The organism is Pseudomonas sp. LB3P93 (assembly GCF_054898025.1).
The window spans coordinates 2,866,378-3,093,362 of the sequence record NZ_CM142713.1; the positions used below are offsets into that span (position 1 = coordinate 2,866,378).

203 protein-coding genes, 3 tRNA genes, 6 pseudogenes and 2 riboswitches (2 of these 214 only partly in view) are annotated in these 226,985 nt (G+C 59.6%); of the genes and pseudogenes, 97 read left to right on the forward strand and 115 right to left on the reverse strand.

All coding sequences use genetic code 11. The annotated features are described in order from the left end of the window. On the reverse strand, positions 1-237 hold the start of the coding sequence (locus ACYZT8_RS13025) for an NADP-dependent glyceraldehyde-3-phosphate dehydrogenase (protein WP_461981684.1). Its footprint begins 1,389 nt before the window's first position; 237 of the gene's 1,626 nt are visible here — the first part of the coding sequence; the start codon lies at positions 235-237; its stop codon lies off the left edge, out of view. A 264-nt stretch (positions 238-501) separates the two neighbouring features. Here ACYZT8_RS13025 and ACYZT8_RS13030 point away from each other — a divergent pair, with 264 nt between their 5' ends. The 3 genes from ACYZT8_RS13030 (at position 502) to ACYZT8_RS13040 (ending at position 3,588) form a co-directional block, all read left to right on the forward strand. Further along, on the forward strand, positions 502-891 hold the full coding sequence (locus ACYZT8_RS13030; protein ID WP_461981686.1) for a c-type cytochrome: 390 nt from the start codon (positions 502-504) through the stop codon (positions 889-891). An 85-nt stretch (positions 892-976) separates the two neighbouring features. Next, on the forward strand, positions 977-2,305 hold the full coding sequence (locus ACYZT8_RS13035; protein WP_461982446.1) for a D-arabinono-1,4-lactone oxidase: 1,329 nt from the start codon (positions 977-979) through the stop codon (positions 2,303-2,305). 74 nt (positions 2,306-2,379) lie between these two features. After that, positions 2,380-3,588, forward strand: a complete 1,209-nt coding sequence (locus ACYZT8_RS13040) for a DSD1 family PLP-dependent enzyme (protein WP_461982448.1) — start codon at positions 2,380-2,382, stop codon at positions 3,586-3,588. 133 nt (positions 3,589-3,721) lie between these two features. On the opposite strand, the gene ACYZT8_RS13045 is transcribed toward ACYZT8_RS13040, so the two are convergent. Beyond that, entirely contained in the window at positions 3,722-4,666 is a 945-nt protein-coding gene (locus ACYZT8_RS13045; protein WP_461981688.1) for a SphA family protein, read from the reverse strand. A 207-nt stretch (positions 4,667-4,873) separates the two neighbouring features. On the opposite strand from ACYZT8_RS13045, the gene ACYZT8_RS13050 reads away from it, so the two are divergent. From ACYZT8_RS13050 to ACYZT8_RS13100, 11 genes are all read left to right on the forward strand, one after another. Continuing rightward, positions 4,874-5,929, forward strand: a complete 1,056-nt coding sequence (locus ACYZT8_RS13050) for an AraC family transcriptional regulator (RefSeq protein ID WP_461981691.1) — start codon at positions 4,874-4,876, stop codon at positions 5,927-5,929. Between the two features lie 205 nt (positions 5,930-6,134). Further along, complete coding sequence (locus ACYZT8_RS13055; protein WP_461981693.1) at positions 6,135-7,022, forward strand: Dyp-type peroxidase; 888 nt, start codon at positions 6,135-6,137, stop codon at positions 7,020-7,022. 16 nt (positions 7,023-7,038) lie between these two features. Beyond that, positions 7,039-8,007: a Gfo/Idh/MocA family protein gene (locus tag ACYZT8_RS13060; RefSeq protein ID WP_461981695.1), complete on the forward strand. Its 969-nt coding sequence runs from the start codon at positions 7,039-7,041 to the stop codon at positions 8,005-8,007. Between the two features lie 277 nt (positions 8,008-8,284). Beyond that, positions 8,285-9,037: a GntR family transcriptional regulator gene (locus tag ACYZT8_RS13065; RefSeq protein WP_438659065.1), complete on the forward strand. Its 753-nt coding sequence runs from the start codon at positions 8,285-8,287 to the stop codon at positions 9,035-9,037. Then, a complete protein-coding gene (locus ACYZT8_RS13070) occupies positions 9,034-10,764 on the forward strand; it encodes a fumarate reductase/succinate dehydrogenase flavoprotein subunit (protein WP_461981698.1) in 1,731 nt (576 codons plus the stop codon). The genes ACYZT8_RS13065 and ACYZT8_RS13070 overlap by 4 nt, the downstream gene beginning before the upstream one ends. 25 nt (positions 10,765-10,789) lie before the next feature. Beyond that, positions 10,790-11,035 carry a 4Fe-4S dicluster domain-containing protein gene (locus tag ACYZT8_RS13075; protein ID WP_007946457.1) on the forward strand — a complete coding sequence of 82 codons (246 nt, stop codon included), beginning with the start codon at positions 10,790-10,792 and terminating at the stop codon, positions 11,033-11,035. 238 nt (positions 11,036-11,273) lie between these two features. Next, positions 11,274-12,692 carry an ABC transporter substrate-binding protein gene (locus ACYZT8_RS13080; protein ID WP_461981700.1) on the forward strand — a complete coding sequence of 473 codons (1,419 nt, stop codon included), beginning with the start codon at positions 11,274-11,276 and terminating at the stop codon, positions 12,690-12,692. A gap of 270 nt (positions 12,693-12,962) precedes the next feature. Further along, entirely contained in the window at positions 12,963-13,745 is a 783-nt protein-coding gene (locus ACYZT8_RS13085) for an ABC transporter permease (RefSeq protein WP_461981702.1), read from the forward strand. Beyond that, on the forward strand, positions 13,745-14,593 hold the full coding sequence (locus ACYZT8_RS13090) for an ABC transporter ATP-binding protein (RefSeq protein WP_461981704.1): 849 nt from the start codon (positions 13,745-13,747) through the stop codon (positions 14,591-14,593). The genes ACYZT8_RS13085 and ACYZT8_RS13090 overlap by 1 nt, the downstream gene beginning before the upstream one ends. Continuing rightward, positions 14,590-15,552 carry a HEAT repeat domain-containing protein gene (locus tag ACYZT8_RS13095; RefSeq protein WP_461981706.1) on the forward strand — a complete coding sequence of 321 codons (963 nt, stop codon included), beginning with the start codon at positions 14,590-14,592 and terminating at the stop codon, positions 15,550-15,552. The genes ACYZT8_RS13090 and ACYZT8_RS13095 overlap by 4 nt, the downstream gene beginning before the upstream one ends. Beyond that, on the forward strand, positions 15,549-15,836 hold the full coding sequence (locus ACYZT8_RS13100) for a DUF971 domain-containing protein (protein WP_461981708.1): 288 nt from the start codon (positions 15,549-15,551) through the stop codon (positions 15,834-15,836). The genes ACYZT8_RS13095 and ACYZT8_RS13100 overlap by 4 nt, the downstream gene beginning before the upstream one ends. A 27-nt stretch (positions 15,837-15,863) precedes the next feature. Here the strand turns inward: ACYZT8_RS13100 and ACYZT8_RS13105 are convergent, their stop codons facing one another. Both ACYZT8_RS13105 and ACYZT8_RS13110 read right to left on the reverse strand, forming a co-directional pair. Continuing rightward, entirely contained in the window at positions 15,864-16,601 is a 738-nt protein-coding gene (locus tag ACYZT8_RS13105; protein WP_461981710.1) for a TorF family putative porin, read from the reverse strand. Between the two features lie 108 nt (positions 16,602-16,709). Beyond that, positions 16,710-18,452 carry an amidohydrolase gene (locus tag ACYZT8_RS13110; protein WP_461981712.1) on the reverse strand — a complete coding sequence of 581 codons (1,743 nt, stop codon included), beginning with the start codon at positions 18,450-18,452 and terminating at the stop codon, positions 16,710-16,712. A gap of 103 nt (positions 18,453-18,555) precedes the next feature. On the opposite strand from ACYZT8_RS13110, the gene ACYZT8_RS13115 reads away from it, so the two are divergent. The 8 genes from ACYZT8_RS13115 (at position 18,556) to ACYZT8_RS13150 (ending at position 27,292) form a co-directional block, all read left to right on the forward strand. Further along, positions 18,556-19,473: a LysR family transcriptional regulator gene (locus ACYZT8_RS13115; protein WP_461981714.1), complete on the forward strand. Its 918-nt coding sequence runs from the start codon at positions 18,556-18,558 to the stop codon at positions 19,471-19,473. Between the two features lie 38 nt (positions 19,474-19,511). Next, positions 19,512-20,129, forward strand: coding sequence for a transcriptional repressor LexA (gene lexA / locus ACYZT8_RS13120; protein WP_461981716.1), 618 nt, complete (start codon positions 19,512-19,514; stop codon positions 20,127-20,129). Beyond that, on the forward strand, positions 20,129-20,746 hold the full coding sequence (gene imuA, locus ACYZT8_RS13125) for a translesion DNA synthesis-associated protein ImuA (RefSeq protein WP_033061610.1): 618 nt from the start codon (positions 20,129-20,131) through the stop codon (positions 20,744-20,746). Before lexA ends, imuA begins: the two co-directional genes overlap by 1 nt. 7 nt (positions 20,747-20,753) lie before the next feature. Further along, positions 20,754-22,169 carry a Y-family DNA polymerase gene (locus ACYZT8_RS13130; RefSeq protein ID WP_461981719.1) on the forward strand — a complete coding sequence of 472 codons (1,416 nt, stop codon included), beginning with the start codon at positions 20,754-20,756 and terminating at the stop codon, positions 22,167-22,169. Continuing rightward, positions 22,145-25,243 (forward strand): error-prone DNA polymerase, encoded by a 3,099-nt coding sequence (locus tag ACYZT8_RS13135; protein ID WP_461981721.1) that lies wholly within the window; start codon positions 22,145-22,147, stop codon positions 25,241-25,243. Before ACYZT8_RS13130 ends, ACYZT8_RS13135 begins: the two co-directional genes overlap by 25 nt. Before the next feature lie 316 nt (positions 25,244-25,559). Beyond that, positions 25,560-26,234 (forward strand): CsgG/HfaB family protein, encoded by a 675-nt coding sequence (locus ACYZT8_RS13140; protein ID WP_461982450.1) that lies wholly within the window; start codon positions 25,560-25,562, stop codon positions 26,232-26,234. A gap of 60 nt (positions 26,235-26,294) precedes the next feature. Continuing rightward, complete coding sequence (locus tag ACYZT8_RS13145; protein ID WP_461982452.1) at positions 26,295-26,636, forward strand: DUF4810 domain-containing protein; 342 nt, start codon at positions 26,295-26,297, stop codon at positions 26,634-26,636. Then, positions 26,633-27,292 (forward strand): DUF799 domain-containing protein, encoded by a 660-nt coding sequence (locus ACYZT8_RS13150; RefSeq protein ID WP_461958572.1) that lies wholly within the window; start codon positions 26,633-26,635, stop codon positions 27,290-27,292. Before ACYZT8_RS13145 ends, ACYZT8_RS13150 begins: the two co-directional genes overlap by 4 nt. Positions 27,293-27,406: 114 nt before the next feature. On the opposite strand, the gene ACYZT8_RS13155 is transcribed toward ACYZT8_RS13150, so the two are convergent. From ACYZT8_RS13155 to ACYZT8_RS13185, 7 genes are all read right to left on the reverse strand, one after another. Next, positions 27,407-28,069, reverse strand: a complete 663-nt coding sequence (locus ACYZT8_RS13155) for a flavin reductase family protein (RefSeq protein ID WP_461981723.1) — start codon at positions 28,067-28,069, stop codon at positions 27,407-27,409. Between the two features lie 12 nt (positions 28,070-28,081). After that, positions 28,082-29,569, reverse strand: coding sequence for an amidohydrolase family protein (locus ACYZT8_RS13160; RefSeq protein WP_461981725.1), 1,488 nt, complete (start codon positions 29,567-29,569; stop codon positions 28,082-28,084). After that, positions 29,566-30,768 carry an amidohydrolase family protein gene (locus ACYZT8_RS13165; RefSeq protein WP_461981727.1) on the reverse strand — a complete coding sequence of 401 codons (1,203 nt, stop codon included), beginning with the start codon at positions 30,766-30,768 and terminating at the stop codon, positions 29,566-29,568. The genes ACYZT8_RS13160 and ACYZT8_RS13165 overlap by 4 nt, the downstream gene beginning before the upstream one ends. A gap of 148 nt (positions 30,769-30,916) precedes the next feature. Continuing rightward, the gene (locus ACYZT8_RS13170; RefSeq protein ID WP_461981729.1) at positions 30,917-31,969 is read right to left on the reverse strand and encodes an extracellular solute-binding protein; all 1,053 of its coding nucleotides are present in this window, start codon (positions 31,967-31,969) and stop codon (positions 30,917-30,919) included. A gap of 19 nt (positions 31,970-31,988) precedes the next feature. Beyond that, positions 31,989-32,777, reverse strand: a complete 789-nt coding sequence (locus tag ACYZT8_RS13175) for an ABC transporter permease (protein ID WP_461958577.1) — start codon at positions 32,775-32,777, stop codon at positions 31,989-31,991. After that, entirely contained in the window at positions 32,774-33,691 is a 918-nt protein-coding gene (locus tag ACYZT8_RS13180; RefSeq protein ID WP_461981731.1) for an ABC transporter permease, read from the reverse strand. Before ACYZT8_RS13180 ends, ACYZT8_RS13175 begins: the two co-directional genes overlap by 4 nt. A 1-nt stretch (position 33,692) precedes the next feature. Then, positions 33,693-34,778, reverse strand: a complete 1,086-nt coding sequence (locus ACYZT8_RS13185; RefSeq protein ID WP_461981733.1) for an ABC transporter ATP-binding protein — start codon at positions 34,776-34,778, stop codon at positions 33,693-33,695. Between the two features lie 141 nt (positions 34,779-34,919). Between ACYZT8_RS13185 and ACYZT8_RS13190 the strand changes: the two genes are divergently transcribed. The 3 genes from ACYZT8_RS13190 to uvrA all read left to right on the forward strand — a co-directional run bounded on the left by ACYZT8_RS13190 (position 34,920) and on the right by uvrA (position 40,882). Further along, positions 34,920-35,609, forward strand: a complete 690-nt coding sequence (locus ACYZT8_RS13190; protein WP_222586402.1) for a GntR family transcriptional regulator — start codon at positions 34,920-34,922, stop codon at positions 35,607-35,609. Between the two features lie 327 nt (positions 35,610-35,936). Then, entirely contained in the window at positions 35,937-38,048 is a 2,112-nt protein-coding gene (locus tag ACYZT8_RS13195; RefSeq protein WP_461981735.1) for a hybrid sensor histidine kinase/response regulator, read from the forward strand. A gap of 206 nt (positions 38,049-38,254) precedes the next feature. Then, on the forward strand, positions 38,255-40,882 hold the full coding sequence (uvrA, locus tag ACYZT8_RS13200) for an excinuclease ABC subunit UvrA (protein WP_461981737.1): 2,628 nt from the start codon (positions 38,255-38,257) through the stop codon (positions 40,880-40,882). A gap of 118 nt (positions 40,883-41,000) precedes the next feature. On the opposite strand, the gene ACYZT8_RS13205 is transcribed toward uvrA, so the two are convergent. Genes ACYZT8_RS13205 through ACYZT8_RS13230 form a run of 6 tightly spaced genes read right to left on the reverse strand, consistent with a single transcriptional unit; the run spans position 41,001 to position 46,428 of the window. Further along, complete coding sequence (locus ACYZT8_RS13205) at positions 41,001-42,944, reverse strand: response regulator (RefSeq protein ID WP_461981739.1); 1,944 nt, start codon at positions 42,942-42,944, stop codon at positions 41,001-41,003. After that, complete coding sequence (locus ACYZT8_RS13210; protein ID WP_461981741.1) at positions 42,934-43,809, reverse strand: sensor histidine kinase; 876 nt, start codon at positions 43,807-43,809, stop codon at positions 42,934-42,936. The genes ACYZT8_RS13205 and ACYZT8_RS13210 overlap by 11 nt, the downstream gene beginning before the upstream one ends. Further along, a complete protein-coding gene (locus ACYZT8_RS13215; RefSeq protein WP_461982454.1) occupies positions 43,802-44,812 on the reverse strand; it encodes an ATP-binding protein in 1,011 nt (336 codons plus the stop codon). The genes ACYZT8_RS13210 and ACYZT8_RS13215 overlap by 8 nt, the downstream gene beginning before the upstream one ends. After that, complete coding sequence (locus ACYZT8_RS13220) at positions 44,809-45,213, reverse strand: anti-sigma regulatory factor (RefSeq protein ID WP_461981743.1); 405 nt, start codon at positions 45,211-45,213, stop codon at positions 44,809-44,811. The genes ACYZT8_RS13215 and ACYZT8_RS13220 overlap by 4 nt, the downstream gene beginning before the upstream one ends. Next, positions 45,210-45,572: an STAS domain-containing protein gene (locus tag ACYZT8_RS13225; protein WP_461981745.1), complete on the reverse strand. Its 363-nt coding sequence runs from the start codon at positions 45,570-45,572 to the stop codon at positions 45,210-45,212. Before ACYZT8_RS13225 ends, ACYZT8_RS13220 begins: the two co-directional genes overlap by 4 nt. Before the next feature lie 4 nt (positions 45,573-45,576). After that, a complete protein-coding gene (locus tag ACYZT8_RS13230) occupies positions 45,577-46,428 on the reverse strand; it encodes an STAS domain-containing protein (RefSeq protein ID WP_461981747.1) in 852 nt (283 codons plus the stop codon). A 283-nt stretch (positions 46,429-46,711) separates the two neighbouring features. On the opposite strand from ACYZT8_RS13230, the gene ACYZT8_RS13235 reads away from it, so the two are divergent. Beyond that, positions 46,712-46,984: a hypothetical protein gene (locus tag ACYZT8_RS13235; protein ID WP_461981749.1), complete on the forward strand. Its 273-nt coding sequence runs from the start codon at positions 46,712-46,714 to the stop codon at positions 46,982-46,984. A gap of 55 nt (positions 46,985-47,039) precedes the next feature. Here the strand turns inward: ACYZT8_RS13235 and ACYZT8_RS13240 are convergent, their stop codons facing one another. Beyond that, complete coding sequence (locus ACYZT8_RS13240; protein ID WP_461981751.1) at positions 47,040-47,561, reverse strand: DUF4142 domain-containing protein; 522 nt, start codon at positions 47,559-47,561, stop codon at positions 47,040-47,042. A 219-nt stretch (positions 47,562-47,780) separates the two neighbouring features. Here ACYZT8_RS13240 and ACYZT8_RS13245 point away from each other — a divergent pair, with 219 nt between their 5' ends. Next, on the forward strand, positions 47,781-48,023 hold the full coding sequence (locus tag ACYZT8_RS13245) for a hypothetical protein (protein WP_461958588.1): 243 nt from the start codon (positions 47,781-47,783) through the stop codon (positions 48,021-48,023). Positions 48,024-48,134: 111 nt separating this feature from the next. After that, positions 48,135-48,377: a hypothetical protein gene (locus tag ACYZT8_RS13250; RefSeq protein ID WP_461981753.1), complete on the forward strand. Its 243-nt coding sequence runs from the start codon at positions 48,135-48,137 to the stop codon at positions 48,375-48,377. 75 nt (positions 48,378-48,452) lie between these two features. Here ACYZT8_RS13250 and ACYZT8_RS13255 read toward each other — a convergent pair whose 3' ends face one another. The 5 genes from ACYZT8_RS13255 to ACYZT8_RS13275 all read right to left on the reverse strand — a co-directional run bounded on the left by ACYZT8_RS13255 (position 48,453) and on the right by ACYZT8_RS13275 (position 52,945). Continuing rightward, positions 48,453-49,289 carry an IS3 family transposase gene (locus ACYZT8_RS13255; RefSeq protein ID WP_461973779.1) on the reverse strand — a complete coding sequence of 279 codons (837 nt, stop codon included), beginning with the start codon at positions 49,287-49,289 and terminating at the stop codon, positions 48,453-48,455. Continuing rightward, entirely contained in the window at positions 49,286-49,591 is a 306-nt protein-coding gene (locus ACYZT8_RS13260; protein ID WP_461973777.1) for a transposase, read from the reverse strand. Before ACYZT8_RS13260 ends, ACYZT8_RS13255 begins: the two co-directional genes overlap by 4 nt. Before the next feature lie 156 nt (positions 49,592-49,747). Continuing rightward, complete coding sequence (locus ACYZT8_RS13265; protein WP_461981755.1) at positions 49,748-50,839, reverse strand: SMP-30/gluconolactonase/LRE family protein; 1,092 nt, start codon at positions 50,837-50,839, stop codon at positions 49,748-49,750. Continuing rightward, the gene (locus tag ACYZT8_RS13270; RefSeq protein ID WP_461981757.1) at positions 50,836-51,981 is read right to left on the reverse strand and encodes an SRPBCC family protein; all 1,146 of its coding nucleotides are present in this window, start codon (positions 51,979-51,981) and stop codon (positions 50,836-50,838) included. The genes ACYZT8_RS13265 and ACYZT8_RS13270 overlap by 4 nt, the downstream gene beginning before the upstream one ends. Before the next feature lie 100 nt (positions 51,982-52,081). After that, the gene (locus ACYZT8_RS13275; protein ID WP_461958592.1) at positions 52,082-52,945 is read right to left on the reverse strand and encodes a LysR family transcriptional regulator; all 864 of its coding nucleotides are present in this window, start codon (positions 52,943-52,945) and stop codon (positions 52,082-52,084) included. 260 nt (positions 52,946-53,205) lie between these two features. On the opposite strand from ACYZT8_RS13275, the gene ACYZT8_RS13280 reads away from it, so the two are divergent. Both ACYZT8_RS13280 and ACYZT8_RS13285 read left to right on the forward strand, forming a co-directional pair. Beyond that, positions 53,206-55,836 (forward strand): MGH1-like glycoside hydrolase domain-containing protein, encoded by a 2,631-nt coding sequence (locus ACYZT8_RS13280; protein ID WP_461981759.1) that lies wholly within the window; start codon positions 53,206-53,208, stop codon positions 55,834-55,836. Between the two features lie 319 nt (positions 55,837-56,155). After that, positions 56,156-57,424 (forward strand): IS110 family RNA-guided transposase, encoded by a 1,269-nt coding sequence (locus ACYZT8_RS13285; protein WP_461973989.1) that lies wholly within the window; start codon positions 56,156-56,158, stop codon positions 57,422-57,424. A gap of 107 nt (positions 57,425-57,531) precedes the next feature. Here ACYZT8_RS13285 and ACYZT8_RS13290 read toward each other — a convergent pair whose 3' ends face one another. The 4 genes from ACYZT8_RS13290 to ACYZT8_RS13305 all read right to left on the reverse strand — a co-directional run bounded on the left by ACYZT8_RS13290 (position 57,532) and on the right by ACYZT8_RS13305 (position 62,886). Then, positions 57,532-59,259 (reverse strand): hydrogenase maturation protein, encoded by a 1,728-nt coding sequence (locus ACYZT8_RS13290; RefSeq protein ID WP_461981761.1) that lies wholly within the window; start codon positions 59,257-59,259, stop codon positions 57,532-57,534. A 395-nt stretch (positions 59,260-59,654) separates the two neighbouring features. Then, positions 59,655-61,502: an amidohydrolase gene (locus ACYZT8_RS13295; protein WP_461982456.1), complete on the reverse strand. Its 1,848-nt coding sequence runs from the start codon at positions 61,500-61,502 to the stop codon at positions 59,655-59,657. Positions 61,503-61,796: 294 nt separating this feature from the next. After that, a complete protein-coding gene (locus ACYZT8_RS13300; protein WP_007946492.1) occupies positions 61,797-62,111 on the reverse strand; it encodes an SCP2 sterol-binding domain-containing protein in 315 nt (104 codons plus the stop codon). 64 nt (positions 62,112-62,175) lie between these two features. Beyond that, a complete protein-coding gene (locus tag ACYZT8_RS13305; protein ID WP_461981763.1) occupies positions 62,176-62,886 on the reverse strand; it encodes a histidine phosphatase family protein in 711 nt (236 codons plus the stop codon). Positions 62,887-63,090: 204 nt separating this feature from the next. Between ACYZT8_RS13305 and sohB the strand changes: the two genes are divergently transcribed. Together sohB and ACYZT8_RS13315 are read left to right on the forward strand one after the other, a co-directional pair. Then, positions 63,091-64,113 (forward strand): protease SohB, encoded by a 1,023-nt coding sequence (gene sohB, locus ACYZT8_RS13310; protein ID WP_461981765.1) that lies wholly within the window; start codon positions 63,091-63,093, stop codon positions 64,111-64,113. 175 nt (positions 64,114-64,288) lie between these two features. Further along, complete coding sequence (locus tag ACYZT8_RS13315; protein ID WP_461981767.1) at positions 64,289-68,095, forward strand: dermonecrotic toxin domain-containing protein; 3,807 nt, start codon at positions 64,289-64,291, stop codon at positions 68,093-68,095. A 47-nt stretch (positions 68,096-68,142) separates the two neighbouring features. Here ACYZT8_RS13315 and ACYZT8_RS13320 read toward each other — a convergent pair whose 3' ends face one another. Both ACYZT8_RS13320 and ACYZT8_RS13325 read right to left on the reverse strand, forming a co-directional pair. Continuing rightward, on the reverse strand, positions 68,143-68,637 hold the full coding sequence (locus tag ACYZT8_RS13320) for a DUF934 domain-containing protein (RefSeq protein WP_461981769.1): 495 nt from the start codon (positions 68,635-68,637) through the stop codon (positions 68,143-68,145). Further along, the gene (locus ACYZT8_RS13325) at positions 68,621-70,279 is read right to left on the reverse strand and encodes a nitrite/sulfite reductase (protein WP_461981771.1); all 1,659 of its coding nucleotides are present in this window, start codon (positions 70,277-70,279) and stop codon (positions 68,621-68,623) included. The genes ACYZT8_RS13320 and ACYZT8_RS13325 overlap by 17 nt, the downstream gene beginning before the upstream one ends. Positions 70,280-70,802: 523 nt before the next feature. Here ACYZT8_RS13325 and ACYZT8_RS13330 point away from each other — a divergent pair. After that, positions 70,803-71,876 (forward strand): ABC transporter substrate-binding protein, encoded by a 1,074-nt coding sequence (locus ACYZT8_RS13330; protein ID WP_461981773.1) that lies wholly within the window; start codon positions 70,803-70,805, stop codon positions 71,874-71,876. Here ACYZT8_RS13330 and ACYZT8_RS13335 read toward each other — a convergent pair. After that, positions 71,873-72,091 carry a DUF2970 domain-containing protein gene (locus ACYZT8_RS13335; RefSeq protein ID WP_438659021.1) on the reverse strand — a complete coding sequence of 73 codons (219 nt, stop codon included), beginning with the start codon at positions 72,089-72,091 and terminating at the stop codon, positions 71,873-71,875. The genes ACYZT8_RS13330 and ACYZT8_RS13335 overlap by 4 nt on opposite strands. 195 nt (positions 72,092-72,286) lie before the next feature. Beyond that, the gene (gene metH, locus ACYZT8_RS13340; RefSeq protein ID WP_461981775.1) at positions 72,287-75,997 is read right to left on the reverse strand and encodes a methionine synthase; all 3,711 of its coding nucleotides are present in this window, start codon (positions 75,995-75,997) and stop codon (positions 72,287-72,289) included. Positions 75,998-76,152: 155 nt separating this feature from the next. Between metH and ACYZT8_RS13345 the strand changes: the two genes are divergently transcribed. The 3 genes and pseudogenes from ACYZT8_RS13345 to nfuA all read left to right on the forward strand — a co-directional run bounded on the left by ACYZT8_RS13345 (position 76,153) and on the right by nfuA (position 79,535). Then, positions 76,153-78,450, forward strand: coding sequence for a fatty acid cis/trans isomerase (locus ACYZT8_RS13345; RefSeq protein WP_461981777.1), 2,298 nt, complete (start codon positions 76,153-76,155; stop codon positions 78,448-78,450). A gap of 242 nt (positions 78,451-78,692) precedes the next feature. Further along, positions 78,693-78,893 (forward strand): annotated as a pseudogene (locus tag ACYZT8_RS13350) (acyltransferase family protein); the annotation flags it as partial. Between the two features lie 57 nt (positions 78,894-78,950). Then, entirely contained in the window at positions 78,951-79,535 is a 585-nt protein-coding gene (nfuA, locus tag ACYZT8_RS13355; RefSeq protein ID WP_007898222.1) for a Fe-S biogenesis protein NfuA, read from the forward strand. A gap of 171 nt (positions 79,536-79,706) precedes the next feature. Here the strand turns inward: nfuA and cobM are convergent, their stop codons facing one another. From cobM to ACYZT8_RS13375, 4 genes are all read right to left on the reverse strand, one after another. Then, positions 79,707-80,453, reverse strand: coding sequence for a precorrin-4 C(11)-methyltransferase (gene cobM, locus ACYZT8_RS13360; protein WP_461981779.1), 747 nt, complete (start codon positions 80,451-80,453; stop codon positions 79,707-79,709). A 98-nt stretch (positions 80,454-80,551) separates the two neighbouring features. Beyond that, positions 80,552-80,965, reverse strand: coding sequence for a cobalamin biosynthesis protein (locus ACYZT8_RS13365; protein WP_461981781.1), 414 nt, complete (start codon positions 80,963-80,965; stop codon positions 80,552-80,554). Then, positions 80,962-81,666: a CbtA family protein gene (locus tag ACYZT8_RS13370; RefSeq protein WP_461981783.1), complete on the reverse strand. Its 705-nt coding sequence runs from the start codon at positions 81,664-81,666 to the stop codon at positions 80,962-80,964. The genes ACYZT8_RS13365 and ACYZT8_RS13370 overlap by 4 nt, the downstream gene beginning before the upstream one ends. Positions 81,667-81,677: 11 nt before the next feature. Beyond that, positions 81,678-81,869 carry a CbtB domain-containing protein gene (locus ACYZT8_RS13375; protein ID WP_438658072.1) on the reverse strand — a complete coding sequence of 64 codons (192 nt, stop codon included), beginning with the start codon at positions 81,867-81,869 and terminating at the stop codon, positions 81,678-81,680. 119 nt (positions 81,870-81,988) lie between these two features. Further along, a riboswitch (cobalamin riboswitch) is annotated at positions 81,989-82,216 on the reverse strand. A 228-nt stretch (positions 82,217-82,444) separates the two neighbouring features. Further along, positions 82,445-82,656, forward strand: a riboswitch (cobalamin riboswitch). A 98-nt stretch (positions 82,657-82,754) separates the two neighbouring features. On the opposite strand from ACYZT8_RS13375, the gene cobW reads away from it, so the two are divergent. The 5 genes from cobW (at position 82,755) to ACYZT8_RS13400 (ending at position 91,364) form a co-directional block, all read left to right on the forward strand. Then, the gene (cobW, locus tag ACYZT8_RS13380; protein ID WP_461981785.1) at positions 82,755-83,816 is read left to right on the forward strand and encodes a cobalamin biosynthesis protein CobW; all 1,062 of its coding nucleotides are present in this window, start codon (positions 82,755-82,757) and stop codon (positions 83,814-83,816) included. Positions 83,817-83,819: 3 nt separating this feature from the next. Continuing rightward, complete coding sequence (gene cobN, locus ACYZT8_RS13385; protein WP_461981787.1) at positions 83,820-87,713, forward strand: cobaltochelatase subunit CobN; 3,894 nt, start codon at positions 83,820-83,822, stop codon at positions 87,711-87,713. Between the two features lie 156 nt (positions 87,714-87,869). Then, positions 87,870-88,868: an ATP-binding protein gene (locus ACYZT8_RS13390; protein WP_461981789.1), complete on the forward strand. Its 999-nt coding sequence runs from the start codon at positions 87,870-87,872 to the stop codon at positions 88,866-88,868. A gap of 53 nt (positions 88,869-88,921) precedes the next feature. Next, positions 88,922-89,533 carry a vWA domain-containing protein gene (locus ACYZT8_RS13395; protein ID WP_461982458.1) on the forward strand — a complete coding sequence of 204 codons (612 nt, stop codon included), beginning with the start codon at positions 88,922-88,924 and terminating at the stop codon, positions 89,531-89,533. A gap of 184 nt (positions 89,534-89,717) precedes the next feature. Further along, complete coding sequence (locus ACYZT8_RS13400) at positions 89,718-91,364, forward strand: phospholipase D-like domain-containing protein (RefSeq protein ID WP_461981791.1); 1,647 nt, start codon at positions 89,718-89,720, stop codon at positions 91,362-91,364. A 129-nt stretch (positions 91,365-91,493) separates the two neighbouring features. Here ACYZT8_RS13400 and ACYZT8_RS13405 read toward each other — a convergent pair whose 3' ends face one another. Then, positions 91,494-92,723 carry an NADH:flavin oxidoreductase/NADH oxidase family protein gene (locus tag ACYZT8_RS13405; RefSeq protein WP_461981793.1) on the reverse strand — a complete coding sequence of 410 codons (1,230 nt, stop codon included), beginning with the start codon at positions 92,721-92,723 and terminating at the stop codon, positions 91,494-91,496. A 77-nt stretch (positions 92,724-92,800) separates the two neighbouring features. Here ACYZT8_RS13405 and ACYZT8_RS13410 point away from each other — a divergent pair, with 77 nt between their 5' ends. Further along, a complete protein-coding gene (locus ACYZT8_RS13410; RefSeq protein ID WP_461981795.1) occupies positions 92,801-93,205 on the forward strand; it encodes a MerR family transcriptional regulator in 405 nt (134 codons plus the stop codon). On the opposite strand, the gene ACYZT8_RS13415 is transcribed toward ACYZT8_RS13410, so the two are convergent. Both ACYZT8_RS13415 and ACYZT8_RS13420 read right to left on the reverse strand, forming a co-directional pair. Continuing rightward, positions 93,202-93,459, reverse strand: a complete 258-nt coding sequence (locus tag ACYZT8_RS13415) for a DUF2790 domain-containing protein (RefSeq protein WP_461981797.1) — start codon at positions 93,457-93,459, stop codon at positions 93,202-93,204. The two genes, ACYZT8_RS13410 and ACYZT8_RS13415, sit on opposite strands and share 4 nt — an antisense overlap. A 63-nt stretch (positions 93,460-93,522) precedes the next feature. Next, positions 93,523-95,061: an MFS transporter gene (locus ACYZT8_RS13420; protein WP_461981799.1), complete on the reverse strand. Its 1,539-nt coding sequence runs from the start codon at positions 95,059-95,061 to the stop codon at positions 93,523-93,525. 164 nt (positions 95,062-95,225) lie between these two features. Between ACYZT8_RS13420 and ACYZT8_RS13425 the strand changes: the two genes are divergently transcribed. Both ACYZT8_RS13425 and ACYZT8_RS13430 read left to right on the forward strand, forming a co-directional pair. Next, positions 95,226-96,092, forward strand: a complete 867-nt coding sequence (locus ACYZT8_RS13425; RefSeq protein ID WP_461981801.1) for a LysR family transcriptional regulator — start codon at positions 95,226-95,228, stop codon at positions 96,090-96,092. 267 nt (positions 96,093-96,359) lie between these two features. Beyond that, on the forward strand, positions 96,360-97,916 hold the full coding sequence (locus ACYZT8_RS13430; protein WP_461981803.1) for a TerC family protein: 1,557 nt from the start codon (positions 96,360-96,362) through the stop codon (positions 97,914-97,916). A 30-nt stretch (positions 97,917-97,946) separates the two neighbouring features. Here the strand turns inward: ACYZT8_RS13430 and ACYZT8_RS13435 are convergent, their stop codons facing one another. Next, positions 97,947-98,378, reverse strand: a complete 432-nt coding sequence (locus ACYZT8_RS13435) for a thioredoxin family protein (protein WP_461981805.1) — start codon at positions 98,376-98,378, stop codon at positions 97,947-97,949. A 385-nt stretch (positions 98,379-98,763) separates the two neighbouring features. On the opposite strand from ACYZT8_RS13435, the gene ACYZT8_RS13440 reads away from it, so the two are divergent. The 10 genes from ACYZT8_RS13440 (at position 98,764) to ACYZT8_RS13485 (ending at position 106,301) form a co-directional block, all read left to right on the forward strand. Beyond that, entirely contained in the window at positions 98,764-99,012 is a 249-nt protein-coding gene (locus tag ACYZT8_RS13440; protein WP_461982460.1) for a type II toxin-antitoxin system Phd/YefM family antitoxin, read from the forward strand. Next, entirely contained in the window at positions 99,002-99,283 is a 282-nt protein-coding gene (locus ACYZT8_RS13445) for a type II toxin-antitoxin system RelE family toxin (RefSeq protein ID WP_461981807.1), read from the forward strand. The genes ACYZT8_RS13440 and ACYZT8_RS13445 overlap by 11 nt, the downstream gene beginning before the upstream one ends. Before the next feature lie 299 nt (positions 99,284-99,582). Beyond that, a complete protein-coding gene (locus ACYZT8_RS13450; RefSeq protein ID WP_461981809.1) occupies positions 99,583-100,431 on the forward strand; it encodes a transporter substrate-binding domain-containing protein in 849 nt (282 codons plus the stop codon). Between the two features lie 52 nt (positions 100,432-100,483). After that, complete coding sequence (locus ACYZT8_RS13455; protein WP_150716893.1) at positions 100,484-101,146, forward strand: amino acid ABC transporter permease; 663 nt, start codon at positions 100,484-100,486, stop codon at positions 101,144-101,146. 9 nt (positions 101,147-101,155) lie between these two features. Continuing rightward, entirely contained in the window at positions 101,156-101,818 is a 663-nt protein-coding gene (locus ACYZT8_RS13460; RefSeq protein WP_461981812.1) for an amino acid ABC transporter permease, read from the forward strand. Next, complete coding sequence (locus tag ACYZT8_RS13465) at positions 101,815-102,606, forward strand: amino acid ABC transporter ATP-binding protein (protein WP_461958619.1); 792 nt, start codon at positions 101,815-101,817, stop codon at positions 102,604-102,606. Before ACYZT8_RS13460 ends, ACYZT8_RS13465 begins: the two co-directional genes overlap by 4 nt. Before the next feature lie 30 nt (positions 102,607-102,636). Further along, positions 102,637-103,026 (forward strand): RidA family protein, encoded by a 390-nt coding sequence (locus ACYZT8_RS13470; protein WP_461981814.1) that lies wholly within the window; start codon positions 102,637-102,639, stop codon positions 103,024-103,026. 165 nt (positions 103,027-103,191) lie between these two features. Beyond that, entirely contained in the window at positions 103,192-103,956 is a 765-nt protein-coding gene (locus ACYZT8_RS13475) for an IclR family transcriptional regulator (RefSeq protein WP_461981816.1), read from the forward strand. 39 nt (positions 103,957-103,995) lie between these two features. Beyond that, positions 103,996-105,213, forward strand: a complete 1,218-nt coding sequence (locus tag ACYZT8_RS13480) for an amino acid deaminase (RefSeq protein ID WP_461981818.1) — start codon at positions 103,996-103,998, stop codon at positions 105,211-105,213. Between the two features lie 155 nt (positions 105,214-105,368). Continuing rightward, complete coding sequence (locus tag ACYZT8_RS13485; RefSeq protein WP_461981820.1) at positions 105,369-106,301, forward strand: sugar kinase; 933 nt, start codon at positions 105,369-105,371, stop codon at positions 106,299-106,301. 141 nt (positions 106,302-106,442) lie between these two features. On the opposite strand, the gene ACYZT8_RS13490 is transcribed toward ACYZT8_RS13485, so the two are convergent. Further along, positions 106,443-106,718 carry a peptidylprolyl isomerase gene (locus ACYZT8_RS13490; RefSeq protein ID WP_007898282.1) on the reverse strand — a complete coding sequence of 92 codons (276 nt, stop codon included), beginning with the start codon at positions 106,716-106,718 and terminating at the stop codon, positions 106,443-106,445. 53 nt (positions 106,719-106,771) lie between these two features. Then, a complete protein-coding gene (locus ACYZT8_RS13495; RefSeq protein ID WP_461981822.1) occupies positions 106,772-109,309 on the reverse strand; it encodes a PAS domain-containing hybrid sensor histidine kinase/response regulator in 2,538 nt (845 codons plus the stop codon). A 119-nt stretch (positions 109,310-109,428) separates the two neighbouring features. Between ACYZT8_RS13495 and ACYZT8_RS13500 the strand changes: the two genes are divergently transcribed. Continuing rightward, entirely contained in the window at positions 109,429-110,538 is a 1,110-nt protein-coding gene (locus ACYZT8_RS13500) for a PilT/PilU family type 4a pilus ATPase (RefSeq protein WP_461981824.1), read from the forward strand. A gap of 112 nt (positions 110,539-110,650) precedes the next feature. Here the strand turns inward: ACYZT8_RS13500 and ACYZT8_RS13505 are convergent, their stop codons facing one another. The 11 genes from ACYZT8_RS13505 to ACYZT8_RS13555 form a co-directional block, all read right to left on the reverse strand. Next, positions 110,651-112,606 (reverse strand): acetoacetate--CoA ligase, encoded by a 1,956-nt coding sequence (locus tag ACYZT8_RS13505; protein ID WP_461981826.1) that lies wholly within the window; start codon positions 112,604-112,606, stop codon positions 110,651-110,653. Positions 112,607-112,772: 166 nt separating this feature from the next. After that, complete coding sequence (gene hbdH, locus ACYZT8_RS13510; RefSeq protein ID WP_461981828.1) at positions 112,773-113,546, reverse strand: 3-hydroxybutyrate dehydrogenase; 774 nt, start codon at positions 113,544-113,546, stop codon at positions 112,773-112,775. Positions 113,547-113,553: 7 nt separating this feature from the next. Continuing rightward, a complete protein-coding gene (locus ACYZT8_RS13515) occupies positions 113,554-114,945 on the reverse strand; it encodes a GntP family permease (RefSeq protein ID WP_461981830.1) in 1,392 nt (463 codons plus the stop codon). Positions 114,946-115,241: 296 nt separating this feature from the next. Then, a complete protein-coding gene (locus ACYZT8_RS13520; RefSeq protein ID WP_461981832.1) occupies positions 115,242-116,657 on the reverse strand; it encodes a sigma-54 interaction domain-containing protein in 1,416 nt (471 codons plus the stop codon). A gap of 125 nt (positions 116,658-116,782) precedes the next feature. Continuing rightward, positions 116,783-118,357, reverse strand: a complete 1,575-nt coding sequence (locus ACYZT8_RS13525; protein ID WP_461981834.1) for an ABC transporter ATP-binding protein — start codon at positions 118,355-118,357, stop codon at positions 116,783-116,785. Positions 118,358-118,384: 27 nt separating this feature from the next. Then, entirely contained in the window at positions 118,385-119,407 is a 1,023-nt protein-coding gene (locus ACYZT8_RS13530; protein WP_461981836.1) for an ABC transporter permease, read from the reverse strand. Then, positions 119,407-120,468 carry a microcin C ABC transporter permease YejB gene (locus tag ACYZT8_RS13535; RefSeq protein WP_461958632.1) on the reverse strand — a complete coding sequence of 354 codons (1,062 nt, stop codon included), beginning with the start codon at positions 120,466-120,468 and terminating at the stop codon, positions 119,407-119,409. Before ACYZT8_RS13535 ends, ACYZT8_RS13530 begins: the two co-directional genes overlap by 1 nt. Beyond that, entirely contained in the window at positions 120,468-122,336 is a 1,869-nt protein-coding gene (locus ACYZT8_RS13540) for an extracellular solute-binding protein (protein ID WP_461981838.1), read from the reverse strand. The genes ACYZT8_RS13535 and ACYZT8_RS13540 overlap by 1 nt, the downstream gene beginning before the upstream one ends. A gap of 135 nt (positions 122,337-122,471) precedes the next feature. Further along, positions 122,472-122,753: a peptidylprolyl isomerase gene (locus tag ACYZT8_RS13545; RefSeq protein WP_461981840.1), complete on the reverse strand. Its 282-nt coding sequence runs from the start codon at positions 122,751-122,753 to the stop codon at positions 122,472-122,474. Positions 122,754-122,836: 83 nt separating this feature from the next. Beyond that, positions 122,837-123,715: a lipase family alpha/beta hydrolase gene (locus ACYZT8_RS13550; RefSeq protein WP_461981843.1), complete on the reverse strand. Its 879-nt coding sequence runs from the start codon at positions 123,713-123,715 to the stop codon at positions 122,837-122,839. A gap of 288 nt (positions 123,716-124,003) precedes the next feature. Continuing rightward, complete coding sequence (locus ACYZT8_RS13555) at positions 124,004-125,101, reverse strand: 3-deoxy-7-phosphoheptulonate synthase (protein ID WP_461981845.1); 1,098 nt, start codon at positions 125,099-125,101, stop codon at positions 124,004-124,006. Positions 125,102-125,726: 625 nt separating this feature from the next. Between ACYZT8_RS13555 and ACYZT8_RS13560 the strand changes: the two genes are divergently transcribed. The 8 genes from ACYZT8_RS13560 to ACYZT8_RS13595 all read left to right on the forward strand — a co-directional run bounded on the left by ACYZT8_RS13560 (position 125,727) and on the right by ACYZT8_RS13595 (position 130,627). Further along, on the forward strand, positions 125,727-126,488 hold the full coding sequence (locus ACYZT8_RS13560) for a carbon-nitrogen hydrolase family protein (protein WP_461981847.1): 762 nt from the start codon (positions 125,727-125,729) through the stop codon (positions 126,486-126,488). After that, the gene (locus tag ACYZT8_RS13565) at positions 126,488-126,931 is read left to right on the forward strand and encodes a GNAT family N-acetyltransferase (protein WP_461981849.1); all 444 of its coding nucleotides are present in this window, start codon (positions 126,488-126,490) and stop codon (positions 126,929-126,931) included. The genes ACYZT8_RS13560 and ACYZT8_RS13565 overlap by 1 nt, the downstream gene beginning before the upstream one ends. A gap of 127 nt (positions 126,932-127,058) precedes the next feature. Beyond that, complete coding sequence (gene gacA, locus ACYZT8_RS13570) at positions 127,059-127,700, forward strand: response regulator transcription factor GacA (RefSeq protein WP_008015884.1); 642 nt, start codon at positions 127,059-127,061, stop codon at positions 127,698-127,700. Between the two features lie 2 nt (positions 127,701-127,702). Continuing rightward, positions 127,703-129,526, forward strand: a complete 1,824-nt coding sequence (gene uvrC / locus ACYZT8_RS13575; protein ID WP_461981851.1) for an excinuclease ABC subunit UvrC — start codon at positions 127,703-127,705, stop codon at positions 129,524-129,526. Positions 129,527-129,558: 32 nt separating this feature from the next. Further along, complete coding sequence (gene pgsA, locus ACYZT8_RS13580; protein WP_109632018.1) at positions 129,559-130,119, forward strand: CDP-diacylglycerol--glycerol-3-phosphate 3-phosphatidyltransferase; 561 nt, start codon at positions 129,559-129,561, stop codon at positions 130,117-130,119. Between the two features lie 63 nt (positions 130,120-130,182). Continuing rightward, a tRNA-Gly gene (locus ACYZT8_RS13585) sits at positions 130,183-130,258 on the forward strand. 46 nt (positions 130,259-130,304) lie between these two features. Continuing rightward, positions 130,305-130,378 (forward strand) — tRNA-Cys (locus ACYZT8_RS13590). 162 nt (positions 130,379-130,540) lie between these two features. Continuing rightward, positions 130,541-130,627 (forward strand) — tRNA-Leu (locus ACYZT8_RS13595). An 86-nt stretch (positions 130,628-130,713) separates the two neighbouring features. On the opposite strand, the gene ACYZT8_RS13600 is transcribed toward ACYZT8_RS13595, so the two are convergent. Next, positions 130,714-131,550, reverse strand: a complete 837-nt coding sequence (locus ACYZT8_RS13600; protein ID WP_461981853.1) for an NmrA family NAD(P)-binding protein — start codon at positions 131,548-131,550, stop codon at positions 130,714-130,716. A 178-nt stretch (positions 131,551-131,728) separates the two neighbouring features. Here ACYZT8_RS13600 and ACYZT8_RS13605 point away from each other — a divergent pair, with 178 nt between their 5' ends. Beyond that, complete coding sequence (locus ACYZT8_RS13605; protein ID WP_461981855.1) at positions 131,729-132,394, forward strand: TetR/AcrR family transcriptional regulator; 666 nt, start codon at positions 131,729-131,731, stop codon at positions 132,392-132,394. Between the two features lie 83 nt (positions 132,395-132,477). Here ACYZT8_RS13605 and ACYZT8_RS13610 read toward each other — a convergent pair whose 3' ends face one another. The 8 genes from ACYZT8_RS13610 to ACYZT8_RS13645 form a co-directional block, all read right to left on the reverse strand. After that, a complete protein-coding gene (locus ACYZT8_RS13610) occupies positions 132,478-132,762 on the reverse strand; it encodes a hypothetical protein (RefSeq protein WP_461981857.1) in 285 nt (94 codons plus the stop codon). 306 nt (positions 132,763-133,068) lie between these two features. Further along, entirely contained in the window at positions 133,069-133,299 is a 231-nt protein-coding gene (locus ACYZT8_RS13615; RefSeq protein WP_010460746.1) for a hypothetical protein, read from the reverse strand. 115 nt (positions 133,300-133,414) lie between these two features. Beyond that, a complete protein-coding gene (locus ACYZT8_RS13620) occupies positions 133,415-133,636 on the reverse strand; it encodes a hypothetical protein (RefSeq protein WP_461981859.1) in 222 nt (73 codons plus the stop codon). A gap of 72 nt (positions 133,637-133,708) precedes the next feature. Then, positions 133,709-134,749: a DNA topoisomerase IB gene (locus tag ACYZT8_RS13625; RefSeq protein ID WP_461981861.1), complete on the reverse strand. Its 1,041-nt coding sequence runs from the start codon at positions 134,747-134,749 to the stop codon at positions 133,709-133,711. Between the two features lie 77 nt (positions 134,750-134,826). Beyond that, positions 134,827-135,906: a molybdenum ABC transporter ATP-binding protein gene (modC, locus tag ACYZT8_RS13630; protein ID WP_461981863.1), complete on the reverse strand. Its 1,080-nt coding sequence runs from the start codon at positions 135,904-135,906 to the stop codon at positions 134,827-134,829. Between the two features lie 3 nt (positions 135,907-135,909). Then, the gene (gene modB / locus ACYZT8_RS13635) at positions 135,910-136,590 is read right to left on the reverse strand and encodes a molybdate ABC transporter permease subunit (protein WP_461981865.1); all 681 of its coding nucleotides are present in this window, start codon (positions 136,588-136,590) and stop codon (positions 135,910-135,912) included. Next, positions 136,591-137,358 (reverse strand): molybdate ABC transporter substrate-binding protein, encoded by a 768-nt coding sequence (modA, locus tag ACYZT8_RS13640; protein ID WP_461981867.1) that lies wholly within the window; start codon positions 137,356-137,358, stop codon positions 136,591-136,593. A 269-nt stretch (positions 137,359-137,627) separates the two neighbouring features. Then, positions 137,628-138,692: an NAD(P)H-dependent flavin oxidoreductase gene (locus ACYZT8_RS13645; protein ID WP_461981869.1), complete on the reverse strand. Its 1,065-nt coding sequence runs from the start codon at positions 138,690-138,692 to the stop codon at positions 137,628-137,630. Between the two features lie 239 nt (positions 138,693-138,931). On the opposite strand from ACYZT8_RS13645, the gene acuI reads away from it, so the two are divergent. After that, positions 138,932-139,915: an acrylyl-CoA reductase (NADPH) gene (acuI, locus tag ACYZT8_RS13650; protein WP_461981871.1), complete on the forward strand. Its 984-nt coding sequence runs from the start codon at positions 138,932-138,934 to the stop codon at positions 139,913-139,915. On the opposite strand, the gene ada is transcribed toward acuI, so the two are convergent. From ada to ACYZT8_RS13680, 6 genes are all read right to left on the reverse strand, one after another. Further along, positions 139,916-140,980: a bifunctional DNA-binding transcriptional regulator/O6-methylguanine-DNA methyltransferase Ada gene (ada, locus tag ACYZT8_RS13655; RefSeq protein WP_461981873.1), complete on the reverse strand. Its 1,065-nt coding sequence runs from the start codon at positions 140,978-140,980 to the stop codon at positions 139,916-139,918. Positions 140,981-141,067: 87 nt separating this feature from the next. Beyond that, on the reverse strand, positions 141,068-141,748 hold the full coding sequence (gene alkB / locus ACYZT8_RS13660) for a DNA oxidative demethylase AlkB (RefSeq protein ID WP_461982462.1): 681 nt from the start codon (positions 141,746-141,748) through the stop codon (positions 141,068-141,070). After that, entirely contained in the window at positions 141,738-142,442 is a 705-nt protein-coding gene (locus ACYZT8_RS13665) for a 2OG-Fe(II) oxygenase (protein WP_461981875.1), read from the reverse strand. The genes alkB and ACYZT8_RS13665 overlap by 11 nt, the downstream gene beginning before the upstream one ends. Next, on the reverse strand, positions 142,439-142,945 hold the full coding sequence (locus ACYZT8_RS13670; protein WP_461981877.1) for a methylated-DNA--[protein]-cysteine S-methyltransferase: 507 nt from the start codon (positions 142,943-142,945) through the stop codon (positions 142,439-142,441). The genes ACYZT8_RS13665 and ACYZT8_RS13670 overlap by 4 nt, the downstream gene beginning before the upstream one ends. Positions 142,946-143,076: 131 nt before the next feature. After that, positions 143,077-143,253, reverse strand: a complete 177-nt coding sequence (locus tag ACYZT8_RS13675; RefSeq protein ID WP_156363902.1) for a hypothetical protein — start codon at positions 143,251-143,253, stop codon at positions 143,077-143,079. A gap of 29 nt (positions 143,254-143,282) precedes the next feature. Continuing rightward, complete coding sequence (locus ACYZT8_RS13680) at positions 143,283-143,585, reverse strand: DUF1883 domain-containing protein (RefSeq protein WP_007946189.1); 303 nt, start codon at positions 143,583-143,585, stop codon at positions 143,283-143,285. Positions 143,586-143,797: 212 nt separating this feature from the next. Between ACYZT8_RS13680 and ACYZT8_RS13685 the strand changes: the two genes are divergently transcribed. Then, positions 143,798-144,154, forward strand: a complete 357-nt coding sequence (locus ACYZT8_RS13685) for a hypothetical protein (RefSeq protein WP_461981879.1) — start codon at positions 143,798-143,800, stop codon at positions 144,152-144,154. 72 nt (positions 144,155-144,226) lie between these two features. Next, on the forward strand, positions 144,227-144,457 hold the full coding sequence (locus ACYZT8_RS13690) for a hypothetical protein (RefSeq protein WP_108591780.1): 231 nt from the start codon (positions 144,227-144,229) through the stop codon (positions 144,455-144,457). An 11-nt stretch (positions 144,458-144,468) separates the two neighbouring features. On the opposite strand, the gene ACYZT8_RS13695 is transcribed toward ACYZT8_RS13690, so the two are convergent. Beyond that, positions 144,469-144,750, reverse strand: coding sequence for a hypothetical protein (locus ACYZT8_RS13695; RefSeq protein WP_461981881.1), 282 nt, complete (start codon positions 144,748-144,750; stop codon positions 144,469-144,471). A 139-nt stretch (positions 144,751-144,889) separates the two neighbouring features. After that, the gene (locus ACYZT8_RS13700; protein ID WP_461981883.1) at positions 144,890-145,078 is read right to left on the reverse strand and encodes a hypothetical protein; all 189 of its coding nucleotides are present in this window, start codon (positions 145,076-145,078) and stop codon (positions 144,890-144,892) included. 258 nt (positions 145,079-145,336) lie between these two features. Here ACYZT8_RS13700 and galU point away from each other — a divergent pair, with 258 nt between their 5' ends. The 4 genes from galU (at position 145,337) to gorA (ending at position 149,404) form a co-directional block, all read left to right on the forward strand. Then, positions 145,337-146,176 (forward strand): UTP--glucose-1-phosphate uridylyltransferase GalU, encoded by an 840-nt coding sequence (gene galU / locus ACYZT8_RS13705; RefSeq protein WP_010460715.1) that lies wholly within the window; start codon positions 145,337-145,339, stop codon positions 146,174-146,176. Positions 146,177-146,409: 233 nt separating this feature from the next. Further along, the gene (locus ACYZT8_RS13710) at positions 146,410-146,778 is read left to right on the forward strand and encodes an MFS transporter (protein WP_461981885.1); all 369 of its coding nucleotides are present in this window, start codon (positions 146,410-146,412) and stop codon (positions 146,776-146,778) included. Then, positions 146,772-147,938 carry an MFS transporter gene (locus ACYZT8_RS13715; protein ID WP_461981887.1) on the forward strand — a complete coding sequence of 389 codons (1,167 nt, stop codon included), beginning with the start codon at positions 146,772-146,774 and terminating at the stop codon, positions 147,936-147,938. The genes ACYZT8_RS13710 and ACYZT8_RS13715 overlap by 7 nt, the downstream gene beginning before the upstream one ends. 107 nt (positions 147,939-148,045) lie before the next feature. Then, positions 148,046-149,404 carry a glutathione-disulfide reductase gene (gene gorA, locus ACYZT8_RS13720; protein ID WP_461981889.1) on the forward strand — a complete coding sequence of 453 codons (1,359 nt, stop codon included), beginning with the start codon at positions 148,046-148,048 and terminating at the stop codon, positions 149,402-149,404. On the opposite strand, the gene ACYZT8_RS13725 is transcribed toward gorA, so the two are convergent. After that, positions 149,401-150,429 (reverse strand): DNA-binding protein, encoded by a 1,029-nt coding sequence (locus tag ACYZT8_RS13725; protein WP_461981891.1) that lies wholly within the window; start codon positions 150,427-150,429, stop codon positions 149,401-149,403. The two genes, gorA and ACYZT8_RS13725, sit on opposite strands and share 4 nt — an antisense overlap. 177 nt (positions 150,430-150,606) lie before the next feature. On the opposite strand from ACYZT8_RS13725, the gene ACYZT8_RS13730 reads away from it, so the two are divergent. The 3 genes from ACYZT8_RS13730 to ahpF all read left to right on the forward strand — a co-directional run bounded on the left by ACYZT8_RS13730 (position 150,607) and on the right by ahpF (position 153,948). Continuing rightward, positions 150,607-151,545 carry a site-specific integrase gene (locus ACYZT8_RS13730; RefSeq protein WP_461981893.1) on the forward strand — a complete coding sequence of 313 codons (939 nt, stop codon included), beginning with the start codon at positions 150,607-150,609 and terminating at the stop codon, positions 151,543-151,545. Positions 151,546-151,695: 150 nt separating this feature from the next. Next, a complete protein-coding gene (ahpC, locus tag ACYZT8_RS13735; protein WP_010460707.1) occupies positions 151,696-152,259 on the forward strand; it encodes an alkyl hydroperoxide reductase subunit C in 564 nt (187 codons plus the stop codon). Between the two features lie 126 nt (positions 152,260-152,385). Continuing rightward, positions 152,386-153,948, forward strand: coding sequence for an alkyl hydroperoxide reductase subunit F (gene ahpF / locus ACYZT8_RS13740; RefSeq protein ID WP_461981895.1), 1,563 nt, complete (start codon positions 152,386-152,388; stop codon positions 153,946-153,948). A 109-nt stretch (positions 153,949-154,057) separates the two neighbouring features. Here ahpF and gloA read toward each other — a convergent pair whose 3' ends face one another. Continuing rightward, positions 154,058-154,579, reverse strand: coding sequence for a lactoylglutathione lyase (gene gloA, locus ACYZT8_RS13745; protein WP_461981897.1), 522 nt, complete (start codon positions 154,577-154,579; stop codon positions 154,058-154,060). A gap of 145 nt (positions 154,580-154,724) precedes the next feature. On the opposite strand from gloA, the gene ACYZT8_RS13750 reads away from it, so the two are divergent. Further along, positions 154,725-155,249: a DUF4946 domain-containing protein gene (locus ACYZT8_RS13750; RefSeq protein WP_461982464.1), complete on the forward strand. Its 525-nt coding sequence runs from the start codon at positions 154,725-154,727 to the stop codon at positions 155,247-155,249. Between the two features lie 177 nt (positions 155,250-155,426). On the opposite strand, the gene ACYZT8_RS13755 is transcribed toward ACYZT8_RS13750, so the two are convergent. The 3 genes from ACYZT8_RS13755 to ACYZT8_RS13765 all read right to left on the reverse strand — a co-directional run bounded on the left by ACYZT8_RS13755 (position 155,427) and on the right by ACYZT8_RS13765 (position 158,545). Then, positions 155,427-155,789 (reverse strand): histone-like nucleoid-structuring protein, MvaT/MvaU family, encoded by a 363-nt coding sequence (locus ACYZT8_RS13755; RefSeq protein WP_461981899.1) that lies wholly within the window; start codon positions 155,787-155,789, stop codon positions 155,427-155,429. A 232-nt stretch (positions 155,790-156,021) separates the two neighbouring features. Then, positions 156,022-157,557, reverse strand: a complete 1,536-nt coding sequence (locus ACYZT8_RS13760; protein WP_461981902.1) for an EAL domain-containing protein — start codon at positions 157,555-157,557, stop codon at positions 156,022-156,024. Positions 157,558-157,672: 115 nt separating this feature from the next. Continuing rightward, complete coding sequence (locus ACYZT8_RS13765) at positions 157,673-158,545, reverse strand: LysR family transcriptional regulator (RefSeq protein WP_461981904.1); 873 nt, start codon at positions 158,543-158,545, stop codon at positions 157,673-157,675. 78 nt (positions 158,546-158,623) lie between these two features. Here ACYZT8_RS13765 and ACYZT8_RS13770 point away from each other — a divergent pair, with 78 nt between their 5' ends. Together ACYZT8_RS13770 and hppD are read left to right on the forward strand one after the other, a co-directional pair. Continuing rightward, positions 158,624-159,562, forward strand: coding sequence for a DMT family transporter (locus ACYZT8_RS13770; protein ID WP_461981906.1), 939 nt, complete (start codon positions 158,624-158,626; stop codon positions 159,560-159,562). A gap of 249 nt (positions 159,563-159,811) precedes the next feature. Beyond that, a complete protein-coding gene (gene hppD, locus ACYZT8_RS13775; RefSeq protein ID WP_461981908.1) occupies positions 159,812-160,888 on the forward strand; it encodes a 4-hydroxyphenylpyruvate dioxygenase in 1,077 nt (358 codons plus the stop codon). 127 nt (positions 160,889-161,015) lie between these two features. Here the strand turns inward: hppD and rarD are convergent, their stop codons facing one another. The 7 genes and pseudogenes from rarD to ACYZT8_RS13810 form a co-directional block, all read right to left on the reverse strand. Further along, positions 161,016-161,897, reverse strand: coding sequence for an EamA family transporter RarD (gene rarD, locus ACYZT8_RS13780; RefSeq protein WP_461981910.1), 882 nt, complete (start codon positions 161,895-161,897; stop codon positions 161,016-161,018). 110 nt (positions 161,898-162,007) lie between these two features. After that, positions 162,008-162,961 carry a D-2-hydroxyacid dehydrogenase family protein gene (locus tag ACYZT8_RS13785; protein WP_461981912.1) on the reverse strand — a complete coding sequence of 318 codons (954 nt, stop codon included), beginning with the start codon at positions 162,959-162,961 and terminating at the stop codon, positions 162,008-162,010. A 13-nt stretch (positions 162,962-162,974) separates the two neighbouring features. Continuing rightward, on the reverse strand, positions 162,975-164,000 hold the full coding sequence (locus ACYZT8_RS13790) for an alpha/beta fold hydrolase (RefSeq protein ID WP_461981914.1): 1,026 nt from the start codon (positions 163,998-164,000) through the stop codon (positions 162,975-162,977). 85 nt (positions 164,001-164,085) lie between these two features. Further along, a complete protein-coding gene (locus ACYZT8_RS13795) occupies positions 164,086-164,520 on the reverse strand; it encodes a YqaA family protein (protein WP_461981916.1) in 435 nt (144 codons plus the stop codon). Next, positions 164,520-164,966 (reverse strand): DUF411 domain-containing protein, encoded by a 447-nt coding sequence (locus ACYZT8_RS13800; protein WP_461981918.1) that lies wholly within the window; start codon positions 164,964-164,966, stop codon positions 164,520-164,522. Before ACYZT8_RS13800 ends, ACYZT8_RS13795 begins: the two co-directional genes overlap by 1 nt. 212 nt (positions 164,967-165,178) lie before the next feature. Then, positions 165,179-165,703 (reverse strand): annotated as a pseudogene (locus ACYZT8_RS13805) (methyl-accepting chemotaxis protein); the annotation flags it as partial. A gap of 384 nt (positions 165,704-166,087) precedes the next feature. Continuing rightward, positions 166,088-167,170, reverse strand: a pseudogene (locus ACYZT8_RS13810) (cache domain-containing protein); the annotation flags it as partial. A gap of 381 nt (positions 167,171-167,551) precedes the next feature. Between ACYZT8_RS13810 and ACYZT8_RS13815 the strand changes: the two are divergent. Then, the gene (locus ACYZT8_RS13815) at positions 167,552-168,085 is read left to right on the forward strand and encodes a hypothetical protein (protein WP_461981920.1); all 534 of its coding nucleotides are present in this window, start codon (positions 167,552-167,554) and stop codon (positions 168,083-168,085) included. 46 nt (positions 168,086-168,131) lie between these two features. Here ACYZT8_RS13815 and ACYZT8_RS13820 read toward each other — a convergent pair. After that, positions 168,132-168,416: pseudogene (locus ACYZT8_RS13820) on the reverse strand (aldo/keto reductase); the annotation flags it as partial. Here ACYZT8_RS13820 and ACYZT8_RS13825 point away from each other — a divergent pair. Next, positions 168,411-168,914, forward strand: a pseudogene (locus tag ACYZT8_RS13825) (LysR substrate-binding domain-containing protein); the annotation flags it as partial. The pseudogenes ACYZT8_RS13820 and ACYZT8_RS13825 overlap by 6 nt on opposite strands. Here the strand turns inward: ACYZT8_RS13825 and ACYZT8_RS13830 are convergent. The 6 genes from ACYZT8_RS13830 to ACYZT8_RS13855 form a co-directional block, all read right to left on the reverse strand. After that, positions 168,903-169,838, reverse strand: a complete 936-nt coding sequence (locus ACYZT8_RS13830) for a GNAT family N-acetyltransferase (RefSeq protein ID WP_461981922.1) — start codon at positions 169,836-169,838, stop codon at positions 168,903-168,905. The pseudogene ACYZT8_RS13825 and the gene ACYZT8_RS13830 overlap by 12 nt on opposite strands. Beyond that, positions 169,838-171,127 (reverse strand): phenylacetate--CoA ligase family protein, encoded by a 1,290-nt coding sequence (locus ACYZT8_RS13835; protein ID WP_461981924.1) that lies wholly within the window; start codon positions 171,125-171,127, stop codon positions 169,838-169,840. The genes ACYZT8_RS13830 and ACYZT8_RS13835 overlap by 1 nt, the downstream gene beginning before the upstream one ends. Before the next feature lie 52 nt (positions 171,128-171,179). Then, positions 171,180-173,582 (reverse strand): aldehyde dehydrogenase family protein, encoded by a 2,403-nt coding sequence (locus tag ACYZT8_RS13840; protein ID WP_461981926.1) that lies wholly within the window; start codon positions 173,580-173,582, stop codon positions 171,180-171,182. 1 nt (position 173,583) lies between these two features. Further along, positions 173,584-174,714 (reverse strand): LuxE/PaaK family acyltransferase, encoded by a 1,131-nt coding sequence (locus tag ACYZT8_RS13845; protein ID WP_461981928.1) that lies wholly within the window; start codon positions 174,712-174,714, stop codon positions 173,584-173,586. A gap of 20 nt (positions 174,715-174,734) precedes the next feature. Continuing rightward, positions 174,735-175,976, reverse strand: coding sequence for an MFS transporter (locus ACYZT8_RS13850; RefSeq protein ID WP_461981930.1), 1,242 nt, complete (start codon positions 175,974-175,976; stop codon positions 174,735-174,737). Positions 175,977-176,252: 276 nt separating this feature from the next. Next, positions 176,253-176,390: a hypothetical protein gene (locus tag ACYZT8_RS13855; RefSeq protein WP_165557409.1), complete on the reverse strand. Its 138-nt coding sequence runs from the start codon at positions 176,388-176,390 to the stop codon at positions 176,253-176,255. A 157-nt stretch (positions 176,391-176,547) separates the two neighbouring features. Here ACYZT8_RS13855 and ACYZT8_RS13860 point away from each other — a divergent pair, with 157 nt between their 5' ends. After that, the gene (locus tag ACYZT8_RS13860; RefSeq protein WP_028620074.1) at positions 176,548-176,736 is read left to right on the forward strand and encodes a hypothetical protein; all 189 of its coding nucleotides are present in this window, start codon (positions 176,548-176,550) and stop codon (positions 176,734-176,736) included. A 20-nt stretch (positions 176,737-176,756) separates the two neighbouring features. On the opposite strand, the gene ACYZT8_RS13865 is transcribed toward ACYZT8_RS13860, so the two are convergent. Then, entirely contained in the window at positions 176,757-177,128 is a 372-nt protein-coding gene (locus tag ACYZT8_RS13865; protein WP_461981932.1) for a fe2+ zn2+ uptake regulation protein, read from the reverse strand. A 244-nt stretch (positions 177,129-177,372) separates the two neighbouring features. On the opposite strand from ACYZT8_RS13865, the gene pvdQ reads away from it, so the two are divergent. Continuing rightward, positions 177,373-179,718: a bifunctional acylase PvdQ gene (gene pvdQ, locus ACYZT8_RS13870; protein ID WP_461981935.1), complete on the forward strand. Its 2,346-nt coding sequence runs from the start codon at positions 177,373-177,375 to the stop codon at positions 179,716-179,718. Positions 179,719-179,775: 57 nt separating this feature from the next. Here the strand turns inward: pvdQ and ACYZT8_RS13875 are convergent, their stop codons facing one another. Together ACYZT8_RS13875 and ACYZT8_RS13880 are read right to left on the reverse strand one after the other, a co-directional pair. Continuing rightward, the gene (locus ACYZT8_RS13875) at positions 179,776-180,777 is read right to left on the reverse strand and encodes a FecR family protein (RefSeq protein ID WP_461981937.1); all 1,002 of its coding nucleotides are present in this window, start codon (positions 180,775-180,777) and stop codon (positions 179,776-179,778) included. A 96-nt stretch (positions 180,778-180,873) separates the two neighbouring features. Beyond that, positions 180,874-185,748, reverse strand: a complete 4,875-nt coding sequence (locus ACYZT8_RS13880) for a dermonecrotic toxin domain-containing protein (RefSeq protein ID WP_461981939.1) — start codon at positions 185,746-185,748, stop codon at positions 180,874-180,876. 214 nt (positions 185,749-185,962) lie between these two features. Between ACYZT8_RS13880 and ACYZT8_RS13885 the strand changes: the two genes are divergently transcribed. Continuing rightward, entirely contained in the window at positions 185,963-187,003 is a 1,041-nt protein-coding gene (locus ACYZT8_RS13885; RefSeq protein ID WP_461981941.1) for an Ldh family oxidoreductase, read from the forward strand. Between the two features lie 79 nt (positions 187,004-187,082). On the opposite strand, the gene ACYZT8_RS13890 is transcribed toward ACYZT8_RS13885, so the two are convergent. Beyond that, the gene (locus tag ACYZT8_RS13890) at positions 187,083-187,400 is read right to left on the reverse strand and encodes an ElaB/YgaM/YqjD family protein (protein ID WP_461981943.1); all 318 of its coding nucleotides are present in this window, start codon (positions 187,398-187,400) and stop codon (positions 187,083-187,085) included. A gap of 164 nt (positions 187,401-187,564) precedes the next feature. Between ACYZT8_RS13890 and ACYZT8_RS13895 the strand changes: the two genes are divergently transcribed. Next, positions 187,565-187,816: a hypothetical protein gene (locus ACYZT8_RS13895; protein ID WP_131058660.1), complete on the forward strand. Its 252-nt coding sequence runs from the start codon at positions 187,565-187,567 to the stop codon at positions 187,814-187,816. Between the two features lie 8 nt (positions 187,817-187,824). Here ACYZT8_RS13895 and ACYZT8_RS13900 read toward each other — a convergent pair whose 3' ends face one another. Further along, the gene (locus ACYZT8_RS13900) at positions 187,825-188,733 is read right to left on the reverse strand and encodes a LysR substrate-binding domain-containing protein (RefSeq protein ID WP_461981945.1); all 909 of its coding nucleotides are present in this window, start codon (positions 188,731-188,733) and stop codon (positions 187,825-187,827) included. 85 nt (positions 188,734-188,818) lie between these two features. On the opposite strand from ACYZT8_RS13900, the gene ACYZT8_RS13905 reads away from it, so the two are divergent. Continuing rightward, complete coding sequence (locus ACYZT8_RS13905; RefSeq protein ID WP_461981948.1) at positions 188,819-189,742, forward strand: carbon-nitrogen hydrolase family protein; 924 nt, start codon at positions 188,819-188,821, stop codon at positions 189,740-189,742. A 128-nt stretch (positions 189,743-189,870) separates the two neighbouring features. Here the strand turns inward: ACYZT8_RS13905 and ACYZT8_RS13910 are convergent. From ACYZT8_RS13910 to ACYZT8_RS13920, 3 genes and pseudogenes are all read right to left on the reverse strand, one after another. Beyond that, positions 189,871-190,200, reverse strand: a pseudogene (locus ACYZT8_RS13910) (LEA/WHy family protein); the annotation flags it as partial. Positions 190,201-190,260: 60 nt separating this feature from the next. Beyond that, the gene (locus tag ACYZT8_RS13915; protein ID WP_461981950.1) at positions 190,261-191,733 is read right to left on the reverse strand and encodes a nucleobase:cation symporter-2 family protein; all 1,473 of its coding nucleotides are present in this window, start codon (positions 191,731-191,733) and stop codon (positions 190,261-190,263) included. Positions 191,734-191,948: 215 nt separating this feature from the next. Then, positions 191,949-192,842, reverse strand: a complete 894-nt coding sequence (locus ACYZT8_RS13920; RefSeq protein WP_461981952.1) for a LysR family transcriptional regulator — start codon at positions 192,840-192,842, stop codon at positions 191,949-191,951. Between the two features lie 101 nt (positions 192,843-192,943). On the opposite strand from ACYZT8_RS13920, the gene ACYZT8_RS13925 reads away from it, so the two are divergent. Together ACYZT8_RS13925 and speB are read left to right on the forward strand one after the other, a co-directional pair. Then, complete coding sequence (locus ACYZT8_RS13925) at positions 192,944-194,035, forward strand: polyamine ABC transporter substrate-binding protein (protein WP_461981954.1); 1,092 nt, start codon at positions 192,944-192,946, stop codon at positions 194,033-194,035. 17 nt (positions 194,036-194,052) lie between these two features. After that, complete coding sequence (gene speB, locus ACYZT8_RS13930) at positions 194,053-195,012, forward strand: agmatinase (RefSeq protein ID WP_461981956.1); 960 nt, start codon at positions 194,053-194,055, stop codon at positions 195,010-195,012. A 99-nt stretch (positions 195,013-195,111) separates the two neighbouring features. On the opposite strand, the gene ACYZT8_RS13935 is transcribed toward speB, so the two are convergent. Further along, positions 195,112-196,164: an aldo/keto reductase gene (locus ACYZT8_RS13935; protein ID WP_461981958.1), complete on the reverse strand. Its 1,053-nt coding sequence runs from the start codon at positions 196,162-196,164 to the stop codon at positions 195,112-195,114. 137 nt (positions 196,165-196,301) lie between these two features. Next, positions 196,302-197,633, reverse strand: coding sequence for an IS4 family transposase (locus ACYZT8_RS13940; RefSeq protein WP_461974571.1), 1,332 nt, complete (start codon positions 197,631-197,633; stop codon positions 196,302-196,304). A gap of 167 nt (positions 197,634-197,800) precedes the next feature. On the opposite strand from ACYZT8_RS13940, the gene ACYZT8_RS13945 reads away from it, so the two are divergent. The 6 genes from ACYZT8_RS13945 (at position 197,801) to chrA (ending at position 202,616) form a co-directional block, all read left to right on the forward strand. Further along, entirely contained in the window at positions 197,801-198,517 is a 717-nt protein-coding gene (locus tag ACYZT8_RS13945; protein ID WP_461981960.1) for a helix-turn-helix transcriptional regulator, read from the forward strand. Between the two features lie 51 nt (positions 198,518-198,568). Continuing rightward, positions 198,569-198,910, forward strand: coding sequence for a nuclear transport factor 2 family protein (locus tag ACYZT8_RS13950; RefSeq protein ID WP_131058650.1), 342 nt, complete (start codon positions 198,569-198,571; stop codon positions 198,908-198,910). Between the two features lie 181 nt (positions 198,911-199,091). Continuing rightward, complete coding sequence (gene zapE, locus ACYZT8_RS13955) at positions 199,092-200,210, forward strand: cell division protein ZapE (RefSeq protein ID WP_461981964.1); 1,119 nt, start codon at positions 199,092-199,094, stop codon at positions 200,208-200,210. An 18-nt stretch (positions 200,211-200,228) separates the two neighbouring features. Next, the gene (locus ACYZT8_RS13960) at positions 200,229-200,810 is read left to right on the forward strand and encodes a DinB family protein (RefSeq protein WP_461981966.1); all 582 of its coding nucleotides are present in this window, start codon (positions 200,229-200,231) and stop codon (positions 200,808-200,810) included. 102 nt (positions 200,811-200,912) lie between these two features. After that, complete coding sequence (locus ACYZT8_RS13965) at positions 200,913-201,404, forward strand: GNAT family N-acetyltransferase (RefSeq protein ID WP_461982466.1); 492 nt, start codon at positions 200,913-200,915, stop codon at positions 201,402-201,404. 6 nt (positions 201,405-201,410) lie between these two features. Further along, positions 201,411-202,616, forward strand: coding sequence for a chromate efflux transporter (gene chrA, locus ACYZT8_RS13970; RefSeq protein WP_461981968.1), 1,206 nt, complete (start codon positions 201,411-201,413; stop codon positions 202,614-202,616). A gap of 56 nt (positions 202,617-202,672) precedes the next feature. Here the strand turns inward: chrA and ACYZT8_RS13975 are convergent, their stop codons facing one another. The 4 genes from ACYZT8_RS13975 to ACYZT8_RS13990 all read right to left on the reverse strand — a co-directional run bounded on the left by ACYZT8_RS13975 (position 202,673) and on the right by ACYZT8_RS13990 (position 207,621). Then, positions 202,673-202,882: a hypothetical protein gene (locus tag ACYZT8_RS13975; RefSeq protein WP_461981970.1), complete on the reverse strand. Its 210-nt coding sequence runs from the start codon at positions 202,880-202,882 to the stop codon at positions 202,673-202,675. 97 nt (positions 202,883-202,979) lie between these two features. Continuing rightward, the gene (locus tag ACYZT8_RS13980; RefSeq protein WP_461981972.1) at positions 202,980-205,217 is read right to left on the reverse strand and encodes a TonB-dependent siderophore receptor; all 2,238 of its coding nucleotides are present in this window, start codon (positions 205,215-205,217) and stop codon (positions 202,980-202,982) included. 271 nt (positions 205,218-205,488) lie between these two features. Next, positions 205,489-207,234, reverse strand: a complete 1,746-nt coding sequence (locus ACYZT8_RS13985; protein WP_461981975.1) for a phosphoethanolamine transferase CptA — start codon at positions 207,232-207,234, stop codon at positions 205,489-205,491. A gap of 204 nt (positions 207,235-207,438) precedes the next feature. Next, the gene (locus ACYZT8_RS13990) at positions 207,439-207,621 is read right to left on the reverse strand and encodes a DUF6026 family protein (protein WP_109630878.1); all 183 of its coding nucleotides are present in this window, start codon (positions 207,619-207,621) and stop codon (positions 207,439-207,441) included. A 270-nt stretch (positions 207,622-207,891) separates the two neighbouring features. Between ACYZT8_RS13990 and gnd the strand changes: the two genes are divergently transcribed. Genes gnd through ACYZT8_RS14005 form a run of 3 tightly spaced genes read left to right on the forward strand, consistent with a single transcriptional unit; the run spans position 207,892 to position 211,219 of the window. Beyond that, complete coding sequence (gnd, locus tag ACYZT8_RS13995; RefSeq protein ID WP_461981977.1) at positions 207,892-208,872, forward strand: phosphogluconate dehydrogenase (NAD(+)-dependent, decarboxylating); 981 nt, start codon at positions 207,892-207,894, stop codon at positions 208,870-208,872. Then, positions 208,869-210,392, forward strand: a complete 1,524-nt coding sequence (zwf, locus tag ACYZT8_RS14000) for a glucose-6-phosphate dehydrogenase (RefSeq protein ID WP_461981979.1) — start codon at positions 208,869-208,871, stop codon at positions 210,390-210,392. The genes gnd and zwf overlap by 4 nt, the downstream gene beginning before the upstream one ends. After that, a complete protein-coding gene (locus ACYZT8_RS14005; protein ID WP_461981981.1) occupies positions 210,389-211,219 on the forward strand; it encodes an HAD family hydrolase in 831 nt (276 codons plus the stop codon). The genes zwf and ACYZT8_RS14005 overlap by 4 nt, the downstream gene beginning before the upstream one ends. Before the next feature lie 103 nt (positions 211,220-211,322). Here ACYZT8_RS14005 and nhaB read toward each other — a convergent pair whose 3' ends face one another. From nhaB to ACYZT8_RS14020, 3 genes are all read right to left on the reverse strand, one after another. Further along, positions 211,323-212,825 (reverse strand): sodium/proton antiporter NhaB, encoded by a 1,503-nt coding sequence (nhaB, locus tag ACYZT8_RS14010; protein WP_461981983.1) that lies wholly within the window; start codon positions 212,823-212,825, stop codon positions 211,323-211,325. Positions 212,826-212,878: 53 nt separating this feature from the next. Beyond that, entirely contained in the window at positions 212,879-214,192 is a 1,314-nt protein-coding gene (locus ACYZT8_RS14015; RefSeq protein WP_461981985.1) for an NHL repeat-containing protein, read from the reverse strand. 276 nt (positions 214,193-214,468) lie between these two features. Further along, the gene (locus ACYZT8_RS14020) at positions 214,469-214,735 is read right to left on the reverse strand and encodes a hypothetical protein (RefSeq protein ID WP_461981987.1); all 267 of its coding nucleotides are present in this window, start codon (positions 214,733-214,735) and stop codon (positions 214,469-214,471) included. A gap of 343 nt (positions 214,736-215,078) precedes the next feature. Here ACYZT8_RS14020 and ACYZT8_RS14025 point away from each other — a divergent pair, with 343 nt between their 5' ends. Continuing rightward, complete coding sequence (locus ACYZT8_RS14025; protein WP_461981989.1) at positions 215,079-216,404, forward strand: sigma-54 dependent transcriptional regulator; 1,326 nt, start codon at positions 215,079-215,081, stop codon at positions 216,402-216,404. A 166-nt stretch (positions 216,405-216,570) separates the two neighbouring features. Here the strand turns inward: ACYZT8_RS14025 and ACYZT8_RS14030 are convergent, their stop codons facing one another. The 10 genes from ACYZT8_RS14030 to ACYZT8_RS14075 all read right to left on the reverse strand — a co-directional run bounded on the left by ACYZT8_RS14030 (position 216,571) and on the right by ACYZT8_RS14075 (position 226,679). Next, positions 216,571-217,851, reverse strand: coding sequence for a coiled-coil domain-containing protein (locus ACYZT8_RS14030; protein WP_461981991.1), 1,281 nt, complete (start codon positions 217,849-217,851; stop codon positions 216,571-216,573). A 46-nt stretch (positions 217,852-217,897) separates the two neighbouring features. Continuing rightward, a complete protein-coding gene (locus ACYZT8_RS14035) occupies positions 217,898-218,683 on the reverse strand; it encodes a hypothetical protein (RefSeq protein ID WP_461981993.1) in 786 nt (261 codons plus the stop codon). A 32-nt stretch (positions 218,684-218,715) separates the two neighbouring features. Next, entirely contained in the window at positions 218,716-219,396 is a 681-nt protein-coding gene (locus ACYZT8_RS14040; protein WP_461981995.1) for a C39 family peptidase, read from the reverse strand. A 61-nt stretch (positions 219,397-219,457) separates the two neighbouring features. Further along, on the reverse strand, positions 219,458-220,888 hold the full coding sequence (locus ACYZT8_RS14045) for a heme utilization protein (RefSeq protein ID WP_461981997.1): 1,431 nt from the start codon (positions 220,886-220,888) through the stop codon (positions 219,458-219,460). 53 nt (positions 220,889-220,941) lie between these two features. Continuing rightward, positions 220,942-221,514 (reverse strand): adhesin, encoded by a 573-nt coding sequence (locus tag ACYZT8_RS14050; RefSeq protein WP_461981999.1) that lies wholly within the window; start codon positions 221,512-221,514, stop codon positions 220,942-220,944. A 1-nt stretch (position 221,515) separates the two neighbouring features. Then, entirely contained in the window at positions 221,516-221,953 is a 438-nt protein-coding gene (locus tag ACYZT8_RS14055; protein WP_461982001.1) for a hypothetical protein, read from the reverse strand. A 331-nt stretch (positions 221,954-222,284) separates the two neighbouring features. Beyond that, a complete protein-coding gene (locus ACYZT8_RS14060) occupies positions 222,285-222,809 on the reverse strand; it encodes an AAA family ATPase (RefSeq protein ID WP_461982003.1) in 525 nt (174 codons plus the stop codon). Then, entirely contained in the window at positions 222,806-223,369 is a 564-nt protein-coding gene (pnuC, locus tag ACYZT8_RS14065; protein WP_461982004.1) for a nicotinamide riboside transporter PnuC, read from the reverse strand. The genes ACYZT8_RS14060 and pnuC overlap by 4 nt, the downstream gene beginning before the upstream one ends. A 476-nt stretch (positions 223,370-223,845) precedes the next feature. Next, positions 223,846-224,904 carry an IS110 family RNA-guided transposase gene (locus ACYZT8_RS14070; protein ID WP_461982331.1) on the reverse strand — a complete coding sequence of 353 codons (1,059 nt, stop codon included), beginning with the start codon at positions 224,902-224,904 and terminating at the stop codon, positions 223,846-223,848. A 140-nt stretch (positions 224,905-225,044) separates the two neighbouring features. Beyond that, positions 225,045-226,679, reverse strand: coding sequence for a methyl-accepting chemotaxis protein (locus ACYZT8_RS14075; protein ID WP_461982005.1), 1,635 nt, complete (start codon positions 226,677-226,679; stop codon positions 225,045-225,047). Positions 226,680-226,968: 289 nt separating this feature from the next. On the opposite strand from ACYZT8_RS14075, the gene ACYZT8_RS14080 reads away from it, so the two are divergent. Then, positions 226,969-226,985 carry the 5' portion of an undecaprenyl-diphosphate phosphatase gene (locus tag ACYZT8_RS14080; protein WP_461958783.1) on the forward strand. It continues 814 nt past the right edge of the window, so 17 of the gene's 831 nt are visible here — the first part of the coding sequence; its start codon is at positions 226,969-226,971; the stop codon falls past the right edge of the window.

Consider the following 226,985-nt stretch of genomic DNA (forward strand, 5'->3'; position numbering starts at 1 on the left):
CGCGGTCAATGCGGTTTCTGCGTCGAGCAGCGGCGTGCTGCCGAGGATGACTTGTTCGTCGCCATTTTCGCCGGTCAGGTACACCGGGCTGCGGACCTGGGCGAGGGGGCCGGACCAGGTTTTCAGTTCGCCATCGACCAGGTATTCACGCTGCTCGGTCTGGCCGTCGAGGCGGTATTTTTCCGGGATGTCGCTGGAGTCGGGAAACAGATTGCCAAGGATATGTGCTGTGGTCATGTCGCTACCCCGTCTGGAATGGGTGATGAACTGATGAATCGTTTTAGCAGACCTTGGCCTCGCTTGTCATGACTCATCTCATCGTTTGGCGGGTCAGGGTTTTTGATCGTGGACCCGCCGGCGCCTTCGGTCATGGCCTCAGATGCCCCCCTTGTTGGCCCCCAATGCCCTCAACCTGCCCGCGTCAGTGCCTTAGTGTTGACCTGTGCTTGATCACAATAAAAAAGGTGTCTCCGCTGAGGGGCGCCATACGAGAGGACAACCATGCGGGCCATTCGACTCTCTGAAAAGCCTAGCCTTTGTTTGGCGTTGGTGGGCGGCGTCTTCGCGGCGCTGCTCAACGGTTGTGGCGATGAGCCGAAAAGCCTGGCGACCTATAACGAAGCGGCCACCGCCACGCCCGCCGACGCCGCGCTGGCACAGGTCTACGACAACAGCTGCAAGCTCTGCCACGCCAACCCGGCGGCCGGCGCACCGTTGACTGGCGACCAAAAAGCCTGGGAGCCGCGCGTGCAGCAGGGCGCCGATACGCTGCTCGACCACGCGATCAACGGCTACAACGGCATGCCGCCGATGGGGATGTGCATGCAGTGTTCGCAGGAAGAGTTCCTGGCGCTGATTGCCTTTATGTCCGGCCAGCGAATCCAACAATAAGAACGGCAGGGTATGATTCATGACGATGGACTTAACACGGCGTCAGTTGCTGCAACGGGCGAGTGTCATTGGCGCTTTCACCGCGCTGGGCTCAACCCCCGCGTTGGCCGAATTCCTGCGCCCACCACGGCTGATTCCCTGGCGCAACTGGTCCGGCGGTCAGAGTTGCCTGCCGGCGGCGCGGCTGGCGCCGAAGACCCTGGACGAACTGACCCAGGTTATCCGTCAGGCTCCGGGCAAGGTTCGTCCGGTGGGTTCGGCGCATTCCTTCAGCGCGCTGGTGCCCACTGACGGCACGTTGCTGTCGCTGAGCTACTTCACCGGGCTGCTCGATCACGACGCTCAAACGCTGCAGGCCGAGTTCGCCGCCGGCACGCCGATGTCACGCATGGGCACGCCGCTCAAGGACATCGGCCAGGCCCTGCAGAACATGGCCGACATCGATTACCAGACCCTGGCCGGTGCGATCGCCACCTCGACTCACGGCACCGGGAAAAACTTTCAGTCCTACTCGGCCCACGTCTGCGGCCTGCAACTGGTGAACGCCAATGGCGAAGTAATGGACTGCGACAGCACACGTCACCCTGAAGTGTTCAGTGCGGCGCGGGTGTCACTCGGCGCACTCGGCGTGGTCACCAAAGTGCGGCTGCAAAACCGTCCGGCTTATCGCTTGCGAGAGCGCCAGTGGATCGCCAGGACCGAAGAGCTGCTGGAAGACCTCGACAAGAACACTCGGGAAAACCAGCACTGGGAAATGCTCGTGGTGACCCATTCCGACTACGCCTTGTCGATCGCCCTGAACGAAACCACCGACCCGGCCACACCGCCGATCCCGCCGGATGAGGAGGGCGGTAATGAGTTCGTGACGTTGATCGAGAAGATCGACAAATACGCCAGCGACTTCCCGGACCTGCGCCGCACCATGCTCAACAATCTGCGCCACCTCGCCAGTTTCGATGACCGGGTGGGGGACTCGTTCGACATCTACGCCAATGTGCGCACGGTGCGCTTCAACGAAATGGAATACTCAGTGCCGGCGGAACACGGCCCGGCTTGCTTGCGGGAGATTCTGAAGCTGATTCAGGACAAGGACCTGCGCACCTGGTTTCCCATCGAGTACCGCTACGTCAAAGCCGATGACATTGCGTTGAGCATGTTCGAAGGCCGTGACAGTTGCTCGATCTCGGTCCATCAGCATTACCAGATGGATCACCACAATTTTTTCGCTGCCATCGAGCCGATTTTCTGGAAGTACAACGGCCGACCCCATTGGGGCAAGTTGCACACGCTCAATGCGAAGAACCTGCAACCGTTGTACCCGCGTTGGCAGGAATTCCTTCAGGTTCGACAGGCACTCGACCCCAGCGGCAAATTTCTCAACGCGCATTTGTCGTCGATTCTGGGGGTGAGCTGATGGCGGTCAATCGTCGTAACTTTCTCATCGGGACTGTCGGTGTCAGCGCCTTGCTCGCGGGCGTAGGCGCGTGGCTGCGACCGGGTGATCGGGGCGGTCCGTACAGCGACTATTTCCGGGCGTTGAACGATGAGCTCAAAGCCTTCGGCCCGATGCGCCCGGTGATGCTGATCGATCTGGACCGGCTCGACCACAACATCGATGTCGTCACGCTGTCGGTGAAGCGCGGCGGCAAGCATCTGCGTCTGGTGGAGAAATCACTGCCGTCACCGGGGCTGCTCAGCTACATCGCCAAACGTGCCGGCACCCAGCGCTTGATGTCGTTTCATCAGCCGTTTCTCAACCATGACGCGGTGCAGTTTCCCGAAGCCGACATTTTGTTGGGCAAGCCGCTGCCGGTGCGTTCGGCCGAGTTGTTTTACGCGTCGCATAAAGGTCCGTTCGACCCGTCGAAGCAGTTGCAATGGCTGCTCGATACGCCGGAACGCTTGCAGCAATACCTGGCGTTGGCCAAGGGTTTGGGCACGCGATTGCGGGTGAACATTGAGCTGGACGTGGGTTTGCATCGCGGCGGTGTCGGTGATCTGGCGGTGCTCGGGCAGATGCTGACGCTGATCAGCGCGAACCCGCAGCACCTAGAGTTTGCCGGGTTCATGGGCTACGACCCGTTTGTGGGCATGGGCGTGCCGGGGATTCTTGGGTCGCCCGAGGAACTGTTCGCCAAGGTCATGGTGATTTACAACCGCTGCGTCGACTTCACTCGTCAGCAATACCCGGGGTTATGGCGCGAAGGGCTGACGCTCAATACCGCCGGCAGCCCGAGTTATCGCATGCACGAGCAGGAAAGCCTGAGCAGTGAGGTGTCGGTGGGTACGGCGATGCTCAAGCCGACGCACTACGATTTGCCGTCGCTGGTGGAGCATGTGCCGGCGGCGTTTATCGCGACGCCGGTGTTGAAAAGCACGGGTGCGGTGAACATTCCGGCGCTGGACGGCAAGTCGAGGTTGTTTTCGTGGTGGGACACCAATCAGCGCGAGACGTTCTTTATCTACGGCGGTAACTGGATGGCGGAGTTTGAATCGCCGCAGGGGTTGCAGAGTAACGGGGTGTATGGCCGCAGCTCGAACCAGGAGATGGTCAATGGCTCGGCGGCGGTAGGGCTCAGGGTTGAGGATCAGGTGTTTTTGCGGCCGGCCCAGACTGAATCGGTGTTGTTGCAGTTTGGGGATTTGTTGGCGGTTCGAGGGGGGCGGATCGTCGACACCTGGCCCGTATACTCCTGAAAAACCCCAATCACCCTGACCGATCGTTCCCACGCTCTGCGTGGGAATGCCTCAATGGACGCTCCGCGTCCGCTTTGGGACGCAGAGCGTCCCGGGCTGCATTCCCACGCAGAGCGAGGGAACGATCTAATCGCTAGAACGCAAACGGAATACTGACCTTCGCCCACAGCATCTCGCCCTCAGGCCGGTTCTCCACATCGAACTCCTTGGCCCAGCGAATCTCTGCACTGGCGTATTTCAAGAAGGTCAGGTGCAACGCCGGCCCGATTGCAAACACTTGCCCGCGCACGCCGTCATTCACGTCCTCGCCATTGAACTGCACGGTCCTGCCGAACTGCTTGTCATCGGTGGTCTGCTTCAAGTAATAGCCGTTCAGCCCCAGCATCAGGTTGTCGGTGATCTTGTAACTGGCTGAATAATCGAAGTGGAAGATCTGCCCCGACTTGTAATCGGTGTCCTTGTTTTTTTCGTTGAAGCTGTACGTCGTCTTCATCGACACCTCGGTCCTTTCCGTCGGCAACCAGGTGAAGGAAAACAGCGGTTTGTAGGTGTAGAAATTGTTGCTGGTATTGGCCAGGCGATCGACGCTGTATTCGCCGGTGGGTACGGTGATTTCCACGGCGGCGCCGAGGGTCAGGTTCTTGCCCATGTCCCAGAGAATGATCGGCGCGAAGGTGGTGTCGCCCATGCCTTCGCGGGTGTCCTGCAAGCCGAACACCGAGACTTCCTGTTTCAGCCACGGTTGGCCGATGTAGCCCGCCAGCCGCCCGCCAAAAATGCGCACCGGGCTGAGGTAATCCAGGCGCGGGATAACCGCCGTGGATTCGATCTCGACATTCGGCACCTTGCCGCCCAGCGAACTGATGTTCAGCTTCCTGGACTTGTAGTGGTTGTAGTAGAGGTTGAACACAACCATGTTGTCCGGAAGGCTGTCGACCTCCAGCGGCAACATGAAAAAACCGTCGGTGCCGGTGCCGATGTTGTCCACGCCGGCCTCGGTGGCCAGTGCCGGTTGCAGGGCGCAGACGCCGGCCAGGCTGATGATCAACAGGGGAAGTGTCGTGCGGGTCGGGTTCATGTGTGTACTCATTATTATTGTTAGCGGGAGCACCGGCGGCCACACGAAGGCCGCCCCATAGAAATAAGCTGTCTGCGCCATGCGGGGCAGGGTATTGGCGGCCATTAGGGGGACTTCTGCGGACAGCGTTTAAACCCTGTGCTAACTTCCTTCGACATAACCGGTAACAAAAATAAGAATGCAGCCTGATCCGGAATGTCTAGCCCCATGCAGATGAAAGTTATCGATCCCACCTTTGAATTGGCGCTGGTGTCGCCTTTTCTGTTGCAAACCCTGGCCGAAGTCGCCGAGCAAAAAGGCGTCAACCCCGACAGTCTGTGCCGAGGCCTGGGTTTTACCCTTGACGATCTCCAGGACCCGGCGCAGCGCATTTCCTATCGGCAAGCCGTGGCCATGATTCAGCGCGCACTCAAGGTCTTGCCCAATCAGGGGCTGGGTTTGTGGGTGGGTGCACAGAATGTGCTGGGCACGCTCGGGCTGCTCGGGCATGTGTTGTCGTTGTGCAAGACCCTGCGCGATGCCTTTGCACTGGGCATTCGGCATCAGCACACCTCGGGCGGGATCGTGGTGTCGAGCGTGGAGGAGGCGGGCGACCGGGTGTTTGTCGACGCCGAATGTCGCTTGCCGTTTGCCAACGTGCAGTTGTTTGCGGTCGAGGAGTTTTTCGCCAGCCTGCTGGTGTACGGCCGGGCGCTGGTCGGCGCCGATTTCAAGCCGATGGCGGTGGAATTCATGCACGCGGCGCCAGACTATCTCAGCGAGTACCAGCGGTTGCTGGGGCCGGACGTGCGTTTCGGTTGCCGGCAAAACCGCATGGTGATCGCCGCCCATTGGCTTGACGTGCATTTGCCCAATCACCATTCCCTGGCGCTGCGTCAGGCGGTCAAATTGCTTGAACTGGAAGCCGCGCAGGTTCATCAGAAAATGGACTTGATCCAGGCTGTGGAACGGGCGATTTCCCGGGACCTGACCGAGGGCAGTCACATCGAGAAGATCGCCGGCGACCTGAACATGAGCAGCCGCACCTTGCGCCGCCGCCTGACCGAACATGCGCTGACATTCGAGACCCTGCTGGAGCAAGTGCGCCAGGCCCGCACCATGAGCCTGCTGGCCAACCCGGACCTGTCCATCGAGCGCATCACCGAAGAAGTCGGTTACAGCGACGTGCGCAGCTTTCGCCGGGCCTTCAAGCGCTGGACCGGCATGAGCCCGAGTGCCTTCCGTAACGAAGCCCCACACTCACTAACGACAAATCCGTCGTAGCAGCTGCCGAGCAGCGCGAGGCTGCGTTCGGCTGCGCAGCAGTCGTGAAATCAATCACTGCGGTGTGTCAGGGATATTTTGCACATAGGATTTACGACTGCTGCGCAGCCGAACGCAGCCTCGCGCTGCTCGACAGCTGCTACAGGTCGGTGCACACAAACCCTCGTGCTCCGGTTAAACTCCGCGCTCTTTTTAAGGAGTTCATATGAGTTACTACCAGCCGGGCATTCTCGCCACCCCCGTTCCGCCTCAAGCCCGTCATATGTTCTTCGCCCTCGAATCTGCCGAAGCATTGCCGGCTGCGCTCGATAACTTGATGCAACGGGTGGACGGGAAATCGGCGGTGGTCGGCTTTGGTGAATCCCTGGTCAAGGCACTGCACGTTGAGATCGATGGCCTGCGGCCCTTCCCGGCGCTGACCGGTGTCGGTGTCGATAACCCGTCGACCCAACACGCGCTCTGGTGCTGGTTGCACGGCGTTGACCGGGGTGAACTGCTCAATCGCAGCAACGCCATCGAAGCCGCGCTGGCCCCGGCTCTGCGCTTGGTGCAGATGAACGAAACCTTCCGCCACATGACCGGCCATGACCTGACCGGTTACGAAGACGGCACCGAAAACCCGCACGACGAAGCCGCCGTGGCCGCCGCGCTGTTGGGTGAAGGCGCTGAAGGCCTGGTCGGTGGCAGTTTTGCCGCGATCCAGCAGTGGCAGCATGATCTGAAGGGCTTCCACGCGATGCCGTCCGATGAAAAGGACAACATCATGGGCCGTCGCTTGAGCGATAACGAAGAACTGGATGACGCGCCGATTTCCGCTCACGTCAAACGCACCGCCCAGGAAAGCTTCGCCCCCGAAGCGTTCGTGGTCCGTCGCTCGATGCCGTGGATCGAAGGCGATCGCGCGGGCCTGATGTTCCTGGCGTTCGGTTTTTCCCTCGACGCCTTCGAAGCCCAACTGCGGCGCATGAGCGGGCTGGAAGACGGTATCACCGACGGTTTGTACCGCATCAGCCGCCCGATCACCGGCGGCTACTACTGGTGCCCGCCGCTCAAGGACGGTCATCTGGACCTGCGCGCCTTGCGCATCGGCTAAGGATCAAGGAGAGAACATGGACGTAGTGCGCTGGGGCATGATTGGTTGTGGCAGCGTCGCTGAGCGCAAGAGCGGGCCGGCCTTTTACAAGGCGCCGGGCTCGGCGCTGGTGGCGGTGATGGGGCGGCGACTGGAGGCGGTCACCGACTACGCCGCACGCCACGGCATCGCTCGGGTTTACACCGATGCGCAAGCTCTGATCAATGATCCCGAGGTGGACGCGGTGTACATCGCCACGCCACCTGACAGTCACTACGCTTATAGCGTGCTGGTCGCCGCCGCCGGCAAACATTGCTGCGTCGAAAAACCGATGTCGCTGAATGTCGGGCAAAGCCGTGACATGCAAAAGGTCTTTGCCGACGCCGGATTGAACCTGTTCGTTTCCTATTACCGACGCTCGCTGCCGCGTTTCCAGCAAGTACGGCAGTGGCTGGAGGAGGGGCGGATCGGCGAGGTGCGGCATCTGTCCTGGACCCTGACCAAAGCGCCTTCGCCGAACGATCTGGGTGGCGCCGACAATTGGCGCACTGACCCGGCGATTGCCGGTGGCGGTTACTTCGCCGACCTGGCCAGTCATGGTTTCGATCTGTTCCAGTATTTGCTCGGCGATATTGTCGAAGTCGCCGGTTTCACCGCGCGGCAGGCGGGTTTGTATGCCGCCGAAGACGCGGTCAGCGCCAGTTGGCGGTTCGCTTCGGGGGCGCTGGGCATGGGCTGCTGGAATTTCGTCGCCGACCGCCGCGAAGATCGGGTCGAGTTGATCGGCAGCCAGGGCCGGATCAGTTTTTCAGTGTTCGATGAACACCCGGTGCAGCTTGAAGCCGATGAACACCTCAGCCTGCACATCGACCATCACGAGCACATTCAGTGGCATCACGTGCTGGGCATGAACGCTCACATCCGTGGCGAGGCGCAGCATCCAGCGGTGGCCGAACACGCGCTGAAAACCGACTGGGTGATGGACCAGATCCTCAAGCGCACCTGAACCTTCTGCTCAGCAAGCCTGCTTTTGTGGCGAGGGAGCTTGCTCCCGCTCGGCTGCGTAGCAGTCGTAAAATCGGCGCATGCGGTGTGTCAGGTGAATTATTAGGGCCGCTTCGCGCCCCAGCGGGAGCAAGCTCCCTCGCCACAAGGGTCATCCATGGCCATCGCACAGAGCCCCATCCGCAGTCAGCTCTAACCTTATGCTTAATCAGTATTTCTCAATCCCCACACCCGCTCTCTAAGATCACGTCATAACTCGTTATAACAAGTGATCTGCCATGACCGATAACGTTCTATCCCTCAGTAGCGTGCCGCTGCACACCCAGCTTCGCGATGTGCTGCGCGCCCGCATCCTCGACGGCGAATACCCGCAAGACAGCCAGATGCCGTCCGAAAGCGAACTCGGCGCGCTGTTCAAAGTCAGCCGCATCACCGTGCGCCAAGCCTTGGGCGATCTGCAGAAGGAAGGGCTGATCTTCAAGATTCACGGCAAGGGCACGTTCGTCGCCAAGCCGAAAACCTTTCAGAACGTCAGCACCCTGCAAGGCCTGGCCGAGTCCATGACCGGTCGCGGCTACGAGGTGATCAACCGCCTGCGCAGCTTCAAATTCATCCCCGCCGACAAGCTCGTCGCCGAGCGTTTGCAGGTGGCCGAAGGCGAGACCGTGGCGCAGATCAAACGCGTTCGGCTGATCAACCGCGAGCCGATCTCGCTGGAAATCACCTACCTGCCCAAAGCCATCGGCGAACGGCTGGAGAAGGCCGATCTGGTTACCCGCGACATCTTTCTGATCCTCGAAAACGACTGCGGCCTGGCCCTCGGTCATGCCGATCTGGCCATCGACGCGGTGCTGGCCGACAGCGACCTGACCCAGGCGCTGAACGTCGAACCGGGCTCGCCGATCATGCGCATCGAGCGCCTGACCCACGACGCCAGCGGCCAGCCCGTGGACTTCGAACACCTTTACTACCGCGGCGATGCCTTCCAGTACCGCTTGCGGATCGACCGGCAAAAAGGGGATCAGGCATGACCCGAAACACTTTGGAGCAGGAATACGACATCGTCGTGATCGGCGGCGGCACGGCCGGGCCAATGGCGGCGATCAAGGCCAAGGAGCGTAACCGTGATCTGCGCGTGTTGCTGATCGACAAGGCCAACGTCAAGCGCAGCGGCGCGATCAGCATGGGCATGGACGGCCTGAACAACGCGATCATTCCCGGTCACTCGACACCGGAGCAGTACACCAAGGAAATCACCATCGCCAACGACGGCATCGTCAACCAGACCGCTGTGTACGCCTATGCGACCCACAGCTTCGAGACTATCGAGCAACTGGACCGTTGGGGCGTGAAGTTCGAGAAGGACGAGACCGGCGACTACGCGGTGAAAAAGGTCCACCACATGGGCGCCTATGTGCTGCCGATGCCGGAAGGGCACGACATCAAAAAGGTCCTGTACCGCCAGTTGAAGCGGGCGCGAGTCAGCATCACCAATCGCGTGGTTTGCACACGGTTGCTGACGGACGAAGAGGGCGCAGTCAACGGCCTGATGGGCTTCGACTGCCGCACCGCCGACTTCCATGTGATCAAGGCCAAGGCTGTAATCCTTGCCTGCGGTGCGGCCGGGCGCCTCGGTTTACCGTCCTCGGGTTACCTGATGGGCACCTATGAAAACCCGACCAACGCCGGCGACGGCTACGCGATGGCCTATCACGCCGGCGCCGAGCTGGCGAACCTCGAATGCTTCCAGATCAACCCGTTGATCAAGGATTACAACGGCCCGGCCTGCGCCTACGTCACCGGTCCCCTGGGCGGCTACACCGCCAACAATAAGGGCGAGCGCTTCATTGAGTGCGACTACTGGAGCGGGCAGATGATGTGGGAGTTCCACCAGGAGCTCGAAAGCGGCAACGGCCCGGTGTTCCTCAAACTCGATCACCTGGCCGAGGAAACCATCCAGAACATCGAAGAGATTCTGCACAGCAACGAACGCCCGAGCCGCGGGCAGTTTCACGCCAATCGCGGCACTGACTACCGCACGCAGATGGTCGAGATGCACATCTCGGAAATCGGCTTTTGCAGCGGTCACTCGGCGTCGGGCGTGTGGGTCAACGAGAAGGCCGAAACCTCGGTCAAGGGCTTGTACTCAGCGGGAGACATGGCGGCGGTACCGCACAACTACATGCTCGGCGCGTTCACTTATGGCTGGTTTGCCGGCACCAACGCGGCGGATTTTGTCGCCGGTCGCGAATTTTCAACCGTCGATGCCAAACAGATCGAAACCGAAAAAGCACGAGTCTACGCGCCACTGGATCGCGAACACGGTTTGCCGCCCGCCCAGGTCGAGTACAAGCTGCGACGTTTTGTGAACGACTACCTGCAACCGCCGAAAGTGACCAAGAAGATGCAAATCGGCCTGCAACGCTTCAGCGATATCCAGCGTGACCTCGATCAGATCAAGGCCCACAACGCCCACGAACTGATGCGTGCCATGGAAGTCAGCATGATCCGCGACTGCGCCGAAATGGCCGCCCGCGCGTCCTTGTTTCGCGCTGAAAGCCGTTGGGGGCTTTACCACTATCGGGTCGATCACCCGCAACGCAACGACAGCGACTGGTTCTGCCACTGCCACCTGAAGAAGGGCGACGACGGCCAGATGACCAGTTTCAAGAAAGCCGTCGAGCCTTACATCATCCCGCTCGACGCCGAAGAAATGCAGGCCTACGACCGGCTGCGGGTCGGCGCCTTTGCTGCCTGAGCATCACAAAAAGAGAGACCGCCAAATGGCCTATCAACCCCAGGAAATTTTCTTCCGCTCCAACGCGCCGGTCACGGTCGACGAGGATCTTTGCATCGCCCACAAAGGCTGCACCGTGTGCGTCGACGTCTGCCCGATGGACTTGCTGGCGATCAACCCGGCCACGCAAAAGGCCTACATGGCCTTCGACGAATGCTGGTACTGCATGCCGTGCGAAAAGGACTGCCCGACCGGTGCCGTGAAAGTCGAAATCCCCTATTTATTGCGCTGACTGAAAGGACGCCATCGCTGGCAGGCCAGCTCCCACAGGGATTCGCAGTGGGACACAGATTTTCGCTGGCAATAGAGAACCTTGTGGGAGCTGGCCTGCCAGCGATGAGGCCCACCCAGACAACCCAAAGCCATCCGGAAACACCGGACGCTGGATTCACCCAACACCCCTCGTTTCCCACCACGCCCTGATCGTGGCGGAGACGAACATCCTATAAATGATTCGAGGGGATTCACCTATGTCTTTGCCAACATTGCTGCGTGCAGCATTCGCCGGTCTGGTACTGGTCTCGTTCACCCTGTCGGCCTCGGCCGAAACCATCCGCATTGCCATCGGCACCCAGGACACCACGATCAACTGCGCCGCCGGCGGTCTGTTGATTCGCGAACTCGGCCTGCTGGACAAATACCTGCCCCATGACGGCCAGTACAAAGACGCCAAATACGAAGTCGAGTGGAAGAACTTCACCAGCGGCGCACCCCTGACCAACGAGATGGTCGCCGGCAAACTCGACTTCGGCGCCATGGCCGATTTCCCCGGTTCGTTCAACGGTGTGGCGTTCGAAACCGCGGGCAAACACAGTCTGTTTATCAGCGTGCTCTCGGGCAGTATCAAGGGCAGCGGCAATGGCATCGTGGTGCCAAGCGCCTCGGGCGTGCAGTCGTTGGCAGAGCTGAAAGGCAAGACCATTTCCGTGCCGTTCGCGTCCACCGCTCATGGCATGTTGCTGCGCGCGGTCGCGGCGCAAGGCTGGGATCCGCTGAAAGACGTGAACATCATCGCCCAGCCACCGGAAGTCGCGGGCTCGGCATTGCAGGCCGGGAAAATCGACGCCCACGCCGACTTTGTGCCGTTTGCCGAACTGTTCCCAAGCCGTGGTTTTGCTCGCAAAATCTATGACGGTTCGCAAGCCAATGCACCGACCTTCCATGGTGCGTTGGTGGATCAGGCCTATGCGAAAAAGTACCCGGAAATTGTCGTCGCTTACCTGCGCGCAAGCATTGAAGCCAATCAACTGCTGACGGCCGAACCCGAGAAATACAGTGAGCTGATTGCCAAGGTCACGGGCGTCGATGCCGAGGTCAATTACTTGTTCTACGGCCCGCTCGGCGTTCAAACCCGCGACCTGAGCTGGAAGCCGGAATACCGTCAGGCCGTGGGCACGGCGATCGACACCCTCAAGCTGCTGAAAAAGGCTGATCGGGGGCTCGATCTCAATACCTTTATCGATGATCAGTACATCCGCGCCGCGTTCAAGGCGTCGAACCTGGACTACACCGCCCAACTGGCCAACTACGGGCAGACGCCACTTAAAGCGACGGATGCATTGAGCGGCAAAGCCATCACCGACTTCAGTCATGTGGCCGAGATCTGGGTGCGTGGCGAGCCGAAAGTGCGTCAGTACGCCTCGGCGGAATCGGCATTCACCGCATTGGCCAGTTTGAAGTCCGAAGGCAAAAACATCCGCGCCGTGTACGCCCAGGCGAGTGACAGCGGGATCAAATTGCTCGCGGATCAGGCGTGGTTTGCCAGCGATGCCAAGGGTCGCCTCAGTGCATTCCTGCTCAAAGGCCAGGCCCAACAATTCGCCACGGCCCAAGGCGGCAAAGTCCTCGACTTCACCGACGCCACCACTCAAGCCGTCGCCGTTCGCTAACCCCAAAACACCACAATTCCCCTGTAGGAGCGAGCCTGCTCGCGATTGCGGACTGACATTCAACACCAATGTCGACTGACCCACCGCAATCGCGAGCAAGCTCACTCCTACAAGGGATCGAAGTCGAATGCAAATACCAGTTTCACCGCAAATCCCTGTGGGAGCGGGCTTGCCCGCGATGGGGTCAGACCAGCCGATATCAATGTCGACTGACACACCGCAATCGCGGGCAAGCCCGCTCCCACAGGGTTTCGGTTGAGAGGAAGATTTATGTCCCGATCCATAACACGCTGGATTCCAAGAGCCGCCTCGCTGCTGCTCTGCCTTCTATTCTGGCAACTCGCCGCTAGCCACCACTGGAACCTCGGCCTGGTGACCTTCGCCAACGTCCCGACGCCGGTGGCCGTCATTGAAGCCGCCCTCGGCCTCGGCGATTCCGGCAAGCTCGCCCAGCACCTCGGCAGCAGCCTGAGCCGGGTCTTCGCCGGTTACCTCGCGGCGCTGGTCATCGGCATCGCTTTGGGCCTGGCCATCGGTCGCTCGAAATGGGCCGAAGATTTACTGCTGCCACCCCTGGAAGTCCTGCGCCCGATCCCCGCCGTCGCCTGGATTCCCCTGGCCATCCTGATGTTCCCGTCCTCGGAACTGTCGATGGTCTTCATCACCTTCACCGGCGCGCTGTTCCCGATCCTGCTCAACACCGTGCACGGCGTCGAAGGCGTCGACCCACGCCTGATCGCCTCAGCCAAAAGCCTCGGGGCAGGGCGTCGGGCGATTCTGCTGGAGGTGATCCTGCCGGGCGCCGCGCCGAGCATCATCACCGGCCTCGCCATCGGCATGGGCACCTCGTGGTTCTGCCTGGTGACTGCGGAAATGATCTCCGGCCAATACGGCATCGGCTATTACACCTGGGAGTCCTACACCATCCAGAACTACGCCGACATCGTCGTCGGCATGTTGCTGATCGGCGTACTCGGCATGGGCAGCAGCCTGCTGATCAAACGTCTCGGCGGGCTGTTCACGCCGTGGCACCGACCACGAGGAAAAGCCTGATGAGCGTGATGCAAACCCCTGAAGGGCGGATCGACATCCGCCAGCTGTCCATCGTCCTCGGCGAAGACCAGCAAGCCTTCGAAGCCGTGCAAGGCCTCGATTGCCAGATCGAACCGGGGCAATTCGTGTGCATTCTCGGGCCGTCCGGGTGCGGTAAATCGACCTTGCTCGGCGCACTGGCCGGGCACCTGCAACCGAGCTTCGGCACCCTGAAAGTCGACGGGACGCAGGTTTCGGGTCCATCACCGCAGCGCGGCATGGTCTTCCAGCACCACACACTATTCCCTTGGCGCACCGTGCGCGACAACGTCGCCTTCGGCCTGAAAATGCGCGGCATCGGCAAAACCGAGCGCCACAAAGCCGCCGATGAAATCCTTGCACTGGTAGGGCTGGAAGGCTTCGCCGATCGCTGGCCCGACCAGCTCTCTGGCGGCATGCAGCAACGGGTGGAGATTGCCCGGGTGCTGATCAACCGCCCGCGCCTGTTGCTGATGGACGAACCCTTCGGTGCCCTCGATGCGCTGACCCGGCTGAACATGCAGGAACTGCTGCTGGACATCTGGACGCGGATTCGCACCACCGTGGTGTTCGTCACCCACGACATCGACGAAGCGCTGTTCCTCGCCGATCGCCTGTTGGTCATGAGCTCGCGTCCCGGTCGAATCATCGAAGACCTGCGCCTCGACTTCCCCCGGCCGCGCACCACCGAACTGGTCACCAGTCACGAGTTCTCCCGCTTGAAGCGTCATTGCCTCGAATTACTGCGTCACGAAGACGGTCGGCAGTTACCGCGCCTGAACCCTCTCGGACTTCCCCCTGAAAACAAACTGCCGCGATTTGCCCTATGACCTCTCTATTCGATGTAACCGACAACGACGACATTCTTGCCCTGCAACCGCGCCTGACCGACGACGATCCTGGCGTGCGCCGGATCGCGCTGATTGAACTGGCCGACCTCGAAGAACCGGATGGCCTGCTGTGGCTGGTCAATCGCCTGGCTGAAGACCCGACCGAAGAAGTCCGCGCCGAAGCCGCACGCTTGCTCGAAGCCTGGGAAGACGAACCTGTGGTCGAAGCGCTGTGCCAGGCCCTGACCGATCCATCATCGGCGGTGCAGGCTGCCGCCGCGCAAAGCCTCAGCCTGCTCAAGAGTGAGGCGGCGGGCCGAGTGATTCTGCCGTGGACCGGGCATGCCGACATCAGCGTGCGTATCGCCGCGTTCAGGGCCTTGCGCGAATTGCGCTTTCCCGATGCCGCCGCGGCTGCTACAGGCGCCTTGAACGATGAAGACGCCGGTGTTCGTCGCGAAGCCGTCGGCGTCCTTGGCTGGCTCAAACAGCTCGATGCATTGCCGGCGTTGGCGAAGCTGGCGAGTCACGACCCGGACACCGAAGTCCGCCGCGCCGCCACCGGTGCCCTCGGTCTGGCCTCCGATGCGCAAGTGCTGCCCGCGCTACGTCAGGCCTTGCAGGACCACGCCTGGCAAGTGCGCGAAGAAGCCGCCACCACCTTGGGCAAGGTCGGTCACGTTGATGCCGGTTCCGCTCTGGTCGACGCCTTGAGCGACGATTACTGGCAAGTCCGCCTGCGCGCCACCCGCAGCCTCGGCCGCTTGCGTTTCGCCCCGGCTCTCGACGCGCTGATCGAAACCCTCGGCCACCGCATCAGCAACCTGCGCAAGGAAGCCGCATTGGCCCTCGGCGAACTGAACGATAAAGGCGCCATCGCACCCTTGCAGGCCGCCCAAGACGACGGCGACCCGGAAGTGCGCAAAGCCGTGCGCATTGCCCTGAGTCAGCTGCAATGAACCCGGTGGCGATTGGCAATTCCCAGAATAAACAGCAGTTGCGATTGAACTGGCCGGACGGGCGCGAGCAACTGCTGGATCATGTTGAGTTGCGCCGCCAGTGTCCGTGTTCGCAGTGCCGGGCGTTTCGGTTGCAGGGGCTGACGGTGAAAGTCGACGAGCGCATCCGCGTGATTGAACTCAACCAACAGGGCTACGGCCTGCAACTGATCTTCAGCGACGGTCATGAACGCGGTATCTACCCGTGGCCCTACCTGGCACAACTCACCCTTGAGAACGACTGAATACCCTGTGGGAGCGGGCAGTGGGGGTCAGAAGGATTTGCTGATGCTCGCCACTACCGTGGCGCTGCACACATCGTCGAAGCCCCAGTTGCTGGCGCACTGGCTTTTCGACAGGTCAGTGTCGATGTAACTCAAGCCCAGCATCACACCGGCCAGTTCATGGGTCAGTTTCACCTCCCATTCGCGGTACGAGTCTTCGGCATGGCCCGACATCGCGTACAGGTGCGGGTCCTTGAAATCCATGTTGCCGTAGCGCAGCTTCAGGCCTGTGCCGTAAGGCAACTCGGTTTCATAGCCAACGTAGCTGTACAGCGAGCTCTGCTTGCTGTCGATGCCCGGCGCATCGGCGGAGTAATAGGCCGCGAGTTTCACGCCGTAAGCGCTGAGGATTGCGTAGGTCTCGCCCTGGTTGAACTGACTTTCCTTGGGGTAAGCGTATTTGAGATAGCCGAGGTCCAGGCTGACCGCATCGGTCGCTTGCCAGAGCCAGCCGGCGTAGTAGTCGATCTCTTGCCGGGTTTTCAAACCACCGCCGAAATCGACGTTTGAACTCCATGCCCCGAGGTACAGGCCGCTGCTGTGCGCCAGGGTCAAACCGGCCTGCACGGCAGGGTCGTTCTGGGTTTGGGAAATGCCGCGAGTGCGGTAGTCGCTGGCCAGGGTCAGATCGACCAGCAGGGCGAAGTCGTCATTCAAGGGCAGGGCCTGGCTGCTCAAGGGCAGCAGACTCAAGGAACCGAGGGCGAACAGGGTGAAAGCTTTCATGGGTAGCGTCCCGATATTGTGATTGTTATGGGCAGTTTTTTACGGCAAGGCTGCGCCGAACCCCGGCGTAAAACGCGAGGGACGGGCAGGGGTTAAAGCTGATTTTTCTTAGAGAGTCGGTGCGTAGACTTCGCGGCCGGCGAACCAGGTTTGCAGCACCTGGGTGTCGTGCAGGGCTTTGTTATCGACGGTGAACACGTCACGGTCCAGCACGATGAAGTCAGCCTGCTTGCCGGGGCTCAGTGAGCCGATCTGCTTCTCCAGACCGATGGTGCGCGCAGCGTTCAAGGTGTAGGCGTAAAACATCGTTTCGCGGTCGATGCGTTCATCGGCATTGAGCACGCCCAGCGGGCCGTTCCGAGTGATCGCCTGGGCCATCGCGTTCCACGGATTGGGCGAGGACACCGGCCAGTCACTCGCACCGGCGAGGGCCGCGCCCTGTTTGAGCAACGAATGCGCGGGGTACTGATAGCGGAAGGCGAGCGCGCTGACATACGGCTTGATCATGTCCAGGGTGTACTCGTCGGCGCTGGCCCACAGCAATTGCATCGAGGCGATGACGTTGAGCGGTTTGAACCGCGCAAACTCTTTCGGGTTGACCATTTGCAGGTGGGTGATCGAGTGGGTCACGCCGCTCTGGCGATCCTTGCGCGCCTGGGCGATGCCGTTCAACGATTCACGCACCGCGCGGTCGCCGATGGCATGGATATGCACCAGCCAGCCACGCTGATCGATGGCGCTGACCAATTCACCGAAATGCTTCGGATCGATCAGCAACTCACCCTGTTTGTGCGAGTTGCTGTACGGATCGATCATCGCTGCGCTCTGCGCCGGGTATTCGATCACGCCGTCGGCGAAGATCTTGATACCGGGCAAGGTCAGGTTGGGGATGCCCTGGAATTGCTGGCGGACCTTGTCCAGGGTGTCGAGATCGGCCGGCACGCTTTTCGGGTTGGCCACCAACAATGCGGCGACGTGGGCGCTCATGCCGCCGGTTTCGGACAGCGCTTTGTACACCGGCAATACGCCGACGGTTTTTTCCGTGGGTTTGAGCGCGAACACCGGCTCGCCGGGCGCGGCGTTGGCGGCGGGGTCCATCCACGCGGTGATGCCCAGGCTGTTGTTGTAACGCACGGCAGACTGCGCGGCTTTCAACATGGCGGCGGGGCTCGGCACCGGCATTTTCGAGGCGACGCGATCCCAACCGGCGTCCACCAGGAAACCGTTGGGGCGGCCATCGGCGAGTTTGCCGATGGTGTCTTTTTCCGCGTCCGGCAGATTTTTCAGCAGCGCTGCATCAATGCCCGCGCGCTCCAGCATCACGTTGTTGGCCCACGCGGTGTGGTGATCGCTGCCGGTGAACACCACGGGCACATTGGCCCATTCGCCGCTGTTGAATTGCTTGCCAAAGGCTTCGGCCTGGGCCCAGTAAGTCGAACTCATGCCGGCCACGCTCAACACATCGCCATGCTTGGCCTTGCCGTCATCGCGCCAGGCTTTGAGGCGTTTTTCCAGTTCGTCGAGGTCGACCACCTCGTCTTCCATATTGGCCGAGACCATTTCCAGGCCGCCGAAAACCGCGTGGGAATGGCTGTCGATCAGGCCGGGCATCAGGGCTTTTCCGCCGAGGTCGACGACTTGGGTGCCCGAGTCGATCAGGGCCTTGATCTGCGCATCGCTGCCGACTTGCAGCACTTTGCCGTCCTGTACCGCCAACGCCTGCACCTTCGGTTGGGCGCGGTCGGCGGTGAAAATCTTGCCATTGATCAGCACCAGATCGGCGGCGGCCATGGCTTCCATCGAGGCAAAACTGACTGCGGCCATCAATAGATTCGGGATGAATCTTTTCATTGAATGTTTCCTTGTTATTGCGTCTGATGGCCAGATTAGTGGCTTGTCACGGCAAGCAGAACGCCTTGCTCACGAAAAACGTTTTTGCCTGAATGGAAAAAGAATGGACAAGTTGGGTGCGTTGAAAATGTTCGTGGTCACGGCGCAACTGGGCAGTTTCAGTCGCGCCGCCGAGCAATTGGGCAAGACCCCGTCGGCCCTGACCAAAGCGGTCAATCACCTCGAAGCGGAGCTCGGCGCCCGGTTGTTCGAGCGCAGCACCCGGCGGATTTTGCTGACCGAATCGGGGCGTCTTTATCTGGAAACCGCGCGCCAGGTCTTGCAGCGGCTGGAGGAGGCAGGTGAGGAGATCGAGCAGTTGCAGCATGGCCTGCGCGGCAACCTGAAAATCACCGCGCCGCTGGCGTACGGGCAGGCTTTTCTCGATCAGGTGTGCGGCGGTTTTCTGGAGCAATACCCGCAGATCAACCTGCAAGTGGACCTGTGCGATGAGTTCGTCAATCTGCTGGAAAGCGGCTACGACCTGGCGTTGCGCGAGGGGCATGACGACTTGCCAGGGTTGATTGCCCGCGTCGTCGGCAGCAATCGTCTGGCCTTGTGCGCCAGCCCGGCGTATCTGGCGCGCAAGGCGGTGGCGGTGACGCCGCACACCCTCGATGACCACGAATGGTTGCTCTATCGGCATCCGTTGCTCAGCCGCGAATTCTGGTGGGCCGAGCGCGACGGCCAGCGTCTGAGCCTGCCGCAACCGCAGTCGCCACGGTTGCGCAGCGACAATTACGACCTGCTGCTGGCCAACGCGCTGGCCGGCCGCGGCTTGCTGCACACGCCGTTGTGGAGTGCCGCGCTGTATCTGGCGGATGGCCGGTTGGTGCGGGTGATGGCCGATTACGACATCGATCCGGACAGCTTCGGCTCGTACATCCTGGCGGTGTACCCCAGTCATCGACGGGCCACCGCCAAAGTGCTGGCTTTCATCGATTACATCGCAGGGTTTCTGGCGTCTCGTGGCTTGAACTGACTGGTGGTCCTTGCCAGGAAAATGCCGAAAGAGTACAAATGTACTCCATGACGACTTTAACCCCCCGCCGTACTGCCATCCTGACCTTTATCCGCGATCGAATCGCGGAGCACGGTCAGTCCCCGAGCCTCGCTGAAATCAGCGAGGCGTTTGGTTTCGCCTCCCGCAGCGTGGCGCGCAAGCATGTGCTGGCGCTGACCGAGGCCGGTTTTATCGAGGTCAATGCGCATCAGGCCCGGGGCATTCGTTTGCTCGGGCAACCGGCGCGACCTGAGTTGCTGGACATCCCGGTACTCGGTCGGGTCGCGGCGGGTGCGCCGATCGGTGCCGATGCCGAGGTGCACAGCCGTTTGCTGCTCGATCCGTCGATCTTCTCGCGGGCGCCGGACTACATGCTGCGAGTCCAGGGGGATTCGATGATCGAGGACGGCATTCTCGACGGCGATCTGGTGGGAGTGCACCGCAATCCCGAGGCTTTCAACGGCCAGATCGTGGTGGCGCGGCTCGACGGCGAAGTCACCATCAAGCGTTTCGAGCGGGTCGGCGACCTTGTCCGGTTGCTGCCACGCAACCCGGCCTATAAGCCGATCATCGTCGAGGCCAGTCAGGACCTGGCCATCGAAGGGGTGTTCTGCGGTCTGGTGAGGCAAGGGTGATGGGCGCCGTCGTTGCGCTGGACACACTGTTCAATGGCGGCCAGGTCTGGAAGGGCCGGCCTGCGCCACCGGCTGTCAGCCCGCAACCCACCGGGCATGCTGCGCTGGATGCGGCGTTGCCCACCGGCGGTTGGCCGGAAGCGGCACTGACTGAAATCCTCCTGGCCGGGCAGGGCGTTGGCGAATTGCAACTGGTGTGGCCGGCGCTGGCGCGGCTGTCGGCGGCGGGCGAACGCATTGTGCTGGTGGCGCCGCCTTACGTGCCGTATCCCCAGGCGTGGCAGAACGCCGGGGTCGATCTGCGCCAGTTGTCGATCATCCAGGCCAGCGAGCGCGATGCACTGTGGGCAGCGGAACAATGCCTGCGTTCGGGCAGTTGCGGTGCAGTGCTGTGCTGGCCGCACAAGGCCGATGACCGGGCGCTGCGGCGCTTGCAGGTGGCGGCCGAAACCGGCTCGACCCTGGCGTTCGCCTATCGCTCGATCAACGAAGCCATCAACCCTTCGCCCGCGGCTCTGCGCATCGCCATCGATGCCAGGCCTGCACAGTTGCGCGTGCTCAAGTGTCGGGGCGGGTTGGCGCGTTCGGCGCCGATTGCCTTTCCCGTGGGGCATTGAGGTTGCCATGCGCTGGGTGTGCATTCTCTTCCCGCAATTGGCGCTGGACGCGGTACTGCGTCAGCGCCCCGATCCCGATGAACCGTTGGCGCTGCTGACCGGCCCGGCGCAACGTCGGGTGTTGCAAGCGGTCAACGCTCCGGCGCGGGCGCTGGGCTTGCGTCCGGGCCAGTCGATGACCGCTGCGCAAGCCTTGAGCAAAGGCTTTGTCACGGCCGAATACGACGTCGCCGAGATCGAACACTGGCAGCAGTTCCTGGCGGCATGGGCCTATCGCTTCAGCTCTCAGGTCAGCGTGCATTACCCGCGTGCCGTGGTGTTTGAAATCGAATCGAGCCTGGGGTTGTTCGGGCCCTGGCCGCAGTTTGAGGCGCGGTTGCGTGCCGAGCTCGGCGAACTGGGCTTTCGTCATCGGATCGTTGCCGCGCCCAACCCGGTGGCCGCGCGGGTGTTGGCCAACGTGTATGACGGTCTGGTGGTGCCGGACGATCAAGCCTTGCGCTATCACCTGGGGCAGTTGCCCGTCGACCGGGTTGCCCTGGAGCCGGCGGTGGCCACGGCGTTGTCGCGCATGGGGTTGCGCACCTTGAGTCAGGTGCAGGCGTTGCCGCGCAATAGCCTGGCGCGACGATTCGAGGCGCAGGTGCTCAAGCATCTGGATGCGCTGTTCGGTGAGCGGCGACTGGCGCTGGCGTTCTACCTGCCGCCGGACCGGTTTGATGTGCGCATCGAACTCAATTTCGATGTGCAGTCCCATCAGGCGCTGCTGTTTCCATTACGGCGCTTGACCGGCGATCTGTCGGCCTTCCTCTGCGGTCGCGACAGTGGCGTGCAGCGTTTCGACCTGCACCTGGAACACGCTGGTTTGCCGGACACGGTGATCAAGGTCGGCCTGCTCAGCGCCGAGCGCGATCCGGCGATGCTCTTCGAACTGGCCCGGGGGCGGCTGGAACAGGTCCAGGTCGAGGCCCCGGTGCGCGGTTTTCGGCTGCGCGCCGAAGACCTGCCGAGCTTCGTCCCGCAGCGTCAGGAACTGTTCGACGACCGTCCGCAGCAGTCCTTGCCCTGGGAGCAACTGCGCGAACGCCTGCGCGCGCGGCTTGGGGATGAGGCGGTGCATGGCTTGGGCTTTCAGGCCGATCACCGGCCAGAGTGCACGTGGCAGGCACGGGCCGACAGCCAACTCTGCGCAGGGTTGGCAGGCGTGCAGCGTCCGGGATGGTTGCTGACGGAGCCGCAGGCCGTACACGAAGGCTCGACGCGGATCCTCATGGGGCCGGAGCGCATTGAGTCCGGCTGGTGGGATGGCGACGACGTGCGCCGCGATTACTACCTGATCGAAACCCGTTCTGGCCAGCAGGGCTGGGCCTACCGTGCGGTGGGTGAGGGCGGCCCGCTGTGGCTGCAAGGCTGGTTCGCATGAGCGTCGAGTATGCGGAGCTGCACTGCCTGTCGAACTTCAGTTTCCAGCGCGGTGCGTCCAGTGCCCTCGAGTTGTTTCAGCGGGCGAAAAAGCACGGCTATCACGCGCTGGCGATCACCGATGAATGCACATTGGCCGGCATCGTCCGCGCCTGGCAAGCGGCCAAGTCGGTGGAGCTGCCGCTGATCATCGGCAGCGAAATACGCATCGAGGACGGTCCGAAACTGGTGCTGCTGGTGGAAAACCTTGAGGGTTACCAGACCCTGTGCCGGCTGATTACCCGAGCGCGGCGCCGTACGCAGAAAGGCCAGTACCAGGTGCTGCGTGAGGACTTCAGCGAACCGATGCCGGGGCTGTTGGCGTTGTGGGTGCCGGATGCGGTCGATGATTTTGCCAACGGCCACTGGCTGAAACAGACGTTCAACGATTGCCTGTGGCTGGCGGTGCAGTTGCATCGCAGTCAGGACGACACCCGGCGACTGGACGCATTGCTGACCCTGGCGCGGGAACTGCGGATCCCCGCGGTGGCCAGTGGCGATGTGCACATGCACAGCCGTGGGCGGCGCGCCTTGCAGGACACCATGACCGCGATCCGCCATCACCTGCCGGTGGCCGAGGCCGGGTTACGGCTGCACCCGAACGGCGAGCGGCATGTGCGCAGCCTCGATGCCCTGCAATCGATCTACCCGCAAGCACTGCTCGATGAAACGCTGACCATTGCCCGGCGCTGTACTTTCGACCTCGGCCAGTTGCGTTATCAGTATCCCCGCGAATTGGTGCCGGAAGGCCAGACGGCCACCTCCTGGCTGCGCCATCTGACCGACGAGGGGATCGCGTGGCGCTGGCCAAAAGGTCCGCAAGCCAAGGTGCTGGTGCAGATCGACAAGGAGCTGGAGCTGATCGCCGAGCTGGGCTATGAAAGCTACTTCCTTACGGTTCACGACATTGTGCGGTTCGCCCGTGCGCAACAAATCCTCTGTCAGGGCCGTGGTTCTGCCGCGAACTCGGCGGTGTGTTTTGCCTTGGGCATCACGGAAATCGACCCGGATCGCACCACGCTGTTGTTCGAACGTTTTCTCTCCAAAGAGCGCAATGAACCGCCGGATATCGATGTCGATTTCGAACACGAACGTCGCGAAGAAGTCTTGCAGTACGTGTTCCAGCGCTATGGCCGGACCCGCGCCGCGCTCACGGCGGTGGTCAGCACCTATCACGCGGCCGGCGCGGTGCGTGATGTGGCCAAGGCCTTGGGGTTGCCGCCGGATCAGATCAACGCCCTGGCCGATTGCTGTGGCCACTGGAGCGATGCAACGCCCCCCGTGGAACGCCTGCTTGAAGGCGGGTTCGACCCCGAGAGCCCGGTGCTGCGCCGGGTGCTGAGTTTGACCGGGCAACTGATCGGTTTCCCTCGTCACCTGTCCCAGCACCCTGGCGGTTTCGTGATTTCCGAGCAGCCGCTGGACAGTCTGGTGCCGGTGGAAAACGCCGCCATGGCCGAGCGCACCATCATTCAGTGGGACAAGGACGATCTCGATGCGGTGGGTCTGCTCAAGGTGGATATTCTGGCGTTGGGCATGCTCAGCGCGATCCGCCGTTGTTTTGATCTGCTGCGCCGTCATCGCAATCAGGACTTGAGCCTGGCGACGATCCCGTCCGAAGACTCGCTGACCTATGACATGATCGGCCGTGCCGACACCATCGGCGTGTTCCAGATCGAATCCCGGGCGCAGATGTCGATGCTGCCGAGGCTCAAGCCCCGCAAGTTTTACGACCTGGTGATTGAGGTGGCCATCGTCCGTCCGGGGCCGATTCAGGGCGGGATGGTGCACCCGTATCTGCGCCGCCGGAACAAGGAAGAGCCCGAAACCTATCCCTCACCGGAACTGGAAGTCGTACTCAAACGCACCCTCGGTGTGCCGCTGTTCCAGGAACAGGTGATGCAGATTGCGATTGTCGCTGCCGACTACAGCCCCGGCGAGGCCGACCAGTTGCGTCGCTCCATGGCCGCCTGGAAACGCCACGGCGGACTGGAACCGCACAAGGATCGGTTGGCCGCAGGAATGAAAAAAAACGGCTACACCGCCGAGTTCGCCGCGCAGATCTTCGAACAGATCAAGGGCTTTGGCAGCTACGGTTTTCCCGAGTCCCACGCCGCCAGTTTCGCCTTGCTGACCTACGCCAGTTGCTGGTTGAAATGCCATGAGCCGGCGGCCTTCGCCTGTGCGCTGATCAATAGCTGGCCCATGGGTTTCTACAGCCCGGACCAGATTCTGCAGGACGCACGCCGGCATCATTTGCAGATTCGCCCGGTGGACGTACGCGCCAGTGACTGGGATTGCAGCCTGGAGCCGATTACCGGCGCGCAACCGGCGATTCGCATGGGATTGCGGATGATCAAGGGCTTTCGCGAGGACGATGCCCGGAGTATCGAAGCGGCGAGGGCGAAGGGGATATTTGTCGACATCGCCGACCTGGGCGAGCGCGCGCGACTCGACGCCCGTGCCCAGGAGCAACTGGCCGATGCCGGTGCGCTGCGTGGCCTGGCCGGTGACCGTCATCGGGCACGCTGGGAAGTGGCAGGGGTGCACAAGCAGCTCGGTTTGTTTGCCGGCCTGCCGAGTCAGGAAGAACCGGCGATCTATCTGCCCAAACCCACCGTGGGCGAGGACTTGCTGGCGGACTACAACAGTGTCGGCACCACCCTCGGTCCGCATCCGCTGGCGTTGCTGCGCGGTGAGTTGAAAGCCCGACGTTGCCGCAGCTCGAAAGAACTGATGGAGGTCGAACACGGGCGACCGGTCAGCGTCGCCGGGCTGGTCACCGGTCGGCAACGCCCGGGCACTGCCAGCGGCGTGACCTTCGTCACCCTCGAAGATGAGTTTGGCAACATCAACGTCATCGTCTGGCGCGACCTCGCCGACCGACAACGCCAGGTATTGGTCGGCTCGCAATTGCTCAAAGTCGATGGCCGCTGGGAAAAGGAAGGCGAGGTGCGGCACCTGATTGCCGGACGCTTGAGCGACCTGAGCCCCTTGCTGGATGGTATCAGCGTACGCAGCCGGGATTTCCGCTGATCTCAACTACTGATCGTTCCCACGCTCCGCGTGGGAATGCCTCCCGTGACGCTCTGCGTCACAGCGGGGACGCGGAGCGTCCGTGGCTGCATTCCCACGCGGAGCGTAGGAACGATCGCGTCAGCCAATGCATTGACGCCAAAATAAATTAAATACTGTCTTCGGTGATGGCACTTTGGCATAATGCCGGCCGCCGACGTCCCGCACGTCGATTGTCGATTTGATTCCCCCTCGCTTTTTCGCCGCTGCAACCCGCAGCGGTTGGCTATGGCCGTGCCGGGATAAACCGTTTTTTCAGAAGGAATGCACAGTGAGAATGATCTCTCGGATGTTGGTATCGGCGGCAGCGATTGCCCTCTTGGGCGCGATGACCGGGTGTGCGACCGAAAGCTCGCGCGCCTTGCCGATCGTAAAAGTCGAAAGCGCCAGCGTGGTTTATAACGGTGTTCGCGTGCCAATGGCCGTCGGCAAGTTCGACAACCGTTCGAGCTACATGCGCGGGATCTTCTCCGACGGTGTGGATCGCCTCGGCGGTCAGGCCAAGACCATCCTGATCACTCACTTGCAGCAAACCAACCGCTTCAGCGTGCTGGACCGCGACAACATGGGCGAGATCCAGCAGGAGGCCGCGATCAAGGGCCAGTCCCAGCGCCTCAAGGGTGCTGACTTCGTGGTAACCGGTGACGTCACCGAGTTCGGCCGCAAAGAGACCGGCGATCACCAGCTGTTCGGCATTCTCGGTCGCGGCAAGACCCAGGTGGCCTACGCCAAGGTCAACCTGAACATCGTCAACATCAGCACGTCCGAAGTGGTTTATTCGACTCAGGGCGCGGGCGAGTACGCCTTGTCCAACCGTGAAGTCATCGGCTTCGGCGGCACCGCTGCCTACGATTCGACCCTCAACGGCAAAGTGCTCGACCTGGCCATGCGCGAGGCGATCAATCGTCTGGTGGACGGGATGAATGCCGGGGCATGGAAACCGGGTAACTGATCAAGGTTGATGACAAGGAGCGGTAAAAGCATGTTCAAGACGTATGTGTCGTGGGCGCTGATGGCGTGGACATTGCTGGTCAGTGGCCTGTTGGCCGGTTGCGCCGGCCCGAAAACCCTTTACCAGTGGGAAAGCTACCAGCCTGAGGTCTACGAGTACTTCAAGGGTGAAGAACCCAAGGAAGCTCAGGCCGAAGCGCTGGAACGCGACCTGCAGAAGATCAAGTCCACCGGCAAGACGCCGCCGCCTGGCTACCACGCTCACCTGGGTCTGTTGTACCTGAGCATGGGCAAGGATGATCAGATGGTGCAGCAGTTCAGGACCGAGAAAACCCTGTTTCCCGAGTCGACGCCGTACATGGATTTTCTGCTTAAAAACGCCAAGACCGGAGACACCCAATGATCGCGCGTTCATTGAAACTGCTGGCCGGGCTGCTGGCGCTGGCCGTGCTCGGTGGCTGCGTCAGCCCCAAGACCGTGGACTATTCGGCGTACAAGCAGGCCCGTCCGAAAACCATTCTGGTGCTGCCGCCGCTGAACAACTCGCCGGACGTCAAGGCGTCCTACAGCATGTTGTCGCAGGTTACGTACCCGTTGGCGGAAGCCGGTTACTACGTGCTGCCGATCACCCTGGTCGATGAGACATTCCGCCAGAACGGCCTGACCACGCCGGCGGATATTCACCAGGCACCGGCCAACAAGCTGCAGGAAATCTTCGGTGCCGATGCGGCGTTGTACATCACCGTGACGGACTACGGCACTCGCTACATGATCATCAGCAGCGAAACCGTGGTGACCGCCACCGCGAAACTGGTGGACCTCAAGAGCGGCACCACCCTGTGGACCGGCTCGGCTAGGGCTTCGAGCGAAGAGGGCGGCAACAACGGAGGCGGTGGTTTGGTGGGCATGCTGATTACTGCGGCGGTCAAGCAAGTGATCAACAGCTCCACCGACGCCGGTCACCCGATTGCCGGTGTGGCCAGTGCGCGACTGCTGTCGGCCGGGCAACCGGCGGGCTTGCTGTACGGGCCGCGTTCGCCGAAATACGGTACTGACTGATCCCCGTGCGATCGTCCCCACGCTCTGCGTGGGAATGCATCCCCGGACGCTCTGCGTCCGCTGTTGGGACGCAGAGCGTCCCTTGCTGCATTCCCACGCAGAGCGTGGGAACGATCATTTGGTAACAGGCCAAAACCGCTCCCCACCCCCAGGCGCATCCGTCCACGCCTGCAATGACCGCGTCGGCAAATCAAAATAATCCCGGGTTCGCGCATAGCCATGCCCACCCATGCGCCCGATCGCATCCAGCCCCAGCTGATCGATGTACAAGGTTTTCGGGTCGATCAATTCGTCCCGCACGTGCGCCATCAACACTTCGCCAAAGATAATCTCCCGCGACTGCCCGATGGACAGCGCCATCATCCGCCGACACTCCAACGCCACCGGCGCCTCGCCGATACGCGGGCATTTGACCGTGGTGCCGGGAATCGCAGTCAGCCCCGCAGCCGTCAGCTCATCGAAGCCAGGCGCGAAGGGCACCGCGCACACATTCATCGCTTCCACCAACGCATCGCTGACGATGTTGACGGTGAATTCCTGATTGAGCTGGATGTTGCGGGTGGTGTCCTTGGGGCTTTGATCGCCGTAGTTCTCCACGCCCAGCGCGAGGATCGGCGGGTCGGCGGACAGCGCATTGAAGAAGCTGAACGGCGCGGCATTGATTCGGCCTTCGCCATCGATGGTGGTGACCAGTGCAATCGGCCGCGGCACGACGCTGCCGATCAGAATCTTGTATTTGTCCCGCGCACTCATTTTGCTGAAGTCAAAGCTTTGCATAGGCAGACATCTCTAAAGAAGGGGATCGATTGCGCTCAGCGGCGTGTGTGCGCTGTAGTCGTCGGCGAACGGAATGGCCGGTTTGAACAGGGTTTTCCAGTCCGGTCGGCCAAAGGCCCGGTCGCTGTGGCTGCGCATCAGTTTTTCGAATTGTTGTTGAGCCTGGCGTTGCAGGGCGGGGTAATCGATGCCCTGAACCTGACCGTCCTGCATGACGCAGCGGCCGTCGATGTAACTGGCGATGCAATCGTCACCGCGACCGGCCAGCACCAGGTTTTTCAGCGGGTCGAACAGCGGCCCCAGGTGCAAGCCGCGCAGGCTGAACACCGTGATGTCGGCCTTGGCCCCGGTTGCCAGACGGCCAAGATCGTCGCGACCCAAGGCTTTGGCGCCGCCGAGCGTGGCGGCGTTGTACATGTCCAGCGTGCTGGTCAGAGCGCTGCCGCCCTCCATCAAACGGGCGATGTGCAAGCCCTGGCGCATGTTCTCCAGCAAATCCGCCGGCCAGGTGTCGGTGCCCAGGGCGAAGTTGATGCCCTTGGCCCGATAACGACCAAACGAGTTCAGCGCCTCGCCGTCGCGGGCAAACACCACCGGGCAATGCACCAGACTGGCGCCGCCATCCACCACACGTTGCAGGTCGTCATCACCGTTGGTGTAGATGCCATGAGGCAGCAGGCTGCGCGGGGTCAGCAGGTCCAACTGCTGCAACCAGCGCAGCGGCGACACACCGCGCAGTTGCTCGACCATCGCCACTTCACCCAGCCCTTGGCAGCAATGCAGACGCATCGGCGCGTTCAGTTCGCGACTCAGCGCGGCGGTGCGTTGCAGCAGCGCCGGGGTGCAGGTCTGGATGCGATCCGGCAACAACGCGCCACGAATCAAACCCTCGTGCGCACCCTCGAAATCATGGAAAAACCGCACAGCCGCGTCCAGCCCGGCCATTCCCCGCGCTTCATCCCAGTGATGCCCGAGGGTGCCGTCGGCCCGCCAGTAACTCATGCCGCTCATGTAGCAGGGGCCGAGGTAAGTCCGCAGCCCCAACTCGGCAGCGACGCCCGCCACGGCAGCAAATTCGTCGTAGGTTTCGGCCCACTCGCGGTAATACATTGAGGTGATCGGCATCGCGGTGGTGATGCCGTTGCGGATCAATTGAGTGAAGGCATAACGGTATTTGAAGACTTCTTCGTCGGGGTTGAAACTTTCGCGCGGACCGGCCGCCAGAGAGTCCTCGGTCCACATCCGGCCCATGTCGCGTTCATCGCCGTTGTCCAGCGTCAGTACTGTGGAATCCAGATCCCCCAGCGCATCCAGATCGATGAAGCCCGGGCCGATCAGCGCGTTGCCGTAGTCGATCCACTGATCCACCGGCCCCGCATAATCACGCCCGACAAACACAATGCGCGAGCCTTCGAACACCACTTCGCCGTCGCGCCACAGCACATGCTGCGTGCCGTCGAAACCGACCACGCAACTGGCCTTCAGACCGATGCGTTTCACAAGCGACTGTCCAGCAAACGGCCGCCCGTAGCGATTAGCTCACCGGCGCGATAGACCTGGCGCACGGGGCGTGAAACCACGGCTTCGCCCAACGTCTGCACCGGCATCAGCAGGAAGTCCGCCGGCCGGCCAATCTCCACGCCATACCCTTCAAGGCCCAGCGCCCGAGCACCATTCACCGTGGCCGCTTCGAACGCTGCCGCGAGCTCATCGTCCTTGTTCAAATCAAAACGGAACGCCAACAGCATTGCCCGTTCCAGCATGTCGCCGTTGCCCATCGGTGACCAGGCATCGCGAATGCCGTCCGAGCCCAGGCAGACATTCACGCCTGTTTCACGCAACGCGAGGAACGGCGGCACTGCGCAATCGGCTGGTGCTGAACTCATCAGCGAAATCTTCAAGGCTGCCAAGCGTTCGGCCACCGGTTTGACCTGACTCCACGGCAACATCCCCAGGCAGTAGGCGTGACTGATCATCACTCGACCTTGCCGTCCGAAGCGCTCGGTGTAGTCGGCGATCAACGCGATTTGCCACAGGCCCAACTCACCTTTGTCGTGCAGGTGAATGTCGACGCCACGGTCGAATTCGCTGGCCAGCTTGAACACGAAGTCGAGTTGCGCGACCGGGTCGTTGTCGATGCCGCACGGGTCGAGTCCACCGACGTTTTCCACGCCCAGCGCCATCGCTTCGCGCATCAGTTCGGCGGTACCAGGACGGCTGATCAGACCGGTTTGAGGGAACACCACCAGTTGCAGGTCGATCAGGTCGCGGTAGGTGTCGCGCAGTTGTTGCATGGCCTCGACATGACACAGGCCGAATTCCGGGTCGATGTCGATGTCGACGTGGCAGCGCATGGTCAGCGAGCCACGGGCGATGCAGTTTTCCAGCAGCGCACCGGCGCGTTGGGCAATGGGCGCCTCGACTTCACGCAGGACGCGGCGCTCGTTGGCGATGTAGTCCTTGAGCGTCGGGCCGGCGCTGTTCGGGCGCCAGGGTTGGCCCCAGAGGGTTTTGTCGAGGTGGACGTGGCTTTCGACCAGAGCCGGGGTGAGGAGCTGGTGTTGGCCGTCGATGTCGGTGGCGGTAAGTGCCGCGTCGGAGGCGGGACGGCGCTGTTTGAACAGGCCGTCCTCAATCAACAGGTCTTCGGCGGTTGAACCGTAGGGCCGCACGTTGCGTAGCCAGCGGGGTTGAGTCATTGCATACCTCTGATTCGGTGGTGTTTTGGCGGGCCTCATCGCGAGCAAGCTCGCTCCCACAGGGGGCGCAGGTGTTCACAAATAGTGTGATCAACACAAATCACTGTGGGAGCGAGCTTGCTCGCGATGGCCGCGACTCGGTCTAACGTCAGCCCTTAAGCTTCGACCAAACCCGATCCTGCAGCTCCCGCGCCTTGTTGCTGCACTCTTTCTCCGGCCGCAAACGCGAGGCGAATTCGTCGGGCATGTTGATGGCGTCCATGACTTTCCACTTGGCGTCGAGCAACTTGTCGCTCTGGATGCCATTCGCGTAGGCAATCGAGTTGGACACAGCGGCGGCGTTTTCCGGTTTCATCATCCAGTCGATGAAGATCTTCGCGTTGCCGGGGTGCGGCGCGCTTTTCGGCACGGCGAAGTTGTCCTGGAACATCGCCAGGCCTTCGCGCGGATAGACGTATTTGATGGTGCTCTTCTGCAACGTGGCGCGTGCGGTCGAGCCGTTCCAGTTCTGCATCATGATCACTTCACCGGAGGCCATGCGGTCGACGGTGTTGTCCGAGCTGTACATCTTCAGGAACGGTTTCTGTTTTTGCAGCAGCTCGAGGATGCGCTTGGCGTCCTGCGGGTTTTCGCTGCATTCGTCGACATTCAAATAATGGCTGGCGGCGTTGATCACGCTGCTGGAAGTGTCGAGGGCAGCGAGTTGTCCTTGCAGCTCCTTGCGCGGTTCGAAGAACTCTTTCCACGAGTCATCGAGTTTGCCGCCGGGCACCCGTGCGCTGTCATAGGAGAACCCGGTGGTGCCCCACAAATACGGCGCGGAGAATTTGCGGCCCGGGTCGAAGCTCGGGTCGCGGAACGCCGGTTTGACGTACTGGAAGTTGGGCAGGGCGGCGGCGTCGATTTGCAGCAGCAAGTTCTGGTTGATCAAGGTGCGCATGATCGACTGCGACGGCACGATCACGTCATACGCCGCGCCGCCGGCCTGCAACTTGGCCAGCAGGGTTTCGTTGCTGTCGTAGCCGTCCATGGTGACCTTGATTCCGGTCTCCTTTTCGAACTTGGCCAGCAGGTCGACCGGGTAGTAGTCGGTCCAGTTGTAGAAGAACAATTCCTTCGGTTCGGCAGCCTGGACGCTGAGGGCGGTGAAGCAGCTCAGGGCCAGACCGGTGACGGCGAAACACATGTTTTTCATTTTCATGTTTTTGTGCGCTCCAGGATTATTGGTTTTTGCCGCGCTGTCCCAGCCAGAAGGCCAGCACCACCAGCACGATGGAAATCAGCAGCATCAGGGTCGAGATCGCATTGATCTCCGGCGTCACGCCGGCCTTGATCGCCGAGAAGATGTACACCGGCAAGGTGGTCGAACCCGGGCCGGCGACAAAGAAGGTCATGATGAAATCGTCGAGACTGACCACGAACGCCAGCACCGAACCGGACAGCACCGCCGGCCACAACAGCGGCAACGTCACCCGGCGAAACACCTGCCACGGGTTGGCATACAGATCGTTCGCCGCCTCCAGCAGACTCTTGTCCAGATCGTTCAATCGAGCGCGGATCGGCAGGTAGGCGAAGGGAATGCAAAAGCCGATGTGCGCGACGATCACCGTCAGCAATCCGAGCTTGATCCCCAGCGCCATGAACAGCAGCAGGGTGGCCACGGCGGTGACGATCTCCGGTAGGATCAGCGGCAGGTTGATCCCGCCCTCGACCATTTTCTGTCCATAGAACGGCCGGTACGTCGCCAGCGCCGCGAGCAGCGCAATCGCCGTGGCGCAGACCGTGGCGATGCTGGCGACGATGATCGAATTCAACGCCGCGGTCTGGATAGACGGGTTGGCCAGAATCCGTCCGTACCAGGCGAAGGAGAACTCGGTCCACACCGTCGCCGAGCGGTTGGCGTTGAAGCTGTAAGCGATCAGGACAAAGATCGGCACGTACAGATAGGCCAGGATCAGCAGGCTGACTTCGCGGGTCAGCGGCAGTTTTTTCAGGTGCAGGGCAATCATGCGGTGGCTCCCCGACGTAATGTTTTGGCGGCGCTGCGGCTGTAAAGGGCGTAACCCACCAGCGACAGCAGCAGAATCCCCAGCAACAGGAACGACAGCGAACTGCCCAGCGGCCAGTTGCGCGCGGTACCGAACTGCTGCTGGATCAGGTTGCCGATCATCAGCGTCTTGCCGCCGCCGAGAATCGCCGGGGTAATGAAGGCACCGAGGCTCGGCACAAACACCAGCAGCGCACCGGCAATCACCCCTGGCATCGACAGCGGCAGAATGATCCGCTTCAGCGCGTGCCAGCGATTGGCGCCGAGGTCGTAGGCGGCTTCCACCAGGCGCCAGTCGAGCTTTTCCAGGGTCGAATAGATCGGCAAAATCATGAACGGCAGGAAGCTGTAGACCAGGCCGACGCTGACCGCGAAGTCGTTGTAGAGCAGGGTGATGCCGCCGGCCTGGGGGAACAGCGCGTTGAGGCTCTGGGCGACCCAGCCGTGCTCGCGCAGGATGATCAGCCACGCGTAGTTGCGAATCAGCAGGTTGGTCCAGAACGGAATGGTGATCAGCAAGACCATGAGGTTGCGTCGACGCGGGGTCAGGCTCGACATCCACAACGCCACCGGAAAACCGAACAGGAAACACAACACGGTGGTGCCACCGGCCTGGAACACCGAGCGCAACAACGCTTGGGCGTAGACCCAGTTCAGCTCCAGTTCACCGTCGAAACCTTCCTGGAAAAACAGCTGCACGTAGCTTTGCAATTGCCAGTCGGCTTGCCAGTCGACGCCGCCATACACGTTGCGCGGCAGCAGGCTGATGTAGCCCATGATGCCCAGCGGAATGGCGATCAGCGCCAGCAAAGTCAGAACCACCGGGCTGAGCAACAGTGCGCGGTTGAGGGCGGGAGAAGTAATGCTGACGCTCATCTCAGGCCTCCATCAACAGACAGGCGTGAGGCGGCAGATTGACCGCCACACGATCACCGACCACCCGGCCGCGGTTCAGGCCTTCGTTGTTCTCGCGCAGCATGACCTTGATGTCGTTGTTCAAGCGGCATTGGTAAAGGGTCGCGGTGCCGACGTACAACACCGCTTCGATCACGCCGCGCAGGTGATGCGGTTGCGCGGGGTCCACCAGTTGCGAACGCTCCGGGCGGAAGGCCAGTTGTACTTTGGCACCGTCGAAGCCCTGGGCCGGGCAAGGGATTTCCACCGGCATGCCGCTCGGCACGAAAAGCTTTTCGTTCTGCTGGCCGCGCTTGAGGTGGCCGGGAAGGAAGTTGATATCGCCGATGAATTGGGCGACGAACTGATGCTGCGGGCGTTCGTAAATGTCGTTGGGCGTGCCGATTTGCAGGATCTCGCCGGCGGACATCACGGCAATGCGGTCGGACAGCGTCAGCGCCTCTTCCTGATCGTGGGTCACGAAAATGAAGGTGATCCCGGCTTCCTTCTGCACGCGCTTGAGTTCGACCTGCATTTCCTTGCGCAACTTGAGGTCCAGCGCCGACAGCGGTTCATCCAGCAACAGCACTTTGGGTTTCGGCGCCAAGGCCCGGGCCAGGGCTACGCGTTGCTGCTGACCGCCGGACAATTCGGCTGGTTTGCGCCTGGCCAGGTGTTGCATTTGCACCAGCGCCAGCATCTCATCGACACGCTGGGCAATTTGCTTGGCATCAAGACCCTGCATCTCGAGACCGAAGGCGATATTCTGCGCGACACTCATGTGCGGAAACAGCGCGTAGCTCTGGAAGACGGTGTTGACCCGGCGCTTGAACGGCGGCAGATCATTGACTGGTTCGCCGGCGAGACGGATCTCGCCTTCGCTGACATGCTCGAAGCCGGCGATGGTCCGCAGGAGGGTGGTTTTGCCGCAGCCGGAAGGGCCGAGCAGGGTGAAGAATTCGTTGTCGGCAATGTCGACTGAAACGTTGTCGAGGGCTGGAGCCAGCCCCGGATCGTCGGAATACCGCTTTGATACGTTACGCACTTCGATAGCTATTGGTTGACCCATAATGGTGCAATCCTCTAATTATTGTATGCAATATCTGGATGCAATCTACAAATAACCGGATTAATCTGCTCGTGCAACCCCCTTTTTCCAATGGCTGCTCACCGCCAGGGGCCGGTTGTTTAGCGCTAAAGGAGTGTTGAGATGACCGAGAAGAAACTCGAAACCACGGTCGACCGCGTCTACCAAGGGGTTTACGAGGCGATCAGCAAACGTTCTTTGCGTCCCGGCATGAAGCTCGGCGAGGCATCGCTGGCCGAACTTTTTAATGTCAGCCGCACGTCGGTTCGTGCCGCGCTCAAGCAATTGGAAGCGGATGGGCTGGTCACTACTGAGCCCAATAAAGGGGCATCGGTGTCGTTGCCCAGCGACGAAGAAATCCGCTCGCTGTTCGAAACCCGGCGCTTGATCGAGATTGGCATCGTCAGCGAGCTCTGCCGTCGACGCGACACCGCGGTGACCCAGGACTTGCGCGATCACTTGTTACTGGAAGATGAAGCGCATCGCAGTGGCGACCATGAACGACTGATTCATTTGCTCGGCGAGTTCCACATAAAACTCGCACGCAGCCTGAATAACCCGGTGCTGCTGGACTGGTTCCAGAAGCTGATTTCCCGCGCTTCGCTGTACGCTGCCGCGCTGGATGACGACAGCCACGAGGCGTGTCGCGACGACGAACACCTGCGGCTGATTGAGTACATCGAGGCCGGTAATCAAAGCGCGGCCATCGAACTGACCTGCATGCATTTGAATGGCATCGAGAAGGCCATCCTCGACGTCGCCGCCACACTGAAAACCGGCTATCACCCGCTCAAGCACCTGATCGAGGTTTGATGGTCCCCCGCGATATCTGTAGCAGCTGCCGAGCCTGCGAGGCTGCGTTCGGCGGCGAAGCCGTCGTGAATTCAGGCCACGCGGTGCATCAGATAGACCGTGCGTTCTGGTTTTACGACGGCTCCGCCGCCGAACGCAGCCTCGCGCAGCTCGGCAGCTGCTACAGGGCCGTTCGTCAAACAAGACCATAAGAATCCGCAGATAAAGAATCGGCTAACCTCTATGAAACCATTGACGTCGATGTTGCTCGAAACAAACGGGTCCGCGCCGTCCTCGCGAAGTTGCGATCCCGCACGTCAGCCACTCACAGGGACACAGAGTCAGTCGATGCAGTTTCTATCTGATAGCCACGGGTGTGCCGGCTGGGACGGTGAAATGGCCGGGCGCATCCGCGCGTTCGACTGGAGCCAGACCGAACTTGGAAATATCGACGCCTGGCCCGCCAGTCTGTGCAGCGCGGTGCAGTTGATGCTCGCATCCCCGTTGCCGATGGTGATGCTCTGGGGTCGGGCGGGCTACATGATCTATAACGATGCTTACTCGAAATTTGCCGGTGGCCGTCATCCGTATCTGCTGGGTGCTCCGGTGGAGCTGGGCTGGCCGGAAGTGGCCGAGTTCAACCGCCATGTCGTCGACACTTGCCTGGCGGGCGGCACCTTGTCTTATCGCAATAAAGAGCTGGTATTGCTGAGGGACGGGATTCCCGAAGACGTCTGGCTGGACCTCTATTACAGCCCTGTCGCCAATGATGAAGGTCGCCCGGCCGGGGTCATGGCGATGGTCGTTGAAACCACTGAACATGTGATTTCCGAACGCCGGCGCCAGGAAGCCGAAGACGCTTATCGAGCCGACAACGAACGGGTGCGCCTGGCGCTCAATGCCGGGGCTTTGCTCGGTTCGTTCGTCTGGGACATCAAGGGCAATGTGCTGTCGGGCGACGAGCGCTTTGCCCGCACATTCTCCTATCCTGCCGAGCAGAACCTCGCCGACTTGTCGACCGACATCGCTGAAGCAAAGATTCATCCCGACGACCGCAATTGGGTCCAGGAACAGGTCAGTCAATCAGTGGCAACCGGCGAGCCCTTTAATGCCGAGTACCGGGTCATGCGCCCCGATGGCAGCTATCTGTGGGTGCAGGCCAGTGGGTGTTGCGAGTTCAACGAGCAGGGCGAGCCGTTCCGCTTTCCCGGGGTGTTGATCGACATTCACGAGCGCAAGATTGCCGAAGAATCCTTGCTCAAATTCACCCGCAACCTTGAGCAGCGTGTGGCCGACGAAGTCGACGCGCGGCTGGCCGCTGAAGAACAACTGCGCCAGTCGCAGAAGCTCGAAGCCATCGGCGGCCTCACTGGCGGCGTGGCCCACGACTTCAATAACCTGTTGCAGGTGATCGCCGGCAACCTGCACTTGCTGGCACGGCATGAGCCAGACAACGCCAACGTGCAGCGCCGGGTCAGTGCGTCGATTGCGGCCGTCGAGCGTGGCGCCAAACTGTCTTCGCAATTGCTCGCGTTTGCTCGCCGCCAACCGCTATCGCCAGCGGTGTGCGATCCACAACAGATCTTCGAAGGCCTAGGCGAACTGTTGCAGCGGGCGCTGGGGGAAACCATCCAGATCGATGTGCAGGTACCGCAAGCACCCTGGCACATCAACGTCGACCGCAACCAACTGGAAAATGCGATTCTCAACCTGGCGATCAATGCCCGTGACGCCATGCAGGGCGAAGGGACGATCGAACTGAGCGCCGAGAATGTGACACTCGACCGTAGGTTCTGTGCCGGCAAGGGCATCGTGGCCGGCGACTATGTGCGTGTCGCGGTCGCTGATACGGGCGCCGGTATGTCACCCGAAGTGCTCGGGCAGGCATTCGAGCCGTTTTTCACCACCAAGGCCGACGGTCAGGGCACGGGGTTGGGGCTGAGCATGGTGTTCGGCTTCGTCAAACAGAGCGGCGGGCACATCGAAATCTCCAGCGTCGTCGGGCAGGGCACTCGGGTGCAGCTTTACTTCCCACGCAGCTTGCGTGCGTTGCCCAGTGAAACAACGCTACGGGATTCACCTCGCCGGGGCGGGCACGAAACCATTCTGGTGGTCGAGGACAACGAAGCGGTGCGCAGCTCGGCGGTGGAGTTGCTGCGCGAAGAGGGCTACCAGGTCCTGACCGCGGCCAACGGCGACCAGGCGATGCAGATGTTGCTGGAGGGCGTGGCGGTGAACCTGATTTTCACCGACGTGGTCATGCCCGGTCTGATCAAAAGCTCGGACCTGGCGGCCTGGGCCAAGGTGCAAAATCCCCCGGTGGCGGTGCTGTTTACCTCCGGTCATACCCGGGACATCATTTCGCGCAATCACCAGCTCAGCCCCGATACCCATCTGCTGAGCAAACCGTATAGCCCCGAGGCACTGACACAGATGATCCACACCGTCCTCAGCGGCTAGTACAGATCCCATGTGGGAATATCCCCTGTTGATGATCGTTCCCACGCTCTGCGTGGGAATGCCTCATGTGACGCTCTGCGTCACGCTTATGGGACGCGGAGCGTCCCGGGCTGCATGCCCACGCGGAGCGTGGGAACGATCAGATGGGAGCAAGCTCGCTCCTACAGGGTTTTGTGTTTTTTTCTGCAATCTAATTAGGGCTCCCGATGACTTCAACGCGCACCTCCAATCCTCCTTCCGGCATGGTCAGGGTCCGCGGTGCCCGGGAACACAACCTCAAGAACATTGACGTCGACATTCCCCGGGACGCATTGGTGGTGTTCACCGGCGTCTCGGGTTCGGGCAAGTCGTCGCTGGCGTTCTCCACTTTGTATGCCGAAGCGCAGCGACGCTATTTCGAATCCGTAGCGCCGTATGCGCGGCGTCTGATTGATCAGGTCGGTGTGCCGGACGTGGATTCCATCGAAGGCCTGCCACCGGCCGTTGCTCTGCAACAGCAGCGCGGCACACCGAGTACGCGGTCTTCGGTGGGCAGCGTGACGACGCTGTCGAGCCTGATCCGCATGCTGTACTCCCGGGCCGGCAGCTATCCGCCGGGGCAGCCGATGTTGTACGCCGAGGACTTCTCGCCCAACACCCCTCAAGGCGCCTGTCCCGAATGTCATGGTTTGGGCCGGGTCTATGAAGTCACCGAAGCCTTGATGGTCCCGGACCCGAGCCTGACCATCCGCCAGCGCGCGGTGGCTTCCTGGCCCACAGCATGGCAAGGACAGAACCTGCGCGACATCCTGGTGACGATGGGCTACGACGTCGACAAACCCTGGCGCGAGCTGCCGAAAAAGCAGCGTGAGTGGATCCTCTTCACCGAGGAAACACCGACCGTCCCGGTGTATGCCGGGCTCACCCCTGAAGAAACCAGAGTCGCGCTCAAACGCAAAATGGAGCCGAGCTATCAGGGCACATTCAGCGGCGCCCGGCGCTACATCCTCCACACGTTCAGCCATTCGCAAAGTGCGCTGATGAAGAAGCGTGTTTCGCAATTCATGCTCGGCAGCCCGTGCCCGTTGTGCGACGGCAAACGGCTCAAGCGCGAGGCGTTGTCGGTGACCTTTGCCGGCTACGACATCGGCGAGCTGTCGCAGATGCCGTTGCTGCAAGTGGCCGAGGTGCTGAAGCCGGTGGCGGCCCACACTTACCTGGAACAGGCCGAGGAGGCGGGCGAAGTGTTGACTCACAGCCAGACGCGCGAGGCCCGTGAACAGCGCGTGGCCCACGGCGCCAGCGCTCATGCCAACGCGCCGGACGTGCGGCATACGCCTAACCTGTCGGTGGAGAAACGTCTGGCCGCGCAGCGAATCGCTCAGGACTTGCTGGAGCGGGTCAGCACCCTGACTGATTTGGGCTTGGGTTATCTGGCGCTGGAACGCAGCACGCCGACGCTGTCGTCCGGCGAGTTGCAGCGGCTGCGCCTGGCCACCCAATTGGGTTCGCAATTGTTCGGCGTGATCTACGTGCTGGATGAGCCGTCGGCGGGTTTGCATCCGGCGGATGGCGAAGCGTTGTTCGAAGCGCTGCAACGCTTGAAAGCGGCCGGCAACACGCTGTTTGTGGTTGAGCACGATCTGGAAACCATGCGTCGTGCGGACTGGCTGATCGACGTCGGCCCGGCGGCCGGTGAGCATGGCGGCCGGATCCTGTACAGCGGTCCGCCGCAAGGGCTCTCCGAGGTCAAGGACTCGCAGACACGTGCCTATCTGTTCGCCGAACAGGTCACTGAAACCAGAACTCAGCGCAAGCCGACCGACTGGCTGCGCCTGGAAGGCATCACGCGCAACAACCTGAACGACCTCAGCGTCGAGTTTCCTCTGGGGTGTTTCACCTCGGTGACCGGTGTTTCCGGGTCCGGCAAATCAAGCCTGGTCAGTCAGGCGTTGCTGGAGTTGGTGGGCGCGCATCTGGGACGTGCCGCCAGCGGCAGCGAGCCTGAAGAGTTGAGCCTTGAAGACGATGCGCCGCAAGTCAGCGGCGGTCAGGTCACGGCCGGGCTGGAATCAATCAAGCGTCTGGTACAAGTCGATCAGAAACCCATCGGCCGCACGCCGCGCTCGAACCTGGCGACGTACACCGGGCTATTCGACAACGTGCGCAAACTGTACGCCGCCACCCCCCAGGCGCAGGCCGAGGGTTATGACGCCGGGCAGTTCTCTTTCAACGTCGCCAAGGGCCGTTGCCCGACCTGCGAAGGAGAGGGCTTTGTCAGCGTTGAATTGCTGTTCATGCCCAGCGTCTATGCCCCATGCCCGACCTGTCATGGCGCTCGCTACAACCCCGAGACGCTGGCGATCATCTGGCAAGGTTTGAACATTGCGCAGGTGTTGCAGTTGACGGTGGACGAAGCCGTCGAGGTGTTCGCCGAGCAGCCGGGCATTCGCCGTTCTCTGGAAGTGCTGCGCGATATCGGCCTGGGCTATCTGCGTCTCGGCCAGCCGGCCACGGAACTCTCGGGGGGCGAAGCCCAGCGCATCAAACTGGCGACCGAGCTGCAACGCAACCAGCGTGGAGCGACGTTGTATGTGCTCGACGAACCGACGACCGGTTTGCATCCACGGGACGTTGACCGGCTGCTTGAACAGTTGAATACGCTGGTGGTAGCGGGGCACACGGTGATTGTGGTTGAGCATGAAATGCGCGTGGTTGTGCAGAGTGACTGGGTGATCGATATCGGACCGGGGGCGGGGGATCAGGGCGGGAGGATTGTCGTTGCCGGGACACCGCAGAAAGTGGCGAAGAGCAAGAAGAGTCGGACGGCTCCTTTCCTCGCCCGGGCCCTATGATCGTTCCCACGCAGAGCGTGGGAATGCCTCACCGGACGCTCTGCGTCCGCTTCTGGGACGCGGAGCGTCCCGGGCTGCATTCCCACGCGGAGCGTGGGAACGATCAACAGGACCTGTGTCAGGCGCGGTCGATGGTGCGCCGGACCTTGTCCAGCAGCTCATTAATCTGAAACGGCTTGATCAGCATGTCCATGCCCTCACCCAGGAACACCTGGCGGTTGAGTGCATTCTCCGCGTAGCCGGTCATGAACAGAATCGGCAATCCTTCACGCCAGCTACGGGCGACATCGGCCAGTTCTCGGCCGTTCATGCGCGGCAGGCCCACGTCGGTCAGCATCAGATCAATCGAGGGGTCGTTTTGCAGGCGTTCAAGGGCGCCCTCGATATCGCCCACCTGCGTGCAGCGGTAACCGGCATCCAACAGCACTTCGGCGACAAACATGCGCACCGACGGCATGTCTTCGACAATCAACACATGCTCCCCCGAGCCCTGTTGATCCACTGCCGTTTGTTCCGCTTCAGTGGCCGTCGGATCGGCACTGGCAGGCAGCATGATGGTCACTTCGGTGCCGCGACGGGCCACGCTGCGGATGTGCGCATCGCCACCCGATTGCCGGGCGAACCCGTAAATACTCGACAACCCAAGCCCGGTGCCCTGGCCCAGTGGCTTGGTGGTAAAAAACGGGTCAAACACCTTGTCGATCACATTGTGTTCGATGCCCGTCCCGTCATCGCGCACGGACAATGCGACATACGCCCCGTCCGCCAGTTTCAGATCACCGCGCGAATACGCCGCGTAGGTGCTGACCCAGATGTTTCCGCCCTGCGGCAACGCATCGCGCGCGTTGATCACCAGGTTGAGTACGGCGCTTTCCAGCTGGATCGGGTCGACCAGGGCAATCGCCGCTTTGGAGGTCAGTTCGAGTTTCAGCGCTATGTGTTCGCCGATGGTACGCGCCAGCAATTCTTCGAGGGACCGGATGTGTTCGTTGATGTCCACCGGCCGGGTATTGAGCGGCTGCTGGCGGGCGAAGGCCAGCAAGCGATGGGTCAGGGAGGCGGCGCTCATGGCCGAGTTCAGCGCCGCTTCGGCATAGAACTGGACCTTGTCGGTACGCGAATCGGCTACCCGTTTCTGGATCAATTCCAGGCTGGTGATGATGCCGGTCAGCAGGTTGTTGAAGTCATGGGCGATGCCGCCCGTCAGCTTGCCCAATGCGTCCATTTTCTGCACTTGCAGCAACTGGCTCTCGGTGCGCACACGCGCGGCGATTTCGTGTTCCAGTTGCAACGTGGTGTCGTCGAGCCGGGCCAGGTGCGAGCGTTCGCGATGGCGATGCTCGGTGACGTCCTCCACGAACACCAGGCTCAGTTCCGGGGTGCGATACGGCGAAATCTGCCACTCGGTTTCCCGCAGTTCCCCCTCGATCCGCATATTCAGCGTGCCTTTCCAGCGTTCACCCGCGGTCAGGCGCAGGCGCAGTTCATCAAGGATCGCTTGCTGTTGGTCGGCGAAGCATTCGCGCAAGGTGTCCGGGTCGCGGTTGTCCTGAATCAATCGGGAGAAGGCATGGTTGCATTCGTGGACTTTGAACTGGGCGTCCAGCACCGCGATGGGTGCCGAGACATTGACGAAAATCTCGCGAAAACGCGCCTCGCTTTCACGCAGGGCGTTTTCCGTATCACGTACCCGCAGCAGGGTGCGCAGGGTCGCCAGCAACACGTCCGGGTCCACGGGATGGATCAGGTAGGCATCGGCCCCGGCGTCGAGGCCGGTGATGATGTCACCGGTCTGGATCGACGCCGCTGACACGTGAATCACCGGTAATAACGCCGTGGCGGGTTCCGAGCGCAGTTTACGGACGATGTCGAAGCCGCTCATGTCGGGCAGGTTGACGTCCAGAATCAGCGCATCGATCAATTCGCTGTCGATCAGCGCCAGGCCGTCGCCGCCGGTCCCGGCTTCGAGCACGGTGTAGCCGTGCGGCTCCAGGCGTCGGCGCAGGGCGTAGCGAGTGGCGACGTTGTCGTCGACGATCAACAGGCGAATGTCACGTTTCATCGGCAGGCTCCATGGCGATGGCCAGCGGGATGATCACGAAAAAGGTCGAACCGACCCCGGGTGTACTCTCGACCCCGACTTCGCCACCCAGCAGTTCGGCGAAGCGTTTGCACAAAGACAAGCCCAGACCGGTACCGCGCAAGCGTTTTTGCAGGGGCGAATCGACTTGTGAAAAGTCCTCGAACAATGCGCCATGTAGCTCGGCAGCGATACCAATTCCTGTATCGCTGACGGCAAAGCGTACATTGCTGGCGCCTTCGAGAGAGGCCGAGACCCGCACTTCGCCGCGGGTGGTGAACTTCAACGAATTGGAAATGAAGTTGCGCAGGATCTGCGCCAGCTTCTTGTCATCGGTATACAGGCGCGGCAGACCCACCGGTTCTTCGAAGATCAGGTCCACCGCCGAAGCGTCGACGATCGGGCGAAACATGCCGCGCAGGGCGGCGAACAAGTCGAACATGTCGAACCAGGCAGGCGAGATAGTGATACGCCCGGCCTCGATTTTCGCAAGGTCCAGCAAGTCGTCGACCATGTCGCTCAGTTCCCGCGCGGCGGTGCTGACGAACGTGACCTGCTTGTGTTGCTCGGGGCTCAGCGGGCCGTCGAGTTCATCGGTCAGCAGGCTGGCGATGCTCAGGATCGAGCCCAGCGGCGTGCGAAACTCATGGCTCATGTACGACAGGAAGCGGCTTTTGAGGTCCGACGCCTGGCGCAGTTCTTCAGCCTGGGTGTCGAGCTCGGCGTACAGCGCGAGCACGCCCTGATTGGTTTCGTCGAGCTCCTCGCGCAGCGCTGCGGTTTCGTTCTGCAAGCGCTCGATCAGCGCCGAGGGTTCTTCGATCGGCGGCATGGGCGACTCAGCCATGGGCGGCCTCCAAAGCAACGACCAGCACCGTCACATCGTCCCGACCGCGACAGAAATCGCGATGCAGGACAGCGGCTATCACCGCGGGATGTCGGTGCACCAGGCCGGGATAGTCGTTCAAGTTCCAACGGGACTGCAGGCCGTCGCTGTACATGATCAATAGATGTCCGTTCACGTGAGCATAGTCAAAAGGCTGGGCTTTCCGGTATTGCCCGCCGACGATGCCCGGATGGGACGCCAGGCCACGGGACTTGTCCAGGCTGATCAAGTTGCCGCCGATGTTGCCGATGCCGGTGAATCTGAGGGTGCCAAGGTGGCCGTCGAACTGCGCGATTGCCAGGGCGCCGCCCCGGGTGCCAATCATGGCCTGGTGGATGTCTTCGAGCAGGAACAGCGGCAAGGCAAACGGCGCCACGGCGAAGGCTTTTTCACCGGCGCGGGCGGCGCGTTCGGCTTCTTCACCATGGCCCAGGCCGTCGATGACCAAGGCACTGATATTTGCCCCGTCGAACGCCAGGTGCCAGACGTCGCCGCACGCCGGGTCGTCGTGCAACGAGTGCTGGCTGATGCCAATGCGCAAATCCGCATCCTTGCTGGCGCGTGGATACAAACGGGCCAGCAACACGGTGCCGCGTGAGTCGGTGTGAACATCAAAGACTTGCGTCTGGCGCGACACCGCACCGAGGCCGATGCCCTGAGTGCCTCCCGTGGAAAACCCGTCAGTCATGCAAGCGTGCAGGTCAAAGCCGTGCGCACGGTCCACTGCGAGCATCTCGATGCCGCTGGCGCTTTTACCGGGCAGGATTCGCAGGTGCAATTCGCCCCGGGCGGCGTGCTTGAGTACGTTGCTGGCCAATTCAGTGGCCACCAGCGCCACGCGTCCGGCATCGGTTGCGTCGAAACCGTGGTCTTCGGCGAGCTTCTGCGCAGTGCGCCGGGCAAAGCCGATCTGGCTGCTGTCCTCGATCAACAGCACTTGGGTCATCGACCCCCCGATGTTCATGTCCATCGGGTGATCGTTATGCGAGTGCCTTTCCCGGGCGCGGTGTCCAGTTCGAACTCGTCCACCAGCCGTTTCGCCCCGGTCAGACCAAGGCCCAGACCGCTGCCGGAGGTCCAGCCGTCGGTCATTGCCAGTTTGATGTCCGGGATGCCGGGGCCTTCATCGCGAAACGTCAGGCGCAAACCGACCCTCGAATTTTCGTCGAGGATCTGCCAGTCCATGTCCCCGCCGCCGCCATAAACCATGGTGTTACGCGCCAGCTCACTGACGGCGGTCACCAGTTTGGTCAGGTCGATCAGGCGCATGCCGCACTCCGTGGCCAGCTTGCGTGCGGTCTGGCGGGCCAGGACTACATCCTGCTCGATCTGAATGGGTTGAGTGCCGCTGCTGCGCAGGGTCATTGCTTGAGTACTCGTTCCCGAAGCAGCTTCATCCCGCGCTCGACGTTCAGCGCGGTGCTGACCCCAGGCAAGGTCAGGCCGAGCTCAACCAGCGTAATCGCCACGGCGGGCTGCATGCCCACGAGCACGGTTTCGGCGTCCATGATTTTCGACAGCCCGGAAATCGTCCCGATCATGCGTCCAATGAACGAGTCGACCATGTCCAGGGCGGAGATATCGATCAAAACCCCGCGCGCAGTGGTCTTGCTGATGCGCTCGGAAAGATCGTCCTGAAGCGTCAAGGCGAGCTGGTCATGCATGTCGACCTGGATGGTCACCAGCAGAAGGTCACCCATCTGCAGAATTGGAATTCTATCCATCGGTTCACACTGCCTTGCTGACGGTGATTCCCAGACGGGTCAGAGCCAGTTTGAGGGCATCGGCCAGGTTGGCCTTGGTGACCACACCTTGCAGGTCCAGGCCCAGGTGGACGATGGTCTGTGCAATCTGCGGACGCACACCGCTGATGATGCAATCGGCGCCCATCAGGCGAATCGCAGTCACGGTTTTGAGCAGGTGCTGGGCCACCAGGGTGTCGACGGTGGGCACGCCGGTGATGTCGATGATGGCAATTTCCGAACCGGTGTCGACGATCCGTTGCAGCAGCGATTCCATCACCACCTGGGTGCGTTGCGAGTCCAGGGTGCCGATCATCGGCAAGGCAAGTACGCCGTCCCAGAGCTTGACCACCGGGGTGGAGAGCTCCAGCAGTTCTTCCTGCTGACGCTTTATCACCGCTTCGCGGGATTTCTGGAAGGTCCGGATGGTGTGCATGCCCAGCGCATCGAGCAGCTCGGACACTTCCCAGAGCTGTTCGGCCAATACAGCCGGATTGTCGTTGTAGTGAGATTGCAGCAGGGAAAACAGCGGACCTTTCAGCGAGAAAATGAAGCTGGCGGTCTGGTGGGAGTCCTGACCGAGCTTGGCGCGACTGTGGGAGAGTTTTTCGAGGAACTGGCGAACTTCGTCCCAGCCCGGCGCGGCGATGTTTGGGCCGTTGCCGTTTTCCAGGCCCGTGACCACCAGTTGCAGAAATTCCGAGGTCTGCTGCTTCAGTTCGTGGTCCTTGAGGTTGCGGTTGGCACCACTGGCTTCCAGGCTAGTGACCCAATCGCCAAGCAGTTGCGCGTGGTTGTTTTTCATCGCGTCGAGTGTGCTGATTTGCATTGCTGCCATGTCCTTGTGCTCCTGAAATTTGACGGGCCGATTCCCCAAAAAACAATGGGCCCGAGTCAGTGACATTTGCGGAATGAAATAGTTAGTCAGTCGGGCAGGATATTTTCATCCTGGCCAGTACTTGCCCGATAACTCTAGTCGGCACAGCCGTCGACGACGATTTTTTGACCTTTGTGCTGCCGGGTGCCTGTCCATTGGATTGAACCCCTGTCCGGGGATGGCTTCGAACGTTCAAGGCCCCGGCTGTTTGAATCGTGGGCTTGCCGTCACGAGCGAGGTACGTATGAAAGACGAATCGACACAACGACAGGATCAATCGGGGGCGCCGGTCGACCGCAATGACCCGGCGATTGATCCGCAGACCCCGGGTGAGGGCGCGCCGGCTGGTCAGCGTCAAAGCCAATCCACCGACTCGCCAAGCGCCGATGCAGCGGTGGATCAGAAGAACCATCACACCGACAACGACAATGAGTTCAGCCCTGGTTTCAAACCGACGCCAGACCGGCCAAAACCCGGCGAAGATACTGATGCCGACATCGACACGGATGGCGGCTAGTTCCGTCAGGTTGAAAAAGAGGCCGCATCAATCGATGCGGCCTTCTTTTTGCGCATTACTTGCTGGGATGGGCGGCCTGGAGTTTTTTCGCCATATCCAGATGCTTTTCCAGGGCCGGCAACATTTTTTGCGCGAAGCCTTTCAGGTCGGTGGCGCCTTTGACTTTGTCGTCCGTCACCGTGTTGGCCTGTTTTTTGAACAGCTCGATGGTTTCTTCGTGGGCCTTCACCTGATTGTTGGCATAGGCCGCGTCGAAGGATTCGTCGCGCATGTCGAGGATTTTTTCCTTGGCCTGCTTGACCAGCGTTGTGTCGTCCGGCACCTCGATGTCGTTCTTTTTCGCCAGCGCAGTCAGTTCCTCATTCGCCTTGGTGTGGTCGGCGATCATCATGTTGGCGAACGCCTTGATGTCTGCCGATGAGCTTTTTTCCACGGCCAGTTTGCTGGTTTCGATTTCGGCGATGCCGCCTGCGGCAGCGTTGTCGACAAAGTCATTGGAGGTGGCGGCAAAAGCTGTGCCCATGCTGGCGCTCAAGGCTACGGCCAGGGCGAGGTGGCGCAGGGTGAATCTGTCCATTGGTCATTCTCCACACTGGGTTTTGATAATCGATCGAGGTGATCGTTATTCAATGGAGGCAGGCGCTCGGGCAAAGGTTTTACCGGGATTGCGCCAAGACGACGAACGGACACCGCTGGTCTGATTGGCGGTCGACAGAACCTGCCAACCGAGGCCATTCTGATAGTTGGCGAACGCAATCGATCGCGTTTGCTACCGATCAACAAACGGAGGTGTTCCATGCCGGTGCCACACGACCTTTATCAGGACCTGAAACTTTCAAAGGAAGATGTCCAGAAAAAACGCACCAAGGATCCCTTACTGGATTCGCTGATCAACAAGTATTCGCAAGCGGACGCCGAGGTAGTAAAGGCTGAAACCGCACAATCGGATGCGCCCAGCGATGACGCACTGAAGAAACTCAAGGAGAAGCGCGTGCAGGTCAAGAATCAGATCGTTGATCGGCTCCAGACGCCATCCTGACGCGCCTTGCCAACCCACTGACAACCGGTGGATGAAAAATTGGAACGGTGATCAATACCGGCACCTCGAAAGATCAGAGTCCGACCTTTTCGACTCCCTGCGAGGTGCCTTATGAACGATCCCAAATTTCCTAGCGAAGAGCAGGGCGGGTTCGACCCGATTCCCACTCATCCTGAACCGTTAAGCCCCGGCCGCACGGCGGTCAACCCCGAGGATGAGCCTGGCATCGACGAACTGCCCGACAACGAAGGTGTGCGCCCGCTGGATGAGGACGGCACCACCTCGATGGACACGGAACGGGTGCGTGAAGAAACGGACCACGCCGTACGCGATAACCAAATGGATCCCCGCTAATCCAAAACCCCACACACATCCCCTGTGGGAGCGAGCTTGAACTGGTCAAGTAAATCCGGACACCGGTTACGGTGCTTATGCCGCTTTTTGCTCCATAGCTAGTGGCGACAGGTAGTTGTTGTAGCTGTGGAGCCTGGTGCGGTTGTAGTACATGAAGAAACGCGTCATATCAGTTTCGGCTTCCTTGACCGTGCTGTAGCCGTTACGAGGGACCCATTCTGACTTTAGCGTGCCGAAAAAGCGTTCTGTCGGCGCATTGTCCCAGCACTGCCCGCGACGACTCATGCTTTGCAAAATGTCATGGCGTCTCAGCTCTTCTTGAAACTTGCGACTGGTGTACTGACAACCCTGATCCGAATGGAACATTACTCCTGACGGGCATTTACGAAGCTCTGTCGCCATCCGTAGCGCCTTGCTGACCAGGTTCGCGTCGTTGACCAGAGAGAATGCCCAACCGATGACCCGGCGTGCATACAAGTCGATCACGATGGCCAGATGAACCCAACGTTTACCCACCATCAGGCTTGTAACATCGCCACACCAGACCTGATTGACTGCGGTCGGTTTGAAATTGCGCTTGAGCAAATTGGGTGCGACGAACGCTTCAACCCCTTTGGATCTGAATAGGTGCGGCTGGCGTTGTTTACTGACAATGTTGGCCTCTCTCATCAATGCTCTAACAAGGCTTCTTCCGGCAGATATATCTAGTGCCTTCAGGTTTTTGCTGATCGCTCTGGAGCCCAGGGCTTCCCGACTTTCGCTGTGCAACTCGACCACTTTCTCTTTGAGTTCTTCGCGTCTGATCTTTGGCTTGGCGCGCCGCTGCATCCATTCATAAAAGCTGCTGCGCTTCACATCGAAAACGCGACACAGGGTGGCGGTCGGAAATGACTCTCTTAGCTCCGCGATCATCGAAAACGATCGGGGTCCGACATCAAGAGAGCGGTAGCCTTTTTTAAGATTTCGGCTTCCAGTTCCAGGCGTTTGATCTTGGCTTTCAATTCCTGAATCTGGCGCTGATCCTCAGTAATTGCCTTGGTGCCCTGAACGGGTTGCCCTTTGCGCTCCTTGCGAACCTGCTCGACCCACCGCCGCAGGGCGGTAGGTCCAATACCTAAAGACGCGCAGACATCTGGAACGGGGCAATTATCGTCAATTACCATGCTGGCTGCACGATGCTTGAATTCGCGGGAATAGACCTTTCTTTCGTTCATGGAACCTCCAAATTGGCGAAATCATATCGCCCTTAAGAGGTGTCCGGAATTATTAGGCCAGTTCAGCTTGCTCGCGATAGCGGTCTGACATTCAACATTGATATTGACTGTCATGGCCTCATCGCGAGCAAGCTCGCTCCCACAAGTTGATTTTCGTTATTTCTGGAGGGCGATGGTGAGGGGCAACCGCGCCATGTTTTTCGCTTTCAGCGACCCCAGATACAACCAGTCCCCATACTCGCGCACCGTGGTAATCGGCGAGTAATTGCCGCTGCTCGCATCCTGCAGGTTGGCAATCACCTTGCCGTCAACGTCAAGGCCCAGTGCGAAGGCGCGCTTTTCCACCGGTTTGGGCAGCACCGTCATTGCCCGCACGATCATCTTGCGCACGAACGGGTGCGGCGCCGTGGCGTCAAGCAGTGCATTGCGCGGGGCGTAGAGCGCCACCCAGAAACGGTCGCGGCCATTGAAGGCGAGGTTGTCCGGCAGCCCCGGCAGATTGTCGATAAACACGTCGTGGGTGCCGGCTTTCGGCCCGGTCAGCCAATAACGGCTGATGCGATAGGCGCCCGTTTCGTTGACCAGCACAAAACTGTCATCCGGCCCCAGCGTCACACCGTTGGCGAATTCCAGCTTGTCGAGCAGCACCGTGGTCTTGCCGGTCTGAAAGTCATAGCGCAACAAACGGCCGTCGCCGCCGTGCTCAATGATCGCCTCGCCATCCTTGCCGTAGCCCCAGCGGCTGGAGGCGTCGCTGAAATAGGCGTAGTGCCCGGGCTTGTCGATGGCCACGTCATCGGTAAAGCCGAAGGGCACATCGCCCGCCGCAGTGGTCAGCGGGATCAATCGGCCTTGGGCATCCAGGGACAGCAAACCTTTGACGCCGTCAGCGATTACCAGCAATCCATTCGGGTGCCGTGCGAGGCCCAGCGGTCTGCCGCCGGTATCGGCCAGCACTTTGGTGACCTTGCCGTCGAGGCTGGTGCGGATCAGCCGGCCGTCGTGCAGACCGGTGATGAGTACGTTGTCTTCCAGTAACAGCGCCTCGGGCCCGTCGATGTCCGCCGGGCCGACACGCTCCACCCCTTTGAGACGCTGATTGTCGGCATACACGCCGCTGGTGAGGGAAGGCGCCGGTGGTGGAGTCCAGGCCACCGGCCGAACCTTGGTCGGGAACAACAGCAGAAAAGCCCCCAGGGCAATGATCAGCAGCAACAGCAGATTGCGAAACCTGAAGGCTCGTCTCACACGCTGACTCCTGCCGGCGTCAGGTGCTTTTGCGCCATCTCGCGCAACGCCAGCATTGACGCTGCGGATTCGCGCTCGATGCGCCGCTTGAGCAGCAGTTGATTGGTGATACGCATCGCCAGACCACTGAATTGATACTCCAGCGTACGCACAAAGCGTGTGCCTTCACCCTGTGCCTCGCATTCGTAGGTCACGACCAGCGACAACCCATGATCACCGCGCGCCCAGGCACTCCAGCGCCGTCCTGGCAGGTATTCGTTGACCTCCCAGCTCAAGTGTCCCGTACGCCCGCCGGCACGGATGTCCTCCTCGAACCGCTGGCCGGCATGCAGCGGGCCACCTTGCCCCTGGACCTTGAGGGAGGACGGATGCCACTCCGGCCAACGGGTGACGGTGCTGGCATAGGCGAGCACTTCAATCGGGTTTCCAGCGATAGCGATCTGGTGCTGCATGCGGGTCATGGTCGTTCTCGTCAGGGGCGGGGTGTCATGCTCCGGCTCCCAGTACAGGGTGCCGAACAGGTAGTCCATCAGCGGAAAAACGATATTGAAATTGCGTTCCTGCATCAGCTCGCGGCGGTGATGCAATTCATGCAGGCGGCGCATCTGGCGGATCCACGGCAGACGCGTGACCGGGTTTTCGTGGGGCAAGTGCTCGCAGGCATGAAACACCTCGTACATCAGGTAGCCCAGGACCAGACAGCCGCCAAACAATCCGGCAACGTTGGCGTCGACCTGCTTGAACAGCCACCAAAGGGGCAGGGTGATGACGACGGTGTGCACCACAATCAGCCAGGCCGGGAACAGAATCACCCGCCAGTCCCGGGCGCTGTCGTAAGTCATGTGGCCGGGGGCGAAAAAGCTGTGGTGGTCGCCGGCATGACGGGCGTAGAACATCCGCGCGAAGCTCTTTTTGTGATGCCCCAGATGTCGATGCACCATGTACACGCCAAAATTGAAAAACAACAGCGTCAGCGGCACCGCCAGCCATTCCAGCGGCTGGACCTGATGCACGGTGCTCCAGAACCCGCCGATGGCCAGCACCCCGAACAGCAGCACAAAGGCGCCGTGCAGCCAGGGGTTATAGCGGGGATGAATGTCAGCGCGATAGCGGCTGCGAAATGCCTGGGTGGTCTGCCTCACTGCGGTCACCTCTGGTTATAGTTATAACCAGCAGATTAGCTGATCTGCCTGCGCAGGCTTGAGCAAACCTGGAGGACACAAGCGCCATGATCCGGTGTATTCAGGTCAGCGGGTTCCAGCGCTGGGACCAGTCGTCGTCGGTTTTGATGACTTCACGCAATAAATCGAAGGCCCGTTGCAGGGTCGCAGAGTCCCGATCGCGCGAGTAAACCAGGTAGGTCGGGTAGCTGAATTCCGGAGCTTTGGGCACGGGCTCCAGCACGCCGTTTTCCAGGTAGCTCTGGACCACGCGGGTGCGGAAGTAACCGCTGCCGCCGTTTTCCAGGATGTATTGCAGGGCCAGCGGCCCGAGGTTGAAGCTCAGAGCGGCCTTTGCTTTTTCCGGTAATGCGGCATCGTGTTGCCGGCGGAAGTCCGGGCCCCAGTCGATGTACACGTAAGGATCGGGCCGCCCGGCGAGGCGGACGAGGATGAGTTTTTCTTCGAGGATCTGCTCGACTTGCAGACGCGGCCAATACTCGGGCTGATAGACCAGCGCCGCGTCCAGCACCCCCAGTTCCAGTTGGCGCAGCAGGTTTTCGCCGTCACGGATTTCCATGCGCAGGGCGTGGCTGGGAATCTTCTCGCGCAGCTCGCCGGCCCAACTGAGCATCAGCGGATTGCACAGGCTGACCTCGCCGCCGATATGCAGCACATCGCGGTAACCCTCGGGCAACGGCAAGTCCCGACGCGCAGCTTCCCAGGTCTCGACCAGTTGATTGGCGTACACCACAAAGGCCTCGCCATTGGGCGTCAGACGCGCACCGGCGCGGTTGCGCACGAACAGCGTGCTGCCCAGCTGGCTCTCGAGTTTTTGCACGCGCGCCGTGATTGCGGTCTGGGTGACGTGGAGTTTTTCGGCGGCGGCGGCAAGGCTGCCGTGGCGGACAATTTCCAGAAAGGTGCGAGCGAGATCGATGTCCATGGGGCGGCCGGTGCGGGAAGTGCAGGCATTGTAAACGGATCCTGCCGGAGCCGGTTCATGTAGCAGCTGCCGAAGGCTGCGTTCGGCTGCGTAGCAGTCGTAAATCCGGCTGTCTCGGTCTATCTGAAATACCGCAGTGCCTGATATTGCGACTGCTTCGCAGCCGAACGCAGCCTTCGGCAGCTGCTACAGGGGCTGTTCAGTTATGGGGCGCGCCAAAGCACTACACTGCAACCGTCTCTAGCCCATCGGCGCCATCCATGACGGCAAAGCACGCAGCAAATATCCTCGACACCACTGAAGGCCTGCGCCTGGCCGGCCGCGACGCCGAGGCCTGGCGCGAGTGGGGGCCTTATTTGAGCGAACGCCAATGGGGCACGGTGCGCGAGGACTACAGCGCGGATGGCGATGCCTGGCGGTATTTTCCCCATGATCACGCCCGCAGCCGTGCCTATCGATGGGGCGAGGACGGACTTGCCGGGTTTTGCGACAAGGCTCAACACTGGTGCCTGGGGCTGGGCCTGTGGAACGAGGCTGACCCGATTATCAAAGAGCGTCTGTTTGGCTTGAACAACGCTGAAGGCAATCACGGCGAGGACGTCAAAGAGCTGTATTTCTATGTCGATGGCGTGCCCAGTCATGCGTACATGCGCATGCTCTACAAATACCCGCAGGCCGAATTCCCCTATGCCGACCTGGTGGCCGAAAACGCTCGCCGTGGCCTGGCCGGCACCGAGTACGAAATCCTCGACACCGGCGTATTTGAAGACAACCGTTATTTCGACGTGACGGTGGAGTATGCCAAACACGCAGCTGATGACCTCTTCATGCGTGTCACCGTGCACAACCGCTCCGATCATCCGGCACGGCTGCACGTGTTGCCGCAGCTCTGGGCACGCAACACCTGGAGCTGGGCGCCGGACGGGCAGCCACCGAGCCTCACGCTGAGCGGCGATGAGGTCCTGGCCCGGCACCCGCAACTCGCTGATCGACAGGCCAGCGCCTGGGGCGAGGAGGACTGCCAATGGCTGTTCTGCAACAACGAGAGCAACTTCCCGAAACTCGATGGCGTGGAGGCGAGCGGTCCATTCAAGGATGGCATCAACGATTTTCTGGTCGCAGGCAACAACGATGCGATCCGTCATGACGCTGGAACCCGGGTGGCGGCGCACTTCACCCTGGATTTTGCAGCAGACCAAAGCCGATGCGTGTACCTGCGGTTCGCTCCGACCGGCGCAGTTCAAGTCAACGCCAACGCACTGTTCGAACGGCGTCGCGCCGAAGCCGATGATTTTTACGCGGCCCTGCAAGCCGGCATCGAAGATGCGGATGCGCGCAACGTTCAGCGTCAAGCCCTGGCCGGGTTGCTGTGGTCGAAACAGCTGTATTACTTCGACGTCAATCAGTGGCTCGACGGCGATCCCGCTCAACCGTCCCCACCGTCCGGGCGTAAGCACATTCGTAATACCCATTGGCGCCACCTGTCGAACTTCGACATCGTGTCCATGCCAGACACCTGGGAATACCCGTGGTACGCCTCGTGGGATCTGGGCTTTCAGGCCGTGGCGTTTGCGCTGATCGATCCCGGATTCGCCAAGCATCAACTATTGCTGCTGGTCAAAGACCGCTTTATGCACCCCAACGGCCAGTTACCGGCCTATGAGTGGCGTTTCGACGACGCCAACCCGCCGGTGCATGCCTGGGCCTGTTGGCGGGTGTATCAGCAGGACAAGGCGCTGACCGGCACAGGGGACATGGATTTCCTCGAGCGGATCTTCCACAAACTGCTGCTGAACTTTTCCTGGTGGGTCAATCGCAAGGACGCCGAAGGGCGCAACCTGTTCCAGGGCGGTTTCCTGGGGCTGGATAACATTGCTTTGTTCGATCGCTCGGCGCTGTTGCCGCCCGGCTATCAGCTCGATCAGGCCGACGGTACGGCGTGGGTCGCCGCCTATGCGCTGGACCTGATGCGCATCGCATTGGAGCTGGCCAGGCGCAACGCTGTGTACGTCGATATTGCGGTGAAGTTCTTCGAACACTTCCTCTACATTGCCGGGGCCATCAATCGGGTCGACTCCGATGCGGAGGGCCTGTGGGATGAACAGGACAAGTTCTTCTACGACGTCCTGCATCGCCCCGAAGGCGTGAATGAGCCGCTGCGTTTGCGCTCGATCGTCGGCTTGATGCCGCTGTTTGCCGTGCAGGTACTGGAGCAACACGAGCATGAAGGGTTACCCGGATTGCGCGAGCGGTTGCTCGGTTTCATGCGGCACCGCCCGGACCTCGCCAGCCTGGTTTCACGCTGGACCGAACCTGGCGAAGGCAACCGGATGCTCCTGGCACTGCTGCGTGGCGAGCGCACCAAGGACCTGCTCAAACGCATGCTTGATGAAAGCGAGTTTCTCTCCGAATTCGGTATTCGCTCATTGTCCAAAGCTTTCGCCGAACAGCCATTCGGCCTGCAAATCGATGGCGAACGGCTTTGTGCCCATTACGAGCCGGCAGAATCGGAATCGCGTCTGTACGGCGGCAACTCCAACTGGCGCGGGCCGGTGTGGATGCCGATCAACTACATGCTGATCGAATCCCTGCGCGAGTTTCATCGCTATTACGATCAGAACTTTTCGGTGGAGTACCCGAGGGGGTCGGGGTTTCTGGCGTCACTGGAAGAGGTGGCCGACAGCTTGAGCCAACGACTGACCCGGCTTGTGCTTCGCGACGAAGAGGGCAATCGGCCGTCAATGGCGGCGTATCCGCAGTTGCAGGCTGACCCCGCCAGCCGCGATCTGGTGCTGTTCCATGAGTATTTTCATGGGGAAACCGGACGCGGATTGGGGGCCAGCCATCAAACGGGATGGAGCGCGCTGATTGCGCTGTTGTTGCAGCCTTGATTGCGCAATCGCAGAGATTTGTGCCTGACGCAAAACCCCTGTGGGAGTGAGCCTGCTCGCGATATAGGTAGTCCGTTCCTTTCTCTTCCATACTGACTTCGCTGGAAGTTCGCTGTCGGCGAGGAAGGAACATGCACCTGCGGGCTACGAATATGCTCGCGAAGCACTCGATGATTACGCCATCACCTTCGAGCCCACAGGTGCGCTTGCGCCCTCTAACGAATTCTCAGGGAAAGCCCGACACGGCTCTCTATATCGCCTTCGCTGGACGCAAGCATGCATGTCCCTGCATGTACTTTAGCGCCTGTGGAGGTGTTCCATGCAAACGCTCCTGTCTCAGAGGTTCACTGCTTATATCGGAATTGATTGGGCAGATGCCAAGCACGACATCTGTTTGCAGATAACTGGAGAGGCTCAGCGGAGTTTCGAGGTCATCGACCACAAGCCCGAGTCGATTGATCGCTGGGCCAAGTCGCTGCATCAACGTTACGGTGGCCCGATCGCGGTCGCCGTGGAGCTGAACAAAGGGCCACTGATAGCGGCTCTGCAAAAATATGAGTTTTTTTGTATCTTTCCGATCAATCCGAGCACCTTGGCCCGGCACCGTAAAACCTTCGTCCCCAGTGGCGCCAAGGATGATCCAACGGATGCTCAATGGGCGCTTGAGCTGTTGCTGAATCACCCAGAACGGTTTCCTCAACTGGTCCAGCAAAGCTCCGCCATGCGTTCGCTCGCCAGTCTGACCGAACATCGCCGTGGGCTGGTCGATGACCGGGTCAAGATCAGCAACCGTCTGGTCTGCATGCTCAAACAGTATTATCCGTTGGCTCTTGAGCTGTTTCATGACCATGACACGCTGGTTTTCTGTGAGTTTTTGGCGCGCTGGTCGACATTTGAAGTGCTTAAGCGCGCTCGGCCGGCCAGCGTTTTGAAGTTCCTTCACGCGCATAATGTTCGCCATGCTGAACTCAATCAGCAGCGTTTGGCGTTGATCACCAAAGCCATGCCGTTGACTGAAGATCCAGGCGTGGTCAGTCCTTCAGCGCTGTATGTGCTGGCCCTGGTCTCGCAACTGAAAGGGGTCATCACGGCGATCAAAGACTTTGATCGGGAGATCGAAAAAACCGCCAATACCCTGGCCGACTACCGCCTCTTCCAGGCCTTGCCCGGCGCGGGGCAGCAGCTTGCGCCACGGTTGATGGTGGCTTTTGGTGAGCAGCGAGATCGCTTCAAGGATGCCAGTTCGATGCAGCGATACGCCGGGATCGCACCGGTTACCGAACGTAGCGGCAAGAAAAAAGTCGTTCATTGGCGCTATCAATGCGCAACTTTTTTGCGCCAGACCTTTGTTGAGTGGGCTGCACACAGCATCAATCAATCGGTGTGGGCAGAAGCTTATTATCGCCAGCAAAGGGCCAAAGGCTGCTCTTACCAAGCCGCCCTCAGGGCCTTGGCGTTCAAGTGGATCCGGATCGTTTATCGGTGCTGGAAGACCAGCACCGTGTACGACGAAAAGGTTTATTTACAGGCCTTGCTCCGGCACGGCTCGCCGTTGACCAGCGAGCTGAACACAGCAAAATCGCGTTGACGGAAAGGCTCAGGGCGTGATGGCGTCTTATCAGCTGACATCAATGTTGAATGACAGAATGCCTTCGCGAGCAGGCTCGCTCCTACAGGGGATTGTCGGTATTTGGCTTATGTAGCCGTGGCCAAACTCTGCGTCCGACTACGCTGCTGTGCCCACGGCGCCACCAGCCGCATCGGGGTGCCACACGCCTTGCGCTTGAACACAAAATCACGGCACTTCTCGGCGAACCGGTTGCGGTCGTGCACCATGTCCAGTTCCATCTGCTGCAGTTCGGCATTTCTGCAGTGCTGCATGAGTTGGGTATCGAACCGCTCCTTGCGCTCGCGCACAGCGGTATACGCCGGATCGGTCAGCGCATTGCCCGCCCGTTGCAACAACCACACACCAAAGGCTTCCGGGCAGCGTGGGCCGATTTCCTGAACCATGCCCAGTTGCATTGCCTGGGTCGCGCTGACCGGCAGGCATTCCTCGCAGAGTTTTTCCGCCATCTGCGCGCCGACGGCGCGGGGCAGGCTGTAGGTCCAGTATTCAGAGCCGTACAGACCCATGGTTTTGTAATGCGGGTTGAGCACGATTTCCGTGCGTGCGAAGACAAGGTCTGCGGCCAGCGCCAGCATCACGCCGCCAGCCCCGGCACTACCCGTCAGGCCGCTGACCACCAGTTGCCGGGCGCTGAGCAATTCCTTGCAGACGTCATCGATCGCCTGGATGTTGGCCCAGGCCTCAAGCTCCGGCGCCTCGGCGGCCTGGATCACGTTGAGGTGCACGCCGTTGGAGAAACTGCCGCGCCCGCCCTTGATCAGCAGCACCTGGGTGTCTCGGGATTTGGCCCAGCGCAGGGCGGTGACCAGTCGCTGGCATTGCTCCGTGCTCATGGCACCGTTGTAAAACTCGAAGGTCAGCTCGCCGACAGGCCCTGATTCACGGTAGCGGATCGGTTGATAGGTTTCGGTGCCAGGGGTTGAGGCGATCGATCCCTGGAGTATGGGCACGTCACTCAACTGTGCAGCGAGTACATGCCGGGCCGGACGTTTGAAGGTTTCTTCGCCGGGCCGGGGTTTAGGTCGCAACGAACCGATCCACACACTGCGATCGCCGGTGGCGACCAGTACCGCGTCGTCTCGTACCGCCAGAATCTCTCCAGGTGTGCCGCTGCGTGAATCCAGATGGGCGTCGTACACGTAATATTGGCCACCCGCCAGGCTCGCCAGAACACCGGGTTGTCCATCGGCGGCGTCGATGCAGCGTTTGATGAAACGTGAGCAGTCATGCCAGCTGAAGGTACGATCAGCCTGCTTCATGTTTGGCTGCAAGTGGCCCACTACTCGAGGGTGGTTATAGTCCACCGGCACTGGCATATAACCGTCGATGAATTTGTCCACGACATCACGAATGCAGCGGATCGCCGCATCGCTGACCGGGCCGTTATACAGCTCGGATTTGCGCAGGCCTTGGGGCAGGTTGAAATCGCAGGTGGACCAGACCGGCCCGGCGTCCATTTCTTCCACGGCTTGCAGCGCGGTGACACCCCAATGGGTCAACTCACGGGTGATGGCCCAGTCCAGTGCGCTGGCGCCACGGTCACCGACAATGCCCGGATGAATAATCACGACGGGGCGTTCACGGTTGCTCCACAATTGTTGCGGCACCCGGTCCTTGAGGAACGGGCAGATCACCAGGTCGGCGCCAGACTGTTCAATCTGTTCGCAGACTGTTTTTTCGTCGGTGAACAGCACTACGCTGGGGCAATGCCCCATTTCGCGTAACGCTAGCCAGGCTCTTTGACTCAGGCCATTGAATGCCGATGACAACAGAATAATGTTGAGTGGTCGCATGTTTGTCTCTTCCTTGAGGATGGCCGGCCATCGGCATCGAATGCGCCTTCATTGGCCTTCGATGAAAGTTATCGTGCGGGAATTACAGGCGTTGGAAGTTGACGTGGGTCAAACCATTCCTGCGTGTCTGATATTGAAAGAGTAGAACTAACGCCCTCGTACCTACACCTGTAAGAACTAACAGTTTTTTAGACGAGTTTGCGATGGCGGCGGTAGCTAAAGAAGGGGATTGATTAGCGACTGTGGCTACAGCTTGGGAGTCATGCCCGACGCAGAACCTTTGTGGGAGTGAGCCTGCTCGCGATGGTCCAGTCAACATCGACGGTGAATGTCAGACCGCTATCGCGAGCAGGCTCGCTCCTACAGGGGGATTTCGGTGTTTGTCAGGTCTTTGTTTAAAAGGCGAAACAGGAACAACCAAACACCCCCCAGAATCCCTGAAAGTCACTGACCGGCGCTGACGACAATCGCGCCCGTTCATGACTGTGCGCGTGCACCGCGCATGCGCCGACGCATTGATGCACCTGCGCCGTCAGTGGCGCCAGGGGTTTCCAGTGTCCCGGCACCTTGGCAACGGGCGACCATTCAGGCACCACAGGAACTGGCGGCGGCCCGAGTTTTTCGAACTCGACGGCGCCATAGACGATCTTCCCGTCAACGATGGTCAACACCGACTCAATCCATTTGACCGCTTCATCCTCGATGTGGAAGTAGTCCGCCGACAGCGCAATCAGGTCCGCCAGTTGCCCGACTTTGATCTGGCCTTTCTTGCCTTGTTCGGAGGAAAACCAGGCGCTGCCGTGGGTGAACAGTTCCAGCGCCGTGTCGCGGCTCAAGCCTTGCGGGTACAGCTCCAGGCCACCGACGGTACGACCGCTGACGAGCCAATACATCGAAGTCCAGGGGTTGTAGCTGGAGACGCGCGTGGCATCGGTGCCGGCGCCGACCGGAATGCCTTCGGCGAGCATGCGCGCGATTGGCGGTGTGTGTTCGGCGGCTTTGGCGCCGTAGCGGTCGACGAAGTATTCACCCTGAAAGGCCATGCGATCCTGAATGGCGATGCCGCCACCCAAGGCTTTCACCCGCTCAATGTTCTGCGGGGTGATGGTTTCGGCATGATCGAAAAACCACGGCAAACCGTCGAATGGAATGTCGCGATTGACCTTCTCGAACACGTTGAGCATGCGGCTGATGGATTCGTTGTAAGTGGCATGCAGGCGGAATGGCCAGCGTTGTTCCACCAGATGGCGCACCACCGGTTCCAGCTCCTGTTCCATGGTTTGCGGCAGGTCCGGACGTGGCTCGAGGAAGTCCTCGAAGTCTGCCGCCGAGAACACCAGCATTTCCCCGGCACCGTTGTGCCGCAGGAAGTCGTCGCCCTGGCCGTAATGGGAAGTGCTGGTCCAGTTTTTGAAGTCGGTCAGCTCTTCCTTGGGTTTTTGTGTAAACAGGTTGTAGGCGATGCGCACGGTGAGCTGTTGGTCTTTGGCCAGTTGCTGAATGACCTGATAGTCGTCCGGGTAGTTCTGATAACCGCCGCCAGCGTCGATGGCGCTGGTCACGCCGAGGCGGTTGAGTTCGCGCATGAACTGGCGGGTCGAGTTGACCTGATACTCCAATGGCAACTTCGGTCCCTTGGCCAGGGTCGAGTAGAGAATCATCGCGTTCGGGCGGGCGATCAGCATGCCGGTGGGATCGCCGTTGGCGTCACGCTGGATTTCTCCGCCCGGCGGATTCGGCGTGTCGCGGGTGTAACCGACCACTTTCAGCGCGGCGCGATTGAGCAGGGCGCGGTCGTACAAGTGCAGCACGAATACTGGCGTGTCGGGCGCGGCCTTGTTCAGCTCATCAATCGTCGGCAGGCGTTTCTCGGCAAACTGGAATTCATTCCAGCCACCGACCACTCGCACCCATTGTGGCGTGGGCGTGCGGTCGGCCTGGTCCTTGAGCATGCGCAAGGCATCGACCAGCGACGGCACACCTTCCCAGCGCAGTTCGAGGTTGTAGTTCAGGCCGCCGCGGATCAGGTGCAGGTGCGAGTCGTTTAGACCGGGAATCACCGTGCGGCCGTGCAAGTCGATGATTTGCGTGCCGGGGCCTTGCAGAGCCATGGCCTGGGCGTCGCTGCCGACCACCACGAAGCGTCCGTCCTTGATGGCGACGGCGCTGGCCTGGGGTTTCTTGCGATCGACGGTGTGCAAGCGTCCGTTGTACAGAATGAGGTCGGCGGGGGTATCGGGCATGGTTTTACTCCCTGCGAATAGCGGGCTGATCCAGGCACCGACGGCGCCTGCCGAAAGGCCTTGCAGTACACGTCGGCGATTGAATCCGTCGTGCTCGTCAGGTGGGCTCATGGCAGTGCTCCGCGCAAAATGATCGAGGGGCAAACAGCCGATGTCTGACGCATGCGGCCAGAAGGAATATAGACGGCAAATCCACAGGTAGCCGTTTTCCGGGGGCGGAAAACGACGAATCCCGCCTCGGGGGGCGGGATTCGTGTGCAGCCAGGGAGGTTTCCGGAGACGGAAACCGCCGTATTAGCTCGGGAACAGTTCGGACAGCTTCATGGCCAGCATCATGTCGCCTTCAGCGCGCAGTTTGCCGCCCATGAACGCTTGCATGCCGTCGGTCGAACCGTCGACGATGCCTTGCAGGGTTTCGCCGTCCATCACCAGAGTGACCTGGGCGTCAGGGTTTTCGCCTTCTTGCAGCTCGCAGGTGCTGTCTTTGACGATCAGCGAGAAGTTTTTGGTGTCGTCGATGCGGAAACCGAAGACCAGGTCCAGACCGGCAGCGGCGGCTGGGTTGAACTTGGCTTTCATTGCTTGTACGGCATCAGCTACGGAGGTCATGGTTCGATCCTTTCTTGGGTAGTTAGAGCTGGGTGATTACAGCCAGGGTCACAATAGTCCGGACTCAGCGAAACGTGATGAGTTCCGGTGCCTTCAACAGTTGCAAGTGCGCATGACTGTTGAAAGAAGACAGAGCCACCTCGCGACCGCGAAACTTCAGCAGGTTGAGCGAGGTGTTGACGATTTGCCAATTCAGTTCAAACGCCTGCCTTGCCGGCATTTGCGTAATGAGGTGCAGCAGGGCAGTGATGGTGCCGCCGGAGGTGAACACGGCGATTTTCTGGGTGTTGTCGGCGCTTTCGAGAATGCGGTGAAGACCGGCCTGCACGCGTTCGACAAAGCCCAGCCAGCTTTCAAGCCCCGGCGTGTCATAGGTGCCGGCGAGCCAGCGTTCGATGATCAGGGCGAAAATGCGCTGGAACTCGGCACGGTTTTGCGCGGCGTTGCGCAGGATCTCCAGTGCTTGCGGCTCATCCTCCAGCATGGCTGGCAGCAGCGCGCGGATCACCGCGTCGGCGTCGAATTCGTTGAAGGCGGAATCGATTTCCAGGGTCGGCACCGGCAGGCCCACGGCAGCGAACTGTTCCAGCGCGCTGTTGGCCGTATGTTGCTGGCGACGCAGGTCGCCCGAGAGGCAGCGGTCGAAGCTGACCCCCAGCTCGGCGAGGTGCTGGCCGAGGATTTCTGCCTGGCGAACACCGGTCGGCGACAGGACGTCATAGTCGTCTGCACCAAAGGAGGCCTGGCCATGTCGAATCAGATAGATGCTGCCCACGTCCGCGTCATCCCGGTACGTTGAAGGTTTGGCGAGGTTATGAGGATGACGGAGAGCTGTCAATGAAAAAACATACGCTTGTTTGAAATGCCCGTTACAGGCGTGTTGCCAGAGGTTTCACGGCTGGCCGCCGAGGCGGAGCATGGGTATGCTGACGTTGTCCCGCGCGTGTTTTAAGCCGCGCATCGTTTTGAAGGAGTCACTGTGGAGTTTTTGTCCGAGTACGCCAGTTTTCTGGCCAAGACCGTGACACTGGTGATCGCCATTCTGGTGGTCCTGGCCAGTTTCGCGTCGTTGCGCAGCAAAGGCCGGCGCAAGTCGGCCGGGCAGTTGCAAGTCAGCAAGCTGAACGATTTCTACAAAGGGCTGCGCGAACGCCTTGAGCAGACCTTGCTCGACAAGGACCAGCTCAAAGCCTTGCGCAAATCCCAGGCTAAAACCGATAAAAAGCAAAAGAAGAAACCCGAGGCCAAACCGCGGGTGTTCGTGCTGGATTTCGACGGCGACATCAAGGCGTCGGCCACTGAAAGCCTGCGCCACGAGATCACCGCATTGCTGACGTTGGCGACGCCAAAAGACGAAGTGGTACTGCGTCTGGAAAGTGGCGGTGGCATGGTTCACAGCTACGGCCTGGCGTCCTCGCAACTGGCGCGCATTCGCGACGCCGGCGTGCCGTTGACCATCTGCATCGACAAAGTTGCGGCCAGCGGTGGCTACATGATGGCGTGCATCGGCGAGAAGATCATCAGCGCCCCGTTCGCGATTCTGGGCTCGATCGGCGTAGTGGCGCAGTTGCCCAACGTCAATCGCTTGCTGAAAAAACACGACATCGACTTTGAAGTCCTGACGGCTGGCGAATACAAACGCACCTTGACCGTGTTTGGCGAAAACACCGAGAAAGGTCGCGAGAAGTTTCAGGAAGACCTGGACATCACCCACCAGCTGTTCAAGAACTTCGTCTCGCGTTATCGCCCGCAACTTGCCATCGACGAAGTCGCCACCGGTGAAATCTGGCTCGGCATCGCTGCGCTGGACAAACAGTTGGTGGATGAGCTGAAGACCAGCGACGAGTACCTCGCTGAACGCGCGAAGAAGTCCGAGCTGTACCACTTGCATTACGCCGAACGCAAAAGTCTGCAAGAACGTATCGGCATGGCGGCCAGTGGCTCGGTCGATCGCGTATTGCTGAGCTGGTGGAGCCGCTTGACCCAGCAACGCTTCTGGTAATTTTCAACGCTGAAGAAAAAATGAAACCGTGGATATCCACGGTTTTTTTTGGCCTTCAGAAAGGTCCACGGGAAAATAGCGAACTTTCCCAGGGCCATTGTCGACCGCTCCGGCTTTCGACTGGACTCAGGCCGGGTAGGGTGATGTTCCTGAAATGACTGCAATGGAATGCACCATGAATGAACCCGACGATAATGTTGCCGGCCCCCATCCAGCACCGACTCTGCCAATGCGCGACGAACTGAAAGCCGTGGTGGATCTCGCCTTGCCGCAATCCCCCGGCCAGTTTGGCGAACGCTTGATCAAGGAAAAGTGGGGGGCGGACATCGATCCGCAGTCGGCCTTGCTGGTCACGCTTGATTACCACTACAAGGGCCATCCCGCAGAAAACGGTATCGAGCAAGGGCGAGTAGCGAGTTCCCGTTCGCTGCTGCAAACGCTGTTGTCCAACCACCAGACCGTGGGTGACGGTCGTTTCGCTGAAACGGCATTCGGCCTGTACACGCCGCCGGACGTCGGCCCAACGGTGCGGATGGTCGAGAGCGTCGACGAATTCGCCGATCACGGCAGCGGCAATCACCAGACGTATGAAGGCATCTATCGCCAGACCACACCGCAAGCTTATGGGCCGCAGACACAGGTCAATCTCAGACCCGCCGATTTCAAAAAATGGGTCTGGGAACTGGAGTTAAAGAACTTGTACCAAGCGTATCTCGATCAGGTCTGGCCTGCCGATGACGTGCTCGTTGCGGCCACACCTTACGCCTTGAGAACGTCGGTCAAAGCAGCGTTCGTCATGGCCGCCTGGTTGCAGCATCATGAGCAACGCCTGACGCAAAAAGGTCTGGAGCTTGCGATGCGGGCGGCAGGTTTGCCAGCCGATCAGCCATGGGCAACGCTGACCCTCGAGCAACTGCAAGCACCGGCGCGCGTTCCTTCAACCGTCAAATTCGGCCTTCTGAAACTGTACCGTTACACCGCGACCGATATCTGGGTGTTCCGCGACACTGCCAGTGCCCGCGTGCTGGTGTACATCCCTGGCAATTCTTCTCCGTTGCATGAATTTGCCGATGCCACGCAACTGCACCAATGGATTGTCGCGCAGGGCAAGTCCAGCGAGGCCAAACAGGCATTGGCCCGCCACTTTGCCGAAGACGATCGTGAGGACGGCACGTTTCACGCCGGCGTGCTGACGGCGCTGGATGGCATGGCGCTTTTTCCCGCAAAACACTGGCTAACCCACAACGCCGGCTTCTTCAACAACGACGGCTATTGGGACCCGAACGAGTACATCAGCTACGACGATCCGGCCGTCGCCACCGATCCTTTTGCCCGATTGGTGCTGACGATGAAGCAGGCCGCTCGGTCAAGCCTCCAGACCATCCGTGACGATGCGCAGGTCAATCGCGATCAGTTGAGCGCTGTCGTCGAACCGATTGTGCAATGGGTCAACCGGTTTGCTCCGCTCGCCCTGTTCGTCCCTGGAGGCGAGGGGCTGCTGGCATTGGCCGGGCTCATTGACGCCGGTTTTGGTCTGAGTCAGGCGGTCAACGGCAACACCCCAAACCAACGTTCGGAAGGGCGGACACGCACGGTGTTTGGCTTGCTGAATGCGTTGCCGATGCTGGGTGCAGAGTCGGTTCTGAAGGGTGACGCTGCCGAGGCCAATAGCATGGCGGAGCGCGCCCGTGCGCCCGACGTTAATGAGCGAGAGTTGGGTGGCCAGCCAATGTCGGAACCGGCCGTTGCCCCCAAACCCTTGAACAATCGTGTCGAACTCATCCGTGGAATCGGCCCCTCGGTGGCCACCTTCAGTGATGAGGTCCTGGCGCAGATCGGCAATGTCAGCACGATTGACGACGACATGCTGCGGTTGATGCAAACGGGCCGCCCACCGACCCCCTTGCTCGCGGACACGATCAGCCGCTTCAAGATCGATCAGGACCTCGGTCCGGCGGGGAATCCCGTGTTATTCAATCAACGTTACGAAGCGCTTCAACGGTCGGAGCATGAATGGGTCCGACTGTTTCAACGCGAATATCCGGGCCTGCCGACAGTCGCCATCGAGCAAATGCTCGACCGCTATGGCGTCGACATTCGGCAAATGCCCGACGCTACCAAGACCAGGCAAGTATTCGCACGTCTGGACGACAAGGCACGGCAATACCAGCAGCACGTACGGCTCGATCGAGCTTATGAAGGCTTTTATCTGCAGTCGGTCGTGAGCGCCGAGACGGACACCCTGGCATTGCACTCCCTGAAAAACCTGCCCGGCTGGCCAAAAGATCTGCGAATCGAGATCCTCGACGGTTCGTCCACGGGCCGGGTTCTCGACCGATGTGGCCCCCTTGATACCCCTCATAACCGAAACGTCATCAAGGTGGGAAACCGTTACCGGCGACAAGGCCGGCAAACGGATTTCTACGATGCGGTCCTCGGTGTGCTGACGGACGAGGAGCGCTCAGCATTGCATCTCACGTCGCTGGATCCGGCCAGCGAGTTGCGGCTCTGCATCAGCGATCGTGCGTTGTCCCGTGACGAAACACTGCTGGGTTTGCAACGGCTGGACACCGGTCTGACCTTTGAGCGGCAGGGGCTGCGCGGCGGAGGCTACCCGACGACCCCGCAGGGCGAAGCCATGAAGTTGCAAGCGACCAAGTTGCAGATCAAGGACATTTACCCGGACATCACCGACGCGGGTATTGATCAGGTGTTGCAGTTCGCGGGTGTCAGGGTGCAGGCGTATATCGACCAGCTGAATCTGCAACTGCAACAGCTCAACACTGACCTGCGCGGCTGGGTCGATCAAGCGGCGCAAGACATTGCCGACATGGATATTCCCTTCGTGGCCATGGGTGATGATGAGGCAGAGGGCATGAACCATGCGCAAATTGCCGTGCACAATGCTCACCTGCTGCAAACCGCCCTGGACCAGGAACGAGGGGTCAGGACAGAGCTCGCCCAGGAGCTTGTCGCCATTTGGCAAAAGCGCGGGTCGCTGCAGGATCATGTCTATGCCGACGGGCAACTGCGTGGTGTCAGGCTGGACCTGACCTTCGAGGACTATCACCGATTACCCGCCCTGAATGTCAGGCTCACCGATGTGATCGAATTGTCGATGCGGGGTTTCCACCTGGCCGAGCAGGACAGTTTGAACGGGTTCCTGGAGAGTTTTCCAAACCTTGAAGTGTTGAATCTGGAACGTGTCGACTTGCGTCATTTCTTCGTGGGCGGCGACGCAGGGCGCGCCTTGCCGCCCGTCATTGGCCAGTTGACCCACCTGACTTCACTCAACCTGCGAGCCACTCAGCTGGTATTTTCCGAGAGCGCCGCTTCGCAATTGAGTGAGCTGACCCACTTGCAAACGCTGGACCTGAGCGACAACCCGTTGGGCGTGCCACCAGTGGTGCTGGGCATGAACAATTTACGCCAGCTCAACCTGAGGAATACCGGCATTACCCGCTGCCCGGTCGGGATCAGGGATGAGCCTTACCTGACGATGCTGGATTTGCGCGACAACCGTATTACGCGGGTGCCGCCAGCGGTAATCAATCAGGCGGTAACGGACGAGCGCGTGCTGCTCTGGGGGAATCCGTTGACCGACGAGGACACGTTGCGCCGGCTGGTCAGTCATCGTGAACAAACGGGAGTCAATGTGTGGTTGAGCGCACCGGGCGCCGACTATGGCGTGCCGACGGTGTGGTTACGAGACTGCGATGAAACGTTGCAACAGTCCCGCAAAGCCCTTTGGCAACGACTGGCAAGTAAACCCTCCGGTACGCGGTTTTTAGCCGTAATCGACCGGTTGAGCCTGACGGCCGACTTTCGGATCGATTATCTGTCGCTTCAGGCACGGGTCTGGCGAGTACTGCAAAAGGCAGATGCTACGGACGAAATGTGGAATCGAATCAGTCGTAGCAGCGGGCGGTTTGATCACCCATTGGCGGCGTTCAGGGCGCTGGAGGAGCGTGTCGGTTTGTAAGCGAAGGAGGGCGCCTTGAACCCCGGGCGGGGTTCAAGGCTTGCCGGTCAGCGGCGACGGAACAGCGGCAGCGGTTCGTCGGTGGCGGCCTGATAGGTCACCGAGAAGTCCTTGAGACCTTCAAGGGCTTCGTACGGGTCTTTGTCGGCGCGAATGGCAAACGCGTCGAACCCGCAGCGATGCAAATAGAACAACTGGTCGCGCAATACATCGCCAATCGCCCGCAGCTCACCTTTGAAACCGTAACGGTCACGCAGCAAGCGGGCGTTGGAGTAGTTGCGACCGTCGGTGAAGGCCGGGAAATTCAAGGCAATAACCTGGAAATTCGCCACGTCCTCACCGATCTCTTCGGCTTCTTCGTCAGCGTCCAGCCAAACGCCCAAGCCGCCATCACGGGCCTTGAGCATGCGGCTGTGTTCGCGCCACAGCGTCAGCGGGACGATCAGGTCGTCGCAGTTGCTGATCTCGTCGATGTTGAAGTCCTTGGGCAGCAAGTGCCAGGTTTCGTCGACGACCTCGTTGTTCTTAATGATTCGCTGCATAGACACGCTCCTTGAAGAGGTCGATGCCAATACGCTGATAGGTGTCGATGAAACGCTCGTCTTCGGTACGTTGTTCGATGTACACGTTGATCAGCTTTTCGATCACATCAGGCATGGCTTCCTGGGCGAAGGACGGGCCGAGGATCTTGCCCAGGCTGGCGTCGCGGCTGGCGCTACCACCGAGGGAAACCTGGTAGAACTCTTCGCCTTTCTTGTCCACCCCGAGAATGCCGATGTGGCCGACGTGGTGGTGACCACAGGCGTTCATGCAGCCGGAGATGTTCAGGTCCAGTTCGCCAATGTCGAACAGGTAGTCCAGATCGTCGAAGCGACGCTGGATCGACTCGGCAATCGGGATCGACTTGGCGTTGGCCAGCGAGCAGAAATCACCGCCAGGGCAGCAGATGATGTCGGTCAGCAAGCCGATGTTCGGCGTGGCGAAACCTTGTTCGCGCAACTCGCCCCACATCGCGAACAGTTGGGTCTGTTCAACGTCGGCCAGAATGATGTTCTGCTCGTGGGAGGTGCGCAGTTGACCGAAGCTGTAACGGTCGGCCAGGTCGGCCACGCCGTCGAGCTGCTTGTCGGTGATGTCGCCCGGTGCAACACCGGTCGGCTTCAGGGACAGGGTCACGGCCACATAACCCGGCTTCTTGTGGGCCAGGGTGTTGCGGGTGCGCCAGCGCGCAAAACCCGGGTGTTCTTTGTCGAGCTCGGCCAGCGCAGCGCTGTGGTTGTCCAGGGCCTTGTAGTCCGGGTCGACGAAGTGTTTGGCGACGCGATGCACTTCGGCTTCGGTCAGCGTGGTCTGGCCACCACGAAGGTGTTCCATTTCCGCGTCGACTTTCTGGGCGAAGACTTCAGGCGTAAGCGCCTTGACCAGAATCTTGATCCGCGCCTTGTACTTGTTGTCACGACGGCCATAGCGGTTGTAGACCCGCAGGATGGCGTCGAGGTAGCTCAACAGGTCTTGCCATGGCAGGAATTCATTGATGAACGCGCCTACAACCGGCGTACGGCCGAGGCCACCGCCCACCAGCACACGGAAGCCCAGCTCGCCCGCGGCGTTGTGCACCGGCTCAAGGCCGATGTCATGGACTTCGATGGCCGCACGGTCGGACGTCGAACCGTTGATCGCGATCTTGAACTTGCGTGGCAAGTAAGCGAATTCAGGGTGGAACGTGGTCCACTGACGAACGATCTCGCACCATGGGCGCGGGTCGATCAGCTCATCGGCAGCGACACCGGCGAACTGGTCGGTGGTGACGTTGCGCAGGCAGTTGCCGCTGGTCTGGATCGCGTGCATCTGCACGGTGGCCAGCTCGGCGAGGATGTCCGGGATGTCTTCCAGCGCCGGCCAGTTGAACTGCACGTTCTGCCGGGTACTGATGTGGGCATAGCCCTTGTCGTAGTCGCGGGCAATTTTGGCCATCATCCGCGTCTGGCGCGAGGTGAGCTGGCCGTAAGGCACCGCCACTCGCAACATCGGCGCGAAGCGTTGGACATAAAGCCCGTTTTGCAGGCGCAGGGGGCGGAATTCTTCTTCGCTCAGCTCGCCTGCCAGATAGCGTCGGGTCTGATCACGGAACTGCTTGACGCGGTCCTCGATGATCCGCTGATCGTACTCGTCGTATACGTACATATAAGTCCTGTTCTCAGGCTTGGGCCGGTCGGATCCCGTTGCGTTTTTTCGCCTGGAGGTCTCCGATACTGCCTCGGCAATTCTGCGCGCACGGCCGCGCACTCCCTACGGAGCCGGGGCAAGATACCAGTTTGCAGTTATGCGCAAAAGTGATGTTTGAGTATATGCAAAGAACCAAAACGACTAACGAGAACCGTTATTGATAAACCCGTATTTGTAGTGAGGGCAATCGTCGTCTTTACTGTGGTCGAGTCTTTATGCAATCACCGATAAAACCGACAAGAGGCGATGCAATGAGCAACCCTACCAAAGCAACAAAGCCTGATAGCACGGTCGATGCCTGGGCGATTCTGTTCCTGATCATCCTGGTCGTGGGTACTGCAGTATTTTGGGTCAGCCATCAATAACCGACCCCGTCCGGGCCCGGATCCGACGATTGTCGGACGAAAACCGGAATAAACCCCGTTTGCCGGGACTTCGCTGGCTATAATGCGCGGCGAAATTTCCGGGGGCTCGGACGTTAATGTTGAAGTTTTTCTACACCTTCCTGCTGATGCTGGGCGCGGCTTATGGCCCTGCTGCGCGTGCGGAGTCGGTGTTGTTCCTGAATCCCGGGAAGACGGACGAAGCCTTCTGGCTAAGCTATTCGCAATTCATGCAGGCAGCCGCCACGGATCTGGGCATTGACCTGCGAATTCTCTATTCCCAACGCATGCCTGAACTCACCGTGGCGCAAGCCCGCCTCGCGCTGCAAGGTCCCGATCGTCCGGACTATCTGGTGTTCGTCAACGAACACTACGTCGCCCCGCAGATTTTGCGTCTGGCCCAGGGCAGTGGGGTCAAGCTGTTTACGGTCAACGCTGCGCTGACGGCCAATCAACTGAGCCTGCTGGGCGAACGCTCTGACCGGTTGGGTAGCCTGGTGCCGAACGATGAGGAGGGCGGCTACCTGATGCTCAAGGAGCTGATTCGCCAGCATCCACCGGTGGCACCCGGTCAGGTCATCGACTTACTGGCGTTTTCCGGCCTGAAGATCACACCGTCGGCGCAATTGCGCGAGCAAGGCATGATGCGCGCCTTGGCCGAACACCCTGAAGTGCGCTTGCGCCAACTGGTTTACAGCGGCTGGAACCGGGGACGGGCCTATGAACAGGCCAAATTGCTGTTCCGGCGTTACCCGAATGTCTCGTTGGTGTGGTCTGCCAACGACGAAATGGCCTTTGGTGCCATGCAGGCGTTTTCGGAGGCGGGTGGAGAACCCGGCAAAGACGCGTTGTTCAGCGCAGTGAACACGTCGCCCGCCGCGTTGCAGGCGATGGTTGACGGTCGGATGAGCGTGTTGTTGGGCGGGCATTTCACGTTGGGCGGTTGGGCGCTGGTGGAGTTGCACGACCTGGAACGGGGCGTGGATCTGGAACAGTACGGCGGGCGCGACCGGCTGATTCCATTACTGCAACTGATCGACAAAGCCCAGGCCAAACGCCTGCTGGCCATGGGCGCGTCACCGAACTATGGGGTGAACTTCCGTCGTCTGTCGGCCAAGGGCCGGCCGTCGTCCTATCGCTATCCGTTCAGCCTGCAAACCCTGATGCGCTAAACCCCGGCCAGATGCACCACCAGCTGCACGATGCCGAACAGCGTCAATGCAAACACCGCCGTGAACAGAATCCCCAGAATTACGAAATGACTCGGCTTTCCGTGGGTGAAATCCCGCGCCCGATTCTTCCCGCTCTGCACCCCGAACGCCGCCGCCATGACGCTGTGCAGCATCTGCCAGAAGGTTGGCGGCTTGTTGTCGACTGGATCGTCCATAAATCCCTCGTCACCAATATGTGAAAAGTAAGCATAGACAATCTATTTGGAGGCGACACAAACCCTGTGGGAGCGGGCTTGCCCGCGATGGCGGACTGGCAGTCACAAATAATGTTGACTGGAAGGGCCTCATCGCGGGCAAGCCCGCTCCCACAGGAATCTTTGTCAGCCACGGTATTGTGGCTGGGAGGCGGCTTAGTTGTCGTAACCGAGGTTCGGCGCCAGCCAGCGTTCGGTCACGCTCAACTCCTGACCTTTGCGCGACGTGTAGCTCTGCACCTGGTCCTTGTCGATCTTGCCCACGGCAAAATACTGCGCCTGCGGGTGAGCGAAGTACCAGCCGCTGACCGCTGCCGCCGGGAACATCGCGTAGTGCTCGGTGAGAAACACGCCGCTGCGGCCGGCCTGCATTTCGCGGGCTTCGGGATCGAGCAATGCAAACAGGGCGCTTTTCTCGGTGTGATCCGGGCAGGCCGGGTAGCCGGGAGCAGGGCGGATGCCGGTGTATTGCTCTTTGATCAGCGCCTCGTTGTCGAGCGTCTCGTCCTTGGCATAACCCCAGTAGTCTTTACGCACTTGCTGGTGCAGCCATTCGGCGCACGCCTCGGCCAAACGGTCGGCCAAAGCCTTGACCATGATCGAGTTGTAATCGTCGCCAGCGTCCTGATAAGCCTTGGCCACCTCCTCGGCGCCGATCCCGGCGGTGGTGATGAAGCCACCCACGTAGTCGGTGATTTCGCTGTCCTTCGGCGCGACGAAATCGGCGAGGGAGAAGTTCGGCTTGCCGTCGGTCTTGATGATCTGCTGACGCAGGTGATGCAGCTTGGCAATCGCCTTGCCGTCATCGCCGTAGACTTCGATGTCATCCTCACGCACCTGGTTGGCGGGCCAGAAGCCGAACACCGCACGGGCGCTGATGAGTTTTTCGTCGATCAGTTTGGCCAGCATTTCCTGGGCGTCGGCGTACAGCGAGGTGGCGGCTTCGCCGACGACTTCATCGGTGAGGATGCGCGGGAACTTGCCGGCCAGGTCCCAGGAGATAAAGAACGGCGTCCAGTCGATGTATTCGGCCAGGACTTTCAGGTCGATGTTGTCCAGCACTTTGGAACCGGTGAAGGTCGGTTTCACCGGCTCATAGGCGCTCCAGTCGAACTGCGGCTTCTTGGCGATGGCGGCCGGGTAGCTCAGGCGTTCGGTGCGGGCGCTGCGGTTGGCGGTGCGCTCGCGAACGTCGATGTATTCCAGGCGGGTTTTCTCGACGAACGCAGGTTTCAGTTCCTTGGACAGCAACTGCGTCGCCACGCCGACAGCGCGGGAGGCGTCGGTGACGTAGATCACCGCATCGTTGCTGTACTTCGGCTCGATCTTCACCGCCGTGTGCGCCTTGGAGGTGGTCGCGCCACCGATCATCAACGGCAGATGGAAGTCCTGACGCTGCATCTCGCGGGCTACGTGGACCATTTCATCCAGCGAAGGCGTGATCAGGCCGGACAGGCCAATGATGTCGCACTTCTGTTCCTTGGCCACCTGCAGGATTTTCTCTGCAGGCACCATCACGCCGAGGTCGACGATGTCGTAGCCGTTACAGCCCAGCACTACGCCGACGATGTTCTTGCCGATGTCGTGCACGTCGCCTTTCACCGTGGCCATCAGGATCTTGCCCTTGGCTTCCGGCTTGTCGCCTTTTTCCAGTTCGATGAACGGGATCAAGTGCGCCACGGCCTGCTTCATCACGCGGGCGGATTTCACCACCTGCGGCAGGAACATTTTGCCGGCGCCGAACAGGTCGCCGACGATGTTCATACCCGACATCAGCGGGCCTTCGATCACTTCGATCGGACGCGTGAACGACTGACGCGATTCTTCGGTGTCTTCGACGATGTGCGTGGTGATGCCCTTGACCAGTGCATGCTCCAAACGCTTGTTGACGGGCCAGCCGCGCCACTCTTCGGTCTCGGCTTCCTTGACGCTGCCATCGCCCTTGTACTTATCGGCGATGGCGAGGAGGGCGTCGGTGCCTTCCGGCGTGCGGTTGAGTACCACGTCTTCGACCGCATCACGCAGCTCGGCCGGGATCTGGTCGTAGATCTCCAGCTGACCGGCGTTAACGATACCCATGGTCAGGCCGTTGCGGATCGCATACAGCAGGAACACCGAGTGAATCGCCTCACGCACCGGGTTGTTGCCGCGGAACGAGAACGACACGTTGGACACGCCGCCGGAGGTCAGTGCGTACGGCAGCTCGTCACGGATGTAGGCGCAAGCATTGATGAAGTCCACCGCGTAGTTGTTGTGTTCTTCAATACCGGTGGCCACGGCAAAGATGTTCGGGTCGAAGATGATGTCTTCCGGCGGGAAGCCGACTTCGTTGACCAGAATGTCGTAGGAGCGTTTGCAGATTTCTTTCTTGCGCGCTTCAGTGTCGGCCTGGCCGGCTTCGTCGAACGCCATTACGACCACGGCGGCGCCATAGCGCTTGCACAGTTTGGCGTGGTGAATGAACTGCTCGACGCCTTCTTTCATGCTGATCGAGTTGACGATGCCCTTGCCCTGGATGCACTTGAGGCCGGCTTCGATCACTTCCCACTTGGAGGAGTCGATCATGATCGGCACGCGAGAGATGTCCGGTTCACCGGCAATCAGATTGAGGAAGGTCACCATGGCCTTCTTCGAATCGAGCATCCCTTCGTCCATGTTGATGTCGATCACCTGGGCGCCGGCTTCGACCTGTTGCAAGGCGACTTCCAGGGCTTCGGTGTAATTGTCTTCACGGATCAGACGGGCGAACTTGGCGGAGCCGGTGATGTTGGTGCGCTCGCCGACGTTGACGAACAGCGAACTGCGATCGATGGTGAACGGTTCCAGACCCGAGAGGCGGCAAGCCTTGGGGATCTCCGGGATTTCACGCGGTGCATAACCGGCCACGGCTTTGGCGATGGCTTCGATGTGGCCCGGCGTGGTGCCGCAGCAGCCGCCGACGATGTTGAGGAAGCCGCTTTGGGCAAACTCTTCGATGACCTTGGCGGTTTCCGACGGCAGTTCGTCGTACTCGCCGAATTCGTTCGGCAGGCCGGCGTTCGGGTGCGCCGAGACATGGGTGCCGGCCTTGTTCGACAGTTCTTCCAGGTACGGACGCAATTCACTGGCGCCGAGGGCGCAGTTCAGGCCGACGGAAATCGGCTTGGCGTGGGCCACCGAGTTCCAGAACGCTTCGGTGGTCTGGCCCGACAGGGTACGGCCGGAGGCGTCGGTGATGGTGCCGGAAATCATGATCGGCAGTTCGACGCCCAGTTCTTCGTAAACCCCTTGCACGGCGAAGATCGCGGCTTTGGCGTTCAAGGTGTCGAAAATGGTTTCGATCAGGATCAGGTCGGCGCCGCCTTCGATCAGGCCCTTGGTGGCCTCGGTGTAGTTTTCCACCAGTTCATCGAAGGTCACGTTGCGGTAGCCGGGGTTGTTCACGTCCGGTGACAGCGAGCAGGTGCGGCTGGTCGGGCCGAGCACGCCGGCGACGAAGCGTGGCTTGTCCGGGTTCTCGTGGGTTTTCGCATCGGCGACCTTGCGCGCCAGGCGGGCGCCTTCTACGTTCAGTTCGTAGGCCAGTTCTTCCATGCCGTAATCGGCCATGGAAATCCGGGTGGCGTTGAAGGTGTTGGTTTCCAGAATGTCGGCGCCGGCATCCAGGTAGGCTTTCTCGATGCCGCCGATTATGTCCGGGCGCGTCAATATCAGAAGGTCGTTGTTACCTTTGACGTCGCTCGGCCAGTCAGCAAAGCGTTTGCCGCGATAATCCTGCTCTTCAAGCTTGTAGCTCTGGATCATCGTGCCCATACCGCCATCGAGAATCAGGATGCGCTCTTTGAGGGCGTGCTTGAGAGCTTGAAGGCGAACACTGCGATCGGACATTGGGACTACTCGGAAAGACCATTACGAAGGGCCGGGATAATAGCAAACCTGTGCGGTTTTAGAGCATGCGCCGGTTTTGCATGAATATCGCTCATGTTGGTGCGAGGGCTGGACCGGTAGAATCGCGGCGTTTTTCCATGATCGGGACCAGGGACATGTCGTATCGCGTCATCACCAGCATTTTTATGCTGCTTTTAAGCTGGGATGCCGTTGCGCAGGAACCCGCGATTTCCCCTGCCATTTCCTACAGCCGGGACATCCAGCCGATCTTCACCGAAAAGTGCGTGGCCTGCCATGCCTGCTACGACTCCGCCTGTCAGCTCAATCTGGGCAGTGGCGAAGGGGTGGCGCGTGGCGCGACTAAAACCCCGGTCTACGACGGCGAACGCAGCCAGGCCGCCGCGCCGACACGGCTGTTTTATGACGCCTTCGGCAAACGCGCCTGGCAGCAGAAGGGCTTCTATTCGGTCCTCGACGCCCAAGGCAGCCAAGCGGCGTTGATGGCGCGAATGCTGGAACTGGGCCACAAAACACCTCTGACGCCCAACGCCAAATTGCCGGAAGACATCGTCCTGGGCCTGAACCGGGAAAACATGTGCGCCATGCCGGCGGAGTTCAACGGCTACGCCAGTACCCATCCCAAAGAAGGCATGCCGCTGGCGGTCACCGGCCTGACCGACCAGCAATACCAGACGCTGCAACGCTGGCTGGCCTCCGGTGCGCCCATCGATGAGCAAGGCCTGGTCCCGAGCGTGAAGGAAGCCTTGCAGGTGGTGCAGTGGGAAAATCTGCTCAACGCCCCGGGCTCGCGGCAAAGTCTGGTCGGTCGCTGGTTGTTCGAGCATTGGTTCCTCGCCCATCTTTATTTCAAAGACGGCGAGCCTGGGCATTACTTCCAGTGGGTGCGTTCGCGAACCCCGACCGGGCAGCCTATCGACCTGATCAATACACGTCGTCCGAACGACGATCCCGGCACCCAGGTGTATTACCGCTTGTGGCCGGTACAGGGCGTGATCGTGCACAAGACCCACATCACCTATCCGCTGAGCGCGGCAAAAATGGCGCGGATCAAAAGCCTGTTTTACAACGGCAACTGGCAGGTCAACGCCTTGCCGGGGTACGGGCCGGAACGCCGGGCCAATCCGTTCACCACGTTCGAAGCCATCCCGGCGCAGGCGCGTTATCAGTTCATGCTCGATAACGCCGAATACTTTGTCCGCACCTTCATTCGCGGCCCGGTCTGCCGCGGCCAGATCGCCACCGATGTGATCCGCGATAACTTCTGGGCGTTGTTCCAGGCGCCGGAACACGACCTCTATATCACCGACCCGAACTATCGCGGCCAGGCCACGCCGTTGCTGGCCATGCCGGGTCAGAACGATGACGTCGGCAGCGTCCTCAGCCTGTGGCATGACTACCGCAACAAGCGCAACGAGTACGAAGCGCTGCGCCGGGATAATTACGCCGATCTGCCGGCGCCGAGCTGGTCGACCCTGTGGGCCGGCAATGACAACGCGCTGCTGAGCATCTTTCGGCATTTTGACAGCGCTTCGGTGAACAAGGGCCTGATCGGTGACGTGCCACAAACTATGTGGTTGTTCGACTTTCCGCTGCTGGAGCGCACGTATTATCAGTTGGCGGTCAACTTCGATGTGTTCGGCAACGTGTCTCACCAAGCCCAGACACGGCTGTACTTCGACCTGATCCGCAATGGCGCCGAGCAGAATTTCCTGCGTCTGATGCCGGCCGATTCTCGGGACGATTTCCTCAATGATTGGTACCAGGCCGGCGGCCAATTCAAGATGTGGCTGGATTACGAGGCCATCGACAATGACACGCCGACGGCGCTGAAACTGGATGAGAAAGACCCCAAGCGCGACTTTGCGATGCAGTTGCTGTCCCGTTACGGCGAGCTCAATGCCAAGCCCGATCCGATCAATCGTTGCGACGGTGCTTATTGCTCGCGGCCGAACATCGACCCGGACTTGCAGAGTGCCGAGCAAGCCTTGAGTCGCCTGACTTCACGTCCAGCGGCCGGTTTGAAGGTTATCGACCAATTGCCGGAAGCGACCATGCTGCGCATCGAAACCGCTGGCGGCAAACGCGAGGTTTATAGCCTGTTGCGCAACCGGGCCCACAGCAACGTGGCGTTCCTGCTGGGTGAATCGCTGCGCTATCAGCCGGGGCTCGATACGTTGACGATTTTCCCGGGCGTGCTCAGCAGCTACCCGAATTTCATGTTCAACATTCCCGCCGACCAGGTGCCGGCGTTCGTCGATGCGATGGAAAACGCCAAGGACGCACACCGCTTCGAGAAAATCGTCGAGCGCTGGGGCATTCGCCGCAGCCATCCGCAGTTCTGGTTCTACTTCCATGACCTGAGCCGCTACCTCCACGAAACCGAGCCGGTGGAAGAAGGCGTGCTGGACATGAACCGGTACGAGAATCTTTGATCGACTTTTGATCCGTAGCTGCTGTCCCAATCCAGAGACACCACCGATCCAATGTGGGAGTGAGCCTGCTCGCGATGACGATTTAACATTCAGCTGTTGTGTTGGCTGATAGTCCGCTATCGCGAGCAGGCTCGCTCCTACAGGGATTTGTGGTGGTTTGGGAGTTGCGATCAGGAGCGCCATCAATGTTGATTTCTGTGCAAGCCCTGCGCGCCATCGCGGCCTGGGCGGTGGTCTGCCACCTGTCTGCCGGTGGATTTGTCGCACAGCGCTATGGGGTGAATCCCTACGTGATGTTCGCCGTTTGCGCGGCGACTATCGGTCTGGCGTCCTGGGCGAGTTATGAATTTGTAGAAAAACGCAGCTATCAGTGGCTTAAAGCCCGGATTGACGGCGAAACGGCTGCTCAACTGGCGACAGCGCTTTCCCGACAAAAATACTAGGACTTTGTACGGCGCGATGATTGGCGTAAACTGCGCCCAAGCCTGCGAGGAGTTTCCATGACCGCTATTACCATCACCGACGCCGCCCACGATTATCTGGCTGATCTGCTCTCCAAGCAGAACACCCCGGGTATCGGCATCCGCGTCTTTATTACCCAGCCTGGCACCCAGTACGCCGAAACCTGCATTGCTTACTGCAAGCCGGGCGAAGAAAAACCTGAAGACACCGCGCTGGGGCTCAAAAGCTTCACCGCTTACATCGATTCGTTCAGCGAAGCCTTCCTGGACGACGCGGTAGTCGACTACGCCACCGACCGCATGGGCGGCCAGCTGACGATCAAGGCGCCAAACGCCAAAGTCCCGATGGTCAACGCCGACAGCCCGGTCAACGAGCGCATCAACTACTACCTGCAAACCGAGATCAACCCGGGGCTGGCCAGCCACGGTGGTCAGGTCAGCCTGATCGATGTGGTCGAAGACGGCATCGCCGTACTGAAGTTCGGCGGCGGTTGCCAGGGCTGCGGCCAGGCTGACGTCACCCTTCGCGAAGGCATTGAGCGCACCTTGCTTGAGCGCATTCCCGAGCTCAAGGGTGTTCGCGATGTGACCGACCACACGCAGAAAGAAAATGCCTACTACTGAGTAAGGTGTTCGCTGCGAAATGAAAAAACGGCACTGTGGCGAGGGAGCTTGCTCCCGCTCGATTGCGAAGCAATCGCAATGCAGCCAATGCATTTTCCGTGATGAATGCGTTGGCTGATGTTGGGACCGCTTCGCGGTCCGGCGGGAGCAAGCTCCCTCGCCACAGGTGCTTTAGGGTCGATACAAATGCGCATGCCCGGCGCGATACAGCGATGATTCGCTGAACTGATCACTGCCCAACACCCGACCCACCAAAATCAACGCCGTGCGCCGAAAACCCTTCGCTGCCACCTTTTCGGCAATGTCTGCAATCGTCCCCACCACCCAATCCTGATCCGGCCACGTCGCCCGGTGAATCACCGCGATCGGGCAGTCCGCGCCGTAATGTGGCAGCAGTTCGGCGAGGATTTTCTCCAGATGATTGACCCCCAAATGAATCGCCATGGTCGCCCCGTGCTGCGCCAGGCTGCCCAGCTCTTCACCGGCCGGCATCACGGTTTTGTCGGCATAACGGGTCAGAATCACGCTCTGGGAAATGTCGGGCAACGTCAGCTCCGCCCCCAAAAGTGCCGCACACGCGGCAGTGGCCGTGACCCCGGGAATGATTTCAAACGCAATCCCGAGTTCGCGCAGATAACGAATCTGCTCACCAATCGCCCCGTAAAGACTCGGATCACCCGAATGCACCCTCGCCACGTCCTGGCCGTTGGCATGGGCGGTTTTGAACAGTTCGATGATCTGCTCCAGATGCAATTCGGCGCTGTTGACCACCTGTTCGGCACAATGGCCTTCCAGCACGGCGGCGGGCACTAAAGAGCCGGCATAGATGATCACCGGGCAACTGCGAATCAGCCGTTGGCCTTTGACGGTGATCAGTTCCGGGTCGCCGGGACCTGCGCCAATGAAGTAGACGGTCATCGTCCGTTCCTTTGAAAAAAGAGTCTGTCAGAAAAAGGGCGTGGGCAAGGCTTCAGATGAAGATTGCTCATGATCGAAGGCGGGGATTATCGGGGATCTTACGCAACGCAGGCCAATGCCAGGGTGGCCTGGGCGTATTTTTGTCGGCAAATCAGCAGTTTCGCCGGTGCCTGGGCCAGCTGTTCGGCCAAGGCCAGGGCGGCACTTTCCGCCACGCCGTAGCAGCCGGTGCGTTCGAACGCGATGTCCGAATGATGGCTGAGTTGCGCTTTGTAACCTTGCAGTTGCTCACTGCTGAAATACATCACTTCTAACCCAAGTTGTGCGGCGAGTTCGACCAGGCCTGGCTCATCACGCTTCAGGTCGATGCTGGCCAGGGCCTTGATCTGGTGAAGTCCGATTTTATGCGCCTGTAATGCCTGATCGAGCAACGCCCGCAGCGTGCTGGCGGGGCAGCCGCGCTGGCAGCCCAGGCCGACGACTAAAGTCGGCGCTGTGCTGGCATCCGTCATGCGTGGTATTGGCCGTCGTTTTTGCGGCGGAACAACCACGCGCTGATCAGGCCCAGGGCCAGCCAGAACGCGACGTTGGTCAGCTGCGAAGCGATTTTGAACTGCGCTTCCAGAGCTTCCGGAGCCAGCATCGAGTGCACTTCCGGTTGCGGCGCGCCGATCACATGCGGAGCAGCGAGAATCGCCACGCCCAGGATCTTCATCAGCCAGTGACGGCTGAACACGATCAGCGCAATGCCGACAGCCGTTGAAGCGGCCGTGCAGATCCACCAGAGTTGCCGTTGCGCCAGATCGGCCGCGGCTGTGCCCGGCAGTTCAGGCGGCAGGCCGAGGGTCGGCGCCAGCACGAAGGTTGCGTAACCGGCCAGGCCCCAGAGCAAGCCCTGCGAGGTTTTGGTCGGTGCACGCAGGGTGTAGAGACCGGCGAGCATCAGGGCGAAACCGACGGCTACCACCAGGTTGCCGCCCGTGGTCGACAACACGCGCTGCCAGCCATCTTCCGGTTCCCAGGCTTCGGCATCGTGAGTGTGAGCGGCGACACCCGCGGCGTGTTCATGAACTTCAACAGCGGCCGGCTCGGATTTTTCGTAGGTTTCGGCCTGCAGAATCAGCGGAGCGACCCAGAAGCTTTGCAGCAGGGTCAGCAACAGGGCGGCCAGCAGCCCGGTGAAACCTGCAGTTTGCGCAATACGCTTGATCATGTCGGCAGGTCTCAATGGCACGGAAAGGCGGAGCTGTGACGGGTATCGTGCGCAGCGTTGTGGACCGCTTCGATGTGCGAGAAACCGGCGAAATACACCAGGCACGCGCCCAGGATCGATGCGCAAACGGCAGCGGTCAGGCGTTGGGTCAGGGTCGTGGTGGTGCTGGCGGTGCTGTGGCCGGTGCTACTGATGATCGACATGGCGCTTCCCTCTGGTCTGTCAGCGGGTGAATAGAGCGCATGGAAGACCCCTGCGAGTCGGGCACGCAGAGGTTCAACAGCGCCCGCCCACCGCGGGTTTGTTATTCAGTGATCGTAACGGTCACTTTGTGTTGCGGGCCGGTCTCCGGGCTCACGAGGGGCCAAGGCTTGCGCCTGAACCTGCAAGCATCACCTTCCCATGCCGAACTGCTGGCACAGTGGATCTGACGCTTCGCTCGCTTACCGTTGCGGGGGCAGCACCGGACTGACATGGCTTTGAGTAAAGCACATGATTCACCGGTTTCCCGTTTCACCCTGTGAAGGGCACCCGTAACAAGGCGTGTAGGAGAGCATGGGCGGGGGTTTGGCGTCAATTGGCATGGGTTCTCAGTTGACACCCAATACCTGTGGCGAGGGAGCTTGCTCCCGCTGGGTTGCGAAGCGACCCCTGGCATTCCTTCAGGCATAGCTCGCAAGCAGGTTTTGCGACGGCTTCGCCACCGAGCGGGAGCAAGCTCCCTCGCCACAAGGGGGCGTGAGGCCTCACGAGACATTGACCCGCCCCAAGACGATGCGTAGCCTTGCGCTTTCGAGGTTCTTCGGCATTTGCCGAAGCTAAGAAGGGAACGCGGTCGATGCCGCGGCTGCCCCCGCAACTGTGAACGGTGATGTTCGCTGCCACGCCACTGCAAACCCAGTCCAACGGGTTCGCGGGAAGGCGCAGCGAATGCCAGTCTGCCATTGGCACACCGTCAGCCAGGAGACCTGCCTCGACACAGATTCTCACTACAACCGGGCGGGGTGATCCGGTGGCGAACTCTTCCGCGCGCGCCCGTCGCAGCGATTGTCGTCCCGTATGCCCGCCACCTTGCCAAAGGGCATCCGATGAAAACACTGGCCAAACTCCCCGTCACCATCGTTACCGGCTTCCTCGGCTCCGGCAAAACCACCTTGCTGCGGCACATGCTCGACAACGCTCAGGGCCGCCGCATCGCGGTGATCGTCAATGAGTTTGGCGAACTGGGCATCGACGGCGAAATCCTCAAGCAGTGCTCCATCGGCTGCACTGAAGAAGAAGCCAACGGCCGCGTCTACGAGCTGGCCAACGGCTGCCTGTGCTGCACCGTCCAGGAAGAATTCTTTCCGGTGATGCGCGAACTCGTCGCCCGTCGCGGCGACCTCGACCACATCCTGATCGAAACCTCGGGCCTGGCCCTGCCAAAGCCTTTGGTTCAAGCCTTCCAGTGGCCGGAAATCCGCAGCGCCTGCACCGTTGACGCGGTCATCACCGTGGTCGACAGCCCGGCCGTTGCTGCCGGCACCTTCGCCGCGTTCCCGGATCAGGTCGATGCCCAGCGCAAACTCGACCCGAACCTGGACCACGAATCGCCGCTGCACGAACTGTTCGCCGACCAACTGGCGAGCGCCGACCTGGTGATCCTCAACAAGGCCGACTTGATCAGCCCTGAAGACCTGGCCCGCGTACGCCTGGAAGTCGCCGAAGAGCTGCCGCCAGCGGTAAAAGTCATCGAAGCCAGCAGCGGCCGCGTGCCACTGGACGTGCTGATCGGCCTCGGTGCCGGTTCCGAAGAACACATCGACAGCCGTCACAGCCATCACGATCACCACCACGAAGGCGAGGACGATCACGATCACGACGCCTTCGATTCGATCTCCATCGAGCTGCCGCAAGCCGACGAAAGCCTGCTGCTGGACGCGCTGACCCAATTGGTGGTCCAGCACGGCATCCTTCGGGTCAAAGGTTTCGCGGCGATCCCGAACAAACCGATGCGCCTGCTGATCCAGGGCGTGGGCACGCGTTTCGACAAGCATTTCGACCGTCAGTGGGGCGCCGATGAAGCGCGTACCACACGTTTGGTGCTGATCGGCCAGGAACTGGACGCCGCTCTGCTCGAAGCGCAATTGCGCGCTGCACTCAGCGCTTAAGCCATGCACCTGCTCAGGACCCAGCCCGGCGGTTTCGTGTCGGATGACAACATTGCCGACCTTGGACAAACCCCCGCCGAGCTGGTGATCCTGTGCAGCGGTGACTCAAGCCTGGCGCTGCTCGCCGAAGCGGCGCAGCAGTTGCCGGACGATTACCCAAGCGTGCGCCTGGCCAACCCGATGCAGGTGCAGAATCATGCGTCGGTCGACCTGTATGTCGACGAAGTGCTGCGCCACGCCAAGGTGATTCTGATTTCGCTGCACGGCGGCATCGCCTATTGGCGTTACGGTGTCGAGCGTCTGGTGGAGTTGTCCCAACGCGGCGTGCAGCTGATTCTGGTGCCCGGCGATGATCGCCCGGACCCGGAACTCAGCGACCTCAGCACCGTGTCTGCCGACGACCGCGACCGCCTCTGGCAATTTTTGCGTCAGGGCGGCATGGCCAATGCCCTGGATTTTTTCCGCTGCCTGGCCACTCGCTGGCTGGATCGCGATTACGTGTGGGGCGAGCCGCAAACCCTGCCGCGCACGGCGATTTACCACCCGCACAAAAGCCCCGCTGAATTGAGCGATTGGCAAGCCGACTGGCAGGCCGGTCAACCGGTGGCGGCGGTGCTGTTTTACCGCTCGCATTTGCAGGCGGCGAACACCGCTTTTATCGATGTTTTCTGCCAGCGTTTACAGGCAGCGGGCCTCAACCCTTTGCCGATTGCACTGGCCAGTCTGAAAGAGCCCGGCTGCCTGACGGTGGTTGAGGACCTGCTGGATGAAGTCGAGGCGGGGGTGATTCTCAACACCACCGGTTTCGCCCAGTCCAGCCCCGAAGCGCCGCACTTGCGACCGTTTCGCCGCAACATTCCGGTGATCCAGGCAATCTGCGCCCAGGACAACGAGCCGGGCTGGCGTGCCAGTGAACAGGGCCTCGGCCCGCGTGATCTGGCAATGCACATCGCGTTGCCGGAGCTCGACGGGCGGATCATCAGCCGGCCAATCAGTTTCAAGGACCTGGCATGGCGCAGTGAGCGCAGTCAGTCGGACGTGGTGTGCTATCGGGCGCAGCCGGAGCGCATGGATTTCGTCGCCGAACTGGCGCGGCGCTGGATCGATCTGGCCCGGGTGCCAAATCGCGAAAAACGCATCGCGCTGATCCTCGCCAACTACCCGAACCGAGACGGACGCATCGGCAATGGCGTGGGCCTCGACACCCCGGCCGCCGCGCTGAACATCCTGCGTGCGCTGCACACAGAGGGTTATCCGCTGCCCGCCGAGTTGCCGGAGAGCGGCACGGCGTTGATTCAACAATTGCTCGGCGGCGTCAGCAACGACCTCGACACGATCGACCAGCGTCCTTGTCAGCAAAGCCTGGCGCTGGACGACTATCGACGGATGTTCGACGCGTTGCCCGAGGCCAATCAGCAAGCGGTGCTGGAGCGCTGGGGCACGCCGGAAAGCGATCCGATGTGCCGTGACGGACGGATGATGATTGCCGGGCTGCGCTTTGGCCTGACCTTTGTCGGCATTCAACCGGCGCGGGGTTATCAGGTTGATCCAAGCGCGGTGTATCACGACCCCGATCTGGTGCCGCCCCACGGTTACCTGGCGTTCTATTTCTGGCTGCGCAACACCTACGGCGCCCACGGTGTGATCCACGTCGGCAAGCACGGCAACCTCGAATGGCTGCCGGGCAAAGGCGTCGGGCTGTCGGAGAATTGCTGGCCGGACGCGTTGCTCGGGCCGCTGCCGAATATCTATCCGTTTATCGTCAACGACCCGGGCGAGGGTGCCCAGGCCAAGCGCCGCACCCAGGCCGTGATCATCGATCACCTGATGCCGCCGCTGACCCGCGCCGAAACCTACGGCCCGCTGCGCAACCTTGAGTTGCTGGCCGACGAATATTACGAAGCGCAATTGCTCGATCCGCGCCGTGCCCGGGAGCTGCAGCGCGACATCCTGCAACTGGTGCGCGAGACGCACATCGACCGTGAACTGCAACTGGACGAAAAGCTCAACAGCGACGCCGATGCGGCGATCTGGCTGCCGCGGCTGGATACGTATTTGTGCGACCTGAAAGAGTCGCAGATCCGCGATGGCCTGCACATATTTGGCGAGTCGCCGACCGGGCGCTTGCGCATTGATACGTTGTTGGCGCTGTTGCGCATTCCCCGTGGCGATGGTCGTGGGGCGCAGTCGAGTTTGTTGCGGGCGTTGGCGAAGGCGTTTGAGCTGGGGTTTGATCCGCTGGATTGTGTGTTGGCTGAGCCGTGGGGCGGGCCTCGACCGGATGCCTTGCAATCGATGAGCGAAGAACTCTGGCGTACCGCCGGAGATACCCGCGAACGCCTGGAATTGTTCGCCGCTCAACTGATCTCGCAGACGTTGAATGCCAACCCCGAACCCTGTGGGAGTGAGCTTTTGTGGCGAGGGAGCTTGCTCCCGTTGGTTTGCGAAGCGGACCCAGAAAATGGGACTGCTGCGCAGTCCAACGGGAGCAAGCTCCCTCGCCACAAATACCTGTTCCCACAGGAGAGAGGTTGGGATGAGGTTGGCGCCATCCTCGACAGCCTGCGCGAAGTGGTCGCCCCGCGTCTGGACGCCTGCGGCCCGGCAGAAATGCGCGGCCTGCTCGACGCCTTGAGCGGCCGTTTCGTCCCGGCCGGCCCCAGTGGCGCACCCAGTCGCGGTCGTCTGGATGTGCTGCCGACCGGACGCAATTTCTATTCAGTGGACGTGCGTAACCTGCCAACCACCACCGCGTGGCGCATCGGCTTCCAGTCGGCGAACCTGATTCTCGAACGGCATTTGCAGGACCACGGCGATCACCTGCGCCAGCTTGGGCTGTCGGTCTGGGGCACCGCGACCATGCGTACCGGCGGCGACGACATCGCCCAGGCCATGGCGCTGATGGGCGTGCGTCCGGTCTGGGCCACCGGCAGTCAACGGGTCGACGACTTTGAAATTCTGCCGCTGAGTTTGCTCGACCGTCCCCGGGTGGACGTGACCTTACGCGTCTCCGGATTCTTCCGTGATGCGTTTGCCAACCTGATCCGCCTGTTCGACGCCGCCGTACAAGCGGTCGCTGCGCTCGACGAGCCGGACGATCTCAACCCGTTGGCCGCCAAGGTGCGTGCGGAACGTGAAGCGTTGATGCAATCGGGCCTGGACGAAGAAGCGGCCAGGCGTCAGGCCGGCTGGCGGATTTTCGGTGCCAAACCCGGTGCTTATGGCGCAGGCGTGCAGGGCGCCATCGACGGTCGTCTGTGGCAAAGCCGCGAGGATCTGGCCGAGGTTTACCTGAACTGGGGCGGCTACGCTTACGGCGGGTCCGATGAGGGCACCGCCGCCCGCGAACAATTCGCCCAGCGTTTGAGCCAGGTTCAGGCCGTGCTGCAAAACCAGGACAACCGCGAGCATGATTTGCTCGATTCCAACGACTATTACCAATTCCAGGGTGGCATGCTCGCCGCCGTGGAAAGCCTCAGCGGCGAAGCGGCGGCCAGTTACCATGGTGATCACAGCCAGCCGGACTTGCCGAAGATCCGCACCTTGAAGGAAGAGTTGAACCGGGTGATCCGCTCACGGGCGGCCAATCCTAAGTGGATCGACGGCGTGAAGCGTCACGGCTATAAAGGCGCGTTCGAACTGGCGGCGACGGTGGATAATCTGTTCGCGTTCGACGCCACGACACAGCTGATCGACGATCATCAATACGCGTTGCTGGCGGATGCATATTTGCTCGATCCGGCGACCCGGAATTTTGTGCGTGAGCATAATCCCCATGCGCTGCGCGACATGACCGAGCGGATGCTTGAGGCGCAGCAGCGCGGGATGTGGCAGGAACCGGGCGCGTATCGCGAGGCGCTGGAGAATTTGCTGCTGGATATAGAAGAAGACAATTGACTTTGCGGCGCCGCTAACCCTGTGGGAGTGAGCCTGCTCGCGATAGCATTCGTTCAGTCGACAAAGATGTTGTTTGAATGCCGCTATCGCGAGCAGGCTCGCTCCCACAGGGATCGAGGTGTTTTTGATTTTGCCGACCATGACCGAGATATATAAATGACCGACACCCCGCATTTCCCGCTCTCCGCCGTGGTCGGCGCCGACGATCTGAAGCTCGCCCTCTACCTGACCGCCATCGACCCGAAAATCGGCGGCGTGCTGATCGAAGGCCCGCGCGGCATGGCCAAATCGACCCTCGCCCGAGGCCTGGCGGACTTGCTGGCCAGCGGTCAATTCGTCACCTTGCCCCTCGGTGCCACCGAGGAACGGCTGGTCGGCACCCTCGATCTTGACGCCGCCCTGAGCGAAGGTCGCGCACAATTTTCCCCCGGTGTATTGGCCAAGGCCGACGGCGGTGTGCTTTACGTCGATGAAGTCAATCTGCTGCCTGATCACCTCGTCGACCTGTTGCTCGACGTGGCCGCCAGCGGCACCAACCTGATCGAGCGTGACGGTATTTCCCACCGGCATTCGGCAAAGTTTGTATTGATCGGCACCATGAACCCGGAAGAGGGCGAACTGCGGCCGCAACTGCTCGACCGTTTTGGCCTGAACGTAGCCCTCGGTGGTCATACCGCACCGGCTGAACGTGGCCAGATCATCCGTCGGCGTCTGGATTTCGACAGCGATCCCCAGCGCTTTTGCGCTGAATGGGAAAGCCAGCAGCAGTCGCTGCGCGAACGTTGTCAGAAGGCGCGCAGCCTGTTGGCGAGCATCCCCCTGGATGATGAATCGCTGGCACAGATTACCGAGCGCTGTTTTGCCGCCGCTGTCGATGGCCTGCGGGCTGATCTGGTCTGGTTGCGTGCTGCCCGTGCCCACGCCGCATGGCGAGGGGTGGGCGCTATCGCGGAAGAAGATATCGACGCCGTCGCCGAGTTTGCCTTGCGTCATCGTCGTCGCGAGCAATCGCCACCAGCGCCGCAACACAATCAGTCGCCTTCGGCTCAATCTTCCAGTCCGAGCGAAGGCCAGGGCCAATGGGGTGAAATGCCCGCCCAGGCGTTGCCGGTCGGTGCCCGGCGTGAAGTGCCGAGCTGGCCAAAAAAGCCCTAGGCATTCGCCCTCGTTCTGACGCGGGGGCGAATGCCAAACCCCGCGCAGGACGGCTGGATAACGGTAAGCAGGGCAAGCGTCACGCCGCGCGCAGCGGCTCGATCAACTGGCCCGGCACCTTGCTCAATGGCCGTCCTCGTCGGCATAAAGATGTGCTGTTCCACCTGCGTACCCGCAGCCCTCATGAACTGTGGCTGGTGATCGTCGACGCATCGGCTTCGACCCGCCGTCATCAGGCGTTGAGCGATGCCAAGGGTTTGCTCGCGCAATTGTTCGACGACGCGTATCGCCAGCGCGCGCGTCTGGCCTTGTTGACCGCCAGCGGTCAGGCGCCGAAGTGGCAGGTGCAAGGCTTGAAAGCCTCGGCGGGGTTGCGTGGCTGGCTCGATGACCTGGGCGCGGGCGGCGGCACGCCGTTGTTGGCGGCGCTGAGCGAAGCGGGGCGCTGGCTGGCGGCACGGCAAAAACGCTTTCCGGCGGAACAGCAAAGGCTGCTGCTGGTGACCGACGGACGATTGAAGGAATGGCCGGGGTTACCGGTGCTGGATTGCCCAGGGTTATTGATTGATATCGAGCGCGGGCCGATTCGGTTAGGTCGGGCGAAACAGATGGCGGCAGAGCTGCAAGCGGATTATCGGCACATTGATGAGCTGATCTCCGGCTGAAAATTGTGTTGTTAGTAATGGCCCTATCGCGAGCAGGCTCACTCCCACATTGGATCTCCATTGTTCACAAAACCCCTGTGGGAGTGAGCCTGCTCGCGATGGCATCAACCCGGTTCCGGATACTCATGGCGAATCCGCATCGCTGCCCTATGCTCTGAGGGCCATTCGATCAAAGGAGTGAATCATGCGCGTACTTGCCGTTAACGATCAGAACGATTTCCGCGTCAAAGCTTACGCCGGCACCAACGGCGTGCTGTTGGCCATGGATCTGGCCGAACCCCGTCGCAAAGGCCTGCTGGGCTTCGCCATCGAAAAGCAGCAGGGCAACAAACCCTGGCGGTTTTTGTTCAATAGCCTGACGTTCCCGGGCAAGACCCATACCTTCCCCCAGTATCACGCCACCCCGAGCGATATCGCGCCCCTACAGAAATTCCGCTGGGCCGATTACGCGGTCAATGCGGGGCTGACGATCCATTACCGGGTTTATCTGGCCTACGGCAGCGCCGATGCGCCGCAACTCGATGAGTTCCTGGAAGTGACGGTCACCACCGACGACGGCCATCCCGGCAACCAAAGCGTCAATTTCAACCGCGCAGTGGCCGCCAGTCAGGCGTTCCAGCGCAAGTTTCCCGAGCTCGACGCGCTCATAAGTGACAAGAAGAGGCTCCCCATCGAAGCCTGGCCCGATGCTCCGCGCCAATGGCTGGAGAACGGTTTGCTCGGGCGGTTGCTGGGTTTTATCGATCGCGCCATCGATGGCCAGTGGGCACTGGATATCGCCATCTATGAGTACCAGTTGCCGGTGATTGTCGATGCGGTGAACGCGGCGCACGAGCGCGGCGTGAACGTTCGCGTCCTTTATCACGCGAAAAAGAAAGAAGACACGACCGCCTTGAACGAGGCGAGCCTGGAAAAGATCCCGGCGGCGAACAAACGCGGCCGGGTCACCCACAGCATTTTCCACAATAAGTTCATCGTCCTGAGCCGTCTCGACGCAGCGGGGCTGCGCCAGCCTGAAGCCGTGCTTTGCGGCAGCACCAACTTCACCCCCAACGGCATCTACCGCCAGGCCAACGTGATACATGTGCTGGACGATCCTCGGGTCGGCGCCAGTTATCTGCAAATGTTCGAGCAAGTCTGGAGCACACCGAAGGATGTTGGTGCCACGCGACAATGGATCACGCACCACAACCCGATGGACCCGACGCAACCGTTGTTCGCCGGATTCTCACCGCGCACGGGTGAGGGAGACCTGGATGAATTCATCGACATCATCAACGGGGCAAAAAAAGACCTGCTGTTCGTCACCGCGTTCTCCTTGCCCAAAGAGATCCTCAACGCCTTGCTAGGCCAGCCCCACGACGACATCCTGCGCTACGGTCTGCAAAACTCCGCCAGCGAAATCACCGGGTTTCACGCCGACCGCACCGCCGAATTCTCCACGGTTGCGCTGCTCAATACCGGTCTGGAAGGCTGGCTCATGGAGAGCAAGGAAGGCCAGAAGGGCAACTTGTTGGTGCACACCAAAGCCATCGTCACGGATTTCACCAGCGACTCACCGACGATCATCAGCGGCAGCCATAACCTCAGTGCGGCGGCCAGTGGCAGTAACGACGAGAACTACCTGATCATTCGCGGCGATACCGACCTGGCGGATCGGTATGGTCTGGAGTTGCTGCGGTTTTATGAGCATTACCGGTTTCGTTATTTTGCGAAGAAGCTGGAGCTCAAGGAGGTTCATCCGTTGGTGGCGGGGGACAGTTGGACTGATGATTACTATGTCGAGGGGGATTTGCGCAGCCTGTCGAGATTGCGTTTTTCCGGGCAGTGAATCACCGACCTCACTGGCCCAATCGTCGGAACGCCGCCCGGAGCCGGCTCACTCCCACATTGGATCTCCCTATGGCGAAGATCCCTGTGGGAGCGAGCCTGCTCGCGATGGGAGCGACGCGGTTTTATTTTATGGGTTCTTCCCCATCGCCTGCCGGTACTGCCGCGTACGCCGGGCGATGTACAGCTGATCGAGAATCAACGCCCATATCGCCGAAACCCCGGGCCGGGTCTTGCGCCCGCGGCTCAGGCGATGCAACTGGAACTTCACCACGGCCATGCCCGCCAGGGCGGCCAGCGGTTTGCGTTTCCAGCGGATCGGCGGCAGTTGCGGGTGGTTGTTCTGGCCATCGCGCCAGCGTTTGACCAACTGCGGTTCGATGGCCAGCGCCGTGCCGATACCGGCCATGGCGATGCCGCTGTCGAGCACCTGTTCGACGATCGCCAGGCGACGGATCCCGCCCGTCACCATCACCGGCATGTTCGCCACGCTGGCCAGTTCGCCGGCCATCTCCAGAAAGTACGCCTCCCGCGCCAAGGTCCTGCCGTCGCGGGCTTCGCCTTGCATGGCCGGTGCTTCGTAGCTGCCACCGGACAGCTCCAGCAAATCCAGCGGTTGGTCGTTGAGCCACTGGATCACTTGCCGGGCGTCGTCGGCATCGAAACCGCCGCGCTGGAAGTCTGCGGAGTTGAGTTTTACCGCGACACAAAACTGTGGCGACACGGCTTGGCGCACAGCGCTGACCACCGCCAGCAGCAGGCGCGCGCGATTTTCCAGCGAACCACCCCAGAGGTCGGTGCGGCGATTGGTCAAGGGCGAGAGGAACTGGCTGATCAGATAGCCGTGCGCGGCATGAATCTGCACGCCGGTGAAACCGGCTTTTTCCGCCAGGGCCGCACTGGTGGCGAAGCGTTGGATGACCTCGGCGATATCGCTTTCCGACATCGGTTTGGGCTCGGCAAACATCTTGGAAAACGAACCCAGATCCAGCGCCACGGCCGACGGTGCCCAAGCTTGCTGACCGAGGTTGGCCATGGTCTGGCGGCCGGGGTGATTGAGCTGCATCCAGAAATGCGCACCTCCAGACCGGCCGATGGTGGCCCACTGACGAAACTGCTCAAGATGCCGTTCGTCTTCCAGCACGACACCCGCAGGGCCTGTCATGGCGCGGCGATCGATCATCACGTTGCCGGTCAGCAGCAGTCCGGTTTCGCCCTCCGCCCAGGCCTGATACAGCTGAAACAGCGCGCTGGACGGCGCTTGCCCAGTATCCGCGAGGTTCTCTTCCATCGCGGCTTTGGCGATGCGATTACCGAGGGTCTGGCCGTTGGGCAAATTCAGCGTTTGGAAGGGCGACATGCTTGACTCCTCATCAGTAAAGCGTAGAGGCTAAGCTTAAAGTTAACTTTAATGTCAAGCAGTCAAGTGAGGCCGTGATGAAGATTGGTGAATTGGCTCAATTGAGCGGGTTGAACCCGTCGCGCATTCGGTTTTACGAGGCTCAGGGCTTGATTCAGCAGGTGGAACGTCTGGCCAACGGTTATCGGCGTTACCCGCCGCAAGTCCTGCAGACCTTGAAAATCATCCAGTGCGCCCAGCAAGCCGGGTTCAGCCTTGAAGAACTGAAGTTGTTGTTGCCGGACACGGCGACAGGCGAATTCAAGCACGATGAGCTGGTGGCGGGTCTAGGCCGCAAAGTCGAACAGATCGAAGCGATGCAACTGCACCTGGCGCAGAGCAAGGCGCAGTTGCTGGGGTTGATCGAAAACATTCAGGCACGGCCCGAAGGGATGGCCTGCGGTGAGAATGCCGAGCGGGTACTGGCGTCGCTCAAGCATTAATTCTGACCGAGACAGTCTTCGCCAAAGGCCTGGTAACGCAGGACATGGGTGGTGCCCATGGTGTCGATGTAGGTCATCTCCCTCGCGCCGGGTCCGCAGCCTTCGTTGCGGGTCATGTTGAGCACTTTGGCGATATGGAGCGGCGTCGAATACTTGTAGTCCTCGACTTTCTGCGTGCTGGAATTGTCGATGGAAGCGGCCGCTGCAACACCGCTCAGACTGATGAGAAACAGGGCGGACAGAATGCGTTTCATGATGGGGCTCTCGTAGTGGCTACTGAATGATTTCAGTGGCAGTACGACGAGCCCCGTTGGGGTTTATTCCAGGCTCAGGGAAAAACTTTTCTGCGCGGGGATCGGATTGCGCATCAGCGTGCCGACCACCAGTGCCCCCAGCAAAGCCAGCAAACCGGCGACTATCAGCAGCAGACTGAAGCCGCCGACGAACGCCTGACGTGCCAACGGTTCGACCAACGCACGCGCGGTTTCCGGAAGCAGGTTCATCGCTGCGGTCATGTCACCGGCGACCACCCGCGAGGCAATGCCCTGGGTCTGGTCGAGCCATTGCGTACCCTGGGTCGACAGGTTGGTGTGCAGCAACAGTTCGGTATGACTGGACAGCAAGGCACCGAACACGCCGATGGCCAACACGATTGCGCTGAAACGCATGGTGGTGCTCATGCCCGAGGCCATGCCTGTGCGCTCGCGGGGCACGCAGGCCATGATGTTTTTTTGCGTGTCGCCATTGAGCAGGCCGGCCCCGGCGCCCGTCACGGCAATGGCCAATGCGAAGGGCAGGTAACCGCCGCTGCTGACGGCCCAGGCACTGAGCAGGTTGCCGCTGCCGACCAAGGTCAAACCCGCCGCCATCAGCGTCGCAGGGGAAAATCGATTGGCCAGCCGAGCGCCGATTCGCGGGCAAATCAACATGGTCACCGCAAACGGCAACATCCCCAGCCCCGAGGCGATGGCTGAGAAGCCCAAGCCGTTTTGCAGGTAGAACGGCAGCAACGTCATCATCACCTGGGCGCAACCGGCATAGGCAAACATGCCGAGCAGGGCGCCGATGAAACGCGGATGCTTGAACAATTGCAGGTCGACCATCGGCCGCTGTTGCATCCGTTCAATCACCACAAACAGTCCCAACAGCAGCGCGCCACCGATGAGTCGGGCGTAGGTGACCGGGTTGCTCCAGCCGATCCGGTTGGCTTCGATCAAACCCCAGATCAGGCACAGCAAGCTCGCACTGAACGCCAGGCTGCCCCAGGGATCAAGGCGCGCAGACTGGGTGTTCCTCGATTCCGGCACGGCGTGCCAGACCATGTACATCAAGAACGCTCCCACCGGCAGGTTGAGGTAGAAGATCCAGCGCCAGCCGACATACTCGGTGATCAGCCCGCCGACCGTCGGCGCAGCAGTCATCGCCACGCCCATGCACGCGCCCCAAAACGCCCAGGCCTTGGCTCGTTCGACTTCATCGTGAAAGGTGTGGCCGATGGCGGCCAGCGCCGAGGTCAGCAGCAATGCCGCGCCGACACCCTTGATCGCACGCGCGATGTCGAGGAACAACGCAGTGGGCGCCGCGCCGCATCCGATGGAGGCGAGGATGAAAATGCCCAGGCCACAGAGCATGGTTTTCTGCCGGCCAAAGCGATCGGCGATGCTGCCCGCAGGCAGCAACAAGGCCGCGAACGCCAGCATGTATGCGCTGACCACCCATTCGATGTCGGCAAAGTTCGCGCCCAGGTCCCGGGCGATGGTCGGCAAGGTGACGGCGACGATGTTGGTGTCGAGCACGATCAGCGAGCACACGCCGGAGGCCGTCAGTAGTGTCAGACGTTGACTGACCCGGCTCATGGCGTGATTGCCTTTTGGGCAAGATTGCTGACCGCGGCGCAGAAAATGGGTTTGACGTACATGACGATGGCTCTCTACTGTGATTGCCAGTGAGCTTATCGCGGTCGTTTATCGGCTTTGTTAGCCTGTTATCGGGACTTCATTACCTTTGAGCTAATGCACCCATGGACATACGGCATTTCCGCTACTTTCTGGCCGTTGCCCGGCAGGGCAACTTTACCCGCGCCGCCGAACAACTCGGTATCGCACCGCCAACCTTGACTCGACAGATTCAGGACATGGAGAACGAACTCGGTACGCGACTGTTCGTGCGCCAGACACGTGAAGTGAGCCTGACCGAAGCCGGTGCCGCGTTGATGATCGAGGCCGAGGCGACGGTGCGGCAATTCGAGTACGCCCAGCACAATGCCAAGCGGGCCGGACGCGGGGACATCGGTCATATCGAACTCGGTTACGTGGCGTCGGCGGTGTACTCGGGGTTGCTGCAAAAACAGGTGCAGGCCTTCAGTCGCGAGTGTCCGGACGTCAGCTTCAATGTTCGGGAAAGCCCGATGGCGTCGTTGCCGGCCATGGTGGTCGAGGGGCGATTCGATATCGGTTATGTCCGCTCACCCATGACCTTGCCCGATGGCCTGGAGGCCATTCGCCTGGACTCGGAAGGCTTTGTGCTGGCGCTGTCCACCGAGTCCTGGCTGTGTCGTCTGCCGGACATCAGTCCGGAGCATCTGCAAAACGAGACGTTCATTTTGCCGGAGCAAATCAGCGGCACTTTGCAAGTCGCCGCCGAGGGCGGATTTGCGCCGAAACTGGGTGCGCAGCCGGGCGGTCTGGTGGCGGTGATTGCATTGGTTTCGTTGGGGCAGGGCGTGGCGGTCGTGCCGGAGTCGGTGGTCGGGCATGTGGGGTTGCCCGGTGTGTTGTACCGGACGATCAAGGGCTGCGAGGCAACGTCGTGGCTGTCGTTGATCCATCGGCGGTTCGAGAAGTCGGCGGCGGTGGTCAGGTACATCGAGCAGGTCAAAAAGCGCTGAATACAGATTTTGTAATGATTTCCGGCTGTAGCAAATGTCGCTTTCGCCTGTACGCTCCAAGGCCATTTTCCTTTCAGGATTTGCATGAACACCCTTTTGGAGCCTCCCGGTTATCCTTTCTCCTTGCGCTACCACGCGGTCTTGATGCACGCGAAACATCCGGTCTTCCGACTTCCGAATCCCCTTGTCACTTCTCCGCCACGGCCTCTGCGCCGCGCCTTGCCGTGCCCGGCTTTCTGAATTCACTGAAGAGATCGAGACGTTTTTATGGAATGGATAGCTGACCCCACCGCATGGCTGGGCCTGTTGACGCTAATTGTGCTGGAGCTGGTGCTGGGCATCGACAACCTGGTGTTTATCGCCATCCTTGCCGACAAGCTGCCGCCCGAGCAACGCGACCGTGCGCGGCTCATCGGCTTGTCCCTGGCGTTGCTGATGCGCCTGGGCCTGCTGGCGAGTATTTCGTGGCTGGTGACCCTGACTCAACCGTTGTTCGAGGTGTTCGACAAGAGCTTCTCCGGCCGCGACTTGATCATGCTGTTCGGCGGTGTGTTCTTGTTGTTCAAGGCCACCATGGAATTGCACGAGCGCCTCGAAGGCCATGTCGGCCAACGCACTTCTAACGCAACTTATGCGATGTTCTGGCCGATCGTGGCGCAGATCGTGGTGCTCGATGCGGTGTTCTCCCTCGATGCGGTGATTACCGCTGTGGGCATGGTCGATGAACTGGCCGTGATGATGATCGCGGTGATTATTTCCATCGGCCTGATGATCGTCGCCAGCAAGCCGCTGACCCGCTTCGTCAACGAACACCCGACAGTGATCATGCTCTGTCTGGGCTTTTTGATGATGATCGGTTTCGCGCTGACCGCTGAAGGCCTGGGCTTCCACATTCCGAAGGGCTACCTGTACGCGGCCATCGGTTTCTCGATCCTGATCGAGGTCTTCAACCAGATTGCCCGGGCGCGCCGTAAAAAATCGATGCAGGGCCTGCGCCCGATACGTGAGCGCACGGCCCACGCCGTGATGCGCCTGCTGGGTGGCCGCACGCTGGCGGTGGAGGAGGTTGGAGAAGAAATTGCCGACCTGCTGGACAACGGTGAAGTACCGAGCACAGGTCTGTTCGACCGTCGCGAACGGGTGATGATCAGTGGTGTGCTGCAACTCGCCGAGCGACCGATCCGCACCTTGATGACGGTGCGCGCTGATGTCGATCACATTGATCTGTCCGATGATGCCGAAGCCATTCGCACGCGCCTGATGAATTCGTCCTATTCACGCCTGCCGCTGATTCGCGATGGCGCGGTGGATGAACCGCTGGGCTTCGTGCACAAGAAGGAATTGCTCAAGGAATACCTGGCCGGCAACCAGCCCGGCCTTGAGTGTCTGGCGCGTAAGACCATCAACTTGCTGGACAGTTACTCGATCCTCAATGCCTTGGAACAGATGCGCAAAGCCTCGACGCACATTGCGTTTGTGGTCAATGAGTTCGGTGACTTTGTCGGTGTCTTGACCATGACAGACATTCTCGAATCGATCGCCGGCGAGTTGCCGGATGCCAGCGAAATCGAGGGCCCGGATGTGGTCGAGGAGAACGGTGGGTTCATGGTCAGCGGCGCGTTGAACCTGGCACGGGTGCGACAGCGGACCGGGTTTGCGGCAGAGCCTACCGACGACTATCAAACCCTTGCCGGGCTGGTGGTGAGCCTGCTGGATCGCCTGCCGATGATCGGTGACAGCCATGAGTGGGAAGGCTGGCGGCTCACGGTGGCGGCGGTTGAGGAGCGGCGGGTGACGCGGGTGTTGCTGGAGCGCGCTGTTTAGATCGTTTCCGTGCGTGGGAATGATCATTGCTCAAGCCCCGATCAACCTGTGCGCCCGAGGAACGGTGCACAGTCTGTGCAGGGTCTGGCGTAACCACGCCAGATCGTGAACCGGTTTTCGGGTCACCGTTGCCGGTTTCACCCTGCCGATGTGCCTGGCGAACTCTTCCTGCAGGGTTTGTTCAGTGCCGATGCCTTTGAGCTTTTTCAGTAGCTTCCCGTCCTTGTAAAACAGCACGGTCGGGGTGCCGGTGACGTTCGGGTGCCGAGGCGATTCGCTGGTGTCCAGCATGTAAATGTGCGCGTGATGCCGATAAGCCTCGGCGATCTGGCGAAAGATCGGCCCGGCCATTTCGCAGGCCATGCAAGGTGGACTGCCGAAGTACAAAATCACCGGGCGCCAGGTTTTCAGGGCTTTGCGGTAGACCGGAGCCAGTGCGTTGCGGGTGTTTGCCGAGCGCATTGAAACCTCCTTTTTCACTGTCCTTGAGAGTCTGTCGACGGTAAAGGAGTGGAAGCGGGTGGGTCTACTGTCAGAAATTACAGGTAGATTTTCCTACGGTTATCAGGAATCGACTTACCGGCTTGTAGGATCAGCCCGACAGCAATCACGGAAAGCCAGAAGTGCGTAACGTGATACTTTTTTCCTTCCGTCAATGAAGGCGGTCATGGACTGGGAAGGGGTGGCTAAAACAATGAGTGAGAACCTGGAGCGCAAGATAAATCCACGAAATGACAGGCAACAGGCGACATATGGTGAACGCCATCTTTATGCCGAAAGGATAGAGGCAGAGATGCTTTGGAGTGCTATTTTGAGCACCTCTAAAAGCACCCTAAGGAACAACTTCATGACACATATCGTGCTTTCGCAGGTGGTGGCCAGCATCTCTGAACTGAAAAAAAACCCGATGGGCACCGTCGCTGCCGGCGGTGGTTTGTCTGTTGCAATTCTTAACCGCAATGAACCGGCTTTCTATTGTGTTCCCGCCAAAGAATACGAAGCCTTGATAAATCGCCTGGAGGATCTGGAGTTGCTTGCCCTTTGTAAAGAAAGGGAAGACGACCCAACCATTAAGGTTTCGATTGATGACCTATGAGCTGGAGTTTTCTGAAAAAGCCTGGAAAGAGTGGAAAAAGCTTGGCGTAAATCTGAAGGATCAGTTCAAAAAGAAGCTTCAAGAGCGACTTTTAAACCCGCACGTTCCCGCAGACCGACTCATCGGGCTTGGAAATGCTTACAAAATCAAGCTTCGGAGTGCCGGGTATCGAATGGTTTATCGCGTTAGGGATGAAGTATTGGTGGTGACGGTGATAGCGGTGGGAAAAAGAGAGCGGGGCGAAGTTTACAAGGATGCGGTCACTCGCTGATGCGCTTTGCTGAAATCCATTCTCATCTGCCTTTTCCGATGACAAGCCGCACCGGATTAACTCGTCAAATGCCCCAACTGTGAACCACGTACCCGCACGTTGTAGCCAACGGTAGCGGAGCTCGCTGGTGCGTTTCTTAACATTATTTTTGTTTTTTTTATCCATCCATCTGATTTAACACACTTTTCAATCTCCCCAACATTCCCCTCGCAACCTGTGGCACACTTTCTGCTGTCTATTCCGTTGTTACATACCAGCGTCCGGTATAGCGGAATAAACATCACCCTGGAGTGCTTGCCATGCATCGCCGACCTTCCTTGTTCAAAGCGTGTATTTTTCTTGTCGCAGCGTCTGCTGCTGCCATGGGCGTGGCCCAGGCGGCGGAGGGCAAGCTCGATAGCGTGCTGGCCCGCGGGAAACTGATTGTGGGCACGGGCAGTACCAATGCGCCGTGGCACTTCCAGGGAGCGGATGGCAAGTTGCAGGGGTTCGATATCGATATCGGGCGCATGATCGCCAAGGGCTTGTTCAACGACCCGACCAAGGTCGAGTTCGTGGTGCAGTCGTCCGATGCGCGGATTCCCAACCTGCTGACTGACAAGGTCGACATCAGTTGCCAGTTCATCACCGTGACCGCCAGCCGTGCGCAGCAGGTGGCGTTCACCCTGCCGTACTACCGCGAAGGCGTCGGCCTGCTGTTGCCGGCCAACAGCAAGTACAAGGAAATCGAAGACCTCAAGGCGGCCAACGACAGCGTGACCGTGGCGGTGCTGCAGAACGTGTACGCCGAAGAGCTGGTGCATCAAGCCTTGCCCAAAGCCAAGGTCGATCAGTACGACAGCGTTGATTTGATGTATCAGGCCGTCAACTCTGGCCGTGCCGACGCCGCGGCTACCGATCAGTCGTCGGTGAAATACCTGATGGTGCAGAACCCTGGCCGCTATCGCAGCCCGGCTTACGCCTGGAGCCCACAGACTTACGCCTGCGCGGTCAAACGTGGCGATCAGGACTGGCTGAACTTCGTCAACACCACCTTGCATGAAGCCATGACCGGCGTTGAGTTCCCGACTTACGCGGCGTCCTTCAAGCAATGGTTCGGCGTTGACCTGCCGACTCCCGCCATCGGTTTTCCCGTCGAATTCAAATGATCCCGTGAGAGCGGGGCGCCCATGACGCGCCCCGTTCAAGGTACTGCTGACCATGAACTATCAGTTGAACTTTGCCGCCGTGTGGCGCGATTTCGACACCTTGCTGGCGGGGCTCGGTCTGGGCCTTGAGCTGGCGCTGGTGTCGATCGCCATCGGTTGCGTGATCGGCCTGATGATGGCGTTTGCTTTGCTGTCAAAGCACCGCGCCTTGCGGGTGCTGGCGTCGGTGTATGTGACGGTGATCCGCAATACGCCGATTCTGGTGTTAATTCTGTTGATCTACTTCGCGTTGCCGGGCCTGGGGATCCGTCTGGACAAGATCCCGTCGTTCATCATCACCTTGTCGCTGTATGCCGGGGCGTACCTGACTGAAGTGTTCCGCGGCGGCTTGTTGAGCATTCCCAAGGGACAGCGTGAAGCCGGGTTGGCCATCGGGCTCGGTGAGTGGCAGGTCAAGGCCTACGTCACCGTGCCGGTGATGCTGCGCAATGTGTTGCCGGCTCTGTCGAACAACTTCATTTCCCTGTTCAAGGACACCTCGCTGGCCGCCGCAATTGCGGTGCCGGAGCTGACCTATTACGCGCGCAAGATCAATGTCGAGAGCTACCGGGTGATTGAAACCTGGCTGGTGACCACAGCGCTTTATGTGGCGGCCTGTTACCTCATTGCCATGATGCTGCGTTACCTCGAGCAGCGTCTGGCGATCCGCCGATAGGAGGCCCACATGTACGAATCCCCTAGTTGGTTGCATGAGTTGTGGGTCGCACGGGAGGTGCTTTGGCAAGGCTTTTTGACCAGTGTGCAGGTCTCGGCCCTGGCGATTTTGCTTGGCACGCTGGTCGGTATTGTCGCCGGGCTGGTGCTGACCTACGGCAAGTTCTGGATGCGCGCGCCGTTCCGGTTCTACGTGGACATTATTCGCGGCACGCCGGTGTTTGTGCTGGTGCTGGCCTGCTTTTACATGGCGCCCGCGTTGGGCTGGCAGATCAGCGCCTTTCAGGCCGGCGCCTTGGGACTGACACTGTTTTGCGGCTCCCACGTCGCGGAGATTGTGCGCGGTGCGTTGCAAGCGTTACCCAGTGGTCAGATGGAAGCGAGCAAGGCCATCGGCCTGACGTTTTATCAATCCCTCGGCTACGTGTTGTTGCCCCAGGCGTTGCGGCAGATCCTGCCGACCTGGGTCAACTCGTCCACCGAGATCGTCAAGGCCTCGACCTTGCTGTCGGTCATTGGTGTGGCGGAATTGTTGCTCAGCACGCAGCAGATCATCGCCCGCACCTTCATGACGCTGGAGTTTTACCTGTTCGCCGGATTTCTGTTTTTCGTCATCAACTACGCCATCGAATTACTCGGCCGGCACATTGAAAAGCGGGTGGCCTTGCCATGACTCAACCTCAAGTTTCGACACAGAACCAGGCCCTGCTGGACATTCGCGGCCTGCACAAACAGTACGGCAAGCTTGAAGTGCTCAAGGGCGTCGACCTGACCCTGCAGCGCGGCAACGTGGTCACGCTGATCGGCTCCAGCGGTTCGGGCAAGACCACGTTGCTGCGTTGCGTGAACATGCTCGAAGAATTCCAGGGCGGGCAGATCATGCTCGATGGCGAGTCCATCGGTTATGACGAGGTCAACGGCAAGCGCGTGCGCCACGCGGAAAAAGTCATCGCTCGGCATCGGGCAATGACCGGCATGGCGTTCCAGCAGTTCAACCTGTTCCCGCACCTGACCGCGTTGCAGAACGTCACCCTTGGCTTGCTCAAGGTCAAGAAGCTGCACAAGGACGAAGCCGTGGCGCTGGCGGAGAAATGGCTGGAGCGGGTCGGCTTGCTGGAGCGGCGTGATCACTATCCCGGTCAGTTGTCCGGCGGTCAGCAACAGCGCGTGGCTATTGCCCGGGCGATTGCGATGAACCCGAGCCTGATGCTGTTTGATGAAGTGACCTCGGCCCTCGACCCGGAACTGGTCGGCGAAGTGCTGAACGTGATCAAGGGCCTGGCCGATGAAGGCATGACCATGTTGCTGGTGACCCACGAAATGCGTTTTGCCTTCGAGGTCTCGGACAAGATCGTATTCATGAATCAAGGGCGGATCGAAGAGCAGGGGCCACCCAAGGAGCTGTTCGAACGACCGCAATCGCCGCGTCTGGCTGAGTTTCTCAAGAACACGCGATTTTAACTTTTTTCTTTTCAATCAGGAGAAACACTCATGAGCATTACTCGTTACGGCGCCGGCAGCAGCGCCGCTGGCGGTACGCCTCGTCCTTTCGCCCGCGCCGTTGAAGCCGATGGCTGGCTGCACGTTTCTGGCCAAGTGCCGGCGGTGGATGGCGAGATCATTGTTGGCGGCATCGTCGAGCAGACTCACCAGACCATGAAGAACCTGATCGCAATTCTCGAAGAGGCCGGTTATGGCCTGGAAGATGTGGTGCGTGCCGGGGTGTGGCTGGAAGATCCGCGGGATTTCACCAGTTTCAACAAGATCTTCTCCGAGTACTTCAAACCTGAACATGCGCCGGCACGGGCTTGTGTGCAGGCAAACATGATGGTTGATTGCAAAGTCGAGATCGACTGCATCGCGTACAAGAAAAAGGCCTGAGATTTGCGGTGGTTGATCGTTCCCACGCTCTGCGTGGGAATGCCTCAACGGACGCTCCGCGTCCGCTCTTGGGACGCAGAGCGTCCCGGGCTGCATTCCCACGCAGAGCATGGGAACGATCATTGGCGGTAAACTCCCGGCCACTTTGAATGGGAACCTGATGACATGACCGAAGACACCATCAAGCGCCGGGCTCGCGGTCTGGACCGGGCGTTCGATATCCTCGATTTCCTCAAGGAAGTCGGCAAACCGCTGCGCCCGAATGAAATCGCCAGCGGCATCGACAGCCCGAAATCCACGATCTACGAACTGGTCGCTTCCCTGCTGGAACGACGCATTCTCGAACCCGTGGGCAAGGACGGTCACGTTTATCTCGGCCGGCAGTTGTACTTCCTCGGGCAGGCGCATTTGCGCCATTTCGACCTGACCCGCGAGGCCGATCACGCCCTGCAGGAGATCGTCAGCCAGACCCATGAAACCGCGCAGATGTGCCTGCTCAACGGGCGCAAATACACCGTGGCACTGATGAAAGAGGGGAAGCGGCATTTCCGCATTTCCTCGGACATCGGCGAGAACGCGCCGATCCCCTGGACCGCGTCCGGGCGCCTCCTGCTGACGCACTTGAGCGACCAGCAAATCATCGACCTGATCGACCACGACGACTTCATCCTGCCCGACGGCGAGCGTCTGCCGCTGGAGCAGTTCCTCAAGGAAATCCGTCAGGCCGGTATCGATGGGTTTTTCTCCTTCGATAGCGTCGCCGACACCTTTACCCATTGTTTCGCCGCTCCGGTCAAAGACCCCAGCGGCGTGGCGATTGCGACCCTGTGCATCGTTGCCCCACGGGACGACGCCAAGAACAACTACAACGACTATCGCCGGGTGCTGATCGACAGCGCCAATAGCCTGGCCCGGCGTATCAACGAATAACAGCGGCTGGCTGCAGCCGCGAATGCGAGGAGTTCGACCATGTCTTCTGCCCAAAATACCGCCGCCGTGGAAAAGGGCTTTGCCCAGACCGGCGCCAACCTGGTACGCGACGTCAGCCTGCCTGCGCTGGTGCTGCACCGCGAAGCGCTGGAGCACAACATTCGCTGGATGCAGACGTTTGTCAGCAACAGCGGCGCCGAACTCGCACCTCATGGCAAAACCAGCATGACCCCTGCGCTGTTCCGCCGCCAACTGGACGCCGGCGCCTGGGGCATCACCCTGGCCAGCGCCACACAAACCCGCGCGGCTTACGCCCATGGCGTGCGTCGGGTGTTGATGGCCAACCAACTGGTCGGCACGCCGAACATGGCACTGATCGCCGATTTGCTGGCGGACCCGACCTTCGATTTCCATTGCATGGTCGATCACCCGGACAACGTTGCTGACTTGGGGACCTATTTCGCCTCGCGTGGTGTGCGCCTGAACGTGATGATCGAGTACGGCGTGGTTGGCGGCCGTTGCGGTTGCCGCAGTGAAGAAGAAGTGGTCGCGCTGGCCAAAGCCATCAACGCTCAACCGGCGCTGGCGCTGACCGGGATTGAAGGCTACGAAGGCGTGATCCACGGTGATCATGCGGTCACCGGTATTCGTGAATTCGCTGCGTCCCTGGTGCGTCTGGCCGTGCAGTTGCAGGACAGCGGCGCGTTCGCGATTCCCAAGCCGATCATCACCGCCTCGGGCTCGGCCTGGTACGACTTGATCGCTGAGTCCTTTGAAGCGCAGAACGCCAGCGGACGTTTCCTCAGCGTGTTGCGCCCCGGCAGCTACGTGGCTCACGACCATGGCATCTACAAAGAAGCGCAATGCTGCGTACTCGACCGTCGCAGTGACTTGCACGAGGGGCTGCGCCCGGCGCTGGAAGTCTGGGCGCATGTGCAATCGTTGCCGGAGCCGGGTTTCGCGGTGATCGCCCTGGGTAAGCGTGACGTGGCCTACGACGCGGGTTTGCCGGTGCCGTTGCTGCGTTACAAGGCCGGCGTGGTGCCTGCCACCGGCGACGATGTCAGCGCCTGCAAGGTGACGGCAGTCATGGACCAGCATGCGTTCATGACGGTGGCGCCGGGGGTTGAGTTGCGGGTGGGCGACATCATTTCGTTCGGCACTTCGCACCCGTGCCTGACGTTCGACAAATGGCGTACGGGGTGTCTGGTGGATGAGCAGCTGAACGTCATCGAAACCATGGAAACCTGTTTCTAAGGCTTCAGACCGAGGCGTGGCCATCGCGGGCAAGCCTCGCTCCCACAGGATTTGTGTCGGCCGCGAAATCGGCGGCAACCACTGAACCTGTGGGAGCGGGTCTGCTCGCGAAGGCGGCCGACCAGACAACACCGAAACACCAGAGACCCCACAGCATGAACACCATCAACACCCTCGGCCCCAACACCCCGCGCATCGCCCTGATCGGCGAGTGCATGATCGAGTTGCAACAACGCGCCGACGGCAGTCTGCAACAAAGCTTCGGCGGCGATACCCTCAACACCGCGGTCTACCTGTCACGGGAACTGGGCACGAGCGGCGTCGTCGACTACGTCACCGCACTGGGTGACGACAGTTTCAGCGATGCCATGTGCCAGACCTGGGCCGACGAAAACATCGGGCTGGGCATGGTCCAGCGTTTGCCCGGTCGACTGCCCGGTTTGTACTGCATACAGACTGACGCTGCCGGTGAACGACGCTTCCTCTATTGGCGCAACGAAGCGGCCGTCCGCGACTGCTTCACCACCCCGGCCGCCGCGCCGATCCTGGCCGCGCTGCCGGATTACGACGTGCTGTATTTCAGCGGCATCACCTTGGCGGTGCTCGGCGTGCAGGGGCGGGAGAAGTTGCTGGAAACCCTGATCGAAGCCCGGCAGCGGGATGCGCGGATTGTCTTCGATAACAACTACCGGCCACGTTTGTGGGTGTCAGTCGAAGAGGCGCGTGCGGCTTACCGTAGCGTCTTGCCCTATGTCGATCTGGCGTTGTTGACCGTCGATGACGAGCAGGCGCTGTTTCATTTTTCCGATTGCGAGGCGGTGTTTGATGCTTACGAGCAGATTGGCACCCCCGAAGTGGTGCTCAAGCGCGGAGCCGAGTCTTGCTTGATACGCTGTGATGGCGAGTCGTTCGAGGTGCCGACGCAGAAGGTTGAGCGGGTGGTGGACACGACGGCGGCGGGGGATTCGTTCAGTGCGGCGTATCTGGCCAGTCGGCTCAAAGGCGGGAGTGCGGTTGAGGCGGCTGAAGCGGGGCATCGGTTGGCGAGTCGGGTGATTCAAGTGCCGGGTGCACTCATCCCGAGATAAGCAGTGGATGGCCGCTGGCTGCGCCATCGGATCGCGAGCGAGCTCGCTCCCACAGGATTTGTGGTGTGGCTGCTATCTAATGCAACTCAAAAATCCCTGTGGGAGCGGGCTTGCCCGCGATTGGGTCTTTAAGCCAACCCATCAATCCCGATAAAACACCTGCACCAGGTGATAGCCAAATTTGCTCTTGATCGGCCCATGCACCACCCGCAGCGGTTTTTTGAAGATCACCGCGTCGATAACCCCGACCATTTGCCCGGGCCGCACTTCACCCAGGTCGCCGCCGCGTTTGCCGGAAGGGCAGGTGGAATACTTCTTGGCCAGCACATCAAAGGCTTCGCCCTTGGCGATGCGTTGTTTGAGCTGCTCGGCTTCTTCCGAGGTTTTCACCAGAATATGGCGGGCTTGAGCTTTCATGGGGGCTTACCTTGCAACGGTCGTGACAACGAGGCGCGCGATTATGCCTCAACTCACTCCGGTTGGCCGATCATCGTGCGAATCTTGTTGGCCAACAGGTCGATGGAAAACGGTTTGGTGACCATGTCCATGCCTTCTTCCAGAAAGCCCTGGCGTTCGGCGGCTTTCTCCGCGTAACCGGTCATGAACAGCACTTTGAGTTCAGGGCGGTGCTGACGAGCGATTTCCGCCAGTTGTCGGCCGTTCATCCCCGGCAAGCCCACGTCGGTCACCAGCAAATCAACCCGCAGGTCGGATTCCAGCAAGGGCAGGGCGGTCTTCGCATCTTCGGCTTCGTGGGCGTGATAACCCAGCTCGTTGAGCAGGTCGAGCACCAGCATGCGTACCGCCGGGTCGTCTTCCACCAACACCACGGTTTCACCGGCAATCGCCGGCGGCGCTTCGCCCGTCAACGGCAGCAACACGTTTTCCAGTTCTGTGACGTGCAGCCGAGGCAAGTACAAACGAACGCTGGTGCCTTTTCCCGGCACGCTGAACAGGCTGACATGCCCGCCGGATTGCTGGGCGAACCCATAAATCATCGATAACCCCAGCCCGGTGCCCTGGCCGATGGGTTTGGTGGTGAAGAACGGGTCGAAGGCCTTGGCCAGCACCGACGGGGTCATACCGCTGCCGTTATCGCTGACCGCAATCATCACGTAATCCCCGGCCTTGACCGGCTCCAGCGTGGTGATGTCGCTGCCGTCCAGGTAGACGTTGGCGGTTTCGACCAGCAACTCGCCGCCATCGGGCATGGCGTCCCGGGCATTGATCACCAGATTGAGCAGGGCGTTTTCCAGTTGGCTGACGTCGGTGCTCACCGGCCAGACCTCGTCGGCCAGTAACAGTTTGAGCTCGATGTGGTCGCCCTTGGTGCGGCTGAACAAATCTTCCAGGGAATGCACCAGCTCATTGGCGTTCAGCGGCTTGCGATCCAGCGACTGACGCCGGGAGAACGCCAGCAGGCGATGGGTCAGGGCGGCGGCGCGATTGGCCGAGGACACCGCGGCCTCGGTGAAACGCCCGATCTCGGCGGCGCGCCCGTCAGCGATATAGCGCTGCATCAGGTCGAGGCTGCCGATGATCCCGGTCAGCATATTGTTGAAATCGTGGGCGATGCCGCCGGTGAGCTGCCCGACCGCTTCCATCTTCTGCGCATGGCGCAAGGCGTCTTCCGCGCGCTCACGCTCGAACATCTCGTTTTGCAGTCGTTGGTTGGCCTCGGCCAGCTGCTGGGTGCGGGCGGCGACCCGTTCCTCTAGGGTCTCGTTGAGATTACGCAGGGCTTCTTCGGTCTGTTTGCGCTCGGTTTCGTCGATCACGAAGATGTAGAAACCATTCACCGCGCCGTCCGGACCGTGTCGTGGCAGGTAATTCATCAGCGCATGCCGCGTGCTGCCATCGCGATGGGGAGCATCGATGCTGAAACAGCAGGCCTTGCCGGTCAGCGCTTCGGCAATGTGCTCGGCGCGCAGGGCATAGGCGTCCGCGCCCAACACTTCAAGAATGGTTCGCCCGTACAGTTCCTGGGGCGTCAGGCCGTACCAATCCAGGTACGCGGCGTTGTTCAGGCGAAAACGCTCTTCGCGGTCGACGTAACTGATCAGGATCGGCATGGCGTTGATGATCAGTTGCAGCTCGGTCTGACTCTGGCGCAGGGCCTGCTCAGTGTGTTTGCGTTCGGTGAGGTCGAGTGCGGCGCCGAGGAAGCGGATCGGCCGGCCGTGGTGGTCCTTGTAGCAACGCCCCCGGGCAAATACCCAGCGCAGTTGTCCGTCGGGCTGCAGCAAACGATATTCCTCGGCATACTCGGTGCCGTGAGTGATGCAGTGTTTGATGCTGCGGGCGATCATCGCCCGGTCTTCCGGGTGCACTCCCTGGAGGTACTCGCTGATCGGTAACTGGCTGGCCATGGCGGGATCAATGCCGTGCAATTGCGCGAAATGCGCGTCGGCGATGAAGCGGTCTTCGCCGATGTCCCAATCCCAGGTACCGACGGCGTCGGTGGCCGACAGCGCCAGCTGCAGGCGCTGTTCGGTTTCGTGCTGAGCCTTGAGGCTGGCGGCCGAACGCTGTTCGAGTTCCAGCGCGATGCGTCGGCGTTCATTGGTTTCGATGGCGGTGACCAGAATACCGGCGACCTGAGCGTTTTCATCACGGATCGGGCTGTAGGTCAGGTCCAGCCAGAAGTCCGAATCACCCTCGTCGCGCTGCAAGGTAAAGCGTTGTTCGCTGTAGGTTCGCACTTGGCCTTGTAGGACGGCGCTGTAAATGGGGTCGGTAAAGTCCTGGAGTTCTGGCCAGATCTGGTGCGTCGGTTGTCCGAAAGCGTGTGGATGCTTGCTGCCGGCGAGCAGGGCGAAACCGTCGTTGTAGATCTGCGTCAGCTGCGGACCCCACAGCAACAGCATCGGCATCGGCGAATGAATCACGATGTCCACGGCAGTACGCAGGCTCTGTGGCCAGGTACCGGCGGCGCCCAGCGGGGTGCGTGTCCAGTCCAGTCTGGCGATCAAGGCCTGGGCATCGCTGCCCGTCGGTGATGCGTTCATCAAGTTGTCCTGCGCTTAAGTCGGTGTGGCGGCGTCTACTATCCTTGCTGGGTGGTAGACGCTGGATGACCCGCCATGGGTCATTTTTTTCATTGAATGCTTCGCGGGTGCTTTTTGCCATGGAAATCGATGCACTGTTGCAGATACTGGCTAATCAGAATGGATCCGATCTTTACCTCTCAACTGGCGCGCCACCCAGCGCCCGATTCGACGGCGTGCTCAAACCACTGACCGATCAGCCGTTCAAACCGGGAGAAGTCGCGGCCATTGCCGGGTCCATCATGGACGCCGAACAGCGTCTGGAGTTCGATCGGGAACTGGAGATGAACCTGGCGATCTCCTTGGCGGGTGTCGGGCGCTTTCGGGTCAATATTTTCAAGCAACGCAACGATGTGTCGATCGTGGCGCGCAACATCAAACTCGATATCCCGCGTTTTGAGGACCTGAAGTTACCGGCGGTGTTGCTCGACACCGTGATGCTCAAACAAGGACTGATGCTGTTCGTCGGCGCCACCGACTCCGGCAAGTCGACCTCCCTCGCGGCACTGATCGATTACCGCAACCGCCATACCACGGGCCACATCGTCACCATCGAAGACCCGATCGAGTACATTCATCGGCACAAGCAGTCGATCATCAACCAGCGTGAGGTCGGCGTCGATACCCGCAGTTTTCACGCCGCGTTGAAAAACACCCTGCGCCAGGCACCGGACGTGGTACTGATCGGCGAAATCCGCGACCGCGAAACCATGGAACACGCACTGGCGTTTGCCGACACAGGCCATTTGGTGATCTCTACCTTGCACGCGCACAACGCCAATCAGGCGCTGGACCGCATCATCAATTTTTTCCCGGAAGAGCGTCGGACGCAGTTGCTGCATGACCTGGGCAACAATCTCAAGGCGTTCGTATCGCAACGGTTGGTGCGTACCGTCGATGGCCAGCGCCGGGCGGCGGTGGAGGTGATGCTGGGCACGCCGACCATCGGAGACCTGATTCGCAGCAACGAGTTTGCCGATCTCAAGGGGATCATGGAGAAATCGCTGGAATTGGGGATGCAGACCTTTGACGGTGCGCTGTATGCGTTGGTTGTCGAAGGGGCGATCAATGAGGAAGAGGCGTTGAAGCATGCGGATTCGGTGAATAATTTACGGCTGCGGCTGAAGTTGCACAGCGATGCGGCACCGCCTACTCAACCGTCCACTGGAGAGTGGGGGCTCATGGATTAACGCAAATCAAAATGTGGGAGCGAGCCTGCTCGCGATAGCGGTGTGTCAGTCACCTCAATATTGGCTGACCTACCGCTATCGCGAGCAGGCTCGCTCCCACAGTTCATCTTCTTCATTCGTTGAGTTCGGGGCGGTTGCGGAATTGCTCCAGCGCCTCGGGATTGGCCAGCGCATCGGTGTTTTTCACCTTTTGCCCATGCACTACATTCCTCACGGCCAATTCGACGACTTTGCCGCTGATGGTCCGGGGAATATCGGTCACCGCGACAATCTTCGCCGGGACATGCCGGGGCGTGGTGTTGGCGCGGATGACCTGGCGGATCTGCTGCTGCAATGCTTCATCCAGTTCGACGCCGTCGCGCAACTTCACGAACAGCACCACCCGCACGTCATCCTGCCATTGCTGACCAATGGCCACGCTGTCCAGTACCTGCGGCACCTTTTCCACCTGACGATAGATTTCCGCGGTGCCGATGCGCACGCCGCCGGGATTGAGCACTGCGTCCGAGCGGCCGTGGATCATCATTGCGCCGTGGGGCAGTTGTTCGGCGTAATCGCCCTGGGCCCACACGCCGGGGAACTGACTGAAATATGAAGCGTGCAGCTTTTCTTGCTGCGGGTCATTCCAGAAACCGATGGGCATTGCCGGGAAGTGCCGGGTACAGACCAGCTCACCTTTCTCGCCGACCACAGGTTTACCGTCGTCGTTCCAGACTTCGACCGCCATGCCCAGGCTCTTGCCTTGTATTTCACCACGGCGCACGGGTTCAAACGGGTTGCTGTTCACAAAGCACGAAACGATGTCGGTACCACCAGACATCGAGGCCAGGCACAGGTCGCTCTTGAGGTCGCGATACACGTAATCGTAACTTTGAGGCGACAACGCGGACCCGGTGCAGAGCAGGGTTTTCAGGCTGCTCAGGTCATGACTCTCACGGGGTTTGATGCCGTTGGTTTCAAGAGTCGCGAGGAACTTGGGGCTGGTGCCGAAGACGCTGATGCGTTCATCGTCGATCAGGTCGATCAAGCGCACGGGGTCTGGATGGAATGGCGAGCCGTCGTACAGCACCACCGCGCTGCCCACGGCCAGGGCCGAGACCAGCCAGTTCCACATCATCCATCCGCAGGTGGTGTAGTAAAACAACCGGTCGCCGGGGCCGAGATCGCAATGCAGTCCATGTTCCTTGACGTGTTGCAGCAGCACGCCGCCGGTGCTGTGGATGATGCATTTCGGCACGCCGGTGGTGCCGCTGGAATAGAGGATGTACAGCGGATGGGCGAAAGGCACGGGGACGAAATCCGGCTCGCCGCCGATGTCGTAGAAATCATCCCATAGCGTTACGTTGGCCCGGGTGTGGAAATGCTCGATGTGGGCCTGTGGTCGGGCGTAAGGCACCACGATCAACTGTTGCAAGGACGGCAGGCGTTCGAGGATTTCGTTGACCTTGGCGGTCTGGTCGATGTCCTTGCCGGCATAGCGGTAACCGGCGCAGGTGATGAGCACTTTCGGTTCGATCTGGCCGAAGCGGTCGATCACGCCCTGGGTGCCGAAGTCCGGTGATGAGCACGACCAGATCGCCCCGAGGCTGGTGGTGCCGAGCATGGCCACCAGGGTTTGCCAGGTATTGGGCATGCACGCGGCGATACGGTCGCCGAGGCCGACGCCGGCAGCGATCAAACTGTGTTGGAAACCGGCGACATGCTCGGCCAGTTCAGCCCAGGTCAGGTGTTCGCGCTGACCGTTCTCGCCAATGGCAATGACCGCTATGGCATCGTCGCGGCGGCGCAGCAGGTGTTCGGCGAAATTCAGGGTGGCGCCAGGAAACCACTGGGCGCTGGGCATGTGTGGGCCTTCCACCAACACCGCGTCCGGTTGATCGTGGAAGCGGATGTCGAAGCAATCGACGATCGCCTGCCAGAATGCTTCGCGCTGATCGATGGACCATTGGTGCAGGGCCGGGTAGTCGTCGAGGTGGATGTTGTGCCGCTTGATGATGAAGCACCGGAAGGCGTCCATGCGGGTTTTGCTGATGCGATTGGCGCTGGGTTTCCACAAAACGTCTGACATGAGTGTCCCCTTAATCTTTTTATTGCACTCGCGTTGGCTCTTGTGGCGAGGGAGCTTGCTCCCGCTCGGCTGCGCAGCAGTCGCATATTTTTCAATGCGACCATTTTTGGGGCGGCTTCGCCACCCAGCGGGAGCGAGCTCCCTCGCCACAGGTGCTGGCTGTGGGTTACTGCGCCAACCACCCGCCATCAATATTCCACGCCGCGCCACGTACCTGGCTACCGGCTTCACTGCACAAGAACAACACCAGTTCACCCAACTGCGGTGGCGTGACGAACTCCAGCGACGGCTGCTTCTCCGCCAGCAAGTCATGCTGCGCCTGCTGCGGGTCGATCCCCTTGGCGATGCGATCATCAATCTGCTTCTGCACCAGCGGCGTCAACACCCAACCCGGGCATATGGCGTTGCAGGTGACATTGGTCGTTGCCGTTTCCAGCCCCACCACTTTGGTCAGGCCGATCACGCCATGCTTGGCCGCGACGTACGCGGCTTTACCCACCGAACCCACCTGGCCGTGCACCGAAGCAATGTTGATGATCCGCCCCCACCCTTTGGCGCGCATGCCCGGCAGGCTCAAGCGGGTGCTGTGAAACACCGAAGACAGGTTGATCGCAATGATCGAATCCCAGCGCTCCACGGGAAAATCTTCCACCGGCGCCACGTGCTGGATGCCGGCGTTGTTCACCAGAATGTCGACGCCACCGAACTCGCGATCGGCATACGCGATCATGTCGGCGATCTGCGCCGGGTCGCTGACGTCGGCCGGATGATGGCCGACCTTGCCACCGAACTGCTCGACCTCGGCAATCACTTTGGACGCATCGCCGAAACCGTTGAGAATCAGATTGGCGCCGGCCTTGGCCAGACTGAGGGCTATCCCCAGGCCAATGCCGCTGGTGGAGCCGGTGACCAGTGCAGTCTTGCCCGAAAGAGTCGTCATGAATACCTCACACAATGCCAGTGGCGTAGAAAGTACCGATCACCACAAAGACCGCCAGGGTCTTGATCAGCGTAATACAGAAAATGTCTTTGTAGGCTTCGCGGTGGGTCAGGCCGGTGACCGCCAGCAAGGTAATCACCGCGCCGTTGTGCGGCAGGGTGTCCATGCCGCCGCTGGCCATCGCGGCCACCCGGTGCAGCACTTCCAGCGGGATGTTGGCGGCATGGGCCGCTGCGATAAAGTCATTGGCCATGGCCGCCAGCGCAATGCTCATGCCGCCCGACGCAGAACCGGTGATGCCGGCCAGCAGGGTCACGGTAATCGCTTCGTTGACCAGCGGGTTGGGAATGCTCTTGAGCCAGTCGGCCAGTACCAGGAAGCCCGGCAGCGAGGCAATCACCGCGCCAAAACCGTATTCGGAAGCGGTGTTCATCGCCGCCAGCAAAGAACCGCTGACCGCACTTCGACTGCCTTCGGCGAGCTTGCCGCGAATCGCCTGGAAGCCGAACACCAGCACCATGATGATGCCCACCAGCAAGGCCGCCTGAACCGCCCAAATCGCGGTGAGTTTGGCGATTTCGGTGGTCACCGGCGCGGTCATGCCCGGCAACGCCAGGCTGTGGGTCTTGCCGTACCACTGCGGAATCCACTGGGTAAACAGCAGGTTCATGATGCCCACCGCCAGCAGCGGCGACAGGGCGATCCAGGGGTTTGGCAGTTTGATGTCAGTCGCGGTTTCCGGCTCGTTGCGCAGATCAGTGCCATAGCCTTCACCAGCGGCCTGAGCCTTGTTGCGTTGGCGCTGGAGAAACAGCATGCCGGCGCAGACCACGAAGATTGCGCCGATCACACCCAGCCACGGCGCTGCCCACGCGGTGGTGTTGAAGAAGGTGCTGGGGATGATGTTCTGGATTTGCGGGGTGCCGGGCAGGGCGTCCATGGTGAACGAGAATGCACCGAGGGCGATGGTGGCCGGGATCAGCCGCTTGGGAATGTTGCTCTGGCGGAACATTTCAGCGGCAAACGGATAGACCGCAAACACCACCACAAACAGCGACACGCCGCCGTAAGTGAGCAGGGCGCAGACCAGCACGATCACCAGCATGGCTTGGCGAGTGCCGAGCAGCCGAATCGCAGCGGCGACGATGGAACGCGAGAAACCCGACAGCTCGATCAGCTTGCCGAACACTGCGCCGAGCAGGAACACCGGGAAATACAGTTTGATGAAGCCGACCATTTTTTCCATGAACACCCCGGTGAAAGCAGGGGCGACGGCGGAAGGGTCGGTGAGCAAGACGGCGCCGAGGGCGGCAATCGGGGCGAAGAGAATAACGCTGTAGCCACGGTAAGCAGCCAGCATCAGCAGCGCGAGGGCTGCCAAGGCAATGATCACACTCATGGTGTGTCTCCTGGATTGTTATTTTTGTAGGGTGGATCTTTTGTGGGAGAGGGCTTAGCGAGATTCGTGCCATGCATGCAACATGTTGAAATATAAGGATATTTGTTTATTTGTGAGACGATTTTTAATTATTTGTCTCTATTTTGAGATTTCTAGTGGCTGTGCCGACGTCTTCGCGGGCAAGCCCGCTCCCACAGGTTTTGTGGTTGCCGCTGAATTATTGGCTCGACGCAAACCCTGTGGGAGCGGGCTTGCCCGCGAAGAGGCCTTATCTACCAATAGAGATCAGTGTCTCTTTATAGAGACTCAGCAATCCCCAACGCCACCATCTTCTTATACAAAGTCGACCGCCCCAGCCCCAACCGCGCTGCCGCTTCAATGACTTTGCCCCCGCATTGCGCCAGGGCTGATTCAATCAACTGCCGGTCAAACCGCTCCCGCGCCTCACTGAACGTCTCATGCGCAACCGCCTCGATCACCCTCGGCACCACACGCTCCACCGGCGTAAACGTACCAATCGCTGCGCGGATATCGCCCGCATTCAACATCAGGTCATCACTGAGCAGCGCCGCGCGTTCCAGCACATTGCGCAGTTCACGGATGTTCCCCGGCCAGGCGTGTTGCCCCAACAGCTCCAGGGCTTCGGTGTTCAACTCATGCTGACTGCGCAGTTCCTCAAGGATTGCTTCACTGAGCGCCGGCAAGTCGTCGAGCCGATCGCGCAGGGGCGGTACGTTGATCGGCAGCACGTTGAGGCGGTAATACAAATCGGCGCGAAATTCGCCGCGTTTGATCGCCGCTTCCAGATCCGTGGAGGTGGCCGCGATCACTCGCACATCGCTCTGGATCACTTCATTGGAACCGACCGGCTCGAACTCCTTTTCCTGCAACACGCGCAGCAATTTGCTTTGCAGCGGCAGCGGCATGTCGCCGATTTCATCGAGAAACAGCGTGCCGCCCTGAGCAATCTGTAACTTGCCGGCCCGGCCCTTGCGATCGGCGCCGGTAAACGCGCCGGGCGCAGTGCCGAAGAATTCGGCTTCCAGCAACGCCTCGGGAATCGCCGCGCTGTTGATGCTGACAAAGGCTTTGTGCGCGCGCGGCGAGGCGCCGTGGATCGCCTGGGCCAGCAACTCCTTGCCGGTGCCGGTCTCGCCGAGCAACAGCACCGGTGACTCGGCACTGGCGCTGCGCCGGGCACGGCGCTTGACTTCGAGGCTGGCGGCGCTGGTGCCAATGAAGTGGGCGAAGTTGTATTTGGTCTGCCGCGACCGCAGCAACGAGCGGGTGGAGGCCAGTTCTTCCTGCATGCTCAGGTAGCGCTTGAGCATCGGCGACAGACTGTGCAATTCGTCGAACAGCGCAAAACCGATGGCGCCGATCACTGCGCCCGCGTCGTCGTGGATCGGCAGGCGCATCACCACCAGCGGTTCCTTGGGCGTGTCTTGCATGTCCAGCAGGATTGGCCGGCCGGTGCGCACCACCTCACGTAGCAGGCTGCCGGGGATCACGCTTTCGCAGGCCTTGCCGATGGCCACTTCGGCCGACTCCAGGCCGAAACGCCGGGCATAGCGCTCGTTCATCCAGACGATGTTCGCGTCGCGGTCGACAATCACCGTGCCCTCGCTGGACTGCTCGATGATCTCGAACAGCGAACGGATCGCCAGCAGGCGAACACGCTGGTAGTCCTTGAGGCTTTCGGTGGTGTTCATAGAGGTTAGATCCAAAATAAGTGTTGTCTTGGCGGGCCCTATCGCTAGCAGGCTAGCTCCCACAGTGGACCGCGATTCAATGTGGGAGCTAGCCTGCTAGCGATTGAGGCGACGCGGTCCCATGCCTACCGCGGATGCGCCGCCGCCAACAGCTCTTTGGTGTACGGATGCTGCGGTGAATCAAATACGTCATGGCTGGCGCCGCTTTCGACCACTTTGCCGTCCTTGATCACGATCATGTCGTGGGCCAGGGCGCGCACCACCGCCAGGTCATGGCTGATGAACAGGTAAGTCAGGCCATGTTTTTCCTGAAGCTGGCGGAGCAGGGCGACCACTTGTTTCTGCACGGTGCGGTCCAGTGCCGAAGTCGGTTCGTCGAGCAAAATCAGCGCCGGCTTCAGCACCAGCGCCCGGGCGATGGCGATGCGTTGACGTTGGCCGCCGGAGAACTCGTGGGGATAGCGATGACGGCTTTGCGGGTCGAGGCCGACTTCTTCCAACGCGCGAATCACTTCGGCCTTGCACTCTTGCGCCGTCAACTGGCTATGCACTTCAAGGCCTTCGCTGATGATCTGCGCCACGGACATTCGCGGGCTGAGACTGCCGAAGGGGTCCTGGAACACCACCTGCATCTTCTTGCGCCATGGCCGCAGCTGCTTTTGCGTCAGGCCGTCCAGCGCCTCGCCCTGAAAGCGAATGCTGCCTTCGGAATCGAGCAGGCGCAGGATCGCCTGACCCAGCGTCGACTTGCCCGAGCCGGACTCGCCAACGATGCCGAGGGTTTTTCCGCGCTGAATGTTGAGGCTGATGCCATCCACCGCTTTCAGGAAAGTCTTGCGCTGGAACAACCCGCCACCAATGGCAAACTGCACGCTCAAATTGTCCACTTCCAGCACGTTCTCGCGCTCGTCCCGAGGCAAGGCTTCGCCTTCTGGTTCGGCGTTCAGCAGCACGCAGCTGTACGGATGCTTCGGCTCGGTGAAGATCGTCTCGCACGTGGCCTCTTCGACGATTTCCCCGGCCTTCATCACGCACACGCGCTGGGCGATGCTGCGCACCAGATTGAGGTCGTGGCTGATCAATAGCAGCGACATGCCGAGCCGCTGTTGCAGGGACTTGAGCAGAATCAGAATCTTGCGCTGCACCGTGACGTCCAGCGCCGTGGTGGGCTCGTCGGCGATCAGCAACTGCGGCTCGCAAGCCAAGGCCATGGCGATCATCACCCGTTGCCGCTGGCCACCGGACAGTTGATGGGGATAGGCCTTGAGCCGCTCTTTGGGCTTTTGAATGCCGACCAGTTGCAGCAACTCCAGAATCCGCGCTTGGGCCATTTTGCCCGTCAGGCCCTTGTGCACCAGCAGGGTTTCGCCGATTTGCTTTTCGATGCTGTGCAACGGATTGAGCGAGGTCATCGGTTCCTGAAAGATCATCGCGATCCGGTTGCCGCGCAACTCACGCAACACCTGAGGCGAGGCGCCGAGCAGCTCCTTGCCGCGATAACGAATGCTGCCAGTGGTTTGGGTGCCGGTCTCGGGCAGCAGTTGCAGGATCGAGTGGGCCGTCACCGATTTGCCGGAGCCCGATTCGCCCACCAACGCCAGGCATTCGCCGGGATGGATGTCCAGGCACAGGTTGCGTACCACCGTCTGGCCATTGAAGGCCACGCTGAGGTCACGGATTTCGATCAGGTTGGTACTCATATCAGCCGTCCGCTGCAAAATCGTGGGTCAGGATCGAGGATCAAACGCATCACGCAACGCCTCGCCGATAAACACCAATAAGGAAAGAATCAGCGCCAGGGTGAAAAACGCCGTCAGCCCCAGCCAAGGCGCTTGAAGGTTCTGCTTGCCTTGCCCGATCAACTCACCCAGCGATGCGCTGCCGGCCGGCATGCCGAAGCCGAGGAAGTCCAGCGCCGTGAGGGTGGAGATGGCCCCGGTGAGAATGAACGGCAGATAGCTCAACGTCGCGTTCATGGCGTTGGGCAGGATATGCCGGACAATCACTTTTCGATCCGTGAGGCCCAGCGCACGGGCGGCTTTGACGTATTCCAGATTGCGCCCGCGCAGGAACTCGGCGCGCACCACGTCGACCAGCGCCAGCCAGGAAAACAGCGCCATGATCCCCAGCAGCCACCAGAAATTCGGCTCGACGAACCCCGACAGAATGATCAGCAGGTACAGCACCGGCAGCCCGGACCAGACCTCCAGCAAACGTTGACCGATCAGGTCGACCCAGCCGCCGTAATAGCCTTGCAGCGCGCCGGCGGCGATGCCGATCAGCGCACTGACAAAGGTCAGCATCAACGCAAACAGGATCGACACCCGTGCCCCGAAAATCACCCGGGCCATGACGTCCCGGGACTGGTCGTCGGTGCCTAGCCAGTTGACACTCGTGGGTGGGCTCGGCGCCGGTTTATTGAGGTCATAGTTGGGCGTGTCATCGCTGAACGGGATCGGCGGGAAAAGCATCCAGCCGCCGTCCTTGTGAATCAGCTTCTGCACGTAGTCGCTTCGATAGTCGGCCTGGAACGGCAGTTGCCCGCCGAACTCCTGCTCGGTGTATCGCTTGAACACCGGGAAGTACCACTGCCCCTGATAACTGACCACCAGCGGCTTGTCGTTGGCGATCAACTCGCCGCCCAACGTCAGCAGAAACAGGCCAATGAACAACCACAGCGACCACCAGCCCCGGCGGTTTTTCTTGAAGCGTTCAAAGCGGCGACGACCTAACGGCGAGAGCTTGAACATCAGGCGTTCCTCGCGGCGAAGTCGATACGCGGGTCGACCAGGGTGTAGCAGAGGTCGCCGATCAGTTTGATCAGAAGCCCGAACAGCGTGAAGATAAACAGCGAGCCGAACACCACCGGGTAGTCCCGCGACACGGCGGCCTCATAGCTCATGCGCCCAAGGCCATCGAGCGAGAAAATCACTTCGATCAGCAACGAGCCGGCGAAGAACACGCTGATGAACGCCTGGGGAATCCCCGACACCACCAGCAGCATTGCATTGCGAAACACATGGCCGTAAAGCACTCGCCGTTCGCTCAAGCCTTTGGCCCGTGCGGTGACCACGTACTGGCGCGTGATTTCATTGAGGAACGAGTTCTTGGTGAGGATCGTCAGGGTGGCGAAACCACCGATCACCAGCGCCGTCACCGGTAGAACCAAGTGCCAGAAGTAGTCGGCGATCTTGCCCACGGTCGACAGCGACTCGAAGTTGTCCGAGACCAGCCCGCGCACCGGGAACCAGTTCAGCGAGGTGCCACCGGCGAAGACCACGATCAGGAACATCGCGAACAGGAACGCCGGCATCGCGTAGCCGATGATGATTGCCGTGCTGCTCCAGATATCGAAATGGCTGCCATGGTGCACGGCCTTGCGGATGCCTAGCGGGATCGACACCAGGTAGGTGATCAGCGTCGCCCAGAGCCCGAGGGAAATGGTCACCGGCATTTTTTCCAGAATCAGGTCGGTGACGGTCGCGCCGCGGAAGAAGCTCTTGCCGAAGTCCAGGCGCGCGTAGCTGGTGAGCATAAGCCACAGGCGTTCATGTGCTGGCTTGTCGAAGCCGTATTGCTTTTCGATGTCTTTGATCAATTGCGGGTCGAGGCCACGACTGGCGCGGGAGGTGCCGGACATGGTTTCCCCGGAGCCTCCGCCGACCGCTGCACCGCCAATGCCTTGCAAGTGTGCGATGGCCTGTTCCACCGGACCGCCCGGCGCGGCCTGGACGATGATGAAGTTGACCAGAAGAATGATCACCAGCGTCGGGATGATCAGCAGCAGGCGCCGCAGTATATAAGCCCACATCAATGCGGCCCTCCGGGTTTGCCACGGCGGATTTTCTCGGCCGTCATTTGCTGGTTGGTCAACGGCGTGGTGCTCGTTTCCCACCAGCTCTCTATGGCTTCGTCATTACTGGCCTGCTCGTTGGGCATTCCGAACCGGTTCCACCACACCGTCGAGGTGCCCGGCGGGTAATAGTTGGGAATCCAGTAGTAGTTCCATTGCAGCACCCGGTCCAGCGCATGGGCGTAACGCAGCATTTCCGGCTGGGTGTTGGCGCGGACCAGCCCGTTGATAAGGGTGTCCACCGCCGGGTTCTTCAGCACCATGTAGTTGTTGGCGCCGGGGTCGTTGGCCGAGATCGAGCCGAAGTAGTTGAACAGTTCGCCACCCGGTGAAGTGGTGACCGGGTAGCCGGTGACGATCATGTCGTAGTCGCGGCTCATCAGGCGATTCACGTACTGGGACGAGTCGATGCGCCGAATGTTCAGGTCGATGCCGATCTGTTTCAAGGTGCGCTTATACGGCAACAGTAATCGGTCCATGCCGTTCTGGCTGACCAGAAAGGTGAAACTCAGCGGCGTGCCTTCGGCGTTGACCAATTGGTCGCCGTCGGGTTTCCAGCCGGCCTGCTCGAGCAGGTTCAGCGCTTGCAATTGTTTGTCGCGAATCAAGCCGCTGCCATCGGTTTTCGGTGCTTCGAAGACTTGGGTGAAGACCTCGTCGGGGATCTGTCCACGCAGCGGTTCGAGAATCGCCAGCTCGCCCGCATCCGGCAGCTGGCGGGCGGCGAGGTCGGTGTTGGAAAAGAAACTCTGCTGGCGGATGTACATGTCCCGCATCATCTGCCGATTGCTCCACTCGAAATCCCAGAGCATCGCCAGGGCCTGGCGCACTCGGCGGTCCTGGAATATCGGGTTTTGCAGATTGAAGACAAAACCCTGGGCCGATTGCGGTGCTTGCGTTGCCAGATGCGCTTTTTGCAGACGACCGTCACTCAGGGCCGGGCTTTCGTAGCCGATCGAGTAGCCGGTCGCGGAGAATTCGCGGTTGTAATCGTAGGCGCCGCCACGCAGGACCTGGCGCGCGACGTCGGTATCGCCGAAATACTCGATGCTGAAGCGATCGAAGTTGTAGAGGCCGCGGCTGACTGGCAAATCCTTGCCCCACCAGGTGGCATTGCGCTCGAAGGTGATGCTGCGGCCGGAATCGACCTTTCCAACCCTGTAGGGACCGCTGCCCAGTGGCGCCTCGTAACCACCACCATTGGCGAAATCACGGGTCTTCCACCAGTGCTCCGGAAAGACCGGCAAGGTGGCAATGTCGAGGGGCAGGGTGCGGTTTTCGTTGCTTTTGAAGTCGAATCGAACCGTCAGCGGCGCTTCGACTTCGACGCCTTTGACGTCGGCGAACTGGGTGCGATAGCGCAGGCTGCCCTGGGTCATCAGCAGGTCGAAAGTGTAGCGCACGTCCTGGGCGGTAATCGGTGTGCCGTCGGCAAAGCGCGCCTTCGGGTTCAAATAGAAGCGCAGGGACATGCCGTCGTCCGAGCGCTCCATCTTCTGTGCTACCAGGCCGTACACGGTGTAGGGCTCGTCAAGGGAGCGTTGGGCCAGAGGCGAGTAGATCAAACCGTCGATTTGCGTGACGCCAATGCCCTTGTCGATGTACGGCAATATATGGTCGAAGTGCCCGATCTCGATGGCGGAGCGACGCATCGTGCCGCCCTTGGGGGCTTGCGGGTTGGCGTAGGCGAAATGACTGAAACCGGCGGGATACTTCGCCGGCTCGCCGTACACGGTCAACGCATGTTGCGGTGCTGCATTCACACCAGCGGCACTTAATAGCAGGGCCACGGCAGTGAACAACAAAGTAGGGAAAGCCAGTCGCATTGTCAGCCTTAGAGCCGGGTGGTCGATAACCGCAATTTGTACGCTAGCGGCGCGTCCCTCGCCAGCCGTATCACGTATCCGAAACACAACGGCCCACCAAAAGGCGGGCCGTCATGCACAAAACCAGGGTGTGGATCAGTCCTGGCGGCTGGTCACTTCCAGCAAGTGATAGCCAAACTGGGTCTTGACCGGGCCTTGCACCACGTTGATCGGTGCACTGAAGACGACGGCGTCGAACTCCTTGACCATCTGGCCTGGACCGAACGAACCCAGGTCACCGCCTTGGCGGCTGGACGGGCAAGTGGAGTTGGCTTTGGCAACGTCGGCGAAATCGGCGCCGCCTTCGATCTGGGCTTTGAGTTCGTTGCACTTGGCTTCCGAGGCAACCAGGATGTGACGGGCAGTGGCTTTAGCCATGGAAAAATACTCCTTTCAATGTTCAGTAAAGTGCGGAGCCTACCGGATTCAGTGGCCTATTTCTCGTCAAAGTTCCGGACGGATTATAGGCCGGCATTTCTAAGGCGTTCGGCGTGCTGCACATACAAGGCAATCGGGTCGATGTCCTTCAGTGGTCCGGCGGTTTGACTGAGGCTGTCCAAATGATCCAGTGGATAGTCGGAACGGATAACTTTGCCTAAATGGGAGCTGTAGCGGCCAACCATGCCGTCATTCTGCTCCGCTTCGGTGGTGAAGTAGCGGGAACAGGCCTGGAGGAAGCCGTGCAGCGGATTGACCGCATTCAGGCCTTTGTCGAGCAGGTCGCCCTGCAATGTCCCGCTCCAGGAGTAATAACGCACGCCATTAACCAGCTCGCGGCCCTTGCCGCCCCAGGTTTTCGGCAGCCCTTGCGGGTACTTGTCGTTGAAAGCGCCGACACCTTCGGTGGTCAATGCGTTGAGCGCGGCGATGGCGTTCTGCGGTAGAGCCTGGTGGCCACTGAGCAACGACAGAAAGTCGGCAAACAGCGTGGCAACCGTTGCCGCGACGTGTTCCGGCAGGCGCCCGGGCGTCATGGCCTTGCGCAGAAAATCGGCCAGTTCCGAGCCGTGGTTCGGGCCGCTGACCGAGGTCACCGACGCGATGATCTCCGGCGCGATTGCCGCGGCGTAACGTGCGGCGAGGGCACCCTGGCTGTGCCCGATCAGGTTGACCTGTTGGGCGCCGGTTCCTTCCAGCACCCGTTCGATCTGTGCCAACAGTTGATCGCCGCGCACTTCGTTGCTTTGGGTAGCCGAGAGGTGGGGGATAAACACTCTTGCGCCGGCACTTCTGAGGGCCTGCTTGACGTCATGGAAGAGTTCGACTTTGCCAATGCGATCAAAGCCGAAGAGCCCGTGGATCAGCAGGATTGGGTACTGAGTGGTTGCATTCCGTAGCATGTTCATTCCTTTTTCGCGGTGGTTCAGAGGGGGGAATATGGGCTCACTCTAAAGCACACTGGCAGCTCGGCGGTGTATGAGGAATCCGCTGTAAGCTGATGAAAAAGGTATAGAAAACGTAGGAAAGTTCGAAAGAGAATGAGGTCCTGTTCGGAATATTTGGACATCTTTTTGTCGTTCGCCGAACGCATCATTGCAACGGCCTACTGTGCAAACGCCGTTTACCTGTCAACCGATTCGCATTTCAGGCGCCCAGCCCTCAATCGAGGGCTGGGCGGTTGGCAGTGGTTATTCCGGCCGTTGAACGCTGTTCTGCACTCGCTGCGCTCGCATCCGGTCGGATGCCTGGCGCAGCAGCTGTTCGGTTCCGGTCCAGCCAAGGCAGCCATCGGTCACCGATACGCCGTAGCGCAATGACGGGCTCAAGGGCTGGCAGCCTTCGAACAAATGGCTCTCGATCATCATGCCGATCAGCGATCGATCACCTTGCAGGCGCTGTTCAAGCACATCGTTGAAAACGGCCGGCTGACGTGCCGGGTCTTTGCCGCTGTTGGCGTGGCTGCAGTCGACCATGATTCGTGTCGGGATCTTCACTTTGGCCAAATCCCTATTTATCTGGGCGACGCTGTCGCGATCGTAGTTGGGCCCGCGATGACCGCCGCGCAGCACCAGATGGGTGTCGGGATTGCCCGGGGTTTGAATGATCGCTGGATGCCCTTGGCTGTCGACGCCGAAATGGCGATGCGGGTGGGCGGCCGAACGCATGGCGTCGCTGGCGACGGCGACGCCGCCATCGGTGCCGTTCTTGAAGCCGACTGGCATGCTCAGGCCACTGGCCATTTCCCGGTGGATTTGCGACTCGGTGGTGCGGGCGCCGATAGCGACCCAGCTCAACAAATCGTCGAAGTAGCCGGCGGCCAGGGGTTGCAGCAGTTCGGTGGCAATCGGCAAGCCGAGGCGCAGCATTTCGCGCATCAGTTCACGCGAAAGCGTCAAACCGCCGGCCATGTCATCGCTGCCGTCTAGCTGCGGATCATAGGCCAGGCCTTTCCAGCCGACCGTGGTGCGCGGTTTTTCGACGTAGGCACGCATCACCAGCAGCATTTCATCGCTGACTTCGGCGGCGAGGCGGGCGAGATTGGACGCGTATTCGAGGGCGGACTGGGGATCGTGTATCGAGCAAGGGCCGACGATGATCAGCAAACGGGAATCTTCACCGTTGAGGATTGCGCGGACCGCGTCGCGGTGGGCGGCGACTTGCCGGGTCAGGGCATTGTCGAGGGGCAGTTGCTGTTTGAGCTGCAATGAACTGGGCAGACGCAGGGTCAGCGCTTCATTGGCGGGGCTCAAGGTGGACAGCGGCAGAGCAGAGACGGACGAGTTCATATTCAGGCTTCCTGGGCTGGCGGCGGGTTCGTCCCGCGCGCTCGGCCCTACTGGGGTGTTCGACAATTGGCCGGATTGGCTGCGTGTGAGTGCTTGCCACCTGTGGGTGACCGATCGGAGGCGGCAGGCTGTCCCGAGCGGAGGCTGGTAAATCGCCAGGCGGTAAAACTGTCGTAACGGTAATAAGTGGCGTAGTTCATTTTCTAAATCCTCAAGTTGTCTGGTGTGTCGCTAAAAATGGGGGGGCTGAAAAAACAAAACCCCCGGTCGGGAGGCCGACCGGGGGTTGAGAATTCTCTGGTGGCGACCCGTTTAAAGTGGGCGCCGTGTGGGTATCAGGCGCGCCAGTGGCTAAACCAATACCCAAAATAAAAGCTGACCGGAACACAAACGTCAGTCGCCCGGGCAGCCGCAACCGAGCGCGAGGCGCTGGCGGTACGAAGCTGTGAGAGGGCGTTGAACATGGTCTGTCTCCGATGAATGCGCCGAGCTTACTAGAGGCCGGTGCGCGGTTTCAATCAGAAAATGCTATCGATCACTGGCCGCGTTTTCTATCGCTTGAGTGCGTCAGGGTTTATGACACACTTCGCGTTCCGCCTAACCTGTCACATCACAAGGACGAAACATGACGACACTGACCATCGCCGCGGCTCAATCGATCTCCATTGCGGGTGATCTCGCGGCCAATATCGCCTGGCATCAGCGCTTCATGCAGGTTGCCGCGGAGCAGGGCGTCCAGTTGCTCGTCTTTCCTGAGTTGTCGCTGACCGGGTACGAGCGCGGGCTGGCGGCTGAGCTGGCGATTGACCCGAATGACGAGGTCCTGCGACCGCTGCGAGATTTCGCGCGGGAAACGGGCGTGACGAGCGTGGTCGGAATGCCGATTCGTCTGTCGGATGATTCTCCGCTACTGATCGGTGCGTTGATCCTGGGCGCCGATGGTTCACTCGGGGTGTACAGCAAGCAGCATCTGCATCCGGGCGAAGAGGTGGCGTTTGCGCCGGGCACGGGTGGTTCGACGTTGAAGATCGGCACCGACACGGTTGCGTTGGCGGTGTGCGCCGATTTTTCTCACGCCAGTCACGCAGCCGCGGCGGCGGACCAAGGTGCCAACCTTTATGCCGCCGGCGTATTGATCACCGAAAACGGCTATGCGCCGGATTCTGCACTCTTGCAAGGCTATGCCGGCACCCATTCGATGGCGGTGCTGATGGCTAACCATGGCGGGGTGACCGGTGGCTGGGAATCGGCTGGGCGCAGTGCAATCTGGGCGGCGGATGGATCGTTGATTGCAGCAGCACCCGGCACGGGTAATTTGCTGGTCATTGCTCGCCGAGATGCTGGTGGCCGTTTTAAAGGGCAAATCGTGGAGGTCGTGGAGGCTTGATGGGGTTCGTATTGCGCCCGGCAACCGCCCGGGATCTGGAGTTCGCTCGCGACCTGACCTGTCGAACCATGCTCGGCTACTACATTCGGCATGATTTGTTATGGCAGGACGAAGCCTTCGATGTGGCCTGGGCCGGGCGCGAGAACTGGTTGATCGTCCGTGACGATGTCTTGCAGGGTTATGTGAGCCTCAGTCGCGACGCTAGAGCTTTATATATCCGCGAGTTGCACGTCCTCGAAGCGTTTCAGGGGCAGGGTGCCGGCTCCTGGGCGATCGATCAGGTATTTGCCATGGCGTGCAAGGAGCGGCGTCCGGCGCTACGCCTGACAGTTTTTGAAACGAATCCCGCTAAAGCCCTGTACGAGCGAAAAGGGCTGAAGGTAGTCGGCCAAGACGAGTGTTTCCTGAGAATGCAGCGCGATGTCGATCAGCTCCATGGCTGAAACACGCTTGGGGCAAGCCTTTCAAGATGTATTGAAACTTTTTATATAGTGCTTGCCGCTAGGTCTGCCAGTCGCTTTTTGCTAAGGTGTCCGGCAACCCAATAAGACCATATCGCGAGGTGTCTGCTTGATTAGGGTGCTAGTAGTCGATGACCATGATCTCGTTCGTACAGGCATTACACGAATGCTGGCTGACATCGATGGCCTGCAAGTAGTCGGCCAGGCTGAGTCAGGGGAGGAATCCCTGCTTAAAGCGCGTGAGTTGAAACCCGATGTGGTGCTGATGGACGTCAAGATGCCCGGGATCGGCGGTCTTGAAGCCACGCGCAAATTATTGCGCAGTCATCCGGACATCAAAGTCGTCGCGGTCACCGTGTGCGAGGAAGATCCGTTTCCTACGCGGCTATTACAGGCCGGTGCCGCAGGTTATCTGACCAAGGGCGCCGGGTTGCCGGAAATGGTCCAGGCGATTCGCCTGGTGTTTGCCGGGCAACGCTACATCAGCCCGCAGATTGCGCAGCAACTGGCGATCAAATCCTTTCAGCCGACCAACGATTCGCCCTTCGACGCGCTGTCGGAACGCGAGATCCAGATCGCACTGATGATTGTCGGCTGTCAGAAAGTCCAGATCATTTCCGACAAGCTCTGCCTGTCGCCAAAAACGGTCAACACTTACCGTTACCGCATTTTCGAGAAGCTCTCGATCAGCAGTGATGTCGAGTTGACGCTGTTGGCGGTGCGTCACGGCATGGTCGATGCCAGCCTCTGAAAATGACTGAAGTCTTCGATCCAGGCGCCTTTCTGTCCACCGTCAGTGGGCGTCCCGGTGTCTATCGCATGTTCGACAGCGATGCACGCCTGCTGTACGTCGGCAAAGCCAAGAATCTGAAAAAGCGCTTGGCCAGCTACTTCCGCAAAACCGGTCTTGCGCCTAAGACCGCGGCGTTGGTGGGGCGCATCGCCCAGGTCGAAACCACCATCACGGCCAACGAAACGGAAGCCTTGCTGCTTGAGCAGACACTGATCAAGGAATGGCGCCCGCCGTATAACATCCTGCTGCGCGACGACAAATCCTACCCTTACGTGTTTCTCTCGGATGGCCAGTTCCCTCGTCTGAGCATCCATCGCGGTGCGAAGAAGGCCAAGGGCAAGTATTTCGGTCCGTATCCCAGCGCCGGCGCCATTCGCGAAAGCCTGAGCCTGCTGCAAAAGACTTTTTTTGTTCGCCAGTGCGAAGACAGCTATTACAAGAACCGTACTCGCCCTTGTCTGCAATACCAGATCAAACGCTGCAAGGCCCCGTGTGTTGGATTGGTGGAGCCCGAGGTATATGCCGAAGACGTCCGCCACTCGGTGATGTTCCTTGAGGGTCGCAGCAATGCGCTGACGGACGAGTTGTCTGCAGGCATGGAAGAGGCGGCGATCAACCTCGAGTTCGAGCGCGCCGCCGAGTTGCGTGACCAGATTTCACTGCTGCGGCGAGTTCAGGACCAGCAAAGCATGGAAGGCGGTACTGGCGATATCGATGTGATCGCTGCGTTCGTCAATCCGGGCGGCGCTTGCGTTCACCTGATCAGCGTGCGCAGTGGGCGAGTGCTGGGTAGCAAGAACTTCTTCCCTCAAACCGGAATCGACGAAGACGTTTCTGAGGTCATGGCTGCATTTCTTGGCCAGTACTTCATTACCAGTCCGGAGCGCGACCTGCCGAGCGAGTTGATCGTCAACGTGGTTCACGAAGACTTTCCGACCCTGATTACGGCCATCGAAGAGCTGCGCGGTCGCGAGTTGACCATCAGCCATCGAGTGCGCGGAACGCGAGCGCGCTGGCAACAACTGGCGGTCACCAATGCCGAGCAGGCGTTGGGCGCGAGGCTGGCCAACCGTCAACACGTCGCCGCACGTTTCGAGGCCCTGGCAGAAGTGTTGAACCTCGACGAGCCGCCGCAGCGTCTTGAGTGCTATGACATCAGCCACTCCAGCGGCGAAGCCACCGTTGCCTCGTGTGTGGTGTTCGGTCCGGAAGGTCCGATCAAATCCGACTATCGTCGTTACAACATCGAAGGCGTGACACCGGGCGACGACTATGCAGCCATGCACCAGGCCCTGACCCGGCGCTTCAGCAAACTGAAAGACGGGGAGGGCAAGCTGCCGGACATTCTGCTGGTGGATGGCGGCAAGGGGCAGCTGTCGATGGCCCGCGACGTGCTCAATGAACTGGCGGTGCCTGACCTGATTCTACTGGGCGTGGCCAAGGGCGCGACGCGCAAGGCCGGTTTTGAAACCCTGTACCTCAACGACGCGGCCCACGAATTTACGTTGCGCGGCGATTCTCCAGCGTTGCATTTGATTCAACAGATACGCGATGAAGCCCACCGTTTCGCAATTACCGGGCACCGTGCGCGCCGTGGTAAAACCCGGCGCACATCGACGCTTGAGGGCGTTGCAGGCGTCGGACCGACACGTCGGCGCGATTTGTTAAAACATTTTGGTGGATTGCAGGAGCTGTCTCGTGCCAGCATCGAAGAGATCGCCAAAGCACCCGGGATCAGTAAAAAGCTCGCAGAGTTGATTTATGCAAATCTGCACAGCGAGTAGAATGCCACCTCACCTCGTAGCCAGTTGTGCCGATGAATATCCCTAATCTGATTACCGTTCTACGCGTCCTGCTCATCCCGATCTTCATTTTACTGTTCTACCTGCCTTACCAATGGAGCTACCTGGCCTCCGCCTCGGTCTTCGCATTTGCCGCCGCCACTGACTGGCTGGATGGTTATCTGGCCCGTCGTCTTGAACAAAGCACACCGTTCGGGGCTTTCCTCGATCCTGTGGCTGACAAGCTGATGGTTGCCGTGGCGCTGGTATTGCTGGTGCAAGAGCACGGTAATCTGTGGCTTACACTGCCTGCTGCGGTCATCATCGGTCGCGAGATTGTCGTTTCGGCTCTGCGCGAATGGATGGCCGAACTCGGCGCCCGCGCTCACGTCGCCGTGTCAAACCTGGGCAAATGGAAAACCGCCGCACAAATGCTGGCGCTGGTGATCCTGCTGGCCAATCCTTCGGACTTCACCTTCTGGGTCTTGATCGGTTACGCCTTGTTGCTGGTGTCTGCCGGCCTGACATTGTGGTCGATGGTCCAATACCTGCGGGCTGCCTGGCCGCATCTGAAGACCGACGTGGAAAAGAAATAAAACTTTTTTGAATCAAAGGGTTGACGGGGCTTCTGGATTCTATAGAATGCGCCACACCAAGACGCGGGAATAGCTCAGTTGGTAGAGCACGACCTTGCCAAGGTCGGGGTCGCGAGTTCGAGTCTCGTTTCCCGCTCCAAGTTTGTACACATTTGATGTTGCGCTACATGACAGCAAATGTTTGAGGCCGAGTAGCAAAATGGTTATGCAGTGGATTGCAAATCCACCTACGCCGGTTCGATTCCGACCTCGGCCTCCACTATAAACAAGCTCCGTAGATCTATGATTTACGGAGCTTTTTTATTTCCGCAGCCTTGCAAGATTTTGTCTTGAAAAGGGTATCTGCGAACTTGCTTCACCGGGACGGGATGTATATATTTCGTCCTCTGTTGCACAAGCCAGACAGCTTCACCGCGCTACCGCCCGAATGGCGAAACTGGTAGACGCATGGGACTTAAAATCCCCCGCTCGTAAGGGCGTGCCGGTTCGATTCCGGCTTCGGGCACCATACATATCAAAGGCCTGCATGAGGACACTCATGCAGGCCTTTGTCGTTTCTGCTCCGCAATTTTTGACAGCCGATCCTCGTCGACCTCAAGCCTGGCGCTGCCAGACTCCGGAAGCGGCGGTGCGCCGAACATAATCGCTGAAGTCTCGTGCAGGCCGGCCTAGCGCACGCTGAACGCCATCAGTCAGTGGTGTATTGCGTCCATCGAGCACCGTTGTGAAGAGATACAGCACCAGGTCGATCAACTGCGCTGGAAGTTGTGCCTGCTCCAACGCCAGACGATAGCCTTCTGACGGCACAGCAGCGAAGCGGATATCACGCCCGGTCTCCTTTGCGATCTCATCGACCGCTTCGGCAAACGTCAGGGCCCGTGGCCCGGTCAATTCATAGAGTTGGCGTGAGTGCTCGGGTTGGGTCAGCGCCTGGACGGCAATTTCGGCGATGTCCTCCACATCGACGAAGGGTTCCGCGATATTGCCGACGGGAAGGGCCAGTTCTCCCTGAACAATGGGCTCCAGAAAATGCGCCTCGCTGAAGTTCTGGAAGAACCAGCTGGCCCGCAGGATCGTCCAGTCGACGCCGCTGTTCTGTATGACGCGTTCGGCTTGTTCCGCTTCGATCTCGCCGCGCCCGGACAGCAGCACCAGTTTGCTGACGCCACTTTTGACGGCCAGGTCGGTAAACGCCTGAACTGTCTCGAGAGCGCCCGGTACGGCAAGGTCTGGCTGATAGGAAATATAAGCCGCGTGAACGCCATCAAGCGCTGCATCCCAGGTCGTCCGGTCTTCCCAGTCAAAGGGTGGATTCGCCTCGCGCGATCCCAGGCGCACAGGCAATCCCGCCGCTTTGAGATGTTGAGTGATCCTGCGCCCTGTTTTACCGGTCGCACCGAGAACGAGGAAAGTGTCTTGAGCGGTTTTCATCGCGTTCATCTCCATCGGGTTATGTGAGTGATGCTCACGTTTAAAGATGATAAACGCTCATGTTCTGCCGTCAACCAGCGTAATGACGGAAACCGACGTACGGACGCAACCACTTGGGGGCGTAGGTGGGGGGTGCTAAGGTGAGTGCTCGTCATGTTATTTATCGGGAATCACGCCAGTGCGAAAGAAAGCCGCCGCCGGGCTCGAGCAATCTGTTTCAGAGTCGAGCCGACGCAATCCCACGCAACAGCGCAGTCGCGAGCGGCAGGAGCGAATTCTTGCCGTGGCGACTCAACTGATAGCAACCAAGGGCAGCGATCAGGTCAAGATGAGCGAAATCGCTGAGCGCTCTGAGATCTCGATCGGGTCGCTTTATCAATACTTCCCTGACAAGAGTTCAGTCATTCGCACGCTGGCCGAGCGCTATAACGCCGCAAGCCGTCGCTGTATCGAAGAGGCGCTGGTCGCGGTGCAGGATGCCCAAGGGTTGGCTGATGCCTATTCAGACCTGCTGGATCAATATTACGAGATCGTTCAGGCCGAGCCTGCGATTCGGGATATCTGGTCCGGCATGCAGGCAGACAAGCAGCTGCTGGCGCTGGAGCTGGAGGAGAGTCGTGTGGCGGGCGGGTTACTGGCCGATGCGATGCTGCGGGTGTTTCCAGGCAGCGATACACAGCGGGTTGCTGATTCAGCCTTTCTGATCTGGCAGCTCGGTGAGGCGACCATGCGACTGGCCATTTCCTGTGAGCTCGAGGAGGGGCGGCGGTTGTTTGAAGCGTTCAAGCGCATGTCCCTCGCGGAGATCATGCAGCCCATGTGCATGAAAGCGTCCGAGTCATAACAGCAGCGGGTCGAGCAAGTCGCTCTAGCTGCCCAATGCAATCCCCTGTGGGCGCGAGCTCTCACAGGGGATTTTCATTGCCTTTAAACGAAAGGCTGGCCGGTAAAGCCACGAGGTAGTCTTTGCAACCCGGCCATGGCGGTAAGCCGTTCTACCCAGGCTGCCCGCCAGTCATTGGCGGTGTGGGTGACTTTGGCCTTGCGTGCAGCACGGCGTGCTGCGTTGCGTTCGGCTTTGCGCGCTTCCTTGAACGCGTCGGTGTTTCGGCAGCTTCTGCACTTTACGCGGGTCAATTCGCTGCTTGAGGTGAGATTGCTGCCTTTGTGACCGCAGGCCAGATGCCCGCTGACTTTGAAGTGGGTGACCATGGAACGTCTCCTTCGCGACGTGTGATCGTTTGACCTCCCGCCAACGATGACGTTCGCTGGCTGCCTGACGCGCAAAAAAAAGGCCTGCATGCGGGCAGGCCAGGGGTATTTCTCAAAGGAGTGGTTCACTGTAGGACGTGTGTTGTGAACATTACGTGAAAAGAGGTCCACAAAAAAAAGCCCGGCGAAAGGCCAGGAGGGTGTGTAGCGCAAGATAATCAGACAAGCATGTGCGCGGTGACGATGGAGTCGCCGATCATGCGTCCTGAATCAGGCCCTGTTCTCGAATCGCGCGTCCAGATTGGATCATCTGAACCGCGGAAGAGGCGGGTCGACAGGTTTTAACGAAGACAGGGTGTTTCGAATCAGTGGCGCGTCTTTCTCGATGTCGTTCAGGCGGTCACGGATTCTGAGGGCTGTCGGGTGCCCTCCTTGATGATCTACCCAGTCGGCAATCTCCTTGCACGCAGCGGCAAGTCGAGCCTGGCGGGAGTCGAGCAGGGTGAGCAGGGTGGTGATGGACTCTTTTTCGGACATGGCAAACACCTCCGTTCAAGAAACCTGACAAATAGCAGCAAAAAGCCCGCGTGGTGCGAGCTTTCTGCCGATGGGGTCGCTGTTCCTTCAGCTGTGTTCAGTATAGACCGGGACTTCAGCCTTGGCTGACCTTCACTTGTGAGGTGCGATTGAGCCGTAGGCATTCACGTTGAGCATCCTTTTCAAAATCGAATCCGTCACCGATAAAGCCACAGGTGCGGGTATCTTCGATGCGATACCAGAAAGCGGCGTCGGGTGGCTGATGACTGGATTCTCCGGCTCGGCGGCCATGAATGATGATCTTGTTGCAACGCTTCACAACGAATATGTCTTCCATGGCGTCACCGCAGCTGATTCATGTCCACATCAACTATAGAAGTTCTTTGCGATCGTGCAAAAAATGAACGGGTCAGTTCGTCGGTTCAGCCGCTGCGATCATTTTTTCCAGAAACACGGTCAGCCCGACTTCCTCAGCCCTGAGCCCTTTACGCAGCCTCGGCCGGGGCAGTTGGGACAAGGCACCGAGCATGAAGCCTTCGAGCACCGCCGGGTGGATGTAGCACTTTCGGCACACCGCCGGTGTGTTGCCGAGTTGCTTGGCTACGTTCTTGACCATCTCCACCACATGCCGTTTCGCATCCGACTCGGGTTCCCACTGCAACTCGCGCAGCACCGACAATGCCAGGGCGCTACCCGCCCAGGTGCGGTAATCCTTTGCCGTGAAGTCGGCGCCGGTGAGGGTTTGCAGGTAGGCATTGACGTCTGAGGAGGTGACGGTGTGCCGCTCGCCATTTTCGTCCAGGTACTGAAAGAGGTCTTGTCCGGGAATCTCCAGGCAGCGCTTGATGATTCGCGCCAGGCGTCGGTCTTTTACGGTGATCTGATGCTCGACGCCACTCTTGCCGCGGAACTGAAACTGGATCGCACTGCCGTTGACCTCGACGTGACGGTTGCGCAGGGTGGTCAGGCCATACGAGCGATTTTCCCGAGCGTACTGGGTATTGCCGACCCGGATCAGCGTCGCATCAAGCAAAGTAATGACGGTGGCCATGACTTTGTCTCGGCTGAAACCCGGAGCGTCCAGCAGTGCTTCAAGCTGTTTGCGCAGTTTCGGCAGTGCCAGGCCAAAGTCCCGCAGTCGTGAGTATTTGTCGGCATCGCGCACTTCGCGCCAGCGCACGTGATAACGGTATTGTTTGCGACCGCGAGCGTCACGCCCGGTGGCTTGCAAATGGCCGCGCGGGTCGGCGCAGATCCACACATTGGTATAGGCCGGCGGCACGGCGAGGGCGTTGAGGCGCTTGATTTCGTCGGGATCGGTAATGCGCTGGCCTGCCGGATCGAAGTAGCAGAATTTGCCACGCAACAGTTTGCGGGTGATTCCAGGCTGCGTGTCATCGACATAATGCAGGTCGGGAGGCAGCACATCGGGCAGCGCGGTGTCGGACATGGCGAAAATCCTTGGCGATCAAGTCAGGGGGCCTGTACAGCCATTGACCGCGCCCGTTCGCCGTGGTGCCGACAAATTTACGCCAGGACCGCCACCGCTTTGATCTGCGCCCAGAGTTGCTGGCCAGGGTGTACGGCCAGTTGGTCCCGTGAGTAGCGGGTAATGCGTGCCAGCAGTGGCGTGCCGGCAGCATTCAGGCGGATCAGCACGTGGGCGGCGTTATCGGCGCCGATTTCACTGATCACCGTCACCGGCAAGCGATTGAGGATGCTGCTTTGCCCGTCGCCTTGCAGGCTCAGGCTGACATCCCGTGCCTGGACCTTGCAGCGCAGCGTCTGGCCTTGGCTCATCGGCGCGTGCGCCACGCGAATGCTCAGGTCGGTACCGGGCAGTTGTAACGTCAGCAATTGATAGTGGGGGTCATAGGCGCTGACCTGTCCTTCAATCACCACGCCGGCATCGTCGCCCAGCGCCAGGGGCAAGTCGAGGCGCGCCAGGGTTTCGCCAATGGGGCCGCTGGCCAGCGCCTTGCCGTCGCTCAGCAGGACGATGTGGTCGGCCAGTCGGGCGACCTCATCCTGAGAATGGCTGACGTACAGCACCGGGATGTCGAGTTCATCGTGCAAGCGTTGCAGGTAAGGCAGGATTTCGTTTTTGCGCTGGCTGTCCAGCGCGGCCAGCGGTTCGTCCATCAGCAACAGCTTCGGACTGGTGAGCAGCGCGCGCGCGATGCCGATTCGCTGCCGTTCGCCGCCGGAAAGGTGCTGCGGATGACGGTCCAGCAGATGCCCGATGCCCAGCAGCTCAGTAGCATGCGCCATGTCAACCCGACGTTGCAGCTTGGGAATGCGCTTCAGGCCGAACTCCAGATTGGCCAGCACCGACAGATGCGGAAACAGACTGGCTTCCTGGAAAACGTAACCCAGCGCGCGTTTATGCGGCGGTACAAAAATCCTCTTGTCGCTGTCCTGCCAGACTTCGTCGTTGACCTGGATAAAGCCCTGTTCGGCCTGTTCCAGACCGGCGATACAGCGCAGGCACGTGGTCTTGCCTGAACCGGAATGGCCATAAAGTGCTGTCACCCCACGGCCGGGCAATTGCAGATCCACCTCCAGGGCGAATCCCGAATAACGCAGTTTCAGACGCGTATGAATCATCGATCAGCTCCAGCCTGTTTTGGTCTTGCGGCTGGAGTAGAGCGCCAGCAATACGGCAAACGAGAACACCAGCATCGCCCCGGCCAGCCAATGGGCCTGGGCATATTCCATGGCTTCAACGTGATCGTAGATCTGCACCGAGACCACGCGGGTCTTTTCGGAAATGTTGCCGCCGATCATCAGCACCACGCCGAACTCGCCGACAGTGTGGGCAAAACCGAGAATGGCAGCGGTGATGAAACCGGGGCGAGCCAGTGGCAGGATCACGCTGAAAAACGTGTCCCAGGAATTGGCGCGCAAGGTAGCGGCCACTTCCAGCGGGCGAGTGCCAATGGCGGAAAAAGCGTTTTGCAGCGGCTGGACTACGAAAGGCATCGAGTACAGCACCGAGCCGATCACCAACCCGGCAAAACTGAACGTGAGCGTGCCGAGCCCCAGCGACTGGGTGAAATGGCCGATAAAGCCGTTAGGGCCGAGCGCCAGCAACAAATAAAAGCCAATCACAGTGGGTGGCAATACCAGAGGCAGGGCGACGATCGCCCCAACCGGGCCGCGCCACCAGGATTGGGTGCGCGACAGCCATAACGCAATCGGAGTGCCGATGATCAACAGGATAACTGTCGTCAGGGACGCCAGTTTCAGGGTCAGCCAGATGGCTGAAAAATCGGCACTCGTCAGTGTCATTTAGAGTTGGTAACCGTAGGATTTGATAACAGCGGCGGCTTTCGGCCCCTTGAGGTAGTCGACCAACGCCTTGGCAGCGGGGTTGTCCTTGCCCTTGTTGAGGATCACCGCACCTTGTTTGATCGGGTCGTGCATGTCGGCCGGGACGATCCAGGCCGAGCCGCTGGTGACTTTGCCGTCTTTGTAGATCTGCGACAAGGCCACGAAGCCGAGTTCGGCATTGCCGGTGGAAACGAACTGATAGGCCTGGGTGATGTTCTGGCCTTCAACAATTTTGTCTTTGACCTTGTCGGTCAGGTCCAGCTTGGCCAGCACCTGAGTGGCGGCCAGGCCATAAGGGGCGGCCTTCGGGTTGGCAATGGAGAGGTGTTTGTAATCGTTGTTTTTCAGCACATCGCCCTTGGCATCAACGTAACCCTCCTTGGCTGACCACAGCGCCAGCGTGCCGACGGCGTAGGTGAAGCGCGAACCCTTGACGGTATCGCCTTCGGCTTCAAGTTTTTGCGGGGTGGTGTCGTCCGCCGAGAGGAACACTTCGAACGGCGCGCCATTCTTGATCTGGGTGTAGAACTGTCCGGTTGCGCCGAAGGAGGTGACCAGTTTATGCCCGGTGTCTTTCTCGAAATCTGCAGCGATGGCCTGGATCGGCGCGGTGAAGTTGGCCGCGACGGCGACCTGGACTTCGTCCGCCTGAGCGGACCCGAATGCGAACACGGCGAGCAGGCTTGCGAGGCAGGTGGGGGCAAAACGTGAGGCACGAATGGTCATGAAACGGCTCCGTTATAGGCAAATGCTGCGAGGGTGTGAAACGCTATATATAAGAATATATAGCGAAATGCCTGCAAACGGAATGTGTCGTATGCTGGTCTCTGGAGTTGCACGGTCCTGTAGCAGCTGGCGAAGCCTGCGTTCGGCGGCGCAGCCATCGTGAAATCAGCCACCGCGGTCTTTCAGGTTTACCGAGGTTGCTGGGTTTGCGACTGCTCCGCAGCCGAACGCAGCCTCGCGTTGCTCGGCAGCTGCTACAAAAGCGTGCGTTAGCGACGGAGCAACTTGGCCAAGCCTTCCTCCGCCAAACGCCGGGTCAGCTCCGCCGTGGTCATTTCAACCCCCAACGTGAACGCCTGCCCGGCCCAGAGGTTGCTGAAATCCGCTTCACCCTTGGCGCGCAACGGCATCAACGCACCACCGGCCAAAGGGAAGGCCGGGGCTTTATCGCTCATGGGCCCGAGTTCGCGCATCACCCGATTGAGAATCCCCCGTGCCGGGCGCCCGGTGAATAGGTTAGTCACCGCGGTCTCGCTTTCCTTGGCCGTGCGTAACGCTTTGTGGTGAGACGCGCTGACCTTGGCTTCCGGCGTGAACAGGTAAGCCGTGCCCACCTGCACCGCCGAAGCGCCCAGCAGAAAAGCCGCCGCAACGCCCCGGGCATCACTGATCCCGCCCGCTGCAATCACCGGCACTTTCACCGCGTCGACGATCTGAGGCACGAGGGCGAATGTTCCCACCTGGCTGCTCAAGTCATCGCTGAGGAACATCCCGCGATGTCCTCCTGCCTCGTAGCCCATGGCGATGATCGCGTCGCAGCCATGTTGTTCCAGCCAGATGGCTTCTTCGACCGTGGTCGCCGAAGAGAGAATTTTCGCCCCCGTGGCTTTAACTCGATCCAGCAGCGATTTTTCCGGCAGACCGAAGTGAAAGCTCACGACTTCGGGGCGAAATTCTTCGAGCACTTCGCAGGCAGCGTTATCGAAAGGCGCGCGATTAGACACCGGCGTGGGTGCCTCGAAATCGACGCTCAGTTCCCGGTAATACGGCTCCAGCAAATGCTTCCAGTCCCGAGCGCGTTGCTCATCGGCGGCCGGCGTCTGATGGCAAAAATAGTTGATGTTGAAGGGGCGCTGGCTGTGTTGACGGATCGTCTTCAGCTCGTCGCGCAGCTGTTCGATGCTCAGCATTGCGGCGGGCATCGAGCCCAGCCCACCGGCGTTACTCGCCGCGATGACCATGGCCGAGCCGGTCGCACCGGCCATGGGCGCCTGGATGATCGGCAACTCGATGCCGAGCAGGTCAAGAATGCGGGTGTCTGGCCATTGGCTCATTTGAATGATTCTCCGACGGGTAGAACCGGTTTTTTACCAGCAATGGCTGTCGCAGGGCCAGCCGACTTTTGTATCCGGGACGTTTTCCAGTGTTCCAGAAACGCGAAAAAAAAACATAGCGGCACATCATGGAAAGGCTCGGCGCTTTGGCGGTTTAACTTAAAGTCTTGTACGGCGAGATGATTCTTTGTGGTATTTCAATGTCCCCACCCCCTGATTGATTCCATTGAGAGGCGATGATGTTCAAAGGTATTTTGATCGACAAAGACGACAGCGGTTACCGGGCCACACTGCGAGAGATCAATGACGATCAACTGCCTGAGGGCGATGTGACGGTGCGCGTTGCGTACAGCACGCTGAACTTCAAGGATGGCCTGGCGATCACCGGCAGCAGCCCGGTGGTCAGGAAATTCCCGATGGTGCCGGGGATCGATCTGGCCGGTACGGTCGAAGTCAGCGGTCATCCGGACTACAAGGTCGGTGACCAGGTCCTGCTCAATGGCTGGGGCGTGGGCGAAGGGCATTGGGGCGGACTGGCGCAAAAAGCGCGCCTCAACGGCGACTGGCTGATTGCGCTACCCAAGGAATTCACTGCGGCCCAAGCCATGGCAATCGGCACCGCCGGTTATACGGCGATGCTATGCATCCTGGCGCTGGAACATAACGGCGTAACGCCTGAGCAGGGCGAAGTCCTGGTCACCGGTGCCAACGGCGGGGTAGGCAGTTTCGCCATCGCGCTGTTGAACAAGCTTGGCTATAAGGTTGTAGCGTCCACTGGCCGCACCTCCGAGCACGATTACCTCAAGCAACTGGGTGCCAGCGAAATCATCGATCGCGCCACGCTTTCCGAACCGGGCAAGCCGTTGGCCAAGGAACGCTGGGCGGCGGTGATCGACTCGGTTGGCAGCCACACGTTGGCCAACGCCTGCGCCAGCACCAAGGCCAATGGAACGGTCGCCGCGTGTGGGTTGGCACAAGGCATGGACTTTCCGGCCTCCGTCGCGCCGTTCATTTTGCGCGGCGTGACATTGGCCGGGATCAACAGCGTGACCCAGCCCAAAGCCAAACGGGTGCAGGCCTGGAATCGCCTGGCCAAGGATCTGGATTTCGCATTGCTGCCGCTGATCAGCCATGAAATCGGCTTGAGCGAAGCCCTCGACGCCGCGCCGCGCTTGCTCGCCGGGCAATTGCGCGGGCGGGTGGTGGTCGATGTGAATCGCTGATTAGCGAGTCTCGCGTTCCAGCAACTGACGCTTGCGTTCCACCCCCCAGCGATAGCCCGAGAGATTGCCGTCGCTGCGCACTACGCGGTGGCACGGAATCGCCACCGCAATACTGTTCGCGCCACAGGCCTGCGCCACCGCGCGCATGGCTTTGGGAGCGCCGATACGCTGAGCGATATCGGCGTAGCTCGCGGTGCTGCCAGCAGGAATCTCCCGTAGCGCTTGCCAGACCCGCTCCTGAAACGCCGTACCGCGTACGTCCAACGGTAAGTCCAGACCTATGGCCGGGGCTTCGATAAAACCGACAACCTTGGCGATCAACTGCTCGAACTCGTGATCAGCGCCAATCAGGTTGGCGCGCCGAAACTTGTCCTGCAGATCGCAGACCAGTTGATGCGGATCGTCCCCCAACAGAATCGCGCAAACGCCGCGTTCACTTTGCGCCACCAGAATCGCCCCCAGGGAACACTGGCCGACGGCAAAACGGATGTCGTTATTCTGGCCCGCGGCGCGGTAGTCCCCAGGTTTCATGCCCAGCAGCTGATCTGCCGACTCATAGAAGCGACTGTTGGAGTTGAAACCGGCGTCATACAACGCGTCGGTGACCGAGCCGCCATCGGCCAGGCGTTCGCGAACCTTGCGCGAGCGGTGGGCGCTGGCGTAACCCTTGGGTGTCAGCCCGGTCACGGCTTTGAACACTCGATGGAAGTGGAAGCTGCTCAGCCCCACTGCGCCTGCCAATTCGGTCAGCGCAGGCAGAACGTCGGCGGACTCGATGTACCGGCAGGCGGCGGCCACAGTTGCCGCGTGTTGTGCGGCGACGTCGCTTTGATCCTTTGTGGCCCGTTTGCTCGGACGATAACCCGCCGCCTGGGCTTGTTCCGCCGTGTCGAAAAATTCGACATTCTGCGGGTTCGGCAAGCGTGCCAGGCTGCTGGGGCGGCAATAGATTCCAGTGGTTTTCACCGCATAGACAAACTGCCCGTCGGCACCGGGATCCCGTGCAACGACGGCGGCCCAGCGCGGATCGTTTTCGGTGGCAAGCTTGGTCGAATGAGTTGTCATGGCTTCATGTCCGTTGACCCGTTTCCTTCAGATTAACCAGCCTGCAAAACCGCTGCACCCCGAGTCTTGCGGTTGAATTCGAGGGCTTCATCCGGCGGTTCGAAAGGTGAAGTTGATCCGTTGTTCACCCAGGCGCGGGTGATGACCGTCCTTGATCGGCAGGACGCCGTGATAACGCAAGCGATCAACGCCGCCCCAGACCACGATATCGCCATGCAGCAGCGGTAAGCGTTGGCTTTTGTCGCTTCGTTCAAAACCGCCGAACAGGAAGATGGCAGGCAGCCCAAGTGACACCGAAACGATCGGTGCTGCGTAGGAACCTTCGTCCTTGTCCTGGTGCAATGACATCTTCGCCCCAGGGACATAGCGGTTGATCAGGCAGGAGTCCGGAACAAAATCCGCAAATCCGGCTTCCCGTGCCGCGGCTTGTGCCAGTTCAAAAAACACGTCGGGCATCTCGGGCCAGGGTTGCCCGGTCTGTGGGTCGTTGCGCGTGTACTTGTAGCCGCTGCGATCCGTGGTCCAGCCCCAGGTGCCGCAACTGCTCAAGGCCACCGACATGGTGAAGCCGCCGGGCGTGATCATCTGCCGAAACGGTGCGGCCGTCAGAACCGCTTCCAGTGCGGGCAGCAACTGATCCAGCCGAGGCAGTGCAAAGCCGCGCAAGACGCAGGACTGCTCACCGATCTGCTCGCGTCTGGGCTTCTGCTCGGGCTCGGCGTCGGCAAACAAATCCAGGGTGGTCGGGCTCATGGGGTCATAACGCATCGTGAAAGATGATTCCAAGGGTATTCCGTTTTCCGCTGTGCAAGCGACTCACGCCATGACGCATCGTCACTCGGTAATAGCCGCGAACGCCTTTGACCGGTCGCTGGCTGACCGCAAAGATCACACCATCGCCTTTTTTCAGGCCGATCACCTGAGGGCGTGACTGCATCCGCGGGCGTTGTTCGGTCAACACAAACTCGCCGCCGGAGAAATCTTCGTCCGGATCTGACAGAAGAATCGCCACTTGCAGCGGGAACACGTGTTCGCCGTACAGATCCTGATGCAAACAGTTGTAGTCCTGCGGGCCATATTGCAGCAATAACGGAGTCGGGCGCTCCTGACCGGCGGCATGGCAGCGTTGCAGAAACGCTTCGTGGGTGTCGGGGAATCGGGTCGGCAGGTCCATGCATTCGTACCAGCGATTGGCAATCGGCACCAGTCGCGGGTAGAGCGCGCTGCGCAAACGGGCGACCGCTTCAGGCAACGGGTATTTAAAGTACTTGTACTCGCCGCGACCAAATCCGTGACGAGCCATTATCACTTGAGAGCGAAAGGGCGCTGGCTGGGCGTATAGGGCGCTGATGTTGTCGCAGGCTTGCGCACTCAACAGGGACCTGATGACGGCGCAGCCATCCTGATTGAGCTGTTGCTCCAGGGTTGCCCAGTCCAGCGCATCGAAGGTTTGTTCGCTCATCGTTGAGCCTCGCGATCCAGCAACTGCCGTTTGCGCTCCAGTCCCCAGCGATAGCCGCCGAGGCTGCCGTCCTGGCGCAGCACCCGATGGCAAGGCACGATAACGGCCACCGGGTTGGCTCCACAGGCATTCGCCACCGCCCGAAAGGCGCTGGGCTGGCCGAGGCGTTGGGCGATATCGCGGTAGCTGGCGGTTTCGCCGACGGGGATTTGCCGCAGCACTTCCCAGACCCGCCGCTGAAATACGCTGCCGGTCAAATCCAGTGGCAGATCGAGTGCGGTGTGCGGGTCTTCAAGGTAACGCAGGGTTTGCTCCAGTGCCGGCATCAAACCTTCATCGCGCTGCGGGATGGGGTGGCCGGGGAAGCGCCGCGCCAGGTCCCACTCCAGCGTGATCAAGTCGTCGCCGAGCAGCAACGCGCACAGGCCCTCGGCGCTGAACGCCAGCATCAAGACGCCAAGGCTGGAAGTGCCGCTGATGGTGCGAATCGGGGAAACAAGCATGTTCTGACTCCTTAACCAAAGGTCGAGGTGGTCAGTCTAGGGAGCGCCAAGGGAGCGAACACTCCGGCGCTTGCGGTCGAATTCACATCGGGCGCGGAGCATGACGTCCTTGTTGTCGCTCCGGGTCGCGTTTACAGCGCTTTACTGACACTGATTTCGCTGATGACGTCTTCACTCGATCCATGAAGGGCGTCCAGCGCGGCTTTGGCTTCTTCTTCGGTGCCGTTTTCGAGCTGGGCAAATTCGAAGCGGCGTTCGCCGTTGAGTTTGTATTTGATGACGTACTTGGTCGTCTGGGCCACGGTCATACCTGCCTTTCCTGGTGTGAGAGCGTCACTCAGCTCAGTTTCGTGCTGGAGCGACGGATGATCTTGATCGAGTGCGTCAGGGTCGGTTTGCGGGTCACGCTGATTGGCCGGCGGTTGACCGTGTCGATGGTGATGTTCCAGAAACCGGTGCTCGGCGCAGTGATCCGGGCCGGGAAGGTGTCGAATGCGCCGCCGTGATACGTGTGACGGCCGCCGTTCTTGAAGCTGCGAAAGTTGGCGTCGTTCATCAAGCGGATGTTGCATGTTTGGGAGCACTGGATGACGACGATGTCGTCTTCGTTGAGGTGCTCGCGCTGGTGGATAAATTTCATGAGGCGCCTCCAGAAGGGCTTTTTCTACAAAATCAAAACGATAGCATGGGCGATTGGCGCAGTTTATCAGCCCGAACAGGTTATTATCCGGTCGTCTGGGTTCGCTTTGACAATTAAAAACAGTTATTCGGAATTCTATGAGCGATAAACGCAGTGAGCCTCGGAGAAAATCGGCATTTGTGCTGTCGGAGGGTCTTTATCGGAGGTTTTGTATGAAGTGGGGTGTGTTGGTCTTGCCGGTGGCATTTGTGGTGAGTGGCTGTGCGAGTGTTTCGGAGATTAACGAAACGCTGCCTACCATGAACGTGATCTCAGGCAAAAAGCCCAATGAGTATGCGCAATGCCTGGTTGAAAAACTGGCCGACAGTCGTGGCGCCCTGCAAGTGGAGTCGCACAAGGACGGGATGCGTGTGATCGTGCCGGCGAAGTTCTCTTCGGCTCCGGCAGCCGTGTTCGACATCGAAGACCGCTCGGGTGGCAGCGGTATCAAGCTGCATGAGCGTATGTCCAATGTGCCGGTGCGTCCTAAAGACGTGCAGAAAGCCGCCAATGCGTGCATTTCCGGCTGATAGACTGGTCACCGTCCATACCGATGCCGTCAAAGCCATGCTTTGGCGGCATTGTCATTTCTGGAGTCAAGCATGAAGCGAGAGCAGGTAAGGGAACGCCATGCAGAGGGATTGATCTCTGCCACCCACGTCATTCAGAACCCGGCGAACCCGGGGGAATGGATCGTATTTTTCAAGAAAAGCGCCGGGCGCAGTTATTTCCTGGTGGACGATAACGACGAGGTCGAATCGTTTGCTCGTCTCGACGATTTGATCGAGACCGTGCGCGGTCTCGGGATCAAATTCGCGGAAATTCACATGTAGGGCAGGGCGCCTTACTTGCAGACCACCACGACACTGCGGTTCTTGAAGTTGCCGACATCGACACCCAGGGTCTTGTCGCTTTCCTTGGTGGAAGGCGTGCCGTCGGTACCCACGATCCGGTAGCCGGTGCCGGCGCAAGAGGCGTCGGCTTTTTCATAGCACGTGGCCCAGGAGTTGGCTTCGCCGGAGCAGTCGATCGACAGACCTTGCTCGCCGTTGTTCAGGACCGTCTTTTCGGAAGTGGCGCAGCCGGTCAGGGCCAGGATCGCAATCAGGGGCAAAAATTTAGTCATGTCGTTGTCGTCGTCAGGATGATGGGGCTAAGCCTGTGACAGCGCTGGCAGCAAAAGGTTATAGCGAAAGGCCACTTCGTTGCAGGCAATCACAAAAAAGCCCTGCTCGATGGCAGGGCTCTTCGAGTGCGGAAAGAGGTTAGTCCTGACTCTTGCCGCGTCGCTTCGGCGCGGGAGGTGTGTAGTCGAGCACCGACGCCACTTCAATCGCCATCGCTTCGGTGGGTAACGGCCCGGAAACATCTTCGCCATTGGCGGCGGTAATGTGCCACTGGCCATCTTTTCCTTTGTCGACCGTGTACCCGTTGATGATTTTTGCTACGGTCATCTATCTGTCTCGTTCACTGGTTCAAAGTCGCCATGATACCGGCAAATGCTCGCATTGGGGGGTGATAAGCGTATGGTGGTCCAGTTTGTCGGCCTCTTTGAGCTACGCTGATTTGACCGCGCAAAAATTCGGATGGAACTATCCGCGGGAATATTTCTCTATGATGGCATCGGTTAGCCAGCGCGGGGCATTGTAAGGTGCACGCGGCCTGATTAGACTGCGCCGAAACTCGTACACACAGCCCTTTCAAGGACTTATATGATCAAGAAATGCTTGTTCCCAGCAGCCGGTTACGGTACTCGCTTCCTGCCAGCGACTAAAGCCATGCCCAAAGAAATGCTGCCGGTGGTAAACAAGCCACTGATCCAGTACGGCGTCGAAGAAGCACTGGACGCTGGTTTGACTGAAATCTCCATCGTCACCGGTCGCGGCAAGCGCGCCCTGGAAGACCACTTCGACATCAGCTACGAGCTGGAAAACCAGATCAAGGGCACCGACAAAGAGAAGTACCTGGTCGGTATCCGCAAGCTGCTCGACAACTGTTCGTTCTCCTACACCCGCCAGACCGAAATGAAAGGCCTGGGCCACGCGATTCTGACCGGTCGCCCACTGATCGGTGATGAACCGTTCGCCGTGGTACTGGCGGATGACTTGTGCGTCAACCTCGAAGGCGACGGCGTACTGACCCAGATGGTCAAACTGTACAAGCAGTTCCGCTGCTCGATCGTTGCCATCCAGGAAGTCGATCCGCAAGAAACTCACAAGTACGGCGTTATTGCCGGTGAGATGATCCGCGACGACATTTACCGTGTTCACAGCATGGTCGAGAAACCAAAGCCTGAAGACGCACCGTCGAACCTGGCGATCATCGGCCGTTACATCCTGACCCCGGACATCTTCGACCTGATCGAACAAACCGAGCCAGGCAAGGGTGGTGAAATCCAGATCACCGACGCCCTGATGAAGCAGGCCCAAAACGGCTGCGTCATGGCCTACAAGTTCAAAGGCAAGCGGTTCGACTGCGGTGGCGCTGAAGGCTACATCGACGCGACCAACTTCTGCTTCGAGAACTTCTACAAGACTGGCAAGGCTTACTGATAACGCTTGACTGGTTTGTACTTAAATGAAACCCCGACTTGTTCGGGGTTTTTTTTGATCGACGTAAAGGCAGATTGTTACCGTCAGGAAATACTTTTCCTGTTGCCCGATTGATTCGGCATTGTCATTAATAAAACTGACTAAATCTTGGCAAGGGAGTGCGCAAGGTGGCCCGCGGCAGCATTGCTGAATGCTCCGTGAATTTTTTTTTGCGGTGACAGGGAGTTTGGCTAATGAGTTTGATAGATGAGGGGATTCATAGCGGCGCAAGATCAAAGCGTTGGTTAGGCCTAAGCGTGTTGATGCTGCCTGTATTGCTGGTGACAGTTGACAATACGGTGCTTGGATTCGCGTTACCAAAAATTGCCGAGGCCCTGCGTCCGAGTGCTAGCCAGCAGTTGTGGATGATCGATGCATATTCTCTGGTATTGGCGGGATTACTGGTGTCGATGGGTAGTCTGGGAGATCGAATCGGTCATCGTAAGTTGTTGCTGGCCGGGTCCTTGGGTTTTGCCATTGTGTCGGTGCTAACCGCGTATTCCGATACCGCCACGCAACTGATTGCCGGGCGGGCTTGTATGGGGGTTTTTGGTGCATGCTGATGCCCTCGACGTTGGCTTTGATACGTTCGGTATTTGAGGATCGAGAAGAGCGTAGGCTGGCGGTAGCGATCTGGGTAACGACGTTGACCGTCGGTTCGGCACTGGGGCCTTTGGTGGGCGGGGTGTTGCTGCAGTTCTTTGATTGGGGCGCGATTTTTCTGTTGGCGGTACCAGTCCTGATTCCATTGTTGGTATTGGGACCGCTATTGCTCCCGGAATCGGAGCGTGATGCGTCGGGTCCGCTGGATCCGATCAGCATTCTCCAGTCGATGGTCGCACTGGGTGGCATCGTTTACGGTATCAAACATGGCGCCAGTGAGGGTGTTGACGGGGTCGTGCTGGGCACCTTTTTGGTCGGTGCATTGGCGGGCTGGATGTTCGTGCGGCGGCAGTTGCGTCTTCCTGTACCCCTGATGGATATGACCCTGTTTCGCAACGGCACCTTCAGCGGGTCTGTTCTGATCAACCTGATGAGTCTTGCGTTCCTCGTCGGCTTCGTTTTCTTCACCACTCAGTTCTTGCAGATTGTCCTTCAGATGTCGCCCTTGAGTGCGAGTCTGGCGTTGGTGCCGGGGCAAATCATGGCGATCGTGGTCGGAATGGCGGTCGTGCCGGTCGCACAGCGGGTACCCGTGCATGTGTTGATACCAGTTCTGATGGCCTTTGCCGGCGCGGCGTTTTTGCTGGTGGCCAGCATGGGCAGCAGCCTCGCGGCGTTGGTAGCGGCGTTCGCGTTGCTGAACATCGGAGTAGGCGCTATCGCGACGGTTTCCAATGACGTGATCTTGTCGGCAGCACCGCCGGCAAAGGCGGGCGCCGCTTCCGCCATCAGTGAAACCGCTTATGAAGTAGGCGTGGTGCTGGGAACGACCGTGCTTGGTGGTCTGGTTACGGCCTACTACCGCGCAGGCCTGCAGCTTCCGGCGTTTTTGAGCGACATTCAGACGACGCTGGCAAGTGAGACGCTGTCTGGTGCTCATCATGTGGCGTCAGGTCTGCCGGGTGATCAGGCACAACAGTTGATGCAGCAGGCAGGAAGTGCATTTGAAGGTGGAATCGCTTTAGTTTCGTGGGTCGCTTTCGGCCTGGCGCTCATGGCGATTCTGATCGCCTGGCGCACGCTACGGTTACCAAAAGCTCAACCGGCAGAATGTCATTGATCGAAAGCGTAAGGCTCGAACGCTTGGTGTTGTCCATCTGCATTACGGCAGAAGCTTGCTCAATAAGCTTCTGCGGGTATGCTGGTTGCCTGCCGAGGAGATTGAAAATGGCCTACGATTTTGACCTTTATGTGATTGGCGCCGGTTCCGGCGGTGTACGGGCTGCGCGTTTTGCTGCCGGTTATGGCGCGAAAGTGGCGGTGGCCGAAAGCCGTTACCTGGGCGGTACGTGTGTGAACGTCGGCTGCGTGCCGAAGAAGTTGCTGGTCTACGGCGCGCACTTCGCCGAAGACTTCGAGCAGTCTTCGGGCTTTGGCTGGACGCTGGGCGAAGCGAAGTTTGATTGGGCAACGCTGATCGCCAACAAGGATCGCGAGATCAATCGACTGAACGGTATTTATCGCAACCTGCTGGTCAACAGCGGTGTGACCCTGCATGAAGGTCACGCCAAAATCGTCGACCCGAACACGGTCGAGATCAACGGCGAGCGTTACACCGCCAAGAATATCCTGATTGCTACCGGTGGCTGGCCGCAGATCCCGGAGATTCCGGGCCACGAGCACGCGATCAGTTCCAACCAGGCGTTCTTCCTCAAAGAGCTGCCAAAGCGCGTTCTGGTGGTGGGCGGTGGTTACATTGCTGTCGAATTCGCCGGGATCTTTCACGGGCTGGGCGCCGAAACCACGTTGTTGTATCGCGGTGAGCTGTTCCTGCGCGGCTTCGACGGTGCAGTACGCAAACATTTGCAGGAAGAACTGACCAAACGCGGCATGAACCTGCAATTCAACGCTGACATCGAGCGCATCGACAAGCAGTCCGATGGCAGCCTGAAGGTGACGCTCAAGGATGGTCGCGAGCTGGAGGCCGATTGTGTGTTCTACGCCACCGGTCGCCGCCCGATGCTAGACAATCTCGGGCTGGAAAACACCGGCGTCAAACTCGACAAGAAAGGTTTTGTCGAGGTCGATGATCAGTATCAGACCGCAGAGCCGTCGATCCTGGCGCTTGGCGATGTGATCGGCCGTGTTCAGCTGACGCCGGTCGCCTTGGCTGAAGGCATGGCCGTGGCGCGTCGACTCTTCAAGCCTGAGCAATATCGACCGGTGGATTACAAGATGATCCCGACCGCCGTGTTTAGCTTGCCGAACATCGGCACGGTTGGCTTGAGCGAGGAAGAAGCGCGCGAGGCCGGCCACGAGGTGCAGGTTTTCGAAAGCCGTTTCCGTCCAATGAAGCTGACCTTGACCGAATGCCAAGAGCGCACGTTGATGAAGCTTGTGGTCGATGCCAAGACCGACAAGGTTCTGGGATGCCACATGGTCGGGCCGGATGCCGGGGAGATCGTTCAGGGACTGGCGATTGCCTTGAAGGCTGGCGCCACCAAACGCGACTTCGACGAAACCATCGGCGTGCATCCTACTGCCGCCGAGGAGTTCGTCACCATGCGTACGCCGGTTGCCGGTTAATCGCTCTTTTCGCTTTTTTCGCTCTCTGATGCGTCTGGCGCTGTTGCAATGACAGCCGCCAGGCGCAGGCTTTCATCGAGGCTCGCCTGAGTCTTGAGCAGTTCGACTTCCAGCCCTTTATTTATCTGCGACTGCTCGTCGACGCTCTGCTTGAGCGACTGACTTTCCAGCAGGGCGGCGCGCAAGCGTTCCTGGAGGAGGGTGCGTTCGCTGTCGATGCGGTTGACCTGCTCCAGCAGTTGATCCTGGCGGCTGTGGGTGTGTTTGAGTTGCTCCTGCAACAGCCCCAGTTCACGTAGCGTTCCACGGTTCTCGGTGAGCAGGCGCTCATTGTCGCGGTGCAGTTGCGTGATCTCATCCTGACGCACCAATGCGCTTTGCTGGGCCTGACGCAATTCCATCTGAATCTGCTGCACCTGGCCTTCGTGCCGGCTTTGCTCCTGCTCACGCTGTTCTTTGACGGCGTTGCGGTAGTGTTCCAGGGCATCGCGTGCGTGCAGGTGCTTTTCTTCCAGTGAGCGGATCTGCTCATCCTTGTCTTGCAAGCGCAGTTCGAAATCGGCCAGCGCCTGATTCAGTCCGGCGTTGCGCGTTTGCTCGGTTTGCAGCATGGAGCCGGTTTCTTGCAGGGCCTCGGACTCTTGAGTCAGGGCCAGGCTTTGAATCTCGTATTGCTGGTGCAATTCAGTGTTGGCTTGCCGGGCTTCAGTCAGCTGGATTTCCAATTCTTTTCGTTGCTGATCGAACTGCGCGCGAGCCTGATCGATGGGTTCTTGCGCCTGCTCCTTGAGGCGTTGCGCCAGGCGCGAGACCAGCCCTGCCAGCTCATCATCGATGGGCTCTGAAGGCGTTTCGGCGCGTTCGCTGCCGTCATCCAGCTCCTTCAGATAGCGGTGAATGGTGGTTTTCGAGCCGGTATTGCCCATCTCGATCCGTACTGCGTCGATGCTGGGGTTTTCGCCGCGGGCGAGGATTGCCAAACGTGCCGCCTGCACTACCGCTTTATTTACGCCGCCACGAGCCATGTGTTCTCCTACGATTTCGTACTGTGGTACATGCCACTAAAGTACACAGTGTACCATTATGTTTATTAAGATAAAAAATGTAAGTTATTGATGCGGGATATACTGGTATTACCCCGTGTGATACGCCATGCGACAGGTTTTACTCCGCTAAAGCGGTACGTTTAGAGAATTGAGCCCATGACCGATCTGGATCGCTACCTGCAAGCCGCCACCCGCGACAACACTCGTCGCAGCTACCGAGCGGCCATCGAACACTTCGAAGTCAGTTGGGGTGGTTTCCTGCCTGCGACCAGCGACAGCGTGGCGCGTTATCTCGTGGCTCATGCGGGCGTACTGTCGATCAATACGTTGAAACTGCGGTTGTCGGCATTGGCGCAGTGGCATAACAGCCAGGGTTTCGCCGATCCCACCAAGTCACCGGTGGTGCGCAAGGTCTTCAAGGGCATTCGGGCGTTGCACCCGGCGCAGGAGAAACAGGCCGAGCCTTTGCAGCTCCAGCATCTGGAGCAAGTGGTAGCGTGGCTGGAACAGGAGGCGCAAACCGCCAAGGCGCAAAACGATCAGCCGGGATTGCTTCGCGCCAGGCGCGACACCGCGCTGATCTTGCTGGGCTTCTGGCGTGGCTTTCGCAGTGATGAGTTGTGCCGCGTCCAGATCGAACACGTGCAGGCGAGCGCCGGTTCAGGCATCACCCTCTACCTGCCGCGCAGCAAGAGCGATCGCGAAAACCTCGGCAAGACTTACCAGACTCCGGCGTTGCAGCGACTCTGCCCAGTTAACGCCTACATCCAATGGATCACGGAAGCCGCACTGGTCCGTGGGCCGGTGTTCCGCGGAATCGATCGCTGGGGGCACTTGAGCGAGGAGGGCTTGCACGCCAATAGCGTGATCCCGTTGCTGCGCCAGGCTCTGGAACGTGCCGGTATCGCCGCCGACCACTACACCAGCCATTCCCTGCGACGCGGTTTTGCCAGCTGGGCCCATCAGAGCGGTTGGGATCTGAAATCGTTGATGAATTATGTGGGCTGGAAGGATGTGAAGTCGGCCATGCGCTATGTTGAAGCCGGCCCGTTTCTCGGGATGGCCCGAGTCGCTGAAAAGCCATTGGCGCCCTAGATACCGTTTTCTTCTATTAATACTGTCCGCTAATAGCGAAAACCAATCAGCAGCATGAGCTTTGCCAATGAGCCAGGCGGCGATCGAGTGGGTAGGATTCACCCCATCAACTTCTCAACCAAACTTTTCAACCCTGACGGAGAGTCATCGATGCCTATCATCAACAGCCAAGTTAAACCGTTCAAAGCTGACGCCTTCAAAAATGGCGACTTCGTAAAAGTGTCGGACGCTGACCTGAAAGGCAAGTGGTCTGTCGTGTTCTTCTACCCAGCCGACTTCACCTTCGTTTGCCCGACCGAACTGGAAGACCTGGCTGACAACTACGACGCGTTCCAGAAACTGGGCGTCGAAATCTACAGCGTTTCCACCGACACCCACTTTGCTCACGCTGCCTGGCACAACACTTCGCCAGCCATCGGCAAAATCCAGTACACCATGATCGGCGACCCGACTCACGCCATCTCCCGCAACTTCGACGTGCTGATCGAAGACGCTGGCCTGGCTGACCGTGGCACCTTCGTGATCAACCCTGAAGGCCAGATCAAAATCGTTGAACTGAACGATGGCGGCGTTGGCCGTGACGCTTCCGAGCTGCTGCGCAAAATCAAGGCTGCTCAATACGTCGCTGCTCACCCAGGCCAGGTTTGCCCAGCCAAGTGGAAAGAAGGCGAGGCCACTCTGGCTCCGTCCCTGGACCTGGTCGGCAAGATCTAAGTCTGTGACAAAAGCATTATCAGGGCGGGTTTCCGCACCTAAGTAAGCTGCAACCGCCCTCAAAAACGCCCGGGCGAGATTCGCTCGGGCGTTTTTTTTTACGAATTCAAAAAGGAAATCGCCCGTATGTTGGACGCCAATCTTAAAGCCCAGTTGAAGTCATACCTGGAACGGGTCACTCAGCCGATCGAGATCATTGCCTCCCTCGACGACGGTGCGAAATCCCAGGAAATGCTCGCATTACTCAAAGACGTTGCCAGTCTTTCCAACCAGATTACCTTGCTCGATAACGGTGACGATGCCCGCAAACCATCGTTCTCGATCAACCGCCCGGGTGCCGATATCAGCCTGCGTTTTGCCGGCATCCCCATGGGCCACGAATTCACGTCCTTGGTGCTGGCTTTGCTGCAAGTCGGCGGACACCCTTCGAAGGCCAGCGTTGAAGTGATCGAACAGATCCGTTCGATCAAAGGTGAATTCAGCTTCGAGACGTACTTCTCGCTGTCCTGCCAGAACTGCCCGGATGTTGTCCAGGCGCTGAACCTGATGGCGGTACTGAACCCGAACATCCGCCACGTCGCCATCGACGGCGCGCTGTTCCAGGCTGAAGTCGATGATCGTCAGATCATGGCCGTACCAAGCATTTACCTGAACGGCGTGAACTTCGGCCAGGGCCGCATGGGCCTGGAAGAAATCCTCGCCAAGATCGACACCAGCGGTATCGAGCGTCAAGCCGAGAAGATCAGCGCCAAGGAAGCCTTCGACGTATTGGTCGTCGGCGGTGGCCCGGCGGGTGCATCGGCTGCGATCTACGCCGCTCGTAAAGGCATCCGCACCGGTGTGGCGGCTGAACGTTTTGGTGGGCAGGTGCTCGACACCATGGCCATCGAGAACTTCATCTCCGTGCAGGAAACCGAAGGGCCGAAACTGGCCGTGGCGCTGGAAGAACACGTCAAGCAATACGACGTCGACATCATGAACCTGCAACGCGCCGACAAGTTGGTGCCGGGCAAAAGTGGTGAGCTGCACGAAATCCACTTCGCCAGCGGCGCGACCCTGAAAGCCAAAACCGTGATCCTCGCGACCGGTGCGCGGTGGCGTGAAATGAACGTCCCGGGCGAGCAGCAATACCGTAACAAAGGCGTGGCGTACTGCCCGCACTGTGACGGTCCGCTGTTCAAAGGCAAGCGCGTGGCAGTAATTGGCGGCGGTAACTCCGGCGTCGAAGCAGCCATCGACCTGGCCGGTATCGTGGCTCATGTCACGTTGCTGGAGTTTGATGTACAGCTTCGCGCTGACGCGGTGTTGCAGCGTAAGTTGCACAGTCTGCCGAACGTCACCGTCATTACCAGTGCGCAAACCACTGAAGTGCTGGGCGACGGTCAGAAGGTCAACGGTTTGCGTTACAAGGATCGTCAGTCGGATGAATTGCGCAACGTCGAGCTGGAAGGGATCTTCGTGCAGATCGGTTTGCTGCCCAATACCGATTGGCTCAAAGGCACCATCGAACTGTCGCCTCGCGGCGAGATCATCGTCGATGCCCGTGGTGAAACGTCGATGCCGGGCGTATTCGCTGCCGGTGACGTCACCACTGTGCCGTACAAGCAGATCGTGATTGCGGTGGGCGAGGGCGCCAAGGCTTCGCTGAGCGCATTTGATCACCTGATCCGCACGTCGGCACCGGCCTAAACGCCGACGCTGAAAACACAAAAACCCCATGAGTGATCATGGGGTTTTTTGTGCCTGAAACTGATCGTTCCCACGCAGAGCGTGGGAACGATCAGTGGCAGCGAACTTTTTACATCGGGGCTGGTTGGATGATTTCGACCCAGTACGCATCCGGGTCTTTGATGAACGCCAGGCTCTTCATGCGGCCGTCGTTCAGGCGTTTCTGGAAATCGCAGCCCAGCACTTCGAAACGTTCGCAAGCAGCACGGATGTCCGGTACGGAGATGCAGATATGGCCGAAGCCGCGAGGGTCGGTGTTGCCGTTGTGGTAGGCGAAGTCCGCGTCGTTTTCGGTGCCGTGGTTGTGGGTGAGTTCGAGAATGCCGGGAATCGATTTCATCCATTCGGTACGAGCAGCAGCGTCAGCCGGAATCTGGTTTTTATCGACCAGGGCCAGGAAGTACAGGCTGAATTCAGCTTCCGGGAAGTCGCGTTTTTCTACCAGCGAAAAACCCAGGATACGCGTGTAGAAATCCAGGGACTTGGTGATGTCCTTGACCCGCAGCATGGTGTGGTTGAAGACGAACTTCTGGGTGGCGGTGTCAGGTTGAGCGGTCACGCCGGGGAAAGTGTTCAATTCGTGCAGGCTCATGGGCCCTCCGGAAAATAAGTGGGGCTAACGAATGGCGACAATAATACGCAAGGGCTGGGACATCACCAAACGCAAACAGTCGGCTCTTGCCTGACAGACGGGTGAGGCTCAGACTTTACGGTTCTATCCGTGAGTGTTCATTGCAATGATCCGATTCTGTAAATCGACGTTGGTCCTTGTTTGCCTGTTGTCAGGCGTTGCCAGCGCTCATGCGGATGCGCCGGTGGTGACCTGGCCGAATGGCTGGGAGGTCGAAGCCGTGCCGCAAGATGACGCCAAACCAGAGGTTGTCCGGCAGCGCGCGGTGAAAGTCGACCAGGGCGGGACACCGGTGCTGGTAATGGAATTGACCATGACTCCAGTAGAAAGCGGTCATCAGGTCAATCTGGAAGGCGTGTTGCTGGAAATGCGCAAGTCGGTGCAGAAGGACTTTTTTCAAAGCGGCTATCAAAGTGTCTGCAACAAAATTCATCCGGCACCCTTGAGCCGCTTATCGGGGTTGGAAACTACCTGCACGATTACTCAGAATGGTCGACATGTGCTGTCGCAAACATTGGTCGCGGCGGTGGATGCCGATAAAGCCTATGTTCTTTCCTACGCGGGGCAGGCCGAGGCTTATAAGGCAAGTCAGGACGAAATAGCAGCAGCTCGTAACAGCTTGAAACTTTAGCTGACGATTTGCATGACTGCGGATTTCAGCGCGATCCGAAATTTTTAGATACCCAAATGGATTAAGCACAAAGTTGAGTCGACAAGTAGCGAGTTGATCGTCTCCCTTCGTTGCATTTAGAAGGTGTTCATAAAAAAAGCCCTGCGTTGGCAGGGCTTCTTTTATCACCGCGAGTGCTTAGCCTCGCAGCCAGGAATCAACGGTAGCGGCACCGTACTGTTCCTTCCAGGCTTTCAAGCCGCGGTGGTTGCCACCCTTGGTTTCAATCAGTTCGCCGGTGTGCGGGTTATGATAAACCTTGACCACGCGAGCGCGGCGGGTTTTAGGGGCTGCTGTCTGCAGGCCGGATTTTGCCGGGTTCGGATCGAGGATTGCGATGATGTCGCGCAGGCTTTTGCCGTAGGTTTTCATCAGCCCCTGGAGCTTTTCTTCGAATTCGATTTCTTTCTTGAGCCCGGCATCATTCTTCAGCGATTCCAGCTGCTTGAGCTGTTCTTGAAGGGCCTTTTCAGCGGCACGAAATTCAGCGAGTCTGGACAAATTCATTACTCCAATAGTGTGTTTGGCTGATACCAACCGCAAACAAAGCTATAAGCCAAGAGCCTTGAAGCGACTCGGTGATAGTGGCTCACCTGTCAATCTTGCACAGGCATGAAAAATTGTAGTAGTTAATTGGCCAAGAGTAAATCCTGTCTTTTTCTTCATGTAACAACAGTAGTCTTTTGATTCAATTTGGTGCGCCGATTCGTTGTTTTGTCGCTTAAACCACCGGTTAATGGTGCCTTAATGCATTAATGAACTCTGCGCCGGGCATCGGCCGACCGAACAAATAACCTTGCAGGAAGTTCACACCATGGGCGGCCAGATAGTCACTTTGCTCCTCGGTTTCCACGCCTTCGGCGACGATCCCCAGATCAAGCTTGGCCGACAGTTCGATAATGCTGTCCAGAATGTGTCGGGAGAGGGCGTCAACGCCGATCATCGCGACAAAACTCTGATCGATTTTCAGAAAGTCCACATTGAACTGGCGTAGATAACCGAGGCTAGAGTGACCCGTGCCAAAGTCATCGATAGCGATCATTACGCCCATAGCGTGAAGCTGCTCGAACAATTGGTGCGTGATGGCGGTCGGCTCGATCAGTTCGCGCTCGGTCAGCTCAAGTACCAGGTTGATGGCACCCGGTGCAAAGGCACTGAGAAACTCACGGCAGTCCTCGACCAGGTCCAGGTCCTTGCAATGGCTGGCGGTGATGTTGATGCCGATGTGGAACGCTCCATCGAACGAGGACGCAGCGGGCGCCAACAACGCTGCGGTCTGTCGCATCAACGAGCGGGTCATCGGCACGATCAGTCCGGAATGCTCGGCAAAAGGAATGAACAGGTCCGGGCGCACCAGGCCTTCCTTCGGATGATTCCAGCGCATCAGCACTTCGGCCCCGGACCAGGTTTTAGTATCGCCATGCACCACGGGCTGAAAATACGGAACGAACTCGGCAGCCTCCAGCGCGCGCTGCATTTCGTGGCTGGGGGACGACGAGCGTTTCTGCAGGACATGCCCGATAGCGCCCGACACCATCCCGAAGAAGATCAGCAAACTGAACAGCGGCGGATACTCGCTGCTCATGTAACGCCAGGTTGCTCCCTCGGGAAAACCCGCTGCGACCGTAAAACCATAACGCGTGGACGTCAGTTTGCTTTCGGCCACGGGCAGGACGGGCAGGGCATCTTCGTGGACCTTGCCGTCGGCAGATAACCAGTCGGAGCCGACTTGCAGCAACAGCGTCGTCTTGCGGCCAATCATGCGCAGTGCGTTGCTCAAGTGATAACCGTCCAGCGTACTCATCGCCCCCTGTTGTCCTTTGCTGAGCCGATACACCAGTACCGGGTTATCAGGGGTGACCGGATTGCCCTTCATCAGCAACAACCGACCTGAGGAGTAATCGCCGGCACTGATCTTTTCCTGGTAGTCACCGAACAACGAACTGCAATAAATGTTGTTGTCCCACACCAGGTTCGTCGAGCGTACGAACGGTCGGCGGGTGACCTGTTCACGCAGGGCCAATTTGACGTCATTGCAGCTCTGGCTGGCCAGCGGCAGCAGTTCGCGTGCGGCCTGGGCGGTATTGTCGAGCATCAACTCGAATTGGCGGACGGCTTCTTCTGCCGTCAGCTCGGTACTTTGCTGGAGCGTGCGCTCAGCCTGCATATAGAGGATGAGGACCCCCAGCAGCACCGGCAGCACGCCGCTAAGCAGGATGACAGCCAGTCGTTTGCCGTTTTTGTGGCGGGTCTTGGCGTTCAGTGGCATTCGCAAGGCCTGTGTCAATGAAGGGTGGCTCTCAAATGCTGGGACGACAACGGCACGTCTCCCGAAAAGAGTTCAGTTAGTGGGCATCATAGATGGCCGTCGATGCTTACGCCGCTCAACGATAGTGCAGGCTTGAAGCCAGCTGGATAAATGCCAGCGTTGCGGGCGACGACTGACGCTGGTCGAGCACCGCCAGGCCCACCTGTCGATTGACCGGTGGCGACAGCGGTTTTTTCACGTAGCGGCGGTCGTTGTCGTCGGGCAATGAGCCTTCAGCGACAACGGTCAAGGCATCACCACGGCCCACGGTGTCGAGGGTGCTGAGTAACTGCGAGCAGCGATAACGGATGTTCGGTGTCAGCCGGGCAGCGCTGAACAGCCGTGAAACCAGCTCCGAAGACCCGGCTTCGGTCAGCACGAACGGGTCGTGACACAAGTCGCTCAAACTCAGGCTGTCGCGACCCGCCAGCGAATGAGCAGCGGGCAGCAGCACGACCATCCGGTCCTCGATCAGTGGGTAGGTGTCGAAACGATCTTCGGGCAACACCACGAAACCGATATCGACTCGCCGCTCTTCCAGCCACTGGAGAATCTGACGGTCCGGACCTTCGTCGATATGGACTTCGATACCGGGGTGAGCGGCGCGGTAGTGTCGCAGGATCTGTGGCAGCAGTTTGATCGATGAGGTCGGTCCGAACGAGCCGATGCGCAGGGTACCGCGCTTCATTCCACGGGCGTCGGCGGCTTCCTGGCGCAAGGTGTTGGCCAGCCCGAGCATTGCCCGGGCGCGGGACAAGAGCTGTTGGCCGATGTCGCTCAGTTCGATTTGAGACTGATGGCGCCTGAATAACTCGACACCCAATTCCTGTTCCAGCGACTTCAGGGCGTGAGACACCGCCGATTGGGAAATCCCCAAACGATTGGCTGCTGCCGTGAAGCCACGCAGTTCGGCGACCTGCGAGAAAATCTCGAGTTGTGTCAGGGTCATGAGTTTTTACTCATTTTACGATGATGGTGCATAAGAGGAATGATACGTCATCTACCTTGATTGCGGTCCTGACGCCTTATGACTACCTATGCGCAAACAATGTCATCGGATGTGCCGGTGTATCTGAAACTCGCCGCCGTCACCATGATCTGGGGCGGGACGTTCGTGGCCGGCCGATTTCTCGCGGACAGCCTCAGCCCGTTGTTTGCCGCCAGCCTGAGATTCCTGCTGGCCAGCGTGGCGTTGCTGGTGTTTTTACTGCTGGCCCGGGTGCCATTGGCGAAACCTAGCCCCAGGCAGTGGCTGCAACTGGCGCTGCTGGGGTTCTTCGGGATCTTCTTCTACAACCTGTGCTTCTTTTATGGACTGCATTACATCAATGCGTCGCGTGCGTCATTGATTGTGGCGCTGAACCCCGCCGTGATCGGACTGGTGTCGTGGCTGCTCTTCAAGGAGCGCTTGAGTCGGGCGAAGGTTATCGGGATCACAATCTGTATCACCGGGGCGAGTCTGGTGATCGTCAGCCGAAACCCGCAATTGCTGGTTGGCAATGCTGACGCCTGGATCGGTGACTTGCTGATTTTCGGCTGCGTGCTCGGCTGGGGGATTTACTCGCTGTTCTCCAAAGAGCTGAACCAGACGCTGGGGCCGGTGCAGACGGTGACGTATTCGATTCTGCTGGGCACGCTCATGCTCTGGGCTACCAGTGCGGTGCGCGGTGAACTGAGTGTCAGCGCGCTTATCGGTCTCGGTCCGCAACAATGGTTGAGCCTGATGTACTTGGGCGTATTGGGCTCGGCGCTGGCCTACATCGGCTATTACGACGGTATTCGCCAGATCGGCGCGACGCGTTCGGGGGTGTTCATCGCCTTGAATCCGCTGACCGCGGTGATCCTCGGCGCGTTGCTCTTGGGCGAGCAGTTGACGCTGGCGATGTGCCTGGGAGGAGGGCTGATTCTCGCGGGGATTTTCCTGTGCAACAAACCCCTTGCGCGAGCAGGGAAAAAGGGGATTTGATACACAAGGCGGACAAACCTATTTACGCTGTGTAGAATCGGGTTACGCATACAATAATAATCGTCTTCTGGAAGCAGAAGCCTCGCCCGCATCAGCCTTGGGTCGACAATGAAAAGTTTTGGGTTTCAATTGATCTACGGTGACTTCCTCGCCCGCAGCGTGCGGGGCATCTCCTGCGCGCCACCCGCCGGCTTCAGCATTCTTAGCATCTAACGTTCCGTTAATTCTAAAAAATGATGAGGCGCCAAAATGGCAGATTTATACGAAAACCCAATGGGCCTGATGGGCTTTGAATTCATCGAGCTCGCCTCGCCGACCCCCAACACCCTGGAGCCGATCTTCGAGATCATGGGCTTCACCAAGGTCGCGACCCACCGCTCCAAAGATGTGCACCTGTATCGCCAGGGCCAGATCAACCTGATCCTGAACAACGAACCGCACAGCGTCGCTTCGTACTTCGCGGCCGAACACGGCCCGTCGGTGTGCGGCATGGCGTTCCGGGTCAAGGATTCGCAGCAGGCCTACAAGCGTGCGCTGGAAATCGGCGCCCAGCCGATCCACATCGAAACCGGCCCGATGGAACTGAACCTGCCGGCGATCAAAGGCATCGGCGGCGCGCCGTTGTACCTGATCGACCGTTTCGGTGAAGGCAGCTCGATCTACGATATCGACTTCGTGTTCATCGAAGGTGTAGACCGTAATCCGGTCGGCGCCGGTCTGAAAATCATCGACCACCTGACACACAACGTGTATCGCGGTCGCATGGCTTACTGGGCCAACTTCTACGAGAAGCTGTTCAACTTCCGCGAGATCCGCTACTTCGACATCAAGGGCGAATACACCGGCCTGACCTCCAAGGCCATGACCGCGCCGGACGGCATGATCCGCATTCCGTTGAACGAAGAATCGTCCAAGGGTGCCGGGCAGATCGAAGAGTTCCTGATGCAGTTCAATGGTGAGGGCATCCAGCACGTGGCCTTCCTCAGCGATGACCTGATCAAGACCTGGGATCACCTGAAAAGCATCGGCATGCGCTTCATGACCGCGCCACCGGAAACCTACTACGAAATGCTCGAAGGCCGTTTGCCTAACCACGGCGAGCCGGTCGATCAACTGCAATCGCGCGGGATCCTGCTGGACGGTTCGTCCGAATCGGGCGACAAGCGCCTGCTGCTGCAGATCTTCTCGGAAACCCTGATGGGCCCGGTGTTCTTCGAATTCATCCAGCGTAAAGGCGACGATGGTTTCGGCGAAGGCAACTTCAAGGCGCTGTTCGAATCGATTGAGCGTGATCAGGTTCGTCGTGGCGTACTCGCCACCGAATAAACCGCTTCACCGCTAAAAAACTGTGGGAGCCAGCCTGCTGGCGATAGCGTCTTCAGAGTCAACATTGATGTTGACTGACAGAATGCAATCGCCAGCAGGCTGGCTCCCACATTTGCTTGTGCTGTATTTAAGGTCTGCGATGCCGCATCAGGTGCTTGAACCCTTCGAACACCAGCACCACCACCGCCAGCCAGATCGGAATATAAGTCAACCATTCCCCGGGCTTGATGCTTTCCCCGAGCAGCAACGCCACACCCAGCAGCAACACCGGTTCCACATAACTCAACAGCCCGAACAGACTGAACGGCAACAACCGGCTGGCGATGATGTAGACCACCAGCGCCGACGCACTGATCACCCCGAGTATCGGGATCAGCAGCGACAACCACGGATGTTGATCAAACACGCCGAAACCCTGTTCACCGCTCTGCACGAACCAGAACGCCACCGGCAGCGTCAACGCCATGTCCAGCCATAAACCGCCAAGGTTGTCGGCGGCCAGACGCTTGCGCAGGATGAAATACAGGGGATAGCCGATGCAGACCAGCAAGGTTGCCCAGGAAAAACCACCGACCTGATACACCTCGTTGATCACGCCGAGGCAGGCCAGCACCACGGCAATTTTTTGCAAGTAGGAGAGGCGCTCGCCATAGGCAATCCGACCGGTCAGCACCATGGTCAGCGGCAACAGAAAATACCCGAGCGACACATCCAGGCTGTAGCCGTTGAGTGGCGCCCACATGAACAGCCAAAGTTGTACACCGAGCAGGGCCGAAGAGGCGATCAGGCCGGCGATCAATTTCCGATGGCCAGCGATGCGCTGAAAAATTTCGAGCACACGCTTCCATTCGCCGGAGACCACCATGAACACGGTCATGCACGGCACGGTCAGCAGCATGCGCCAGCCGAAAATCTCCACGCCGCTCAAGGGCGTGAGCAACGAGGTGTAGTAATACATGACGGCAAACAGCACCGAGGCCGAAACCGATAAAGCGATACCTTTAGACAAACTGCCCTCGCGAAGTTGGACGTGAAACGGGCGCAGAGGATACGTGGTTTTCGCGTTCAGTATTGACTAACCGATCAACATCGATCGAGTGCGAGAGCAGCGGTGCAGGCTTAGCTCAGAAGCCGAATCGGCTCACCGGCCGACCACGCTTGAATGTCCTCGATCATCTGCGAAAAGAACTGATGGTAGTTCTGTTGGCTGACATACCCGATGTGGGGCGTCGCCAACACATTGTCCAGCGTTCTGAACGGATGATTCACCGGCAAAGGCTCCACGTCGAACACATCCAGCGCAGCCCCCGCCAGCCGATTCTTCTGCAACGCCTTGATCAGCGCGGCCTCATCGACAATCGGTCCGCGGGCGGTGTTGACCAGCAGCGCCGATGGTTTCATCCAGCTTAGCGCCTGGGCGTCGACCAATCCCCGGCTGCGGTCACTGAGCACCAAGTGAACCGATAGCACATCGGCCTGCTCGAACAGTTGCTGCTTGCTGACGTAGGTCACGCCGACTTCAGCGGCGCGTTCGGCCGTGAGGTTTTCGCTCCACGCGATCACCCGCATCCCGAACACCTGACCGAACTGTGCGACGCGTTTGCCGATGCTGCCAAGGCCGAGGATCGCCAGCGTCTTGCCGTGCAAGTCGCCGCCCAGGCCTTGCTGCCATTTCCCGGCGCGCAAGGCATTGGCTTCGACCACGAGATTGCGGGTGGCGGCCATGATCAGCGCCCAGGTCAATTCCGGAGCGGCGTGTTTGTAGCTGTCGGTGCCACTGACCTGGATGCCCAGAGCAGCTGCGGCCTTGAGGTCCAGCGCGGCATTGCGCATGCCGCCGGTGACTAGCAGCTTGAGTTTCGGTAACTGACGCAGCAGTTCTTCATCGAACCGGGTGCGCTCGCGCATCACGCAGATCACCTCGAATTTGCCCAGACGCTCAGTCAGGGTTTCGTTGTCGGCAGGGTAGTCGTGGAGAAAACTCACCTCGCCGAGGCTGTCCAGCACCGACCAGTCGACCACGTCACGGGCCACGTCCTGCCAATCATCGATCACCGCAATCTGCACAGCCATCAGCCTTACCTCATCAACGCACGGGATTGGTTTTGTTCAGCCAGTCGAGCAATGCCTGGTGGAATTGCGCCGGTTCTTCCATCTGCGGCGCGTGGCCCATGCCGGGGAATTCAACCAGTGTGGACTGCGGAATCAGTTTCGCCACTTGCTTGCCGAGCACGTCGTAATGACCGAGCTTCGCCTTGACCTCCGGTGAGGCAATGTCACTGCCGATGGCCGTGGTGTCGGATGTGCCGATCAGCAGCAGCGTCGGCATCATCAGGTCCTTGAATTCGTAATACACCGGTTGGGTGAAGATCATGTCGTAGATCAACGCCGAGTTCCACGCCACTTGCGTGTGCCCCGGGCCTTTATTCAGGCCGGCAAGCATATCGACCCAGCGATCGAATTCAGGCTTCCAGCGGCCACCGTAATAGGTGTTGCGTTCGTATGTGCGGATGCCGTCGGCGCTGAGCTTCAGTTCGCGCTCGTACCATTGATCGACGGTGCGATACGGCACCCCGAGGGCTTTCCAGTCCTCCAGGCCAATGGGATTGACCAGCGCCAGTTGCTCGACCTGATCGGGGTATTGCAGCGCATACCGGGTGGCGAGCATCCCGCCGGTGGAGTGTCCGAGGAGGCTGGCCTTCTGGATGCCGAGGGCTTTGAGCAGTTGCTGGGTATTGGTCGCCAGTTGCTGGAACGTGTACTGATAGTTGTCCGGTTTACTGGAGGTGCAGAAACCGATCTGGTCCGGCGCAATCACCCGGTAACCGGCTTCGCTGAGAGCTTTGATCGAACTGTCCCAGGTGGCGCCGCAGAAGTTTTTGCCGTGCATCAACACCACGCTGCGCCCGTTGGCCTTGCCGTGGGCGGCGACGTCCATGTAACCCATTTGCAGGGATTTACCCTGGGACTCGAACGCGAAGTGCTTGACCGTGTACGGGTACTCGAACCCTTGCAGTTCCGGTCCGTATTCCGGGCCTTCAGCGTGAGCCAGAACCGGCAATGCCGCTGTCAGAAACAGGCCGGGCAACCAGCGCAGAAGAGCAAGGGACATGGGGGGACTCCGTTGGAAAACCGCCGATGCTGGATCGGCATGATTAGGGCGACATTAAACACAGGCAATTGCCGCACCTGATCGTTCAACCGATCCAGCCCAGCGTGGCAAGGGCCAGCACGCCGTATCGAGCGCCCTTGGCGAGGGTCACGATCAGCAGGAACCGCCCAAGCGGCTCGCGCATGACGCCGGCCACCAGCGTCAGCGGGTCACCAATGATCGGCACCCAGCTCAGCAGCAATGACCAGTGACCATAGCGTTGATAGTGTTTTCGGGCGTGTTCCAGATGGCGCGGGCTGACCGGGAACCAGCGCCGGTCGCGAAACCGTTCGATGCGACAGCCGAGCCACCAATTCACCACTGAGCCGAGGACATTACCCAGTGTCGCGACAGCCAGCAGCGCCCAAAGCCAATATTGCCCGCTGAGCAACAGCCCCACGAGCACCGCTTCGGACTGCAACGGCAGCAAGGTCGCGGCACCGAATGCCGCAAAGAAAAGCCCGATGTAAGCACCGCCCATCAATGGGCAGGGTAGTCCGCCACCACCACATCAGTGCCGTCCTTTTTCAGGCCGATCACTTGATAAGCATCGCTCATGCCGTCCATTTCCATGCCCGGCGAGCCCATCGGCATGCCCGGTGCCGCAACACCCAGCAGGTCATCGCGTTTGCTCAAGGCCAGGACTTGATCCGCCGGAACATGGCCTTCGACGAATTTGCCGTTGATGAGACCGGTGTGACAGGACGCCAGACGCGGAGGCACGCCGTGCTTTTGCTTGAATTCGCTCATGTTGGATTCGACGTGGTCCTCAACCTTGAAGCCATTGGCCTCGAGGTGGCTGATCCATTTTTTGCAGCAGCCGCAGTTGGCGTCACGGTGGACTTCGATCGGGACCAGGTCGGCGGCCTGGACCAGGGAGGAGATAAAAAGGGCGCTCAGGGCGACCAGACGCAGGTGGGTTCGCATGGGGATCTCGTCTCGGGGTGGCGGCCAGAAAGATGCATTTTGACCATTTTTTGCCGAGAAGAGATACGAGGTTGTTTCTAAGTAATACAAGTACGCCAAGCTGTTGTGGCGAGGGAGCTTGCTCCCGCTGGGCTGCGCAGCAGCCCCAAAAGCGACGACTGCTTCGCAGCCGAACGGGAGCAAGCTCCCTCGCCACGGGAGTTGCGCCAAAATCAACGCACCTTGAACCGCCCCATGATCGTGCTGACGCGAGCGTTGGCTTGCAGCAGTTGTCGGGTATTGAGTTCGCTGGCCTGACCGCTTTTCACCAGCTCATCCACCATGTGGCGGATCTGCACCATGCTGCGGTTGATCTCTTCGGTCACCGCGCTTTGCTGCTCGGCGGCGGTGGCGATCTGCGTGCTCAGGCTGTTGATATGGCTCACCGAGCCGGCCATTTCATCCAGGCCTGTGTTGACCCGCGCCGTGGCATCGGCGGCGGACTGGCAGCTGGCCTGGGTATTTTCCATTGCGCTCACTGACGAACTCACGCCCTGAGTCAGACGCTTGAGCATTTCATTGATTTGCGAAGTGCTGGCCTGCGTGCGGGCGGCGAGGGCGCGGACCTCATCGGCGACCACTGCGAAACCGCGACCTTGCTCACCGGCCCTGGCTGCTTCAATCGCGGCATTGAGCGCGAGCAAGTTGGTCTGGCCGGCAATGGCGCCAATCACCCCGAGAATCTCGGTGATGCGCTGCGCATCCTCCTGCATGCTTTCGACTTTATGGGTGGCGCTCGCCACTTCGCCAATCAACGCGATCACGCTGGTGGACGCTTCGCCGACGACGACGCGCGAACGGTCGGCGTTTTCGTTGGCGCGCTGGGTGAAGGCCGCCGTTTCTGCGGCATTCTGCGCGACGCTTTCAGCGGTCGAACTCATCTCGGTGATCGCCGTGACCGTCTGATCGGTTTCAGAGGCATGACGCACCAGAATCTGGCTGGTGTGGGCGGAGGTGCGTTGCAGGTTGTCGAGGCTGGACGCCATGGCGCCGGTGGCCTGGGTGACTTCGCCAATCATGTTTTGCAAATAGACGATGAAGGCGTTGACCGAGTGTCCGATGGCGCCCAGTTCGTCTTCGGCGCGGATGGTGATGCGCTTGGTCAAGTCGGCATCGCCAGCGGACAGGGCGTCGATGTTGGCCTTCAAAATTCTCAAGCGCTGGACCAGTTGGCGAATCGCGTAGATCTGCAGCAACACCAGCAGGATCACCATCGGGATTTGCAGCAGGCTCAAGGTGCTGAGCACATCGTCACGCTGGGCGGTGATCAGCTTGGTCGGCAGGGCGGTGGCGAGGAACCACGGTGTGCCTTCGATCGGGCGCATGAAGAAGGTGCTGGCTTCACCGTTGTTGTCGAACTCGAGCCGCTGCGACTGATTACGGTTTTGCAGGCCGGTCTTCACTTGGCTGGCGAAGGGCGAGTTGCTGGCGAGTTCACTGATGTTCTTCAGCACGATCGGCCCGCTGATCCGCGAGCTGTTGCTGATGATCTTGCCGTCGGCCTCGACGATCAGCATTTCTGCGCCGAGGTCTTTTTCCTTGCGCGCGATCAGATCGTTGAAGAAGCCCAGGGTCACGTCGATGGTCGAGACGCCATACGCCGCGCCATTTTTCTGAATGGCCATCGCGCAGTTGGTGCGCGGCTCGGCGCTGGCGTCATCTTTATAGGCAGCTGCCCAGGCGCATTGGCCGCGCGGGGTTTGCATGCCGCCCTTGTACCAGGTCTGGTCGTAATAGTTGGGGGCCGCGTCACTGTTCCAGAACGTATTGACCGCCAGCTTGCCCGACGCGTCGCGGTGCCAGAAGGTGCTGAATTTGTTGCGTCCGGCTTCACGCTGGCCGGGCAACGGCCAGATCCCGCCACCGAACACTTTCAACTCGCCGTACTGATCGACCAGGCCTGGCAGCACCGTGTCGATGGCGGCGCTGTCGAGCAACGGGATGGTCTGGGTGATGCTGCGCTGTTGCGCCTGAACCTTGTTCAGTTCGCCCTGGATTTGCTCGGCCACTTCAGCGATGCGGTTGAGGGCCACCTGTTCTTCGGTGTGGCGAAGTTTAGGGGCAACCAACTGGCTGATGCCGACCACCGTCAGGACGAACATCAGCAGGATGAACAGGACCAGAAACAGCGTGTAGCGAGCCTGGATAGTGCGGAATGCGGGCATGGGACCGGTCCTTGTGCAGCGTTTTTATTGTGGTTTTCGATCGAAAGATCGGCGCTTCGAAGGGCTATCGGCCTGCAACAGACGAGCTTTAGGTACGAACGTACAAGAATGGGGTTGGGTGACGGACGGTCAGGCCCTGGAGGGTGTCAATGTGGATACAAATGCACTGATCAGGATTAATTACATCCGAGTAGACCAATGTTGGAAAGTTGGTCTGGACCAATGATTTAAGACACTTGGTGCTTTGTATCTTAAATGTACGAAAATTGTAAAAGCCGGAAATAGTTGTAGGTATGGCTAGTTGCCACGCCGATACTTGCGCACTCTGAATTCTAGTTAAACAAGGAGTTTTCTTATGGTCACGCAGTCGGGAGTGCAGTCATGACTATCGGCTATGCCGGGGCTTGGACGTCCAAGGCAGGTTTACTGGTTAAAGATACGGGCGGCGGCAAGCCTGTAACGCAAAGCGCCAGGATCAAGCAGATGCTGGCACTGGTGGGGACTAATCCAAACGCGCTGAGCACGGCGAAAATGGATGCAATGAAAATCCACCGAAACATAAAAGGTTTTGACCCGGAAAATGTCTCCGCCAAACAACTGGGCAACCTCAGTGCCTTCCTCAGAGGTAAAGGCCTGATTTCCGATACCACGTGGATGACGTTAATGAATGCCGGTGACAAGTTTGACCGGTTCGGGGTTCAGAATGACCCGGATGCAAAATTCAATGCGCTGGAGTATTTCGCCACGCAACTGGACACCATCCAGAACAACAGTATCAGGGGCGACAAGTACGCCACTGGCCTGATCCCTGAATACAAGACGGCGATCTACGTATTGCAGAACTTGCAGACTTACGGCAAGGGCAATGGGACGACGGTGCCTCCTACCGATGGTGGCGTCAGCTCCAAGGCCTGACGCTCGGTAGTGCTGGCCCACTCAGACCGGGTGGGCCAGACGTCGGTTACCGGTCAAGCAACTTCATCACTTCCTCTGGATAGCGCAAGCCTGCGGTGGCATTGGCCGGGAAGATCGCTTCCAGCGCGTGCAATTCGTCGCGGCTGAGCTTCACCTCCAGTGCGGCGACATTCTCCTCAAGGTATTTACGCTGCTTGGTCCCTGGAATCGGGATCAGGTCGTCACCCTGCGTCAGTACCCAGGCCAACGCCAGTTGGCCCGCCGTCACACCTTTGTCTGCTGCCAAGGCCTGCACTTGTTGCACCAGCAACAGGTTTTTCGCAGCGTGCTGCGTGGCGGCTCGGCGCTGGATGATTCACTGGTGGCACGGCCGCTGGTCATGCTGGACCAGGTGACCTGCGCCAGCCCGGAGTACCTGCAACGACACCGCTCGCCTCAACATCTGGCTGACCTTGAGGGCCATATGATGGTCGAGTATTTCTCCAGCACCACCGGCAAGCGTTTCGGGCTGGAGTTCATGGTCGACGGTCAGCTCCAGCTGATCGACCTGCCCAAGCACGTGTCGGTCAACAGTGCCGACGGCTACCTGGCCGCTTGTGAGGCAGGCTACGGTCTGATTCAGACGCCTTACTACCACGTCGCCCGCCAACTGAATGAAGGGCGTTTGTGCGAAGTATTAAAAGCGACCCCTCCACCCGGGATGCCATTGACGGCGCTCTATCCCCCACACCGCCAGTTGTCCCGGCGGGTGAGGGTGTTTGTCGACTGGCTGGTGAAGCTTTGCGCGCAACCGGGCAATGACTTTCACAGAAAAGACTCAAGCGGCTGAGCGTGCGCTGCCCGGTGATTGGGTGTTGCGCTGCAAGTCGTCGTGCAACTGTTGCATGTAGGGGCAATGCAGGTTGAGGGACCGAGGCTGCACCCCTCGATGAAACAGGGCCAACCATCCATGGCTGCCGGGCGCGGGCATCAACCCGGTGAAGGTGAAACCAAGCCGCGTCAAGCTGCGCAGGTCCTCTGCAAAGTGCTGCGACAACGCCAGTTGGGCCGAGATCATCCAGTGTCCGGGTAATTGCCGGATTTGTTCGAGCAGGCGTTTAGTCAGGCGGTGAATGACCATGTCGAAACGGTGATGGTGTTGCGTGATCTGCAAGGGCATCGCAGAGGGTGCTGTGATTTCCGGGTGAGTTCCGAACAACGAACACAGGTGCTGCATAAACCCCCGGTGACGCTCGGGCCAGTGAATGTCGGGGAGCGGGCGCGAGTGGCCTTCGACCAGGTAACAACCCATCACGATGGTTTCCGGGTGCGGCTCGGCGAACGGCGAAGGAACGTAGTCGGGAAGCACTCCTGTGCTGTGGAAGCCAATGTTTGTGGCCATGCGTTGCGTGTAGGGGTGGTGGGTCACTTGTTTGATCAAGACGTTTGTGAAACCCAGCGGCTTTGCCTGCAATAGCAACTCCCGGCCCAGACGGGTCGCGATACTGTGTCCCTGCGCGGCGGGATGCACCACGCTAAGGGCCAGTTCCGCGGTCTGCGAAGACGCTTGATGGCACAACGCGGCGTGCCCGAGAACCCGTACATCGTCCACCGCCAGCATCGATTTCCAGCGGCCGTCGGCAATGTGCTGACTGATCATGTTCGGCAGGTAAACATCCGGTTGAACGTAATGATCGCCATAGACCTCGCGAAACAACTGGCTCACGGCGCGGGCGTCGCAAGGGCGGTAGCGTCGAAAAATCAGATGAGACATCACGCAGTCTCCGGCGATGGCGCGTCATAGGTGCGCAAGTCCAGGACCCGCATCTGCTTGCCCGAACGAGGGTGAAGCTTCAGTTCGATGAGGGTGCAGGACAGCACCCGCAACTCCAGCAACCCGTCGCGATTCAGGTGCTCGAGCGCGGGGTAGTGGGCCACAAGCGCTTCATACAGCGCCCGGCATAGCGGGGCGGTGGCCACGGTTTTAGCGTCAGGCACCCATTTCACACTCACGATGTCCTTGTAGCCGTCATGCTCGATGCGCAATTGCCATTGGTCGGTGTCGGCAATGCGCTGGACGATCTGCTGCATTTCGTCGATCAACAACGACATCGACCCCACCCGCACTCGCTGACTATGGGCGCTGCGTCCCTTGAGGGCGAATTTGCGCATCGGGGTTGTGCCAGGCTCACACCAGCAGGCGCGGTCGCCCACCGGATAACGCAGCAGTGGCATGAGCCGGCGTGTCAGGTTGGTCACCACCAACAATCCGGTGCGGTCGCATTCGTCGATGACTTCACCGGTGAGCTCATCGACGATTTCCAGCAAGGTCTGGGGTTCGAACACCCGATGCTCGCCCAGAGCGCAGTCGCGGCTGGTGGCCCCGATCAGGCCCGCATCGACGCTGGCATAGCCGATTGAGGCGATGCGCACGTTGGGGAAAACCTGGGTGAGGATTGCCAGTTGCGGACCGAACAGGCTTTCGCCGCCGTAGAGTAAGGTATCAACCCCACACAACACCCGTTGATGCTGAGTCAGGTACGCCGCAAAGCGTAATAACTGAGCCGGGACGCCGACCAGTACGTTGATCCGGTGCTGATCAATCGCATCGGCCAGGACGTCCATGCTGACTTCGCCGGTGAACGGAAACTCACAAATGGACCGTTTGACGTGCGCGAGCGAGTCGTGGATGAACAGAAAACTGGCGTAAAGATCGCCGGAAAAAAACAGATTGGCGACCCTGTCACCGTTCTCCAATTGAGAGGAGACACTGTCTCCAAAGGTACTGACCAAGGCTTGCCATTCGCTGGTCGAGTAAACAGTAAGTTTGCCTTGGCTAGTCGATCCACCGGTTTTAAACACCAGCGCGTCATCGACATTGCCGGTCAGCACAGTCCAATGATTCAGGTCGTTACTGTCAGCCCAGTAGTCGGCCACGTCGGTCAACGGCAGGTCTTTTAAAGTAATGCCCTTTGCCGGTAAGTGGCTCAGGTGTGTGCGGTAGAAGTTTGAGTGTTGCCTTATGTAAGGCACGAGTTGTTCAAGCGAATAAGTTGATTTCACTGGGTTCTCTTTTTTATCAGGCGAGTGGATGGTTGAAAGACAAACGAGCTGTTTATTTTCTGTTGTCGATCACCAAAGGTGTTTTTCCGCTGTGTTTGTTTCGGGTGAACCCGGATTCAGCACACTCATGAACTTCCACTGTTAAAAGAGCAGCGTTCACGGCATTGGCCAGCGCTTCATGGGTCAATAACTTTTCATAAAGCTTTCCGGCCTCAAGGTTCGCCAAAACCGTCAACCGCTCCCTGCCATTAAGGGCGTGGTCAAGGACCAGTTGAACAGGCGTGCCGACGCTATCTTGCAACGCCAACGGTGAAATGAACTCCGTACCCATCCGTATCAACTTGCCGTGGCGCTGCAGCAACTGGAATCGCGGAGAGTCGAGCCCGCAAGGGCAGGCTCCGGGTATCCAGCGCCCGGTGTCGCCAACGTCATACCGGCGCACGGCCTGACTTTGCCGGGCCCGGGAGGTAAACAGCAGTCGGCCGATCTCACTGGCTTGCACTGGCACATCGTGTTCGAGATGGACGATTTCCAGATGCTGGGTATCGCACATCAAATGAAAGACGCCGTCCGCCGTTGCCGTGCAGGCATGCCCCAACGGGCCGGCGTCGACCGAGCCATAGATCGCCGAGCGGATCGTCGAGACCCCGCAACTTTCGATCAGGCGCAGGCTGGCCTGGCCCGGGTGCTCACCGCCGAGGAACACTTTGCCGATGCCGGCGTACGCGCGAAGTCGGCTTTGCTCGTTGAAAAACAGGCGATGCAACGTACTTGGCATGCCGATCAACACGGTAATTCGGTGTTCCACAATCAGCTGGGCAATTTCGCTGAAGTCATCATGGTGCGGCGCGCCCATGGGGAAATGCGTAGCGCCCATCTGTTCCAGGACCTTGGTGAAGCTGGAAAAGCCTCCATACAGGCTGCCGCCGTAAAACAGGTTCATCACCCGATCCGTTGACGGGTCGAGGCCGGCGGCAAACATCCCGTCAGCCGCGGCGCGCATCTGTCGTTGAAAGTCGAGATAGCTGAACCCGGCGAGGGCAGGCGTGCCACTGCTTCCCCCGGAGCGGAAATACAGCTGTGCCATGGCGTTGATCGGCTGGGTCATAAACGCGTTTTTGTCCATGATCGGTTCATGACCTGTGTCGGGCGCGGCGGTGAGCGCATCAAGCGTTGCCCGCCCAGGCACTGCCTCCGGCGCCAGACTCACCGAGAGGCGGCGGCTGAAGCGTGACAGCGCGTAGACGCCGTCATGGGGCTCGCCGGGGTAGCCGTCATGAATCAACCCGCACGGGGCGATACGCGTGACGCCGGCGTTGACCAGCGTCCGTACCAGCCCAGGCGTCTCTGCCGGAGCGCAAATCAATGCACAGCTTTGCAGGACCGTGCGCCAAGGCAATAGCGTCTCGGCGATCAAGTGTTGTGGCACCGGTTTGAGCAGCAGCGTACGAAACAGCGGCGAGGGCGCGAGCGTTTGATGGTGATCCCAGATAACTCGCCATCCGTGGCCGGCCCAGACCTGGCCGGTCTGGTTCGCAAAACAATGTTCCAGTCTCGCCATGGCGGTGCGGGTGGTGATCTCCGAGGCCTCCTGATCTGTCGGAACCAGCGCCGGCCACTGTGAGGCACGGCGTGTGAAGGCTTCAGCCAGGCGTTCACCCACGTCCCGCAAAACTGCCGGATCGCTGCTGTCCACCAACAGCCACTGCGGGCTGGAACACGCTTGCTGATCGAGACTGCACACCTCATCCACCAACGCATCCAGCGTCGAGGGACTCGCCGCGTCGGGCGACAGGTAAGCGAAACTGATCCTGTGACCCCAATCGATCCAGCGACACCCGGCCGGGATCTGCTGACGAATCGCCTTGAGTGCCTTTTCACCGCCCCAGGCGGCAACGCCATCGGCGTGTGTACAGAGTTGCGCTATCCGAGAAGTGCTGACCGGCAGCACCGCAATGAAATCAGCCAGCTTGCCGCTGGTGTCGCAGTGCACCAGCGCCGCGAGTAAGCGTGCGGTCAATCCTTCATCGCTGGAGCTGGGGCGCAGCCAGTTGATGTTGCCGGCCAGCAGACTTTCCAGGACCGCACAGAACGCCAGCATCGGCGCATTGCCCGGCGTCACCTGCACCACCAATCCCAGCGGGTGCCAGCTTTCAAAACACGCTTGCCGGTAATCGATACGCCGCAGCGAACGCGGTTGCACACCCAGCTCTCGCTCAAGCTTGGTGCCAAGGTTGCTGCGCTGGCAGAACTCGACAAGCCCCAGTCGTTGATCGTTGTCGAGGGGCACATCCAGCCTGCCAGCCTGCAATTGCAGGGTGAACCGGGCCGCTGCGTCGATCACGGTGTCGCTGTCGATCGGCGCATTCAGCAGCCGTGGCAGTTGTGGGTGCAGCTCCTTGAGCGCTGCTTCGAGGGTGATGTCGTCACGCAGTTCGCCATTGATCAAGTACATGTCAGATCCCTCCAATCAGTTCAGACGCGGCCATTGCGCAGCTTCGGCTGGCCGTGGTGCCGGCGCGTCCATGCAGTTCAAACCAGTCGGTCTTCAAGCCGCACCCGCAGCTTGCACCGGGGTGCAACGTCGCCAGATCCCCCATGACCACGGCATGCGCAGGGCTGGACGAAATGTAGGGCGACACGAACTCCAGCAAACCGCGCCGGCCGTAGGGCTGGACGCTGAAATCGGAGGGATTGCGCACGAAGACCTTCGAATAAACCGGCACATGAAAATGCTGGTGAGCACACTGGATGTAAGGCACGGCATGCTCGACAGCGCCGTAGCCGTCGCGGCAGCGGGACAGGTCGATACCCAGTTGGCGGTTGATCCGTTCATACAATTGCGCCAAGGGAATTTCCTGCGCCGCCTGGGTTTTCCAGCCGCCACCGAGAAACACCAGTGACTCGGCCGGTAGCTTCAGATCCGCTACGCCGGTGTCTTCCATGTGCTGCAACGCGTGGGACAGGAAGGCCGGAAAGCCGAGAATGCGCACGGGCAAACCTTCTTCGGCAAATGCCTGCAAGGCACGGGTCACCCCAAACAGGTCGAACTCATGACCTTTGCCAGTCAGGCGTAACCCGTAGGCGATACGGTTGGCCGGCGCATAGCTGCACAGAAACTGATCGGTGTAGGCGGTGCCCAAAGTGATCGCAGCCTTGGGCTCATAGCTCAGGAGCAGGTAATTGCAGGGACTGTGCGGAGCTTCCCAGCCGTAATGACGAAAAATGTGGCTTACCATGCCCTGGGCAGCGGCCATGCTGCGTTGGTCGTAGCGCAGGCGACTTTTCTGGCCGCTGGTGCCGGACGATGTCAGTTCCAGTGCGCCTTCTCCTGTGGGGCCGTACAACACGTGACGTTTGAAGTAGTTGGCGAAAATCGGCGGCAGTCTTGACCAGTCATCCAGCGTCTCCAGATCCTCTGCATCAAGGCCATTGCTGTTGAGCCAGCGTTCATAGCCAGGCGTGTGCTGACAATGAAACAGGCTGATTTCCGCCATGGCCCGGTCGAACAGGCCTTCAGGTACTGATCCCAGGCAATAGGGTTGCGTTAACGCGCAAAGCGCATCGGTATGGGGTAAATGGATCATCAAAGGACCTATCGGGTGGGTCAGGCAGCAAGCGGGAGGCGGGAGCGCCGCAAAAACAGGCGCAAGGGCAGCAGGCACATGAGCCCTGCGATGCCCGCCATCAGGGCGAAGGATTCGTGGCTGTCACCGGCGCCGGCCGCCGCGATCAGCGAGCCGCCGCCGCCCATGACGGCGATTGAAATCATGCCGATCATGGCCGAGACCAGCCCTTTGCTGTCGTCGCTTGAAAACAGCGCGATCCGGTACAGAGCGGCATTGCTCATGCCCAGGCCTACGGCGTAAAGCGCCAGGACGCTGATCAGCAAGGGTGTCGGCGCGCCGTAAAAACCGATGACAAGCAAGGCGATAAGCCCGCCGCAAAACGGCCACAGCGCGTATCGAATCAGTTGCGGCAATTCAGTATTGGCGATCAATCGGTTGAGTATCAGATTGCCGAGAATGACCGCCGCAAACACCGGGATTTGCCACAGGCCGTAGTGCAGCGGTGAAAGTCCCTGATTGTGAATCAGCAGGAGCGGTGCCAGTCCGATCCAGGCAATCAGGGGCAGGCTCATGACCCCCAGCGCAACAGAGGCGCTGAGGAATCGCGGGTTGCCGAGCAACGCGGCATAACGGCGCACGGTGCCGCGCCATTCAAACGGCACCGCCGTCAGTCGCTGACCGTCATGGCGCAAGGTGCCCACGGTTTCCGGCATGTACACGTAAAGCCCTAGCCAGACCAGCATGCCGCCGACACCCAGCAGTAAAAACAGCTCCCGCCAGGAGAGCCATTCGAGCAGCAGACTGCCGAGCAACGGCCCCAGCAGCGGAGAGAGCAGCGCAACGTTCCCCAGCAACGCCATGATTTTTACCGCGTCGGCTTCGCAGAACACTTCCTGCAAGGCCGGGTAACTGACCGCGATGACAAATCCCAACCCCATGCCCTGAATCAGTCGCAAGCCATTGAACGCATAGATGCTGTTCACGCTGAACGCTGCGGCACAGGCCAGGGCGAATACCGCACAACCGATAAGCAACATAGGCCGGCGACCGAAGTGATCCGACAGCGGACCTATCAGCCATTGCAGGAGAATGCCGCCCGCCAGATAAAGATTGAACGCGTAGGGGACATGACGCGCACTGGCATTCAGTTCATCGGTGACGGTCAACATGGCGGGCATGATCATGTCGCTGGCCATATAAGTCAGAAGTTCAAACAGCGTAATGGCAAGGCAGAAGCCGAACACATGATAGGGGCTGATGTTTATTAGAGGTTTGTGCATGGCATCCCTGTTCTTCTTCCTGAAGTTAAATAACGGGTCTTATTGCGATGCGCCAAGATAATCAAACGAGGATGAATACCTCAAACAGACTATTAAGACTGAAAGCTTCAATAGTTTTCGCCAGGTTTCGATGCAGGGTGGGAAGAAAAACAGAAGTGAAAATGCACGTACGAAAATGCCCGCGACAGGGCGGGCATTTGTTCAGCGGTGATTGGATATGTTTCTTTTCTTACGAGTGGATGTTCTATTAATTACGTTCCATGACCTGAGCAACCGTTATCGATGCTGGTAGTAACCCGGTCCACCTCGATCGTAATGGTGGTCGCCGTGCCAGCCGCCGTGGGGGAAAACGATGCAGCCGCTCAGGGTCAACAGAGCGAGCAGGGGAATCAGCAGTGTGATTCGACGGAACATTTGAAAATCCTCATGGTTATCGCCGCAATAAAGCCAAATCTCTTCATCGGCTGTAACATGAGACCCCGTTTGCAGCGCCCCATTCCCGCACAAAGGTAGGGGCTTGGCATGCTTTCGGATACAAACCGGATACATTTTTCAGGTTCAGGAACTCGCAATGACTCAGTCGCAACGTTTGAAATACTCGATTCTGATCTCCCTGGTAGTGCTGGGGATCATGTTCGGCCTTTCGTATCTGCAAAACACAGGCGTCATCAGCGAGAAGCTGTTTCAGTACATCGCCATCGGCGTGGCGGTGATCGTGGTGGTGATCAATGGCGTGATGCGTCGGAAGGTCAAGCCTTGAGCGACGCACCTTTAAGCTGATCAGTCGCGATGAAGCAGGGCTACAGCGTCTGGATGCAGGCTGTAGCTTTTGTCCGCATTGAGCGTGATTACGCCTTCGCTGCACAAGCGTTTCAACACTTCTCGCACACTGAGAAAGGACAGGGGAATATCCAGGTCCAGCAAATGGCTGTGCACGCCGCGCACGCCCAGGCTGCGCTCGCTTTCGGCGGCGGCCAGCAAGGCGTCGATGACTTTGAGGCGAATCAGGCTGGTTCGCAGACCAAAGCTTTTGAGCAGCAATCTGATCCGTTCGTTGCTATTGCGCTCGCCTCGTTGACTGAAGACACCAGAGCCCATGGCTGAGCCCTTTGGCGCGTGACTACCGTCCGTTGGCAGTTGCGAGTTGTACATGCAAAAACTCCTTTTCCGAGCCAGCCAGGAAATGTGATGGGTGCTCTCATTCAATAAGACGTACGAGCACGGCAAATAATGAAGGCTCGAATGTAGAAAATTCGTCACCGTCACGTCAGCGGCCTGTGAGATGGACGGATAAAGCGCCTTTCAAGGCCTAAATTTTTGTCGTGGGTTTCGTTTCTAGGGGATGGCGCGGTGCGTGTTCGACGCAGGGTGTTTGTCTTTTCGATCAGGAGCGAGCGTGATTATTTCCAGGCAATTAACCAGGTTGAGCCTTGCGGGCATGTTGGTGGGGCTCAGTCTTGCTGCGAACGCACGCAGTACGCCCGAGCAAGCGAGCGCCGACATTCGCCGCACCAGTTTCGGGGTGCCGCATATTCGTGCCGCAGACGAGCGTGGGCTCGGTTATGGCATCGGTTACGCCTACGCGCAGGACAACCTGTGCTTGCTGGCCAACGAGATTGTCACCGTCAATGGTGAACGCTCGCGCTATTTCGGCCCGGATCAGATGACGGTCGAGGAGCGCGAGAACCAGGTCAGCGACCTGTTCTTCACCTGGCTCAACACCCCTGAAGCCGTCGCCGGATTCTGGAAGGCGCAAACCCCGCAAGTGCGTGATCTGGTCGAAGGTTATGTCGCGGGGTACAACCGCTCGCTGACCGAACGCCGCGCACAGGGTTTGCCGCAGCAGTGCCGGGGTGAATGGGTGCGCGACATTACCTCACAGGACCTGGTCAAGTTGACCCGCCGTTTGTTGGTCGAAGGCGGAGTAGGGCAGTTCGCTGAAGCACTGGCCGGCGCCACTCCACCACAAGCCGTCGCCCAAGTGGCCGACGACGTATCGTCATTCCAGGTGGCGGACTCGCGCATGCAGCGCTTTGCCCTGGATCGCGGCAGCAACGCGGTGGCGGTCGGCAGCGAGCGTTCGTTCAATGGCCGCGGGATGTTGCTCGCCAACCCGCATTTCCCGTGGATTGGCGGGATGCGCTTCTATCAGATGCACCTGACTATTCCGGGCAAGCTGGATGTGATGGGCGCAGCGTTGCCCGGCCTGCCGATGATCAACATCGGCTTCAACCAGCACCTGGCATGGACACACACCGTGGACACGTCCAAGCACTTCACCCTGTATCGCCTGCAACTTGATCCCAAGGATCCGACCCGCTATCTGCTCGACGGCAAGTCGCTGCCGATGAGTAAGCAGATCGTGACGGTGAACGTCAAACAGCCCGATGGCCATATCCTTGCGGTGACCCATGTGGTCTACAGCTCGCAATTCGGCCCGATCGTGCAGTGGCCCGGCAAACTCGACTGGGACAAGCAGTACGCCTACAGCCTGCGCGATGCCAACCTGGAGAACGACCGGGTATTGCAGCAGTGGTACGCCATGAATCAGGCCACCAGCCTCAAGGATTTGCAGGCCTCGGTGCACACGCTTCAGGGGATTCCGTGGGTCAACACCCTGGCCGTGGATAATCAGGGGCAGACGCTGTACATGAACCTGTCGGTGGTGCCGAACGTCAGTGCCGACAAACTGGCCACGTGCAGCGACCCGCGCGCCGGGTTGCAGATGATCCTGCTCGACGGTTCCAACAGCGCCTGCGCCTGGGACATCGACCCGAACGCAGCGCAAAAAGGTATTTATGCGGCGGACCAGTTGCCGCAACTGCTGCGCAAGGACTACGTACAACATTCCAACGATTCGGCGTGGATGGCCAACCCGGCACAACCGCTCACCGGTTTCTCCCCCCTGATCAGCCAGGAAGGCCAGCCACTGGGGCTACGCTCGCGTTTTGCCCTGGACCGGTTGAGTACGCTGAGCAAGGCCGGCCCGGTTTCTGCGGCGGATTTGCAACGGATGGTCATGGATGATCAGGTGTACCAAGCCGGGCAAGTGATGCCGGACTTGCTGCAGTTCTGCACCGGCGACCTGGGCGCCGATGCAGCAACGCTCGCGCCGTTGTGTGCGAGCCTCAAAGCGTGGGACCGCAGTGCGAATCTGGACAGCGGGCTCGGGTTTGTACACTTCCAGAACGTAATGGAACCGTTGCAGCAAGTCCCGAACATCTGGCGAGTGGAATTTGACCCGAAAGATCCACAGCACACGCCGCGTGGTCTGGCGCTGGATAATCCTCAGGTCACCCAGGCGATTCGCGAGGCGATGCTGGCCTCAGTGGAACAGGTCAAAAAACTGGGGCTCAAGGATGACAGCCGTTGGGGCGACATTCAGGTGGTCAGCAGCGGCGGCCAACAGACGCCGATCCATGGCGGGCCGGGCACCTTGGGCGTGTACAACGCGATCCAGAGTGTGCCGAGAACCGATGGCAAACTTGAAGTCGTCAGCGGCACCAGCTATTTGCAAGTGGTGACCTTTGATGACAAAGGCCCGCACGCTCAAGGCCTGCTGGCGTTCTCGTTGTCCAGCGACCCGACGTCGAAGTATTCCCGGGACCAGACCCTGGCGTTTTCGAAGAAACAGCTGAGCCCGTTGCCGTTCACCGAGCAGCAGATCATTGCGGATCCGCAGTACCAGGCGCAGACAATCCGCGAGCAGGATGAAAACGCCGGGAAGGTGGCCGCTCAGTAAGAAGAGGGTGGTTCAAGCAATAAAAAAGGTCGCATCCCGTTAAGGGGTGCGGCCTTTTCAGCTTTTAGGGGTTTGTTGCGGGATCGAATTGAGCACCGGATTACCTTCCTTGTTACGGGTCAGGTAGACCGGCAGCACCTTGGGCAGGGAAGCCACCAGGTTGTTCAGTTCTTTGATGTTGTAGATGCCACCCAGACGAATCGTGCCAGTGCTGTGGTCCGCGACCATGATCGGTTTGGTCAGATAACGGTTGATCAACGGCAGAGCGTCGTTGAGCGCCAGATCATCGAGCACCAGTTTGCCACTGCGCCAGGCCAGGGCATTGTCGTTGGGGTAGGTCTGGTTGATCTGCGGCGTGAAGTCGCCGTGTTTAAAGCGCGCCTGCATCGCCGGCCCGAGACGCAAGCCATCGCCCGGAAGATTATCGTTGCTGCTGACCAGCACCGAGCCTTCAATCAGGTTCACGCGGACCTGATCTTCATACATCCAGACGTTGAATTTGGTCCCGGTGACCCGGATCCTGCCGTCGGCTGCCCTGACGATAAACGGGTGAGCCATGTCGTGGCTGACACTGAAGAAAGCTTCACCTTTTTCCAGCGTGATCCGGCGCTGATCCTTGTAGTTGCTGAACGTCAGCTCGCTGCCCAGGTTCAGTTCCACCTGACTGCCATCGCTCAGGGTGACCTGGCGAACCGTGTCACTCGCTTCGAAGTGCTGATACGAATTCGGTAGCCAGCCCATGTTCCAGCCGCTGTACGCCGCCAGCGGCAACGCCAGGGCGCAAACAGCGGCGGCGATGCCGACCGTGCGCCAGGGCGTGGCAGGTTTAAAGCGAACAACCGACGGGACGGCTTCGGGACGCGGCAAATCCCCCGCGACTTCCCAGATCTCCAGCATGGCCTCGTACTCGAACGCATGCAGCGGATGAGCTTCACGCCATTGTTCGAAGGCGATCCGCTCTTCGGCGGTGCAGTCGATGGCGTGCAGACGCATGCACCAGTGCGCTGCGGCATCGGTGATGGCGTCATATTCGGCTTGCGAGAGAGAATTGTCGGTCATTGACTCATCCTGATTTCCTGCATTCTAACCTTGAGGGGAAGTCTGCGAGAACAGCCGTCATGGCAATTAAATATCAAATGAGAACTATTTTTGACATCAGGGCGTCTTGACGTGCAGTTCACGGCCCAATTGGCTGACTAAAAAGGCAACGCTGTCGGCATTACCCAGCTGTACGGCCAGCCTGACCAGTGGATCTTTCTTGAAGGTGTGGCGGGCACCGCTCAGGTTTTCGGCGCCGGTCAACGCCAGAATATGCGCCTTCACCCGATCCGTTTCTTCATAAGAGGTACTGCCCGGATCCTCCCACACACCGGTATCAGGATCTTGAGTCATGAACAACTGGGTCAACGGCGTCTTGATCGAGAGTGCAGTGGTCTGAGCGTCGGTCAAGGCGCGCTTGAGTTCAGTTGCCAAGGGGGTGGTTGTTCCAATCAGATCGGTAAATGGCCTGCCGGGATCGAGATAAGAAATGTCCTCGGTTTTACAGACCATGTGCGACAGCTCATGAATCAAGGTCACCGCTCGGGCATGGGTGTGAATAGGGAAGGCCGCGTCGGTAAGGTGTTGGCGGTAGTGTTCGAATCTGGGATCGAAGAATCTTTCTGCGAGGTGAATTCTCCGGTTTGCGTCTGAAGCCACGATGAAGGCAAAGGTGTTTTGTGCGCCATCGACAAGCCTGCCGACCGCAAAACGACTGGACTTAGGCTTTCTGAGTGATGGCTCCAGCAGCGCTGTGAACAAGTCGCCTACGACTTTTTCAACCTGCTCGACATGCGCGGGCAGCACGTGCTGCACACTCATGAAATCCATGAGGAGTTGATGCACGGGAGTGACCGTGTCGTCGGAAGTCTTCAGCAGTTGCAGATTTCGATAGCTGTTCCAGGCATAGGTCGTTGCCAGGTCTAGCGCTTCGTCAATCTGACGGGCTCTTTGCGGAAACTGTCGACGGATATCTAGCATCCCTGTGGCTTCAACGTTCATGCTCTGAAAAACCGAGCTTGCGGTCTCCAATCGTCCGAACAGGCTGAAGCGAGGCGCCGATTTCGGTCCATCGAGTACCCATTGTTTCGATTCGTTCTGGCGCAGAAGAGGGCCCCGCGTGGTTGTGTCGCCGATGCGCCAGTGGGTACCGCGCTTCATGACCGGATACACCTTTCCGTCAACCGGCCCATACTGTTTTTTTGTCGTTGGATGGGTGTAGAGCCCAAGTTTTGCGTCAGATGTCAGCGAACCCAGATCCACATTGATACTTTCATGGCGTTTCAATTTCGTGCGTTCGGGGGCGGTGACGTCGATGTCCTGCCATTTGAGCCGGGAATCGGGTGTTTTCGTCTCCGTCTCCGTCTCCGTCTCCGGTGTGGCGGGTGTCGAAGGCAGCAGTGTTTCATTCCCCAGTGATTGGCGCAGTGTGGAGAGTTCGGCCATGCCGCTGATGAACTCTTTTATGGCGGCACCCCATTTATGGGTTTGCAGGTCTTCGGCGGATTGCTTGATATCGCGGTAACTGCGCCACACCGTCTCCGGGTAGGCGAGTTTGCCCATGAAATACGTATACGCCGCATGCAGGTCTTCACCCAGCACATGCTTGATGGTTGCCCATTCTCCCAGTTTGTTGTCGTCAGACTGGCAGCCGAGCAATCGGCTCAGCAACGCGGCGTTGTCATTGAGCAGATGTTTGAACAGGTTCCCCTTGATCGGATTGGAGGCCAGCGTAGTCAGGGTGGATAGATGATCCGTGCTCTTCGGCTCGGCTCTGGCAACACGGCGATGGGTGGTCGCCATCCGGGTCTCCAGCAGTATCCGTTCGGGCTGCGGCAGATTCAGGAGTAGCCAGTCGAGCAACGGTCCGCGGGTCTTCAGCTCTGAAAGCAGTTGTTCTTCATTTTCATACTCTTTGACTCCGTGCCTGGGACTGTGAGGTGCAACAAGTACCTGGGGTGCCGCGCGATCGGCCGTTGAGCCGATCAGATAAACCCCGGGCACTTTGATTGCCTGGTCACTCTTGATCCCCAAAAACTCAAGCGGACGGATGATCGCGTGGGCACCGTCCACCGCTGCACGGGCGATGGCATCTGGCATGTCCATGACTTGCCGGATCAGATCAAACCCGGTCTCGCTCAGGCGCTCTTGCAGTTTTTCCGTGTGGGCGTAATGCATCAACTGCCAGGGTAATTGCGCGTAGAACCGTTTCCTGCGGTCCGCGTTCACCTGAGTGTCTGCCAGCGCGTCGCTCACTATTTCCTGATGATGCTCGCCCGGTTTCAGGTTTCGTATCAGGTCTTTGATGTAGCGCTCGTCCATCCCTTCGGGAATCACGGTGGTATCCAGTGACACCAGTTTGAAATGGAGGTGATCCAGCTCCTTGAGGTGAGTCAATGCAAAGTCAGTCAGGGTTTGAGTTTTGGCTGCGGAGGTCGGGCGGGCATTGATTTGGACCTGGACGTTGTCCGGGTTGATGTTGAAGGTGTCGGCCTTGAGTTGTTTTTCAAGCTCATGGTGTGCCGTGCGTTGCAGTGACCGTATGCCGGTCAGGTAGTCCTGGTCGTCTTTAACGTTGTTGAGGTATTGCTGAAGCAGCTCGGCATGCAGGATCAGGTCTTTGACGGATGCCTGGGCCAGCCATGCCGGCAGTTTTTGTTGAGTCATCAGTGACCGCGCAATATCTACGGCACGGTCGAGACCTGTCATCGGCTTACGCAGCGACACAAGATTCAGGAGACTGGTCAGCGGCGTGGCGGAGAGCTTCGTCGCCAGCGCATTGGTCAGGCTCGCCTGGTCCAGCAGCACATAGGGTTTTTGCAGATAATCAAGAAAATGCCCATAGACTCGCTGCAGGGGGGCCAACGTGTAAGTCCTTCCAGGCAAACGCTCGTTGCGGCCAAGGTTCTCCAAAAGCGTCGTGCGATGGTTGACGTCTGCGAGGCGTCGTCCAAGTTCGGTCAGCAACGGTGTCAATGCCTTGAAGGCCTCAAACCCCAACGCAGGCGTCCATAAAATCGCTTTGCCCGAATGCACCGGGTCCAGGCCTCCTCGTTCAGTCAGCACAAAACAACTGGCCAGTTTCAACGGATCCGTCGCCTCGCCAGCCTTCAACGCCAGGGAAAATACCTCCGGCAAAAAACCGTTCAATGCCGCTCGTTGCAGGTGTACCGGGCTATCGAGCACGGTTTTGATGATGACCTGTTCCGTCGTACCCAAGGTGCGCGTGACAGCACGCAGCTTCAACTCACTGCGCAAAGCGGTTGACAGGGTGTGGGTGAAACTCGATTGCAAGTTCGCCACGGATGGACCCAGTACGCGCTGCGCGTCGGCGATTGAGCGGGTTGCCGTGGAGATGGCCGGGTGTTTCTCAAGAAGTTGGTCAAGCGCCTGCTCGACAGAATCGAGCAGCGACAGCTCCTCTTTCGCCGACTCGGCACGCACGGTGGCCGGTCGCGCGCCTCCGCCCCGGTCCACTCGTGTACTCCAGCGCCCCGAAGGTTCGGGAGTCAGCAGTCGGTCATCGATCAATCCGCAGACATCCAGCGCATTGTCGAGCAAGGCATGGGGGTCGACCGTACCTTCGCTTTCGCGCAAGCGACTCAGCGCATGGGACAGGTTCTCCTGTTGCTTGCCAAGGATGTCGACCATCAAATGTTTGAACACCGGGCCGATGACCGGCTTGCCTTCAATCAGGCGCTCGACCGGCTCCAGCGCAAGAAAGGTGGCGCGTTCGTCCAGCGACATGAAATTGAGCAGCGTGTCTTCATGCCCTTCGGTTTTCATCATAGTCAGCACGATTTTTTTGACCGCCGGCAGATTGCTCGTCGCTTCGATCCCTCTGGAGGGGGTGTACAGAAAACCCAAGGTATTGGTGCCCCCGATCATCAAGGTCGAGGCCAGCTCGGCGAAGTGCTTGAAGGGCGCGGTCACACGCACTTTCTCGATGCGAAGCGGATCATGCGCGTCAGGCGTGAGGCTGACCTTCATCAGCCGCAGGTATTCCTGCGTCGTTAAAATACCGTCCTGGCGTTGGTGAAGAAGCTTCGTGTGAAAGGTGTCGCGCAAGCTTTCGGTGAAAAACTCCAGACGTGAAAGGCCAATGCTCATGGAGGTGTTCCAAAACAAGGCGAGCAGGCTGCGCAAGTGCGGCGTGAAGCTCTGCGCGATCTCTTTCACCGCGCTTTCCCACGCCTCGTTATCAGCGTCGCTGCTCACGCTGTGCTCGGGGTTGGCGAAGACTCTTGAATCGCCATGGGGCCAGTGGTTGGTGAGGTAGAAATGCAGAAGCGCATCGCTCAGAGGTATCGTGGAAATCGTGTGCAGGTCTTCGTTGCCGTCGAGGGCTGAAACTGCTTTCACGAAGCTCTTCAGTCGGGTCAGCCGCTGGTCCAGCTTGGGGAATGCCTTGTGCAGCGTGTGCTTGAGGGTGTCGTCCAGCATCGATTGCAGCGTTGGCGTCTTGAGCAGCTCCTCCTTCATCGTCTTGATGTTCTGTTCCTGATTGCGATCGAGGGTCAGTCGCTGGTCCTGGAATACCGCGCCTTCGATATCTTTCGTGGAAATGTCGGGTGCGGTGGCGGCCGGTAAAGCGCTGCGTTGTTCGATGGAGAGAAAGCGCAACAGCTCCCGCTTGGCGGTGGGCTGGGCCAGCCATAACTTGAGCTTGCCTTTGAGGTCGGCCATGTTCGCGAACTTGATCAAGCCGTTCCACGGTGTGTACAGCGTGACCTCCCCATCGTCGGGCCGGCTCATGGCAAAGGCGCCGGCCAATTGAATATCCGGTTTGTCCGTCACCTTCAGCAACAGTTGGTAGACGTGCATAGGGTCTTGTTGCGCGATGCGGGCAACGTGGGTGGCCAGGTAAACGTGCTTCAACCATTTCAGGTCAGCGAGTGTGAAATTCAGTGCTTTTTCGCGGTCATCGGGCTGCTTGGCAACGGACGCACGCTCTGCCTCGTCGAAAAAATAGGGCTCTACAGGTTCAGTCATGGTTTTTCCTCATGTGCTGCGATCAGCTATTGGTTGAGGAAAAACACTAAGGTCTGCGCAGCGCTCCGGTGCGGTACATATTGCTTGAACCGAACAGGCGGTCGGGACTTGACAGGACGCCGGTAAAACAGCGCTTAATCGACGTCTGCTTTTGGTTGCCCTGCAACCTCGTTTCCCCTGGTGCCCGTACTCAATAATAAAACTGGAGCTTCAGATGACCGCAACGCCCGAAGTGGCCGTCAGTTCGACCACCCCATCGCTCGATTTCGACGCGCTCGTTCTATTGCTTGAGCAAATTTTCCTGCGTCATGGCACCTCCGCCGATGTCGCCAAGACCCTGGCGTTGAACTGCGCCGGTGCTGAACGCGACGGCGCGCACAGCCATGGCGTGTTTCGTATTCCGGGTTATGTCTCGACGCTCAAGAGCGGCTGGGTCAATGGCCAGGCCGTGCCAGTGGTCGAAGACGTTGCCTCGGGGTTTGTCCGGGTCGATGCCGGCAATGGTTTTGCACAGCCCGCGCTCGCGGCGGCCCGTGCACTGTTGGTGGAGAAAGCCCGCAGCGCCGGGATTGCGGTGCTGGCGATCCGTAACTCCCACCATTTCGCGGCGCTATGGCCGGATGTCGAGCCTTTCGCCTATGAAGGGCTGGTGGCGTTGAGCGTGGTCAACAGCATGACTTGCGTGGTGCCCCATGGTGCCGACCGGCCGTTGTTCGGCACCAATCCGATCGCTTTCGCTGCGCCCCGGGCTGACGGTGAGCCGATTGTGTTTGACCTGGCCACCAGCGCCATTGCCCATGGCGATGTGCAGATTGCTGCACAAAAAGGCGAACGCTTGCCGGCGGGCATGGGCGTGGACAGCCTTGGCCAGCCGACTCAGGACCCGAAGGCGATTCTGGAAGGGGGCGCGTTGCTGCCGTTTGGGGGGCACAAAGGTTCCGCGTTGTCGATGATGGTCGAACTGTTGGCGGCGGCCCTGACGGGGGGTAATTTCTCTTTCGAATTCGATTGGTCGAACCACCCGGGGGCCAAGACGCCCTGGACCGGCCAATTGCTGATCGTGATCGACCCGAGCAAGGCGGCCGGGCAGAATTTCGCCGAACGCAGCCAGGAACTCGTCCGTCAGATGCACGGCGTGGGGCTCAAGCGCCTGCCGGGCGATCGACGTCACCACCAGCGCACCAAGTCGAACGCTCAAGGCATTCAGTTGAATGCCCAGACGTTGGCAAACCTGCGAGAACTGGCAGGGCTCTGAGACCTGCACAAAACGTGGGCACGAAAAAGGCGAGCATTGAGCTCGCCTTTTTGCTGCGTTGCCATTGAAGCGTGACCGTTTAACGGCGACCCAGCAACAACCCGACCACCAGGCCGAAACCGGCGGAGATCGCCACGGTTTGCCATGGATGACCACCGATGTACGTCTCGGTCGCGTCGACCACAGGTTTTGTGCGGTCACGAACACTGGTGACCGAATCCCGGGCCTGCTGCAGTTTCTGGGCGATTTGCCCGCGAAGGGTCTCTGCTTCCTCACCGACCAGTGAAGCGCTGCTTTTGAGCAGTTTTTCCGACTCTTCGATCAGGGATTGAAGTTCGCTGAATGCCTGATCCTTGATCTGGTCATTGGCGATTTGTGTGGCGGTTTTCCGGGCCATTGGGTACTCCTTGCAGGTAAATGGGCAGTGAACAATGGAGTCTTGCGTGACTGAAAAAGTTGCAGCGGGTTTACGTATTGACTGTGCGACGAGGAAAAATCCGGAGTCGGACATTTCCTCCTACAGTGTAAGATGTCGCCTATTTTACGCAGCAGGTAATTCCCATGAGCTTCAATCTGGCCGACAAACCCCTGGCTGAGCGCGCCGCGCTTGAAGATGAGAAATCCCGCCTGTTCGACCTCTGGCAAAGTAACCTTGGCAAATCCAAGGGCGAGGCCGCGCGTTTGTTTGGCGAGCGCGCCAAGCGCAAAGGCAAATGGGCTGAATGGGTTCGCTCGGAACTCGACGGCATGTCGCCGCCGGAATTCGCGAACATGGTACGCAGTGAAGTGAATCGCTTGATGGCCGCCAAATAAGGCCCGCCTCAGGCAAAACTCGCGACAATGGCCTCGCGCACTTTCAACACCACCGGATCGAGCTGCGTGCTGGTGCGCCAGCCCAGTTCGATCGGGTAGCGCGGCAAGGCCAAAGGGCAGGGCAGCAGCGCCAGTCTGCAGAGCGCCGAAATACTTTCAGCGGCGTGGGCCGGAATGGTCGCCACCGCCTGACTGCCCTTGAGCAAGTGCGGCAACGCCGCAAAGTGTGTCGTCGAGGCGCACACCCGCCGATTCAGCCCCAGCGCCGCCAATCCCTCATCAGTGATCCCGATAAAACCGCCCGACGACACCAGAATGTGTTCGCGGGCCACAAACTCTTCAAGACTGATTTCCGTTTGCCCCGGCGCCAGGCTGAGCGGATCCACCAGGCACAGATAACCGCCTTCACCCAGCACCTGACGGCTGAGCAACCGCTCGGTAAATCCGCCTGCGGTGATTGCCAGATCAAGGTTACGTTCCATCAACGCCTGAGCGACGATCTGGCTGTGAGTTTGCCGAAAGATCAGGCGCAACTTCGGTGCACTGAGCGCAATCGCCTCGATCAATCGCCGCCCGTAGGCAATCTCGAAATCATCCGACAACCCCACGGTGACCGAGCGTCCGTCGTAATGATTGGCCGCCGGATCGACCATCGCCAGGCTCTGACGGCATTTGTTCAGCGCATCACTCACCACCGGTTTCAACTGGTTGGCCCTGAGCGTCGGCGCCAGGCCGCGGCCGGTACGCACAAACAACTGATCGCCATACACCTCGCGTAGCCGTCGCAACGCCGCGCTGACGGCCGATTGCGTCACGCCCAGGCGCAGTGCCGCGCGGCTGGCGCTGGACTCCTCATGCAGCGCTTCGAAGACTTTGAGCAGGTTGAGGTCAACGGTGGCGATATTCATATGGTTCATATCATTCAGCAGTGAATCGGGCTTTATTCATGATCCGGTGGCGCGTGAGAATGGGCAACACCTCATTGCTTTCGGAGTGACCGCCATGCCCAAGTCCATCGTTGCAGCGCTGCAAATCGGCGCCTTGCCCGGCGGCAAGACCGAGACCCTTGAACAGATTCTTGCCTGGGAAAACGCGATTATCGAGTCCGGCGCCGCGCTGGTGGTGATGCCTGAAGCGTTGCTGGGTGGTTACCCCAAAGGCGAGGGCTTTGGCACGCAACTGGGCTACCGGCTGCCGGAAGGTCGCGAGGCTTTCGCCCGGTATTTTGCCAATGCCATCGACGTGCCCGGCGCCGAAACTGAGGCACTGGCCGGATTGTCGGCACGCACCGGGGCCAACCTGGTGATCGGCGTCATCGAACGCGCCGGCAGCACGCTGCATTGCACCGCGCTGTATTTCGATCCGCAGGCCGGCCTGGTCGCCAAGCACCGTAAGCTGATGCCCACCGGCACCGAGCGCTTGATCTGGGGTAAGGGTGATGGCTCGACGCTGCCGGTGATCGACAGCCAGGTCGGGCGAATCGGCGCGGTGGTGTGCTGGGAAAACATGATGCCGCTGCTGCGCACCGCGATGTACGCCAAAGGCATCCAGGTCTGGTGCGCGCCGACGGTGGATGAACGGGAAATGTGGCAGATCAGCATGCGCCACATCGCCCATGAAGGACGCTGTTTTGTGGTCAGCGCGTGTCAGGTTCAGGATTCACCGAAAGCCTTGGGCGTGGAGATTGCCAACTGGCCGGCGGATCGGCCGCTGATTGCGGGTGGCAGTGTGATTGTCGGGCCCATGGGCGACATTCTGGCGGGGCCGTTGCGTGATGGGCCAGGGTTGCTCACCGCTGAAATCGACACCAACGACTTGATCCGCGCGCGTTACGACTTTGATGTGGTCGGTCACTACGCGCGCCCGGATGTGTTTGAGCTAAGCGTCGATGAACGCGCCAAACCCGGCGTCCGCTTCAACACATAACCCCCTTGTGGCAGCGAGCCTGCTCGCGATAGCGGTGTGTCAGGCAACTTCAATGCTGAGTGATGAATCGTCATCGCGAGCAGGCTCACTCCCACAGTGAGATCTTCAGCGTTGCTGATCCTTCGGTTTTACCAGGTGCCGGCAGTAGCCCCCGGCAAGCTCAGTTTGCCCGTGTCGACGAAGCGCATCGTGCCAAACAATCCGCCGGCCAGTTTGCCGCGCAGCACGTAAGGCAGGTCGTTCAGGGTTTGTGTCTGGCTCAGGCCCAGGGTCTGGCGAATCACCGAGAACGCCGAAACGCTCACCGGAACCGTCAGCACGGTTTCGGAAAAACGTGCAATCGAGCCCGACTGATCGCTGACACCGGAAGCCAGCGGCTGGCCATTGACCTCCAGATCCAGCGCCACGCCGTTGTAGTCGATCGGCGTTTCGTTGGGATTCTGCACGCGGATCTTCAGCATGGACAGGCTCTCGTGTAGAAAAGGGCTGAACCGCCAGCGGCTCAGCCCTCGAGCTTTCTAGCGGTTCAACTGTGCGACCGTCGCAGGCCGTGCGGGTTCACCCTTGGCCGGGACATCCGGATTTTCCATGACCTGGAGGATCGAAGCTTCCGGATCGAAATCGTCCTCTTCCAGCTCGATGAACTCTTCGGGCAGGAAGATGTTCAGCACGATAGCGCACAACGCCCCGACGGTGATCGGCGATTCGAAGATGTTGTGCAGCGCCTTTGGCAGCTCGCGCAACACTTCCGGCACCGCGGCGACACCCAGGCCCATGCCGATGGAAATCGCCACGATCAGCATGTTGCGTCGATGCAGACCGGCTTCGGCGAGGATCTTGATTCCGGCCACCGCCACGGTGCCGAACATCACCAGCTCCGCGCCGCCGAGCACCGGTTTGGGCATCAATTGCAGCACCGCGCCGATCATCGGGAACAGGCCCAGCAGCACCAACAGGCCGGCAATGAAGAACGCCACGTAGCGGCTGGCGACGCCGGTGAGCTGGATCACACCGTTGTTCTGGGCGAAGGTCACCATCGGCATGCTGTTGAACACCGCCGCCATGGCCGAGTTGAGGCCATCAGCCAGCAGACCGGACTTGATCCGGCGGATGTAGATCGGGCCTTTGACCGGCTGCCGGGAAATCATCGAGTTGGCGGTCAGGTCACCGGCGGCTTCCAGCGGCGACACCAGGAAAATTACCGCCACCGGCACAAACGCCACCCAATCGAAGTTGAAGCCGTACTTGAACGGCACCGGCACGCTCATCAGCGGCACGTCGGGCAGGCTGGCGAAGTTGACGTCGCCCATCAGCCACGCGACGACATAACCGAGGGTCAAGCCAATGACAATCGCCCCCAGGCGCAGGAAGGGCACATCGACCCGGTTCAACACCACGATCGTGCCGAGCACCAGCGCGGCCAACGCCAGATGACTCGCCGCGCCAAGGTCCGCCGCGCCGAAGCCGCCGGCGATGTCGGTCATGGCGACCTTGATCAGCGACAGGCCCATGAGGGTAATGATGGTGCCGGTCACCACGGGCGTGATCAGCATCCGCAACTTGCCAATGAACTGGCTCAACACCACTTCGATGAACGCGGCGAAAAAGCACACACCGAAGATCGTCGACAGGATTTCATCGGTGCCACCACCCCGGGCCTTGACCATGAACCCGGCGCTGAGAATCACGCTGATGAACGAGAAGCTGGTGCCTTGCAGGCACAACAGGCCGGAACCGATCGGGCCGATCCGCCGCGCCTGAACAAACGTGCCCAAGCCCGAGACAAACAGCGCCATGCTGATCAGGTACGGCACTTCGCTTTGCAGGCCGAGGGCGCCGCCCATGATCAGGGTGGGTGTGATGATGCCGACGAAACTCGCCAGCACATGCTGCAGGGCGGCGAAGACCGTGGCGGTGAGATGCGGGCGATCGTTGAGGCCGTAGATCAGGTCGTTGTGGCGCGGGGCAGGGGCTTTTTCAGAGGCGGTCATGGTTGTTTGCGGGCCGAAAGGCAGGCCGGGTCAGAAAATGGAGGCGCAGGATGCCAGCAGCGGGCATCGAGGGCAACGAACAAAAACTGCCCAAAAGGTCAGGTTCCGATCGTTCCCACGCTCTGCGTGGGAATGCCTCACCGGACGCTCCGCGTCCGCTTGGGACGCAGAGCGTCCCTGACTGCATTCCCACGCAGAGCGTGGGAACGATCACCTTAGGCGAATGCGGCGAGCAGATCTTCTTCAAACGCCTTCTGCGCATCCCCGGGCACTTGAGCGCGATGGCGCGCCAGATGAAACGCCACGTCGAAGCTCATCTCATCCCGGCGCACGGCGCGCAGCAAGCCTTTGTCTTCCCAGCTGCGGGCAAAGTGATTGGGCAAATAACCGACATGTTTACCGGACAGTACGAAGGCGAGGGTGCCTTCGACTTGCTCAGACCTGGCCGAACATAATTTGCCTTGAAAGGGCTCATCGCTACGCAGAAAACGATAGGGATGATCGACCCGGTCACACGCCTGCAACGCCAGATCATCCGGCGCATCGTTGGTGAACAACGGATGTCCGGGAGCGCAATACAAGTGTTGGGTTTCGCTGAACAGTTCGTGGTAGTCAAATGCGCTTTGCACCTGGGAGAAATAGCCGATCGCCAGGTCCAGTCGCTGTTGCAGCAGCAGGCGTTCCATTTCGCCGGGCATGGCGCTCATCAACTCGATGCGCACCGATTCGTCACGTTCACGAAACCGTCGGATGGCATCGGCCACTTTTTGCAGCACCGATTGATCCAGAGCCTCGGACAAGCCCAGGCGCACTTCGCCGATCAAACGACCCGCCACGCCGTTGGATTGATGGCGGAACGCTTCGATGGATTCAAACAGCCCGCGTGTTGCGCTCAGCAACTGTTCGCCCTTGGGCGTGATCCTGAATCCACCCTTGCCGCGACTGCACAAGCGGTAGCCGAGACGGGTTTCGAGTTTGGCCATTTGCTGGCTGATGCTCGACTGGCTCAAGCCCAATTCACCTTGCGCCGCGCTGAAGCCGCCGCACTCCACCACGCGGACAAATAATCGCAGCAGTTGCAGGTCGAGGTCGTGGAGTTGACCGAGCATCAAACATTACTCCGCAATAAAGTCAGGTTAACAAACTTGATATTTCGCCAATGTATCCGAGCGCGCACTCTGCAACCACTTCCTCTGGTCAGGTGTTCGTCATGGCTCCCGCATTCAAGCTGTGTTTACCCGCGCTGTTTCTCGCCATGGCCGTGTCGGCCCAGGCTGAGGAAAAGACCCTCAACCTCTACAGCTGGGCCGATTACGTGGCGCCTGAAACCTTGCAGCGTTTCGAAAAGGAAACCGGCATTCACGTGCGTTACGACACGTTCGATTCTTCGGAAGTGCTGGAAACCAAACTGCTCACCGGCGGCAGCGGCTATGACGTGGTTGTGCCGTCATCCAGCGTATTGGCCCGTGGTTTGGCGGCCGGGGCGCTGAAGGAAATTCCGCACGAAGGGCTCAAGGGCTACGCCAACCTCGACCCGGACCTGCTGGAAAAACTCGCCGCCGTTGACCCCGGCAATCGGTATGGCGTGCCGTATACCTGGGGCACGTTGGGATTGGGGATGAACGTCGAAGCGGTGCAACAGCGCTTGCCGGGTGTGCCGCTCAACAGCCTCGACCTGCTGTTCAAGCCGCAATACGCCAGCAAACTGAAAGATTGCGGCATTGCGATTCTCGATTCGCCGCAAGAGGTGATCGGCCTGGCGTTGCACTATCTCGGTAAAGATCCCTACAGCACCGACAAGGCTGATCTGACCGCCGCCGAGGCATTGTTGCATCAGTTGCAGCCCAATGTGCTGTACGTCGCCACCGGGCGGCAGATCAGCGATCTGGCCAATGGCAGCGTGTGCCTGGCATTGACCTACAACGGTGACGCCAGCATGGCCGCCGACCAGGCGCGCAAGGCCAACAAACCGTTTGAGGTGGCCTACCGGATTCCGAAGGAAGGCACGCTGGTCTGGCAGGACAACCTGGCGATTCCCAAGGACGCGCCGCACCCCGAAGCGGCCCGGGCGTTCATCGAATTCATGCTGCGCCCGGAATCCGTGGCGGCGCTGACCAACACGCTGTTCTTTGCCACGGCCAACCAGGCAGCGACCCCGCTGGTGGACGAAGCCGTGCGCACCGACCCGGACATCTACCCACTGGCCGACACCCGCGAACGGCTGTACGCCGACCGCAGCATGAGCCTCAAGGACATGCGCTCGCGCACTCGTCTGTGGACCACTTTCCGTAGCCGCCAATAAATAAAAAGGAGATCACCATGGACGTCTCGATGCAAAACGATCAGGCCATGACCCGCGACAGCCTCTTTGGTACTGCCGCCGAAAGTACCTACGCCGGTATCACCAGTTTCATGCGTCGTCGCTACAGCCGTGATTTGCGCGGCGTCGACGTGGTGGTCAGCGGTGTGCCCTTCGACACCGCCACCAGCAACCGTCCCGGTGCGCGCTTCGGACCGCGCGGCATTCGCGCCGCCTCTACCGGGATTGCCTGGGAACGTCACTGGCCGTGGACCTTTGATCCGTTCGATCATCTGGCGGTGATTGACTACGGTGATTGCGACTTCGATTACGGCTCGCCGCACTCGGTGCCGGAAAGTATTGAGGCCCACGCCGAGCACATCCTGAACGGCGGTTGCGCGATGCTGACGTTCGGTGGTGACCACTTCATCAGTTACCCGCTGCTCAAGGCCCATGCGCGCAAGCATGGCCCGTTGTCGTTGATTCACTTCGACGCCCACAGCGACACCTGGCCGGACGAAGAGGGCAAGCGCGTCGATCACGGCACCATGTTCTGGCACGCGGCCAAGGAAGGTTTGGTGGATCCGTCGCGTTCGGTGCAGATCGGTTTGCGCACCACCAATGATGATCACCAGGGCTTTGAGGTGCTGGATGCACGGCAAGTGCATCGGCAAGGGTGTGAGGCGATTGTCGAGGCGATCCGTGCGCGGGTGGGGGATAACCCGGTGTACCTGACGTTCGACATCGATTGTCTCGACCCGGCGTTCGCACCGGGCACCGGAACGCCGGTGTGTGGCGGTTTGAGCACGGTGCAGGCGCTGGAAATACTCGGCGGGTTGCGCGGGATCAATCTGGTGGGAATGGACGTGGTGGAAGTGGCGCCAGCCTACGACCACGCGGACATTACCTCACTGGCTGCGGCGACATTGGCGATGGAAATGCTGTGTTTGTACGCGGCCAAACACAAAGTAGACCGGTAGCACCGGTATGCGGTGACTCCACTGACGCTATCGCGGGCAAGCCCGCTCCCACAAGTACAGCGCAGTACCTGTGGGAGCGGGCTTGCCCGCGATGCTTTTTCAGGCGACCGGGATTTTTGGCAGGTCCAATGTTTCGGTCCCGGTATACCGCGCTGCCGAGCCGGCAATCGTTTCATGCGGTACACCCTTCGGCACACCACTGACCTCATCAAGCCGCGACAATTGCTCAGCACTCAATTGCACGTTCAACGCACCCAATGTTGCATCCAGTTGCTCACGCGTACGCGAACCCAGAATCGGGATCAACGCCGTCGTCGAGCGCTTGGCCTTTTCCCGCAGCCAGGCAATGGCAACGTGGGTCGGCGTGGCTTCAAGCTCAGCGGCCACCGCGAGCAACGTGTCGAGCAACGCAGTTTCGTGGGCGCTTTTCTCGGTGTGGATCAGCATGCCAAGTTTGGCGGCGCGGTTGTTCTCATCATTGTTGCGATACTTGCCCGTGAGGAACCCGCCACCTAGTGGCGACCAAATGGTAGCGGCCAACCCGAGGGCTTCGGCCATCGGGAGCAGTTCACGTTCGGCGGTGCGTTCGGCCAGGCTGTATTCGGCCTGTATCGCTGCAATCGGCGCAAAGCCACGCACTTCTGCCAGCACATCGGCGCGGGCGATGCGCCAGGCCGGGAAGTTCGACAATCCGGCGTAGTGAATCTTGCCGGCACGCACCAGATCGTCGAAGCCGCGCAGGATCTCTTCCATCGGCGTCACGCCGTCGCTGATGTGCGCCCAGAACAGGTCGATGTGATCGATGTTGAGCCGCTTCAGGCTCTCCTCCACGGCACGAACCATGTTTTTGCGGCTGTTGCCGGTGTGGGAAATGCCCGCGGCGGGCGTCGTACCCATGGTGTATTTGGTGGCGATGACCAGGCGATCCCGTTCCGGCGCGATGAACTCGCTGAGCATGGCTTCCGACTGACCGGCCTGATAACCGTTGGCGGTGTCGATGAAGTTGCCGCCGGCTTCCAGGTAACCGTCAAAAATCCGCTTGGCTTCGTCACGCTCGGCGCCATGTCCCCAGCCGGTGCCGAAGTTACCGGCGCCCAGCGCCAGTTCCGAAACCCGCAAGCCGGTTTTGCGGCCGAAGACTTTGTAATGCATGAGGTGACTCCTGAAGAACGGCGCTGGGGAGGGAATATAAATGTCCAGCAACATGTATTTAATATGATGCGAGTAATATTGACCGTCAAGGTGCTTTTTCATTTAGGGCAAAAGGGCCGACCATCGGGTAATGCTGTTCACTTAAGCGGAGCAGCCTTACGGTCCACTGGAAACCGGGTTTTTGAAATTTTCACTGTCCTTGGCCTCGAAGGCCTTGGGCGGTGATCCAGAAACAATCCCCCTATCCCTGCTCTCAACTCAGCCAAGCGTCTTCCTGTGGCTGAAATCGGATTAGCCGCCGCCATCACGATCAGTTGCACGGCGATGTACTGACAAACGGGTTTGAAACGGATGTCCGAGGGAGCCCGGCCAAACGTCACCGCCGCCTGACTGGCCTCTCGACGAATCACGTTGTAAGCCAGCAAAAGCCCCCACACTTCCTGATAGACCAGCTCGACTTTTTTACTGCGCAAGGTCATCGCGTTCTGTTGCATCGAACTCTTGATGTCTCTGAAGCCCAACTCGATTTCCCAACGCTCCTGGTAAAGTTTGGCAACGGCTTGAGTGTTGTAGATCTTGGCCGGCAACGACGTCATGACGGTCTTCACCTTGCCTTTAATTTCATAACTGACTTCGCGTACTTCCCAGTGCGTTGGAAGATCCGGGTTTCGCTTTCTGGCCTGCGGCGAGACTTTCATACGCACTAAACGGTCGTACTGGCTGTAACGGGCCACTTCCTCGCAGATCAGTCCTTTTTTTGCCGGGATCAACCAATGACGGTTGATGCCTGCTCCGCTCAGGCTCGACAGCAGCTCGGCACCCCAGAAACCTTTGTCGAACAGCGTCACCGAGTGGTCGGGGATCTGCTGCAAAAATTCGTCGGCCAAGCGCATTTCACTGCGTCGATAAGGGCTCAATTGAGCATCCATGATCACGTGCGAACGCACATTCATCAGGGCCACCAGGCGCAGCATCGGAAACGGCGTCTGGCGGTCGCTTGGAGTGTTTCCCGACCCGAAGTGATCTCGAAGCTCGGGCGTATCCGGAGTACGCAAAAGTGCACCGTCCACCGCGAATACCTGCAGATCATGCCAGGCATCGTCGTCATAGCGCTCCGCCCCCCATTGGGTCCCGGTCTTGCGGAATAACCACTCAACAGGATCGGCACCGAGTCGCTTGCGCGCCTCGGTTACACCACTGCGGGCCAATAAGTGGTCGGTGGCCAGGCCTTGAGCGCAGATGTTCAAACGTCTGGCCACCTCATGAACCGGCTCGTCACGAAACAACGCCATGCCGAGCACCAACCAGAGCACTTGGTCAGCGGGCAGGCGACGTCGGCGAATGGTCGCCTGACTGGAAAGATCCAGCGCAGACGCTACCCACTCGATGGGAATGTTTTGGGTGAAAGTACTCAGGTCACAGAAGTTGAAAAGGTCGCCGAGGTCGAGCAGATCTTGTTGAACAGACATAAAAAATCCGATGCCAGAAGTCTGGCATCGGATTTTCGGATAAGCCCGGCTTGGACTCAAATACTTAAGTGAACAGCATTACGACCATCGGGGACTTTGCTCCTGCCAGTTTCTGACAGCAGCCTCTGCTAAGCTCCGACGACTTTTCAGGAAAGAGCCTGCCGATCGTGTCGCGTACCACTCGTTTACTCACGTTGCTGCAAGTGCTGCGAGGTAAAAGTCGTCCGGCCACTGCCGCGACGCTCGCCGGTGAACTGGAAATTTCCGAACGCACGCTGTATCGCGACATCGCCGAGCTGACGGCACTGGGCGCGCCGATTTTCGGTGAAGCCGGGGTTGGCTATGTGTTGCGCAGCGGTTTGTTCCTGCCGCCCTTGATGCTCAACGCCGACGAAACCGAAGCCATCGTGCTGGGTTTGCGTTACGTGGATCAGCGTGGCGACGAGGTGTTGAGCAAAGCCGCGGCCGACGCCCTGGCGAAGATTGCGGCCGTGTTGGCCCCGGAAGCTCAAGATGCATTGCGCAACCCGACGGTACTGCCAGGCCCGCGCGGCTGCGGTTATCCGCAAAATGCAGTGCCGTTGAACGTCTTTCGCCAGGCCATCCGCGATCAGTCCAGGCTGAGCATAGACTATGCGGATGCCCATCAGGTGCCCAGTCAGCGCTTGATCTGGCCACTGGCGCTGGGCTTTCTCAATGAAGTGCGGATCATTGTCGCCTGGTGTGAATTGCGCGGCGCCTATCGCACGTTTCGCACCGACCGGATTTCCGCTGCCAATGAACAGGGCGGGCGCTATCCGGGACGTCGCAGCGACCTGTTGCGCACCTGGCGCAAGCAAATGCAACTGGATGAAGCCGGGCGTTTCACTCCTGACAAGAACTGACACAGACCTGTTCTAGCATGGCTCCAGAATCAATAAACAAGGAGCCGCACCATGTCCAATCCAGCCTCTTCACTGGCACCCGCCATCGCCGCTTACATAGCCGCCGCCAATGCCCGCGACACCTCGCGGGTCGGCAGTTTTTTTGCCGAGGATGCCAACGTGTTCGATGAAGGCCAGCACCGGATCGGCACGCAAGCCATTGCCCAATGGATGCAAGACACTGCGCAACGTTATGAACCACGGGTCGAAGTGCTCGACGTTCAGCTGCGCACGGGCAAAGTGCTGGTGCACAACCTGATCTCCGGGACGTTTCCTGGCAGTCCTCTGGAACTGCGGTACATGTTCCGCCTCAATGAACAGGGCAAGATCGCCCGGCTAGACATCTCTCTATAAACCGAACGCGATCTTTGTAGCAGCTGCCGAAGGCTGCGTTCGCCTGCGCAGCAGGCGCAAAACCTGGCGACTCGGTATATCGGTGAGAACAGGGATATCGAAGCGACCGCTTCGCCCGAACGCGGACCGAGTCGAACGCAGCCTTCGGCAGCTGCTACACAAGGAACGTATACTCCCGCGCATGAATGTCGACTCTCCGTTAAGCGCCTGGCAACACGCCATTGAACAAAAGGGTTTCGTCCAGGACGAAGCCCAGGAACATGCCGTGTGGGCGCTGCAAAAATGCCACGAAGCCTTGCATGAAGGCCGTACGCCGATCACCGGTGTTTACCTCTGGGGCCCGGTCGGACGGGGCAAGACCTGGCTAATGGACCAGTTCTACCAAAACCTGAAGGTCCCGGCCCGGCGCCAGCACTTTCACCACTTCATGGGCTGGGTGCATCAGCGCTCGTTCCAGCTGACCGGCACCGCCGACCCGTTGAAGGCGCTGGCCCGTGAGTTGAGTGAAGAAGTGCGGGTGTTGTGCTTCGATGAACTGTTCGTCAACGACATTGGCGACGCGATCATTCTCGGGCGATTGTTTCAGGTGATGTTCGAGCAGGGCGTAGTGGTGGTCTGCACCTCCAATCAGCCGCCGGACCAGCTGTACGCCGACGGCTTCAACCGCGACCGTTTTGTGCCCGCCATCGAGGCGATCAAAAAGCACATGCAGGTGATCGCGGTGGATGGCGGCGAAGACCATCGCCTGCATCCCGGTGCTGCGCTGCAACGTTTTTGGGTGACGGCTCCCGGGCAGCCCAGCGCGCTCGGTGAAGTGTTCAAGGCGCTGACCGTTGGGCAGTCGCTGTCCGATGAGTCGATCACGGTCGGTTACCGTTCAGTCAACGTGGTGCAGGCCAGTGACACTGTGCTTTGGTGCCGTTATGCCGATCTGTGCGAACAACCGTTTGCGGCGATGGACTTCATGGCGCTGTGCGACACCTTCAGCGCTATTCTGTTGAGTGACGTGCCCAACCTCAGCGCGCAGAAACGCGAAGGACGCATCGCCCGAGGCACCGAAGACGGGGCCGCACGCGTCGTGGCCGGTGATCGCGAGCTGCCGCAATTGTCGGTGCATGACGACGGTGTCCGGCGTTTCATTGCCCTGGTGGACGAGTGCTACGACCGCAAGGTGCCGCTGTACCTCGAAGCGCAGGTGTCGATGGCGGCGCTGTACACCGAGGGGTATCTGGAGTTTCCGTTCCGCCGCACGTTAAGCCGTTTACAGGAAATGCAGCTGCAACGTTTCGCCGAAGCCTAATGACCGGGAGCCGCGAAGATGAATCAGCCACTTTCTCATCATTTGCTGACCATGGCTTATCAGAATGCCTGGGCCAATTACCGACTCGCCAAGGCGTGGAATCGGTTGACCCCGGCTGAACTGGCGGCACCGCGCGTCAGCTTCTTCCCAAGCCTGATAGCCACCCTCAACCACATCCTGACCTGCGACTGGTTCTACGTGGATGCGCTGGAGCGAGAACTGCGGGGGGACGATCCGCACCCTGATTGCTATGTGTTTTTCACCGAGGACGAACCATTCACGGCGGGCGCCGATCTGCAGCGCGAACAAGCGCATGTCGATCGCCGCCTGATTGCCTACTGCGAACAATTGCGCGACACCGACCTGGGGCGAGTTGTGACCATCGCCCGGGACACGCCGCAACATGACAGCCGTTTGCGCCTGCTGTCCCACCTGTTCGAGCACCAGCTTCATCATCGCGGTCAGGTTCACGCCATGCTCAGCGGCACCTCGGTCAAGCCGCCGCAACTGGACGAGTTTTTCTGTGCCGGTGAATCACGCCTGCGGGCCGAGGATTTTGCCGAATTGGGCTGGACCGAAACGCTGATCTGGGGCGTTTGAGACAGGTTCGGGTTGTCGACGACGGCGCCTCGCGATAATGTCCGTCGACCTCCCGGTGCGACAGACGCGCCGGGACAACTTGACGGGACGTTGACGATGGAAATGGAATCCGCAGACATTCTGGTACTTCAGGCCAGCTACACCAATCCGCTGCATGCCGAGGCCATCGGCGTGGTGCTCAATGCCTACGCCAAAGACCCGATGGGTGGCGGGCAGCCATTGCCCGAAGATCTCTTGCATCAATTGCCGGGAGAACTGGCCAAGCGTCCTCATGCGTTCAGCGTACTGGCGTTCGTCCGCGGCGAGCCGGCCGGGCTGGTCAATTGCTTCGAAGGTTTTTCGACGTTCGCCTGCCGGCCGCTGGTCAACGTGCACGATGTGTCGGTAGCACCGAAGTTTCGCGGCCTGGGGTTGAGCCAGAAGATGCTGCAAAAGGTTGAAGACATCGCCCGACAACGCGGCTGCTGCAAGATCACCCTGGAAGTCCTCGAAGGCAATGCCGTCGCACAGGCGTCTTATGGCAAGTTCGGATTTGCGCCAGGCATGTTCGACCCGGCCCATGGCCGCATGCTGTTCTGGACCAAGGAGCTTTAACGGCAGATGAACAGCCTCGATGGCGCGCAGGGCGGGGCATCCATGGCCGACAAGCCGTGGGCGATTTTCCTGATCTTCCTGCGTCTGGGGCTGACCTCGTTTGGCGGCCCCGTCGCGCATCTGGGCTATTTCCGCAGTGAGTTCGTGGCGCGTCGGCGCTGGCTGAGCGAAGCCGCCTACGCCGAATTGATTGCCCTGTGCCAGTTTCTACCGGGCCCGGCGAGCAGTCAGGTGGGCATGGCGCTGGGCTTGTCCCGTGGCGGCTACTTGGGGGCATTGGCGGCGTGGGCCGGATTCACCTTGCCCTCGGCGCTGATCCTCACACTGCTGGCGTTCGCCATCACCCACGGTGGCTGGGCCTTACCGGCAGGTTTGATTCACGGGCTGAAAATTGTCGCCGTCGCCGTGGTTGCCCACGCCGTATGGGGAATGGCCCGCACGTTATGCCGAGGTCCGGTGCGCGTGGGCATCATGTTCGTGGCGACTGCCGGGGTATTGCTCTGGCCTACCTCTGTGGGGCAGATGACGGTGATGGCCGTGGCGGCGTTGATCGGGTTGGCCTTGCTACATAACGCAAATCGAGGGCAACTGGAGGGCCTGTCGATTCGGGTCAGTCGCCTGGCAGTCTGGCTGGCGCTCGGTCTGTTCGTGGCTCTGCTTCTGGGGTTGCCGCTGATTGCGCACCCCTGGCCGGGCTCGTTGATCAGCTTGTTCGACGGTTTCTTTCGCACGGGGGCGCTGGTGTTCGGCGGCGGCCACGTCGTGTTGCCGCTGTTGCAAAGTCAGGTGGTGGGCACGGGGTTGCTGAGCAATGACGTGTTTCTCGCCGGTTACGCCGCCGCTCAAGCGGTACCGGGACCGCTGTTTACGTTTTCTGCGTTTCTCGGCGCGTCCATCAGCGGCTGGAGTGGTGCGCTGGTGTGCGTAGTGGCGATTTTCCTGCCGTCGCTGCTGTTGGTGATTGGCGTTCTGCCATTCTGGCAGCGCTTGCGTGGCAATGGCCGGGTGCAAGCGGCGCTGGCCGGGGTGAATGCCGGGGTGGTGGGGTTGTTGCTGGCCGCGTTGTATCAGCCGTTGTGGACCACCTCGATCCTCGGCGCGCTGGATGTGCTGTTGGCGGTGCTGGGGTTGATTGCGCTGCTGTTCTGGCGATGTCCGCCGTGGTTGCTGGTGTTGCTGGGTGGCTTTTGCGGTGTTCTGCTGGGCGCTTGAAACCTTTCGAACGGGCACAAAAAAGGGCGTCCATCAAGACGCCCGTTAGTCATCGTTTATTTAGGCCGATAGGTTTCGGTCACCTGTGCGGTTTGATCGTTCGGAACCCTCAGTTCAATAGATCTGGTTTCGACGCCATTAGCCTGCTGTTGTTTGAGATGCAGGGTTTCGAAGTAATACCGCATGCGCTCGGCGCCACCTTCGGCAAATGCTGCGGTGGAGCCGAACATCATCAGACTGGCGAGGATCAACGCTGTACGTTTCATGGTTTGCCTCCCACTACGGATATCGGGTGCCTTTCATCCATGAACCAATGTTGCCGGGACATTATCCGCCGATTCCGTTATTTGGGAATTAATCACATCAGAGCTTCCAGTCCAGGCTCAGGGTGACCGTGCGCGGGTCGCCCCAATAGACGCCGTTGTAGAACCCGACGTTGTCGTAATACTTTTTGTCGAACAGGTTGTCGACGTTCAGCGAAGCCGACAGGTGCTTGTCGAACTCGTAACGCGACATCAATTTGACCACGGTGTACGCCTCCTGGCGGATGTTGGTGCTGGCGGTGATTATCTTGCCATCGGCGCCTCGGCCGACCGGGCGTCTGGCGGCGCGGTAGACGTCGCTTTGCCAGTTCACCGCGCCGCCCACGGTCAATGCCTGCCAGTCGCCGGGCAGGCGATAAGCCGTGGAGAAGCGGAGCATGTTCAACGGCTGCTCGGTGTTGTTGCGTTTCTTCTCGCCATTGGCCGAGTGGGTGTAGGTGTAACCGGCCGTCATGTTCCAGCCCGTCATCACTTCGCCGGAGACCTCGGCTTCAAAGCCTTGAACCTTGTTGCCTTTACCCCCTGATTTGAAGAATTCCTCGCCGGTGACCGGGTCTGGTGGCACCGAGTCGTCGCGTTCGGCGACGTTGTCCTGCTTGCTCCAGAACACCGCGGTGGCGAGGTTGAGTCGCTCTTCCAGCAGGCTGCCCTTGAGCCCCAGCTCATAGTTGCTGCCGACCACCGGTTCGAGGTACTTGTGATTGCTGTCGCGGTCGTCCTGTGGCTTGAAAATGTCGGTGTAGCTGACGTACACCGTGTATTCAGGCGTGAGGTCGTAGAGCAGCCCGGCGTACGGGGTCCAGATGTCGTGGTGCTGCTGGCTGGTGGTTTCGACACCAGTCCGTTGCAGGTTGCTGTCGTAGTTGTAGGCGTTTTTCGAGATCTCCCAGCTGCCGTAGCGACTGCCGAGTACCGCGTGCAGGTCGTCGGTCAGGGTCAGGCGCGTGGCCAGGTAACCGGCCTTTTGCCGGGTGCTTTCATCGGAGCCTTTGAGGCCGGTGACCGTGTCGGGGAATTTGGGGATGCCGCCCATGTACTTCCAGTCGGGTACCTTCTCGTAATCCGGCGACCGTGGGCTGTCTACGGTGTAAGGGTTGTCTTCGCGGCGTTCGGATTCGCCATAGCCGATCATCATTTCGTGCTCGCGCCCGAACAGCGAATAAGGGCCGGACACGTTGAAGTCATAGGCCTTCATTTTTTCTGTGCCGATCATGTGGCTGACGTTGGCGGACATGCCGCTGCGGTCCGCCTCGGGGAAGCCGCCACCGCCGTAGTAAATCTTGCCGTCGGTGTCACTCTCGCGGTGGGTGTAGGCCGCCTTGAGGTGCCAACCGGCACCCAGTTGCTGGTCCAGCGTGGCAAACGCGGTCTTGTCTTTCAGCGGCCAGGAACTCCACGGCGTGGCCATGTTGGTGGAGCGTCCGAGATTGGCTTTGCTGCCGTCGGCGTTCCAGTACGGCACAGTGCCCCAGGACGTGCCTTGCACCTGCTTGTCCTGATAGTCGTAACCCACGGCCAGCACGGTGTCGTCGGTCAGGTCCGCTTCGAGAATCCCGTAGCCGACTTCCCGTTGCAGCGCGTACTTGTCACGGTAGGAGCCGCTGTCGCGATAGGCCAGCACACTGCGACCGCGCAGGCGCCCGTCGAACGCCAACGGTCCGCCAACGTCCACATAACTGTAGTAATCGTCATAGCTGCCGCCGCTGACACCGGTCTGGGCTTGCCATTGCGCGCTCGGCCGTTTGCGCACCATGTTGATCGTCGCAGACGGATCGCCGGCACCCGTGGTCAGGCCGGTCGCGCCGCGAACCACTTCGATGCGGTCGTAGATGATGGTGTCGGAATCGGACTTCATGTAGCCGAAGGTGTTGAGCATCCCGTCGATCTGGAAATTGTTGATCGGGTAACCGCGGGACGAATAGCCGACGCGGTCCGAATCGTTGTGCTGAACCACTACGCCGGTGGTCTGGCTCATGGCTTCGGAGAGCGTGCCGAGTTTGAAATCGTCCATCTGCTGACGCGTGACCACGGACACCGATTGCGGCGTTTCCTTGATTGACAGGTTCAGCCGCGTTGCGGTGCTCATGGCGCCGGTGGTGTACGACTCGGTGTTTTCGGTGGTGTTGCCCAACCCTGCCGCGGTCACATTGGTGGCGCCCAGTTCAAGGGTACGGCTCGGCGCTTGATCGGGGACGGTTTCAGCCAGCAGGTCGGGGCTCAGGGCAGCACTGCACAGGCCCAGGGTAAAGGTCATGGAACGGGTGATAGGCGCGAACATCGCAGCCGACTCCTTGTCTTCGAGGGAAAAATTCCGTTTGTTCAAAGACGAAGGGGGGAGAGGGGATTTAGTTCTAAACGAGAATTATTGTTATTTTAAGATGTTTCGGGGGAGGTAACGGGCTGGCGCAATCCCCTGTGGGAGTGAGCCTGCTCGCGATTGCGGTCTGACATTCAACACTTATGTTGACTGATAGGGCCTAATCGCGAGCAGGCTCGCTCCCACAGGTTTCTCGCCATATTGAAAGACCGGAATCGGTCCCTCAGATCATTTAATTATGCGCAACTTCCGGATCGCCTGGCTTGGCCTTGGGTTTCATCAGGCTGAAGTCGATCAGCGGGCGCGACTGACGCTCGTACGGATTGCCGATCATCAACGGACGCGGCGTGAAGCTGTCACTGACCACGCTCTTGCTACGGTCCAGTTCATCAAAACTCAAACCTGCCAGATCGGCCCAGGTGTGGATCAGGTGCGAGCTGCTGTAAGGCCGCCCCAGATCCTCGGCAAAACTCCAGTCGTGGGTTTCACGCCATTTCGGAGAAGCCCAGGCCATGAACGGAATGGTGTACATCGGCGCCGTCGGCTTGGCTTCGTTACGCCCCAGCGTGCTGTGGCCAGGGGAATCGAAGACATCTTCGCCGTGGTCTGAGAGGTACATCAGGAACCCGTTCGGATCGGACTTGGCGTAGTCCTTGATCAGGCTCGACACCACGAAATCGTTGTACAGCACGGCGTTGTCATAGCTGTTGTACGTCGGCACCTGATCGTCACGCACACCCTCGGGCACACCTTTGCGATCGGTGAATTTGTTGAAGGTTGGCGGGTAACGGTACTGATAACTCATGTGCGTACCGAGCAAATGCACAACGATCAGCTTGCGCGGCGCGGCGTCTGCCAGGGCCTTGTTGAACGGCGCGATCACGTCGCCATCGTACTGAGCGGCGTTCTGGTTGCGGTTGTTGTTCAGGTACACCTGCTCGTCAGCCTGTTCGGAGAACGTCGTGAGCATGGTGTTGCGCTTGGTCATGGTTTGCTGATTGGTGATCCAGAAGGTCTTGTACCCCGCCTGTTTCATCATGCTGACCAGGGACGGCGTGGACAGGTAAAGGTCCGGGTTTTCCTCGTCGGCGAAGGTCAGTACCTGCTGCAACGCCTCGATGGTGTAAGGGCGCGGGGTGATGACGTTGTTGAAGACCGCCATTTGATCCTTGAGCTTGTCCAGTTCCGGCGTGGTTTCACGCGGGTAGCCGTAGAGGCTCATGCGCTGACGGTTGGTGGACTCGCCGATCACAAGCACCAGGGTCGCTGGCTGGTTGGCCATCGTGTCCTTGAGGTTCTTGAGCGGTGGAATCTTGCTCGCGCTGTCGAGCATGTCTTGCATGCCGGCCAGCGTGTCGAGGTAACGGTGATACGCCACGGCCATCTGCCAAGGCACCGCCGGCTCGATACGGGTTTCGAATTTCTCGAAGCCGCCGGCCAGGCTGCCGGTGCGCGCGGTCTGTTTGATCAGCGGGTAACCGACCACGGCCACCAGGATGGCGGTCGCGGCCACCAGAGCACGACCACGGGGCATGTACACCGGGCGCAAGCGAGTCCACAGGAAATACGCGAACAGTGTGTGGGCGAGGAACGCCGCCACCATCCACCAGGCGAAATACTGGGTCATGTACTCGCCAGCTTCAGAGATGTTCGATTCGAACATGATGAAGATGACGCTCTGGGAAAATTCCTGCTGATAGATGAAGAAATAACCCAGGCTGGCCATCGAGCAGGCCCACAACACCACGCCGATCAACGCGGCCAGCACGCGTGTCTGTCTAGGGAACAGCAGCATCGGCGCTAGCCAGATGGCGCTCATCACAAAGGCCTGGCGGAACCCGGTGAAACCCGAGGTGCCCGTCAGTTGGATCAGCAGTTGGGTAATGCCGGAAAAATACCAGAAGAACAGGAACAACCAGAGAAATCCTGCCCAATCGAAACCTTTCGCAGTCGTAGTGCTGCGTTTAAACACAGTCATTCAGCGCTCCAGCCAGGAAATCACGTCGACACGTCGGGAGCCTTCCATGTTGCCGACGAACGGAGGCCGCGCGGATACCGAGCGGCCATAATGAGCCGGAGTATCAACAGGTCGATGTGAAAACTTTGTGAGTTGCCGCAAACGGCAAGGCAGGGAGGCGGTGTCGGAAACAGCAGAGGGCTGTTTCCGAATCAAGCGAGGGGATCAGGCGTGGGGAGCGCGCTGAGTGACGGGCAAGGGCTGAGCCGAAGAGCTTTGTGTGAGTAAGCGCAGCTGCGCGAGCTCCTGCTTCAACAGGTCGCGCTCTTCTTTCAACTGGCGCAATTCATCACGACGGATCGTAACGTAAAGGGTTTGTGCTGGCCGTGCTGCTTGTACTGTGCCCATTGCTCACCTCGCAAATGGCTGTCTCAACTGTAAATCCGCCCCGACATCGGTGCTTATTTACTATCGGCGCCGATTTTGATTTCTTTTGTCCCTGAAGGGAACTTTTTTATTTTTCATGGTCGTTGTGTCTTAAGTTCGATTTCTGACGTTATCAGTCAGGATCGGGCACAATGCCCGGAAACTTCACGCCAGCGCTCTGGACTAACCCACATTAGTCGCGTTGGGCTATAACCTTTGACACACTTTATTTGTAGTAGGGAGCATCAGCACATGCAACTCGGGATTATTGGACTGGGCCGCATGGGCGGAAATATTGCGCGTCGCCTGATGCTCAACGGGCATACCACCGTTGTTTACGACCGTAATACCGCCTTCGTCGACAACCTGGCCGCAGAAGGCGCCAAGGGCGTCATCGACCTGCCGGCGCTGGTCGCAGGCCTGGCCAAGCCACGTGCGGTGTGGGTCATGCTGCCGGCCGGCGCGCCGACCGAAGACACCATTGACACCCTGAGCACCTTGCTCGAAGCCGGCGACACCATCATCGACGGCGGCAACACCTACTATAAGGACGACATCCGCCGGGCTAGAACCCTGTCGGAGAAAGGCCTGCACTACATCGACGTCGGCACCTCCGGCGGCGTCTGGGGCCTGGAGCGCGGTTACTGCATGATGATCGGCGGCGAAGCCGAGGTGGTGAAACGCCTTGATCCGCTGTTCGACAGCCTGGCACCGGGCATGGGCGACATCCCCCGCACCAAGGACCGCAAGTCGGAAGACGATCGCGCCGAGCGCGGTTACATCCACGCCGGTCCCGCAGGCTCTGGCCATTTCGTGAAGATGATCCATAACGGCATCGAATACGGAATGATGCAGGCCTTCGCCGAAGGCTTCGACATCCTCAAGACCAAGGCCAGCACCAACCTGCCGGAAGATCAGCGTTTTGATCTGAACGTTGGCGACATCGCCGAAGTCTGGCGCCGTGGCAGCGTCGTGTCGTCCTGGTTGCTCGATCTGACCGCCGACGCACTGGCCAGCGATCCGAAACTCGACGGTTACTCCGGCTCGGTGGCTGACAGCGGTGAAGGTCGCTGGACTATCGAAGCCGCCATGGAGCAATCGGTGCCCGTACCGGTGCTGTCGAACTCGCTGTTCTCCCGCTACCGCTCACGCGGCCAAGGCACCTTTGGTGACAAGATCCTTTCGGCCCAGCGCTTCGGCTTCGGCGGCCATGTGGAGACTTCGAAAAAATGACGCGTCTGATCCGCAATAAATCCAAGGCAGAACCTGCACCACCGACCACGCTGTTTCTGTTCGGTGCCCATGGAGACCTGGTCAAGCGCTTGCTGATGCCGGCGCTGTACAACCTGAGTCGCGACGGTCTGCTTGGCGATGGACTGCGGATCATCGGCGTTGACCACAACGCCATCAGTGACGAAGCCTTTGCGCAGAAGCTCGAAGATTTCATTCGGACCGAAGCGGCCACCAAAGTCGGCAAGGGCGATGAAGCCCTTGACCCGGCGCTGTGGGCCAAACTGGCCAAAGGCATCAGCTACGTCCAGGGCGACTTCCTGGACGACAGCACTTATCAAGCGCTGGCGGCGAAAATCGCCGCCAGTGGCACGGGCAACGCGGTGTTCTACCTGGCCACCGCGCCCCGTTTCTTCAGTGAAGTGGTGCGCCGCCTCGGTGCCGCCGGCTTGCTGCAAGAGACGCCCGAAGCCTTCAGAAGGGTGGTGATCGAAAAACCGTTCGGCTCCGATCTGCACACCGCTGAAGCGTTGAACGCGTGTTTGCTCAAGGTGATGTCGGAAAATCAGATCTACCGGATCGATCACTACCTGGGCAAGGAAACCGTTCAGAACATTCTGATCAGCCGGTTCTCCAACAGCCTGTTCGAAGCGTTCTGGAACAACCATTACATCGACCACGTGCAGATCACCGCCGCCGAAACCGTCGGCGTGGAAACCCGTGGCAGTTTTTATGAGCACACCGGCGCCCTGCGAGACATGGTGCCCAATCACCTGTTCCAGTTGCTGGCGATGGTGGCGATGGAACCGCCGGCTGCCTTTGGCGCCGATGCGGTCCGTGGCGAGAAAGCCAAAGTGGTCGGCGCGATACGTCCGTGGACCACGGAAGAGGCGCGGGCCAACTCGGTGCGAGGCCAATACGCAGCCGGCGAACTCGACAGTAAACCCTTGGCCGGTTATCGCGAGGAAGGCAACGTAGCGCCGGACAGCAATACCGAAACCTACGTCGCGCTCAAAGTCATGATCGACAACTGGCGTTGGGTCGGCGTGCCGTTCTACCTGCGCACCGGCAAGCGCATGAGCGTGCGCGACACCGAGATCGTCATTTGCTTCAAGCCTGCGCCGTACGCGCAGTTCCGCGATACCGAGGTTGATGAGTTGCAACCGACCTACCTGCGGATCCAGATTCAGCCCAACGAAGGCATGTGGTTCGACCTGTTGGCCAAGCGGCCCGGGCCGGCCCTGAAAATGGCCAATATCGAGTTGGGTTTTGCCTACAAGGATTTCTTTGAAATGCAGCCGTCTACCGGCTACGAAACGCTGATCTACGATTGCCTGACCGGCGATCAGACGCTGTTTCAGCGAGCCGATAACATCGAGAACGGCTGGCGCGCCGTGCAGCCATTCCTCGACGCCTGGCAGCAGGATGCGAGCGTGCAACCTTATCCGGCCGGCGAGAATGGCCCGAAGGCGGCTGATGAGCTGCTGGCCCGCGACGGTCGCGTCTGGCACAGCCTCGGATGAGTGACGTCACGCAACAACCCATCCGTTTTCTGCTGAGCGACATGGACGGCACGTTGCTGCTGCCTGATCACACGCTCAGCCAGCGCACCATTGAAGCAGTCCGATCCTTGCGCGAGGCTGGCGTGCTGTTCAGCCTGGCCACCGGGCGTCCACCGAAAGCCATGCTGCAGCAGATCGAAGCCCTCGGCGTCGATTTGCCGACGGCGGCATTCAATGGCGGCACGATCGTTAATCCGGACGGCAGTTTGTTGGTCGCGCATTATTTGCCAGCCACGGCTGCGCTGACGGCGTTGGCGCTGTTTGCCGATCAGCCGGACGTTGAAGTCTGGGTGTTCAGTGGTGGCGACTGGTTGCTGAAAGACCCGAACGGGCCGATGGTCCCGCGCGAGCAACACGGCCTCGGCTATCCACCGGTGGTGGTCGAGAGTTTCGAGCCGTTTCTGACGCGCATCGACAAGATCGTTGCCACCAGCCACAACACGCAACTGTTGATCGAACTGGAAGCGCAGTTGTTGCCGAAAGTGGAGGGCCAGGCACAGGTCTCGCGGTCGCAGCCGGTGTATCTGGACGTGACGGCGATGCAGGCGAACAAGGGAACTGCGTTGGCGACACTGGCCGAGTTTCTCGGTGTGCCGCTGGAGCAGACCGCCGCGATGGGCGATGGCGGCAATGACCCGGCGATGTTTCATCGCGCCGGCTTGTCGATTGCCATGGGGCAGGCGGAAGAAGCGGTGAAGCGCCAGGCCGATGTGGTGACAGGCGCCAATACCGAAGACGGCGCGGCCCAGGCGATCGAGCAATACATCCTCCCTCGCCAGCTCACCTAAAACCCTGTGGGAGCGGGCTTGCCCGCGATAGCTGTCCGGCATTCAACACGATGTTGACTGTCAGGACCTCATCGCGGGCAAGCCCGCTCCCACAGGGACAGTGTTACAACCAAAAACTCACGGCATACCAACCCAACACACCCATCACCACCGTATACGGCACTGCCATCCACACCATCCTTCCATACGACAGGCGAATCAGCGGCGCAATCGCCGACGTCAGCAAAAACAGAAACGCCGCTTGGCCATTTGGTGTCGCCACGCTCGGCAGGTTAGTGCCGGTATTGATCGCAATCGCCAGCGTTTCGAAGTGCTCACGGCTCATGTGGCCGGAGATGAACGCCTGTTTCACTTCGGTGATGTAAATGGTCGCTACAAACACGTTATCGCTGATGGCCGACAGCAAACCGTTGGCAATGAACAACATGCCCGGCTGCTGATCCGGTGGCAGCGCCAGCACCCACTGGATCAGCGGCGTGAACAACTGCTGATCGTGGATCACCGCGACCACCGCGAAGAACACCACCAGCAATGCCGTGAACGGCATGGCGTCCTTGAACGCGTTGCCGATGCGGTGCTCGTCGGTGATGCCGGTGAAGGCGGTGATCAGCACGATCACCATCAAACCGATCAGGCCCACTTCAGCCACGTGGAACGCCAGGCAGCCAATCAGAATCAGCGCCGCCAACCCTTGAACGATCAGGGCTGCGCGTTGGCGCGAGGTGCGTTCGGCGTTGTCTTCGGCAGCGTAATTGGCCAGTACCGTGCGCACGTTGTCCGGCAGCAGCGTGCCGTATCCGAACCAGCGCAGTTTCTCCAGCAGGAAGCAGGTCACCAGGCCAGCGACCAATACCGGCAATGAAACGGGCGCGACTTTCAGGAAAAACTCAGAAAAGTGCCAACCCATCTCGTGGCCGATCAGAAGGTTCTGCGGCTCGCCAACCAGCGTGCAAACACCGCCCAACGCCGTGCCCACGGCACCGTGCATCAGCAGGCTGCGCAGGAACGCACGAAATTGATCGAGGTCGTCATGATGCAGTTTGGGCAGGTGCTGGTCATCACTGAACTCACTGTCCTGGCGTGGATCATTGCCCGAGGCGACGCGGTGATACACCGAATAAAACCCCACGGCAGCACTGATGATCACCGCTGTCACCGTCAAGGCATCGAGGAACGCCGACAGAAATGCCGAGAGGAAGCAGAACATCAAGGCGAGCAGGGCCTTTGAACGAACCCCCAGTAACAGACGCGAGAACAGAAACAGCAGCAGGTCTTTCATGAAGTAGATGCCCGCCACCATGAACATCAGCAGCAGGATCACCGGGAAGTTGTGCACCAGTTCGTCATAGAGCGCCTGCGGTGTGGTCATTTTCAGCAGCAGCGCTTCGACCAGCAACAACCCGCCGGGCATTAGCGGATAACACTTTAGCGCCATGGCCAGAGTGAAGATGAATTCCAACACCAGCAGCCAACCGGCCGCCACCGGACCTACCGTCCACAACACCAGGGCGTTGAGTATCAGGAAGCCAACGATGCTTGCCTTGTACCAACGGGGTGAATTGCCGAGGAAATTGTGCGCGAAGGCGTGGGCCATTGAGCCGGACATCGGCTACTCCTTGTATTAAGAAGCGCGCAACTTGCCGTAAGCCGAAGGGAAGATCAAGTGTGGGAAAAGTTGTTGTCCTGACCGAGATAGCGCACTACAACCGCCCGATAGTTGCCATCCAGCGAATAACCACCTACGACAATCCCTCCATCTGCCTGAACGGCTACCGACGTGGCAGTGTCGAGGCTGCGGCCCAGACGGGTACGAACCCAGCAGGTACCCTCGGCAAAGCCGGGATCCAGCTGTCCGCCAGGTAAGTACCGAGCCAGGAGGAAGTCGGCTTCGACTCCGCCAATCGTGGCGCCAACCGTCAGCACCCGGCCGTCTGGCTGAAGCTGGGCGGCGGTCCACTGACAGCCGCTGCGACCGATTTTCAGCAGGTGTGGCTGGCCACCGTTGCAATGAGTGTCCGGGCGACCGTTGCTGTGCAGTTTCAGCGCCAGGCAATGCATCGGGTCGCGGCTGCTGCCAAAACACTGCAAATCGCCATTGTCCTGCTGGACGATCTGGCTGACCTGAGCGCTGTGCCCCTGAACACTGAAGGTCATGAAACCATCCACGGCGAAGCTATCATCCAGGCTCCCGTCGAGGAGGTAGCGCGCCAGCAAGCCTTCTTCAGGGAAATTGATCGATCCGCCCACCATGATCCGACCGTCCCGCTGCACCATCACGCAGCTGAGCCAGGAGTTCATCAGCAAATGCCTGACGATGACAAAGCCGCGACCATTGAAAGAGCTGTCCAGCTCACCATTATTGGTGAGGCGAATCAGCAGGCCAACGTGATCGGCCAGTTCGAAATGGTGATTGGCCAGCAGCAGGATTCGACCATCGGCCTGGACCTGGACGTCGCAGGCTTCGGCCCCCGGCACACCGGGAGGGAGCCAGGCGTCGCGCACGCCCAGCGACAGATTCCCCGGCAGGCGTATGACGCAGCATCCATTGTCGCCAAAATCCCTGACCGGATGACCTTGCGAGTCGAATAGCGCCAGGGCTGGCAACGTCTGGTGAGCGTCCTGATAGTGCAGGCCGGCGACCAGGATGTTCCCGTCGGCCAGCACAAGGACCTTGCCCGCCATCGCCTCATAACCGCGCTGGAACTGCCCGATGACGCTGCCGTGAGTGCCGAATGCCAGGTCCGCGGAGCCGTCTTCAAGCAAGCGGGCCAGGCCAAAACAATGGCCGTCGCGAGTGCCGACTTTCGCCGCCACCAGCACGCGACCGCTCGAGTCGATCGCCACGCTGTTGGCGATGCTCGATGTACTGCCGGCGAAATACACTTGGGTTTTGCCGCTGGAGGCGAAACTTTTATCGAGGTGGCCGGCCGTGTACTGCGCTGCAGGTCGGGCAAAAGCAGTCTGGTTTGGCATGCGCGCATCTCCTTGCGAGCTGACCGAAACCCGGGGGGCGGGAGGACAACTGCGTGTGCAAAACATTCAATCCCTGAATGGTCGATTGCACAACTGTCACAACTAACGGATGGAGGGTCGCTTTGTGCCAGAACAGTGTCTTTTCGAACCACTGACAAGCCTGCCAAGTACTTCGTGCCAAGCAAGTTGGAATACGGGGGGAAATGACGACCGAAAATAGTCCATTTAAAGAAAGGCGAGGGGGCGGATCACACTTAAGTAATCCGCCAAAGTCCCTTAGTGCGGCATGGACCACGATTGCAGCGTGTAACCATCCTGGCTCAGTTCGGCACGAGCCTCTTCAAGAAAGTGTTGGAGTTGCGCAGGATCGGTATAGGCACTGCATGGAATTTTCGTGCGGCCCAGAGGGGTATTGGTACGGTCGATCACTGTGAGGCTGAGTTCGCCGTTACCGTCTTGTGGAGCCCAAGCCACGCATTGAAAAGGTTGGAATGCGCGGTCGGCAATCAAAAGAGCTTCGTTGATACGGAGCGGGGCGGTCATGGGGTCTTCTCTCTTTATGCCCAATCAAGTGACAGGCCGTCGGTTGGGCTTACCGTTCGGCTGGTTACTTGTACTGATGCCCTCAACCGGGGGTCAGGTCACACACAATCAAAAGAAATTTCAACTTTCTTTCATATACTCAATGCAGGGGCGGTGTTTGAAAGCTGAATGAAAGGTTGGAACTCGTTAGGTAACTAACAAACTCGTTCTTATAACTAATAACGCGACGTCCCTATAGTCAAACGGTACAAGGGGGCGTCAAATTCTTGCTAATGTTACAGCCAGATCCGCCAAACGACTGTTTTTAATAATATTTCCTAAAGTTTGGCGTCAAGGAACAGTCATGATCGAAACGCCTGCGTTACGACGTCTGTTAGTAGTTGACCCCTGTGACGACTGCCATCGTCTGCTGCCGGGTCTGCGCTCTGTGGGCTGGGATGTTGACAGCTGTTCCCTTGAGAACGCCGCCGACCGAACGTGCGACGTTGGCCTCTTGCGATTACAACCCTTTCATCTGGAACGCCCGGAAGCCGTCAAAGAACTAATCAGTCGCAGCGGTACCGAGTGGATTGCCGTCCTCAACCAGGAAGTCCTGCGCCTGCAAAATGTCGGTGATTTTGTTTGTGAATGGTTTTTTGACTTCCATACCTTGCCGTTTGACGTCTCCCGGGTACAAGTCACGCTCGGACGAGCGTTCGGCATGGCGCGCCTGCGTGGGCAGGGTACCGTTCACATTGATCAGCCTGAGCACGAGCTGTTGGGCGATAGCAAACCGATTCGTGAACTGCGTAAGTTACTCAGCAAACTGGCGCCCACCGAATCTCCGGTCCTGATCCGGGGCGAAAGCGGTACCGGTAAAGAACTGGTCGCTCGCACGCTCCATCGACAATCCCAGCGTCACAGCAAACCGTTCGTGGCGATCAATTGCGGGGCCATTCCCGAGCACTTGATCCAGTCCGAACTGTTTGGCCACGAGAAGGGCGCCTTTACCGGTGCCCACCAACGCAAGGTCGGTCGGATCGAAGCGGCGAACGGCGGCACACTGTTTCTCGATGAGATCGGTGACCTGCCACTGGAGTTGCAAGCCAATCTGCTTCGCTTCCTGCAGGAGAAACACATCGAGCATGTCGGCGGCAGTCAGCCGATTCCGGTGGATGTGCGGGTATTGGCGGCGACTCACGTCGACCTTGAGGCGGCGGTCGAGAAAAAAAGCTTTCGTGAAGATTTGTACTACCGCCTGAACGTACTGCAAGTCGTCACTGCGCCACTGCGTGAACGCCATGGTGACTTATCGATGCTGGCCAACCACTTCTCCCATTTCTACAGCCATGAAACCGGCCGCCGTCCTCGCAGCTTCAGCGATGACGCCTTGATTGCCATGGGTAAACATGACTGGCCGGGCAATGTTCGCGAGCTGGCCAACCGGGTCCGTCGCGGGTTGGTACTGGCTGAAGGCCGGCAGATCGAAGCGCGAGACCTGGGGCTGATCAGCCAGCATACGATTGCCGCGCCGATGGGCACGCTGGAAGACTACAAGACCCGCGCTGAACGCCAGGCCTTGTGCGACGTTCTTAACCGCCATAGCGATAATTTGAGCATCGCCGCCAAGGTGCTGGGGATCTCCAGGCCTACTTTCTACCGTTTGTTGCACAAGCATCAGATCCGTTAGACGCAAGATCAAAAGCTCGCAGCCTCGTTTCACTCGACAGCTCCTACATTGGAATGCGTTCATCCTGTAGCAGCTGTCGAGTGAAACGAGGCTGCGAGCTTTTTAGGTCCACACACACAAAAGCCCCGCCGGGATTGAAGTCGCAGCGGGGCTTTGTTGTTGTGGATCAGAAGTAGTACGGGAATTTCAGGCTGAAGGAAAAGTCTGGCGAGTCGTCGGTCAGGCCAATGGCCAGGTTGGGAACGATCGTCAAGTTATCGGTTGCTGCCAGGGTCATGCCGATGTTGAAGTTGGCAGAGTTGTAATCGCTGTTGGTGATCGATTGCCAGTCGCCACCGTCCGGCCTGATCTTGCTCTTGCGGGCGAACTGATCGGTGAACGAGAACGACATACTCATCTTCTCGTTCAAGGCGAATGCAATGCCGGCGCCGACCTGCCAGGAATCGCCCAGTTTTACGTCCCCTTTCACCTTGGAGCCGACCTGTGGGCTGATGTCGCTGAAAGAGTCCTGCACGTTGTAGGTGTAGGACAGGCTGCCGAACAGTACGGCCGGGTCGAACGTCTTGACCAGCGAAATCCCCGGGGTGATCGACCATATACCATTGCCGGTAGGCAAGTCCTCGGGTACCGCGAGGTTGTCGTTGTTCGGGTCTTCGATCAGCTTGATGCCGTAAGGGTCGTCACCGGTTGGTGCCTTGACGCGCAGTGTAACGACCGCGTCGGGCAGATTTGCCGACTCGTCCAGAAACTTGTAAGCAATGCCGACGTTCACGTCGCCGATGGTCGGATCCCGCGTAACGGTTGCGTCCGACGTCACCGGACCTGCGCCTCCGGCGCCACCGGAGGAATACGTCGATTCGCGATAAACCACGGGGACGTTAATGTCGAACTGCCAGCGTTGCGCCACGTTGTAGCGGGCGGTCAGGTCCAGTGTCCAGTTGTCGGCCTTGATGCGGTCGAGGTTGATGTTGCCGAGAAAAATCGAGTCCAGCGCCAGAAAGCCGTTGAGCGTTAATGCACGGGTATCGTAGTGCGTGTAGGTCAGGCCGGTTTCGACGCTGAACTTGCCGCCACCAAAGAAGCCGCTGGCTTCGTCGTACAGGTTGGAGACGCTTTGCGCAGGCTCCGAATCATCCTTGAGCGATTGGCCATAGGAACTGCCTGTGGTTCCCGGCGCACCGGCGGCCACCGCCTGACCACCCCTGGCCGGTTCGGCGGGGGATTTGGTCAGGCGTTTGGGAGCGGGTGTCGCCGGTGTTTCTTCGACTTGGCGAACGCGTTGCTCAAGGACCATCAGCGCGTTCTGTTGTGCTTCGTAACGCTGTTTCAACTCCATGAGTTCTTGTTTTAGGATTTCGACCTGGGGGTCCGGTGCTGCGTATAGCAAAGTGGCCGGGGCCAGGCTACTCAAACAGACGAAAGCTCTGAACGTTAAAGATCGGTGCATGGGTTAGCCGTCCCTTCTGACTACATCTGATGAGACTGAGCGTAGATCAGAATCCGATAGTGCGAAGGCCTTTAAGCTGGTCCAGGTTGCCGCTCACCGATCCGGCTGTCGGCACGTTGTCACGCAGCACGACATTGAAGGAAGTGAGGTTGCGGACCTGATTGCTACTGCCGAGCAAAGTCGTATTCTGCATCAGCCCACCCTGGGCCAGGCGTTGTACGGTACTGCCCTGATTGTTGTTGGCCACGATGTTGAGTTGCACACCAGTCCCGGTTGAGGAAATGCTCAGCGACCCGGCGCCATTGTTGCCAACCAACGTCGAGCCTGCGGTCAATGCCTGGCCCTGCTGTTGCGCTTGTTGTGGTTGTTGCGTTGGTTGCATGACTGTCTCCTGGCTAGCCTTCGAGACGTTGATATCAACGTTGTTGTAGGCAGTATTATTGTCGCCGGCAGCACGCACCACTTGAGTGACGCCCTCGGTGGTGTTGAGGCCGCTGCCGCCAGTGACGGTGCCCGTGCCAGTGCTCGCGCCTGTGCCTTGCGAGCGCGCTGAGTCGGTGCCTTTTTCGTTGATCATCGACACATAGAACTGTGGCTTGATGGTCGATTGCTGAATTTTCATCGAGGACGTTGCCCCGATCACATCACCCTTGGCGTTTTGCCAAGTGCTGGTCATGACAACGCCGAAACTGACAATCCGTCCCGGCATGACATAGCGGCCACGCAGGGTTGCCAATTCCTGGTCTTTCAGTTCAATGGGTTTGAACGTCTGTGCCTGGGTCGGCAGGCTGGCGGCCAGGCAAACCACGGCCAGCCAGATTGGAGTCTTCATGGGATGCTCCCGGAGCGTCATGCTCCTTATCATTAGAAGAAGTCGCTTTGGATGAATCCGAAATCCATCAACTCTGCGTCTTGCACCGGGCTGAAGGCATTGATGCGGTTCCTGGCGGTCAGTGGCAGGGGCGGGTCGAGCAATGCATTGGTTTTGTCGTAGCCCTGGCCTATGACGGCAAAGATGATGCCGTTCCAGCCTTTGATAAAATCGTCGACTTTGTAACGTTTATGACCGAGTACCGGATCTCCGATATAGACCCAGCCGTCATGGATTCTTTGCATGACCACAAAGTGTTTGTAGCCACGGATATCCATGAGTACCACTACCGGAATTCTGATTTCGCTCAACGTTTCCGGCGCTACCCGGTAGCCACGGGCCCGCATGCCGATACTTTCCACGTAACGCTTCATGTCGAGCATGGAGAAGCCCTGTACGCGGACAAGATCTTGATCGGAGTGAGCCAGCATGCCTTCGATGATTTGTTCTTCATTCACGTCCAGCCAATAGGCCTGGCGCAAGATGGTCGCCAGCGCCGCGGCGCCGCAACTGAAGTCGGTTTTCTGTTGTACCAGGTCCTCAAATTTACGTTCGCGAACGCTCTGGATCGGCTTGTACACCAGCGCGCCACCCGGCAGGACGGAGAGCGGCATCTGTGCAGCCTCGACCACACTGGCCACGCAAAGCAAAAATGCCAAGGCGATAATTCGCATGGTGGGACGCCCCCGGTGGTGTTGAAAAAGGCCCCCGTAAGGGGGCCTCCAGAGACAGCCATTAGAACGAGTTGTTGGAAATGGCCAGCGAGTTGCTTTGTTGGTTGCCCGCACCGGCAGCCACGTTGACACCCAGGTTGCCACTGCCGCCATTCACCGAACCGCTCAGGGTTGCAGTGTTGGTCACAGGGTTGGCCCAGCCAGTTGGAGTCAGCACTTGATAAGAGTAGGTGTTGCTCAAATCATAAGAGCTGCTTTCACTGTAGGCTTTCGCTTTTGCGTACTCAGACTCGGACGATTTGCTGCCCGATTTTTCGTACGAAGAGTCACGCGACTTGGTGTACGACTTGTCGTACGATTTTTCGAACGAGGAATCGCGCGATTTGTCATACGACGAGTCGCGAGATTTGTCGTACGAGGATTCGTGCGATCTGTCATACGATTTGTCTATCGATACATCAAGCGATGCATCGAGCGATGCGTTCAAAGATGCGTCGGAAGAACTGCTGCGGGTGCGATCGCCCCAGCCATTGTTGACGGTAGTGGAGTGGGAAGCCGCCGCAGCAGCGTCCAGCGTAGCGCTCAAGGAAGCACTCAAAGAAGCGCTCGAAGAACCGCTTGCACTGCTGCTGTTGGAACCGCTGGCATTACTGCTGTTGGAACCGCTTGCATTACTGCTGCTGGAACCGCTTATATCAACACTTTTTGAACCGCTGGCGTCATAGCTTTTGGAACCGGCTTTATTCCAGCTCGAAGAAGCGCTTTGACTGCCGCTCGCTTCAAACGACTTATCTTTGGAGAAACTGCCGCTCGCCGTATTGGTAACGGTGATCGTATCCACACGATAAGTCCGATCGGCGTTGTTGTTCACAACCAGGCCAGGACCGTTTTGATCGGCAGAGGCGGTGGCTGTTGCGTTACCGAGTGGAGCATTGGTATTGGCAATTGCCATGGTGTTTTTCTGCTGGTTCAGGTCGCCGCCAGCAATGTTGATGCCCATGTTGCCGCTACCGCTATTACCCGATCCACTCATGACGGCAGAAGATGTGCTGCCGTAGTTGTCGACCCGGTTATTGTTGCTGTATTGCCGCACGCTAGCGGTAGCGGAGGCAGTGCCGAACACGAAGCTGTTATCGGTGGCTGCAGCTGCAGCGTTTGCAATGGCGGCCGCGTTATCTTGTTGGTTGCCATTACCTGCAGCCACGTTGACACCAACGTTGCCACTGGTGCCTGTGGCAGAGCTGGTCATCTCGGCTTCGTTGACAGTCCCTTCGTTACGGATGCGGTTGTTGGTACTGCTTTGGTTATCCCAAGCATTGGCAGTCGCGTAAACAGGGATCTTTGTTGGAGGAGGGGTGTGATGACCACCGTTGTGGTGGCCCCCATTGTGGTGGCCCCCATTGTGGTTGCCACGCTCCCCAGCTTGTACAGCAACAGCCATGACCGCAGCAATTGCGAATACCAGAGGCTTTATTGCCATCGAAGGTTTCATGGTGATTCTCCGTACTTATTTTAGGTTAAGTGTTGTTTCTTACCTTTTTTGGGTCAATCCGCGACCCGTACGCTCAGGGTGTTGGCCGTTCGGTTTCCCACCCCGGCGCTCTGATTCAACTGGATCACCCCACGGCTACCGGTGAAGGCCTGATCGCTGGTAGCGACCTGGCGAAAGCCTGGTGCAGAGTCAGTTGGATCGGAGTTGTTGATCAGCGCCACGTTCTGTTGCATGAGGACGCTGTCGTCGATACTTTGCGGCTGTGTACTGATGCTTATCCGCAGGGCATTGGCTTGCTGGTTGCTCGCGCCCGTGCTCTGGTTCACGCCCAGTACACCGTTGCCGTGGCTGAAGGAGTCGCCTTGAATGCTGGATCGGGCATCGATCCTGGGGTCGACATGCGTACGCAGCCGTTGGCGGATTTGCGTGGTCGCACTGGCGTTGGTGCCAATGGCGATGGCCCGGGCATTGGCCTGTTGCTGATAATCGCCCGCCGCCTGGTTGACCGTGAGATTGCCCTGATACTGCATGCCCGAACCGTCGATGTCGGCGTTATTGATGACGGGAGGTTGGGCAAAGATCGATGCACTGCAAAACATGGCGATAAAGAGCAGCGTACGATTCATCTTAACGGTCTCCCGTTATGATTTTCAGAGCACCCAGCCCTTGCTGGACGTTTGAATTGACCATGTTGGCAATACCGTTGCCCGAGTTTCCGGAACGTCCAGCGGGGAGGTTGGAAAGCTGGGTCTGGTTGCTGATATTGCCGCCCATGTTGTTGGTGTTTTGAGTGATCAGGCGGTTGATGCCTGCACCACTGGCGACATTGGCAAAGTCGCCGTCGCTCAACTCGTTCGTTTGGCTGAGGATTTGTTTGGACGGGTTGGCATTGACGGTCGTGGGGTTCGGGTCGGGGATTAGCGGCGGAATCGTTGCGTTGCGCGTTTGGACATCACGAATGATGGTAATGATGCCGTTGTCAGCCTGTACAGGCAGGCAGACCGTTGAGCCCAGTGCGCATCCGATCAGCAGGAGGCCATAGAAGCGGTGATCAAATTTCCCCACGGCGGCAATTCCTTCTGTAAGTGGAACGCTGGCCCTTATCAGCGTTGCGAGGTAGAGAGCAGAAGGTGTGCCGCTTTCAGGTTTTCTTTTATAAACAGTGGGTTGGATTTAATTGTCGAGGGCGTCAAAAAAAATTTGTAACGCCACTGAGACAGACCCACGCCAAAGCGCCGCCCATGCTGGCGGCATTGCTCGTCAGGGGCATTGAAGGCTAGTTGTATCAGTGGCTTAACAAATTGATGCTGAACCGCTCGGACCGCTTTAGTTCGCGGGTCTGCACAGGGGAGGGTGTTTCAGGAATGGAACATCGGTGGCAGGATGGGCAACCTTGTCAGGCCTTGAGCAAGCGTGTTACAGCGTCGAATGCCGCGTCCTTGCGCTGTTGCCAATCACCTTGCAGTACCTGGCAAGGCTGGCGGTGCAGTTCAAGCCATTGTCGGCTGGCCTGGAAAAACGCCTGGCGTTCTGCCAGTTGCGGTTGGCAGCGTTGCCCGTCGTCATGCCAGACCACGGTTTCAGGGCTCAGCAGTAAATGCAGATCGTAGTGCCGTGCAAGCAATGCTTGCTCGATCCATGACGGGCAATCGCCAAACAAGGTGCGACTCCAAAGGATGTTGCTTAAGAGGTGCGTATCGAGAATCAACAGTGATGGTTGTCGGGCGCGTGCTTCATCCTCCCAAGTCAGCTGGCCATTCGCTATGGATGTGATGTCATCGTAGCGGGTTTCGCGGGCTTCGCTGTCGATAAAATGCCGAACGTACTCATTGACCAATATGCCGCCAAAGTTGGCGTGAATCTCGTTCGAAAGCCAGCTTTTTCCACTGGATTCCGGGCCTGTGAGCACCAGAACCTTCATGCGCGCAGTGCCGGGTCGGTGCGCCACTCACGCCAGCCTTGCACGGCCAGCAGCAAGAACAGCGCATAAAGGGTGGCGGTCAGGTACATACCTTTATAGATGAACAGCCCGACGAAAATCACATCAACGGCGACCCACAACGGCCAGCATTGCACGCGCTTTTGCGCCATCCATAATTGCGCCACCAGGCTGAATCCGGTCAGCGCAGCGTCGAGCCATGGCTGGGCTGCATCCGTCCAGTGCGCCATGGCGGCCCCCAGCAACAGACTGCCAATGGCGCCGGCCAGAAGGCCCAATGCTATCGATTTTCCATCGAGCCGGCTGACCTGCCGACCGGTATTCGCCTCACCCGCGCGGGTCCATTGCCACCAGCCGTAGAGTTGCAGTGCGGCGTAGACCACTTGCAGGAGCATGTCCGAATACAGCTTCACTTCAAAAAAGATCCAGCTGTAAAGCAGCACCATGACCAGGCCGATCGGCCAGCACCAGGGGTTCTGTTTGACCGTCAACCAGACGGCAATCACGCCGAGGGTGGCGGCAAACAGTTCAAGCCCGGACATGGAGGTTCCTTGGGGGAGACAGAAGAGGGGGCGGATTGTACCGACAGACGCCGCCAAGTAGAACCGACTCGCGCGGCCCGTAGCAGCTGCCGAGCAGCGCGAGGCTGCGTTCGACGACGAAGTCGTCGTGAAATCAGCCCCCGCGGCGCATCAGGAAAGCCGCGTTTGCAGGGTTTACGACGACTGCGTCGCCGAACGCAGCCTCGCGGGCTCGGCAGCTGCTATGTATGGACTCGCCCCCACTGTCTACCCGCTTTTGAAAAACCGCCGCCCCGTTGCATCTATGTATTAGGCCTATTCGAGGAAGCCGTCTTCGGCTTCTGGCCAAAATTGGAAGAGCTCGTGGTATGCCGATTACAGTCAGGCCTCGAAGGCCAGTAGCAGCTAAGGCATCAATCCACGCCGGTCTTACCTGGGGTCAATGTTTTTCAGCAAAGGGTCGGACAGTTGGTACCTCGGTGGCAGAACTCTGTCGCTCAGTGGCTCATCGTCGCTTGCTGGCCATCACCCGCCTGGCGACGATAAGTCTGGTCATTCTGTAGAAGCACCCAGACGATTCGCAGGTTGCGGTTGGCTAGCCTGATCGCAGCCTCCTTACGACCCAGCCGGCTCATCCAGCGCAACAAGCGGCGGTCATCGGGTTGCTGGGAATCAGGTCGTAGTTGTTGCAGTACCGCATGGGCTCCCTGGATCATCAGGCTGCGTAAATAAACATCGCCTCGCTTGGTCATGTCCCCCAGCCGGACCGTCTGCCCGCTGCTGTGCTGGTCAGGCACCATGCCAAAGTACGCGGCAAACTTGCGGGCATTGGGAAATCGCTCAGGCTTGGTTTCCTTGGCCACCAGTGCCGTGGCAGTGACTGGGCCGATGCCGCGCACAGTCATCAGTCGCTTCGCCGTCATGTCGGCGTTGGCGGCCACTTCCAGGCGCCCCGTCAGCACGCTGATGCGTTCGCCCAAATGGTGCCACTCGGCCAACAGTTCGTCGATCAGTTCACGCAGCAGGCCCGGCACCGGCTGGGTGGCATCTTCCAGTACCCGCGGAATTTTCTGGCTGATCGCAACATCGCCCTGCGCCAAGGCCACGCCATGCTCGAGCAGCAGGCCGCGCATCTGATTGCTCACCGCCGTGCGTCGACGCACATAGCCTTGGCGGGCGCGATGCAACGCCTGCATTGCCAGCGCCGCAACGCTTTTGACCGGCACTGCGTAGATCTTTTCATCGCGACCAGCGCGCAGAATCGCCAGCGCATCGTTGCGATCATTTTTAGGCCCGCTACGATGTGTGGCCACCAAACGGGCTGGAAGAATCCGCGCCAGATTGCCTTGGTCTTGCAGCTGCCGGGCCCAGGCTTGAGCACCCGGACCGGTCTCCATCAGAACCACGACATGAGGCGGCAACTGGCGTAGAAACTCATAAAACGCCTCGCGCGACTTGATCCGTTGCTCGTAGTGCACTTGGCCGAGGACGTCTTCACCGGCGACCTGAAAGACCTGCTTGGCCAGATCGACCGCCACGGTTGTGCAGGCCGACAAATCGGAAGAAGACAGGGATTGATCAATCGAAGTATGCTTTTTCATGGACTCGCCCTCGCTGTCGTTGGCTGTTTAGACTGCCATCGTGGCGCATTGACGCCTCGGCTTGGGCGAGTCCATCCAATTACAAGAGGGTGTTTTTACACGCGGAACTGTGAGAGAAGGCCGTTCAACTGCTCGCTCAATTCCTTTAGACGGACACTGGCCACGCTCGACTGCTCGGCCGCCAGCGCGGTGCTGTGGGACAACCCGGCCGCCTGGGTGACGTTCTGATTGATGTCTTCCACCACATGGGCTTGCTGCAGGGTCGCACTGGCGATCGACGCGTTCAGCCCGTTGAGGTTGCGCAACGCCTGGCCGATTGCATTCAGGCTGGCACCGGCCAGACCGGCCTGTTCGATGGTCAGTTGCGAAGCCCGGCTGCTGTCGCCGATCACTTTGACCGCCGCTTCGGAGTGCGTTTGCAGGCGTTCGATCATTGACTGGATCTCCGCCGTGGACTTCTGGGTGCGCTGGGCCAGCAGGCGCACTTCATCGGCCACCACCGCGAACCCTCGGCCTTGCTCACCGGCCCGAGCCGCTTCGATGGCCGCGTTGAGGGCCAGCAGGTTGGTTTGCTCGGCGATCGAGCGGATAACCTCCAGCACGCTGCCAATCTGATTGCTTTCAGCCGCCAGGGTGCGAATCACTTCAACGGCTTGATCGATGGTGCCGGACAGTTTGTCGATCTGTTGCAAGCTGCCGTCAATGTTGACCTGCCCCTGCTGCGCCTGGGACTCGGCATCGCGCATTTCGCTGGCCGCGTGCTCGGCGTTCTTGGCCACATCCTGCACACCGTAAGTCACTTCGTTGATCGCGGTCGCCACGAGCTCCATTTGCTGGGACTGTTGCTGACTGCGTTGCTGAGCCTGGGCGGCGTCGTTACCCAGTTCACTGGAAGACTGGCCCAGAGCACTGGCGGACACTTGCAGCTCGCTGATGACCAGGCGCAGTTTGGCGGTGAAGGCATTGAAGTGCCGGGCCAACTGAGTGACTTCATCCTGGCCATGGGTGTCGAGGCTGCGGGTCAAGTCGCTTTCACCGCTGGCGATATTGGCCATGGCGTTCACGGTGGCCTGGAGCGGACGCACAATGCTGCGAGCGATCATGATCACCAGCAACGCCATGATCAGCGCAATCACCAGACCGACGAAAGAAGCTTTCCATACTTGACCATAGAACTCGGCCTGCATGTCATCGATGTACACGCCCGAGCCAATCACCCAACCCCAAGGCTCGAACAATTTGACGTAGGAGGTTTTCTCGACCGGGGCGCTGGCACCCGGTTTAGGCCAGCGGTAGTTGACCGTGCCGGCACCCTTGGCCTTGGCAACGGCCACCATTTCGTTGAACAACGCAAAACCGTCCGGGTCGCGGATTGCCGAGAGGTTCTGGCCATCGAGTTTAGGGTTGGCCGGGTGCATCACCATCACCGGCGTCAGATCGTTGATCCAGAAGTAGTCGTTCTGGTCATAACGCAGCCCGCGAACGGTGGTCAGCGCTTGTTTCTGCGCGGCATCGCGGGTGAGCGTGCCGGCGGTTTCCAGGCCGTGGTAGTAATCCAGAATGCCGCTGGCGGTCTGCACCACGTGCTGGGTTTTCTGGGCCTTTGCCTGGTAAAGGTCGTCATGGATCTGCTTGAGCATCAACACGCCCAACGTCAGTAACATCACCACCGACACGATCAAGATGAGCCACAAGCGTCGGCTGATCGACACACTGCGCAAGCTGTTCATAACGCTGTCACTCCGATTTCTTTTTCTTGTAATAAACGATTGCCAGCATCCAACCACGCTTTGCCGGTCGGGCATATGCGACCCAAGTCTCATTACGCGGCAGCGTTATCGAGGCTTGTCTGATAGGATTTCGGCCCCGCGCGGAAAAACCTGAATCCAAGTCGATCTTTCACGGAATTTTTACGGTTCCGTCTGGATCCTTTGTGCGCGGGACTTCAGCTACGCTTGGCGCGATGAACGCTTAAAAAACTAACGGGGCATGCCTTGGCGCATCGCCTTTGGGGGATTGATGGAACTTTGGACCGC

Excerpts from the sequence above, each read along its gene's own strand:
- ACYZT8_RS14060 (WP_461982003.1), bottom strand. The coding sequence starts at position 222,809 with ATGAAGGTTCTGGTGCTCACAGGCCCGGAATCCAGTGGAAAAAGCTGG.
- ACYZT8_RS13885 (WP_461981941.1), top strand. The coding sequence starts at position 185,963 with ATGACCGCAACGCCCGAAGTGGCCGTCAGTTCGACCACCCCATCGCTC.
- ACYZT8_RS13150 (WP_461958572.1), top strand. The coding sequence starts at position 26,633 with ATGATCGCGCGTTCATTGAAACTGCTGGCCGGGCTGCTGGCGCTGGCC.
- ACYZT8_RS13785 (WP_461981912.1), bottom strand. The coding sequence starts at position 162,961 with ATGGCTGTGCAGATTGCGGTGATCGATGATTGGCAGGACGTGGCCCGT.
- galU (WP_010460715.1), top strand. The coding sequence starts at position 145,337 with ATGATCAAGAAATGCTTGTTCCCAGCAGCCGGTTACGGTACTCGCTTC.
- ahpC (WP_010460707.1), top strand. The coding sequence starts at position 151,696 with ATGCCTATCATCAACAGCCAAGTTAAACCGTTCAAAGCTGACGCCTTC.
- gorA (WP_461981889.1), top strand. The coding sequence starts at position 148,046 with ATGGCCTACGATTTTGACCTTTATGTGATTGGCGCCGGTTCCGGCGGT.
- ACYZT8_RS13315 (WP_461981767.1), top strand. The coding sequence starts at position 64,289 with ATGAATGAACCCGACGATAATGTTGCCGGCCCCCATCCAGCACCGACT.
- ACYZT8_RS13495 (WP_461981822.1), bottom strand. The coding sequence starts at position 109,309 with ATGAACGCATCACCGACGGGCAGCGATGCCCAGGCCTTGATCGCCAGA.
- ACYZT8_RS14040 (WP_461981995.1), bottom strand. The coding sequence starts at position 219,396 with ATGCGAATTATCGCCTTGGCATTTTTGCTTTGCGTGGCCAGTGTGGTC.
- ACYZT8_RS13550 (WP_461981843.1), bottom strand. The coding sequence starts at position 123,715 with ATGCTACGGAATGCAACCACTCAGTACCCAATCCTGCTGATCCACGGG.
- ACYZT8_RS13435 (WP_461981805.1), bottom strand. The coding sequence starts at position 98,378 with ATGCGCTCGGCAAACACCCGCAACGCACTGGCTCCGGTCTACCGCAAA.
- ACYZT8_RS13250 (WP_461981753.1), top strand. The coding sequence starts at position 48,135 with ATGAACGATCCCAAATTTCCTAGCGAAGAGCAGGGCGGGTTCGACCCG.
- ACYZT8_RS13030 (WP_461981686.1), top strand. The coding sequence starts at position 502 with ATGCGGGCCATTCGACTCTCTGAAAAGCCTAGCCTTTGTTTGGCGTTG.
- ACYZT8_RS13180 (WP_461981731.1), bottom strand. The coding sequence starts at position 33,691 with ATGAGCGTCAGCATTACTTCTCCCGCCCTCAACCGCGCACTGTTGCTC.
- ACYZT8_RS13065 (WP_438659065.1), top strand. The coding sequence starts at position 8,285 with ATGACCGATAACGTTCTATCCCTCAGTAGCGTGCCGCTGCACACCCAG.
- ACYZT8_RS13075 (WP_007946457.1), top strand. The coding sequence starts at position 10,790 with ATGGCCTATCAACCCCAGGAAATTTTCTTCCGCTCCAACGCGCCGGTC.
- ACYZT8_RS13895 (WP_131058660.1), top strand. The coding sequence starts at position 187,565 with ATGAGCTTCAATCTGGCCGACAAACCCCTGGCTGAGCGCGCCGCGCTT.
- ACYZT8_RS13750 (WP_461982464.1), top strand. The coding sequence starts at position 154,725 with ATGATCCGATTCTGTAAATCGACGTTGGTCCTTGTTTGCCTGTTGTCA.
- ACYZT8_RS13085 (WP_461981702.1), top strand. The coding sequence starts at position 12,963 with ATGTCCCGATCCATAACACGCTGGATTCCAAGAGCCGCCTCGCTGCTG.
- ada (WP_461981873.1), bottom strand. The coding sequence starts at position 140,980 with ATGACAACTCATTCGACCAAGCTTGCCACCGAAAACGATCCGCGCTGG.
- ACYZT8_RS13320 (WP_461981769.1), bottom strand. The coding sequence starts at position 68,637 with ATGCAGCGAATCATTAAGAACAACGAGGTCGTCGACGAAACCTGGCAC.
- ACYZT8_RS13610 (WP_461981857.1), bottom strand. The coding sequence starts at position 132,762 with ATGGTCACCCACTTCAAAGTCAGCGGGCATCTGGCCTGCGGTCACAAA.
- ACYZT8_RS13445 (WP_461981807.1), top strand. The coding sequence starts at position 99,002 with ATGACCTATGAGCTGGAGTTTTCTGAAAAAGCCTGGAAAGAGTGGAAA.
- ACYZT8_RS13345 (WP_461981777.1), top strand. The coding sequence starts at position 76,153 with ATGTCGTATCGCGTCATCACCAGCATTTTTATGCTGCTTTTAAGCTGG.
- ACYZT8_RS13520 (WP_461981832.1), bottom strand. The coding sequence starts at position 116,657 with ATGAACACCACCGAAAGCCTCAAGGACTACCAGCGTGTTCGCCTGCTG.
- modA (WP_461981867.1), bottom strand. The coding sequence starts at position 137,358 with ATGACCATTCGTGCCTCACGTTTTGCCCCCACCTGCCTCGCAAGCCTG.
- ACYZT8_RS13260 (WP_461973777.1), bottom strand. The coding sequence starts at position 49,591 with ATGAACGAAAGAAAGGTCTATTCCCGCGAATTCAAGCATCGTGCAGCC.
- ACYZT8_RS13925 (WP_461981954.1), top strand. The coding sequence starts at position 192,944 with ATGGCTCCCGCATTCAAGCTGTGTTTACCCGCGCTGTTTCTCGCCATG.
- ACYZT8_RS13425 (WP_461981801.1), top strand. The coding sequence starts at position 95,226 with ATGGACATACGGCATTTCCGCTACTTTCTGGCCGTTGCCCGGCAGGGC.
- ACYZT8_RS13060 (WP_461981695.1), top strand. The coding sequence starts at position 7,039 with ATGGACGTAGTGCGCTGGGGCATGATTGGTTGTGGCAGCGTCGCTGAG.
- ACYZT8_RS13410 (WP_461981795.1), top strand. The coding sequence starts at position 92,801 with ATGAAGATTGGTGAATTGGCTCAATTGAGCGGGTTGAACCCGTCGCGC.
- ACYZT8_RS13815 (WP_461981920.1), top strand. The coding sequence starts at position 167,552 with ATGACTATCGGCTATGCCGGGGCTTGGACGTCCAAGGCAGGTTTACTG.
- ACYZT8_RS13540 (WP_461981838.1), bottom strand. The coding sequence starts at position 122,336 with ATGCGACTGGCTTTCCCTACTTTGTTGTTCACTGCCGTGGCCCTGCTA.
- ACYZT8_RS14030 (WP_461981991.1), bottom strand. The coding sequence starts at position 217,851 with ATGCACCGATCTTTAACGTTCAGAGCTTTCGTCTGTTTGAGTAGCCTG.
- ACYZT8_RS13830 (WP_461981922.1), bottom strand. The coding sequence starts at position 169,838 with ATGTCTCATCTGATTTTTCGACGCTACCGCCCTTGCGACGCCCGCGCC.
- ACYZT8_RS13555 (WP_461981845.1), bottom strand. The coding sequence starts at position 125,101 with ATGAACTCGTCCGTCTCTGCTCTGCCGCTGTCCACCTTGAGCCCCGCC.
- ACYZT8_RS13430 (WP_461981803.1), top strand. The coding sequence starts at position 96,360 with ATGGAATGGATAGCTGACCCCACCGCATGGCTGGGCCTGTTGACGCTA.
- ACYZT8_RS13280 (WP_461981759.1), top strand. The coding sequence starts at position 53,206 with ATGACGGCAAAGCACGCAGCAAATATCCTCGACACCACTGAAGGCCTG.
- ACYZT8_RS13965 (WP_461982466.1), top strand. The coding sequence starts at position 200,913 with ATGGAATCCGCAGACATTCTGGTACTTCAGGCCAGCTACACCAATCCG.
- ACYZT8_RS13405 (WP_461981793.1), bottom strand. The coding sequence starts at position 92,723 with ATGTCGCCCTTCCAAACGCTGAATTTGCCCAACGGCCAGACCCTCGGT.
- ACYZT8_RS13365 (WP_461981781.1), bottom strand. The coding sequence starts at position 80,965 with ATGACGGATGCCAGCACAGCGCCGACTTTAGTCGTCGGCCTGGGCTGC.
- ACYZT8_RS13725 (WP_461981891.1), bottom strand. The coding sequence starts at position 150,429 with ATGGCTCGTGGCGGCGTAAATAAAGCGGTAGTGCAGGCGGCACGTTTG.
- ACYZT8_RS13700 (WP_461981883.1), bottom strand. The coding sequence starts at position 145,078 with ATGACCGTAGCAAAAATCATCAACGGGTACACGGTCGACAAAGGAAAA.
- ACYZT8_RS13865 (WP_461981932.1), bottom strand. The coding sequence starts at position 177,128 with ATGTACAACTCGCAACTGCCAACGGACGGTAGTCACGCGCCAAAGGGC.
- ACYZT8_RS13960 (WP_461981966.1), top strand. The coding sequence starts at position 200,229 with ATGAATCAGCCACTTTCTCATCATTTGCTGACCATGGCTTATCAGAAT.
- modC (WP_461981863.1), bottom strand. The coding sequence starts at position 135,906 with ATGATTCATACGCGTCTGAAACTGCGTTATTCGGGATTCGCCCTGGAG.
- ACYZT8_RS13665 (WP_461981875.1), bottom strand. The coding sequence starts at position 142,442 with ATGAGCGAACAAACCTTCGATGCGCTGGACTGGGCAACCCTGGAGCAA.
- modB (WP_461981865.1), bottom strand. The coding sequence starts at position 136,590 with ATGACACTGACGAGTGCCGATTTTTCAGCCATCTGGCTGACCCTGAAA.
- ACYZT8_RS13465 (WP_461958619.1), top strand. The coding sequence starts at position 101,815 with ATGACTCAACCTCAAGTTTCGACACAGAACCAGGCCCTGCTGGACATT.
- ACYZT8_RS13300 (WP_007946492.1), bottom strand. The coding sequence starts at position 62,111 with ATGACCTCCGTAGCTGATGCCGTACAAGCAATGAAAGCCAAGTTCAAC.
- ACYZT8_RS13480 (WP_461981818.1), top strand. The coding sequence starts at position 103,996 with ATGTCTTCTGCCCAAAATACCGCCGCCGTGGAAAAGGGCTTTGCCCAG.
- ACYZT8_RS13205 (WP_461981739.1), bottom strand. The coding sequence starts at position 42,944 with ATGAAACGTGACATTCGCCTGTTGATCGTCGACGACAACGTCGCCACT.
- ACYZT8_RS13475 (WP_461981816.1), top strand. The coding sequence starts at position 103,192 with ATGACCGAAGACACCATCAAGCGCCGGGCTCGCGGTCTGGACCGGGCG.
- uvrA (WP_461981737.1), top strand. The coding sequence starts at position 38,255 with ATGACTTCAACGCGCACCTCCAATCCTCCTTCCGGCATGGTCAGGGTC.
- ACYZT8_RS13460 (WP_461981812.1), top strand. The coding sequence starts at position 101,156 with ATGTACGAATCCCCTAGTTGGTTGCATGAGTTGTGGGTCGCACGGGAG.
- lexA (WP_461981716.1), top strand. The coding sequence starts at position 19,512 with ATGTACTCCATGACGACTTTAACCCCCCGCCGTACTGCCATCCTGACC.
- ACYZT8_RS13565 (WP_461981849.1), top strand. The coding sequence starts at position 126,488 with ATGGGGTTCGTATTGCGCCCGGCAACCGCCCGGGATCTGGAGTTCGCT.
- ACYZT8_RS13375 (WP_438658072.1), bottom strand. The coding sequence starts at position 81,869 with ATGTCGATCATCAGTAGCACCGGCCACAGCACCGCCAGCACCACCACG.
- ACYZT8_RS13115 (WP_461981714.1), top strand. The coding sequence starts at position 18,556 with ATGGACAAGTTGGGTGCGTTGAAAATGTTCGTGGTCACGGCGCAACTG.
- ACYZT8_RS13325 (WP_461981771.1), bottom strand. The coding sequence starts at position 70,279 with ATGTACGTATACGACGAGTACGATCAGCGGATCATCGAGGACCGCGTC.
- ACYZT8_RS13950 (WP_131058650.1), top strand. The coding sequence starts at position 198,569 with ATGTCCAATCCAGCCTCTTCACTGGCACCCGCCATCGCCGCTTACATA.
- ACYZT8_RS13185 (WP_461981733.1), bottom strand. The coding sequence starts at position 34,778 with ATGGGTCAACCAATAGCTATCGAAGTGCGTAACGTATCAAAGCGGTAT.
- ACYZT8_RS13625 (WP_461981861.1), bottom strand. The coding sequence starts at position 134,749 with ATGTCCGACACCGCGCTGCCCGATGTGCTGCCTCCCGACCTGCATTAT.
- zwf (WP_461981979.1), top strand. The coding sequence starts at position 208,869 with ATGACGCGTCTGATCCGCAATAAATCCAAGGCAGAACCTGCACCACCG.
- ACYZT8_RS13880 (WP_461981939.1), bottom strand. The coding sequence starts at position 185,748 with ATGACTGAACCTGTAGAGCCCTATTTTTTCGACGAGGCAGAGCGTGCG.
- ACYZT8_RS13645 (WP_461981869.1), bottom strand. The coding sequence starts at position 138,692 with ATGAGCCAATGGCCAGACACCCGCATTCTTGACCTGCTCGGCATCGAG.
- ACYZT8_RS13245 (WP_461958588.1), top strand. The coding sequence starts at position 47,781 with ATGCCGGTGCCACACGACCTTTATCAGGACCTGAAACTTTCAAAGGAA.
- ACYZT8_RS13440 (WP_461982460.1), top strand. The coding sequence starts at position 98,764 with ATGACACATATCGTGCTTTCGCAGGTGGTGGCCAGCATCTCTGAACTG.
- ACYZT8_RS13490 (WP_007898282.1), bottom strand. The coding sequence starts at position 106,718 with ATGAAAGCTCAAGCCCGCCATATTCTGGTGAAAACCTCGGAAGAAGCC.
- ACYZT8_RS13370 (WP_461981783.1), bottom strand. The coding sequence starts at position 81,666 with ATGATCAAGCGTATTGCGCAAACTGCAGGTTTCACCGGGCTGCTGGCC.
- ACYZT8_RS13860 (WP_028620074.1), top strand. The coding sequence starts at position 176,548 with ATGACTCAGTCGCAACGTTTGAAATACTCGATTCTGATCTCCCTGGTA.
- ACYZT8_RS13795 (WP_461981916.1), bottom strand. The coding sequence starts at position 164,520 with ATGGGCGGTGCTTACATCGGGCTTTTCTTTGCGGCATTCGGTGCCGCG.
- zapE (WP_461981964.1), top strand. The coding sequence starts at position 199,092 with ATGAATGTCGACTCTCCGTTAAGCGCCTGGCAACACGCCATTGAACAA.
- ACYZT8_RS13690 (WP_108591780.1), top strand. The coding sequence starts at position 144,227 with ATGAAGCGAGAGCAGGTAAGGGAACGCCATGCAGAGGGATTGATCTCT.
- ACYZT8_RS13165 (WP_461981727.1), bottom strand. The coding sequence starts at position 30,768 with ATGACTCAACCCCGCTGGCTACGCAACGTGCGGCCCTACGGTTCAACC.
- ACYZT8_RS13335 (WP_438659021.1), bottom strand. The coding sequence starts at position 72,091 with ATGGACGATCCAGTCGACAACAAGCCGCCAACCTTCTGGCAGATGCTG.
- ACYZT8_RS13530 (WP_461981836.1), bottom strand. The coding sequence starts at position 119,407 with ATGTTCAAGCTCTCGCCGTTAGGTCGTCGCCGCTTTGAACGCTTCAAG.
- ACYZT8_RS13100 (WP_461981708.1), top strand. The coding sequence starts at position 15,549 with ATGAACCCGGTGGCGATTGGCAATTCCCAGAATAAACAGCAGTTGCGA.
- ACYZT8_RS13275 (WP_461958592.1), bottom strand. The coding sequence starts at position 52,945 with ATGGACATCGATCTCGCTCGCACCTTTCTGGAAATTGTCCGCCACGGC.
- ACYZT8_RS13760 (WP_461981902.1), bottom strand. The coding sequence starts at position 157,557 with ATGCCACTGAACGCCAAGACCCGCCACAAAAACGGCAAACGACTGGCT.
- ACYZT8_RS13765 (WP_461981904.1), bottom strand. The coding sequence starts at position 158,545 with ATGACCCTGACACAACTCGAGATTTTCTCGCAGGTCGCCGAACTGCGT.
- ACYZT8_RS13770 (WP_461981906.1), top strand. The coding sequence starts at position 158,624 with ATGACTACCTATGCGCAAACAATGTCATCGGATGTGCCGGTGTATCTG.
- nhaB (WP_461981983.1), bottom strand. The coding sequence starts at position 212,825 with ATGTCCGGCTCAATGGCCCACGCCTTCGCGCACAATTTCCTCGGCAAT.
- ACYZT8_RS13045 (WP_461981688.1), bottom strand. The coding sequence starts at position 4,666 with ATGAACCCGACCCGCACGACACTTCCCCTGTTGATCATCAGCCTGGCC.
- ACYZT8_RS13940 (WP_461974571.1), bottom strand. The coding sequence starts at position 197,633 with ATGTCTGTTCAACAAGATCTGCTCGACCTCGGCGACCTTTTCAACTTC.
- ACYZT8_RS13545 (WP_461981840.1), bottom strand. The coding sequence starts at position 122,753 with ATGGCTAAAGCCACTGCCCGTCACATCCTGGTTGCCTCGGAAGCCAAG.
- ACYZT8_RS13090 (WP_461981704.1), top strand. The coding sequence starts at position 13,745 with ATGAGCGTGATGCAAACCCCTGAAGGGCGGATCGACATCCGCCAGCTG.
- ACYZT8_RS13485 (WP_461981820.1), top strand. The coding sequence starts at position 105,369 with ATGAACACCATCAACACCCTCGGCCCCAACACCCCGCGCATCGCCCTG.
- ACYZT8_RS13980 (WP_461981972.1), bottom strand. The coding sequence starts at position 205,217 with ATGTTCGCGCCTATCACCCGTTCCATGACCTTTACCCTGGGCCTGTGC.
- ACYZT8_RS13685 (WP_461981879.1), top strand. The coding sequence starts at position 143,798 with ATGAAGTGGGGTGTGTTGGTCTTGCCGGTGGCATTTGTGGTGAGTGGC.
- ACYZT8_RS13470 (WP_461981814.1), top strand. The coding sequence starts at position 102,637 with ATGAGCATTACTCGTTACGGCGCCGGCAGCAGCGCCGCTGGCGGTACG.
- ACYZT8_RS13220 (WP_461981743.1), bottom strand. The coding sequence starts at position 45,213 with ATGACCCTGCGCAGCAGCGGCACTCAACCCATTCAGATCGAGCAGGAT.
- ACYZT8_RS14045 (WP_461981997.1), bottom strand. The coding sequence starts at position 220,888 with ATGAAACCTTCGATGGCAATAAAGCCTCTGGTATTCGCAATTGCTGCG.
- ACYZT8_RS13145 (WP_461982452.1), top strand. The coding sequence starts at position 26,295 with ATGGCGTGGACATTGCTGGTCAGTGGCCTGTTGGCCGGTTGCGCCGGC.
- ahpF (WP_461981895.1), top strand. The coding sequence starts at position 152,386 with ATGTTGGACGCCAATCTTAAAGCCCAGTTGAAGTCATACCTGGAACGG.
- ACYZT8_RS13855 (WP_165557409.1), bottom strand. The coding sequence starts at position 176,390 with ATGTTCCGTCGAATCACACTGCTGATTCCCCTGCTCGCTCTGTTGACC.
- ACYZT8_RS13535 (WP_461958632.1), bottom strand. The coding sequence starts at position 120,468 with ATGTGGGCTTATATACTGCGGCGCCTGCTGCTGATCATCCCGACGCTG.
- ACYZT8_RS13800 (WP_461981918.1), bottom strand. The coding sequence starts at position 164,966 with ATGCGAACCCACCTGCGTCTGGTCGCCCTGAGCGCCCTTTTTATCTCC.
- acuI (WP_461981871.1), top strand. The coding sequence starts at position 138,932 with ATGTTCAAAGGTATTTTGATCGACAAAGACGACAGCGGTTACCGGGCC.
- ACYZT8_RS13110 (WP_461981712.1), bottom strand. The coding sequence starts at position 18,452 with ATGAAAAGATTCATCCCGAATCTATTGATGGCCGCAGTCAGTTTTGCC.
- ACYZT8_RS13615 (WP_010460746.1), bottom strand. The coding sequence starts at position 133,299 with ATGTCCGAAAAAGAGTCCATCACCACCCTGCTCACCCTGCTCGACTCC.
- cobW (WP_461981785.1), top strand. The coding sequence starts at position 82,755 with ATGAAAACACTGGCCAAACTCCCCGTCACCATCGTTACCGGCTTCCTC.
- ACYZT8_RS13050 (WP_461981691.1), top strand. The coding sequence starts at position 4,874 with ATGCAGATGAAAGTTATCGATCCCACCTTTGAATTGGCGCTGGTGTCG.
- cobM (WP_461981779.1), bottom strand. The coding sequence starts at position 80,453 with ATGACCGTCTACTTCATTGGCGCAGGTCCCGGCGACCCGGAACTGATC.
- speB (WP_461981956.1), top strand. The coding sequence starts at position 194,053 with ATGGACGTCTCGATGCAAAACGATCAGGCCATGACCCGCGACAGCCTC.
- ACYZT8_RS13420 (WP_461981799.1), bottom strand. The coding sequence starts at position 95,061 with ATGAGCCGGGTCAGTCAACGTCTGACACTACTGACGGCCTCCGGCGTG.
- ACYZT8_RS14075 (WP_461982005.1), bottom strand. The coding sequence starts at position 226,679 with ATGAACAGCTTGCGCAGTGTGTCGATCAGCCGACGCTTGTGGCTCATC.
- ACYZT8_RS13070 (WP_461981698.1), top strand. The coding sequence starts at position 9,034 with ATGACCCGAAACACTTTGGAGCAGGAATACGACATCGTCGTGATCGGC.
- ACYZT8_RS13170 (WP_461981729.1), bottom strand. The coding sequence starts at position 31,969 with ATGAAAATGAAAAACATGTGTTTCGCCGTCACCGGTCTGGCCCTGAGC.
- ACYZT8_RS13890 (WP_461981943.1), bottom strand. The coding sequence starts at position 187,400 with ATGGCCCGGAAAACCGCCACACAAATCGCCAATGACCAGATCAAGGAT.
- ACYZT8_RS14050 (WP_461981999.1), bottom strand. The coding sequence starts at position 221,514 with ATGAATCGTACGCTGCTCTTTATCGCCATGTTTTGCAGTGCATCGATC.
- ACYZT8_RS13840 (WP_461981926.1), bottom strand. The coding sequence starts at position 173,582 with ATGTACTTGATCAATGGCGAACTGCGTGACGACATCACCCTCGAAGCA.
- ACYZT8_RS13600 (WP_461981853.1), bottom strand. The coding sequence starts at position 131,550 with ATGAAAACCGCTCAAGACACTTTCCTCGTTCTCGGTGCGACCGGTAAA.
- ACYZT8_RS13525 (WP_461981834.1), bottom strand. The coding sequence starts at position 118,357 with ATGAGTACCAACCTGATCGAAATCCGTGACCTCAGCGTGGCCTTCAAT.
- ACYZT8_RS13240 (WP_461981751.1), bottom strand. The coding sequence starts at position 47,561 with ATGGACAGATTCACCCTGCGCCACCTCGCCCTGGCCGTAGCCTTGAGC.
- ACYZT8_RS13290 (WP_461981761.1), bottom strand. The coding sequence starts at position 59,259 with ATGCGACCACTCAACATTATTCTGTTGTCATCGGCATTCAATGGCCTG.
- ACYZT8_RS13710 (WP_461981885.1), top strand. The coding sequence starts at position 146,410 with ATGAGTTTGATAGATGAGGGGATTCATAGCGGCGCAAGATCAAAGCGT.
- ACYZT8_RS13695 (WP_461981881.1), bottom strand. The coding sequence starts at position 144,750 with ATGACTAAATTTTTGCCCCTGATTGCGATCCTGGCCCTGACCGGCTGC.
- ACYZT8_RS13875 (WP_461981937.1), bottom strand. The coding sequence starts at position 180,777 with ATGACCGACAATTCTCTCTCGCAAGCCGAATATGACGCCATCACCGAT.
- pnuC (WP_461982004.1), bottom strand. The coding sequence starts at position 223,369 with ATGTCCGGGCTTGAACTGTTTGCCGCCACCCTCGGCGTGATTGCCGTC.
- chrA (WP_461981968.1), top strand. The coding sequence starts at position 201,411 with ATGAACAGCCTCGATGGCGCGCAGGGCGGGGCATCCATGGCCGACAAG.
- ACYZT8_RS13515 (WP_461981830.1), bottom strand. The coding sequence starts at position 114,945 with ATGAGTGTGATCATTGCCTTGGCAGCCCTCGCGCTGCTGATGCTGGCT.
- ACYZT8_RS13790 (WP_461981914.1), bottom strand. The coding sequence starts at position 164,000 with ATGTCCCTTGCTCTTCTGCGCTGGTTGCCCGGCCTGTTTCTGACAGCG.
- ACYZT8_RS13055 (WP_461981693.1), top strand. The coding sequence starts at position 6,135 with ATGAGTTACTACCAGCCGGGCATTCTCGCCACCCCCGTTCCGCCTCAA.
- ACYZT8_RS13845 (WP_461981928.1), bottom strand. The coding sequence starts at position 174,714 with ATGATCCATTTACCCCATACCGATGCGCTTTGCGCGTTAACGCAACCC.
- ACYZT8_RS13390 (WP_461981789.1), top strand. The coding sequence starts at position 87,870 with ATGACCGACACCCCGCATTTCCCGCTCTCCGCCGTGGTCGGCGCCGAC.
- ACYZT8_RS13990 (WP_109630878.1), bottom strand. The coding sequence starts at position 207,621 with ATGGGCACAGTACAAGCAGCACGGCCAGCACAAACCCTTTACGTTACG.
- ACYZT8_RS13670 (WP_461981877.1), bottom strand. The coding sequence starts at position 142,945 with ATGCTTGTTTCCCCGATTCGCACCATCAGCGGCACTTCCAGCCTTGGC.
- ACYZT8_RS13255 (WP_461973779.1), bottom strand. The coding sequence starts at position 49,289 with ATGATCGCGGAGCTAAGAGAGTCATTTCCGACCGCCACCCTGTGTCGC.
- ACYZT8_RS13985 (WP_461981975.1), bottom strand. The coding sequence starts at position 207,234 with ATGACTGTGTTTAAACGCAGCACTACGACTGCGAAAGGTTTCGATTGG.
- hppD (WP_461981908.1), top strand. The coding sequence starts at position 159,812 with ATGGCAGATTTATACGAAAACCCAATGGGCCTGATGGGCTTTGAATTC.
- ACYZT8_RS13935 (WP_461981958.1), bottom strand. The coding sequence starts at position 196,164 with ATGCATTACAAAGTCTTCGGCCGCAAAACCGGCTTGCGGGTTTCGGAA.
- ACYZT8_RS13905 (WP_461981948.1), top strand. The coding sequence starts at position 188,819 with ATGCCCAAGTCCATCGTTGCAGCGCTGCAAATCGGCGCCTTGCCCGGC.
- ACYZT8_RS13175 (WP_461958577.1), bottom strand. The coding sequence starts at position 32,777 with ATGATTGCCCTGCACCTGAAAAAACTGCCGCTGACCCGCGAAGTCAGC.
- ACYZT8_RS13130 (WP_461981719.1), top strand. The coding sequence starts at position 20,754 with ATGCGCTGGGTGTGCATTCTCTTCCCGCAATTGGCGCTGGACGCGGTA.
- ACYZT8_RS14005 (WP_461981981.1), top strand. The coding sequence starts at position 210,389 with ATGAGTGACGTCACGCAACAACCCATCCGTTTTCTGCTGAGCGACATG.
- ACYZT8_RS14020 (WP_461981987.1), bottom strand. The coding sequence starts at position 214,735 with ATGACCGCCCCGCTCCGTATCAACGAAGCTCTTTTGATTGCCGACCGC.
- ACYZT8_RS13230 (WP_461981747.1), bottom strand. The coding sequence starts at position 46,428 with ATGGCAGCAATGCAAATCAGCACACTCGACGCGATGAAAAACAACCAC.
- hbdH (WP_461981828.1), bottom strand. The coding sequence starts at position 113,546 with ATGACGACTCTTTCGGGCAAGACTGCACTGGTCACCGGCTCCACCAGC.
- ACYZT8_RS13285 (WP_461973989.1), top strand. The coding sequence starts at position 56,156 with ATGCAAACGCTCCTGTCTCAGAGGTTCACTGCTTATATCGGAATTGAT.
- ACYZT8_RS13450 (WP_461981809.1), top strand. The coding sequence starts at position 99,583 with ATGCATCGCCGACCTTCCTTGTTCAAAGCGTGTATTTTTCTTGTCGCA.
- gloA (WP_461981897.1), bottom strand. The coding sequence starts at position 154,579 with ATGAGCCTGCACGAATTGAACACTTTCCCCGGCGTGACCGCTCAACCT.
- ACYZT8_RS13505 (WP_461981826.1), bottom strand. The coding sequence starts at position 112,606 with ATGTCAGACGTTTTGTGGAAACCCAGCGCCAATCGCATCAGCAAAACC.
- ACYZT8_RS13455 (WP_150716893.1), top strand. The coding sequence starts at position 100,484 with ATGAACTATCAGTTGAACTTTGCCGCCGTGTGGCGCGATTTCGACACC.
- ACYZT8_RS13295 (WP_461982456.1), bottom strand. The coding sequence starts at position 61,502 with ATGCCCGATACCCCCGCCGACCTCATTCTGTACAACGGACGCTTGCAC.
- metH (WP_461981775.1), bottom strand. The coding sequence starts at position 75,997 with ATGTCCGATCGCAGTGTTCGCCTTCAAGCTCTCAAGCACGCCCTCAAA.
- ACYZT8_RS13400 (WP_461981791.1), top strand. The coding sequence starts at position 89,718 with ATGCGCGTACTTGCCGTTAACGATCAGAACGATTTCCGCGTCAAAGCT.
- ACYZT8_RS13715 (WP_461981887.1), top strand. The coding sequence starts at position 146,772 with ATGCTGATGCCCTCGACGTTGGCTTTGATACGTTCGGTATTTGAGGAT.
- ACYZT8_RS13680 (WP_007946189.1), bottom strand. The coding sequence starts at position 143,585 with ATGAAATTTATCCACCAGCGCGAGCACCTCAACGAAGACGACATCGTC.
- ACYZT8_RS13140 (WP_461982450.1), top strand. The coding sequence starts at position 25,560 with ATGATCTCTCGGATGTTGGTATCGGCGGCAGCGATTGCCCTCTTGGGC.
- ACYZT8_RS13080 (WP_461981700.1), top strand. The coding sequence starts at position 11,274 with ATGTCTTTGCCAACATTGCTGCGTGCAGCATTCGCCGGTCTGGTACTG.
- cobN (WP_461981787.1), top strand. The coding sequence starts at position 83,820 with ATGCACCTGCTCAGGACCCAGCCCGGCGGTTTCGTGTCGGATGACAAC.
- ACYZT8_RS13155 (WP_461981723.1), bottom strand. The coding sequence starts at position 28,069 with ATGCAAAGCTTTGACTTCAGCAAAATGAGTGCGCGGGACAAATACAAG.
- ACYZT8_RS13235 (WP_461981749.1), top strand. The coding sequence starts at position 46,712 with ATGAAAGACGAATCGACACAACGACAGGATCAATCGGGGGCGCCGGTC.
- ACYZT8_RS13920 (WP_461981952.1), bottom strand. The coding sequence starts at position 192,842 with ATGCTCGGTCAACTCCACGACCTCGACCTGCAACTGCTGCGATTATTT.
- alkB (WP_461982462.1), bottom strand. The coding sequence starts at position 141,748 with ATGCGTTATGACCCCATGAGCCCGACCACCCTGGATTTGTTTGCCGAC.
- ACYZT8_RS14015 (WP_461981985.1), bottom strand. The coding sequence starts at position 214,192 with ATGCCAAACCAGACTGCTTTTGCCCGACCTGCAGCGCAGTACACGGCC.
- ACYZT8_RS13675 (WP_156363902.1), bottom strand. The coding sequence starts at position 143,253 with ATGACCGTGGCCCAGACGACCAAGTACGTCATCAAATACAAACTCAAC.
- ACYZT8_RS13190 (WP_222586402.1), top strand. The coding sequence starts at position 34,920 with ATGACCGAGAAGAAACTCGAAACCACGGTCGACCGCGTCTACCAAGGG.
- ACYZT8_RS13105 (WP_461981710.1), bottom strand. The coding sequence starts at position 16,601 with ATGAAAGCTTTCACCCTGTTCGCCCTCGGTTCCTTGAGTCTGCTGCCC.
- ACYZT8_RS14035 (WP_461981993.1), bottom strand. The coding sequence starts at position 218,683 with ATGAAGACTCCAATCTGGCTGGCCGTGGTTTGCCTGGCCGCCAGCCTG.
- ACYZT8_RS13560 (WP_461981847.1), top strand. The coding sequence starts at position 125,727 with ATGACGACACTGACCATCGCCGCGGCTCAATCGATCTCCATTGCGGGT.
- ACYZT8_RS13730 (WP_461981893.1), top strand. The coding sequence starts at position 150,607 with ATGACCGATCTGGATCGCTACCTGCAAGCCGCCACCCGCGACAACACT.
- ACYZT8_RS14025 (WP_461981989.1), top strand. The coding sequence starts at position 215,079 with ATGATCGAAACGCCTGCGTTACGACGTCTGTTAGTAGTTGACCCCTGT.
- ACYZT8_RS13330 (WP_461981773.1), top strand. The coding sequence starts at position 70,803 with ATGTTGAAGTTTTTCTACACCTTCCTGCTGATGCTGGGCGCGGCTTAT.
- ACYZT8_RS13915 (WP_461981950.1), bottom strand. The coding sequence starts at position 191,733 with ATGACCGCCTCTGAAAAAGCCCCTGCCCCGCGCCACAACGACCTGATC.
- ACYZT8_RS13225 (WP_461981745.1), bottom strand. The coding sequence starts at position 45,572 with ATGGATAGAATTCCAATTCTGCAGATGGGTGACCTTCTGCTGGTGACC.
- ACYZT8_RS13195 (WP_461981735.1), top strand. The coding sequence starts at position 35,937 with ATGCAGTTTCTATCTGATAGCCACGGGTGTGCCGGCTGGGACGGTGAA.
- ACYZT8_RS13620 (WP_461981859.1), bottom strand. The coding sequence starts at position 133,636 with ATGGAAGACATATTCGTTGTGAAGCGTTGCAACAAGATCATCATTCAT.
- ACYZT8_RS13900 (WP_461981945.1), bottom strand. The coding sequence starts at position 188,733 with ATGAACCATATGAATATCGCCACCGTTGACCTCAACCTGCTCAAAGTC.
- ACYZT8_RS13850 (WP_461981930.1), bottom strand. The coding sequence starts at position 175,976 with ATGCACAAACCTCTAATAAACATCAGCCCCTATCATGTGTTCGGCTTC.
- nfuA (WP_007898222.1), top strand. The coding sequence starts at position 78,951 with ATGACCGCTATTACCATCACCGACGCCGCCCACGATTATCTGGCTGAT.
- ACYZT8_RS13500 (WP_461981824.1), top strand. The coding sequence starts at position 109,429 with ATGGAAATCGATGCACTGTTGCAGATACTGGCTAATCAGAATGGATCC.
- pgsA (WP_109632018.1), top strand. The coding sequence starts at position 129,559 with ATGAATATCCCTAATCTGATTACCGTTCTACGCGTCCTGCTCATCCCG.
- gnd (WP_461981977.1), top strand. The coding sequence starts at position 207,892 with ATGCAACTCGGGATTATTGGACTGGGCCGCATGGGCGGAAATATTGCG.
- ACYZT8_RS13095 (WP_461981706.1), top strand. The coding sequence starts at position 14,590 with ATGACCTCTCTATTCGATGTAACCGACAACGACGACATTCTTGCCCTG.
- ACYZT8_RS13215 (WP_461982454.1), bottom strand. The coding sequence starts at position 44,812 with ATGAACATCGGGGGGTCGATGACCCAAGTGCTGTTGATCGAGGACAGC.
- ACYZT8_RS13415 (WP_461981797.1), bottom strand. The coding sequence starts at position 93,459 with ATGAAACGCATTCTGTCCGCCCTGTTTCTCATCAGTCTGAGCGGTGTT.
- uvrC (WP_461981851.1), top strand. The coding sequence starts at position 127,703 with ATGACTGAAGTCTTCGATCCAGGCGCCTTTCTGTCCACCGTCAGTGGG.
- ACYZT8_RS13210 (WP_461981741.1), bottom strand. The coding sequence starts at position 43,809 with ATGGCTGAGTCGCCCATGCCGCCGATCGAAGAACCCTCGGCGCTGATC.
- ACYZT8_RS13975 (WP_461981970.1), bottom strand. The coding sequence starts at position 202,882 with ATGAAACGTACAGCGTTGATCCTCGCCAGTCTGATGATGTTCGGCTCC.
- imuA (WP_033061610.1), top strand. The coding sequence starts at position 20,129 with ATGGGCGCCGTCGTTGCGCTGGACACACTGTTCAATGGCGGCCAGGTC.